Genomic DNA, 165326 nt, shown 5'->3' on the forward strand with positions numbered 1-165326 from the left:
TTGGGGGCTCATCTGGGCATGGGCAGAGAGTTATTCGGAAGTTTAAGGTCGCAATTCACAGGGGCTGAGCAGGGAGCATGTAGTTTGTTTCATGGAAAAGAGTCTTGTTATGAGTGATGATTTAAAGTCTTATGCGATCGTTGCGGATATTGGTGGGACTTTTGCGCGTTTTAGTCGTGTCAATTTAGAAAACTTGGTCATGGATAAAATTGAAATTTATTCCTGCGCTGCATATCCCAGTTTTGAATCAGTATTTTTAGCCTATAAGACACAACATGCATTGGAAGAAATAAAGCAAGCCGCTATCGCTATTGCTTGTCCAGTGCTTGATGATGTGATTTGTATGACCAATGCACATTGGCGTTTTTCTATCAGTGAATCAAAACAAAAATTAGGGCTGACAGAGCTTAAGGTTTTGAATGACTTTAATGCTATTGCAATGAGTTTACCTGTTTTATCGAATCAGCAAATACTTCAGATAGGAAGGGGAGTTGCAAATCAAAATGGGACTAGAGCTGTGTTGGGAGCTGGAACAGGATTAGGCGTTGCCTTCCTTTTGTCAACTCAGGGAGGATACTCTGCTCATGCCGGAGAGGGCGGTCACATGAGTTGGGGTGCAAAAACAGAGCAAGAATGGTTTATTTATCGTTATCTCAAGCGAACATATGAGCATGTATCCTATGAGCGCTTATTATCTGGCCATGGTTTGGAAAATTTATATCAAGCACTGGCTGCTTTGCATCAAAAAGAGAGAGGCCATGTTCCTGCTTCAGAAATTATTGCTTTGGCTTTAGCACAACAATGTACTATTGCAGAAGCGACAATAGCGCAATTTTTCGCAATTCTGGGGTCTTTTGCTGGAGACTTGGCATTAATTTTTGCAGCCTTTGGTGGTATTTATATCGCTGGTGGCATTGTGCCACGATTAATTTCATTGTTGCATGGTAGTGATTTCAGAGCTCGTTTTGAAGAGAAAGGTCGTTTTAGCGATTTCAATGCGAAAATCCCGACTTATGTGATTACTGCCGAGCAGCCAGGGATATTAGGGGCTGCAGTTCATTTAAAACAATCGTGGCCTAGATAAAAATGAGCATAATCGGATAAAGTCCTATTTTTGATCCCAGATTACACTTACTTCATCTAGGCTATGGTCGACTACAAGGAGAGCTTTATGTCGTTCCCAAATTGGATGGTGCGGCCGGAAATTGTGTTTTCTACATCACCAGTAATTCCAGTTGTCGTAATTAAAGAAATAGAGCATGCTCTACCTTTAGCTACAGCGTTATTTGCAGGTGGTATCCATATACTCGAAGTTACACTTAGAACGCCAATTGCTTTAGAAGCCGTTAAGTTACTTATAGAAACTTTCCCTGAGGCTCTCATTGGGGTGGGCACAGTAACCACCCCAGAGCAATTAAAACAGGTTGCAGACATCGGTGCAAAATTTGCATTGAGTCCTGGAAAAACACAAGCCCTGTTAACCGCTGGATGTACTTCAAGCATTCCATTAATCCCCGGAGTATCAAGTGTATCTGAATTAATGGAAGGATTAATTTTGGGGTATACCCATTTTAAATTTTTCCCTGCAACTGCAGCGGGCGGACCCAATATGTTACGGGCGATGCATGGTCCTTTTCCGCAAGCTAAATTTTGTCCAACAGGAGGAATTAATGGGGCGAATTTTTCTGATTATCTGGCATTGCCTAATGTTTCGTGTGTTGGTGGTTCCTGGGTAGTACCTGAAGAGGCGATTAAAAAAGGTGATTGGGCATTAATTACGGATTTATCTCTTGCTGCGCGTCAGAGTGTCAGAGGATGGGGGTAGATAGAAATTAGCCTGATGATTTTCCGGTTAGTTCTAATGTTTTTTATCCAAAAATTTTAGATTGTCAATCAAGGAGTTAGATATGACATGGATTGTTGCAGTTATCGGTTCGGTCGCTGGTTTTTTGTTTGGTTATGATGAGGGAATCATTGCGGGCTCTATAGAGTTGGTCAAAAATCATTTTGACTTAACTGCCACTCATGTTGGTGTAATGGCTTCAGCGTTGCCCTTTGGTGCATTGTTCGGATCGATGTTGATTGGTGCGATTACTGCATCAAAAGGAGTAAAACGTTTTGGTCGTCGCACATTACTGTCTTTCTCAGGAGTGTTGTTTTTTTTAGGAGCATTAGGTGCTGGATTTGCCGATTCAATTACCATACTCATTATTTCACGATTAGTGCTTGGACTGGCAATTGGTATGGCTTCAGTAATGGCTCCCTTATATTTGGCAGAAACAGCAACTTATGAGAAAAGAGGTGCAGTGGTTGCAATTTATCAATTGGCAATGACTGTAGGAATCGTCTGCTCTTATTCAGTCAATTACCTGTTCCTGGAGAACAATGATTGGCGTGCCATGTTTGCTTCAAGTGCGTTCCCGGCTCTGGTTTTATGCATCGGAATTTTACTCATGCCAGAGTCTCCTCGATGGTTGTGCAGTGTAGGACGTCGTGATGCTGCATCAAATGCTTTAAAAAAACTACGTAAAAGTCATTCAATCGAGCATGAGTTGATGGATATCGAAATGACATTGGCTAATGAACCTATAAAGGGAAGCTGGCTGTTGTTGTTTAAGAGTCCTTTATTACCTGTTTTGATCTTAGGTACAATGCTATTTTGTTTACAACAATTGAGCGGAATTAATGTAGTCATCTATTTTGCACCTGAAATTTTTAAAAATTTGGGTATGAATAGTACTACCGGACAAATATTAGCAACCATTGGCATTGGTCTCGTTAATTTACTGGTAACGGTTATTGCCATGCTTAGTGTGGATAAAATAGGTCGGCGTAAACTCCTCTTATTTGGTTTTTCTGGCATGTGTTTCAGTTTGTTGTCCTTATGTATGTTTTCAGTATATCAAGTCATTTGGCTTCCTTATTTGTCAGTTGCTTGTCTCATTCTTTATATTTTTTCTTTTGCTGTGAGTGTCGGACCGATACCGCATATTGCAATGGCAGAAATATTTCCTCTGCACGTGCGTGGCGCAGGAATGGGTTTCTCTGCCATGAGTAACTGGACTTTTAATACAATCGTCATTTTTAGTTTTCCTCTCTTAGAAAAAACGATGGGTATTGAATATACTTTTGCTTTGTATGCGGTGATTTGTCTTTTAGGCCTTATGTATACTTATTTTTATATGCCTGAGACAAAAGGTATTAGTCTTGAACAAATTGAGAATTACATTCTGTCAGGTAAGCCACTGCGTTTATTAGGGCGTGAAGAGGTACTGCCGACCGAGGATGTTGGTAAAAAAGAACCGACTTATTTGGCCTCTACCTAGAAGAGAATAAAAAAAACTAGCCATTGGTTTTGCAAAAACCGTTGGCTAGTCGGGAACTCATTGAAGATTATTTTAATTTGTTGGTTAGTTTATCTCTTAACTCAATCGCACGTAAAACAGCTACATAACTCCAGGTTAGCGAAGGTGCTCCTTGTTGGACCCCAGTATTTAAATTAATTTGCTCGCTTAATTTCATGTCTTTGCCATATTTTTTTATAAGCTTCAGATAATTATCACCAACTTGGATGTGTTTCGCTATTGTTGATTGATTTCCCTTGGTTAAAGGTAAATTATCAGCAAGTGTGTAGTAATACTCAGCCATAGTTGCAGTTAAAATAAACCAAGGATTACCTATACCATTAGTTTGATATCCATCGTAGGTATCCCCGGGATAGCGACCGAATAAAATTTCACCTGAATGATTGTTATTAATTGGGAACATTGAATTAAACTGTTCATACAAAGCATCTACTGTATTTTGGACGTAGAGGCTACCTGGAGTTAAAACACCATCTTTTTGGAGATTAAATAAAATGCCTAAAATTATAGATGAATCAAGCTCTAAGGTTTTTTGTGGACCGGGATGGGGCAAAAGCGTTGCTTGAATTGTTTTATGCACTGGATCCAAATGCTCCATGAGGCGTGTGTCTATCAGTTTTGCTTGTTGTTCATAATAAACTGCCGCTTCATTATCGTTGAGCCGACGAGCAAGGGCTGCGCCTTCATAAAGTGCTTTTTGCTGAGCCATAGCAGTAAAGAAATGATATCCATACACCTCTTCCCAAAGATCATAATTTTTATCAGACCAGTGATGGGCTGTATATTCCAAATCCATTTTAATAACGCCCATTGAATTTGGATCTAAATTGCTATTATAAAGATTGGCCTGTACATATTCTGCTTCATCATCATCCAGTAATTGTTGCGCAAATCGAATTAGAACAGAAGCTCTCAAGGCTGGGCCATCATTTTGTGGTCTGCCCCAAGGTCCATCAAAAGGATAACCATTAATATAAAATTTGGGTTCTCCCAATATATCTTGCCCAGGTGATGGATCATATTGATGCTGAAGCTTTTGACTCCAAGAAATGTAATTAAATAAGCGTTCTTTATATCCAAACGCATGCGTGGATTCATACCATGTCTCAATCAATGCCATTGCAATTGCCGAGTCGCGAATCCAGTCATAATAGTAATCTGGATTTTGTTTTGAAGGTGCGGCTACTATTGCTCCATTAGATTGAATATTGGCAAAAAAATGTTGTCTAAGTTTTTGGACATCTTCAAAACTAAATACAGAACTGATTGCTTGAGAAACAAAAAATATCATTAAAAAACAGATCCTTTTCAATATAATCTCCTATTAAAGTCGAACGATTTCATAGTACATTAAATTGATTGGACAGAGTATAGAAAAGTTCATGAATTTGGAGCCCGATGCAGCAAATTGGAACCCGGGTTATGGCTGTTAAGTTTTCACTGGATTTTCTTTGTCACCTACTGGTTCCAATAACTAGGAATTTCCGGGTCTGCTTATTATTTGTGAGATCATGAAGTAAACGGCGGGAAGCACAAACAAAGTAAATAACGTACCAATGCATAGGCCTCCAATGAGCACTGTGCCTATAGCATGCCGGGCTTCAGCTCCAGCATCATGTGAAAGTACTAACGGGATGGCACCAAAAACCATAGCACCTGTCGTCATCAGAATAGGGCGCAGCCTTAATGAGCACGACTTTTTTATTGCATCTGCCAAGGTAAGGCCCTCTTGTTGCAATTGATTAGCAAATTCTACAATTAAAATACCATGTTTACTGATTAGTCCAACTAATGTGACTAAGCCGACTTGAGTAAAAATATTTAGAGATTGGCCAAATAAATAAGCGAACAGCAAGGCGCCAAAACAAGCCAAGGGTACGGTGAACAAAATGATGAGCGGGTAAACAAAATTCTCAAATTGTGCTGCAAGAATGGCATAAATAAAGAGTATCGCTAAAGCAAATAACAAAACCATAGTATGCGACGATTCATTATATGCCTTGGCCGCACCAGCCCAACTTAATTTGTATTGGTTGGGAAGATTGTTTTTTGCCAGCTCCAAGAGCGTATTCATTCCCTTTTTAACGGAATGATTTTCAGGTAATTGGGCATATAAGGTTGTAGAGCGCATTTGGTTGACATGCTCTAATGCAGTTGGTTGTGCTCGTCTTTTCATTTGAGCCACTGAACCTAAGGAAATCCGTTTTCCGGAGGGAGCTGTAAGATAAAGTTCATCCAGAGTCCAGGGTTTCGATGAACCTTGCAAGGTCAAATTGTAAGATACACCATCTTTTTGAAATGATAGGGACTTATCACCACTGAAAAAAACTTCTATGGTTTTTGCTAATTGTATGGGGGTCAATCCTAATTGAGCTAAGGCATTTTTATCTATATTCACTGAGTAGCCCATCGAATCAAGACGTAAATCATAGCGAGTAGAAGTAAATTTTTTGCTTTGATCCAGTATTTTTTTCAAGTGCTCCGTTGCTTCAAATAATTGTCGGAAATTTTCGGTGGTGGAAATAACCAGTTCTAGTTCTGAATTATTGCGTGCATCTTCAACTCCTGGTAATCCTGAGTCCCAGCTCCAGACAGAAGCATCGACTGAAGGTAGCCGCTGTGTTTGAGGTTTTAATGAATTAACAATTTGTTCTGCAGAGCGAGTTCTTTGTCGATGAGGTTTTAAAGGCATAACAATGCTGCTACCCCAATTTCCTAAAAATGTTAATGTATTTTTTGCCTCGGGAACTATACCGATTGATTTTTGCATGAGTTTTGTATTGGCTTCTAGGGTATCTAAGTTATCGCCAGATAGAGGTGGAGTATAAATTCCTATCAAACCACGATCTTCTTTGGGGGCAGTTTCTGCAGGCATTATTTTGTAGAAGAGCAGGCTTAGGCCCAATGAGAGAAATAGTACGAGTAGCGTTGTTTTTTTTCGATAGATAATGATATTTAGTAATTTATAGTAATACTGAGCAAGGTTACTCAGGAACCTGTCAATCGCAGGCCATAAGTGTTTTGTATTTTTATGCAGGAACGTAGCACACATCAAGGGTGAAAGCGTCAAGGCTACCATTCCTGATATGAATACACTTCCTGCCAGGGCAACGGCAAATTCAATGAATAATTGTCCAATCATGCCATCAATCAACGCAATAGGTGCATAAACGCTGGTTAAAGTTAGCGTCATCGCAATGATGGCAAAACCTATTTGTTTGGATCCCTTAAGTGCTGCATCCATGGGCGATAAATTGTCTTCGATGTGTCGCCATATATTCTCAAGAACAATAATGGCATCATCTACAACTAAACCAACAGCCAATACCATCGCAAGAAGTGTCATTTGATTTATGGTAAAGCCTGCAATTTTCAAAAATAATAAAGAGCCTAAGAGGGAAATGGGAATTGCGATTAATGGAATAATTGTAGCGCGTATATTTCGCAAAAAGATGAAAATGATGACCAAGACTAAGAAAGTGGATTCAAGAATTGAAGACTGTATATTTTTAAGGGATGCTTTAATGAATTCAGATTGATCAATGATGATTTTGGTCTTGATGTCGTCAGGCAAACTTTTTTTCAAGGTTCTTAGTTCTTGGCGAACACTTTGTGATACCTCAATGGGATTTGCATCATTAGCGCGATTGACTGCAAGCACTAAACCTGGATGGCCATTAACCTTAACGCGAAATTGGCTATTGTCGGTAGTTAATTGAATTTTGGCTAATGATTTCAGAAAAACAGGATGATGGTTTTGAGTTTTAATTACTAGATTTTCATAGTCTGCTGGAGTGTTTAATTCAAAATCAAGTGTAGTAGGGATCTTATTTTGATAATTACCTGCTGGTAGGGATAAATGGTTACTAGCAATTGCATTGGCAATCTCATCGACATTAATTCCAAACGTGTATAACTTCTTTTGATCTAACTGAATAGTATAAGTGAAGGGTTGTCCCCATATATCGACTGAGGCAACTCCCTTCAGACTACGAAGCGTATTTTTCAGATTCAAATTTGCATAATGTGTGAGCTCTCCAAAATTTAAAGAAGAAGACTCCATGGCAATGCCTATAAAAGGTAAGCCATCAGCTTGTCGTTGACGTTCGATAACGGGTGCTTTCACTGTTGAAGGAAGTTGAGCCTGTGCTAAGCGTGCTGCCTCATGCGCAGCATTCAGAGCTTTGTCCATGGAGGTTCCTGGACGAAATCTTAAGGTAATGTAAGAATTTCCTTGATTAGAACGAGAAGTCATCAGTTCTAATCCTTCTACTCCAGCAAGCTGGTCCTCGAGTATATTAGTTACTACAGATTCTACTAATTCAGGGCTGGCATTTGGATAATTTGTGCTTATCGTAATGACTGGAAAGCTGATGTTGGGATATTCTCTTAAAGGTAACGAATTAAAACACAGTATACCCAAGAGCAGAACCATGCAATTAAGGATGATCGCAATCACTGGATGTTTTAAGAAATAGCTTGTAAATTTCATAAGAGGATGATTAACCTTTATAAATTGCGACTTCTAGTCCTGGATATAATCGCTCGGGGCTTTTACTTACTATTTGATCTCCGGATTTTAATCCCGAAATAATTTCTACCTTGTCTCGTTCTTGTATCCCTGTTTTGACTGCTGTAAGTTCTATTTGTTTATTTACGACCTTATAAACATGAGTTTTACCTTGTTTAAGAAATAATGCTTGTGTGGGAATAACCAATGCGTCTGTTTTTTTAGTCACCACGAGTTGGCTGGATATGCTGGCTCCTACTAAGCAGTGAGTACATTGAATATCAACATCTGCTGGGCACATATGAGTTTCATCATCGATCATTTTTTGTACGTGATTTAAATGATAAAGTTTGCCCAATATATAAATTGGCTGGTTTTTTTCAATTGAGTGATTATTAGTGCAGGGAAGATCAATTTCAACAGTTAATGAGCCCGGATCGTAGATGGTAACTACCGGTGCGCCTTCAGTTACTTGAGCCCCTTCTTTAATTTTAAATGCGCCAATAACGCCGTCAAATGGTGCATAAAAACGCATATTTTTTAATTCAATTTTGGTTCTTGCTTTTTCCTTTTGTGAATCGATCCAGATTCTTTTTTTCTCTTCCACTTCTCGTGCACTGACAAATCCTGTTTTTTGCAAATTTTTAAGGCGTTGATATTGAGTGTTTTCCAATTGTTCTGTTTCTTTAGAGAGTTGGTAGCTTCGCTCAATGTCTGGATTGATTATTTTAGCAATCAAGTCACCTTTTTGGACTATTTGCCCTGAGCTCATGAAGGTGTCTAGCATTCCAGAGCTTTTGGCAATAAGAACAGTTGCATGTTTGGGGCGTATAGTGCCAATAAGCGTTATCTTTTTTTCAATTGCAGAGGGCATTATGGTAACTATCTCTACTATTTTAGGGGATGGGGTAGAGGATTTGGTCTCTTGGTAATAGAACGCATAATAAATGCCTAAACCAGCAAGCAGAATGCTCGAAAATGCAATAATCTTGAATTTAGAACCGAGGATACTCCATAGTTTGGCAAAGAGTACCCGGGGCTTCAAGAGATGCTCCTGAGTTGAGAATCGGATTGCACATGCGCCATTGTAATTATGGCTTTTCTCCATAAAGGGTCGGTATTCATACTCGGAACGTTAATTAATTCTTTACCACCAAGTGTTATCCATTGTTCTTTGAGACGGATTCCAATTTCTTCAAGTGTTTCCAAACAGTCGGCTACAAAAGAAGGGCAAACAATAATAAGTTTTGTAATTCCTCGAGTTATCAATTCAGCTAGAATCTGATCCGTATAAGGCTTGACCCAGGGGGTTTTACCCAATCTTGATTGGAATGCGGTACTATAGCTATTGGGAGATAAGCCGAGTTCCAGTGCCAATAATCGACTGTTTTCATAACATTGAGCTCTATAACAACCGTGAATATCATCTGTTAATTTAGGGCAGGATCCAGTACAAATAGTCTTACAACTGCTTTTAGTAATTTGGCGTTCTGGAATTCCGTGATAGCTAAAAAGTACATGAGAATGCTCTTCAAGAGATGCTTTAATGGTTTGGGCTTGCGCTTTCAGGTATGCCGGATGTTGAAAAAAATTACTAATGATTTTGATTGATGGAATGAGATCCCAGCTGTTGATTATACGCATGGCCTCTGCAATGGATGAGCCACTAGCCGCTGATGAATATTGTGGGTATAAAGGCAGGATAGTAATGGATTCGCAATGTTTTAACTGATTTAACGCGGTTGCAATAGATGGTTCCCCATAACGCATGCCAAGGGCAATGATATGTTCTGAGCCCACTTCTTTTTGCAATTGATTCACTAAATTTTGGCTATGGAATAGCAAAGGCGAACCCTGTTCAGTCCATATAGATTGATACGCATGGGCAGAGCGTCTTGAACGGAACGGTAAAATAAATGTATAAACCAGCGCATAGCGCAGCAAAGCCGGGAGATCGATGACACGCTTATCAGTAAGAAATTCGCGTAAATAGTTCCTGACAGATGAGGTATCTGCATTCTTGGGGGTGCCAAGATTTATGAGTAATAAACCATGCTTCATCAGTAAATTTCTAACCTTAAAAAGAATAAGGTCATCATACATGAAGACGGTTTATAATTCAGTACTTGTGTAAAACTAAGTCTTTCTTGGCTTATGGACGCAGCACCACCAAATGATACTGCGTTTACTTAATTAAGCCATTTCAATATCAGCACTTTCATTAAGTACAATTACATTAGCTGCATGCAGACCTTTATCACCTTGTTCAACATCATAATTGACTGTTTGTCCGGGAACTAATGTTTTGTAGCCTGTACCATGAATAGACGAGAAATGAACAAAAATATCATCGCCACCATTTTCTGGAATAATAAACCCCCAACCCTTGGCATTATTAAACCATTTTACTTCGCCTTTAGCCATATTTCCTCCTTTTCTAGAGTCTCATTGCTTAAACTCTATTGTTTCTCAATTGCTTTGACTTTTTGGGTAAGCTGAGCAACTGCATTTATCCATAAATGACAAGTGAACCTATTTTTTTATAGGTTGTTTTAACATAACGTAAAATAGACTTATTACTCAATAGTATTTGTTATAAAAAATATAATTGTGTTAATAATTCCTTAAGTTGTTTATGCTAATTTACTAGATATAGACGTAATAGAAGGAATTCAGATGAGTCAATACAGTACTTCTAAAATGTTAGGAAAACTGGCTGCCGGACAAAGCAATCCCCGTATTGAAGAAGTTTCGCAGGCAACAGAGGAGGTTGGACAAGAATTTGCTGTGCCTCAATTAATGCCCTCTACAAAAAAATCACCTGAGGAATTAGAAATGAAAAAAGTCCTAAACAACATCTTAGGGGCTTCATTTTCAAAAGGATATTCCCCAATGGATAAAAAATAATTAATTCAATTGTCATCCGTACTTTTAGTCCTCTCCTTGCTGAAGAGGACTAAATTTTGAATGTTAAGCTCAATAACCTATAGTATTCATTAAATATACGAATTGTCGTAAAAATATTATAAATTTTGTGAAATACCAAGGTGCCAAAGCCTTTATTTAGGTATATACTTTTCAAAAGAGGCTATCATTTTTGAGACTTGGATATGGCAGGATTTGCTGAAACTGCACATTGGAGAGATTCCGCTCGAAGCGCTCGATTTTTTATAGTTGATGCTCGAGCCGCGTTTCCTATTTTTTTATTTCTAATGCACATTAGGATCTGGACAGGGATATTGGTTTTAGTCTCTGCAGTGTTTTTTGGCATTCTTGAGCATTACGGTTTTACAGTGCCTGTTTTTTTAAGGTGGATAAGGAGCGTTTTGGCCGGTTCGCTTAAGTCTTCAAAACCCTGGTGGCGATAACATGGAACGAGATATCAGTAAATGCATGTCAGTTATTGCGGCAAGTTTAAATGCAAAATTTTATCTTAATGATAGATTCGTGAGTTATGAGGAAGTTTTTGTTGATACTGGTTTGCTGCCAGCAATTGCGAAACGAGCGGATCAACTGTGTTCCCTGTGTCTTGGGTATGGATTAGGGGCTACATTTGATGAAGCAGAAGGTGCTTTGTTAGGACTCCGAGTGATTTTTGATGAAGTAACGCCGAATGTATTACGTTTATTATGTATGACTGATGTGTTAAATGAGTTAATTCAAGGTGGACCAAGTCGTGATTATACTCCTTTAGATGAATTAATGTACGACTAGGCGAACTTTTTAAAATTAATTGTAAAGAAATCGAAAGCACTGACGATTTTGAATACATCTGCAATATATTTTGATAAACTAGGTTTATTAGAGTTTTTATGTTTTTAGGGGTGACGTGATGGGATTTTTGAAAAGAGAGAGTTTTTTTGCTCACGAGCACGGACAAAGCGAGCCAGCTGCTACAGAAGCAGGTAAGGGAATTGATGGCTTAATGCAGACTATCCAAAAAATGGAAACAGTGGCTTTAGCAAAAGCTGATAAAGAGGGCTTGAGTTTGCTTGAAGAGGCAATAAAAAATCTAAATGCTGTAAAGAATGTAATAACTCAAGGTCCTGAAGCGTTGCAATCTTTGCAAACCAAAGAAGTGAAACAACAAAATCAAGTTGCAACACCACTATTCCATGAAGCTAAGCAACAACTTCAAACATCTAAACAACAAGAGGTAGCCCAAGAAGAAGTCGAAAATGAAAGTGGGTCTCGTTTAGGAATGAGTTAATATTAACTCTCAGTAAAAATTTAAGCTTTTTTTGTTCTGTTCACAAAGGGAATTTAAGCCTCTTTGTGGACTTTATCTTTTTTATATATCTCGAAATTACTGTTATACTCCTTAATATTGCATCGATTTTTGCAGAGTGTTTCATTCTTATAAGGTTACATTTGATGTTATGAAAAAAGATACGTTCACCGAAGAGCATAATGACGCGATTCTTAAAGCATTGGATTATGCAATTCAAAATGGGCCTTGGGATAAGTCAAATTTTTTGCGGTCAATTGGTAATCGCCTGGTTGGAATTCGCGATAATTTTGCCAAAAAACTTAGTGCACGAAGCGAAGAGCAAATTCGCTCTGATGCTCATTTAGCAAATCGTCTTGCTCTACGAAGTGGTCAACAGGAAGTTTTTGTTTCTTTATATTCTTCGGATGGCTCTAATCTTTCATCTTGGGAAAGAATAATCGCCAATTTACCCCGTCAAATGATTTCTCGCCCAATCTACACTAATGAAGATCAGGTAACAGCCGTAATCAAATCAAAAGAAAATAAACAGAATGAGGCTTATGTCGCGATTTATATTAATAAAACAGATATTATCGCTCTTTCTCCTGATAAAACTTTATATGATAGATTAGGTAATCCCTTATTAACTTTGAAAGATAGAGCTCTAGACCTAGAAAATATTACTCGTTTTGTTCATCTAAGTGGTGTTTATAAATATTCACGTGGTCGTTTGATTAAAGAACAGTGAGCCTGTTTTAACGTTGTATAAAAGCATAGATATACTTGCGAATCTCTCGCAAAATTAGCTTAGAGCGGTATATACTTAAAGCAAACAAATTATTTTGAAGTAATCATTAATGGCACAACAACCACAACAACAAGGTCAAGATAGTGGCATGGGTCCAATATGGGTCATGGTACTGTTGTTTATTACTGTGTTTTTTATATGGAAAATGGGACATCAGTATATTGTGATGGTTGTTTTTCAAATTAATATTTGGCAAGCAAAGCTTGTAAATTTTTTTATTCATAATGACGAGTTAGCAAATTGGATTCAAGTCATGCAGACAGTAGATCCTAATGCGGTAAATTGGGATCAACTGGTCGCGACAACTCGTGAAGTTGGCAACTTCATGCGTTATCCCGTGGTTCTTGTCCTACTTGTCCTGGCAGTTCTTTTGTATCAGTCAAATATTACTCTAAAGTTTCGCAAAACGTACGATATGAAAAAATTACGTGAACAAGAGCAATTTAACTGGCCTGCAATTATGCCCATAGTTAAAGAAAATTTGGTAGATGAAGACATAAATAAAGGTCCTTGGGCTATGGCTCTTACTCCAATGGAGTTTGCGCGCAAATACAATTTATTAAAAAAAGAAGATGTATTATTAGACAATCCTGTACCGGGTCAGGAGATGACTGCAGGGATACGAAAAGGAGATGCGAAACGAGTTTTTACCCTGCAATTAGGGCCATACTGGGATGGTTTTGAGCATTGTTCGCCACAAGCTTATGCATTAGCTGCTGTTTTCCTTGCTCGCATTAATCGGGATAGAGATGCTGCAAATAATATTTTAGCAACGTTAGATAGAAGTTATGTTGCAGGGAAGCTTGATTATTCTGTTGCTAGACCAACAATAGAAAAATATAAAAACACAGAAATTATACAGGAAGTTGTTGCAAAACACGCCTATACTTTAAGTGTAATGGCTTCATTACTTGAAAAGGCGCGAGATGATGGGGTTGTTCCGAGCGCTGAATTTTTATGGTTAAGACCTGTTGATAGACGTTTATGGTATATGCTCAATTGTGTTGGTAGACAAACACCTTTTTCAGAAGTTGCAGGTCCGTTTGCTCACTGGAAAGCAGAGAAGGAAATGGGACGTCGTTCTTTGGTGCCCATGATAGACGAGGCAATTAAGGCTTTGGAAATTGCCATAAAAGAAGTTAAGTTAACACCCCGACAAATGCAGGAGTTAGAGCCATGATGCGTGGCATTGAATCACGTCATGAGTTAGATCCCACACTTTTACTTAGGGATACTCGGACCTTGACGCAGAGATTAGCTGATTTCTTCGCTGATCCAACTAATATCTCAATTATACTTTTTACTTTAGCGGCAATGTCTTATTATTTTTCCGAGGCAGCAACATTCCTGATGCTTGTTGGTGCTGGAAGTTTTCTTTACAGTTACACTCGGAAACAAAAATTACCTTTTCGGCTTCCGCTAATTTCCAGGGTAAAAGATTACAACGATATGAAGCCAGGTGTTAACAAGCCTAATATGGCTCGAGGAATCGCTTTCTTTGGTAATGATCGCAAAACAGGGCATGAGTTGTGGTTTGCTAATGATGATATGCGTACTCATGCGTTAATTTTCGGCTCAACCGGTAGTGGTAAAACAGAATGTTTAGTTTCTCTTGCTTTTAATGCCTTGGTCCAAGGCAGTGGATTTATTTATGTGGACGGTAAAGGTGATAACTCGCTCTATGCTAAAGTTTTTTCCATGGTCAGGAGCATGGGACGTGAAGACGATTTGCTTTTGATTAACTTTATGACGGGTGCGCGAGATATCATCGGCCCACAAGAAAGAAGACTTTCTAATACCTTTAATCCCTTTTCTCAAGGTTCTTCCAGTATGCTAACTCAGCTTGTAGTGAGTTTGATGGGCGATTCAAAAGGTGGTGGAGACGGAGACATGTGGAAAGGTCGTGCGATTGCCTTCGTAGAAGCTTTGATGCGACTTTTAGTTTATATGCGTGATGAGGGAGTCATCCTTCTGGATGCAGATACTATCCGTAACTACTTTGACTTAACTCGATTAGAAACGATTGTTGTTGATAAAATCTTTCCCCGTGATAATCAAGAAAGTGTTAACATCGAACAGATTCCAAAATTAGTTACAGACCCTTTACGTAACTACTTAAGCACCTTGCCAGGTTACAATAAAGAGAAAAAGGGAAAGCAAGTATCACAGGTTTTGGAGCAACATGGTTTTATTACCATGCAGTTGGTCAGAGCGTTTTCATCCTTGGCTGATACTTATGGACATATTGTTCGTACGAACCTGGCTGAAGTTGATTTTAAGGACGTGGTATTGAACCGAAGGATTTTAGTTGTGCTATTACCCGCTTTGGAAAAATCTCCCGATGAGTTGTCTAACCTTGGTAAAATCATTGTATCTTCATTAAAAGCAATGATGGCTGCAGGTTTGGGAGAGGACGTCGAAGGGGATTATCGAGATGTGATCTTGAGAAAGCCAACGAATGCACCCACACCTTATATGTGCATCCTTGATGAGTATGGATATTATGCAGTTCAGGGGTTTGCAGTGGTTCCTGCGCAAGCACGTTCTCTTGGATTCTCTGCGATATTTGCAGGGCAAGATTTACCAGCATTCCAAAAAGCATCTAAAGAAGAAGCTGCATCTATTGGTGCAAACACGAACATTAAAATATGTATGAAATTGGAAGATCCTACAGAAACATGGGATTTCTTCACCAAAACAGCGGGTGAAGCTTATGTAACTAAAGTGGACTCATTCCAAGCTAAAGATACCAGTATGGCTAATACCTATATGGATAGTAAAAGCTCTTCTTTTGAAAAGAGGGCTCGTGTTGATCTTCTGGATTTAAAAGAACAAACAGAAGGTGAGGCACATATATTCTTCAAGTCAAAAATTGTTCGTGCTCGTATGTTTTATGCGAATCCGAAACCTGTTAAACAGTTAAAATTAAATCAATTTTTAAAAGTAGAAGCGCCACCAGACGATTATTTGATGAAGCTACAAAGGCAATTGGCTTCATTCCAGGCAATACTCGAAAGCGGCGACTTATCAATTAACAAAACAGCAGAAAGTGAAGAAATTACGCTTATTTCTAAGTTGTTGCGTGAATCTCCCATACAAGAGCCAATAGAACGAGGTGTTTCTGCTCTAATTGCGTTTCATGGCCATAATGAGCCGGAGCCTGTTGAGGACTTGATTGAAGAAGAAGTCGAAGGCGCATTAACAATATTTAGTCCTTTACGAGAAAATGAAGGTGCACCGCCAATTTTAGTTAGTGATAAGGCTGCGTTTTCAGAGCCCCTATTACCCATTAACGAATCACGTAACCAGATGATGAATATTGAGCGTCTGGCTGGAGCTAAGGATAAATATGCTGGCACAGTAGCAAATGAATTGATTAAGGATTTTCAATTGGCTACCAGTTATCCGCCTGAGGAAAGAGATTTCATTGCTCCAGATGAGTTAACTGATTTAGTAAAATCTTTGTCAGAAAAAATTGCAATGGAACGTGAAAAAGCAGTTCAAAAAGGTGAAACAGAGTAAACTATACCAGATTTTAATTCACTCTCCTTCATTATATTGTCAATATTATCTAGATTCTTTGGAAGAAATTTAGCCATGTTGGTTCATGGCTAAAAACGCTCAAAATGCTTTATCACAAACTTTATTTCTTAAGCACTAAACTCCCTGATGACTATTTTACCATTGAAAAAAAATAAACCTAGACGCCATGTTTTTATTCAAAAAAGTGTAAAGCAATAAATAAATTTTTAAAAAAATAGCTATTTTATCGAATTCATTGTAACGTAATGATTTGTATCCTTTTCTTAAAGATGGAACAGACAACAGAACTACAGTCAGAATCATTTTAAAATGGTCATTTTGAAATATGAGGATAGTGAGTGAGATCAGTACGTATTAATCTAATTCAGGCTGTTGGACTGATTGTCTTGTTGACCTTGACTGCCTGCAAAAGAGACTATTGGGCACTAGATAAAGAGGAGCCTAAATATCCCTGTAAGGTTCTTGGTGCCTGCGATGCTACCATCATGAAGCTCGCTAAAAAACTAAATAAAAAAGGGGTAAAGGTAATTACTATTGGTCAGGATTATATGATCAGTATCCCGGCTAGTTATCTGTTTGAACCGGAAACACCGCATCTAAAATGGAAGTCCTATTCATTACTTAATGAAATTGCTGTATTCCTGAAACAGTTTCGAAAAATTGCAATCAATGTGGCGAGTTACAGTAACAAATATGTATCACCACAAAGAGAACACGCATTGACTTTAGCCAGATCGCGAGTCGTTGGTGAATATCTTTGGTCTCAGGGAGTGGATAGCCGTTTTATCTTTACACAAGGATTAGGTAGTGATAAACCTATTATTGGATTCACTAAAGGTGGTGATAATTCAATAAATGCGCGCGTAGAGATTACATTTAGGCGAGCTGTCGCATAGGGGAAACAATGAGTCGCGAAACTTGGGAATTGATAAAAAATAGCAAAAATTTCTATGTTATCTCCTACAGACGTGGATTAATTACTTTAATTATATCCTCGATTGTGAATTGCATTTTTGGAGTTTTAATCGCTTACATTCATTTAACAGAGCCCGAACGGGATTATTATGCAACAAGTGGAATATCACCACCTATTCAGTTGCAGCCCCTTTCGGCTCCGAATTTTACGCCAAATGCGTTACTTCCTCCTGATCCACCTGCGGAGAGTGAGGATAAATTGATACCACAATAAGCAATAAATAGAGGATATTATGGCTGAAGATGCCTTGACAGTTGTCGCACTAAGAAACAAATTTTATAAAGACAGCCAGCGTAAAGTAATGCTTGCATTGTTAATTGCTCTTATTGTCAATATAGTTCTAGCTTCGTTATTGGTATATATGATTACCCATCCGCCAGCTCCCAAATATTTTGCGACCAGTATTAATGGCCGTATCACACCGCTTTTTCCTTTAAATGAACCAAACCAATCAGATTCTGCAGTATTGCAATGGGCAAACCAGGCCGCAATTGCAGCCTTTACTTATAATTTCGTCAATTATCGAGACGAATTACAAGCTTCATCTGGATTTTTTACACCTGAAGGTTGGGATCAATTTCTAAGTGCTTTACAACAATCAAATAATCTGGATGCAGTCAAAGCTAAAAAACTGATTGTTTCGGCAGTTGCAACACGAGCGCCCATTATCTTACAAAAAGGTGTATTAAATGGTAGTTTTTCATGGCGAGTACAAATGCCTATATTGGTAACCTATCAGAGCGCCAGTGAATTTACACAACAGAATAATGTGGTTACTATGCTGATTACACGTGTTTCTACTTTGAATTCGCCCAGAGGAATAGGTATATCGCAATTTGTTGTGGGACCTGCCGCAGGTGGAGTGTCTTAATGAAAAAGCTGAACTGGTTTTTGAAGTTTTGTTTGATCTCCGGAATAGCTTATTCTGTTCCGAGTCTTTCGTATGCGCAAGATCAATCTGATAGTGCGCAACAGGCATTACAACAGTTACGTTTGTTACAACAACGTTTATCACAAAATCAGCCAGCAGCGCAAAATCAGCTAGCAGGGCAGAATCAACCTGCAGGACAAAATCAGACTCCTGGACTCAATCCAACGCCTGCACAAGATCAAGGGCAAAATATTCCAATTCCTCTTGCAAATAATATTTATAAGCCTCCGGCGCAAAAAATTGCACCGAATCCAAATCCGAATCCTAATGCGCCGCAAGTAATGACTCAAAATGATGAGGAAATTATTGATAATAAAGCATATAAGGATATGACAAAGAGTCTCTATCCCTTGAATACAGAGCAAATTGTTCATTTAAAGCAATTGAATGAAACTATGGAATATGCTAAATCTTCACCTGTAGGCACACCTCCAAAACCTACAGCAACTTCTCAATTCGTCAATTTATCTCCAGGCTCTACTCCGCCCGTCATTCGTTTGGCACAGGGATTTGTCTCTTCATTGGTTTTTCTTGATTCATCCGGAGCTCCTTGGCCAATTGCCGCTTATGATTTAGGGGATCCAAACTCATTTAATATTCAATGGGATAAAACAAGCAATACGATAATGATTCAAGCACTAAAATTATACAATTACGGTAATTTGGCAGTCCGATTGAGAGGTTTAAATACTCCAGTAATGCTAACCCTTATACCGGGACAAAAAGCTGTTGATTACCGAGTTGATTTGCGTGTTCAAGGTTATGGACCAAATGCTAAAAGCATGCCTCTAGAAACAGGAATTCCTCCTTCAGCAAGTGAGTTGCTTCTTCATGTTTTAGATGGTGTACCACCACCCGGAAGTAAACGATTAAGTATCACCGGAGGAGATGCGCGTGCTTGGTTAGCTAACGACAGAATGTATGTTAGAACGAATCTTACTATATTGTCACCGGGCTGGTTAGCAAGTATGACCAGTGCAGATGGGACGCATGCTTATGAAATGCAAAAATCTCCGGTGTTATTGGTTTCCTGGCATGGGAAAGTCATGCAGCTCAAGGTAGAAGGGTTATAAATGGCTGGCAGAAAAGAAAATATAAAATCGCTTTTTTCAAATACTCGTACGCGAGTGATTATCATTTTTACAGTGGTACTCATATTGGTTGCTGTGGTGATAGGGTTTATAAAATTAAGATCTTTAAATACAGGTCCTTCAGCCGTTGCTACTCTTGGACATACACCAGGAGCGATTCAGTCAATCCCGGGTGTGCTCAATCCAACCGCTCAATATGCCAAATTGCAGGAAGAGCAGAACATTACTCAGGCACAAAAAGCAGAGCAAACCGGAGGAAGTGCTATTCCAACAATTATCCGAACCCAAGCTTTGGGTGAGGGAGTTGGCGTTATAGGTTCTCAAGGTGGTCAAAGTGGAGTAGGGTTCGCGACGTTAGCTCGTGAGAATGAAGAAGGATCTCAAAAGAGTCTTTGGTTGCAAGCACTTCAAAACGGGGGTTGCTCAAAGACGGTTGTTGATCAAGTTGTTAGCCAAGGAGCACAACTAACTGATCTAAAAGCAGCCTGTAGCTGTGCACAATTAAAAGATAATGGCTATTCTTTGAAGGATTTAAATCAAGTTTGTCCCTGTAAAGAATTAAAGGCTGCAGGATATAATGCAAGGCAGTTAAAAGATGCGGGATATAATGCTACACGTTTAAGAGACTGTGGTTTTAATGCATGCGAATTACGTAATACGGGCTTTACTGCATTGGAACTAAAAGATGCTGGATTTTCTGATGATGAATTGAAGGGGGCTGGTTATTCTCCAGAGGAAATAGCCAATGCCAGTGGTTTGCCGGGAGGAATCACTGCGGCGGATGTATTAAAAGCTGGGTGTAGTGTTGATGCGTTGACTAAATTACGTAAAGCCGGAGTTACCGCTTCAGCAATTCGAAGAATAAGTGGATGTAGTGCAGAACAATTAAAAGCGGCTGGTTTTACTGCTAAAGAGTTGCGTGATGCTGGATTTAGTGCGGCTGATCTCAAGAGAGCAGGTTTTACACCTGAAGAATTAAGAGCAGCAGGATATAGTGCTAGGGATTTATTAAATGCTGGGTTTACGCCAGATGATCTTGCGAAGGCTGGTTATTCTGCAGCTGATATAAAGGCTGCGGAGGCTGAATTGCCGCCAGGTATTACTCCTGATGATGTGAAAAAAGCAGGTTGTGACGTTGATGCTTTAAAAAGGGAAAAAGCTGCAGGGGTTAGTGCAACCCTAATTAGACAATATGCTGGATGTAGTGCCCAAGCATTAAAAGCAGCTGGTTTTACTGATGCTGATTTGGCGAATGCTGGCTTTTCGCCGCAACAAATAAGCGCTGCAACTCCATTGACTGATGCGCAAATCAAAGCAGCGGGTTGTAACCCCGACAATCTGAAGAAACTCTTCGCTGCCGGTGTTTCTGCCAAGCGCATTAAAGAATTAAATGGATGTAGTGCCGAAGCATTAAAAAATGCAGGATATGATGCCAAATCATTACTTGATGCGGGATATACACCAGCCCAACTTCTTGCTGCGGGATTTACTCCAAAAGATTTACAAAATGCAGGATTAAGTCCGGCAGATATCCTGGCAAGTGGTCGTGTTGCCGATTGCAGTGTTGAGTCATTGAAGAAAGCAAGAGCAGCGGGAGTGAGTGCACTGACGATTAAGAAAACACTTGGATGTTCTGCTAAAGCACTAAAGGATGCGGGTTATACTGCAAAAGAACTTAAAGATGCTGGTTTTACGGCGGCTGAGCTAAAAAATGCTGGCTTTAGTGCCAAAGACTTAAAAGATGCGGGTTTTAGTGCTAAAGAATTAAAGGATGCAGGTTTTAGTGCTAAAGAGTTAAAAGATGCGGGATTTAGTGCTAAAGAATTAAAAGACGCCGGTTTCAGTGCTAAGGATTTGAAGGATGCAGGATTTACAGCTGCACAGCTAAAAGCCGCTGGCTTTAATGCTAAAGAATTAAAAGACGCAGGATTTAGTGCCGCGGATTTAAAAAATGCTGGTTTCACTGCCGAAGAATTAAAAGCAGCAGGATACACTGCTGGAGATCTATTAAGTGCTGGATTTACACCAGAGCAACTTGACAAAGCCGGGTATTCTCCTGGAGAAATAAATGCAGCAGGAGCTACACTACCACCAGGTGTTACGCCTGATGGCATTAAAAAAGCAGGTTGTAGTGTCGATGCATTAAAAAAAGAGCGTGCTGCAGGAGTTAGCGCTGCACTAATAAAACAATATGCTGGATGTACTGCAGCTCAATTAAGAGCAGCTGGTTTTACTGCCCAAGAGCTAAAAGATGCAGGTTTTAGTGCCAAAGAATTGAAGGATGCAGGGTTTTCCGCTGCAGAATTAAGAGCAGCAGGCTTTAGCGCCAAAGATTTGAAAGATGCTGGATTTTCGGCCGCGGAGCTCAGAGCAGCTGGTTTTAGTGCCAAAGATTTAAAGGATGCTGGTTTTACAGCCGCAGAGTTAAAAGCAGCAGGTTTTGGTGCTAGAGATTTGGCTAATGCAGGGTTTACTTCTGATGATTTAAAAAACGCTGGATATAGTGCTTCTGAATTAGTGAATGCGTTTCAAGTAGCTGGTTTGGGGGCGCCAAATATCGATCAAGGCGCATTTAATGTTGGTGGAATCCCAACCTTAGGTCAAGGAGGGGCAGAAGGGGCTGTAACGCCAGGATCTGCTGCTAGCAATGAACAATTGCAAGCCATTATCAACAGGCAAAATCAACAAATGGCCGAGCAAAAATATCAACAGAAAATTCAGCAAAAAAGTTCTGATATGTTAAACGCCGCGAATCAATTAATTGCAGAATGGAAAAACGTACCAACACAGACATATACTTCGGGTAATGAAGAGAAAGGAGCTGGTGCTGCAGGAGCTGCAGGAATTGGTCCTGGCCCTGGAGGAGCAACTGTTACCCAGTCGGCAACAACTTCATCAACTACTGAAATAAATATGATTAAAACAGGCGATGTCCTTTTCGCTGTAATCGATACTTCAGTCAATAGTGATGAACCTGGGCCTATTCTTGCTACCATAGTTTCAGGAAGACTTAAAGGTACCAAACTAATTGGCAGCTTTAATTTACCTTCCAATGCCGACAAAATGGTTATTACATTTAATACCATGTCAATTCCGGGCGCACCAAAAACGGTTCCGATCTCAGCCTACGCAATTGATCCAAATACGGCAAGAACGGCGCTTTCCAGTAGAACAAACAATCACTTTTTATTGAGATACGGTTCATTGTTTGCTTCCTCATTTTTAGAGGGCTTTGGTAATGCATTCCAGTCTGCTAATACTACGGTCACCATAGGTGGTACAGGTGGCGGCAATAACGTAACCGTTGCAAATGGTGTTGGACGTTCTACTTTGGAAAATGCGGTGATAGGTTTAGCTACCGTTGGTAAGACGTGGGGGCAGCAAGCACAAGTTTTATTTAATAGACCTACAACTGTCGAGGTCTATGCTGGAACTCCTGTTGGGGTTTTATTTACTCAGGATATAAAATCTATTTAATTTGATGGTAGGTAAAAATGGCAGATAATGATCAAAATGACGAATATAAATTCGAAGAATTAGATTCTCTTGAGAACGAATCATTAGATACTTCAGAGTTTGATACAAAAAGTTCTGCTCCTGCACGCTCAGTAGGAATGGACCCCCAAAAGAATGTTAAACGTAATGCATTAATTGCTGTAGGTGTTATTGTTTTTGCTATGTTGATGTATAAATTCATCGGTGGGATGTTTTCGAAAAGTACACCTCCTAAGGAGAGTATAACCCCGGCTCCTGTCGCAGAGCTGACGCCGACTCCTCCTCAGCCTGTTACGCAAATTCCACCGGAGCCTGTGCAACCAAAACCAGTAGTCCAGCAACAACCCCCGGTGGTTCAAGTAAATAATGCGGCACTAGAGCAAAAGGTAGCGTCTATTGAGGCCAGTCAGCAATCGGTCCAATCCGAGGTGAGCTCAATGAACCAACAAGTAGGAAATGTCAATAATAATGTAAATGCATTAAATGCTCAAATTACGAAATTGAATCAGATGATTAGTGATTTGAATAATCAGGTAGTCAAGCAATCCGAAGTAATTAATGTATTGATAGAACGTACAAAACCTAAACCCGTCAAGAAAATAATTCGTCCTCGTCCACTGGCGCCACAAATAATTTATTATATAAATGCAGTAATTCCGGGTCGGGCTTGGCTAATTGGCACAAATGGTTCTACACTTACAGTAAGAGAAGGAACAAAAATCGCAGGATATGGGACTGTTAAACTTATTGACTCCATGCAGGGTCGGGTTTTAACAAGCTCAGGGCGAGTAATTAGGTTTAGTCAAGAAGATAGTTGAGGTGTTGTATGGCAGATACATGTACGGGCGGAACAGTAGCTTGCTGGATATCTGGTCAAGTTAATATATTAACAAATATCGCAAATTCACTGATTCCTGTAGAACGCTTGATTACAGGGGGCGCATACTTAATAGGTTGTGCATTTTTATTCAAAGCAGTCTATAGTTTAAAAATATATGGTGAAGCTCGTACAATGATGTCGAGTAATACGAGTATGAAAGAACCGATTGTATACTTAGTAGTTGGCGCGATGTTTGTGTATTTTCCATCGGCTTTTTCATCATTGATGGTAAGTACTTTTGGCTATCAAAATGTTCTCCAATATGCTCCGGTAAATAATAGTAACCCGACACTTGATACCTTATTCGGAAGTGGGAGCGTTGTAGGAAGGCCTTTAACAATTATTATTCAGGTGATCGGCTTAGTAGCCTTCGTAAGAGGATGGGTGTTGATTGCACGCTCTGCTTCCCAAGGACAACCACCGGGAGGAACAGGAAAAGGTTTAGTTCATGTGTTTGGAGGGATATTAGCGATTAACATTGTAGGTACAATTGAGATGATTAATAACACTTTATATGGGACATCGTGACAGGGCTTAGCACGATCTTAATTTGATTTAATTTTTAGTAAATTTAAAATTGGGGAGAAAAAGGTGAAGAGTACAGTCATTAGTAAATCTAGTTACAAATATTGGTTAAGCAGTTTTATTTGCTTAAGTTTATTGGCTTTGGTGAGCCAAGATGCTGCCGCAGGAGGTGCGATGTCTATAGGAGGAATGGCATCAACGATTACCGGGTCATTTACAAACTTGACCAAATTAATCACTGCAGGTTCTTACCTGGCCGGTTTGGGGTTCTCAATCGGTGCTATTATGAAATTTAAGCAGCACAAAGATAACCCAACCCAGATTCCAATAGGTACGCCAATTGCTTTGGTATTTATCGCTGCGGCCTTGTTGTTCCTACCTTCTATTCTAGGGGTAACCGGAGTCACAATGTTCGGAGGCAGTGGTGGTTCAACTGCGGGTCCAACTGGAACAGTTTATACAAGTGGCAGCTAATTAGCTTAGAAGTTGCTGTTATAATAAAAATGGTAAGATTCATTTCGGATCCTCTTCCCGCAAGGGAAGAGGATCTTTTAATGAGTATCAAATCGAGTAATTGCCAATAAAGTTAATTGTATTAAATGTGAGCCAGGAATATGGCAGTTAATCAAGAGCAAAACAAATTAAAACTAATGGCTACGCCAGGTTCGTGGCGTTTGTATTCTGCCAGAAAGGTCGACGAGCGATTTAAATCGTTCGAGCAAAAAGTATTTCAAAGAGATAGATATACGTGTAGGTTTTGTGGATTTCAAGCACGCTTATTCCAAGAGGTAGTGAATCTTGATAATAATTATGCGAACAACAAATTAGATAATTTGGTTACCTCTTGTTGTTTCTGTGCACAGTGCTTTTTTGTTGAATCTGTTGGCGTTGGTGGATATGGTGGAGGGACATTAATTTATCTTCCTGAGCTAAACCAAGCTGAGTTAAATAGCATATGCCATGTACTATTTTGTGCGATTACCAATGATACAGGATACAAGTCCAGTGCACAAAATATCTATCGGGCTTTCAAATTTCGTTCACAACTTGTGGAAGAAAAATTTGGTGAGGGAACAAGCGACCCTGCGATATTCGGTCAGCTAATGATTGATGCAGGTGTAAATGACGAAGAGAGAAGATCTCAATTATTTAAAAATATACTTCTATTGCCTTCAAGAGCTAAATTTCGACAACAAATTGAAAAATGGGCTGCTAGTGCATTAGAAGAAATTTCAAGTTAAATGTGAGGAAAGGAATGGCGCATTGGTCAGAATCTTTTTTTGAAGGAGTAGATACCTTCTTTGCCTGGCTAAGTACATCGCTCAAGCAAACGACAGAATCATATATTGATTTAGAAACAGCTGATAGTCCAACAGTGTTGGTTAATCACGATGGTTCCCTAGTATCAATTTTGAAGGTTGAAGGGGTATCAGCACTTGTAGGAAATGAAGAATTTGAAAATTTGGTTGCTGGGTTAACCAATTCATTTCAAGCTGCTATGGGGCGTCCAGGACATGCCTTGCAGGTTTATTTTAGTCATGATAAACAAAATATAAGGAAATTGATCCAAGACACCTACCAACCGGCTACAGCAACAGCAAAACGACTCGAACTCAATTTAACGGACTTGTTTGAAGAGCGAGTTAATTACATGGCACAGTATTGTGCGGAAGAACGTGTCTATTTTGTGCTGATTACACGACCCTTCAATTTAACATCAGAGCAATTAAAGGCTGCTAACAAAGCCAAAATGAAGATGATTAAAGATATGAAGGCCCCACCTTTTAAAAACAGCCAGACTATCTATGCTGCGATCCCAGAGCTACGTGACACCCATGATGCCTATGTTCGTTCCGTTATGAATGATCTGGATTCGCATCATGTGTTTGCTAAGCTACTGGAGGTCCACGATGCAATCCATGCAGTCCGTATGACTGCAGATCCTGATTATACTGCTGATGATTGGCGACCAAGTTTGCCTGGAGATCGGGTAACAGTCAGAGAAATTAATAGTTTTGAAGGTGATCCCTCTGATTTATTATGGCCTTCACTAGCCAAACAAGTATTTCCACGTGACGCAGAAGTATTGGATTTGCGTACCGTTAGGGTTGGAGATAAAATTTATTCATCAACCTATATCGATTTATTCCCCAAAGATTTAAGACCTTTTATTCAGTTATTTACTCGTATATTACCTTCACATGTTCCTTGGCGAATCTCATTTTTGATTGAGAGTGAAGGGCTTGCCACAATTAAGCTCAAAGGTATGCTGGCTGCGATTCTTACGTTTAGTTCGGCACAAAATCGTTTAATCAGTGATTCAGTGAATTTATTAAAATATATACAGCTTAATACGGATGAGTCGATAGTGCGCTTGCGGGTTGTTGCAACGACTTGGGCACCTGAAGACAGAATTCCATTACTACGCCAACGTAGTTCTGAATTAGTAAAAGCCATTGAAGGATGGGGTTCAACTGATGTTTCTGAGATTTGTGGCGATCCTTTTAGTGGGTTTGTTTCCAGTATGTTAGGGGCTACGCTCAATAGCGCCGCCGTACCAACAGTTGCCCCACTCAGTTCGGTAGTATCCATATTGCCTATTACCCGTCCTGCATCACCTTGGACAAAAGGAGCATTGCTTTTTAGGACACCTGATGGTAAGCCTTGGCCCTTCCAACCTGGATCAACAGAACAGACTACTTGGATTGATTTGGTTTATGCACGCCCAGGTTCTGGTAAATCAGTTTTATCAAATGCGATTAATTTAGCATTATGTTTGTCTGGCGGGTTGTTACGTTTACCACGTATTGCGATTATTGATATTGGACCTTCAAGCAGTGGACTCATCTCTTTGCTGAAAGAGGCTCTTCCCGCATCAAAACGTCATCAGGTTGCTTACCATCGATTGAGGATGACCCCTGAGTATTCAATTAATCCTTTTGATACACAATTAGGGTGCCGCTATCCTACAGCATTAGAGCGTGCTTTTTTAGTTAACTTTATTACGCTGCTCACCACGCCTCTTGGTGCTGAAAAACCCTATGACGGTATGCCGGATCTTGCGGGTATGGTTGTAGATGAATTATATAAAAGTTTGGCTGATGAGTATAATCCTGCGCCTTACTCTCCTGGAGTTGAGGAATTTATTGACAGTATTTTGGAAGAAATTGGTTTTATTCGTGATTCAAAATCAACATGGTGGGAAGTAACTGACTCGCTTTATTCAGCAGGATTTGTTCATGAAGCGATGTTGGCTCAGCGCTATGCGATGCCTTTGTTAGCTGATGCTGCATCAATTTGCCGTACTCCATCTATCGAAGATTTATATGAACGAATAACAGCACCGACTGGTGAATCCTTAATTAATGCATTTTCCCGAATGATCTCTGCTGCAGTTAGGGAATATCCTATTTTATCGCGTGTAAGTGCCTTTGATATTGGTGACGCGCGCGTGGTATCGCTTGATCTTGATGAGGTTGCAAAAAGTGGTGGGGATGCTGCAGACAGACAGACCGCTGTTATGTATATGTTGGCGCGTTATGTGTTGGCAAGACATTATTATCTAACAGAAGAGAGCCTCAATAATATACCCGAACAATACAAGGAATATCATAAAGAAAGAGTGCAAGAAATTCGCGAAGATCACAAACGTATCGTTTATGACGAGTTCCATCGTACTTCAAAATCTGCAGCAGTGCGTGAACAAGTGATTATCGATATGCGTGAGGGACGTAAGTGGAAGGTACAAATCGCATTATTATCACAGTCAGTTGATGACTTTGATCCCGTTATGATCGATTTTGCTACTGCAATTTACATCATGGATGCAGGACCTTCACAAGCGATCGACAAAACGACTGCTATATTTGGACTTTCTGATACTGCAAAAACTGCTTTGCGCACCCGTGTGCATGGACCAAGGCAAGGTGGAGGAACGTTTTTAGCGCAATATGCCACTAAAAATGGCGTGAATGTGCAATTGCTTACCCTGACTTTAGGACCTGTGGAACTCTGGGCGTTCAGTACTACAGCTGAAGATGCTACAGTGAGAAACCACTTATACCGACATCTTGGCCCTGCAGAAGCAAGGCGTCTTTTAGCCGCATTATTTCCTAATGGTTCCGTTGCCAAAGAATTAGAAACGCGATTGAATAGTATGAAAGAGAAAATGGGTTTAATTGAGGATGAACTGAAAGAAAGTATTGTAGAGCAATTAATTAACGAAATCCTTGATGCTTATTCAAAAAATCCTGATGTTAAGAGTTTACCTGCAAAATTAACCTGAGTTCGGCATAAAAAGTATAAAATAGCTTTATACTTTTTATGTCATGAAATGAACTTATCCGCATAAAAATGCGGCGCATTTCATACGGGATCCATTCTGACTAAATCCAGTTCGATATCGGAATAATACTATTTTTTTATATCGAATACAGTTTTGCAATTTAATATTTTCTTAAGAGAACTCCCATATAATCGACCTCGTTCTGAATCATGAATGAATTTTTCTGGGTAGAAATTCATTCTGGAAAGAATAAAAAAATAATAAAAAAGGAACGTTTAAAATGAGATTCTATATGAAAAATGCAATCGCTGTTTTGTTTTCATTATTAATAGGTATTAATACGAGTTTTGCTCTGACAAATACGAAAATTCCTGATGAAATGTACATTAAAGAACATTGGATCAGTTTAACCACAAGCTATGACATTGAAACAAAAACACGAAAACTAGGTACTTTATATAGAAAATTCTTCAGTCTTTTATTAACTTACGAATTTTATGATCCGTTCGATAACAAATTAGCATACGCACGATCAAAATTCTTATCTCTGACAGCCCATTTTGATGTTTACGATAATTATGAAAATTTTATTGGGGCAGCTGATGAACGATTATTTGCTTTTTTTCCTACGTTTGATATTTATGGACAAGATGGATATACAAAATTGGCTAAGGCGAGTATGAACTTCTGGGGCACAACCTTCACTATCTACGATCCGGTAACAGATAAAGAAATGGCTACTTTATATCGACCTTTTTTTAGGCTGAAAAATGACTGGACTTTTAATATTACTAACCGAGCGTTATTCAATCAAAAGGAAATTGATTCTCGCGTACTTATGACTGTAATTGCATTCCAGGGCGATAGAGAATATTGGGAAAGTACTCACCGAGATAGTTTAAAAGCCTTAACAAAGAAATCGAACCAAGAAAACGAAGTGACATCAGAACAGGTAAGTCGACTTTTGGAACAGATTGCGACACTTAGGAAACAAGAAGGTATAGAAAATGTAAAGAATCCGGATCCAAAAATGATGGACGTTGTTGCTATTGAGCTGGAACATAACTATAGAAAAATACGTGCGACTGATGAGCCAACACAAGAAAATCAGGAAAAGCTTGCTGCATTCGCTGACTATTGTTTGACTTTGGTGCAATCTAATACCCTTACTAATGAGAAGAAAAACACCATTCTTTTCTTGCTTAAAACACGTTTGGAAGGTGCAGTGAATTGAATTGGATAACCTGGATTCTATAGGTGATTCATATTTTAAATATAGCTTTGGGGGAAGCGAGACGGCTTCTCCCAGCGATATGTAACCACGTCATCCTGGGGAGTATACGACGAAGGATCTCCTGAATTGAGTAAGGTCTTATTTGATTATACTGTTATACCCTATCTAAGGAAGATCATTCACTATGTTCGGGTTGATGTTATTGTATTCTGGGTGGTGTATCCTAGTGATGCTTAAGGCAATAGTTTTTAATATTCGCAAATTTAATTAGTTCTCATGGGCAAAGTTACAATTACTTTTAACCCCCCTTGTAAATTATTAGTCAACGTAATATCGCCTTGGTGCATTTGAATAATTTCTCTGGCAATAGTTAATCCAAGTCCAGTGCCGCCTGTACTGCGCGAACGCGAATTTTCTCCTCGGTAAAAGGGTAAGAAAACGTGCTCTAGATCTGTTTCTGCTAATCCCGGTCCCTGGTCTGTAATTGTAATTTCTATTTTATTTTGCAGACAATTTAAGTGAATCATCGCCTTATAGCCATAATGAACTGCATTATTAATTAAATTATTAAAAGCACGTTTTAGTAAATTTACTGTACCATAATAAACAAGCTTCGGAGTTTCACTAGTAAAATTGACATCATAATTTAGTTCGGTAGCATCATCTTTCAGTGATGAGAGCAGCGCTACCAAATCAAAAAGCTGAGGTTTTTCCTCAACATTTACATCTCTGAAATAATCCAAGGTTTCACGAATCATGAGTTCCATCTCATTAATGTCGCTCATTATTTTGTTGTAGTTTGGATCATCTGCCAAATATTCAGCTCGTAATTTTAAACGGGTTAGCGGGGTACGCAGATCATGCGAAATCGCGGTAACTACACGAGTTCGATTTGCTAAAAGTTTGTTCACTTTTTCTTGTAAATCATTAATCTTTTTGAAAATAGTTTTTTGATCCTGATTTCCAGTTACTGGGATAGGTAACCAATTTTCTTGATGTTCACTGTAATGAAGGCTTTGGATTAAGGTATGAATTGGTTGATTGAGTGTACGTACGGCCCAATAGTTGATGAAAAGTAACGCCCCAATTAAGATAAGGAACAGGCTGACAACTGAATTTGCTTGCACGGGAAAAAAGGAAATCACCTTGATATTTAGCCAGTTATTCTCCTTTATAAACACGGAGAATTCTAATTTTTTATTTTGTTTTATTAAATTAAAAAGCACTGGTGCTTTTAAAGTCAACAATGCATTTTTATCGTACAAGGGTTTAGGTGATAAAGTTATTGCCGCCCATGAAATACTTTGATTTCGTAAGATCAGCGGCCAGATGGATTGGGGGTTTTTTTGCAATAGTGTCACGAGATGAGTTAATGAGCGTACTGCTTTGGGAGGAAGAGGGGATCGGATGTTTTCATAATAATATTTCCCCAGCTGCATGAGTGAAAAAATGATTAATAAATTTCCCAGTATTAACCCAACCAGAGTTTTTTTTGCGGTTTTAGTTAATTGACTCATACCAAATCAACCTTGGTTTTGAATTGGTAGCCACCTCCTCGAATCGTTAACAATAATCTTGGGTTACGAGGATCAATTTCAATTTTTTTACGTAAACGCCCGATAAGGACATCAATGGTTCTATCTTGCGAATCACAGTCTTTGTCATACAGCAAATCCATCAATTGATCACGACTTAGAATGCGCCCCGGATGCTCCAAAAAAATCACCAAAAGCTCATATTCACGATGACTTAAAGGGATGGCTACAGATTCTTTATCAATCAAAGAATGGGTATTGCGATCAAGAATCCAATTATCGAAATGAATTTGTTGTAATGGAGTGAGTTTTTTACGTTCATGCTCTAATTCACCCTGAGTTCTTCTTAATTGTGCTTTGACGCGTGCAAGTAATTCACGAGAACTAAAGGGTTTGGAAATATAATCATCTGCACCCAATTCCAATCCAGCAACTCGATCAGCAATACTATTTGCTGCACTGAGCATAATAATCGGCATGCTATGAGTTTGGCGAATTGTTTGGCATAAATTTAATCCATCAATTCCCGGGAGCATAATATCTAAAATAATTAAATCAAAATTATTTTCTCTTAATAACTGTTTGATATTCAAACCATTTAAGGTCCAGGTGGTTCGAAAACCATTTTTAATCAAGTAATCATTAATTAAGTGCGTAATTTCTTGATCATCATCAATAATTAATATGTGGCTTTTTCTTGTGCTCATGAATCACCTGATAAAAGAAATGTAATCTGGGACAAAGAAGCAGAACCCAGAAGTTTTTAACGAGTAAAATTACGCGCTGTACTCCGACCGTATTATAACAGCAAACAGCTCTATGTTTAGCATTGTAACAGTGTTGTTACAATAAACAGTGGGTTTGTCATATTCCTATTACATTGGCTCTTTACACTTAACCAATGAAACCTAATAGGAGAAATAAAATGAATATGAAACGTTTCTTATTGATTAATAGCTTGGCTTTTAGTGTATTAAGTACCTCTATAGCAGCAGCACAACCAGTAGTATCTGGTGCTACAGTCTCTATAAATCAAACAGGTCATTATCGTCAGAATGTTGGTAAGCTGCTAACTCCAGAGCAGCGTTCAGAGTTGGCTAAAATCAAAAAAAATCTTCGTGCACAAATGGCTCCATTGATTAAAGAAAAGCGTGCTCTGAGTATGCAGATAAGAGGTAAATTAGCTACTCCTAATGCGAAATGGAGTGATATATCGAGCCTGGTAGAAAAAAGAAATCGTGTTAATGCGAAAATAAGTGCTCTCTGGGCGCAAACCCAATTTCAAACCTATCAAAAATTGGGTGTGTTGTTGCCTGTTCACCACGGCCATCATTGTCGTCTTCAGAATAATAATTTTGCTAAAAAATCATAAAAGGCATCAGACGGTTTCGTGTCTTTTGCGAAACCGTTTATTTTTTTAATTCAATAACAACAACTTTTATCGGATGTTTACTCATGTTTTCATCAGTGTGTAATTCACCAGGGACATCTTTAGAGAGATAATACGCTTTATCTTTTTGCAATTTTAAGAAATGTATTTTTCCTTTATTGTTGACTACTTTTAACAATCCATTATCTAAGGCAACAATGACTCGATTGTGTTCATGCCGATGCATTTTTAAAATTTGCTTTTTATCCGGATAAATCACCGTTGTCCAGACAGAGACTTCTTTATTTGATAGCTGAGGAGTGCGAGTGGTTTTCTTTACCTCGGCATAAGAATTTATTGATGTTAAAAATGAAAGAATACAAAGGGTCAACGTCATGTATGTTCGCATAATGTTCTCCATGATTTTTTGGGAGACTATAATACATGGAGGGTTTTTTAAGAAGATTAATTAGGCAAAATAGTAGATCATTTTTAGTTTTAATTCCCTTTTTCTATGGCTTCAATTTTTTTACCATAGGTTTTTTATAATGCTTTTAAGAAGCATCAGAGCACTTTGCAACAACAATCTGTTTAATCAATTCTGTTAATAGCATGTAATTTTGTGTTTTATGGGAGGTTGTGCGCCAGGCTACGCCAATTTCTCTGTAGGCATGGTCGGTTTGTAAAGGTAGTGAGACTAAGTCAGTACCGGTAAGAATGCCGCTGTTGATTGCAAGATTGGGCAAAAAGGTAATTCCAGGTTGATGGCTTACCATTTGGATTAAAGTATGCAGGCTGGTGGCAAAAAAATGATTGATTTTTTTACTTTCCTTTAATTGACAAGCTTGTAATGCATGTCCTGTCAAACAATGCTCTTTTTCCAGAAGGAAAATACTGTTTTCAGGCAATGTACTGATTTCTTTGTCAAATCCTCGATGGGACCAAGTTTTAGGTAAGACAAGTTTAAAATAATCTTTGCATAATACGTGTGTCTGAAATTCTTGGGTTGGGTAGGGAAGTGCTAATATAACAAGATCCAGTTTTCCTTCACTTAAATAGTTCAAAACATTGTCTGTTGTGTCCTCTCTAATAAATAAAGTAAGCTCTGGATAAAGTTGCTGACACAGATTCTGTAAATCACTTAAGATAAATGGGGCAATGGTAGGAATTATTCCCAAATAAAGCTTACCTTGCATTAGCGATCCTTGATTTCGTGCGTAATCCACTAAATCATTACTCTGTTCAATAATTAATCGACTGCGACGAACAATTTCTTCTCCTAATGGGGTGAACAGAAAGGTTTTATGATCTCGTTCAAGTAATTGTGCCTCCAAAATTTCTTCAAGGCTTGAAATGGCGGCACTCAAGGTTGACTGACTAATAAAACACGCAGCAGCTGCTCGCCCAAAATGTTGATGGTCATATAGTGTAATTAGGTAATGAAGCTGTTTAAGGCTGACTAATCTGCTCATCGATTTTTCCGATTAAAGTTATCTATTTTATTCATTTTAAATAATTATACACCCTAACTATAATTTAATTGAACGAAACGAATGAGGAGAATTTTATGTTAACTGTTGGTCAAAAAATCCCAGAATTTTCTATTGTTGCAGCAAAACCAGGCTTTAATAATCATGAAGAACATGGTCTAAGTGCATTTGAAGTGATTACTGAAAAAAGTTTTCCGGGGAAATGGAAAGTACTTTTTTTCTACCCTAAAGATTTTACGTTCGTATGTCCAACAGAAATTGTGGAGTTTGCAAAATTAAATAGCGAATTTAACGATAGAGATGCGGTAGTACTTGGAGGAAGTACTGATAATGAGTTTGTTAAATTGGCTTGGCGAAGAGAACACAAGGACTTACATAGTTTAGATCAATACAGTTTTGCCGATGTGCAGGGCAAATTAACTGATGGTTTTGGTATTAGGGATGAAGAAAGTGGTTGTGCTTTAAGGGCAACATTTATTATTGATCCGAGCAATGTGATTCAGCATGTAAGTGTCAATTCATTAAATGTTGGTCGTAATCCTCAAGAAATATTGCGTATTTTGGATGCATTGCAGACTGATGAATTGTGTCCTTGTAATCGTCCTATTGGTGGTGAAACATTATAGGCTTGGGTAAAAATTCAGAAGCCCTTATCGATTAAGGGCTTCTGCAGAGGAGATTAATATGTCTATAGAACAATTGAAACACATGATACCTGATTTTGCTAAGGACATTCGTCTAAATGTGAGTAATTTATTTGGTAATGTGACGCAATCAGGTTTAACAGAAACCCAATTTTATGGGGTTGCATTAGCTGTAGCCTACACTTTAAAAAATAAGTGTATTATCGATGCAATTAAAACAGATGGTGCATCTTACATTACCTCTGAATTGGAGCAGGCAGTAAAAACAGCAACTGCCTTGATGGCAATGAATAATGTATATTATCGTGCGATTCATTTGGCAGAAAACAAGGAACTTTCATCAATGCCTGCTAATTTACGTATGAATGGTATGTTAAATCCTGGGGTACCTAAAGCTGATTTCGAATTATTCGCTTTGGCAGTCTCTGCAATTAATGGTTGCGGGATGTGCATTCATTCACATATAAGACAATTGTTGGAGCATGATTTAAACAAAGTTTCAGTGCAGTCTGTGCTTCGAATTGCAGCGATTTTGAATGCATTGTCTTTTGTTCTGTCCTACGATGAACTCTAAAAAGGTAGTTCTGGGTTAGGGGATAAAATCTAACCCGGAAATAAAAGTATTTCTTTTTTGGAGTTCGCTTGACCTGTGTTTATGCGTCTTGCCAGCCTTCAGGCTCTAAAGGAATAATGAGCCATAGTATCAGGTATGCGATAAGTGCTGCGCCTCCAATGAGGAAGAAAATCACAAATATAATTCTCATCCATACCGGGTCGACACCAAAATAGACTCCTAAACCACCGCATACTCCAGCAATTTTTCGATCTTTACGTGAGCGCCATAATTTTTTGTAGGGTTGATTCATAATTTACCTTCAATGAACGTTCATAACGATTTAGTCAGGATTGTGATAGCCATTTTTTCCCTTCAACAAGACGTGCAACCATCATACTACTTATACTATTGCATGTTACATTAAGCATAGTTGCAAGTGGATCAATAATGATACTAATTGCCGCTATTGCTATTAAAACTGAAGGAGGAAATCCATAAACACTGAGTATGAGTAACTCACCAAGCATGCCCCCACTTGGAATTGCTCCCATTACTGTGCCAACTAATAATGAAATTCCGAGGGCAGTAAGCAATACACCGGGGCTTGAAAAATTTAAGTGAAAGATTCCAAATAAAAAAGCAATCTTGAATACTCCACCTATTACAGAACCATCTTTATGGATGATGGTACCCAAAGGAATGACTGTTTCATAAATTTCAGGAGCGACTTGCATTTTTTTTGCTGCCAGTAAATTAGCAGGAATACTCGCAGCACTGCTGCAAGTGGTAATTGCGGTAACTGCTGGGAGAAAAATAGCACTCCAAAATAATTTGATGCCTTTAGTTTTCCCAGCAAAATAGGCAAATGCTGTCGAAGCAATAATAAAATAAATGATTCCAGATGTATAATAAAGAACCGCAATTCGCAGGTAATTCGCCATCAACTGAGGACCAAGGTCATGGACTAACACCGCGAAATAAGCAAAAAAACCAAAAGGCGCGTAATACATAATCAAAGCGAAAACGCGCATGAAAATTTCTTCACCTGCTTTTAAAAAATCAACAAATATCGTTCCTTTTTCATTTTTACTCGATGCAGCCAGGCCTACCAGTACTGAAAATATAATGAGTGCCAGAATATGCTGCTGCGAAAGAAGTTTGCTAAATTCAGGAACAGTAAAAATATCAGCAATTTGATTAAGAAAACTTAATGTAGCGGTTTTTTCTGGAACATTGAGTGGTAATGCAACTCCTTGAGCCGGGGGAAATAGGGTTACAATAAAAAGAGCAAAAACTGCTGCGATGATTCCGGTAAATAGAAATACAATCGTCATATAAAAAGCGATCTTGCCTAGTTTACCCATAGAGCCTATTCGTGCGATTGCAGAAGAGACACTAAAAAAAATTAAAGGGACAATAGCCGTAAAAATTAGGTTAAGAAAAATTTCTCCAAAAGGCTTTAAATAGGGAGTAGCTGGCCCCCAAAAGTATCCTGTGAGGCCTCCTAGCAAAATGGCTGTAATTAAAATAAATGGAAAAAAATAAGGTCCAAAAGTTTTTTGGGTGCTCATCACTATTGTCCTGAACTATTTTTAGGAACTGTTGTTATTGTATCTTCTTGCCCATGTACCATGCTACCTATTGATACACATTTAGTAAAATCCAATGCATTAAATGCGGAGTATTTTAATTTTCCAGACCAATTTTTTATCATTAAAATTCAGTAATATACCAATATTTTGGGTATAAAATGCCATAATTGAATCAATAGTTCTCACCGTGTATAATCGACTGCGCTTCTAATGTAACCCACTTGTGAGGATAATTATGCCTACAGCTAATCCTATTGTTTACAATCACGCTGATCTCCTATCTTGGCAAAAAGAATTAACCCCACTCGAACTGCAAATATCAGAACATTTACAATTCGTTGAATACCAGAGGCAACAGCTTCGTCCGAGCGAAGAAGAATTAAGATCTCTGAATTTACGTATTTCTCTAATTGAACACCAAATTTCTATGGATATTGGACTGGCTCAGGATTTGATGCGTCCCAAAACTCATTATCATGGAGAACATATTCGGGTACTGGATACCTTTGGATTGCAACTGGAATTAAGTCGTTTAGAAGAACAACGCGACAGACTCAAACGGACTATGTATCCTTATGAGCAAGCAATTATTGAAGCCCAAAACCGTTTGCAGGAATTATCTTCTCGGAGAGACTGGTTAAATGAGCATATTCCAGCCGCACAGTTATATTTAGAAACATTACAAGAAAATCCTATGAAGTTGGTTCAGGATTTGACCAATAGAATTTGGGAAGCATTCGTTCATTACGAAGACACGCACTTGGTTGGCCTTTCTCCTCAGGTACGTATTTGCTTGATCGCCGTTCAATATATGAATCTACTAACTACCTACCCTGGAGTGGGCGATCCTGGCTACCTAAATCAAGTCCATCGCAGCAATTATCTTCGTTTGTGTGGTTTGTTATGGGATATGTACTCTAACGTAAAACAAGAAAATAAAGATGCTGAGTTTGAGAACGTTTTAAGAAGTCTTGTTGAAAGTGCTCATGTTGCACAACATGGTGATTTATCTTATCCAATGTTAACAGGTTATAGTGCGACTGCCTGGTTTGAAAGTAATAAGCAAAGTGCACCGGCCTATTTTGCAATTCAAGAACAATATTTGCCCATTTTAGAAGAACAAACCCTTAATAATGGACTTGCTTTTATCACTCAGAATACACCGTTAAAGCCTACGGCACTTCAAAAACACATCATGAATGCGGCCAATTTAATTGGTGCAGAAGTAAAATTAAAAAAGCAAAATCATGAGGAGATTGATTACCATTTTTATGGCCGAACTATTCAAGTACTCTGCGGATCTTTGGTTAATCCTACAGATAAGCAATTAGCGACACGTTTAGGAAAAATCGCTGAACATGCATCTGGAAACAAGTCTATTGGTACAGAAGTTTTAGGTGGTCTGCTCATTGTATTTGGGGCATTACTCATTTGTTCCAGTATTGTTGGTTTTATCACTACTTTTGGCTCGAGTTCTGTATTAAGTGCCTGGGGTATTTCATTAGGCCTAAGTTTACTAGAAACAGAACTTGTGTTCGGGATCGCGTCTACTCTAACAGCCGCTACTGGAGTTGGATTAACATTTTTTGCGGGCCCTAAAGCCATTGAGGCAGGATCACGTAAAGGTTTATCTCAAGAACTTATGGATATTAAAGAGGGGATTGAGAGCTATGGTGAGCCACCACCCTATAGTGCGGTTGTCTTAAATTAATTTATCCCTGCTTCATTGCATCATGACACTATACTCTATAATCTAATAGAAAATTAAAGGAGTTTGGCTTATACCAAAACTCCTTTGCTCCTTACTTTCATATGGATTAATGAAGATGAAGCATAAATATTTCTTTGGACATAAGGTTTCTCATACTACAGATAACGCTCAAGAATGCTGTATTCAAATTCCATCGCCCCAGGATATAGAGCAAATGCATGCGATGCCGGCTGGTGCGGATGAAGATCAATTTGAACGCCTAACAAATATGATTCGGGTGATTGCAGAAATTCAATCAACAGATTCTTCATTATCCGTCGCTACAACCGATTTAGTGACCCTACCGAAACACTGGAACCAATTATTTGCTGCAATGAAGAAAGGAGATGCGGAGGCTGCATTGGCACTTCTTGGTCAATTTCCTGAAGAAGATGTAATTCTCCAGGCACTATTAGCAGTGCATACGCTAAAATATTTGCAGGAACTTATTATTTATTGCGTTCAAGCGCAAAAAAAAGGATGGAAACAATTATCCCCAGATATACTTATTACACCTGGAGCATTTGAAGTCTTAATTAAAGATATTGCAATGACTTTGTTTCATTCGGGAAAAATGCATTTTTCTTTTGGGTTGCCAACACATCATGCGTACAGTGATGAAGGAAGTGGCTTTTGTATTTTAAATAAGTCCGCAGTGTTAATCAAATACCTGCAGCACTTATCGAGTAAACCATTGAAACACATTATTGTTGGAACTGATGTAAATCGAGACAATGGCCTATGTGATATTTTGATGAATTCTGCTTCAGATATGGATATACGTCATATCGATATTTTTGACTCAAGGGTTTATCCTCAGCAAGATGGTGCGTTCATTACTAAGGCATTCAAACAGAGTGCTACAGATGCAGGACAAAAAATTCAGCTATGGCAACGCGGAAATTTCGAATATTTTGCAGTCGATTTAAGTCTTACTTTACGTAAATCCGGCTCAGTACATCCTGCTTTAGTTTTTGCATTAGAAAAAATTAAAGATGAAATAAAACTAGCTAAAACGAACCAACAGAAAGTCGCTCTATTTTTACCCACAGGTTGGGACTCTCATGAAGAGGAAACAGCTTATTGTGGGAAATTTGTTGATGGTCATTTAATGGGACGTGCCGAGGCACGAAAAACTCGTTTTAACGCAACGGACTTGACCTATTTTTATGAGAATTTATTTAAGATATATCAAGAAAATAAAAGCAGCATCGAAAAAGTATATTGGGGATTGGAGGGAGGATATGCTCGAGAAATGTATGAGCAACAAATTCAATTGTTAATGTCACTTGTTTTAAAAGATATAGTCCATCAGGATACAAATGAAGTCGTACCTGATAGTCCTAAAAATTTTTAAGAAATATGCCTTACCCGCAAGCCTGGTTAGGCTTGGTACCCTAAGGTAAATAATAAAAGGGATTGGGTAACTTAAATACTTTTTGAGCATACCCACCTTTAAGATCACTATATTGGTCTCCTATCGAGGCTACAATAGTGTAGCCTTTTTCAGTGAGCATTTTTCGGGTATGTGATTTAAACGGAATAATGGATTTTGAGGAATAATTCATGGGACGCAAATACAAACCTGACCATCCAGTATAACCTGCTTTGTGTAAATTGTTTTCCGTTGCTTTTCGCTCAGATTCATTTCTTCCGGTAACAAAAAATATTTTAATACCACGATTTCGTGCATCTCGATATAAAGTGAGCATAGGTTTGATTGCCGGGGCATTAGCCGCCATTATGTCTTGATGGTACGCTTTGCGATTGCCACCAAAATCTCGTTCAATCATGTATTTATAATTCGATAAGCTGGTCTCATCGATGTCTAGAACCAGAGCGAGTTTTTTATGCGATTTCTCTTTTAGATTTATCTCAGCTTGTTGATCAATGTATTGTTGGGCTTTTTTAATAACGTGTGTTAACTCTTTTTGGTAAAGACCTGAATTATAATAACTTTTCAGTTCATTTTTTACTAAGGTGAGATTCGGTGGATCTGAAAAAATTGGATTTGAAAAAAGAAACGCAACACCAAGTGCAATTAGGGAGAGAGATTTATTGAGAAAACGCGTCATTATCCATCCATTTTTTACTAAATGACAGAATTATATCTTTGTTCATTTGTTTGTCAAATAAGTCCCAAAATCAAAGTTCTAAATAATCATATTTTTGACCTTACTAGGGTCTTTTTTGAGAAGAACGAAATTTTTCGCCTCCTACAAAAGGTCTATCCCTTATCTATCATAAAGAAGAATAACCAATGAAAATATGGATGTATGATCTTATATAGGTCGTAATGAGTAATTATGTTATATTTCGATCCGATTTTTTAAAAGGAAAATAAATGCCTTATTTCTATGAAAAAAACGGTCGAATTTATTCGACAGAATCGATTGATCAATTGATTTATCATTCATTTCCCAGAGATGTACAATCATCTGAAAAAAACGCTCATTATAAGGCTGTTGCTCAAATTATTTTTTCTTCACAATACAAGTTGCCTACTTCGATTACGAGAGAAGAGCTACGTTTGGGTCAAGATTTTATAGAGTTCCTAGCACATCATAAATTAACTTCGTTAAACAAGTATAATGGGGTTGATCTTTTGTATCTTTTATCCTTAAGCCATGATACAGCTTTGCGCACTGGAGTTTGGAAGTTAGGTTCTTCGTTACATCTAAAAGCGACTGAAATAATCAGTAATCTATCAAAACTAGATGCTAGCGATCGCATACATCTTATGAACGAATCACTATCAGCATGGAAAGAGTTGTTTCTAAACGCTAAATTTGAATTGCAAAAAGAAGAAGTAGCAGAGACTTTTCCTGATAGCACTCGAAATATGTTGGGGCGGATGTCTTCATATAACGAACATCGTACGGAGTCTCAGAGTGAACAGACACGTTTAGAAGTTGAACAGGAGCAATTTCGCTTGCTGGAGCGAGCTTATTACAATAAGGAAAAAGATAGACGTAACCAGCCCACAGAAATGCAATCATACTACAATGATGAAGAAGAGGAATATAACGTTACACAACAGCAGTATTACTACAATTAACAGCTCTTCCGTGATATGTGAGGTTAATGGGAGTGTCAACTTAACAAAGAGAATTTGAGAAATGGAAAGTGGTTACGTGCTTATGTGGATAGCCTATGCATCCTCGGTTATAATGCTCACTTATTTTTGTTTAAGATTGCCACTCTTATGCATTTGAAGCAATTAAAATTAGCCGGTTTTAAATCTTTTGTTGACCCTACGGTGGTTCATTTTCCGAGTCAATTGGTTGCAGTTGTTGGCCCCAATGGTTGTGGAAAATCGAATATAATCGATGCCGTACGTTGGGTTATGGGAGAAAGCTCTGCGCGAAATTTGCGTGGTGAATCGATGGCTGATGTGATCTTTAATGGTTCTTCGAATCGCAAATCTGTAGGTCAGGCTTCTGTTGAACTGGTGTTTGATAATAGCCTTGGACGTTTGACTGGTCCTTTTGCCAGTTATGGAGAAATTGCCGTAAAGCGCATTGTAACTCGCGATGGTGATTCTTCTTATTATTTAAATGGCAGTCGTTGTCGACGTAAAGACATTACCGATATATTCCTTGGAACCGGCGCCGGAGCTCGTGGTTATTCAATTATTGGTCAGGGTACTATTTCCCAGTTGATTGAAGCCCGGCCTGAAGACTTAAGAGTGTATCTCGAGGAAGCTGCAGGTGTCTCCAAATATAAAGAACGACGACGCGAGACCTTACAACGTATCGCTCACACGCGCGAAAATCTAACTCGTGTTGCGGATATCCGAGAAGAGCTGGACAAGCAATTGCAGCGTTTAGAACGTCAGGCTAAAGCAGCGGAACGTTATCTGATTCTCAAAGATGAAGAGCGATTATGTCGTGCTGAAATTTTAGCACTAAAATGGCGAGATTTTATTGTCCAACAGGAAGTAAAACAACGTCAAATACAAGAATTAGCAGTTGGTTATGAACAACAGCAAAGTGCATTAACAAAAGCAAATAAAGACCGGGTCATTTTGAATGAAACTTTGCATGATGCAGAGGAGCAATCGCAACAAATTCAAGCGAGCTTCTATCAGTTGGGAACTGAGATTGCACGTTTGGAGGAGACCATACAACAGCAAACACGCGAAAAAAAGCGTTTGGAACAAGATCAACAGCAAATGCAGGAGGATTGGCGGGTTGCTGCAGAACAGCTCAAACATGATAAAGAAGAACTGCTCCAGTGTCAGCAGCATGCATGCGATTTGCAGAAACAACTTGAGCAATTAACCCATCAATTTAAAGAACAAGAAGCTAATTGGCTCGAGACACAAAAACAACAAGCAGAATGGGAACTTCGATGGCAAGAGGTTCAGACTCATAGCAGCACTCTGAAGAGGGAATTTCAAGTTGCACAGGTTAAGGCTCAGCATCTGGAAGAGAAGCATCAGCAAACCCTTTTAAGATTAGAAAAGCTTCAATTTGAACAAGAAACCATTTCTGTAGCAGATTTGCAACAAGCTCGAAAAAATTTAGAGAGTCAACATACCAAATTAATGGCTGATCAAGAGTTTGATGAGTTTCAACTCAAAAAAAGCCAAGAGAGTGCCGAACAATTACGCGCCAAATTACAAGATATAGAACAAAAGTTGCATGGATTACAAGATGAGTTCCATCATGCAAACAGCGAATATGCAGCATTGATGGCCGCACAGCGTGCAGCAAAACAAGGTGTGCAGAGCAACAAAAATACGATTAAGGAATGGTCAGAAAAGCCTCGATTAATGGATATTTTACAGGTTGAATCTAAATGGCAATCTGCTTGTGAACGCGTGCTTAATGAGGCATTACATGCTTATGTATTAGAAACTTTCGATGAGTTATGGCCGCAACGAATAATTTGTGAGCAGCAAGGGGAACATATTGTTACCCTTAGAAAGGGCGATCTCAAATCTGCGCCTCATCCACGTCTCATAGATAAAATAAAAGGGAATATCCCGGCAAATGTATGCCCATTGGAGCATATTTACACTGCGGAACATTTTGATGAGGCATTAAGCTGGTTACCTGAGCTGGCAGAGCATGAGTCTATTATAACTCCCGATGGTTTTTGGTTGGGGAAGGGATGGGTGAAATTTGTTACTCCTGAAACCCAGGACGAATTAGGCTTATTGGCACGACAACAAAAAATTTCTGATTTATCCGTAGTTGTTCAGGAGCTACAACAAAAAATTGAGATCCTGAGAACAGAACGTGATGAGACTCATCTGCAGTTACAGGGCAGTTTGAAGGAAATAGAATTACAACAGCTCAATGTGAATGCCAGTAATGAGGCATTAAGAATAAATAGTGTAGCTTTGAGTGCTAATGAGCAAGCCATTGTTCATGCTGAAAAACAAGTAACTGCTTTAGCATCGGAGTGCGAAGAGTTGAAGCTTATTTTGGAAGAAATGGCAGCAGAAGAATTTGATATAAAAGAGAAACTGCATTCTTTAGAAGAACAATGTCGTAATTATGAACAACAACACGAGCATGGTCTGCGTGAAAAACAAGAATGGTTGCAAACTCTGGCATTAAAAAATAAACAAATAGAAGAATCTCGCGTTGTGCTGCATCAAGCAGAGCTGGAGTATGATAGAGAACGAAATAAAATACAGCAAATTAACGATCGTATTCAACGGGAACAAGAACGTTTAAATATCTTGCAAGAGCGTCTGGAACATTTAGCGATGCTTTGCTTGCAAACTGAAGGTCCTGGGGAAGAGCTCAATGAACAACTAGCCTTATTGTTGCAAAAACATAGTGAAGTGGAATTGCAATTGACGCTTAGTAGAGAGCAGTCATCACAATTAAGGATGGAACTTGAAGAGTGTGAGAAAAATATTTTAAACTGTGATTTTGAGGTAAAACGTATCCAAGAACACATAAGCCAGGCTCGAATGGAAGAGCAGACTTTGGCAGTGCGTGCAAGCTCCGTACATGAATCGCTTGATGAATTGGGTTTGCAGGCGCAATCATTACTTGAGTTGATTCCTGTCGGTGTGACCCAAGTTATGCGGGAGGATGAATTAATCGCTCTTTCTGAAAAAATCAAACGTTTAGGAGCTATTAACCTTGCTGCGATTGAAGAATTTACTGCAGAACAGCAACGTAAAGTATATTTGGATGAGCAGTATAATGATTTAAATCAAGCGTTGGCAACTCTGGAAACTGCCATTGAAAAAATGGATAAAGAAACCCGAGCACGTTTGGAAAATACCTTTGATGAAGTCAATTCTTCATTCAAGGCGCTTTTTCCGCGTTTGTTTGGTGGTGGGAGAGCGCAGCTTGAATTGACTTGTGATAATCTGTTGGAAGCTGGTATTGTAGTAATGGCACAACCTCCGGGAAAACGAAACAGTACCATCCATTTGTTATCCGGGGGCGAGAAGGCAATGACTGCTGTAGCATTAGTTTTTGCTATTTTTCAGTTAAATCCTTCACCATTTTGTATGTTAGATGAAGTAGATGCACCTTTAGACGATGTAAATGTGGGGCGTTTTTGCTCTTTAGTGAAAGAGATGTCACAATTCGTACAGTTTCTTTTTATTACACATAATAAAGTTACAATGGAATTGGCAGATCATTTGATTGGGGTAACTATGCGTGAACCTGGGGTATCTCGCTTGGTTGCGGTTGATGTAACACAAGCTTTGGCTATGGAGTAAATGATGCAGGAAAATTGGAGCTTAATTCTTAATGTCCTGTTGTTAATTGGCGTTATCGTAGCAATTGGGCGCTTAATGAAAGCTCGAAGACAGAGCTTAAGTCCTGAACGTTATCAACCTAATCTGGGAACACCAGAAAAGAGTTCCGATAGCACACAGAATTATAATGATGACATTATTGCTGTACGTAAGGTCAATGCTGCGGCAATGGAGAATAAAATTGAAGTGGATAAGGATTTGCAATTAGTAAAGAAAACTACGGCAAAGCCCTCGCAACCACGTTTAATGCCTATGGATGATGAAGATGACTTTAAATTAATGACACAGATTGAGTCAAAACCAACACCTAAAATAGAAGTTGAGACAAAAACACAGGTGGACAATCAGGCTACTTTGATGATGTTTTTGCTCGCAAAAGAAAACAGACAATTTGCGGGATATGAGTTATTACAAACGGTTTTGGCGGCTGGTTTACGTTTTGGCGAAGGACAATTATTTCATCGCCATCAATTTCCTAATGGCCAAGGCCCTGTTTTGTGTAGCCTGGCAGCCGCGACTGCGACAGGGGTTTTTGATTTGCAAAATATTGGTGCTTTTAGTGTGCGTGGTCTTTGTTTGTATATGCACTCCTCAAAAAATCCCGGTATTGATATTGAACGATTTACGGTGATGTTGGAAACAGCAAGACAATTAAGTGAAGGTTTGGATGCGCACTTACTGGATGATCAACGTAAGCCGTTAACAGAAGATCGTATCGCTCGTTACTACCGTCTATTACAAATTAATCAGTCTCATTTTGAGTCTGTTGCAGGTTAAGTCTGTATAGCACAGCCCGGGTTCCACGCTGCGTAACCCGGGATAGAGACATTTATTTCATTTCCTTGAAACATCGGTTTTGCTGCTCCATACCAGGCTACAGTTTTGCCAGGAAATAAGAATTAACCTTTTTTTACTGTTATTACCCACTTGAACTCTACGCACAAGTGTTAGTACACTAGACTTTTGGCCATATCATAATACTATGAACCTAAATACTGTTGCTGCATTACTTGCTCAACCATGTCAGGTCAATACTGAACTTACTGGTATTTGTACTGATAGCCGTGAACTCACCCCAGGAAGTCTGTTTATTGCCATTTGTGGTGAACGTTTTGATGGGCATGATTTTATCAAAGAAGCAGAAACGCGAGGTGCAGTAGCTGCAATAGTGAGTCATGCTGTAGATGGAGTGCATATACCGCAATTTGTTGTTCCAGATCCCGTACAAGCATTAGCAAAAATAGCAGCGGCGCACCGACAGAATATACATTGTCCTGTCATCGCATTGACTGGATCCAATGGAAAAACTACAACCAAAGAAATGATTGCTGCCATTTTACCTCCTCCTTCTCATGCTACTAAAGGTAACTTAAACAATCATATTGGTGCTCCATTAAGTATTTTACAATTAAATAACAAACATCGTTTTGCGGTTTTTGAATTAGGCGCAAATCACCCAGGTGAAATCGCACATACGGTTGCAATTGTTCATCCCGATGTGACGTTGATTAATAATATTGCTCCAGCACATGTGGAAGGATTTGGCTCTATAGATGGTGTTGCCCGCGCCAAAGGTGAAATACATCAGGGCTTATCGCTTGCTGGTGTTGCAGTAGTTAACGATGATGATGCTTATGCTCATTTTTGGGATGAATTGTTGATTGATAAAAAGGTTCTTCGTTTTTCTTTAGATCATCCAGCAGATATCTATGCTCAAGATGTTGTGCTGGATGAGCAGGGTTGTGGGCAATTTTCTTTAATCGTACCTAATGGACAAGCAGATATTCATTTAAAAATTCCTGGTTTGCATAATGTTCGCAATGCGTTAGCTGCTGCAGCATGTTGCTATGCAGTAGGTATTTCCATAAAAGAGATTCAGCAGGGCCTGAATTGTTTTGGAGGTGTAAAAGGTCGTTTGTCGGTTCTTAAAGGAAAAAATCAATCTACTGTGATCGATGATACGTACAATGCAAATTTACGTTCAGTTTTAGCTGCTTTAGAGGTGCTAGCAGAACGCCCTGGCAAAAAAATTTTTGTATTTGGTGATATGGGAGAGTTGGGGACATGGGCTACTCAGCATCATCAAGAAGTTGGTATTGCTGCGCGTCGGCTGGGTATAGATCAGTTGCTCAGTTGTGGCTCCTACAGCAAATTAGCTGCTGAGTCATTTGGTGTCGGTGGTGAGCATTTTTCTAGTCAAGAGTTACTGGCACAAAGCTTAGTAGAAAAATTAGCACCAGATGTTGTTGTTTTGGTAAAAGGATCTCGATCCAGTGCAATGGAAAAAATTGTGCATCAACTCATATAGATTAAGGAGTTTGAGCACTAATCGATGTGACAAAAAATAATTAAATAAAGAACCAAAGAAATTTTTTTGTATGATGCTGAATGGTATGTAGGTTTGTGGTATGCTTGGCCGCTTTTTTGGCCCATTATTCTATTGGGCATTATTTAACACAAACCCATAATTGGGGTTAACCAAGAGGAACAATTATGCTCTACTGGCTAACGCAGCTATTTCAAGGGCAATATCATGCGTTAAGAGTTTTTCAATACCTGACTTTCAGATCCATTTTAGCTTCTTTGACTGCACTTATAGTGGGATTACTGTGTGGTCCGGTGATGATTCGCTGGTTGCGAGGCTTACAGATTGGTCAGATGGTTCGGGATGATGGTCCTCAAACACATTTATCCAAAGCAGGAACCCCAACTATGGGGGGAGTCTTAATCTTGTTGGCAATCACGGTGAGTTGTTTGCTTTGGGGAGATTTGCAGCAGTCCAGTTTATGGCTAGTTCTTTTGGTTACGCTCGCAAATGGGGTTGTGGGCTGGGTTGATGATTACCGCAAACTGGTATTGAAAAACAGTAAAGGATTACCTGCACGTTGGAAGTATTTTTGGCAATCAGTAATCGCGCTTATTGCTGTAATTTATTTGTATATGCATGCCACTTTACCCGTCCATACCCAATTAACGGTACCTTTTTTTAAATCTCTAACGATTGGCTTGGGTATTCTCTTCCCTGTTTTAGCTTATTTTGTAATTGTAGGAAGTTCCAATGCAGTGAATTTGACTGATGGACTGGATGGTCTGGCCATTATGCCTATAGTCATGGTTGCGGGTGCTTTGGGGATATTTACTTATGCTTCTGGAAATTCGGTCTATGCACCTTATCTGGGTATACCTTATGTTCCTAATACAGGAGAATTAACAATCTTTTGTTCTTCGATTGTTGGCGCAGGACTTGGGTTTCTTTGGTACAATAGTTATCCTGCCCAGTTATTTATGGGCGATGTGGGGTCTTTAGCTTTAGGGGCTGCTCTGGGCATTGTCGCAGTGGTCATTAGAGAAGAGCTGGTTTTATTAATGATGGGTGGCTTATTTGTCATAGAGACAATTTCCGTTATTTTACAGGTAGGATATTTTAAATACACTCATGGGAAACGCTTATTCAGAATGGCACCGTTACACCATCATTTTGAATTAAAAGGATGGTCAGAGCCTAAAATCATTGTCAGATTCTGGATTATTACTGTTGTTTTTGTGTTATGCGGGTTAGCCACTTTAAAACTTCGATAAAAAGGTGCATTCATGAATTCTCCTTTGTATTTAGTTGCAGGTTTGGGTAAAACTGGAATATCGGTAGCGCGATATTTACGTAGAAAAAATAAACCTTTTATTGCCTTTGATACACGTGCACAAGCTCCAAGTGTAACTGAATTTATAAAAGCATTCCCGGATGTTCCTGTTTATACTCAGCATATTCCTGATGAAGTGATAGGCCAACTGTCAGATATAATTGCAAGCCCAGGCTTGTCTTTGGATACACCGTTTTTAAATAAAGCCATGCAAATGGGCATCTCTGTATATGGTGATATAGAATGCTTGGCTCGAGAGATTCATGCTCCAGTGATCGCAATTACTGGAACTAATGGAAAATCAACGGTGACAACTTTAGTAGGGGAAATGGCAAAAGCTGCAGGATATAAAGTTGCTGTCGCCGGAAATATTGGAACACCAGTTCTTGATATGCTTGATGATGAACATCAGTACGATTTGTGGGTTTTGGAATTGTCCAGTTTTCAATTGGATTTAACCTATTCTTTAGCGCCAATCGCGGCCACAATTTTGAATGTATCTCCTGATCATTTAGATAGACATCATACAATGGATGCTTATGCGCAAGCGAAACAACGCGTGTATCATCAAGCACAAATTGCAATATTTAATCGCGATGATCTTTATACTGTTCCAACTAATGAGGATAATCGCATTTCTTTTGGTATTGATGCCCCTATACAAAACAATTGGGGTTTGATTACCCAAGAGGATAAAATATATTTGGCAAAAGGTAGTACTTGCCTTTTGCCCGTTGAGTCTGTTTTAATCAAAGGAGTTCATAACTGGCTTAATGCGCTTGCTGCTTCTGCTTTAGCGGATGCTGCAGGGATTTCACCTCAACACATCACTAGTGTGCTAACTTCATTCTCGGGTTTACCGCATCGGTCTCAATGGGTGCGAACTCTTGATGGCGTAGATTGGATTAATGATTCTAAAGGGACGAATATTGGTGCAACCATCTCTGCTATTAATGGAATAGGAGGCTCTATGGAAGGAAAGATTGTACTGATTGCAGGTGGGCAAGGAAAGGGCGCTGATTTTAGTGAACTGGCTCAGCCTATAGCAGATTATGTAAGATCCATTATTTTAATTGGAGAAGACGCAGACAAGATTGAAGCTGCATTAGCTAATGTAGTGCCAATTTCGCGGGCTTCCTCCTTGGATAATGCTGTTGTTGCGGCTAAGTCGCAAGCCAAACCAGGTGATGTTGTTTTACTGTCTCCAGCATGTGCCAGCTTAGATATGTTCCGCGATTTTAATCATCGCGGTGAAACGTTTGCTTCTTTAGTGAATGGATTGTAATCAATGCGGCCAAGACATGTGAATCAACGGGGTAAACCTGTCAGCAAACCTATTTCCCTTTATGATAAATGGTTAATTAGTGTGGTTATCGGTTTGCTGATTATCGGGCTGATGATGGTGGCCTCAAGTTCGGTAATGATTTCTACCAAATATTTCCATCAACCATTTCATTTTTTAATTCGTCAAGCATGTTATTTATTTGCTGGTTTGATGATCGCCCTTATCGTGATTAGAACTGATAGCAGTGTATGGGAACGTATCAGCATGCCAATGTTGTTAATTTGTTTATTGATGTTACTCATTGTGTTGGTTCCTGGAATAGGCCGCTCAGTCAACGGCAGTCGGCGATGGTTGGCTTTTGGGCCAATAGGTGTGCAAGTGTCTGAACTTGCAAAGCTCACTATGATCTTTTATCTTTCAGGCTATCTAGTACGTCAACAAAAAGCAGTCAGTAATAGCATTTTGGGCTTTATTAAGCCCATGGTAATTTTGGGAGTTGTTTCTTTTTTGTTATTACTTGAGCCTGATTTTGGTGCCACAGTGGTAATTTCTGGTACCGTTATGGCTATGCTATTTTTAGCTGGTGTGAAATTACGCTATTATATAGGATTGATGATTGTAGTTATGGGAGCTCTGGCCTGTTTGGCGGTTTCATCTCCCTATCGGGTTGCCCGTTTAACGGCATTTTTAGATCCATGGGCAGATCAGTACAATAGTGGTTATCAGTTGACTCAATCCTTGATTGCATTTGGTCGAGGAGGGTGGTTTGGTTCTGGTTTGGGAGAAAGTATCCAGAAATTATTGTATTTACCAGAAGCACATACTGACTTTTTATTTGCTGTACTGGCTGAAGAGTTAGGTCTGGTAGGCATTTTAGTGGTCATGATGTTATACAGCATATTGGTCATTAGAGGTATGACTATCGCATACAATGCTCATGTGCAAGAGCGGTTATTTGCTTCATATACCGCATATGGTCTGACTTTTTGGTTGGGGCTGCAAGCCGCTATAAATATGGGCGTTAATTCGGGATTATTACCGACAAAAGGGTTAACTTTGCCACTAATGAGTTATGGTGGTGCAAGTATGGTTATCAATTGTGTTGTAATTGCGTTATTATTGCGCATTGATCATGAAAATCGTTGGCAGGCTCTTGGATTGGGGCCACTGTCATCATAAGGGGGCATTTGTGGGTAATTCAGGACAATTTATATCTTCAAGGATGGGCTGTGTAGAACAAATACATTTCGTTGGAATTGGTGGGGTTGGCATGTGTGGCATTGCTGAAGTATTACACTACCAAGGATATCGTATTACAGGTTCTGATTTAGGTGATGGCAGTACAGTACAAAGGTTAAAATCTTTGGGAATCCCTGTTTATATGGGACATAAAGCGGAACATATAAAAGGTGCTGATGTAGTAGTACGTTCTTCAGCTGTTGGTATGAATAATCCTGAAATTGTGGCGGCTCGTGAACAAATGATTCCGGTAATACCACGAGCCGCGATGCTTGCCGAGCTCATGCGCTTTCGTCACGGAATTGCTGTAGCTGGAACCCATGGTAAAACAACAACAACAAGCCTGGTAAGCAGTCTCTTAGCTGAAGGTGGCTTAGATCCTAGTTTTGTAATCGGTGGCAAATTAAATAGTCTAGGAGTTAATGCTCAACTTGGCCAATCCCCATATTTTGTAGTTGAGGCGGATGAGAGTGACGCATCATTTTTGTTCTTGAAACCCATGATGGCTATAGTGACCAATATTGATGCAGATCATATGGATAACTATGAGAATGATTTTGATAAATTAAGAACAACATTCCTTGAATTCTTGCATCATTTACCTTTTTACGGCTTAGCGGTGGTATGTATTGATGATCCGGAAGTACGCAAGATCCTTCCAGCTATTGAACGACCCACCCTAACGTATGGATTTTCTGAGGAAGCGCTTTATCGCGCAACCAATTGGAATCAAAATGAACTCGTTAGCGAGTTCACAGTAGTACGCCCAGCACCATATTCTGAATTAAATATTCAATTTCAGTACCCGGGCCGCCACAACGTATTAAATGCCTTGGCCTCTATTGCTATTGCAACGCAATTAGGTGTGGATGATGCTTCCATTAAGCGCGCATTAGCAAAGTTCCAAGGAGTGGGGCGCCGCTTTCAAATGTTAGGTGAGAAAAAATTTGAGAATGGTTCAGCGCTTATTGTGGATGATTACGGCCATCATCCTCAAGAAATTCTATCAACCATAGATGCATTTCGACATGTTTGGCCCAATAAGCGTCTTGTACATGTCTTTCAACCGCATCGTTATACAAGAACTCAATCCTTACAAGAACAATTTGTTGATGTGCTGAGTCTTGCTGATGAATTATTTTTGTTTGATATTTATTCTGCAGGAGAGCCAGAAATCCCTGGAGTAACGAGTGAGAGCTTGGCACAGAAAATAAGAGGCAAAGATAGGCATGTGACTCTTGTGAATGAACAATCGCTTAAAGCAAAATTGAACCAGTTGATCAAAGATGGTGATGTTGTTTTGATGCAAGGTGCAGGGAGTATTGGTCAAATTGCTGTGAACTTAATGAGGGAAGTGTGAGAGCAACATGACTCCAACTGAGAATGATTGTAGCTTTGTGACTGAGTTTAAAGGCAGTTTGCTTTATAATGAGCCTTTGGCAGAATACACTACCTGGCGTGTAGGCGGTCCTGATGGTGAAATAAGAATTCGTAAGCCAGAGGAGTATGAGGTGGCGTATCGACATGTCTCTGGCCCACCCGATGAATGGTTCATCTCAGCTACATTTAAGCTACAGCCTGGTGATAAAGAAACCTCATTACAGGTCATAAATGATTTGTTGGCAGACCGTGCAAACACACAACCCACTAGTGAATACAATTGTGGGTCAGTGTTTCGAAATCCACCAGAAAATTATGCAGCTCGGCTTATTGAGTTCTGTGGATTAAAAGGTGTCAATGTCGGAGGCGCAGTAGTTTCTCAGAAACATGCTAATTTTATTATCAATCATCAAGGTACAGCAACTGCAGCTGATATTGAAGCATTGATTGATTTAGTACAAACTAAAGTTCGTGAGCAGACATCAATTGAGTTGATGCGCGAAGTTCATATAATCGGAGACCGTTAAATGTCTAAGCTTCTCAATTTGGTTCTGCTTTATGGTGGAAAATCCGGAGAACATGAAATCTCATTAATTTCAGCTGCATCGGTGCTTACTCATTTGGATGCTGAAAAATATAATATTATTCCTGTAGCAATGGATAAAGATGGATTATTTCATCTTCATCAATATCAGGATTTACTAGCCTATAAAGAGAAACTTCCAGTAGAAACTGAACACTCAAAACCTTTGGCTAGCCTATTTATTAATGGACGTTTATCAGTTGATGCGGATGTTGTTTTTCCTGTAGTGCATGGCCCCTTATATGAAGATGGTTGCCTGCAAGGAATGCTTGAGCTGTCAGGTGTTGCATATGTGGGTTGTGATGTACTTTCTTCATCCATTGGAATGGATAAAGATATGGCAAGACGCATTGCTTGCGTCAATGGTTTAAAATCAGCCAATTATAAGCTCTTATCATGGCATGCTTCCGCACCAGAAAGGCAACACTTTTGCCATGAAGTTGCAGAAGAGTTTGGTTGGCCTGTATTTGTAAAGCCGTGCTCAATGGGTTCCAGCGTAGGCATACATAAAGCAAAAAATATGGCTGAATTGTTAGTCGCAGTTGATGATGCTTTACGCTATGACGAAGAGATTTTAGTGGAGTCCTTTGTTACAGGACGAGAAATTGAGTTGTCCGTTCTGGAGAGTGCAGTACCTTCGGGTGAGCCAAGAGTTAGCATCGCTGGTGAAATACGTGTCAATCACCCGGATGGTTTTTATTCTTATTCAGCAAAATACTTGGAGAGTGGGCAAACTGATCTCATTGTACCTGCTCCGTTAAGTCAGAATTTATACGAGCAATTAAGAAAGGCAGCCGCAGATATTTTTATCCGGCTAAAATGTAAGGGTATGGCGCGTGTGGATTTTTTTGTTAATGACAAAACAGAAACGATCTATTTTAATGAAGTAAACACCTTGCCGGGATTCACTTCAATTAGTATGTACCCAAAACTATGGCAGGCGAGTGGTTTATCTTATCCCGAATTATTGGATGAGTTGATTCGTATTGCAATGGTGCATCAGAATTGCCGCCAACATTTGGTAACCAACTATTTGTGAGCGCCATGAAGAAAAATAGGGATGTTGATTCCAGTAATTTGCGGTATATCTGTTGGTTGTTGGTATTAAGTTTAAGTGCAATATTTTTAACTTGCCGCTTAGGCTACTATTTTTTATCCGATGCAGAGCGGTTTCCAATTACTACAATCAAAGTCGCTGCAAATTACGAACATGTTACGCATAAAGAGCTGGAAGGTGTATTATCAAAACACTTGAGTAATAGCTTTTTTACTCTATCAATCAGTGCGTTACAGAATGAATTAAATAAGCTAGGTTGGATCGATACCGCATCGGTGGAGCGTGTTTGGCCAGATACATTGAAAATAAGGCTTGTTGAAAAAAAACCCGTTGCAATTTGGGATAATGCTCTGATGACCGAGGATGGCAGATTGTTTAATGAAGGTGCTATACCAGAGGGTCTAAGCTTACCGAAATTAAAAGGACCTCTATCTCAACAAGAAGAAGTCTTACAAGTTTACGAAAAATTGAGTAAGATATTGTCAATGTATGGTTTAAACGCCACTGGACTGCATCTAAGAGAAAACCAATCCTGGGTATTGCTTTTAGGCAATGATATAAAAATATATTTAGGAAAGAAAGAGTTAGAGGAACGATTGCAGCGTTTTTGTAAAGCATATCCAGCAGTGTTTGCTGAAAAAATTGAGCAATTGTCTAGCGTGGACCTGCGTTATCCACGTGGTATGGCGGTGCAGTGGAAACAACAAACGGAACGATAATGGCAAAAAAAATAGAAAAAGATATTATCACTGGATTGGATATTGGAACTTCAAAAGTTATTGCATTAATTGGCGAAGTCACAGCTGATGGTGCAATAGAAATTATCGGAATAGGTCGTCATCCCTCTCGTGGATTAAAACGTGGTGTTGTGGTTGATATAGAGGCTACTGTGAACTCCATTCAGCGGGCTGTTCAGGAAGCTGAACTTATGGCTGGATGTGAGGTCAGAACAGTCTATGCAGGTATTGCTGGCAGCCATATTCGTAGTTTAAATTCACATGGCATTGTGGCGATTCGCGATAAAGAAGTTTCGCAGGCTGATGTGGAACGTGTGATCGATGCTGCAAAAGCAGTAGCAATTCCTGCCGATCAGAAAATTCTTCATGTTTTACCTCAGGAGTTCATTATCGATCAACAAGGCAGCATCCGCGAGCCCATTGGTATGTCAGGAGTACGACTTGAATCGCGCGTGCATATTGTTACTGGGGCAGTAAGTGCTGCGCAAAATATAGTCAAGTGCGTGCGTCGATGTGGTTTGGAAGTAAACGATATTATTTTGGAGCAATTGGCTTCAAGTCATGCAGTTTTGACCGAAGATGAGAAAGATCTTGGTGTTTGCTTGATTGATATTGGCGGTGGTACTACTGATATTGCGATATTTTGTGAGGGTGCGATTCAACATACAGCCGTAATTCCCATTGCGGGGGATCAAGTAACCAATGATATTGCTATGGCATTGCGTACACCCACAAAAGCAGCAGAGTCCATTAAACTGAACCATGCGTGTGCTCTAACTGAATTAGCAAATTCGGATCTCATGTTGGAAGTTGCTAGTGTTAATGATAGACCAGGAAGGAAAATATCAGCCAAGACTCTATCTGATGTAGTTGCAGCACGTTACGAAGAGTTATTTACTCTAGTGCGCAATGAATTACGGCGTAGTGGATTTGAAGATAGAATGGCTGCAGGTATTGTTCTAACTGGTGGGGCTGCCAATGTTAGAGGAGGTATTGAACTTGCAGAACTTTGCTTTGAGATGCCAGTAAGAAAAGGTTGTGCTCATTATGTTTCTGGATTAGCGGAAGCAACAGAAAATCCTTCATTTGCAACAGGGGTAGGTTTGTTGTTACAAGGATACCAACAACAGTATGTGTCGAACTATAAGGTACCTACAATGAATGAGAATACCCAAAGTTTATGGGCCCGTATGAAAGAATGGTTTCAGGGTAATTTTTAGGTTACAACTAACGTATATAACTATATCGGTAATAATTCTATTTAAGAGTATACTGCCGAGTTTTGTTGAAAGATTAAACATATGAGGGGAGCAGGTTATGTTTGAATTAATGGAAGGCCAACACCATAGTAATAATGCTGTTATTAAGGTAGTAGGTGTTGGTGGTGGTGGTGGTAATGCCGTCCAGCATATGGTTGCAGAAAATATTGATGGAGTTGAGTTTATCTGTGCTAATACTGATGCCCAGGCACTAAGAGGCTCAAATGCAAAAATACATATACAACTAGGTGATGAGCTAACTAAGGGCTTGGGTGCAGGCGCAAATCCACAAATAGGTCGCGAAGCAGCCGAAGAAGATAGAGATCATATCCGAGAAATATTAAGTGGTGCAGATATGGTATTCATTACTGCAGGAATGGGTGGTGGAACTGGAACAGGTGCAGCACCGGTTTTCGCAGAAATTGCTAAAGAATTAGGCATATTGACTGTGGCTGTTGTTACCAAGCCGTTTTCTTTTGAAGGTAAGCAACGTGCGTTGGCTGCAGAGGACGGAATCCGTCGTTTAGCAGAACATGTTGATTCATTGATCACTATTCCTAATAATAAATTACTCAGTGTTTTGGGAAAAAACATCAGCCTTCTTAATGCCTTCAAAGCCGCAAATAATGTTTTACTTGGTGCAGTAAAAGGTATTTCTGACTTAATCACTCGTCCAGGTTTGATTAACGTTGATTTTGCAGACGTGCGTACGGTAATGTCAGAAATGGGTATGGCTATGATGGGTACTGGCAGTGCTGTGGGTGAACAGCGAGCACGTCAAGCCGCCGAAGCAGCAATTGCATCTCCATTATTAGAGGATGTGAACTTTTCAGGCGCACGAGGAATCCTGGTTAATATTACTGCTGGTCTTGACATGTCAATTGGTGAGTTTGAAGAAGTCGGGGATGTAGTTAAAGAATTCATTTCTGATGATGCAACTGTAGTGGTCGGAACAGTAATCGATCCAGAAATGACAGATGAAATGCGTGTAACAGTTATTGTGACTGGTTTAGGCGATGCGAGACAGCGTCATCAACAGGCACAGCCACAATCTCATCGGGCACGTTTACTTGAAACCACGCGCAGTGATGGCTCTTTGGATTACCAGCAATTAGATAGACCAGCCCTTGTCCGCAAGCAAGCTCAAGCAGGCATGTCTTCTGGTGTGAAACAAAATGGTGATGGGATACCCGATGTGGATTATCTTGATATTCCAGCATTTTTACGTCGGCAAGAAGAAGCTTAAAAATAAATTGCGCCCTTCATCTGTACTGGTGTAGATGAAGGGAAATTTAATTTTTTGATGAAAAAATAATTAGACTAAATATTAAAATATTGGTACGATCACTAGGTTTTGCGTGCAAAATAAAAAAATTTTAAAAATGATATTATGAGGAACAAGGTGAGCACTGAATGACAAAACAAAGAACTCCTAAAAAGGTGATCCAGGCGACTGGTGTAGGATTGCATTCCGGTGAAAAAGTGCTTTTAACCTTGAGACCTGCTCCTGTTAATACAGGTATAGTTTTTAGAAGAGTAGATCTTTCACCTGTAGTAGAAATACCCGCCTCATATGAAAATGTGGGCGATACTATGTTATGTACCACATTACACCATGGGCCAGTTAAAATTGCTACTGTGGAACATTTGCTATCTGCCTTGGCAGGTTTAGGTATTGATAATGCCTATATCGATGTGAATGCTCCAGAATTGCCAATTATGGATGGCAGTGCTGCTCCTTTTGTTTTTTTGATCCAATCAGCAGGAATAAGAGAGCAAAACGCGCCTAAAAAGTATATACGTATTCTTAAGCCCATCCGTGTGGAAGACAATGGAAAATACGTTCAATTTTATCCTTATAATGGGTATAAAATTTCCTTCACCATTGACTTTGATCATCCAGCTTTTAATGACAAGCCTCAAACCGTAAGTTTTGATTTTTCTACAACTTCTTATGTGAAAGAGGTATGCAGAGCACGTACATTTGGATTCCTTTCTGATTATGAAAAATTAAGAGAGTGTGATTTGGCAAAGGGCGGAAGTTTGGATAATGCTATAGTTGTCGATGATTATCGTGTTCTCAACGATGATGGACTTCGTTTCGAATCAGAGTTTGTTTCGCATAAGGTATTAGATGCAATTGGTGATCTGTATCTCTTGGGTTCTAGTTTGATTGGTGCATTCGAAGGGTACAAATCTGGTCATGAACTGAATAACAGATTGTTACGTGAATTAATGGTAAGACAAGACGCTTGGGAATATACTTATTTTGATAATGAAGAATATCTCCCTACAATGCAAACTGATTTTTATCCTGTCGAAGCGTAGGAATGTAGCCTGGGTGAAGACAGCGTCGTAACCCAGGAAAACAGAACCGCATATGTCCTGGTTATGATTTTCCGCCACCTGGCTACGTTTATTCAGATTCCTAGTGAATTAACAATAAATGATTGGCAAGGGAGAGTTGTGGCATGAAACTTAATATTAGCCTTTTTACTTTTGCTTTGTTGTGCAGTTCCTCAACATATTCAGCAAGCACTGAAGAGACACCCCAAACAAATGCTGAACAAGCACTCCATATGAATTGGTTGGATACCAAAATATCACCAAGTAAAGATTTCTATGCTTATGCAGTGGGTAATTGGCAAAAAAATAATCCCATTCCCCCCGATTATTCAAGTTGGGGGAGTTTTAATCTGATTAATGAAAAAGTTCAAAATATTATTCATCAAATGTTAATCGATGCTGCAAAAAATACAAAAGCAAAGCCAGGCAGCATAGAGCAAAAAGTGGGTGACTTTTATTATAGCGGTATGGATGAAACCAGCATCAATCAATTGGGCATTAAACCTCTGCAGCCAGAATTTGATCGCATTAATCATTTAAAAAATTTAACGGATCTACAAAATGAAATAGCACATTTGCATCAAATAGGCGTTGATGCGTTTTTTAATTTTGGCAGCATGCAAGATTTCAAAAACAGTGAAGAGATGATTGCTGCCGCCATGCAGGGTGGTTTGGGCTTGCCCGATCGCGATTATTATTTAAAAGATGATGCTAAATTTAAACAAATTCGCACGGCTTATATAAATCATATAGCCAAAATGTTTGAACTGTTGGGTGATTCTCCAGATAAAGCAGCAGCTGAAGCCAGTACGGTGATGAAGTTAGAAACGCAAATGGCAAAAGCTTCGATGTCTCAGATAGAACAACGTGATCCCCATGCGATTTATCATATTATGGATAGATCACAACTCGCGCAAGTCACTCCTGATTTTTCCTGGCCAGCTTATTTCTCAGCGATGGGACAGGCTCAAATCAAAAGTATTAATCTAGCAATGCCCGAGTATTTTAAGGACATGAACAAACAATTAAGAACCGTTTCTTTAGATGATTGGAAAACATACTTGCGTTGGCATTTAATTGATGCTTTTGCCTCATACTTATCCAAACCTTTCGTGGACCAGAATTTTAAAATGGTCTCTGTGCTGACAGGGGCTGAAAAAATATTACCCCGATGGAAGCGAGTAGTTGCAACAGAAAATGGTGCTTTGGGTTTTGCTATAGGTAAAATGTATGTGGAACGTTACTTTTCTCCTGAAGATAAAAAGCAAGCTTTGGATATACTCAAAAATATCCGCGCGGTTTTACAGGAAGACATTAGCACTCTTCCATGGATGACTCCTGCTACCCGTGAGGCAGCATTGAAAAAACTTTCAATGATGGAGGAACGAGTAGGTTACCCTTCCAAGTGGCGAGACTATTCCAAATTGCTAATTAATAGAGGGCCGTACGTCTTAAATGTCATTCGCGCTAATGAATTTTTAACAAATCGTGATCTTAATAAAATCGGTAAACCTATAGACCGAACTGAATGGGTAATGACACCACAAACCATCAATGCATATTATGATCCTTCAATGAATAATTTAAATATTCCAGCAGGAATTCTACAATCGCCATTTTTTGATCCTAATGCACCTGCTGCTTTAAATTACGGCGCGATTGGTTTTGTAATGGGACATGAAATGACTCATGGATTTGATGATCAAGGCGCGCAATTTGATGGTCATGGTAATTTAAAGAATTGGTGGACTCCTAGTGATTTAGAAAAATTCAAGACAGCTACGCAGTGTATTGTGAATCAGTTCTCTCAATATGTTGTAGATGAAAATTTGCATGTACAAGGAAAACTGGTTGTAGGAGAAGCTGCTGCTGATTTAGGTGGGATTACACTTGCTTATAGAGCCTTTAAGCATTCTGATGCATATAAAAATGCACCTACAATTGGTGGCCTGACGCCAGATCAACAGTTTTTTATTGCAACAGCACATGTTTGGGCGATGAATATTCGACCACAACAACTGCGTAATCAGGTAACTACGGATCCACATCCCCCTGCACAATACAGAGTCAATGGCAGTTTAGCTAATATTCCGCAATTTCAGGAAGCGTTCCATATTCCTAATGACAGCCCCATGGTGAATAAAAACCGCTGTGTGATTTGGTAATTAATTGGCTCCTCCTGAATATTCAGGAGGATCTCATACGCCCGTGAAGTTGAAAAATATAAATAATTAAATTGCTTCCATTATGAACATTGGTTAAACTTTCTGCACTGTTTACAATTAATTGTGGAGATAATGATGACTAAAGAAGAAATGATTTGTCGTATCGTACGCTATGTAACCCAAAAACCAAGCGTCAAAAAAGCGTGTTGTGGATGATTAGCTTATCTGAACTACTTGCTTATAAAAATGAAACAGTAGTTAATTATTTTTGCCATCATCATCCTGACTGTTCTGAGCAAGAAGGTCAGGATTTATTTGCAGATTTATTGGCTTGGATGTGGCTAAACATGCAAAGGCAAAAACTAGGAAAGAAAACCTACCTTTTCGGGCCATTACTTATTCTTGACGAACTGTGGCATACCTTTATTCTCCATACGCGAGATTATGTCGATTTTTCGATTCGCTATTTTGATACCTATTTTCATCATGATGTTGAGCCGAGTGGTAAAGAACATATAATTGAAGAAGAAGAATTGACTGATTATCTGCAAGATTGTTTTACTTATCTTGGTTCGGAATGGGTTGCTCGTCGTTTTGCAACAGCGTTGACTGAAACAAATCTTTAATTATATCTGCATTATTTATAGGCTAGGTACAGCAAAGCAGAATCCGAGACTCCAATCCAGGGTGCTAAACCGAGGACTCGATGCTCTCTAGATGTAACGTTTCACCCAAGTTACATTGACATTGTATTGATGAGAAGATTTGCAGTAGTCAAGGTTTTTGGTTATTACTGCTTACATTTACTGAATTATCACCATCGGCTAAATGCAATAATGCTTTTTGTAATGGTTCATAGGTACAATGTTGGCTTTCACTAATAATAATCGCTTTCGCTTTTTCAGATAGCTCATGCTTTGAGGTTAGTACGGATTTGGCATATTGTAGTGTTGGTTCAATAACAACCACTTTAATTGAGGAAAGTTGGTACATGCCTGCTTCTTTACGCAATTTATCTCGCAGTTCCGGAATTGCATAACGTAATTGTGTTGCCCAGGCTGCGTCAGTAGTTGTTAGCAGCAAACAACCTTTATTAAAACTGCCTACTTGACACTCATTTGCTAATGCATCAGGGAGCATGAGTTTAATTTTATTTGCAAGTTCTTCTAATTGAACAGAGCGTTGGCATAGGTCAACAAGTTGTTTATTAAGGCAACGACTGATAGAGCGCATTTTTCGATTCTGAATAAAAAAATGTAAAGAGAGTTAGTATATACTTCCTATGAAGTATAGAATAGTAAATTTGAGCTAAATGCAATATCATAATTTTTTAGTAGACTTTCAGGATTATAGGTGAATCAATGTTTGAGAAGCCCTACGACAGCAATGTTATTTATTTTACCCGCATGCATTGGATTATATTTTTTTGGCCAGTTATATCTTTATGCGCTGCTTTGATAATCGTTAATTATGTGGAAATAGATTTCTTACAAAAACTTGGATACGGTTTCGCCGCACTAGCCTTGTTATGGGTTGGAATAACCTGGATGACTTATTATTTTTCTTCCCTCACAATCAAGAAAAATCACGTGATTATCCGTACTGGAGTCATTGTAAGACAAACGATTGATATTCCATTAAGCAAAATTGAAGCGATTGATATCCGTCAATCCATTATGGGCAGCATTTTGAGTTATGGAATGATAAGCATCACTGGTACTGGTGGCACTCGTCGTATTATTAATTTTTTGCATAACCCTCTGACGTGCAGACGTTACATTGAACAACTCATGGGTGAACTTCATAGCAATGATTAAGCCATTTAATTCTTTTTGTAACGTGATTGACGTAGGAGTCTGTTTTTTTCTGACACAGGCTCCTGCGTAATAGGGCTAATTAAATTCTCGCGAGAAGTTCTGCTTTTGTTTTTTCATCAACAAAAGCAGATTCTATGGTCATGCGCGTGATTGAATTCATTATTTCATTACTGTAATTGTATGATTTTTGTACGCGTTGATATTCCTGCCCCAAGGTAGTATTCATAAAAGGTGGATCATCAGAATTGATACTAATTTTAATCCCTTCGTCATAAAATCTAGGCAGAGGATGTTCATTCATATCTTTAAACAAACCCAAAAAGATGTTACTTGTAGGGCAAACTTCCAAAGTAATATTTCTATCTTTTACCATAGCCATGGTATCTGGTGAATAAATTGAATTAACGCCATGTCCTATACGTTGGATTGGAAGATTTTCCATCGCTTCGACCATACCGCTTGCTGGGGCAAATTCCCCTGCGTGTACTGTGCATTGTAAACCTGCATCAGCTGCAATGCGGTATGCTTTACTGAACAATTTAGGAGGAAATTTTGCTTCATCACCGCCTAAACCAAAACCTGTGACGCAAGGAAATCTATCTTTATGAGTTTGTTGCGCAACATGCTCTACTGCTTCCACACCAAAATGGCGAACGGCAGTAATTATAATGCGTCCCACTATATTGAATTGTTCTTTAGCATCGTCAATTGCTTGTTGAATAGCTGCCAGATGCTCTGCGGAAGGGATTTTGCTCGAAAGCTCTGCATGATCTGGTGAATACATCATCTCAACATAAATAGCATCTTCTTGAGCGCGGGCTCGTAAATAGTCGAAGGTGATCTCATAATAATCCTGAGGATGTCGAATCACCGATGCAAGCGTATCATAAACCTTTAAAAAATCGAGGAAGTCTTTGGATAAATAACTTCTTCCATCAGGTGCAACGAGGCCTTCAGGGAGTTCTAGTTTATTACGCGCAGCCAACTTTGCAGCTAATCCAGGAGTGATGGTACCTTCCAAATGGACATGTAACTCCGCTTTTTTTAAACTCATCATTTGCTCCTAATTTCTTTAAAAGTTAGAGTAATGGTAACTTAGATGAAAAAGCTATAAAATACCTACTTTAAATTATAGTTATTTGGATTGGTTATGAACTCAGATGATATAGATAAAGCTTATGTAAGCCCTTATGATAAATTTTTATTTGAATTTGATGCAACTCATAATAAATCTGCATCGCAAATAAAAGAAATTAACAAGCACAAACGTATTTCTATGATGCGTGATAATAAAGATTACGGAAATGAAAAGGGTGAGATCTGGGAAGAATTTTAATCTTCGCATTGCCTCAGTGAAAGCAATCTGAGCTTGATATCAGATTGTTTTTTACGTTTCATATTACCTATATATAGCACAGTAGTCTTCGTTTGATATTCATCACTCCCAAAGGTTTACGACGAAGAAATTTCCTAATCGCGCATCGAGATGATGCATTCTTGTGAATGCTCAAGCGCGTCACCCTGAAGAAATAAGTCAACGTTGCGTAACCCGGAAGTTCTTTACCAGAAACTCCGGATTCCGCTTCGCTAGATTTTGGCTACAATCGGCGTTCGAATTGATGCATCGGCCATATACAGTAAAAAAACAGTCTTACTAAAGATGGTGTATCTAGCCTAAGAAGAAATGTAATGCTTTGTAAGCTAGGATTGTTAAAATAGAAGCTGCGGGTAACGTTAAGACCCATGACATGAAGATGTTGCGAATTACAATCAGATTTAACGCACCAATACCTCGTGCTAACCCCACCCCAAGAACAGCACCAACTAATGTTTGCGTTGCTGAAACTGGAATACCTGTACTTGTTGCTACCACAACAGTTGTTGCGGCGGAAAGCGTTGCTGCAAAGGCGCGGCTGGGTGTAAGTGCAGTGATAGAGCTACCTACGGTTTCAATGACTTTCCTACCATACATAAGAAGGCCTGTAATTACACCAACACAACCTAGTAAGATAATCCATGCAGGGTAATTATTGGCATTAAAAACCTGATGTGAGTTCATAATCAAGCTGTAGATGATTGAAAGCGGTCCCACTGCTAAGGCTACGTCATTGGAGCCATGAGCAAAAGCCATCGCACAAGCAGTCATAGCCATAAGAACAGCAAAATACTTTTCAACTTGTATAAATCGCTCTCTACGTCTTATTCTATGGTGCTCCGGGATGCGTTTTATAATCACCATTCCAATAATTGTAATAATTATGCTGGTTGCCAAAGTAACAGCAAGATTTTGCTTGAAATTCAAGTGAATATGAAAATGATTGAGTCCCTTAAATACGGTGATAAAAGACAAAATCGAGCCAATGAGGAAAAGATAAATAGGGATATATAATTTAGCTTTGGCTAGCGGGTTAGTTTTTACAAAAATAGTTTGTTGAATACTGGTAAATAATACAAAAGCAGTGATTCCTGAAATCATTGGGGAGGTAACCCAGCTTACGGCAATGCGACTTACTTGATTCCAATGAATTGCTTGAGGTCCTAATACAACGGCGCCAAAACCTACCATTGAACCGACTAAAGCATTAGTAATTGAAACAGGAACTCCCAGATAGCTCGCAAGATTCATCCAGATTGTGCAAGCTAATAAAACACCCAACATTCCTTCTATAAGGATCAATGGTTGTCCAGAGAGTTCACTGGAGTTTATAATTCCATCTCGCATCGTTTCGGTAACACCAGTTCCACCTAAAAAGGCACCAGCAAATTCAAAAATTATGGCGATTAACATCGCTTGCTTGACGGTAACGGCTTTTGAGCCCATTGTAGTGCTCATGACATTGGCTAAATCATTAGCGCCAACACCCCAAGTCATCAAAAAACACAAAATGACTGCTATAAGAAGATATATAATTGAATAATCCATAGAACTTGACTACCGGGCTATTAGAATTTGAAGACGACTACCCACATGTTGAGCGCCATCGGCTAAATCATCAATCCATTGGACTAATTTGTACAGAAAAATTGCATCAATTGCAGATAAATCCTTTTCGATTTCAAAAATACGATGTCTGATATCTGCTAGGCGTTCATCACTGTCATGTTCAATCTCATAAAGTGTTAAGATCATTTCTTCAACGATCTTCACTTCAGAGCCCCTGAAACCTGTCTCTAGTAACTCATCTAATTCATTTATTGCTTTACAAGCTTGCTTTGATGCGTCCAGACAACGACTTAAAAAAGGCATAAAAATGGGAACTATCGTTTCTGGGATGGTCATTTGTCTACTAACGATCAGTATGGCAATGTCTTCCGCTTTATTCGCGATGAAATCCTGAGCACCAAGCAGCTCAAGCAAGTCAGTACGAGAAACAGGAAGGAAAAGTCCAGTAGGCAGATGAAGGCGTAGATCCCGTTTGATTAAATCGGCTTCCTTTTCAAGAGAAATTATTTTTTCCTTTATTCGATTCGCTGTGGTCCAATCCTTTTTCAGGATCGCCTCAAAAAATGGGTAGAGCTGTTTGGCACATTGGTGCACTTTTCGCATGTGTTGTTCTATCGGTCTTATTGGTGAGGGACCAAACATATTAAATATGCTACCCATGATGTTCGCATCTCTTAAGCAAATTGTTGAGAATTATACCCAAACTTTTTAAGGAACAAAACCATTGAATTGCAGTTCATGAATTTTTTCGTTTTATTTTTTTATTTTTCAGGTAGAAAAAATAAAAATATATTCAATTTGCTGCAATGATTTTTCATATTGGTCTACAATTGAAAATATTAGGGTTTACCACAATAAATTTTCATAATCGGATCAATGAAATAGGAACAAGGAGCTCAGGATGAAGCGATTTTGGCTAATAGGATTATTGTTGTTAGCAAATAACGTATTTTCCCAAACGATTACCAAGGTAATTGAATTGCATTATGTTCCTGTCCAAAAAGTTATTCAGTTAGTACAACCCTTGCTGCAAACCGGAGAAAAAATAAGTGGCGCTGATCAAACCTTAGTCGTGCAAGTTTCACCTCAAACATTAACCCAAATTAGAACGGTATTACATCAAATCGATGTTCCTCCAGTAACTTTTAATATTTCCATCTATCAAGGTGATCCGAATTGGCTCAGTGCACAAAATGAAAATACTGTAACCTATAGTTCAAGCTCTCCGGCTGAAGTGAAGCGCACACAATCGGTTAAAGTTATGAGTGGTGAGTCTGCTTTTGTATCTACTGATCAAGAGGTACCGATCATTACTGCGGTAGGCGCAGGATTTTTTACAGGAATCGCTTACCAACAGCATCAAATCAAAAATGGTTTATTGGTACAACCTGTTATGCGTGGATCGCAGGTTGAATTAAAGTTGCGTCGTGTGCGTGAACAGCAAGACCCAGCTGGTGGCCAACAGTTTGATAATCAAAATATAGATACGACATTAATGGTTCCATTAAATAAGTGGGTTTCTTTGGGGAGTCCAGAGGGAACACAGGATACCGATTCTTCCTCTGTTTCATATACCGCAGGAAGGCCGTTTTCTCAACAAGCTACGCTTTATGTAAAGGTTTCAGTAGCAGGTAATCTTTAAATAATTGAATAAAAATCGAACTGCTGGTGTATAATTAATATAGCAGCATATAAATAAACCAACCTTTATGGAGGGCTCATGGCAATTATAAGCTCCTTGGCTAATCACTTGCTGATCGCAATGCCTTCCCTTAATGATCCTAATTTTGAACGAACTGTAATTTATATTTGTGAACACCATGAGCAAGGTTCGGTAGGCTTGATTATAAATCGTCCCATGCAATTTCCTTTGTCAATTGTTTTTGAACAATTGCATATTGAACCGATTCGAACAGAGCAAAACCGCTTACCGCTAATGTTTGGTGGCCCCGTACAGCCTGAGAGAGGATTTGTTATTCATAAACAACTTGGGGGTTGGCGTTCCAGTTTGTTTTTGCAAGATGAGGTGACGGTAACCACATCAAATGATATTATTCGCGCCATTGCAGAAGACAAAGGGCCTAAAGACGTTTTAATTACTTTAGGTTATGCTGGATGGGTTGAGCATCAATTAGAAAAAGAAATTCTAGAAAATACATGGTTAGTTTGCCCATACCGCTCAGAAATTCTGTATGAGGTGCCCTTCGAAGATCGATGGGAATATGCAGGATCCACTTTAGGGATCAAAATGAGTCAACTTAGTTCAAATATCGGCCATGCCTAGTCCTGTTTTTTTAGGTTTTGATTTTGGTTATAAGCGCATTGGTGTTGCAGTGGGTCAGCAATTAACGTGTAGTGCTTCTCCTCTTGCGACCCTCAATGCTCGTTTGGGCGTTCCTGATTGGAATGCAGTTGCCAAAGTTATTGCTGAATGGTCACCCCAAGGACTAATTGTTGGTATTCCCACGTGTATTGATGGCAGTGAATTATATACAACGTCTGCTGCGCGTCGGTTTGCCAAAGAATTACGCAAGCGATTTTCTTTGCCAGTTCATTTGGTTGATGAACGACTCTCAACCGTTGAGGCTAGAGAGCAATTGTTTGCACAAGGTGGATATCGAAAAATCAAACAATCTGAGGTAGATAGTATAGCGGCTTGTGTTATACTTGAGCAGTGGCTGCAATATCCTGAATAGGGGCTGCTTCCATTTCTACTATCATGGCCTAAATGACCTGAATTTATGTGTTTTGATGCTTGATAATCAGGCTGGGTTCAATCTGGCGAAATGGAAAAGACCCTAGACTCCTGGTAGTTAAGTTATAAGAGATAAGGGTTTTATGAATCATTTTTTAGAAATTAGTCAATTATCACGACAACAGATTGAGGCTTTACTGCAACGTGCAGTTTATTTCAAACAGCATAACCAATATCCTTCATATGCACAACATACGGTTGCGAATTTGTTTTATGAAAACAGTACCCGCACTCGGGTGAGTTTTGAATTAGCTGCAAATCGTTTATCTATGCCAGTAATCAACTTGGATTTACAAAGCTCTTCTGAAACCAAGGGAGAGATTATTGAAGACACAATACGTACCTTGGCTGCAATGGGAATTAAGTATTTTGTAATTCGTCACTCGCAAGATGGGTTACAACAAAATTTAGCACGTCAAATCGGAGATGGAATTCATATAATCAATGCCGGTGATGGCGCTCATGCTCACCCAAGCCAAGCTTTGCTTGATATGATGACGATTCTTGAACAGAAAACTCGATTGGATCAATTAAAAATTGCGATCTTGGGAAATATTAGGCATTCACGGGTTGCCAATTCATTTCAATGCATTTGTGCGCAACTAGGAGTAGGAGAGCTTGTTTTAGTTGCACCAGAACTTTGGCAGCCGAAGACCTTGCACTATGGACGGGTAACTCAGGATTTACAGGATGGATTAACTGATGCCGATGTCGTGATTTGTTTGCGGGTACAGCGTGAGCGTTTATTGGAGTCTGATCATTTGGATCTTGATTCTTATCGACGTGATTTTGCCTTAACAAAGAAAAATCTAGCTTACACTAAATCGGATGTGATGGTGATGCACCCGGGACCTATAAATCGTGGTGTTGAAATAGACAGTGATGTGGCAGATGGGCCCAACTCCTTTATATTAAATCAAGTTGCTAATGGTGTGTTTGTACGTATGGCAATTTTTGATGCATTATGTAATCAAAGGTAGTATTGTTGAGAAGCCGCAGCGGGATAGCAATTTAATACGGAAAGAGTCAAGGATCTATTTGATGAGTCGTTGTTATCGGAACATATGCATTCTACTGCTGCTGAGCTTTTATTGCTTACTCTCCTATTTTATTTTTAAGCATTACCAACGAATCGATTTTTCTTCTTTTTATTTATCATCCCAAGCTTTTTTACAGGGAGAAAATCCTTATAGAAATTTTTTTACTACTTATTTGTCTTCTGCAAAGATTTTACCTGCCAATTTAAATCCTCCATTTGTTTTGTGGAGCTTTAGTTTTTTGGCTCATTTCAGTTATTCGCATGCATTACTGTTCTGGTTTTTCTTTTCTCTTATTTTGGGAATAATGGGTGTCACCATTACATTTTATTATGCTTTTTCCATGCGGTTTTTGAAAAAGAATTACGTCATTCTATACCTTCTTTATTTCTCATTTTTTCCGACATTAATGAATTTTGTTACGCAGCAGTTTGGCTGCATTTTGTTGTTTCTTATCATGTTGGGTTATTATTTTTATTTGAATCGGCGTGACTATATTGCAGGGATATTATGGGGAATTATTATTGCCATTAAATTGTTTCCGGCACTGTTATTTTTCTATGTTTTAAAACAACGCCGCCAACGTGTTCTTCTGAGCATGCTCGTTACACTCTTAATTGCGGTATTTATTCCTGTGCTGGTTTATGGTCCAGTGATTTATAATCAATATTTCAAAATGATGAGCAATGTATTTTGGTATGGCGATGATTGGAATGCTTCAATTTATGGTTTTATTTTTCGTCTGGTTTTTGGTGGCGAAATACTCCCTAATATGTCTTATTTGATACCAGTTAATCTTGTTTATGGCAGTGTATTTGTCCTGTTACTTTTATGGTATTGGCTAAATCTGGGACCAACTGATAACGATCGGATAAACCACCAGCCTTTTTGCTTGACTCTGGCTATGATGTTACTTATGAGTCCTTTTGGTTGGGTTTATTATTTTCCTTTATTAGTTTTGCCCATGACACTTATTTGGTTCGTAGCCTTAGAGAAACAAAATATTCCTACGAAAACAATGGTTGTTTGGCTTTTATGTCTTTTTCTCATCAATTTTCCTGTTGATTATGTGAACAGTAAAGAAATGCATAATTTACTGGTACGAATCAGCTTTTTTTCTACCTTTTTTTATGGTTTATTATTTTTAATTTATCTTTTAGCTCAAAGGAAAAAAATTTATGGAAATAATGAAATACAGTGTGATGGAGTAACGCATTACTCGATATCTGCAATGTACATTATTTTTATATTTGGTGTGTTCGTTCCTGTAATATATTATCTTGTGCGTTTGTTAAATTTGCATTTGAATTTAGGGGTACCCTGAGTTCAAATGCAAAGAAGCAGCACTCAATAAACTTGAAAAACGGGAAAACTGTTCTATTAAACATCCTGGATTATAGTGTTCCAGGAGTGGATAAAGTATGTCTAAAGGACAATGCCTGTTGCAGATGAATTTTAGAAACCTGGCTGCTTTCATTCATGTCCGCTATAGTTCGTGCAACTTTCAATAAGCGATGATACCCTCTAGCAGAAAGTTTGAATTTCAGCATCGATTGGCGTAAAAAATCGTGTTCTTGAGAGCCTAATGCACAAATTTCTTCACAAATATTAGCGCTTAAATGGGCATTGAGGCAATTTTGTCGTTCCTCTTGTAACGTTCGTACTTTGATAACTTGTTCTCGGATTAATTCACTTTGTTTCTTGGGATTCATATTCGGAGTAATCAACTCTTCCTGTGTTAGCCCTTGGACCACGATATGCATATCAATGCGATCCAATAAAGGGGCTGAAATCTTCGCATGATAACGTTTAATACGATCAGCGCTGCATAAGCAGTTTGCTTGAGGATTACCCCATTGTCCACATGGGCATGGATTCATTGCGGCGATGAACTGAAATTGGGCGGGAAATTCTGTTTGTGCGGCGGCTCTTGAAATACATATGATTCCCGACTCAAGCGGTTGTCTTAGAGTTTCTAGAACTTGCCGATTAAATTCAGGTAATTCATCAAGAAATAAAACCCCATGATGTGCCAGAGAGATTTCTCCTGGCTTAGGTGGATTTCCTCCACCAACCAGAGATACAGGTGATGCAGTATGATGAGGAGCGCGAAAGGGTGGTGAACGCCATTCGCTAAAGTCAGGTAATTTACCTCGTATAGAATTGATAACCACACACTCCAGGGCTTCTGTTTCAGATAATTGGGGAAGTAACGTATTGAATCGCTTGGCTAACATTGTCTTGCCACTTCCAGGAGCTCCACTTAGCAAAATACTGTGACCACCACAGGCAGCAATTTCCATTGCCTTTTTCGCATGAAACTGTCCTTTGATATCAGACCAGTCCATAGTGTATTGCGTGGAGGATGAGTCTGGCTTTGGTGGTAGTGCATGCAATGAAGTTCCTTGGCAAAGGTAGCTGCATACTTCACGCAAATTGTTTGCACTATAGATGTTTTGATAGCCGGTTAATGAGGCTTCATGAGCATTAGCACTAGCAATAATAAGTAAACTTTGGCTTTTATATGCCGCCAAGACCGCAGGAATAATAGCCGAAATACCTCGAAGCTCTCCACTTAAGGCAAGCTCTGCGATAAATTCATGGTTAGCCAATTGATTCTTGGGAATTTGATTTGATGCAGCTAGAATTCCAAGGGCGATTGGTAAGTCAAAACCGCTACCAGTTTTGGGTAAATCGGCAGGCCCCAGGTTCACGGTGATTTTGCGGCAGGGAAACTCAAACTGGCTATTAATAATCGCGGAACGAACTCGATCCTTGCTTTCTTTCACTGCAGTTTCGGCAAGACCTACTATTGTAAATCCAGGCAAACCATTTGATAAATGAACTTCTACTGACACGGGGTGTGCCAATATCCCAACAGTACTACGTGTTTTAGTAAACGCAAGATTCATTGCTTATTCCTGTGATGTTGGACTAAATGAACGGCAAACTTTCCTATTACCGCTTAAGCTACTCTGTAATTATTTTTGATCTTTATTAAGCTGGGTCATTAACATATCGACTTGCTTTTGAAGTTGTTCTACTTTTTCACGAGTCCGCGCCAGAACTTTGGTCTGTACATCAAATTCTTCGCGAGTAATAAGTTCCATATGAGAAAAGGCAGCTTGTAGTACTTCTTTAAATTTTTGTTGAATGTCTTTTTCAATGTTTTGTAGACTTGGGGGGAGAGCTGAAAAAAGTTTTTTTGCTAAATCATCAAATTGTTTGGGGTCGAACATAATCACTCCATGTTTGTTTTTGCAAAGAGTCTAACAAAAGTATAATCACAGCGGAATATATTATGAAAATGATTATGGCAATTATTAAGCCTTTTAAACTGGATGACGTTCATGAAGCATTAATGGAAATTGGAGTACCGGGAATAACCATTTCTGAAACACGGGGTTTTGGGCGACAAAAAGGTCATACTGAATTGTATCGAGGGGCTGAATATGTAGTGGATTTTCTTCCCAAAATTAAAATTGAACTCGCGTTACCAGATGATATGGTTGAAGCGGCAATTGAAGCAATTTGCAAGTCTGCATATACCGGTAAGATTGGTGATGGCAAAATTTTTGTTTATGAATTGCAGCAAGTAGTTCGTGTGCGTACCGGGGAAATCAATGCAGATGCTTTAACCTAAAACTAGAATCATCCGCCATACCAATAAATGGCACGTTGGGTTATTACGGCGTTAAGCTGAATATCCCAGGGTTCTGGATCGAGGTACTCATCGACACGCTGAAATTGGTACGCTACGCCAAATAAGGGACACTTCTCTTTGCCTTTGAATGTACGATCGTAATAACCAGCCCCCATGCCAAGACGATTACAGCGTACATCAAAAGCAACTAAGGGAATTAAGGCCAAATCCAACTCTTCTACAGGGATTGCTAAATCAGCACTAACATTAGGCTCAGAAATCCCATAGCGATTCTTTTGAAAAGGGGTATCCATTGTCGCGGGTAAAAAAGAAAGAGTTAAATCCTCATTGAGGACAGGAAAATAACAGACTTTCCCTTGCAAGAGTGCATTTTTCCATAGTTCATCTAGATCAATTTCGCCATTTACCGCGAAATAAAGCGCTATATGCTGGGCACAACGATATTGTTCCAGCAAGCGAATGCGCGTACAAACTTGACTTGAAGCTGTGGCGCGATACGAAACAGATATCTTGGATCGTATTTGTTTCATCGTATCTCTTAAAGCCTTTTTGATTTGATCTGCCATACAGGTATCAATGTATTGTGCTTATTAAATTATTGATTCTTTATTGTAAAAATTCAAGGTATTGAAATCTTCGAAAAAATTTGTCACTCTCAAATCTGAATCAATTGCTATTTTTTTTTAAAAAAAACTAGTCACAACAGGAAAAATAAGGTATATAAGCCGTCCTGGTTTTTAGATCCTTTTGGATGGTTCTAGGTACAGTATAACTCATTGAGAGAATGGTATGAGTGATTTATTTGAAGATGATGAAGATGCTGTTGTCGAAGTCGGAGAAGACTTCGTTGATGTTGATAGTGAATTGGATGTTGATGTAGAAGTTATGGAAACTGTTCCTCGTGGTTTGGATGCACGTAGGCGATTGGAAAATATGTTAGATGAAAAACGTTTACGTGATGAACTGGACGATTTTGGAGATTATTAAACCTGACTCGTCAGTAAACATTCGTAGTAAATTTAACTGACAAATTAGGGTTAAGTACCGTTTATGATACGAACACGAGTAGTCACAGAAGGGGAATGCAATTTTCTATTTCCAGTAGATGATCGCATCTTTTTGGGCGAGGGTTTGTTTGAAACGCTTAGAGTAGAAGAGGCCAAGCCATGCTGTGCTTATTTGCATTGGCAGCGATTAACTGACTCGGCGCGAAAATTGGATATCCCCTTCGATCTTTCCTTTGAACATTGGTTAGAACATCTGCTCAACAAAATTAAGCAAGATAATTTGTATCATGGTGGTATTAAAGCGATTTTAAGTGGTGGTTCCGCGCCTAGAGGTTTAGCTGCACGAGGACAGGTAAGCCAGCTTGCATTTCAAGCTTTTAATTATTCTGTAGAAACCCATCCACAGCGATTGGTTAGTGCTTCATGGCTAAGAGATGGAAACAATCCCATATATCAAGTTAAATCAGTCAATTATTTAGAGGCGATACTTGCTCGTCGTCAAGCAATCGCGGCAGCTGCTGATGATGCTTTGTTTTTTAACTTGCAGCATCATGCGACCGAAACTACATGCGCTAACTTATTTTTGATCCACGAAAATTGTTTGCTCACACCTCCTTTAACCGATGGTGTACTTCCTGGTATTACTCGCTCAAGACTTCTTCAATATTCGAAACAACAAGGCATAAATTGTATGGAAGTTTCTGTGACAAGAAAAATGTTACAGGAAGCGGAAGCCCTTTTTGTAACTAATTCCTTACAGGGCATTCGCCCGGTACTCGCTTTGGATGATGTTGTTTTTGCAGTAGATCATCCGTTGCTTAATCAATTATCTTCTTCTCTGCATGTTGAAAACGGAAGTAATTAAAATGCAACAACTTGATAACACATAACAGCAATAGAACTAGCACTGACATTAGAATTACTCTGTTTTTATAAAATACCTCTTGTTTTAAAAGCCCCATCCCAGCATAACCTAAATAGGTATAAATAATTTCAGCTGGAATAAGAAAAATAAAAGTAGTGAGCAGATAAGGTCGAAATTTTATTGTGGTTATCCCTAAACCATAATTGACTATATTAAACGGGATAATTGGAACTAAGCGCAGAAAAGCAACAATCACCCATCCTTTTTTCTCTACGGCAGAAATGAGTTTGCCTAACTTTTCTCCTTTTCTTTGGGAGAACCAATTATAAATCAAATGTCGGGTGATTAAGAAAGAGAATGCAGCGCCACTTGTTGCACCCAGCAAATTGAGTAGAGTGCCAAACAATGGACCGAAAAGCGCACCTCCTGCTAAAGTGATCACCATAGTTGGCAAGAACATAATGGTTGCAAGACAATATATAATTAAAAAGAGAATAGGTGCAATCCAGCCAAGATGCTCAATCCAGTTAATGATTTCATTTGAGTAGTTATGAAAAAAGATGGCAGTCGTAATTAGAGATACCAATGCTAAAACTATAAAGATTGTCTTAATAGGATGAGTAATTCGGTAGTTCTTAGGATTTATTTTTTTATGGGATAAATCTGTGTTTGTAATCGTCTCTGTCCTTAACAATCAATCGATTAAGAAAGTCTATTACACCTGGCTATCGGTTGCAATCATTGAAAAATAATGATTGATTGGGTATAACCAAGAGCGGATTTTTATATGAGAAACAAAAGCATGGAACAAGTTATGTGGAAGGAAAGACAAAAGCAGCGTGCGCGTAAGTGGATTAGAGCAATCTTAACCTACTGCTTTAAAGTAGAGTTGCGAGGAACTTATCAGCCCGAATCTAACTCGGTGATTATTGCAAACAGAACTTCAAAAATTGATTTGCTTTTGCTTGCAGCTTTTTTACCTGAGCAATTAACGGTAGCGTTCCCTCCCCGATCAGCTGGTAAGCTCTGGATGAAGATGATGATGCTTTTTGCTGATGTCATTGTCATCGACTCTACCAATGCTTTTGCAGCGAGAGCTTTAGTCAAAGCGATTCGTGAAGGGAAGCGTTGTGTTATTTTTCCACAGGGAATTGGATTGCAGGAAGAGAGCTTGAAGGTTTTTGATGCACCGGGAATGGTGCTACAAAAAGCAGGGGCCTCAGTTATCCCGATACGTATCGATGGAGCGCAACACAGTATTTTTTCTATAAGTAAAGATAAACATCTTACTCGCTTATTTCCCAAAATTATTTTGCATGTATTACCAACACAATCGTATATACGGGAGGAAAATGCATCTCTTGACCGAAATGCTATGAGCACACGTTTGTTTCAATTAATTAGTGAGCTTACATTTGCGAATAGCTATCAACCAATGTCAATGTTTGAAGCACTTATCCAAGGAACCCTACTAGGAACAAAGAATAAAGCAAAAATTGAAGACGCAAATCGTGCACCATTAACTTCCAAACAATTTCTTGCTCGTTGTTTTATTTTAGGCCGACAAATTAAAAATCAAACTCAAGTGGGAGAGCATGTTGGTATCATGCTGCCCACAACGATTGCGGGGATGGTCACCTTTTTTGCTTTACATGCATATCGACGTATTCCAGCGATGCTGAATTTTAGCTTGGGACTTCATAATTTATTAGCTACATGTAATGTTGCAGAAGTAAAAACTATTTATACCGCAAGACAATTTATTGATTCAGCAAAACTGGAAAGTATAGTCGAAGGATTAGAGAACGCAGGAATAAAGATTTATTTCCTTGAAGATTTTAAGTCTTCCATTAAATTGGGTCATAAACTTTCAGGGATATTCAAAGGGATGTTTCCTTCGCGGTCATATAAATTAATTGGTGATCCTGTTTCTTCTGAGGATCCTGGAGTTATATTATTTACTTCGGGTTCAGAAGGACTACCAAAGGGGGTTGTTTTAACTCATTCTAATTTACTGGCAAACTGTTGCCAGTTAACTTCGCGAGTGGATTTTTCTTCTCATGATAAATTTTTCAATGCGTTACCCATATTTCATTGTTTTGGATTAACAACGGGTTCAATTCTTCCGCTAATACAGGGAATTAGTTGTTTTTTTTATCCATCTCCTTTGCACTATAAAATAATCCCGGGATTGATTTATCAAACCGCTGCTACCATCATGCTTGGAACTGATACCTTTCTAACGGGCTATGCTCGAGTTGCAGAACGCCATGATTTTAGCAGTGTACGCTACATTTTTGCTGGTGCCGAAAAAGTGAAGCCGGAAACAATTCGACACTGGATAGATACTTTTGGAGTTAAAGTCTATGAAGGATATGGCGCAACAGAGGCTGCGCCAGTGATTTCCATGAATTGTCCTTTGGCTTCTATCCCTGGTAGTGTGGGGATGTTGTTGCCTTCCATGGAAAGTCGAATTCAACCAGTCGATGGCATCGCTGAAGGTGGCCGGTTAATATTGCGTGGCCCTAATATCATGAAAGGTTATCTTTCGTCTGAAAAGCCGGGAGCGCTTATTACTTCTGAAGATGGATGGCATGATACGGGTGATATCGTTACCATGAATGAAGAAGGGTTTATTACGATTGCAGGTCGGGCAAAACGTTTTGCAAAAATTGCCGGGGAAATGGTCTCTCTTACTGCCGTAGAAGGGGTTGCGGCCTCAATTTGGCCTGAGTTGTTACATGCCGCAGTAAGCAAGAAAAGTGAAAAAAAAGGAGAGCAAATAATATTATATAGTGAGGCTGAGAATGCAGATAAAATGAGTTTTGTTAAGAGAATAAAGGATCTAAATTATTCAGAATTACTGATTCCCCATGAAATTGTATCAGGAAGCAAGATTCCTGTTTTACCTTCAGGAAAAATTGACTATCTAACCATTGAAAATGAATTAATTCAAGCCTAGATGGGGTGTTTAAAAAAGTTCTTAATACCACCAGGCATTATAATCACTCTTGGGACAAGTGCTCGTTCCTGTTTGAATACAATGTCCCAAGCCATCATCGCAACACTTTGTATCACAATTACTTAATAGAATAGACGAGCCGGCGATGATTAAGGCAACTATTATTTTTTTCATTTTTCTCTGCCTCACTTGTACATTTGTATCCTGTATGATTTTATGCTAGACCATGGGTAAGGTGTTTTCCATTTTTTATTGCTGATAATTTCTGTTTTTTAAACAGATACATAGCAATTAAATAAAGTCAGCGGTACTATATTTTTATAAAAGCTAGGAGTATTTTAATTTCAGGTATTTGTGATGCGACGAACATCCGGCTTTACCCTTATTGAACTGATTGTCATCATTTTGATTATTACCCTTATTGCGCTCTATTATGGGATAAAAACGCCATCAGTTTCACTTTACAGTTTGTCCTCCATAACAGAACAATTAAGACGTGATATACGGTATACCCAAACGTTGGCAAGCAGTTTAAATACAAATTATAGTATTATTCTTTTAACAAATAGTTATACCATTTCTCCAAATCCTCCAAATGGCGCATATTCTGTGAATATGCCTGCAGGAATCACACTGTCTTCTGTGAGCATTACGTTTAATTCAATGGGGGCGCCTGACTCAGGCGCAATAATTACAATTACAGCATCTGGAGTCGGTACCAACACACTTACAGTTTCTGCAGAAACGGGGTTCGTGAATGGGTAAGCAATCTGGATTTTTGATGATGGTTATTGCTATTTTACTTGTCGTTGTAGCAGGGCTTGCAACAGCGTTTGTCTCGATGATTGTTAGCGGTACCAATTCAGCCATAAGTACTATATCCGCAAATAATGCCTATGATTTAGCTAAAACGGGTATTGAACATGGCGATTACCAATTATCTCTTGGAGTTTGCAATAATGTGTGGAGTCCCATTATCACCATTACGGATCAAGGGGAATACCAATACAGTTGCAGTCAAAATCAAGCCACAACAACCATTACTAGTCCTCTGACGGAGACCTCTTCTTTTATTCCAGTTGCTTCGGTTGCTAACTTCGGAGCCTTTGGAGCCATAACCATTGATTCAGAAATAATTTATTATGATGGAGTAAGCGGAAATAACTTGCTCAATTTGCGACGAGGACAAAATGGAACAATCGCGGCAGCTCATCTTTCCGGCGCCATAGCCAGTCAATCACAATACATAATTAGCAGTCAAGGTGGCGCCCCCTCTTTAGATGCGCCTAATGGCAAGGTAACGCTTAATCAAGCAGTATTATTGTCTCAAGGAGGAGCTTACTATGCAGTGGGAACACAAGGTACAAACGGTATTATTCTTAAATATGATGGTACGTCGTGGTTAACGGTGCTGACAGCAGGTGGGGTTACTCTTCGGGGTGTAGAAATCAGCACTAGTTATGGCTTGGCTGTAGGTTCTACTGCTGCTAATGTGGGCTACATCTATCAATTTAATGGCGGATCATGGACTTTATTAGGAACAGTTAGCGATTCAAATTTTATGGCAGTTTCATGTGATATACCAAACAATCCAGCCCTGTGTTGGGTAGTAGGACAAGGCAAAAGTCCACAGTGGCCACTTATGTATTATACAGGGACTGGCCTACCTTATAACATGAAAGGCATGGGGAGTGTGCCAGTTTCCAGTGTGAGTTGTGTTAATGACATTTGTATGGCCACACTTCCTAATGATCTTTATAGATTTCCGATAAACTCTACTAGCCCATTCGATAATCGGACTAATATAGGAGGTACTTTAAACGGTATCGATTGTGTTCAAGCCAATAGTTGTATACTTGTGCGCAGCGTTGGCGCGGTTCATTATTTTAATGGTACTGGATGGAATAGTGTTTTTATTAGTGGCCAATCTCTAAATGAAGTGCATTGCCCAAGCACTGGTAACTGCATCGTTGTAGGAAATAATGGAGTCATTTTTAATTGCAGTCTTCCCATTACCTCCAATGCATCTTGTGTGGCTCAAGCATCACCTGGAACACTTAATTTACGTGGTGTGCATTGTAATGCCTCAAACGATTGTTTAGCGGTAGGTTCGGGTAGTGTAGCTTACCGCTATATGGGTGGTGTTTGGACTGCTATTTCACTTCCTACGAGTTATACTCTTAATTCAGTAAGTGGAACTGGCTCGGGAACTGTATCGGGAGTAATTCCAACTGTATTGCATAATCAATGAGGAAAAGACATGCCAAAGCAGAAACAGAGCGGTTTCTCTATCATTGAGCTGATTATTTTTATAGTAACTATGGGAATTATCGTAAGCGGATTATTGATTGGGATCAATCAAGCACAACGTTACAGCGGTATACCTAGAACAACCCCTCAAGCAAGTTTTTTAGCAAATGCACGTATGCAAATCATCTTAATGAATCGTGATATAAATGGCTATACTGCCCTGGATGATCCGTGTACTAGTACGCCAAGTCTTGAAATATGTACGGTATTATCGAATTATGCTTTAGAAAACGATTTTGTCGTGAGCGTCCCTGTTATTGCAGGATCCAATCCAAAAACAATTACTCTCAATGTAACTGGAGCCGGAAATGCTTCGATTAATGCAAGTGTGTATAATTATGCGAACAATTAAAGGATTTACACTTATTGAAATGCTTATTGTGATGATTACTACAGGTGTGGTTTTATCTGCAGTATCTCTTATGTTAAGTGCGGGTTTTACTAACTATTTTACAGGAGTAAAAGTTACCGCGTTAACCAATCAGGCAACCATTGCTATGGCGCGTATGACCAAAGAGTTACAACAGGCAAATCGTTTTTCAGCAATTAATCCAACCGACGTGACATTTACCACTACAGGTGGTTCCACTATATCTTATAGTTGGTCCAGCCCAATTTTAACACGAACAGGTGCTTCCGCTCAGATACTCAGCAATCAAGTAACCAGTTTCTCACTTACTTATTATCAATCTAATTTTACTGCAACTACAACATTAGCGGCTGTTCGTGCTGTAACGATAAATATGATCTTAAGCAACGGTAGTGAACGAGTTCCCATGATTAATACTGTTTACCTGAGTAATATGTCATAAGCATATTTTCCAGCATTAATCTTTATCAATTTTTTCAATCGACAATTGAACGTAGCTCAGTTTATACTGCCATTCATGAACAATGATCAGGATGATCCATGTTTGGATTAGGTAAATTTAAATCACCTCAACCTCTATCTTGCTTTCTTAGTGATTTCGGATATTCGCTTGTTGGTTTGGCTGATAATCAGCACATCCTCTTTTGTGAGGAGCATTATTTCCCTGAACCATCTCCTGTTCATATTGCTAAGTGTTTGGAAGACGATGTTTATAAACATCATTTGGTTGGACGCCCATGCCAAGTGGTTCTTTCCCCAAGTCTTTACCAGCTGCTATTGATAGATACCCCCGAAGTCCCCGAAAATGAACTGGCTAAAGCACTACGTTGGCAACTGAAAGGTTTAGTCGATTATCCCTTAAATGATATCGTTGTAGATGTTTTTACGGTGCCGCCACATGGTGCGGGCAGCAAAAGGAAAAAAGCTTTTGTAGCGGTGACATTACAGTCTGCATTACTCAGCCATGTCTCCATGATGGAAAGTTGTCTATTAAATGTTGCGGGAGTCAGCATTAGTGAGTTGGCTTTAAGCAAACTTTTATCACTTGAGCCAATATCAACCGAGGCTCCATTCATAGTCATTAGTTATGATGATGAGAATTGTCAACATCATGTATATTACATGGGAGACTTGTATCTGTTTCGTACCCTACCTATGAGTAAAACCATTATACAACCCCATAACTCTGAAAATCAGAATATGTTGTTAGAAATTCAGCGTAGTATTGACTATTGTTTAATGGAACTCAAATTTCCTGAACCAAAACAAATTTTTTTCACTCCCAGTTTTTATAAAGCAACAGATCTGTTTACCTATTTACAAGCAGAACTTAACAAGGAAGTAAGATTATTAGATATTAATTCGCTTTTTACGTCTGAGCCGCTCGTTCCTGAAATTCTAGAAAGGGTTTTTTATGCTATTGGCGGAGCCCTAATGCTCTTGGATCGGGAAAGTGAGTCATGAGTCAATCAATAAATTTTCTTAAGGGGCTTCCCAAAAGCACTAGTCGATTACCTGCATCATTAATGGGTTTGATAGTACTCATTACTTTGGTCTTTTTAGTTATTATCTCCGTGGTTCTTGAGTTAGTTAATTTTCAAGCTTATAAATCACTTAGGATGGCTCAAAAGAACTTATTGTATGCACAAGAAGATTACAAGAGACTGACAAAGGATTATCCGTTGCTAGTTAGCGATATTCCTTTTGTAATTCGCGTTAAAAATCTTGAGAAAAAACTGCAAGCCAAGAAAGTAGAACTTAATTCACTGGAGCACCTGGTTGTTCGACGCGGATTTTCTGAATACATGTTTGATTTGGCTCAAACAACCTCAAATACTCTATGGCTAAATCAAATTCAAATTAATCATGATTCCAACAGTATTACCTTAAATGGATACGCCATCCGTCCAGATTCAGTATCGGAACTTATGAGCCAACTATTAACTACCAACTCGTTCAAAAATGTTATCTTTAATTTGTTTTTTGTAAAAACAATTAAAAATCATCCTTATTTGAAATTCTCTATTGCTACCAATGCTCTTGGGCCACAGGAAGAGGCAATTACTGAACAAGCTGCTCAAGATCAAAAAGCCCAGGGAGTAAAGTGAATGGATCTAAAGTTCTTTTATGCCAAGCAACTATATTTAGTAAAACAAAAAATTGATCGCTTGAGTGAGCGAGACAGAATACTGCTACTGTTCATTACCATAGTTATTCTTCTTTTCTTATGGTTTTTTGCTGTTGTTAAGCCAATATTAAAATCAAAATATCAAAAAGAACAACAAATTCAAAAAATAGATAAGCAAATTACTATATTGACACAAAAAAAGAAGATCGTTGAAATTCTGATTAGTAACCCGGAAACAGTAAAAGTTATTAACCAGTTTAAAGAGCTAACTACCGAGATTACTACACTCGATAAAGAAATCATTCGCTATAATAAGCGCTATATAGCGGAACGTGATTTGGCAAAGCTACTGCATGATATGTTAAAACAAACAATGGGGGTAACCATTGAGAATTTTGGTACGGTTACTCCGCTACCTTCCCCACCTTCAATAAATCAGCAAACGACTAATACTGCAGCACCTAAAACATCTCCAGTTCAAACGCCAGCACTTCCATTAACCATACAAGCAAATCATTACCGTCTCATTATGCGGGGTACTTATTTCCCAGTGATGAGGTATTTGCAACGTCTGGAACAATTACCCTGGCAGCTTTATTGGGACAAGTTTGATTATACGGTAACGAAATATCCACAAGGGCTGGTAACGATCGATTTTTACACTTTAAAGCCAAAAAGCGCTCAACTGATAATAAAAAAAGGACATAATCAATGAGCCTAAAAAAACAATCGATAATCTTTTGCTTTTTTTGGTTTAACTTAATTAATATGAGTCATGCTGCATTACACGATCCGACAAAGCCCATTATAAGTCCCTTAGTTCATGAATCATCAGCAGACGAGGATGATTTTAATTTACAAAGTATTTTGATTGGGCCAATGAGAAGGTTGGCTATGATTAATGGTCAAATCGTAGGAACAGGCAGTAGTATTCAGGGAGCACGCGTTCTTGCTATTGATAAAAATCATGTGGTATTGTTCTACGCTGGACATAGAAAGATTCTATATTTATTTGGCAAACGCTTGTGGAAGACTCATTGATGAGAAGAGGGATCATAGTATTTATTTCTTTATTTCTTGCCGCCTGCAACACTCATGCACCAATAAAGGGAACCGCTATTGATGAGATGAACAAGGTGATGCAACAAGCCGTTGCCAATAATAAAATAGTTATGAAATCAGATCATACCAAGGGGCGCGGAAGCCCGGTCAGAGCATTGCTTCCAAGTCTGAAAATCCGTGACGCAAGATCACGAGGTGGTCCCCAACGTTTTGATATAGCGGTTAAAAATGTGCCCGCACAAGCTTTTTATATGGGGTTGGTTGCTGACACTTCAACCAACATGGTAGTAAGTCCTGAGATTAAAGGAAATGTTACCCTCAGTATGAAAAGGGTTACTGTAGAACAGGTCCTCCAGGCACTAGAGGATGCTTATGGTTATTCCTTTAATGCGATTCCTGGTGGATATGAAATCCTACCTAACACGCTAAGAACTCAAATTTTCAAAGTCAACTATCTTGAGTTAGAACGAAAAAGTCGTTCAAGTATGACTGTAAGTTCAGGTGAAGTTACCAATGCTGGCTCTCCTGGTGGCTCAAGTACAGGAACGTCGGTTTCTGGTGGCAATATTTCTGGGGTACTTAGTAATGGGAATCAAAACTACAGTGCTGTCGTTGGTGATGTGGAAACCAAGAGTAATATAGATTTCTGGAAATCACTTGAAAATACTGTCAAAAAGATGGTTGGTAAAGAGGAGGGGCGTTCTGTAACGGTCAATAAAATGGCTGGTTTGGTTGTGGTTCATGCCGCACCTCGAGAGCTCAAACACGTTGAGCGTTATCTCGACATGGTGCAAAACAGTATGGACCGGCAGGTGATTCTCGAAGCTAAAATCCTGGAGGTCAATTTGACCAATCAATTCCAAATGGGGATTGATTGGAAAATTTTTGGATCCAGGCTCAATGCTTTAAGTAATTTCCCAGAGGTTGATATTTCTCAATCAAGTTTTCCTAAAGCGTTTGATGTCGACATTCACTGGAATCCGCAAGATTTTACCTCGGTGATTCAGGCATTAGAAACCCAGGGGAATGTTCAGGTACTTTCAAGCCCACGCGTTACAGCTATGAATAATCAAAGCGCAGCGATAAAAGTAGGGTTTGATGAATTTTTTGTAACCAACGTATCCCAAAATCAAAATATTGTCACTTCAAGCCTGGTTACTCAACCTATGTTAAATGTTAATTTGACTCCTTTTTTCTCGGGTATTACTTTGGATGTTACGCCGCAAATTGATGCCAATGGTCAAGTTACATTACATATACATCCTACCGTTAGCTTGGTAAAGGATCAACGGAAGGTTATTGATTTAGGAACTCAAGGTGGGATATTGGATTTACCTTTAGCGAATAGCACCATTCGTGAATCAGATACAATGGTGCACGCTAAGAATGGCCAAGTTGTAGTCATTGGTGGTTTGATGCAAGATACAACTACAGAGGGAATAGGCCAGTTGCCTTGGTTTGGCAATATTCCGTTTCTAGGAACTTTAGTGCGCGCGACAAAACAAGACTCTCAAAAAACTGAACTTGTCATTTTATTAAGACCAACTATTGTGAATGGGAGAAGCACTAATAAAGACATTACGGTATCGGCGCGTCGTGTTTCGAGTCTTAAACGTGGTTTTCATATTGGTGGTAGACCTGATGTTTATGGTACTCAGGGTGAGGTCCCTATTATGTTAGGACCCAAATCTACTGAGAATTTAGGTACGCGCTAAAAGGGAGAAGCAATGTATTTAGAACATTTTAAATTGCATAAAGCGCCATTTACGCTCACGCCTAATACAGAATTTTTTTGTGAACTCCCAACCCATAAAGAAGCTTTGAATGTACTTCTGCTTAGTTTGGCTCAAGGTGAGGGCTTTATTAAAATTATCGGCGAGGTAGGGACTGGAAAAACTTTGTTGTGCCGGCTATTGCTTAACTACTTAACTGATGAATACGTCACTGCCTATATTCCTAACCCGGATCAAACCGCGGAAGGATTACGACTTTCTCTAGCCCGTGAGTTAGGCATGCAACCTGATGAAAGTTGGACACAATATCAATTGCTGGAGGCAATTAATCGATGTTTATTAGAGTTGCACCGAGCCGACAAAAAAACAGTACTGATTATTGATGAGGCTCAGTTTTTATCTGACGAATGTTTAGAAGCGGTTCGACTTTTGACTAATTTAGAAACTGAAGAACATAAATTACTACAAGTGGTTCTTTTTGGCCAACCAGAATTAAATACTAAACTTGAGCGATCGGGTTTGCGTCAATTAAAACAACGCATTACTTTTTCTTATCATCTGCAACCTTTGGCGCGTCATGAACTGGATAAATATTTGAATCATAGGATGGCACGAGCTGGGTATACTTATGGTTCTATTTTTACTCAAAAAGCGCAAAAGCGCTTATATCGTGCAAGCCAAGGCTTACCAAGATTGTTAAATATTTTGTGCCATAAGTCACTTTTAGTCGCTTATGGACAAGGTAAAAATCAAGTGGATGGTCACGCGGTAAGGCGAGCCATAATTGATACATTAAGTTCTACGCGCTTAGAATGGATTTATTCATTACTAATCTACTCAGGAATCGGAGTACTAGGGCTTAGCGTTATTCTAATGATGTATTGGACCTATGGACTATATCTATGAGTTTGCTTAATGAAATGTTACATGATCTTGCGAAGCAAAAGCACACAAAGCAAGCCACACATTTATATATGCCTGTACCTTTTCGAAATAAAGGAGGAGGTAAGAAAGTTTTATTAGGTCTTGCATTGGTCGCATTTACTTTGTTCCTTTTTTTGCTTCATAAGCATTCAGCAAAAATGAACTTTCAAGCAACACAAAGTGTTTCTGAGGCGGAAATTAATAGCTTTGATGCAACAATAAAGTTGGAACCTATAGCCCAAGCTGCTGTTACCACAGTTTTGGAACCAGTCAATCTTGTAAGTTATATTGAGCCATTGGCGTCTGTTGCGTCACAGCGAGTTGTTATTCAATTACCTACCGCAACAGATGCATTGAGCAATTGGGTAGATAATCAAGGTGAGCCATCTGCAGCTGTAATAAATAAAGTATATACGCCTCAAACCATTGAGGAATGGCATGATGCCCAGTTAAATAAAGCGCTTGAAGCTATAGACAAAGGATTTGATCAAGAGGCGATAACCCTGTTAAGAGAAATCCTGATTAGGGTACCTAATGCATCTGATGTTCGAGAAAATTTAGCCTCACTTTATTTGACCTATGGGGATTTTGCTCAAGCAGCTGAAATCGTGAATGAAGGGCTTCGATACACTCCTACTGATACAGCCCTTATTACTATTAAAGCAAGATTATTTCTTGATCAAGGAAAAGCCATGGAGGCCATTAACCTTTTATCAAAATACCGACCCTCTATGATGTCTTATCCTGATTTTTATGGCACTTTGGCGGCAGCGCTGCAATCTGAAGGTCGGATTCTTGAATCAGGTAGTATTTATCGATCTTTGATACAAATTGATCCAAATGATGGCCGCTATTGGTTAGGTTATGCGATTGCGTTAGAACATAATAATAAAGTGAATCAAGCCATTGAAGCATATCTTCGCGCGAGTCAAAATCCAGAAAGTGAGCCAACAGTTCGCGATTATGCCGAAAATCGATTGAAAGTCTTGCAGGGATAATTATGAAACGGATTCGACTTGGCGAATTATTGTTTAAGGAGAAGTTAATTTCTCAAGAAAGCTTGGATAAAGCCATTGAGTTACAAAGAAAGTCAGGAGGTAAATTAGGGCATATATTAGTTGATATGGGGGTAATTTCTGAGGAAGAGGTTTTAAACTTTATTGCCAATCAGCTAAAGATATCCTATATCGATTTAAATCATTATGAAATAGATAAAAGTCTAACTCATCTTCTACCTGAAATTTATGCTCGTCGCTATCGAGCTCTTATCATAAAAGAAGAGGATGGTGTTTTAATAGTAGGAATGTCTGACCCTCAAGATATTAATGCCTTTGATGCAATCTCAAAAATCTTAAAACGTCCAATTAAAATGGCCGTAGTTAGCGAATTGGCGCTCCTGAAAGTGTTTGATAGGGTTTATCGACATACACAAGAGATCACTAACTTTGCTCAAGAGCTTTCACATGAAATTTTAGAAGAATTTAAAGAGCAACAAGATGATTTATTTGATGAAGCACAAGAAAGCGAGGAGCAAGCTCCTGTCGTTAAACTTTTAAACTCTTTATTTCGCGACGCTGTCCAAGCACGTGCTTCTGACATTCATATTGAACCCGGTGAAAAATCACTACGAATTCGCTTTAGAGTAGATGGAATATTAAATGAAAATATTTTAGATGAAAAGCGTATCCTAGGTGCTTTGGTCCAACGTTTAAAACTTCGTGCTCATTTAGATATTGCTGAAAAACGTATCCCACAAGACGGACGTTTTAATTTTAAAACTAAAGGAAAATCATTTGATGTCCGCGTCTCAACACTTCCTACAGCGAATGGTGAATCTGTTGTCATGCGTTTATTAGATCAATCAACTCAGATTACGGACCTAAGTCAGTTAGGTATCGACCCTAAAATGGTTATGCGTCTGGAGAATATTTATTCCAAACCCTATGGGATGCTTCTTGTTACTGGCCCCACAGGAAGCGGTAAAACAACTACATTATATAGTGTACTGCAGCGCATTAATTCTCCAGAACGTAAAATTTTAACTGTTGAAGATCCTATTGAGTATAGGATTGAGCGAGTTAATCAAGTCCAAGTGAACCCCAAAATAGATCTTACTTTTGCTCGAGTTCTTCGTGCTATGCTGCGTCAAGACCCTGATGTCATAATGGTTGGAGAAATTCGTGATGCGGAAACAGCACAAATAGCCATGCGTGCTGCAATTACAGGACATTTAGTATTAGCCACATTACATACTAATGATGCTATGACTTCAGCCATGCGTTTAATTGACATGGGCGCAGAAGGTTATATGGTTGCAACAGCTGTTAAAGGAATTATAGGCCAACGGTTGGTTCGTAATTTGTGCGATAATTGCTCTAATATTGAGCAACTTGAGCCACATGAATCCGTTTGGCTTGAATCAATGAAGATTGATTTAACGCTCCCATTTAAAAAAGCTAAAGGATGTTCTGCTTGTAATTATCGTGGATATTTGGGGCGAACAGGTGTCTACGAACTTTTGGAGTTAAATAAAGACATGTTAATGGCTTTAAGACATAATGACTCAAACAGCTTTGTCAAAGCAGCATTGGCTTGTGAAACTTATCGCCCCTTGTCTGAATCAGTACTTGATTTAGTGAAGCGAGGTAGCACTTCAGTTTCTGAAGCCATACGTGTAGTCGGACAATTAGATGAAGAATTTATGAGGCGATAAATTGTACGAATGTAGTTTACAATGTTTATAAACGTGTAGTCTGAACACTCATTACAGCAGATTCGATATTGTATAGGAGTTTAGATTAAGGCTTGATCTTCTATCAAGCTACAATGTTTCGCATTGCGAGTATAGTATTATTTTGATAAAGGACTACAAGGTATGCCAGAATATTACTTCAATGCCCGTGATCAACAGGGTAAAGCACTGAGTGGGCAACGAAATGCGATAAGTGCCGAAGATCTCGCCAATCAACTGATCAGTGAGGGCCTTATACCGCTAGATATTTCTGTAAGTACTGGTAAAAAATCAACTACGTCTACTGCTTCAAGTACCAAAAAAAATTGGTTTGCCCCTAAAGTCACTTTAAATGATTTGCATATATTTTGTCACCAGATGTATTCACTAATCCATGCTGGGATTCCTATTGCATCTGGGATAACTCGGCTTGCCGAGACTACGCGCAATAAAACCTTAGCCGAGGCGTTGCAAAAAGTAGTTATCTCCTTAAATAAAGGCAGTTCACTGAATATGGCCATGAGGCAATTCCCAAACATTTTCTCTGATTTCTTTCTTAATTTGATTATTATTGGCGAAAATACGGGTAATCTTGATAAGATTTTTCTCCATCTTGCTGAATATCTTGAGATGGAAGTGGATATTACAAAAAAAGTAAAATCTGCTTTGCGATATCCCCTAATGGTGATTGGAGCAATTATTATAGCATTGCTCATCATTAATGTTTTTGTTATCCCTGCCTTCGCTAAACTCTATGCAAATATGCATGGTATTTTACCATTGCCGACACGCATTCTCTTAGCCACTTCCAATTTTATTATCCATTATTGGTATCTTTTAATTGGCATCGTTGTGTTAGCTATATGGGCTATTAGATCTTATATCCATTCGCCTAAAGGGGCAGTTCAGTGGGGAAAATTCCAGCTTAAAATTCCGGTTATCGGATGGCTTATCCATCGAATATTACTTACGCGATTCGCCCGACTTCTTTCTCTGGTATTACGTGCGGGCATCACGGCTGTAGATGGTATTCAAATGGTAGGTGCATCAACTAATAATGCTTATATGTCTTCACGAATACAAGGAGTTACTGATTTAATAGCTAAAGGAAATACAATTTCGGCTGCTATAGATAAAACCAATCTTTTCCCTCCTCTAATTATTCAGATGATCGTACTTGGAGAGGAGAGTGGTACCATCGATCACCTACTTGATGAGGTGGCAGAGTATTACCAACGTGAGATCAATTATGATATTGTACGTATAAGTGACACTATTGAGCCTATTTTATTGGTAATCATTGGTGGCATGGTATTGGTTCTTGCATTGGGAGTATTTTTGCCAACATGGAACTTAGCTTCTTTGGTGAAACAACAATGATAGATGTGAAAAAATTCTACTCTCTATCGCGGCTCCATAGTGTAATGTAACTCATTTTAATTGCTATTCCTATGAACCTATTTATACGTTTTTTAGATTTGACTCAGGTTTATATTGAGGGAGCTTCGGTGTAGAGCGCTCTTCTCAATATTCAGCTGATTGTTGAGCTATACTGTAAGAATAGGAGTTGTTACTTTTAAGATAGATTTGTTTCAGTGGTGCCATAATGAGAACATTTTGGGGCTGGTAACTTGTAACAAATTACTGCAGAAAGAGTTAAAAATGGACTAACAAATTATTAAGGATACTTGAAATGAATAAGCAAAAAGGCTTCACTTTAATTGAGTTAGTTGTGGTGATGGTCATATTAGGAATTTTAGCTGCTTATGCAATTCCCAAATTTTATGATTTCAGCTCACAAGCAAATATTGCAGATCTAAATGGTTTAGCTGGAGCGTTAAACTCAGCTAATGTCACTGCTCATGGCGCCGCCTTAGCTACGGGTCAAACTGGAGCTACTGGCTCAATAACCATGGAGGGTGCTACTGTTGGATTGGTTTTTGGTTACCCATCCGCTGCGGGTATTGTGAATGCAATGAATGTGTCGAGTGCCTTTGCTGTATCTACCTCAGGTACTTCAACAACTTACACACTCAAAACGAATTGCACGGTGGTATATACTCAAGCAACCAGTGCTACAACTCCTCCAACTGTGGCAGTGAACACTGGTGGATGTTAATTTTAGTTCTTATTCGCTAAATTAGTCTAGGCATCGCCTAGCCTACATTAACCCCATGTGCAAGCACATAGGCTACTGAATATGAAATATAATGTTGGGTTAAAATTCGGAAGAGTAGCCTTGATTTTACTTCGCTTCACTCTGACTTCTCTTTTTTTAGAACATAACTACCTGGTGCGTCCATTACCGATTTTAATGGCAATTGGTTAAAATCAGGAGCAGGTATGAGTTTTCCTGAATGAGTTTTTAACCATTTTAACCATTCTGGCCACCAAGAGCCTGAGTGTTCTGTTGCTTGCTCCAGCCATTTTTCTGCATGGGCTGGGGAATGATTATTGACCTTATAGCCGTATTTTTTCATTTCAGGTGAATTGATAATTCCTGCTATGTGTCCGGATCCACCAAGTACAAAACGTTTAGGGCCATTCATAAGTTGAAAGCCCACGTAAGTAGTTTTCCATGGAGCTATATGATCTTTTTCGGTAGAAAGGAAAAAGGTTGGTATATCAATGGTACTGACGTCAATTGGGGTATGATTAAGATGAATTTTACCTGGTTTTACCAGATCATTATGCAAATACATCCATCTTAAATATTGGGAATGCATAGTTGCAGGCATGTTGGTGGAATCTGAGTTCCAATACAATATGTCAAAAGGAACCGGGTTTTTACCACGCAGATAATTTTTAATAAAGAAAGACCAAATTAAGTCATTGGCCCGGAGTGAGTTAAAACTTGAGGCCATGAATTTTCCAGCAAGATAACCTTTAGATTTCATTTCATCTTCCAGTTTTGCTATTTGCTGTTCATCAATAAAAACGGCAATATCGCCTGGATCACTAAAATCAATCATAGACGCCAAAAAGGTTGCACTACGAATGGAGTTATCTTGTTGTGCTTTATTATAAGCAAGTAACATCGATAGAAGTGTTCCACCGATACAAAAGCCCATAGTATTAACCTGCTTTATACGGAGCTGCTTTTGAATCATACTAATCGCGGTTAATGGTCCTTCACTTAAATAATCGTATAGACTTTTATGAGAGAAATTGGAGTCTGGATTAACCCAAGAAATGATAAATACAGTGATTCCTTGTTTGACTAACCACCCAACAAGGGAATTATGTGGGCTTAAATCCAGAATATAATATTTGTTTATCCAGGGGGGGATAATAAGAAGAGGGATAGACTTTACTTTAGTGGTTTGTGGCGTGTATTGAATCAGCTCCATCAGGTTGTTACGAAAGACTACTTTTCCCGGAGTAATGGCAATGTTTTTACCGAGCTGAAATGCCTCTGTATCGGTCATTTTAATCATGAGGCGCGGTGAACCAACTTCTAGATCAGAAAGTAAATTATGAAGCCCATGCAATAAGTTTTTGCCATGACTTTTCAATGTTTCATCCATGATTTGAGGATTCGTATGAAGAAAGTTAGCCGGGGATAACGCATCTAGATATTGCTTGGTAAAAAATTGGAGACGCTTTGCTGTATTTATATCAGGGTATTCTATCCGCTCAAATAAGGTATTCATATGTTGACTGGCTAAAAGGTAATGCTGAGTTAACATATTAAAAAAAGGATTGTTTATCCAGTCTTCTTCATGAAAGCGTGGATCATTTATGGGCATGGGGGTTCCATTTAACCAATATTGTAATTGGGTTTGTGCTAAATTAAATGCGTCTTTCCAGTATGCGAGTTGCATTTCCCAGATTTTTTCAGGATTCTGCAGAAGGATACTCATTACATTTTGGAAATGTTCCGTTAACTCAATATACTGATTGATTATTAAGGGAATTTGTAAAGGAGTTTCTTTTATATCAGAAATAATTTGCAGACTTTTTGCTGCTATAGCCTGCAATAACTCACCAAGTTCTTTGTCGTGGGTCATCCTAACTCCTGTGGACAAATAATTTTGTATATTATTTTGGTTTGTTTATCGTTATGGATCAAGAGTTGTATGTCTGGAAAATTTATTATTTACCAATCTCTCGTTCTTCCTTCATGCCAAAAATAACCGCTTTCTTTTTTCTTGTTAACCAATTCAAAGAGTTCGCATGCCGTATCCGAAGGCAGTTTGGGGGCGTTATTTTTTCCCATATCCGTCCTTACCCAACCTGGGTCAAAACTCGAGACAGTAACTCCAGGAAGTCTTTTGGCCAGGAGTAGAGTATACATGTTGATGCAGGATTTTGACATTTTGTAATGAGGTACTGATGCTGAGTCATTTGAACTAAAAGCGCCCCATCCCGAAGAGATATTGATTATTTGGGCGTTGGGATTTAACTTTGGAATGCATTGTTCGGTTAACTCAATAGTTCCAAAGACATTAACCGAGAATGTTTCTCTTAACTGACGCATGTTAATTTTTTCTTCATCCCAATCTTCAAGTAGAATGGCTGCATTATTAATTAATACATCAAATTTTGGTAATAGTTCAGCGAAATGATTAATTTGTTCTGCATCCATCAAATTAAGCGGATGAATGTTTAAATTCTTGTGTTTTACAGGAGTATCACCATGTGTTGAAGTTCCAATAACGAGCCAGCCATTCATTAAAAATAATTTGGCTGTTTCAAGGCCTATCCCCCGACTAATCCCTGTAATTACAAGAGTATTCACTGTCTATTTTCTCCATAAAGTACTTCTGTAATTTCACTGCCTTTAAGTTAAGAATCTGTTCTTGGCTACGTTCAGCGACTAGTTGGCGGGAGGCCAGTGATAAGCCTTAATGGCAATACTATGTCACCTGAGTGACGCGACGCAGAACTCGGAGAACCTGATCCATTAAACGCCCGGGTTTTGCTCGGCTTCACCCAGTCTACACATGTATTTTGTTTCTACAGATCAATGTTTGAAGTGGCGGATTCCGGTGAATACCATAATTATTCCATGTTCTTCAGCGCAAGCGATAATTTGTGCATCTCTGATTGAACCGCCTGGCTGAATAATAGCAGAAATCCCAGCTTCTGCAGCAATCTCTATTGTATCCGGAAAAGGAATAAATGCGTCAGAAGCCATGACTGAACCACGGGGGGCAAATCCCATTTGTGCTGCCTGCCAAAGGCCAATACGAGCACTCATAACTCGGCTGGTTTGACCTCCACCGATACCAATTGTTGCTGCATCTTTAGCATAAACAATCGCATTAGATTTCACATGTTTTACTGCAAGCCAGGCAAACATTAAATCATTCATTTGCTGTTCAGAGGGTTTGTTCTGGGTCTTGACCTTAAATTCATAACTTCCGAGTGAAATAGAGTCATGTTCTTGTACCAGCAAGCCCCCATCTACTTTTTTCATGTTCAAACGAAATGCATCATCGTGTTTCCAGGCTCCAGTTGATAAAACACGAATATTTTCTTTACCTGCAAGAATTATTTTTGCCTCATCACTGATCTCAGGAGCTAGAATAACTTCTACAAATTGGTTGTCGAGAATGGTTTTTGCAGTAGTGCCATCCAATTTTTGGTTAAAGGCGATGATGCCACCGTAGGCCGATGTTGGATCACATTGAAAAGCCTTCAGATAAGCGTTAAGAGGAGAGTCACTTACTGCAATCCCACAAGGGTTTGCATGCTTGATAATTACACAAACGGGTTTTTCGCAAGAAAATGATTTAGCGCAATCCAACGCAGCATCAGCATCTAGAATGTTGTTATAGGATAATTGCTTGCCTTGAATCAATTGGGCAGAGCCTAAAGAGCCGGATGAAACTTTTTTATCAACATAAAAAGCGGCTTGTTGGTGTGGATTTTCTCCATAGCGTAGGTCGGTTATTTTATTAAATTGGCATGTTAGTACTTCTGGAAAACCACAGGGAGTATGCTGGGCATCTAAGGTGGTCAGATAATTAGTAATTGCTGCATCATAAGCGGCAGTATGAGCAAATGCTTTTTTTGCCAGTGTGAATCCCCAATTGGAAGGAACTTTTCGGCTTTTTAAGTAGTGAATGAGTTCGGCGTAATCTTCTGGTTTTACCACTACGAAAGTGTTTGCATGGTTTTTTGCTGCTGAGCGAATCATGGCGGGTCCGCCAATATCGATATTTTCTATAGCCTCATTGAAATTACAGTCAGGTCGACTGATGGTTTGTTCAAATGGATATAAATTAATAACAAGCAAATCGATGGGTTTTATGGAGTGCTCTTTGAGCGTTTTTTCATCTTTCTTCCCACGTGCGAGTATACCTGCATGAATAGCTGGGTGTAAGGTTTTTACTCGACCATCGAGCATTTCAGGAAAGCCTGTACACTCACTAACATCGATGACTGGTAATTTATGTTCTTTGAGTAATGCCGCAGTATTTCCCGTTGCGATAAGTTCCACGCCCATTTGATGAAGTACTTTGCCCAATTCCACTATACCCCGTTTATCAGAAACACTAAGCAGAGCTCTTTGGGGTTTAAAGGCAGAGAAAGCATATTCTTGGACCATTATAATTTCCTTAACTAAGTTTAGCCTGAGTGAGGCGCAGCGGAACCCGGGAAATTCAGAGTATAATCTCAGGTTAGGTTTTTGCACTACCAAAACAAGATCAACGACAATTTAATCTGTTTTATGAGTAAAAGCCAATAATGACCATCCATTAAGGTTTTCCTGATGGATCGCAGTAAACATTGGAGCGTAGGTTTCAATGAGCTTAAACGCTTGTTCTTCCAATATTCCTGATACAATAAGCATCCCTTTAGGGGTTAGCAATTGTTGAAAGCGTTCTTTCAGTGTAATTAATGGTGCTAACAAAATGTTTGCAATAATCAAATCTACAGGCTCGTGTGCTACATCGGGCATGCTGATTAATAATTTGTGTTCATCAAGTCTGTTTGCCGATGCATTGCTTCGAGTTGCCTGCAGAGCTTGTTGATCGATATCGATTGCATGTACTTTTGCCGCCCCTAACTTTAATGCGGCCAAAGAAAGTATCCCTGAGCCACAACCGTAATCAATCACGGATTTATTCTTTAAATCAGCTTGTTCCAGCCAGGTTAAACATAAGGCAGTGGTAGGATGAGTTCCAGTTCCAAATGCCAAACCAGGGTCTAACATTAGATTAACCGCATCGGGTTCCGGAGGAGTTGACCAAGTGGGGCAGATCCATAGGCGTTTGCCAAAGCGTTGTGGTTTGAAATCATCCATCCAAGCTCGTTCCCAATCCTTATCTTCCAGAACCTCTAGAGTACAAGTTAATTTGGGGTAAGCGTGCGTTAAGTGATCGCGAGTATATTGCGCCTGGAACACTTCTGAAAATAGAGCCTGAATAACAACTTCAGGCCATAATGGTGTTGTTCCTGGTTCAGGCTCAAGAACAGGATTGTCATTTTTATCGGTGAGCATAATGGACAGCGCACCGAATTCCTCTAACTCCTCGCTAAGCAGTTCTATTTCTTGGCTTGGGCAATGTTCTATTTTTAATTGAAACCACACAGCATTAATCCTTCAACATTTTTTCCAGATAGTGAATATTGGTACCACCTGCTATAAAAGATTGGTCATGGAAAATACGCTGATGCAATTCAATATTGGTTTTTATACCGTCAATAATGATTTCATCGAGCGCGTTTCGCATTCTTGCAATGGCTTCAGCACGAGTTTCTCCATAACTAATCAGTTTACCTATCATGGAATCGTAATTTGGCGGAACGGTATAGCTGCTGTATATATGAGAATCAAAGCGAATACCTGGGCCTCCAGGTTGATGTAATAATTTTATTGTTCCTGGTGAGGGCATAAACGTTCTTGCATCTTCAGCATTAATTCGGCATTCAATTGCATGACCACGCAGTTTTATGTCTTCCTGGGTGAGTGTCATCGGTATATCACTGGCAATTTTGATTTGTTCTTTAATCAAATCAATTCCCGTGATCATTTCAGTTACGGGATGCTCAACCTGGATTCGTGTATTCATTTCAATAAAATAAAAACATCCATCTTGATATAGGAATTCAAAAGTTCCCGCACCACGATATTGCAGTTCTTGGCACGCCTTGACTACAGAGGCACCAATTTTATTTCTTAGCTCAACACTGATTCCGGGAGCCGGTGCTTCCTCTACTACTTTTTGATGTCGTCTTTGCATCGAACAATCACGCTCACCAAGATGAATGGCTTTACCTTTACCATCTCCTAGCACTTGGAATTCAATGTGACGTGGATTTTCGAGGAACTTTTCCATGTAAACAATGGGGTTATTAAATGCAGCTTTGGCCTCACTACGGGTAAGTGCTATGGCATTAAGCAGATTTGCTTCAGCATGTACAACACGCATACCACGTCCACCGCCACCTCCCGCAGCTTTAATGATTACTGGATAACCAATTTTTCGAGCAATTTCCAGATTGAGTTGATCATCATCAGATAAGGGGCCGTCTGATCCAGGAACACAAGGAACTCCGGCAGCTTTCATCGCATTGATAGCAGACACCTTATCCCCCATGAGGCGAATGGTATCACCTCGAGGACCAATAAAACGAAATCCACTCTGTTCTACTACTTCTGCGAAATCAGCATTTTCAGAAAGAAACCCATAACCAGGATGAATTGCTACAGCATCAGTAATTTCAGCAGCAGAAATTATCGCAGGGATGTTGAGGTAACTTTTTTGTGCTGGAGCAGGGCCTATGCATACGGTTTCATCTGCGAGACGAACATGCAATAAATCTTTATCTACATCTGAATGTACGGCTACAGTCTGAATGCCAAGCTCTTTACATGCGCGCAAAATGCGAAGAGCGATTTCACCTCTGTTGGCAATAACAATTTTACTGAGCATGAATGCACCCTCTATTCTATGACAAACAGGACCTGATCGTATTCAACAGGTTCACCATTAGCGACGAGTATTTCAACGATTTTACCGGCGCGATCCGCTTCAATTTCATTAAACATTTTCATTGCTTCAACAATACATAGAACATCACCTGCTTTGACTGTTTGACCAAGGGTCACAAAAGGTGGACTTTCTGGTGATGGGGAAGTGTACATTGTACCCACCATAGGCGAGCGAACTTTGTGACCTGAAACCGTAGGTACCGGTTTACTTTCATGGTGAGAGGGTATTGCTGGAGCAGGAATACTATTCACAGCAGGATATGACTCCTGGCGTGGTGCAGGAGAAGAAACATAGTGAACCTGAGGCGGTTCTATCGCTGGTGCGCTGCTATGACGGCTTAGTCTCAGCGATTCTTCACCTTCTTTAATTTCAATTTCAGAAATGCCAGTTTCTTCCAGCAATTCAATTAATTTTCTGATTTTACGAATGTCCATTATTTGATTCTCTTTCAATAATTGATGTTAATGCTAATAAATATCCTTGCGCACCCAAACCACTGATAGTACCTTGTGCAATATCTGAGAAGTAGGAATGGTGGCGAAAAGGTTCGCGGGAATAAATGTTACTGATATGTACTTCAATAAAGGGAATTGCAACAGCACATAAGGCATCCCTTAAAGCCACGCTGGTATGTGTAAATCCTGCGGGATTAAAAATTATATAATCTATTTTGTCGATACTTGCTTGGTGAATTATTTGAATTAAATCTGCTTCAGAATTGCTTTGATGGTAGTTTAATGCAAATCCGGCTTTTGTTGCTTCTTTGACTAGACGAGAATTAATATGATCTAATGTTGTAGCTCCATAAATTGAAGGTTCTCGAGTTCCCAAGAGGTTCAAATTTGGTCCATGTAAAACCAGAATTTTTTTCATGTTTTAGTTAGTATCGAGCAATTTTTTGCAGATTTTGCCTTATCTTCCTGAAATTGTCTATATATCTCCGAAGATATCTACATGATCTCTACTTTTTTTATATTTTTTGGGGGGCCTATACCTGTGTATAAATTAAATCATTTGGAGACAATAAAGTAGGCAGGATTTTACTTCTGCGTTGACACATATCGCAAGGATCAAGATAAATGACTGAATTTCGTTGGCCGAATGAGACTATCAAGACACAATAATTCGATAAAATGAATTTTTCTTTTTTAAAAATCACACCATTCGAGAAATTCTTTGGAATCGAAAGTTTTTCATCACGCCAATATTTTCATATGGGTATGCTGTTAATCATTAAATAATAATTTCAAAAATTATAAATTTATGCTAGCTTGGATAGGTTTTTTAGAGTTATTGGTTGTGTTCACAGGTGTGACTCACTGTTGAAACCAATCAAGTTATTTGTAACTTGATTTTAAGGATTAATTGGTTTGGCAGGGGATGAGTTGCTTTCAATTTAGATTAAGTTGCAAAGAAGGAGTGGGTTTCCATGCATCATAATTACTATTTATCTCCCTTGGCTGTTGCACTGGCTTTAGGAATAGCATCTTCTGCGAGAGCCGCAGAACCGATGCCTTTACAGAAGGCATCTCTTGAGCAAGTAAAGCAAAAGTTTGCTTTGACGACACAAGGTGTTGCAGTTGCCAAAGACAGTTTACGCTTTATAAGCGAACATACTGACAGTAATAAAGTAACTCATGTTCGTATGCAACAACAGTATGAAGGATTTCCTGTTTATGGTGGTTATGCAATTATGCATAGCATGTATACAGCACAATCATTAACCAAAGCACAGTCAAATGTAGCAATGAATGGTGTTGTTTATAAAGGTCTGCAAACCGAATTGGGACAACCTGATGCTTCTTTTGTGAAAAATGCGGATTCAGCGTTACAACAATTTAAAGCCAAGTATGCGGGTAAAGATGTAAGTGATGAAAAAGTCACTCCTATGGTTTATATCGATGCTCAGCATAAAGCACATTGGGCTTATAAAGTGAGTGTTCTAGTTGCTCATAGAGATCAAATTCCAGAGCGCCCAACTGCAATTATTGATGCAGAAACTAACAAACCGTTTGTCCAATGGAATGATATTAAAACAGGTAAAAGCTCGGTTAATGGCGCCGGTTTTGGTGGAAATAATAAAACAGGTTTCTATCAATATGGTGTCGACTTACCTTATCTCGATGTAACACGTGATGCGGGTAGTGAATCGTGCTTTATGGAGAATACTGATGTCAAAGTAATCGACATGGATCACAGATACAGTTCAAAACGCAGAGCAATGAAATTCAATTGTCCAACCAATGACTCTAATATTTACCTCACTGGTTATAGAGGAGATGGTTATGACAAACAAAACGGAGCCGCTTCTCCAACGAATGATGCATTGTATGCAGGTCACGTAATTAATCACATGTATAAAGAATGGTATAACACGAATGCACTGAGTAATTCGGATGGTTCTCCAATGCAATTAGTTATGCGGGTTCACTATGGTGAAGGCTATGAGAATGCATATTGGGACGGCCAGCAGATGACTTTTGGTGATGGCGATACCATGATGTATCCATTGGTCTCTTTGGGCGTAGGAGCACATGAAATCAGTCATGGTTTTACAGAGCAACACTCTAACCTTGAATATTATGGACAATCAGGTGGTATGAATGAGGCGTTTTCTGATATGGCCGCTCAAGCAGCAGAGTATTATTCTGTAAATAAAAGCACCTGGCAAATCGGCGGCGAGATCATGAAAGAAGACAGTGGCTGGGATGCATTACGTTATATGGATAAACCAAGCCGTGATGGTGAGTCTATTGATACTGCTGATGAATATTATGGTGGTCTTGATGTTCATTATTCCAGTGGAGTATACAACCATTTATTCTACATATTAGCCAACCAACCAAGTTGGAATACCCGATTAGCTTTTGATGTTATGGTTAAAGCCAACATGGATTACTGGACACCCTATTCAAATTTTGATGAAGGTGGCGAAGGTATAGTAAGTGCCATATCTGATCTGGTAGCCGGTGACCCGAACCATGAGAGATATCCTGCAACGGCTATTTGTGACGTTAAAAAGTCATTAAATGAAGTTAAAATCACCACTAATATGGATGGTTGTAACTAATCTGTGTGGATAATAAAATCAGCCAGAAGTTTGCTTATAACTTCTGGCCGTTCCATGTGAACATGATGTCCACCATCCATTTTTTTAATTGTAAGATTTTTTACCGCTTTAATTCGATTAGCAATGATTTCAGTATCAAAAGAAAATCCTCGGCTGGATAATATTAAACAGGTTTTTGCAGTAATTTCTTGTAAGCAAGAAAGTACTTGGGGTTCTGTCATACGCAAAGGCGAGCGTACTAATAAACGTGGATCATGCCGCCAATAAAATTTACCGTGTTTTTCTACTAAGCTTCGTTCACAAAGAATTTTTGCAATGTCTAAAGAAACATATCCTTTAAAGGCGCGTGCAAGAGCTGCGCTATTTATACTGTCATATCCTTTGGATTTCTTGCGTTGTTGAGCAAGAAAACATGCATAATCTCTTAATTGCTGGCATGCAGTTTCAGCAGGATGAGAAAATGGTCCTAAACCCTCAATCAGGCTTAGAGAAAGAAATCGTTCGGGGATTACACCTCCAACCAAGCTTGCTAGACAAGCGCCCATTGAATGTCCTAATAGATGGAGCTTATCAAGTTTTAGCGCATTGATTAGTTCGATGACCACAAAAATACCATCAAAAAAATGATAGTGGCATCCTTCGGGAAGATGCGAGGAATAGCCATGCCCAGGTAAATCAACGGCAATAAAATGAAAATCATTCTCTAAATATGGCGCAAGAGGAGCAAAACTGTTTGCATTATCCAACCAACCATGTAGTGCTAGGATAGTCGGCTTATCGGGGGTTCCCCAGGTTTTGCAGGCTAGAGAAAAACCCGGAATGTTAAGGTTTAATGTGTTCATTTTATTTATTATTTTTTTATTAATATTCATGATCATTATATCTCTACCGCAAATAGGAGAGCTATAATTCATTATAGAATGAATAAGAATTTTTTACTGAGTCGTTGTACTTATCACAATAACTTGATGCTCATAACTTTTGAGTAAAGTAGGTAATTGAAGTGGATACAGTACAATTTTTTTATGCATTTAGTGTTATGCTTAATCCATGAACTTGAATCGAGTAAACTATGCAACAAGGAACACATAGCGTTTCATTAATTACTTACAATATTCATAAAGGTTTTGGTGTAGGTGCTGTACGGTTTTTACTTCCTAAAATGCGAGATGCCATTACTAGCTTACAACCTGATTTTGTTTTTTTACAAGAAGTTCAAGGTGAACATATAAAAAGACAAAAGCGAATTAATGCTTGGCCTGATTCACCGCAATTTGAGTATATTGCTGAAAATATTTGGCCCCATTATGTTTATGCAAAAAATGCCGTATATGAGTCAGGACATCATGGAAATGCAATTTTAAGTAAATATGCTTTTGAACGATTTGAAAATATTAATCTTGCAAACATACGCAGAGCCTCTAGAGGGATATTACACGCTCAACTGAAACTGGACAACGTCACCATTCATTTGTTATGTGTGCACTTAGGCCTTTTTAAAGCAGAGCGTATGGTGCAATGTAATGCTTTAATGCAACGTATAAAGGATGTTGTTCCACCAGATGAGCCTCTGCTGATGGCAGGAGATTTCAATGATTGGCGTACTATTATTTCTAAGCCTTTGGCTGAGGACTTAAATATAGAAGAGGCTTTTGTCTCAGTGGAGGGCCAGCATGCGCGCTCTTTTCCTGCAATCAAACCAGCGCTTTGCATTGATCGTGTCTATTTTCGTGGAATGAAAGTTCAAGAAGTAGCTTGTTTACATGGCAAGCCTTGGCGAATGCTTTCTGATCATTTGCCACTTTATGCGCGTTTTGAATTGATTAAACCCTTGTAGTTTTAAACCATAAAAGCCAGTTTCGAAGTGCGCTACAAACAGCAATATATTAATTTCACCATAAATAAGAGGTTCTATAAAATTTCCCACAAGAAGTAAACTCATAAAATAAATAGCAGTTAAATAACGTAATGATCGGTTTATTTTAGGTATGTAGTCATAGAAACCAAACCAGTGGCAATCCAGCAAAACATAAGAAAAACATTGATAAATTAAGATCAGTAAATAACCACTCTAAATTTAATACTCGCTGTGCATAGGGGAAGCTTATTGAGCAATTGAGTGAATGATCAAAAGGAGTTTGTTCGAAGGTACGAGTAACTACATAATACAAAAAGGTTTAGCCTAATAACAAAGCAATTGTTATAAAACAGGATTTATAATCTAGCAAATCCTTATTCATTTTTTTTCTAAAAATTGCTTTTTCTTAAAATACTATCTTGCACCTATTTTTGATTTTAGAAAATTCTTGAATTTATATTTTTTGGGGATTGGTTCAATGTAAAAACCTTCCCCAAAAACAAAGATTATTCCATTTTGTTGTTGTATTCACCTACACAGGCTAGGCTATTCAACCGAGCACGTTTTAATAATGCTTCTTGTGCTTTAGCAATATTGGCCTTATTTCCACCCCAGGCAGCTAAACAATCCTCTTGTAATGCTCGCCCGAAAGAAAAGCTGAGTAGCCAGGGTTGATGGTCTATGCTATTAATCGCATTTAAATTTGCTGTAGCTTGTTGCGGTGTTTGTCCCCCAGATAAGAAATTAATTGTTGGTACAGCAGCAGGTACATTATTACGGAATACACCGATTGTGTAGTCAGCAATTTCATCAGGTTCACTGAAAGGGTTATGTGCTTTACCACAGGTTACCATGCTTGGTTTTAAGATAATATGTTCTAATTCAACCTGGTGGATAAATAAAGCGTGGAATAGCTCATGCAGCACAATTTCACATACTTCTGCACAATGTTCAATACTGTGATCTCCATCCATAAGCACTTCAGGCTCAACTATGGGAACAATTCCTGCTTCCTGGCAAGCTGCAGCATAACGAGCCAGATTTTCCGCTCCTGTTTTAACTGCAGTTAAACTGGGAGTAAATTCAGAAATTGAATAAACATTTCGCCATTTAGCGAACTTTGCACCTAATTTTTTAAAATGTTGCAAACGTTCAGATAATCCATCTAAACCTTGAGTGACTTGTTCTCTTTCAGTATTAGCTAAAGTAACTAATCCTTTATCTACTTTGATGCCAGGAACGATACCTTTGTCAGCAAATAGTTTAGGAATAGCGGTTCCATGCTCATCAGTTTGGCTAAAGGTTTCTTCAAATAAAATAACCCCGTTAATGTATTGTTCCAAATCAGTTGTCGTTGCAAGCAGAAGTCTATAATCTCTTCGGTTTTCTTCGGTATTTTCAATACCAATTGAAGCAAAACGCTTACCTATTGTTGAATTGCTTTCATCTGCAGCTAAGATTCCTTTACCTTCTTGCAGCATCTGCTCCATAGTATTAGATAGTTCTTCATAATTCATATTGTATTTGCTCCTGATTGATTATCTAGATATATATTTTTCACGAATAATTTGTTGCATGGCAAAACCCTGGTCTTTTAATGAGTTAAATGCTTCATCGATCATACTGGGATTTCCACATAAATAAACAACATCGCGCTGAGGATCAAGGTTTAGCGTAGGAAAAGCATGTTGCACGTAGCCACTGTACTCATTTTCATTTAATTCATGCGCTGGCTGCCTGCTTAGATAGGGTCTAAATGTGACTCTAGGATATTTTTGAGAAAAAGCATAAAACTCGTTGGCATAGAGAATTTCTTCCCGTCGTTGTACTCCTTGCAGAATAACCACTTCGAGTGCAGGATGTTGTTCCATGAGTTCACCTAGCTCTTGGAGCATTGCTCGATAGGGGGTCACTCCTGTACTCGTAGCAACCAGGATAAATCGAGCAGGTATAGCCTCTTTGATAATTAAGCGACCATAGGGTCCGCTGATCTGAATAGTGTCTCCAGGTTTTAAATTATAAAGAAATTCGGTACCGGGACCATTTGCAAAATAACCTGCTGCGATTTCAATTTGATTATCTTGTTTTGGCGAATTGGCTATACTATAACTACGTTTTAATGATTTTCCTTGATGTTCAAAGTGAATGGTAATAAATTGTCCAGGTAAATAATTAAAATAGGGTGCAACTTCACAACCAAAAATGAAGTGTTTTACTTTAGGAGAGATCATAAATGACTCTTTTAAAGTGATGGGGAATGTATTTATTTGCATGACGAATATCAACTTTACCGTAAAAACTAGAGATTATAACTCTGAACTAAAGTTAATATAAGCAAAAAATTATGCATTACACGTTTTAACGGCATATAATTATATTATGAATACACCAGATCTTATAGCTATTATAGGCAATTTCAGCCGTTCTTTATACCCGGTGCAGCATTTAATTAGTGGGGGTGCGTACATACTGGGCATCTTATTTTTTTTGACTGCTATTTCCAAACTTAGAAAAATTGCAGATCACAGGGCACAGTCTTCATCGCAGGAAAAGATGTATAGTCCCATGATGTACTTATTATTTGGAGCGGTTCTCCTTTATTTACCCACGGCCCTAGATGTTATGGCGAATACGACCTTTGGAGTAGGTAACATTTTAACTTATACATCATATAATCCATCAAATATATTCAGTTCTATGGGTTTGGTGATACAAACAGCAGGAGTATTATGGTTTGTTCGTGGAAGTGTATTGGTTGCACAGTCGAGTCAGCCAGGGACTCAGCATGGGCCTAAGGGCTTGGTATTTATAGTTGCCGGGGTATTGGCAATGAATTTTGATAACACCATCGCGATGTTAAATTACATAATGAGTTCTATGGCTCGCTGGACTATGGCAATTACAGCAAGTCAAGGATATTAGCGGCCTCTAACTTTCTTCTCCACAGATTCTTAAGTTATTTGCTTTGGCAAAATCAATAATGGATTGATACAACAAAGGACTGGACTCTTTAAGTTTTGGGTCGAGTAAGACACATTGGTATCCCTCACTATTAACACTGGGTCGTAATAGGGGTGAATAGTGAATGCGGCTGTTCTTAAAGCTTGCTAGCGAACCACTCATCCTTTCTGCCCAATCGCTGGGTCTAAAAGTTTTCCCTTGGTCAGTTATTCCTTCTATAATAATTGTCTTATTTTTAGGTGTAGCCATAGCTTATTATACAATATAAATACAGTATGCTAAGTATACCATCATATGCTGGCGGCTGTACTGTAATTTATTCATTTTTTACATAAATAAATTTGTGTTAAATTTGGTTTTCAAAAGCACTTTTTATCCCTATTATGTCAACATATTCTAATTGGCATTTTTTTGAAGGTTATTAAGAATGGAAAAAGAAAGTCATTCTGGTATTTATTTGTTGCCTAATCTGTTTACAACGGCCAGCCTGTTCGCAGCATTTTATTCCCTTGTTGCATCAATGAAAGGGCAATTTGAAGCCTCTATCATCGCTATATTTATTGGTATGATTGCCGATGGTTTGGATGGGCGAGTTGCCCGCTTAACTCATACGCAGACTGAGTTTGGCGCTGAATATGACAGCTTATCCGATATGGTCACTTTTGGCGTTGCGCCATCATTACTGGTATATAATTTAATTTTAAGTCAGTTGGGAAAAGTTGGCTGGCTGGTTGCTTTCGTTTATACAGCCGCCGTTGCTCTGCGATTAGCGCGCTTTAATACCCAGCTTGAAACAGCAGACAAACGATATTTTCAGGGATTGCCTTGCCCACCAGCTGCTGCTGTAATGGCTTCTTTTGCTTGGTTATGCCATCAAAATGAATGGCAGAATATGTTTGTTGCCATATTAACTGCAATTTTGTCATTAGTTGTTTCAGGTTTAATGGTTTCTAACTTCCGCTATTACAGTTTTAAGGAAGTAGATTTTAAGGGAAAAGTTCCATTCCTGTACGTCTTGGTGATGATTATTTTATTTGTAGCCATTGCAGCAAATCCTTCGGTGGTTTTATTTGTCGGCTTTACTGTTTATGCATTATCTGGATTGCTTATGACTTTACTGGCTTTGCAAAAAATGAGAAAGCAACGAAAGAATTCTGAGAAGTAAACTACAAAAAAACAAAGAACAATTTAGGATTGATTTTCAGAAAGGATTATTATTTCAATCCTAATTACTCACCTTCGCCAAAATAATTATTAATTAGATTAGTCAAGGCCTCATTCATTTGCACTTCATCCGGGCCCTCTATTTCCATAATGAGTTCACTACCTTTATTGGCTGCAAGCATCATAACCCCCATAATGCTTTTTCCATTAACGGTTTGCGAGTTGCTGGTTACACCAATTTGGCTTTGGAATTTTGCTGCTGTAGAAACAAATTTCGCCGAAGCACGTGCGTGTAAGCCCAACTTATTAATTATTTTAATCTTAGTTTTAATCATAGTGCCCGCAATGTACCACGAATTAAGTAATAAGTGTAGCTGGGGCAGTAAAGTGAAATCTATAATAACAAGAGGTTTCTCTTCGCTGCGCCTACGGCTACTGCCTATCTTGGCCAAACTGTCCTGATTTTAAATACGATCAAATACGCTGTGTATGTGTTTCGCTAGTTACGAATTAGGGCATTTTGGCTCAAGCTAGCAAATGTAAACTACCTGTATTTCTTAATCATGGTGTTTATGGTTTTTTTCTTTATGTTTGCTCAGTTGACGTTCCAGTTTGTCAATCAAAGCATCAATTGCAGCATATAAATCTTCAGATTCTGAAGTTGCATGCAGTTCACCTTTGTTTACATGAACAGTTGCTTCAGCAATTTGACGTAGTTTTTCTACATTAAATACTACATTAATGGATTTGATTTGATCAAAGTGACGCTCCAGCTTATCGAATTTTTCTTCGGTAAATGCTCTGAGGGCAGGAGTAACATCAATATGATGTCCAGTGATGTTAATTAGCATAAAAAAATCTCCTAGTTACATAGAACCATGATGAAATCATGATCCTTAATTAATTACAAATTATTTTTCGTTCATTAGATGGAGCAATTCCCATTGCTTCACGATATTTTGCTACGGTTCGTCTTGCTACTTTGATACCCTGTTCTTCCAATAATTGGGTAATTTTACTGTCACTTAACGGTTTTTTTCTATTCTCCGCGGAAATTAATTTTTTTATCACAGCACGTATCGCTGTGGAGGAGCATTCATCTCCAGCATTGGTATTGACATGACTTGAGAAAAAATATTTAAGTTCAAATACTCCTCTAGGGGTATGGATAAATTTTTGCGTGGTGACACGAGAGATTGTTGATTCATGCATATCCAGAGCAGAAGCAACGTCATTGAGAATCAATGGTTTCATTGCTTCTTCACCATATTCGAGAAATCCTTGCTGGTATTCCATGATACATGTGGCTACTTTAAGCAGTGTTTCCTGACGGCTCTGGATACTTTTTAAAAACCAACGTGCTTCTTGTAGGTTATTTTTCAAAAATTGATTGTCTGCACTATTATCAGCTCGTTGAATTAAAGATGCATATTGGTTATTAATACTCAAATTCGGAAGCACACTTTGGTTGAGTTGTACTTTCCATTTATTATTGACTTTTTTAACTGTTAAATCTGGAATAATGTATTCTGTAATGTCTTCATGAATTAAATTACCAGGCTTGGGGTTTAATCCTTGAATTGTTTTCAATACATCATCAACCGTTTTTTCGCTAATCTGATGATTTTTCATTAATTGCTTATAATTGTGTTGGGCCAGCAATTCGATGTCTTTAGCAATAATTTTTTTAGTCAGTGCCAAATGTTCAACATTAATAGGAAGTTGTTCTAGTTGGACAAGTAGTGTTTCTGCGAGATTCATAGAAGCACAGCCTACGGGATCAAATAATTGCAAACGATGTCTTACTGCTTCTATTTCATCCAAATCGAGTGGGTGAGCGTCGCTGGTAAGACTTGCATGTAATTCCATTAGGCTTAAGGTTAGAAAACCATCGTTATTCACTGCATCAATGATGGCCGTTGCGATCGCTCGATCCACATCACTCATAGGGGAAAGTTCCAGCTGCCACCTTAGATGATCTTGTAAGTTGGTCGTCGTGCAATGTAAGTTGTCGAAATTATAGTCATTATCTTCAAATGCTGCGCGTTTACTTGGACTTTGGTAGAGTTCCGACCATTGAAAGTCATAAGATTCATCGTTATCTTGTTGTTTTACTTCATTAGTTTCAAATCCTTCTTTATCTTCGTTTGGCGTTGCTTCAAGCATTGGATTTGATTCAACAATGAGTTGGATTTCTTGCTGTAAATCGAACGTGGATAATTGTAACAGTCTTATTGCTTGCTGTAATTGTGGTGTTAGTGTTAAATGCTGTCCAATGCTTAGTTGCAATGATGGTTTCATGCAAATCCTCTTTGTATTCATTGCTATTTATTATCAGTTTAAACGATTCGTAAGGATTATCCAGTATCTACTGCGTTAATTTAGAAAATTACCTCTGAACGAATGGCATTTTAATAAATGGTTTAAAGGGGATTTAGAAACTAATATAGAACAAAGCCTGATGCATATCGTAATGACTTACTAGAACCCAACTTACTTGGGTTAAATAATTTTGTAGAATCGTGAAGATTTGGCTGAGTTAAAAATAAATAAAAGCCCCATAGAATATGGGGCTTAATTATTATTTAACTTTTTTCTCTTTAAAAAGAACATGCTTACGTACTTTTGGATCGTACATCATAAGCTCCATCTTTTCAGGATGGTTTCTTGGGTTTTTAGTTGTAGTTTTATAGTATCCAGTTCCTGCTGTGGATTCCATTTTCACTTTTATAGTGACGGCTGCCATGGTTTATCCCCTTAGTTATACTTTTTCGCCTTCAGCTCTGATTCTATCCAGAACTGCTTTAATACCTAACTTGTCTACAATACGCATACCTTTGGTGCTGAGTCTTAATGTGACAAATCGTTTTTCTTCTTCAACCCAGAAACTATGGTTCTGAATATTCGGCAGAAAGCGTCTTTTAGTTTTGTTGTTAGCGTGCGACACTTTATGACCAGTCATGGGTCGCTTGCCAGTTACCTGACATACTCTAGACATTGTGTTACTCCAAAATAGGTTTTAATTTGCTTGTCTTTGTAAAATTCTGGGCAAATAGCCGGATATGAAATACAAGAGCGGTTTTATATCAAAAAAATGCATTAGTTGCAAGATTTTTGTAAAAACATATAATTCGTGCTTTGACAAATAATGAGTGCAATTTATGCAGCGCAAGATAAAAAGTTATGTCTTAAGGGCTGGCCGGGTAAGTAATCGGCAGCGGCAAGGATTAGATCATTGGTTTAAAAATTATGAGCTTTCCGTTGGTGGAACTCCATGGAATTTGGCAGAAGAGTTTCACCGCATTGCAGATACAGTTGTTGAAATAGGTTTTGGCATGGGAGCGTCATTGTTGACTATGGCTCAAAATAATCCCGAACTTAATTATATAGGAATAGAGGTACATCAGGCTGGTGTGGGTAGCTTGGCTGCTGATTTGCATAAATATCAATTATCTAACGTACGGATTGTTGCTCATGATGCGGTTGAAGTATTCCGCACTCAATTGCTGGACAATTCACTTGCTGGTGTACAAATATTTTTTCCAGATCCTTGGCATAAAAAGCGTCATCATAAAAGACGTTTAATTCAGAAAGAATTTATTCAATTATTGGCAAAAAAAATCAAACCGGGAGGGTTTATTCATTGTGCAACGGATTGGCAAGACTATGCAGAGCACATGTTAGATGTTTTATCCACTGAGACTACTTTGCAAAATACACGCAAAGAAGGTGGATACTCACCTAGACCTTTGTCGCGCCCACTTACAAAATTTGAACAACGCGGCGAGCGCTTAGGACATGGGGTTTGGGATTTAATTTTTACTAAATTAGATGAAAATTCCTAATTAGTTTGGAACCACAATTTTTGAAGAATTGATGATTTTGTAGAAATTTTAACTATCCTTTTGATCTTCTATTGTCCAATGTGTAATATGAATCCGGATGGAACATTACAAAGGACGTAATATGGAATTTATCACTGAAATAAATGCAGCTATAAAATCAGGATTAGACAGATTTAAAAAATTCATTGACCAAAAGCTGCAAGTAGATACCAATTATCTTGAGCATCCATTCTGGATGAAAGAAGGTGCTCAAGTAACCGTTTTGAATTATCTGATCCAACAACATCAGAGAAAAGACGAAGATTCTGTTGATAAAAAAATGCCTTCTGATCTAACAGAATTTATTGATGTGGTTCTTGGAAGAATCCGGAATAAAAATATTGGTCAGCCTTTGCACCAAGCGATTGCTATGGGAAAGGTACAGCTAGTTCTTCATCTTTTGGATACCAATATTTTTGATGTCAATCAGCGTGATGAAGAGGGGCGCACCTTATTGTCTTTGGCTTTGCCTACTAAAAACCGCCAATTATTGAAAAAAATCTTAGCCTCTAAACCTGATGTTAATGCGACAACACGCCTTACAAATGCACGTATTTCTTTCCAACCCTTGCATCAATCCATAGCATTGGATTTTGCTTCAGGAGTAATCAATTTAGTAAGAAGCGGTGCAGATGTGACCAATCCTGTGGGGGCAATGAAAGATACTCCAGTGCTCTTGGCAGCACGAAAAGGCAAGATTAAGGCTCTTGAAGCTTTGTTAGAGGAGGCTCCAGCAGAAAAGCTGAAGCTCGACGCGGAAAATATTAAGTCTTCAGAAGGTAAGAGATTCGGCGATAATGCAATTGAAGCCCTTTGTAAACAGTTGAACCTTAATCGGAACAACAAAGATTTGCTGCGGGGGGTTGCTATGTTGCTTTGTCGTGGCGCTGAACCTCCGCGAAGTGATGAACTATGTCAATTATTGGCAGATAAACGTAGTGATTTGCTCAAGGAAATCGATCGTTATATGGATACTCGACCCGAATTGGTTGATCCTTTTGTGAACCGATGCCATTTAACTAATAGTGCATTGTATAAAATAATCTATGTGGATCATTCGTGGGGAAGTACTTTACGCCAGCTTTTTGGTAGGCCTAGTGACGCAGCCTTTGCAATAGAACGATTAGTCACCCGTAAATACAGCCGACGTCACGAAGGGAACACTCAAACTTCTATATTGCCAACAGTCGCTGCAGTGCCATTAAACGGAGATGAGGCTCCATTTAAGCTCTACGCAGAATTTGTACGACGTTATAATGAAGCTTATGAGAATCAAAAAATTACCAATCCTTGGAGCACAATGCGTTGGATGATTGCTGAAGGAAAATGTAATTGGGATACAATAAAGCAATACGCTCGTACCCATCAAGGAACCAGGACTCAAATTATCTATGACGATATGTTTAAGACCTTGCCGAAAATGGAGATGCATGAACAAATCGAGAGCTCGGTTTTAGAGGTTGAAGAACAGCATAATCCGATTGAAAATAAGTTATAATAAAACAAATTTTAATTAACAGCGGCATGCTTTCATAGAGATGGAAGCCACAAGAGGGCGTTTTGAGGGTACCATCTCTAAGTAAATAATAAATGTATGTATGCATTGAATTAAAATTTAAAAATTAATAGTAGTCTTAATTTATTTTTTGGGGTTAGTCATTATGAATATTAGTTTATTCCTTTTAATGATGATTTGTTTTATTGGTATGATTAGTCCAGGACCGGATTTTATACTTGTTACCAAAAACGCTTTGTTTTACCCCAAGCGACAGGCTTTAGCAACGGCTTTCGGTATTGTCACTGGATGCCTTTTTCATGCTACTTATTGCATTTTGGGGTTGGCGTTCATTATCACACAAAGCATTGTCCTTTATACAACTATAAAATATGCAGGCGCATGTTATTTAATTTATCTTGGATTAAAAGGTCTAAAATCCAAACAATCTTTAGCAATACATCAAGATCTTAGCACCATGAAAAATATAACAACTTCGAAAGCTTATATCGAAGGAGTTTTGTGTAATGCTTTAAATCCAAAGCTTGCAGTTTTTCTCTTCAGCTTGTTTACTCAGTTCGTCTCAATTAATGCATCAATGGGCGATAAGGCTTTAGTTGCTGGAGTGTTTATTGCTGAGTCCGCTTTGTATTGGCCTTTATTAGTTTTATTCCTGCAATCCAATAAAGTCCGAATGATATTCGCTAATTTTCAAGCCGTTTTAAGTCGGTTGTTTGGTGGTTTATTGGTTTATATAGGAATTCGCGTGATGTTGAGCGCGGATTAATTGTTGATGAGAAATAGAATGTTGAAAACAGCCTTAGGTTTAAAAAAAGCAGAATTAGATACCCCGTGCTTGTTAATTGATAAAAATATTTTGCACTCCAATTTAGAAATCATGAGGAAGCATTCTATTAAAAATAAGGTTAATGTCCGGCCACATTGTAAAACGCATAAGTGTTCTAAATTAGCTCAGTTACAGATTGAATACGGTGCAATAGGTGTTAGTGTTGCAAAAATTTCCGAAGCTGAGGTTCTTATTCAGAATGGACTGCCCAATGTCTTGATTACTTCGCCGATTGTTACGGACAATAAGATTTCTAGGCTCATCTCCTGTTTGGAGCAAGCACCCTCTACTTTAATAGTTGTAGATAATAAAGAAAATATAGTTGCTTTAAATGAAGCTGGCGCACGCCATAAGAAAATGATTCATGTTCTGGTGGATGTAGATCCAGGGATAGGACGTACTGGGGTTAAGCCAGAATATGCCTTAAATTTTGCTTTGGAAATGAAGCAATTTCCGTGGTTAAACTTGATGGGAATTCAATGTTATGCCGGTAATTTACAACATATATCTTCCTTTGATGAGCGCAAAATTAAGTCATTGCAAACGATGCAAATGGCAAGTGACCTTGTAAAATGCTTTAGAGAAAATGGCCTTAATTGCCCCATATTAACAGGAAGTGGAACAGGAACTTATGATATTGATGTTGAGGCGACAGAAGTAACTGAGATTCAACCTGGCTCTTATACGGTTATGGATGTTCAATACACTTCTATTGGTTCCCAAAGTAATGAAGAGCAATTTAATGCATTCAAACCGGCAATGACCCTTTTGACCACAGTCATTAGTAATAATAGAGCAGAGCATGTTACTGTTGATGCAGGTACAAAATCGATTTATGTCGATCAATGCAAACCTCAAATTATTAGTCACCAGGGCCTGAAATATGATTGGGGAGGATTTGGTGATGAGCATGGTAAGGTTACAGCAGTAAACGGTGCTCAATTACCTGGATATGGTGAGGTTTTAGAACTGATTGTTCCTCATTGTGATCCAACAATTAACTTATTTGATCAATTCTTTATTACTGAAAATGATATTGTAGTAGATGTTTGGGATATTGACCTCAGAGGAAAATGTCAGTAGGTCCCCAAACTCCTGACAAGATTTTTACAAAAGTACCAAATGTCAACATGCCCTAACTATCTCATTAAATTTTTCTTGCTGAATTAACCGTTTGAAAAAGCATATTTTATGGAAAATTAAGAATCCAGATCGAGTTAATTATACTAGGAAAACTTGCTTAAACTTCACATACCCCATAGAATTCTAGTTTTCTTAGAATTTGCCAGGAGAGTAGTACATGGGGTGGAATGAGCCAGATAAAGGCAAAGATCCCTGGAAGGGTAAAAATCAGCCTCCAGATTTAGATGAAGCTCTTAAACGTGTTCATGACAAATTGAAGAAGATTCTATTCGGAGGAGCTGCTAAAATGAGTAATGAGCCTTCCAAAAAGTCAAATAGCGCTCTAGTGACTTTAATAGTTGTCTCGATTGCCTTTATCCTCTGGGTACTTTCTGGCATTTTTATCGTTGATCCCGCTGAGCAAGCCGTGATTCTTCGTTTTGGCAAATATGTCGAAACTGTGGGCTCAGGACCTCATTGGATACCAAGAATTATTTCTTCCAAAATTATTATGAATGTGGATAGAGTGTTGGATTATTCCTATTCTGGACAAATGCTTACTCGGGATGAAAACTTGGTCTCAGTGTCTTTGGCCGTCCAATATCGTATTGGTGATCTGGAAGATTACTTATTTAATGTAGCCAATCCCGAAGAGAGTTTGCAGCAGGCGACCTCAAGTGCTCTAAGGCAAGTTGTGGGAACAACTACATTAGATCAAATGATTACTGAAGGTCGTGAAGTTTGGGGGAATCAAGTTCAAGATACTTTGGCAAAAACATTGGATTTGTATAAAACGGGTATTTCGATCGTGAATGTATCTCCTCAGCCAGCACGTGCACCTGAGAGCGTCCAAGATGCGTTTGATGACGCGATTAAAGCACAAGAAGACGAGAAACGCTTTAAAGAACAAGCCTATGCTTATGCGGCAAAAGTAGTACCGATCGCTGAAGGGAAGGCAAGCCGTATTCAGCAAGAGGCCGAAGCTTATTCCAAACAGGTTGTATTGAATGCCCAGGGAGAGGTTTCCGAATTCTTGGCCTTGCTTCCTCAATATATCGCGGCTCCCAATATCACGGCGGAACGCATGTATTTGGAGACGATGCAAAAGGTGCTAAGCCAGACCAGTAAGATCATTGTTGATAGCAAATCGGGTAATTTGTTGTATCTGCCCCTAGATAAATTATTTGAAAAGCCCTCCTCTTTTCCAACTGTCTCCGCTAAAAATGGCAAAACGGAGAGAGATGAGAGTGGTGAGACAGAGAATTTAGTCGATGATCGTGAGTTTACTAGACCTGTTTATCGACAAGGGAGAGATTAACAATGAAAACTACTGCTAGAACCCTTGGCATCCTGATCTTCTTAATATTTTTATTTTTATTGACCAGTGTATTTACAATAACAGAAGGACAGCAAGGTATTCTTCTGCGTTTGGGGCGTCTGGTCGATGACAAATTGACTAATAAAGTTAAGGTATTGAACCCTGGTTTGCATTTTAAAATCCCGTTTATCGAAAATGTACGTATTTTTGATACTCGTATTCAAACAATGGACATTAAATCGACTCGTATTGTTACCAAGGAAAAAAAGGATGTAATGGTTGATTATTATGTTAAATGGAAGATTACTGATTTGGCTCAGTATTTTAGGTCAACTGGTGGTAGTGAATTTAAAGCAGAAACATTATTGGAACAACAATTAAATACGTTATTACGCGCTCAGTTTGGTAAACGTACCATCTCTGAAGTAGTATCGGGCGGCCGTGATGATTTGATGGAGTTGTTGCGGAAAGCGGCTCAAAAGCAAGCCGGTGGATTAGGTATGATTGTGGTTGATGTGCGCATTAAAGGAATAGAGTTGCCTGCCAATACCAGCAATGCGATTTATCAGCGCATGCGTGCTGATATGCAAAAAATTGCGAACAGACATCGTGCTGATGGTCAAGCGGCTGCTGAGGAAATAAAAGCTAAAGCAGATGCTAATGTCATGGTCTTATTGGCAAAAACTCGCAGCAATGCACAGAAAACAAGAGCAATTGGACAAGCACAAGCGGCATCAATTTATGCAGATGCATACAATAAAAATAAAGATTTCTTTGCTTTATATCGCAGTTTGCTTGCATATGAAGTGAGTTTTAAAAGTAAAAAAGATATTTTGGTATTGGATCAAAGTAGTGCATTTTTTGATTATTTTAAGGGCGCTACACCAAAAAATGATGGTGTACCTGCTAAAAAGTAACTATAATGTTGAGTTTTGATAACTATTCATCCTATAGCAAAATTTTGGAGAACGTCCAAATTTGAGTCCAGGTTGAATAAAAACATTCTGAAAAAGTACGATGAGTTTGTGAGTTTTTTTCAGAATGTTTTTTATTTGAGATGCCTCTAATTCGGAAGTAGGTCAGGGAGGAGTAGTTACAAATTTTGTTGAAATTGAGTTCAAATGTTCTCAATTTAGAGCGGCGAATAGCATTTTGCAAATTAAGAGTAGATCATGGGTAAAAACGTTGTTGTTTTAGGAACGCAGTGGGGCGATGAAGGCAAAGGTAAAATTGTCGATTTATTAACTCAAGATGCGCAGGTTGTTGTTCGTTATCAGGGCGGTCATAATGCAGGCCATACCTTAAAAATTAATGGGGTTAAAACTGTTCTACGCCTCATTCCATCAGGTATGCTCCGACCCAATGTAATTTGTTACATTGCAAACGGAGTGGTTCTTTCGCCCGATGCACTTTTAAGTGAAATAAAAGAACTAGAACAAAGTGGGGTCGATGTTCGTTCTCGCTTACGCGTTAGCATGGCATGCCCTCTAATTCTCCCATGTCATGTTGCTATGGATAAGGCACGTGAAGCCCATATGGGGAATGCAGCAATTGGTACTACTGGACGCGGAATAGGCCCTGCATATGAAGACAAGGTAGCCCGCCGTGCATTAAAGGTTAGTGATTTATTTCATCCTGAGCGGTTTGAAAAAAAATTATCAGACCTTTTAGATTACTACAATTTTATTTTGACTCAGTATTTCAAACAGCCTGCTGTCGCGATGCAACCAATATTAGATTCTGCTGTACGGTGGGCTGAAGAATTACGTCCTATGGTGTGTGATGTTTCTGCTTGTTTGCATGAACACAGAGAGGAAGGGGATAATATTTTATTTGAAGGTGCCCAAGGGGTCTATCTGGATATCGATCATGGAACTTATCCTTTTGTCACTTCTTCAAACACTTGTGTGGGATCGGTAATTAACGGTGCAGGATTCGGCCCCAAATATATTGACTATGTCTTAGGGATTACCAAAGCTTATACTACGCGTGTTGGAGGCGGTCCTTTCCCGACAGAGCTTTTTGATGATGTGGGCAAACAGATTGCTGAGCGTGGCCAAGAATTTGGGGCAGTTACTGGAAGACCCAGGCGTTGTGGTTGGTTTGATGCGGTGTTGTTAAAACATTCAATTGAGTTGAATAGTATTACAGGATTGTGTATCACTAAGCTGGATGTTCTGGATAAATTAGAGGTATTGCGCATAGCGGTTGCTTATAAAGACGAAGAAGGTAATTTAATTTCTCGCCCACCTCAATCGGCGGCTGATTTTCAGGGTTTAGAGCCAGTTTACGAAGAAATGCCAGGCTGGGAAGAATCTACTGCTGATATAACGAACCTAAATGATTTGCCTGCGAATGCACTGGCATATTTGAAAAGAATAGAAAATCTGCTGAATGTTCCTATTGATATATTATCCACAGGTCCAGAACGTGACTCGACGATAATTTTACGTGGTCCATTTAGAGATTAATTGTGCTTGGTTATACAAAATGCCAGGCTACAATCTTTTCAGGATGTATTAACAACCCATCCACTTCTGAAATACCGCGACTTGCTCGCGGTATTGAGTCACTAATCAGCAACAGATTTCCTCATAAACATCGCATCATTCGGATCTAAATTTTCAATCAAATTTATCATCTACACTTCTTTTTCTAACCAATGGACTGAATTATATATATATCGGATTGCAAACTTTAGAGTGTTCTTTCATAGGATAATTGAAATAGATGCTTCTTGTTTTGATACGATTCGGAGCTCTTAGTATTGGAATCGCCATATGATGGGTCTATATTAAATTGAACATTTAAGGATACCGCGAACAAGTCGCGGTACATAGAAGGAGGGATGAACTGTTAAAAACACCTTGGTTTCAGACTTAAAAATTTAGATATCTAAAACTTATTCTCAAATGTGCGTAGTTTTTGCTCTAAATCCCACTGTAATTGAGCCTTCTCACTTCCTTTTATAAACTGTTGACAGCGATCACTTTCTAAATCTTGGCAATCATGAGTCAATAGAGCTTTATTGGCATCGGACCATATACTCTTTCCAGGTATGAATGCATAGGTTAAAGCATTTCTATTGATTTGTTTTAAAGTTTGATAATCTAGACCATGTTTTAATACAGCTTCCACATACTGCTGGCTTAAATTGGTGCGCAATATACCTTCATCATCGGTAGATAATACAACTGGAACCTGATGTTGAAGATAAAAATTTAAAGGATGATTGTGCCCAGAAATCTTTAATATTTTAGAATTGCTGACGAGATTAATTTCTACTGCCCTATGATTTTTTGCCATGAAGTTTAAGGTATTTTTCACATTATTTTCATGAGCAATATCTACCCCATGTCCAATTCTTTGCGCCTGACCAGTAAAAAGGGCATCATGTATGTGGTAGTCCAAATCTTCCGGAGTGACAATCTCCTGGCTTAGTTCGCCGGCATGCAACGCGATATTGACTTGTGGATATATATGATGCAGGTATTGATACATTTGCATTTGTTTGCGAAAGTCGCGCAAAGAAATAATACCGTCCTCAGGTTGGACCAAATTAACGCCGACAAGTGTGCCTTTACTTTTTATGGATTGTGTTACCGCTTCAAAAGCATTAAGTGTTTGAGCAAAGAGATTATCAAAAGATTGCTCTCTAAGTGAATAATATAAAAATTTCACTTTTATTTGGCAGGCTTTATTTTCTGGATTCGTTTCACAGCCTAACTCTTGACGTGCTTGTTGCAAGATACGATTTGATTCTACCACCGTATAATTGATATTATTTTGAAAATCCTGGTTAGCTAATAAACGCTTTCTTTTTTGCTCTAACGTAGTGGCATCTTTAAGCATATCACCAAAACTGGTCGAATGGGCGTTATCAGGTAAAATCATTAACTCCATGTAGTGTTCATTTTGTTGTGCGGCAGTTTGCAACACCGAGGCAACTAACTCAGGCTGATGATCTGCAACTATGGCATTAAACTTGTAGAATGAGCTGAAAAAATGATCATGTCCTGATTCTTTTCCTGGAACAAAATCTTTCATGGACCAACTTCTTACGGTATTTGCATAAAGCCCAGGGTGATTAAGTAGATCCTTTGTATCAATGCCATTACAGTCAGCGGTGTTTTTGCTCACGGTCCAATTGACTGTATTTAAGCAATAGTTCTCTTTAGATGCCAATTCCAGCATAACTTCAGGGTATGCACCGCCCGCTAAGTGATAATGTAACTCACCACCTTTAGGCATGCTCTTAAAAAATGCATATAAGGTGTGAGGATCATTTTTTATTTGGTCAAAATGGGATTGGACGTTAGTTTGAGCAAAAGAGGAAAAGACTAGACCAGCAAGGAGTGATATTGATTTAATATAGTTCATTGTATTCGAAAATATGTCAATTTTGTGGGATTATCGCACAATTATTATTAAATCCCAACCATTGTATTTAGATTCTATTCATAGCAAAATGATTTTACTGTTCTTAGGGACTGTCGCAGCAGTTCTCGCTACAATTGTGTTTTGCTGATGTCGGGCGCTATAAATTGAGGACAGGGACATGCAGGAAAAGGGTTCAAACAATCATTTAAATGTAAATATCAATATAAAGTCTAATCAATTAGGATGATGAATATGAAACATTTTTTATCAAAGTTTTATACTGTATTAGGTGCTTTTTTTCTGTCGCTAATGACAGCGAATTTTTGTAACGCTGCATCTGATCTGGCTGATTCTACAAATAAAGCTAAAATGACAATCAATGTTGGTATTTATGCTCCATTTTCTGAAAAATCTGCTTTTATTGGTAGAAATATGTTAGGAGCAATGGAAATTGCACGAGATCAATTAAAGTCTACAGAAATTAATTATGAGTTTTATACGCTGGATAAAATGCCAAGTAATGCTAATGCAGAAAAAACTTTGCAAAAATTTATTGATGCACATCATATTAATGTAATTATGACTGAAGGAAGCGAAAGTGGTGCTTTAGTTGCACCCTTAGCGAAAAAAAATAAACTCATCCATTTTTGTCTCACTGATGACTCAATAATTGCCGATGGAAAAAATAATTTTCAGGCACAAAGCCCTAATCACAAACAATCTGCTGCTTTGACTAAATCAACGAAGCCAGAATTTATCGCGCAATTTAAGCAAGAATATCTCAGCCATCCTATCAGTGAAGCAGGTTATGCTTTTGACATATTCCATCTAATCCATAATAGTGCTTTGCTTGCGATGCAAACCCATTCTGACTTTTCCAGTCAAGCAATCGCAACGCATCTGTTGGCTCTTGAGCCAGGAACGGGGGTCATGGGTGCATTTAATTTAGGTAAAAATGGTGTTTCATATAAGAAGCAGACGCTTACTGCCTGATATTAATTGAATGACTACTGATTGGCTGTTTCTAAAATGGCCTGGGTGTTAATCTGAATCATTACCTCTGGGCTTTAGCTTGTCTTGTGAGCATCTGACTTTTTCTTTAGATTTTCAACTTGTGACTGAGAAACAGGGGGGGCTCCGTTCCTTCCTGCTATAAAAGGAAGAGGAGCCTAAGCGGGGCGGTTTCAACCCCTTGACTCCTCTTCTCTAATGAGTGACTAATTATCTATTAGCTAAAGCCATGCCTTCCAAAACCGTTAAAGCGGCATAGAGTTGATAGTCATTATGCATTAACTCATCCATTTGCGCTTTGAAGTTTTTAGCTTTAGTAATTTCCTGGTTATTTTTATTGATTAAGTGCCCGCTTAGATTTGCTTCACTGTATCCAGTAGGATCAGTCTGTTTCGCAGCAGTTTTAGGAATTTCCACCTCATTCACTATGATATCAGGAACAATTCCTTGAGCTTGAATTGAAGTTCCTGATGGAGTGTAATACAGCGCAGTAGTTAACTTAATCCCAGTCTTTTCATCCAGTGGCAATACGGTTTGCACTGAGCCTTTACCAAAGCTTGTTGTGCCAAGAATGACGGCTCGCTTGTTATCTTTTAGTGCGCCAGCTACAATTTCAGCTGCAGATGCAGAACCATTATTGATTAATACAACCATAGGGGCATTATGTAATACATCTACTCCTTTGGCTAAGGCGGTAAAATCTGAGCCAGGCAAACGTCCTTTGGTTGAGACGATTGTTTCTGGTTTGCCTGATTTATCTTTACCAAGGAAGGCATCAGAAACTTGTATTGCTGAATCAAGTAGTCCTCCTGGGTTGTTGCGTAAATCAAGGATTAAGCCTTTTAAATTTCCACCAGATTGTTGTTTTAGCCTATCAATGGCTTGTAACATGTCTTTTCCAGTTAATGCTTGGAATTGTGTTAAACGAATATAACCATAGCCTGGGGCAATTATTTTGCTTTGTACACTTTTAATTTGGATAATTTCTCGTATTAAATCAAAAGTAAGCGCTTTATTAACCCCTTTACGTAATATAGTCAACTGAATAGTGCTTCCAGCTTTACCACGCATCATATTGACTGCATCTTTAAGTGAGAGCCCCTGAACTGATTCTTTTCCCAATTTAATAATGTAGTCTCCAGATTTGATGCCTGCTTTAAAGGCTGGGGTATCAACAAGAGGAGTAACTACTTTAACCACTCCATCCTCCATGGTTACTTCGAGTCCTAAACCACCGAATTCACCACTAGTCGATGTTTGTAAATCTTTGAACTCTTCTTCATCCAGGTAACTGGAGTGAGGATCCAGTCCAGTGAGCATGCCGCGAATGGCATTATCAAAGAGTTCTTTATCATCAACAGGTTTGACATAATATTTTTTAATTTCACCAATGGCATTGGAAAAGCGTTGAACATCTTCTAACGGAACCGCTTTAGTCGTAGAGCTTGGGGTTGTAGACGTATCTGTATTAGCCTCATCATCTGCAAAGCCTGTAAGAGGTAACATAAGAGTAAACGCGTATACTATCGCAAGCGTGCATGGATATAGTTTTCTTATCAACATAGCGATCTCCTCAGATGCAAGGCTACAAAATAAGCCATCTTCTTTTATTATAATTATTGAAATGCAATTAAGGTGCCAGGGTTAAACTATGACAACCAATTAAGTGGTGGAATAGCTTTTCCCTTTAGTCTTATTTCAAAGTATAGACCGTTTTGTTTAATTCCGCCGCTATGACCTACACTTGCAATTTGCTCATTTTGACGTACGTACTGGCCCTTGCTCTTAAACAGAGATTGATTATGAGCGTACAAGGTCATGAACCCTTGTCCGTGATCAATGATAAGAAGTAAACCATATCCTTTAAGCCAGTCACTAAATACTACTTTCCCAGGGTAAACGGCAGTTACTACGGCTCCTTCCTCGGCAAAAAATGTCACTCCTTGGTTCATTTTTCGTAGAGAACGGCTCTGGCTCTGGACCGGAAGCGGCAATTTTTTGCGCATCTGGCTAAAGGGGGTGCTTGCAGGAGTAATGCTTTGCTGTGTTGCTAACGATTTCAGTAACCGTGCTAAATTTTCTTTATTCTTTCGTACCTCACGCAACCTGTTTTGTTTATCTTGAATTTCATGGTTCAGTGATTGAATTAGAGCTGTATGATAAGTTTTATTTTGTTGTAATTGCTGTTGATGTTGCGTAAGTTCTGATTTTAATTGTTTATTGGCAATAAGTTCTGTTCTAAGTTTTTCCTTGCTCTCACTAAGGTTCGCTCGTGTTTTATCAATTTTGTCGATAAGTTGTTGCCGTGATTTAACGATGTATTGGTAATAACTTAAAGTTCGACTCACTTTATTGGGATCATCCTGATTCAGTAGTAATTTAAGCGGTTGATATTCTCCCATTTGATAACGAGCACGGACGTGGTTCGCTAATAATTGTTGTTGGGTAATGAGCTGTTGGTTAAGTTGATTTACTTGTTCTTGTAGGTCAGTAATTTTATTTTCTGTATCCTTGATCTCATTTTGGATGGAGTGTAATTTATGAATCCCTGTACCAATTTGCTTTTCAGTTTCTGACAATTCCTTATTTAAAAGGCCTCGTTTATCGTGAGCTGAATTTAATGTTTTTTGGAGGCTGTTAATTTGTGCATCCAATTGTTTTAATTTATTTTGTGTTTGCACTACCGCAGACGTGGATTCCGCATAGCCTCCGAAACAAAGCAAAAGACTAAAGAGTAATCCGGCAAAATAAGTTGTCCCCTTTTCGACTCTGGATTGTGTTTGATATGTTGCCTCACAAGAATAGTTTTTCCTCAATAGAATATCCGAATCCTTATTTACTTGTTCGGAAAGGAATTTATTGCATTTTAATTTTTGTCTGAGTGTTACTGATCTACCTAAACAATAATTTTTAGCATCTGAGCGACATAAATTAAAAGAAACTGTGTCATTCCATTTATTCATGAGTATTTTTTTCTAACAATTGACGACCGGTCATTTCTGCCGGCGGGGTAATTCCGAGTAAGCCTAGCATAGTTGGCGCGATATCAATCAAGCTACCTTCGCTTTGGGTAAAGTGCCAATTACCTCCAACGTATACTAATGGTACAGGTTCACTAGTATGAGCAGTATGTGCTTGATGAGTTGTTTCGTCAAACATTTCTTCAGCATTGCCATGATCGGCAGTAATGAGTAACGTTCCTCCTTGCCTTGCTAGTGCATGCCAGACTTTACTCATGCATTGATCAAGACATTCGATTGCACGAGTGGTGGCCTTAAAATCTCCACTATGTCCTACCATGTCGGCATTCGCGTAATTGCAAATAATGACATCATAATCTTGGCTGTTAATTGCCTCGACCAAACGTTCTGTTAATTGAGGGGCACTCATTTCAGGTTGTAAGTCATATGTAGCAACTTTGGGAGAGGGAATTAAAATTCGTTCTTCGTTAGTAAAAATATTCTCGTTTCCACCGTTAAAGAAAAAAGTTACATGAGCATATTTTTCCGTTTCTGCGATGCGTAATTGACTTAATCCATGGGCTGAAAGCACTTCTCCTAAGGTATTATTTAAAGGAATAGGTGGAAAAGCTTGGGTTGTTGGTAAGTTTTTATCATATTGAGTCATGCTCACAAAATAAGATAATTGCGGTTGCACTGCTCGGTTAAATTTTTTAAACGCTGGATCAATAAAGGCTGTAGTTAGTTGTCGCGCTCTATCTGCACGAAAATTAAAAAATAAAACGGCATCTCCATCTTCAATTGCCCTCGGCTCTCCTATGAGGGTAGGTGGTATGAATTCATCAGACAGATTTTGTTGATAATAAGACTTTATTGCTGTTTCTGCATCTTGAAAATGATGCTCGCTGTTGCCTTGGGTTAACAAAGTATAAACAGGCTCTACTCGTTCCCAACGGTTGTCTCTGTCCATCGCATAATAGCGTCCGCTAATCGAGCAAACACGGGCTATTGGATTTGTTTTTAATTTTGTATTGAGGCGTTCCAAGCTTTGTAATGCGCTTTGTGGTGGAGTATCTCGTCCATCTAAAAATAAATGCAAATACACCGAAGTAAATTTTTGCTGTGCACATAAGTCAAGCAAGGCGAATAGATGATGCTCATGACTGTGGACTCCCCCTGGAGAAAATAATCCCATGATATGCAATGATTTTCCAGTTTTTTGTAATGTGTTAATGACATCATGGAAGACAGGATTGTGGGCAAATTCTCCATGATTTATGCTCTCATTAATGCGAGTGAAATCTTGTTGTATTACTCTGCCGGCGCCTATATGCATGTGTCCTACTTCTGAATTACCCATTTGTGCATCAGGTAAACCAACAGCAAATCCGGATGCTTGCAAAAGAATATGGGGGCAGTTTTTCCACCATTCATCCCATTGGGGTGTGTTAGCTTGAGCAATAGCATTATGCTTATTATTTTCGTTATACCCCCAGCCATCTAAGATCATGAGCAACAAGGTTGCTTTTTTTTGCATGAAATTCTCCAGAACGCAATCCACATTTTATGGGGGAAATTATACCTTAATTAATAAGTATTTCGTAATGTATTCTCTCGGCTTCTGTCATGTTTCTTGCAGTAAAATCATCCTCGTTGTTACCGAGGCAGATGCACGATTCAGAAATTATTCCCTATAGAGCTCATGGAAAAATTATAGGGTTTATCCCACACTGCATTCAGTAGTGACATTTTTGTATTAAAGAGGTTAGACTATGCACCATTTATTAGATTGGGAAGAGTAGTTTTGGAACAAAAAATTCCTCAGCATGTTGCCATTATTATGGATGGAAACGGTCGTTGGGCTGAAAATCGAGGGTTACCGCGTATCGAAGGGCATAAGGCGGGTGTTGAATCAGTAAAAAAAATGATTCGTTGCTGTATGACCAAAGGTATTCCTTGCCTTAGCTTATTTGCTTTTAGTTCGGAAAATTGGTCTCGACCCGCTGAAGAAGTTAATTTTTTAATGGAATTATTCCTCGAGTCGTTGCGAAAGGAACTCCCCGAATTGAATCAACATGGGATTCGCTTACGATTTACTGGAGACCGTGGTTTGCTCTCACCTGTATTACAAAAACAAATGCAGGATGCAGAGCTTTTGACGGTAAATAATGCGCAATTAATTTTGAATGTGGTTGTTAATTATGGTGGTAAGTGGGATCTGGTGAATGCCGCAAAAAAAATAGCCAAGGCAGTATTAAATGGTGAATTAAACATAGATGATATAAACGAAACCAGTTTTGCTCATTATCTGGATACATCAGGGTTACCTGATCCTGATTTATTTATCCGTACCAGCGGTGAGTTACGAATTAGTAATTTTTTCCTTTGGCAGCTTGCTTATACAGAGCTTTATTTTACTGAAGTACATTGGCCAGATTTTGGTGAACATGAACTTGAATTGGCCTTGAATGCTTTTAATAAAAGAAAAAGAAGATTTGGGCAAATTTCCTAATTAACTCCTGGGCCTTTTACATTGATAGCAATAATGTGAACCGACCCTAATATTAAGGATAACGAAATGTTCTTGCAACGCTTAATTACAACCCTAATTTTAGTACCCTTGGTTTTATGGCTTATTTTTTATGGTAATCAATGGCTTTTAGCAGGTATTATTTTGGTTATTTTTCTTGCTGCAGCAAGAGAATGTTTTCAATTGATTCCTTTAAAAAACTGGCAGTTACAAGCCGGATTTGTTGTGTTGATGCTTTTGTGCTTATGGGCTTGTGGTTATCTTTTTACATATTGGTTATATGCTGGATTAATTATTTGGGCTTTGAATATTGTTGCCATCCTTAGTTTTCCAGGATCGCAGAAATATTGGGGGTACCCTGTCATTGTCGCGATTGTATGTTTGTTACTCTTACCATTATTCGTTCAAAGCCTAATTCATTTATATTATTTTTCTAACGGTAAAGCATTACTTGTTTGTTTGCTGTTTTTAATCTGGGTCTCAGATACGGGAGCTTACCTTAGCGGTAAACTTATGGGAAAACATAAGTTAATTCCTCAAGTTAGCCCTGGAAAGTCCTGGGAAGGGGTTGCTGGTGGCGTTATTCTGTCCATGTTGATTGCTTGGGTTGGCTATGGTTATCTTCATCCAGTTTCCGGGGTTCATTGGTTCATTTTAGCCTTATGTACTATAATTATTGCGATCTTTGGTGATTTATTCATCAGTATATTGAAGCGTCGTTGTCATTTAAAAGATACAGGCGCCATTATTCCTGGTCATGGGGGTATTTTAGACCGTTTGGACAGTTTAATTGCCGCTTTACCTTTATTTTATTTCGGACTAACTTTGTAACTACTCACATGGGTTATTCAAACTCTCCGAGCTTATAAATCGATAAAACAGGATGTTTTTTCGTGGGTGTGTAATAGCAAGAAAGCACTTTTTCTAGGTTTCGGAGAATTCTGGGAGAGTAATTGTCGAGTATTACTTCATTTGGGATAGCACTATGCTTTCAACATTGTTGTATTTTCTTTTGGCCTTAGTATTATTAGTCACTGTCCATGAGTTTGGCCATTTTCAAGTGGCGCGTTGGTGCGGAGTGAAAGTACTGCGCTTTTCTTTTGGTTTCGGCCCCATTTTGGCACGTTGGTGTGATAAAAAAGGAACAGAATATGCCTGGTCATTATTTCCACTTGGTGGCTATGTCAAAATGCTCGATGAGTCCGAAGGAGATGTTGCCGAAAGCGAGCGTCATTTAGCCTTTAATAACCAAGCTCTTTGGAAACGAACCGCAATTGTTCTTGCTGGTCCTTTTTTCAATTTTCTTTTTGCATTTGTCGCTTTATGGTTGGTATTGGTTATTGGCATGCAATCTTTAGCGCCGATGATTGAATCGGTAAAACCTAATAGCATTGCCGCACAAGCTGGATTAAAAGCTAAAGAAGAAATCATTGCAATGAATGATACTAAAATCAACAGTTGGCGCGATTTTCAGTATGCCATCATGCCTCTTGTTGGTTCTCAGGAGACAATTCAATTAACATTAAAGTCTTTGGTTGATGGTCATCAACATCAGGTTTCCTTGCCTTTGACTGAGTGGAAATTGGATAGTAAAAAACCAGATCCTCTCGAGAGTTTGGGTATTGAACCTTTTATTCCTTCAATCCCTCCTATAGTTGGGGAAGTAGTTCCTGATTCTCCAGCAGCAAAAGCTGGATTAGAAAATGGCGATAAAATATTAAGCGTGGATGGGAAAGATTTTAACGATTGGTTATTTTTGGTTGATTATGTTCAGGCACGCCCAGATAAACAATTAATTTTATCTGTCAATAGAAAAGGAAGTATACAAAAAGTAATAGTACAAACCGGAAGCCAGAAAAATAAAGATAAAATTGAAGGATTTTTAGGTGTGAGGTCACAAAAAGTCCAATGGCCATCACATTGGTTACGCTTGGAAAGACAAGCTCCCTTAACCGCTGTAGGCACCGCATTAAAACAAACGGTGCAATTGACTGGTACTACATTCACTTTGATGGGCAGGTTGGTCACTGGCCGATTAGGATTAAATAGTATTAGTGGTCCAGTGGGAATTGCCCAAGGGGCAGGTGATTCTGGACGGAGTGGATTAACATCCTATTTATTTTTTCTTGCTTTGGTCAGCATCAGCTTGGGTGCATTAAATTTATTACCCATACCTATGCTAGATGGCGGGCACTTGCTTTATTATCTACTGGAAGCAATTCGACGTAAGCCGTTATCTGATAGTTTAAAATCTGCAGGGGCCTATCTAGGGTTGTTGCTATTAGCCGCGCTGATGTTTATTGCTTTGACTAACGATTTGTCGAGACTTGCAGGATAGGTGGAACGATTAATCAGATCACAATCGCAAAGTATTGGCAAAGTCAGGGAACAAAAACTTGACAGTAGTTTCTACTTCCTATAAAAAGTGTTTCAATTTTTGGTGTACAGAGTTTGAATATTTATAGTACACGTAGTACTGGGCGTAAAATAATAATGAAAAAAATCAGCAGTAAATTTATATTAGGTGTTTGTTGTTCCTCGCTCATAGCCTGGTCTTCACAAACGATAGCAGCAGATACTTTTGTCGTGCGAAGCATTAAAGTTACCGGTTTGCAACGCGTTTCTACTGGAACAGTACTCAACTATATCCCAGTTCAGGTTGGAGAGGAGATAGGTCCTGAATCAACCGCTGAGATTATTCGAACTCTTTATGATACTGGTTTTTTTCAGTCTGTTTCATTGGAGCGACAAGGCAATACTTTAATTGTCAATGTAACAGAAAGAGCAACCATCGGCTCAATTAGTGTGGTAGGAAATAAAGAAATTCCTAGCGACAAGATGAAAGAGTTCCTTAAAGAAATGGGCTTGACCAAGGGACGCGTATTTCAAACATCAACTTTAGAGCGTTTGGAGAAAGAGTTAAAGCAAGCATATAACGCCAGAGGAAAATATAACGCACGGATAGAAACTCGAGTTAGTCCTTTAACCGATAATAGAGTGGGTATTACCGTTACGATTTCTGAGGGACGTGTCTCACGCATTAAGCAAATCAAAATAATAGGTAATCACGACTTTTCTACAAATGAATTGTTACCCGAGTTTGCTTTATCAAAATCCAGCATCTTTACTTATTTTACTAAAAAAGATCAGTACTCCAAGTCAGGTATGGATGCATCTTTAGAAGCATTGCGTTCCTTTTACATGGATAGAGGTTATTTGAAGTTTAAAATTATATCGTCACAGGTGTTGCTGTCGCCTGATAGAAAAGACGTCTACATCAATGTTCATATTGAAGAGGGACCTCAATATCATTTTTCAGGCTATAAAGTAGTTGGAAAGCCAATATTACCACCAGAAAAAATCAATTCATTAATCCAAGTAAAAAAAGGTGCTGTTTTTTCACGTAAAAAGGTAACGGATTCAATTTCTGCTATTGGGTTGGCTTTAGGCGATGTTGGTTACGGTTTCCCTGCAATAAATGCAGAACCGCAAATCGATGAAGAGAGCAAAACAGTATTCATTAATTTTATTGTGCAGCCAGGACGGCATGTTTATGTTCGACGCATTAAATTTCATGGCAATACCAAAACCAGTGATTATGTACTAAGAAGTGTAATTCGTCAGGATGAGGGGGGATTATTATCTCTTCATAATATTAAAGAATCTGAAAGACAATTGCGCTTATTAGGGTATTTAAAGAATGTTGATGTAAAAACCACTCCAGTACCCGAAGCAAACAACCAAGTTGATCTAGATGTACAAGTAGAGGAGGCACCTTCTGCTGAAGCAAGTGCGTCTATTGGCTATGGTACTAATGGTTATCAGTTAAATGCTTCAGTAAATCAACATAACTTTATGGGTACAGGACGCTCCATGGGGGCTGCATTTACTGCAAGTAAATGGGGACAAGACTACACTGTAAATTACTATAACCCATTTTATACCGATACAGGGATAGGACGTGGTCTAAATCTTTACTATGCTCGTGTCGATCCCAGAAACCTGAATGTCAGTACATACAACTCTAACCGTTTCGGCGGTGATGTGAATTATAGTATCCCTCTTGGTGAAACAAGCAGATGGCAATTGGGCTATGGCTATCAGGATGTAGAAATTAAGAGTGTTGGTAATGTAGTGCCTATTAAGAATTTTGTACAAATGTATGGAACTCATTTCCAGGAAATTCGTTTATCTACAGGATGGAATCGAAACAGCTATGATCAATTTCCATATCCTACAAGAGGGATTAACCAACAGCTTTCTGGCGTAATTGCATTACCTGCGAGTTCGAACTCCTTATCTTACTATAAGGGGTCATATCAAGCGCGTCTGTATCAACCTATAGCACGAGGATGGATTTTCTCCTTGCAAGGGTTTGCAGGCTATGGAAATTCCTTTAACAATAATGGGCTACCATTTTTCGAGAATTATTATGCAGGGGGTACTGCGCAACCCGGCCAGGTGCGTGGATATGACAGTTACTCTTTAGGTCCATTAGATAATTATCGCAATTCTGTGGGAGGTAACTTGTTACTTACCGGAACGGCGGGAATTATTTTGCCTTATCCTTTGAGTCGAGATAATGTACGTACAACGGTCTTTGTTGATGCGGGTAATGTCTTTGGTGTGAATACCTTGCCCGCCCTGACTGGACAATATGAAGGTCCTTTAAGATACTCAGCAGGTCTTTCACTTGAATGGCGCTCTCCTTTTGGACCTCTGGCATTTAGCTTGGCTAAGGCATTGAATCCTCAACAATTCGATCAAACGCAAATCTTCCAGTTTGCTCTATCTTCTGGATTCTAATTTATAATTTTCTATCCTCATTCTCACGATTGAGAGTGAGGGTAAGTAAGTTCCTATCCATTATAAAATTACCGAAAATGATGTTGTACATATCGCAACCTATTTCGAATTATGCTAGCATCATGCTCTTTAATTTAGGAGATTAGTTATGAAACGGTTAGGTCTGGTCATAATGACCTTTGTTCTCAGCGTTTTTGGCGCAAGCGCATTCGCTGATACAGCAAAAATTGGTGTAGTTGATCTACAAAAGATCATGCAAACTTCCAGTCAAATAAAAGAAATCCAAAAAAAATTGGAGAAAGAGTTTAAGCCTCGCCGCGACAAACTTGTAGCTTTTGAAGCAGGAATTAAAGCCGATATGGAGAAGTTCAAGCGTGATAGTTCGATCATGAGCGCGACTCAAAAGAAAGAAATGGAAAAGAAAATTGTTAGTGCACAACAACAATTTGAGCGTGATGGTCAGCAATATCAACAAGAATTAAGTACAGCAAATAACGAAGCAATGGAAGCATTGTACGCTAAAGTTCGTGCAGCTATTGCAAAAGTTGCTAAAGATGACAAGTACGATCTTATTGTACAAAAGGATGCTGCTCCTTTCAGTGCAACTACCCTTGACGTAACTGATAAAGTTGTCAAAGCAATTAACTAATTCGGCGATATAATCTTGCTGACTTTAGCGGAGCTTGCGGATCATCTAGATGGCGTGTGGCATGGGAATGCTGAGCACGCCATTTTTTGTTTTGCTTCCCTTAGCCGAGCTACATCGCAGGATGTTGCTTATTACGATAACTCCATAGTACGCCAAGCTCTGGATACTACATCAGCCGGGGCAGTTCTACTCAAAGCGGAACATCAGCATTTATATCGTGGAAACTGTATCGTCGTATCTCATCCTTTAAACGCGATGATGCATGCTACTCAGCTTTTATCAGTACCCATCTTTCCAAGATCCGGAATTGATCCTACGGCTATAATTCATCCATCTGCTCAATTAGGTAAAGATGTATCAATAGGGGCTTACAGTGTAATTGGTGCTGAAGTTCAAATTGCTGATGGAGTTATAATAGGAGCAAATGCTGTTATTGAATTTTCGGTACGAATTGGTAAAAACACCAAAATTGGACATGAAGTAGTAATCCATTCTGGTTGCCAATTAGGTGCCAATGTGGTTATCAATTCTGGTTGTGTCATTGGCGCATCACCGTTCAATTATTTAAAGGAACATGGGCGCTGGCAACAGGGCTATAGTGTTGGTGCTGTTATTATTGCAGATGACGTGCATGTAGGATCTAATGCTGTAATTGACCGAGGTTCTTTAAGCGATACATATTTGGGAGAAGGCGTCTGTATTGATAATCTAGTGCAGATTGCACATGACGTATTGATAGGTAGAAATACAATCATTGCGGGTTGTGCCGCTGTGGGTGCTTATGCACAAATTGGCGCAGATTGTATTGTTGGTGGTGCTAGTTGTATCGCAGCTCATGTACATTTAGCAGATGATGTAGTGATCACCGGGATGTCCACAGTAAGTAAATCTCTTGGCAAATCTGGAATTTATTCCTCTGGAACTTTGGTACATGAACACCACCGTTGGCGTCGTAATGCAGCACGATTTCGACGATTGGATGATTATATAGTAAAGCTTGGTGTCCTAGAGAAAAAGTTAAGTAGAATTGAAGAGGAATAAGTTTTAACATTAGCAATTGATTTAGATCTCTTAAATCAGGATAATGTTTACTCTTTTGGACCTCACTTTTGGCCCATGGTAAGCATATTTATTTAAGCGAGAAACTGCGTATGAGTGAACCTGTAGATATAAAACAGATTTTTAATATATTGCCGCACCGATACCCCATGATCTTGGTAGACAGGGTATTAGATTACACACCATTTGATTGTTTGACAGCTATCAAAAATGTCACGATTAACGAGAATTTTTTTACTGGCCATTTCCCAGAAAATCCAATTATGCCCGGCGTATTGATGCTAGAAGCGTTGGCACAAGCCAGTGGACTCTTAGCAGGACTGTCTCAAACACCTGAAGAAAATTATGGGATTTTGCATTTTTTTGCAGGTATCGATAATGCAAAATTTAAACATGTAGTTACTCCAGGAGACCAGTTGCGCTTGGAAGTAAAAATATTAGCAAGAAAAAGAGAATTTTGGCGTGTGCATGGCGAAGCTTATGTAGGTGATAAACTGGCCTGTTCCGCGGATTTATTAAGTGCTGCGAAGGAAATTCAAAAGTGATAGATGAACGTGCGATAATTCACCCCAGTGCAAAACTGGCAAAAGGGGTATCAGTAGGTCCTGGTGCTATAATCGGCGCTGATGTAGAGATAGGTGAAAATACCTGGATTGGTCCGTATGCAGTTATTGAGGGGCCAACAACTATTGGAAAAAATAATAAAATTTTCCAATTTGCATCAGTGGGAGATGCGCCGCAAGACATTACTTATAAAGGCGAACCAACTCGATTAGAAATCGGTGATGATAATATCATCCGTGAATATTGTATGATTAGTCGTGGAACCGTTAAAGGGGGCGGTGTTACTCGCATTGGTAATAAGAACTTTTTAATGGCGTACTCCCATGTCGGTCATGATTGTATGATTGGCAATCAAATTATTTTAGTAAGTTATGCAGCATTGTCAGGGCATGTAACCGTTGGTGATTATGCGAACATAGGTGGCTATGCGGCAGTACATCAATTTTGCCATGTTGGGCCCTATGCGTTTATTGCTAGAGCATCTTATGTAAGTAAAGATGTACTTCCTTATCTTATGATTTCTGGCGATACAACTTCTGCCTGTGGCATTAATACGGTGGGATTACGTCGAAGAGGATTTTCATCGGAAGCGATCGACGGTTTACGACGTGCTTATAAAATAATTTTTCGCAAAGGATTAACAGTACAACAAGCAGTCGCTGAATTAGAATTGATGCAAAATGAATGTCCGGAAGTAGTTCTAATGATTGACGCTTTAAATCAATCCACACGTGGAATTGTTAGGTAACCCATAAGTATTTAATAAGTTAGAGTGATATTCTATGCTAGACATTCAATTATTACGTGATGATCCGCAGTTTGTCGCTTCGCAGTTATTAAAGCGAGGTTTTAAATTTGATGTTTCATCTTTTACTGCTTTAGAAGAAAAGCGTAAGGCGTTGCAAGTTGCAACACAAGCATTGCAAAATGAGCGCAATTTACGTTCTAAAGCTATTGGCGAGGCAAAATCTCGCGGTGAAGATATTGAGCCAATGCGCGAGGATATGAACCGTCTTGCGAAAGAGCTGGATGAAAAGAAAAGTGAGTTGGATGGTTTGTTACAGCAAATTGAAGCCATTGCTTTAAGGCTACCCAATATACCCCATGAATCTGTCCCCGTTGGCGAAGACGAGCAGCATAATCAGGAAGTCAGGCGTTGGGGTACGATTCCAACCTTTGATTTTCAAGTCAAATCTCATGATGAGTTGGGTGATAGTTTAGGCCAAATGGACTTTTCCTTGGCTGCGAAACTGACTGGTAGCCGTTTTGTAGTGATGAAAAATCAATTGGCGAGACTGCATCGAGCCCTGATCCAATTTATGTTGGATATCCATACCCAACAACATGGTTACCAAGAAATTTATGTGCCTTATATTGTCAATGCAGACAGTTTGCTGGGAACAGGTCAATTACCAAAATTCGAAGAAGATTTATTTAAATTAACGGGTGATCAGGGATATTATTTGATTTCTACGGCAGAAATTCCTGTAACGAATACGGTGCGCGATACTCTTTTGGAAGAACCTGTTTTGCCTATTCGTTATGCTTGTCATTCTCCATGTTTTCGCAGCGAGGCGGGCTCTTATGGTAAAGATACTAAGGGAATGATCAGACAGCATCAGTTTGAAAAAGTAGAACTGGTTTGGATTACTAAACCCGAAGATTCTTATGCCGCTTTGGAACAACTGGTCAATCATGCAGAAGCAATTTTGCAACGCTTAGAACTACCTTATCGAGTTATGACTCTTTGTACGGGTGATATGGGATCCAGTTCAGCAAAAACTTATGATTTAGAAGTTTGGTTACCCAGTCAAAATACATATCGAGAAATCTCATCTTGTTCCAATATGGAATCGTTCCAAGCACGTCGTATGAAAGCGCGTTACAGACATGAGCAAACCCGTGAAATCGAGCTGGTTCATACGCTAAATGGCTCAGGGCTTGCTGTAGGTAGAACATTGGTTGCTCTGATGGAAAATAATCAAGATAAAGAAGGAAACATTCATATTCCAATGGCTCTAAGACCCTATATGGGCGGGATAGAGTGTATTCAATGTGCAGTTTAAAAACTGTATTCAATGTTCAATTTCGTTGATAGATATCTTTGTTGCAGCTTTGCTGCAACACTCTTCAAAAATAAACTTTAACCGCAAAGTCTAATGTTATTTTCAGTTTTTTGATCGGTTAAATTAAGGCTTGGTTCATATTGCTTCGTTTTTTTACACTTATATTGAGGTGATGATGAAAAAAAAGTAAGACCTTGAGCCATAAAGGGGCGATTTTTCATATTTATGGATTGTTTGGCAACTTTCGTAAAAAAAGCTAAATGGCTATGGGTATGTTCTGCTGATGAATCATGAGATTTTTCTAAATACAATTCATCCTCATGGTACTCGATCATCAATTGTTCCAATTCCTCTTCAAGAATTTTTAATTTTTTTATCTCGAGTCCAGGTGATAGTTGATAAACCATTTTTATCTCATTCATATCAGAGAAGCCACCAGCATCATCTTTTATTAAATTGCTTAATTTTGGTGCGAACAATGCTTTTAAGAAGTTCCTTTTTTTTTGTTTTACCTTAAAGTGTATTTTTTTAGCTAAAGTGATTGAATGACGCAATTTAGTTATAAAAGATGGTATTTTAAACAATGTTTCAATCACATTAAATTGTCTTGTAACTGTAAGAAAAAACAATAAGTTGTATTTGCATAGGAATTTGAATTCATTGTTTTTTTGCTCATTTTGATGTAACACATCTCTTTTATTAAGAGTTGTATTAATTGTTCTGAGCCATTCCAGGTAGGATATAAGCAAGGGGCGGGTTGCTTCTGATAAGTCTTGTTGTTCTAAAAAAAATCTATGCGGATTTTGAATGGTTTTTTTTAGCTGTACATCCTGTACAAATTGAATGGTATCCATATCACTCAATTCCTGTTCGTCCAAGTTTTAAAAGTATAGTGGTTTTTGTAAAAAGTGCATCTATTTTGGGCTGACTGCTTCCTTGGTTATCTTTAAGTAAATAGGCAAACCATGAATTGCAACATAATTTTTGGTTCAAAAGTCAACTTTTTCTTCTTATTTAAGTGATTAACTGAGGAATGAACTATGCCTGGAAAAGGCTGGCGGTAGATTTTAGAGAAATCTAAAATTTAGACATCTTTACCAATAAGTCCTAATATTATTAACAATAATAATATTCACCGCAATGAGGAAGTTGTGCATGGAAAAAGCCGAGGTGCATTTTAACAATCACATTATCATGATTGGGTTTGGTTGTATTGGCCAAGCTTTATTGCACTTACTTATTGATAAACTAAATATTAAACCATCACGAATTACAATGATTACCAGTGATAATACATCGATTCATGTGGCGCAAAAAATCGGAATAAATTTTCAGGTAAAAACAATATTACACCGATTGGAATCCTCTACAGAAAAGAGGATGGCTATATTCAGAAAACGTGGATGCTCATGATCCTTGGCAGTTTGTTAATATGCAGGTTTAACCAATCGAAAAAACTATGAATCCTTTTTTATTCAAAATAATAGTGCAATAAATTTTTATTTCTTATCCTGTTTGATTTACTGGATTAACATCCAATTTAATTGTAACCTTCGTAATGACCTAAACGCGATGTTCTATCACGTCTGTATTTCGCTTTAATTTCGATCTTAATTTAGGGAAGAGTATGGTTATCTACGAAGTAAATTTGGCCATTGATGGAGATATATACCCTCAATTCCAATTATGGCTAAAAAAGCATGTCAAAGAAATGCTTCAGCTTCCAGGCTTTATTCAAGCAAATATTTTAAAACCTGATAATGAAAACACAGCCAATCAGGAAAAATTAACAGTCCAATATCAATTGGAAAATAGAGAATCTTTAAATGTATACCTCACTGAATGTGCACTGAAGATGCGTGAAGAGGGGCTTAAGCTATTTAAAGATAAATTTTCCGCTCAAAGAAGAGTTTTCGAGGTAGCTGCCAACATCTTGAAATAAAAAAATTTGCATCGGGAGTATGTTTTCATATAGCCTTTTCAGCTTGTGTAGAACATCGCACTTTGTCCTTTGGATTAATATAGGATATAGAATGAGACAGATAATTAAATTTGGATTTATATTGGGTTTGGTGACAAGCAGCAGTGCGTTCAGTGCCGAGCCTGTTCAGGGGCTATATTTGGGGCTACTGGGACAAGTGAGTCATGCTACAAATCTTGACCTTAATTTTTCACTCACTCAACTCCCTAATTTAGGAACTATAGGAACAGTACAATTAGGACCAGTTGGTGGTGGGATAGGGGCTTCTCTTGGATATAAAATACAGAATTTCCGATTAGAGGGGGAGTTTCTTTTTAATATAAATAATTATGGTCAATTAAATGCTGGCTCGTGTACACTTATAAGTCCCGCCGTTTTAGGACCCGAAGGAACATGTCCTCCTGAAGTTGTGGATGTTGGCTTGGGATTTAATGGTTATACTATTGGATTATATGGATTTTTTAATGCATTTTATGATTTTATGTCCTCTGACCCTAATGTGAATTTTGTTCCCTATCTGGGAGTAGGTGTGGGAGGAGCTGATCTTTTAAACCATGCCGTATTTCAAAGTAATAATCAATGCATTTCCTTGGGGACTTGTTCGCCAATCGTTAACGAAAGCTTCGATAAGTCACATTTTGGCTTCGCAGCACAAGGTATCCTTGGATTTAATTATTATATTGACGATTTTACTACCATTGGCCTAGATTTTCGTTACGTTTCTACATTTAACTTAAGTAAAAATAATTCTACTTCTTCTACTACGAATTCAAGTAATAGTGCTTTTGGAATAAGCACCATCAATCTTACCGGAAATTTTGCTCTGGAGAAGGCTAGCTAATAGCAACAATGCCATGATTGAGTCTTTTTAATTATGGCATAAAAGCATGCTAGTCCACACATAATACTTTCTTAGGATGCACAACATTACTAATTTTGTTGATGTTAAATCGTGTCCAGCCCTGTATTTATCCAGATCAAGTGTCAGCTTGCCACTTTGAAATCCTGGGTAGATTGTTCATGATTACTTCTGTGGAAAGTAAGTAATTTTCGTTCATATTGGCTAAATTATATTTAAAAATTCAGTAAATAAAGAAGCGATTAATTTATTTTATGGCTAGAATTAAAAATGAAAATCTGAATCTTTTGGTGAGTCACGATAACAATTAAAAAATCAATCGCAAAATGCTGGATTAATTTATTTACAGGAGTTTCCAATGCTCTATAGCTTGATGAACAATTGTTTTCCCACGTTTATATTTCTTTTTTATTTACTGGTTTTTTTCTTTTTAAGTCGCACAGTGTCTCATTATAGATACAAGATTTCTAAGAATAAGCAGGACGTAGAAACTGCAATGGATGTTGTCGGGAGTATTAGTAGCTTTTACAGTATATTTTTAGGGTTTATTGTTTATATTCTATGGTCTAATCATCAAAAATCTGCTGAATTTGTGACTACCGAAGCGACCCAATTATATATTATTGGCGAAAGCTCACGGGCTTTTCCCCCGGAGGTTCATCAAAGCATTGTACATAACCTGACTCAATATATATCATCTATTTTAAATGATGAGTTAGTAGCCATGTCTCGGGGACATGAAGGGAAAAGAACGCAAGAAGCAAGCGATGGATTGTATGATGCGCTTTTGAACTATAAACCTACAGATCTTGTCTCTACCTATTACAATAATGCAGTTTCATCATTCAATCAAGCAATCGAATACCGTAATTTTCGCTTGAATATGCTTTATTCACAAATTCCCACTGCTTGGTACCTTATCATCTTTATAGGTGCCTTTTTTATAATTGGTATCTATTCTCTGGAAACTAATTTAAAAGGACATTTATTTCTTATTATATTATGTATTTTTCTCGCTATTTACATGACTGCTATTACGGTTTTAAGTTTTCCCTTTTCAGGTTTCTTCAAAGTTTCAGATAAACCACTTAAAAAGGTTTATATGGAGCTAGGCGATATGTCTATTAAATCAAATATCAAGCCCAAGATAGAGATTTCAAAATAAGATATTTTGATTCTATAGTTAATTAAATGGATGTATTTTACTTGATACAACTTAGGAAAGAATCATGGCATTAAAATATGATGTGATCGTTTTGGGTGGTGGCAAAGGTGGTAAAACACTAGCTGTCGATTTAGCAAAAGCAGGTCAACGAGTTGCGATGGTTGAAGACAACCAAATTGGTGGTACTTGTATTAATGTGGCATGTATTCCCACAAAAGCACTCGTACAATCCGCCAAGATAGCGCACTATTGTCGTTCAGCATCAGATTATGGTTTGGACGCCACTCTGGCCCCTATCGACTTTAGAACGATTCGTGCTCGCAAAGATGCGATCGTTAACGTGATGCGCGAAGCTAATTTAAAACAATTTTTAGACTCTGGGATGGATCTCATGTTGGGACGGGGGTATTTTGTTGGACCTAAGACAATCGAAGTGAGTCTATCATCGCCACGAGATAATCAAAAAGTAGTCGAAATTACTGCCGATCAAATTTTTATTAATACGGGTGCGTTACCTTTCGTACCCTCCATTCCTGGTCTTGATAAAATAAAATATCATACCAATGACAGCTTGATGAGTGTCGATAATGTTCCCAAGCATTTGCTTATAGTCGGTGGCGGTTATATTGGTTTGGAGTTTGCCCAGTTATTTCGTCGTTTAGGGGCAGATATCACGGTGATAGAGGCGGATAGCAAGTTTCTGAGCCGCGAAGATAGAGATATTGCTGAGCAGGTTCTCGATGTTTTAACTAAAGAAGGGATTCATTGTTTACTGAACACTAAAATCAATAGTATTCAAGAAGAGGATGGTGGGATAGTGATCCATGCGAATCAGAATGGAAATTCTGAAGAGATTCGTGGAAGTGATGTGTTGATTTCTGTTGGACGTCTTGCGAATACAGCAGGATTAAACCTAGATAAAACTGGTGTTGAGCTTGATGAGCGTGGTTTTATCAAAGTAAATGACTATCTTGAAACAACAACTAAAGGGATATGGGCTTTAGGTGATGTTAAGGGTGGAGCCCAATTTACACACTTATCCTTAGATGATTATCGTTTAGTCAAGCATAATCTACAAAACCCACAAAATAAGCATTCTGCTCAAGGGCGACTTATTCCTTATACCGTCTTTCTCGATCCCGAACTAGCCCGAGTTGGCATGACAGAAACACAAGCCCTTGCCCAGGGGTACTCTGTAAAAATAGCAAAAATTCCCGCTGCAGTAATTCCTAGAGCAAAAACCCAAGGCGAAACGATGGGGCTTTTAAAAGCTGTTATTGATGCAAAAACAGATCATATTTTAGGTGTTTCTATTTTTTGTGCCGAGGCAGGTGAAATCCTTGGAGTAATCCAATTGGCTATGGAATTAGGCATACCCTATCAAAAACTTCGCGATATAATGTTTGCTCATCCTACATTTGTTGAAGCCATTAATCTGTGGTTTTTGGCAGTAGAAAATGCCAAATCTTAAGCTCAATGAGTTGGTTTAACATAAATCAATTCGGTTAAGTATTGCGCGTTCCAGCGATGAGGTTTATCCTTTCATAACAGTAATTTCTTGTACTTTTTCAATAAAAATCGAATTAATTTAAGTTTAATCGATCTAAAAATGAGCAAAAAAAGCTAAAAAGTGTTGATTTCAATTTCATCTTATGTAAACCTTGCGCACTATGAGTAGGAAATTAATTTACACAATAATCTGTATTAGTTGCCTTATATTCGGTGTGGTTGGGCTGTCGCTTTATATGAAAGCCAAGCCCCATGAAAAGCCAATTAGCCCTAAAAAAGAAGTTGTTAACACCGAACCTGTAAGGAACTCTACGGCAAAAAATAATAGCCCGCATAAGAGTGCTGGAAAAATAGCAAATATGGCACCCAAGGGTGCTCATAAAGCGGTAGCTGATGCAAGAGAAAGCTCTCGGCCTAAGCACACATCAAGAACGGTTATTATGAAAAGCCACAATGTTGCTTTAACAAAGGTTTCTTTTGAAGAATTACCAGGCTGGGATACAGCAGACGTTAAGAAATCGTTAGTAGCATTTCAGAAATCATGTGAAACGTTCTTGAAACAGCCTCCGTCTCATACGATCAGGACGCAACACATTAAATTAAAAGCTAGAGATTGGCATCCGGCATGTAAAGCGGCTTTGGCTCTGGATTCGATTACAGACGACTCAGCAAAAGAATTTTTTGAGAAGTGGTTTCGTCCAATTGAGTTTGCTCAAAAAAAGCCAGTTCATGGTTTATTTACAGGCTATTACATGCCCAAAATCAAAGGGAATTTAACAAAAAGCCCCAAATACAATACACCAATTTATGGGTTACCAAAGGGTAAATACTCGACCTCTTATACACGCGAGCAAATTGATAATGGAGCCCTTAAGAAAAAAGCACCGGTGATTGCATGGATCCAAAGTCCGGCCGAGCGGCTTTTCTTAGAGATTGAAGGCTCAGGTGTTATTCAACTGCCTAATGGTGAAAATATATATCTAGGTTATGCAGGTGAAAATGGTGCTCCATACACATCAATTGCAAAAGTGATGATTAATAAAGGGATAATGACCCGACATAATGCATCCAAAGCTGCGATCATACGCTATTTAGAAAGTCATCCTGAAACAGCTAAAACGATCATCCAGAAAAATAAATCCTTTGTCTTTTTTGAAGATTTAAAAGAACCCATGGCTCTCGGCGCTCAGGGAATGGCTCTTACACCGGGATATTCTTTAGCTGTAGACAAAAAATGGATTCCACTCGGTGCTCCTCTTTGGTTGGATACAAAACGGCCAGCTAAAGATAAAGCGAGTGAAAAACAATTTCAACGCCTTATGATCGCACAAGATACAGGTGGCGCAATTCGTGGATTTATGCGAGGTGACATTTATTGGGGTTCAGGAAAGTTTGCCACATTTTTAGGTGAACACATGAAAAATGAGGGGCATTACTGGCTACTGCTTCCCAAACATATTTTAAATCGGTTGGCGAAAAAAGCTCTTTAATCTTCTTATGTTGATATTGTTTATTTGTTCTCCACTTAAAGTAAAATTATTGACTAAAAATAGTGCAATATGTGCGGTGAAACTGGATTGTTTTCTTCTAATATAAAAAATAGTCCTTCATCCAGATCCTTATGGACTCGTGCTCAATCTTATCCAAAAACATTGAGCTCAAAGTGGACAATTGAGATTGTTTTCCAACGAGTACGTTCATTGGCAAAAAATTAGAAAAATTTAATCTCTTTAGCCTTTTTTACCTACTTCGCACATATAATATTGCTTTTAGGGGGATGTCAAAATTAGAGGCTTACTGTAAATACAATCAAAAAATGCATGGTTTGGTAGGAAGAAGTTCTCGCTCATTTCGAGTTGAAAGAGCTTATAGTTCTTTGAGGAGGAAACGGGGAAAGAAGAACTTGGCAAATTAAAATAAATAGGGCCAAATTTTATTATGGAATAATTACCTTTGTAGCATATGATTGGGCTTCAAGTTAATTGAAGGGGCTCTAGTTGCAAAGATCTTATTTTAAAAATAACCTATTTATATAAATACATACCGATAATACTTAATATCAGGTATATTTTTCATCATTTCATGAATTGATAGAACTGCTTTATTACCCATACTACACTTAGTAAAAATTATTAAATAGAATATTATTTTTTACAAAGCTTCGTATAGGGGTATTGTGAGAGCCACGTTTGACTCAAAGAGTTGAAGAACGAGGCTGTATTTAACACAAAAAAAATAGTTATCTACCTGTATCATATAATCTAGAAACAATTGCGTAATTGAGATATCAGATTAAAGAATTATTACTTTTTTAATTTGTATTGAAATAATCCTCAATGATTAGACGTTTGTTGAAGGCACTTGTAATTTAAATAAATAGGATTGCGATGGACAATTTAGTAGAAATACCCAACATTAACAATATGGATTCATTGGAACTATCCGAAGAAGACATACACACACAAGCCAATAAATGTATTTTGGAAGCACAATATCTTGTATTCCAAAAACTGCCCATAATTATTGGGCAAATTATAGATCATGAAGTTTGGAAAGAAAAAAACTATAAAAATTTCGGAGAGTATGCATTGAAACAATCATCCTGTGGCTTAAGTATTACTAATAATCACAGGTTATGGCTATTAAAGTGTGCTATGGATATTCATGGTCAGCATGCAGTTGAATGGGGTGATGTTCTGAATGAAGTTGATGGATCAGTCAGGACTTATGCTAAAAAAAATAAAATTCCAATTAAAGAATTAGATAAAAATTTATATGCGCTAGATAGTAAACATACAAATCCAGATATTGAGGAAACAATTACATATTTGCCTTCACGATCTAAATCAAATGATGGCCAGCTTCTTAAGCTAAGGAACAAGGATAAGGAGACATACAATAAGGTAGTACAAGGTGAAGTAGCATTAAAAGATGTATTGCCTTCACCCGCGCCAAGGAAACAGTTAGCTCCCATTGAATCAGTTAAAAATAAATTCAAAAGTCTGTCTGATGCCGATCGTGAGGCATTTTTAGCCTGGATTGATGAGCAAAAAAGTAGTTTTGAGGAAAATTAAAGCATCACCACATGACTGATTAGTAGTGTTACAAAAAACAAAAGAGGCAGGTCTTTCCTATTTCCTCTGCGATAAAGGAAAGACCTGCCTCCATATTTGCTGCTTATTGGTTGCTTGCAAAAATAAGACCAGTCGGTCCTGCGGTTTGACCGCCAGAAGCTCCGAACATGGTTGTTCCTGTTACACCTAAAATTGAAGGCAGGAACAATAAAGCGGCAGAAATAAAAACTAGAGCAATTGGCGTTCCAATTGGAATTTGAGTCGGGTTATCTTTGTGCTGTTTAAACTTCATAATAGCTCCAATAGAAAATCCCAAACCAGCCAAATAAGCACCAGCAGTAATCAATTTAGCAAGGTTCTCAAACGAGCTCGTAATTGTTGATGCCATTCCTCCTAAAGACAGGACTTCATTACCTGCTGCTGCATCATGGCTTACTAATGTTAGAAATGTAAAACACGCAATACTGCTTAACCAATAACTAAAACCAGTTTTATTCATAACGTTACTTTTCACAACTCTTTCTCCAAAATTAACAAAAAATCTGGGCATGATATTATTTTAATAAACATTATTATCTTACAAAATGATTAGAATTTAAATTTACATATTTATTTTAAATAGTCCCCAATTGTTTGACCTTTAATTTCGAATGTACTGAAATGTAATCATATTAGAAAATTACGAAAATATTAAATGTTAGTAGGAAAAACATAACTCGTATACTCATGAGCAAAGTTTTGAAGACATTATAGTATCCAGCCCAAACTGGCATTGAAAACTTAAAGGTTTGGGCCGATGGCTTCTATATCAGCAATTTTCCGGGTAGACTTTCAGAGGACTCTTCTGATGATTCCGATGGTGTTGATGATGCTGGTGGTGAAAATTTAATTAGGTCATGAAGTGCGAATAGCCCAAGACGACCATAAATATTGCTGTTTCTGGAGCTTGAACCAGCATTTTTCTTCAATTTTGTGCTGAGGTCTTCATCCAGCTTTTTCATTAAGGCAAGCGATTTTGAAATTCGTTGATAGTGAGTAGTATCTGGCAAAAAATTCTTCTTTTGAGTCTCAAAGAAATTAATCATTTGTTTCAAAAGATGTAAATTTTCTGGTGAACCTTCTAAATTACTCAACAATATATGAGCAAGAGGATGTTTTTCATCTTCAATTATAGGTAATAAAAGCGGTAGTCCAACAGAATCATTTCTTAATAAAGACATTTTATGGGTCAATAAAATATTAAAACATTGTTCTGCTTTGGAGGAGCTAAAATCACACTGCAATAAATAATCCAATATTGAATCATAATTTTTATCATGTATTTTGAGCTTAAATTTTTCTAAATCATATTTTTTGTTTTTCAATATAAAGTCGAGCAAATTTGCATTTAACTCTATTAGTGCTTTTTTTAAAATAGTGTCATCAAGCGCAACTGAAAAAAGAGCGCTTAATTGGACTGCTTGATTAAATTTATTTTTAAATAATAATGAATGAAGATGTTTTCTTCCTATTGATATAAGAGATTGCTCCATTTTCTTTAACGTTTGGATTGAATTCACTTTAGAAGAAGAAACGATCAATTGTAATTCGCTTATTCGCTGAAATAGATCTTGAATCATTGCTGTTTTTTCTGACTCATCGGTTGTCGCTCCAATCTGAAGGAGCTTATCAGACAATTTATTTATCTTCGGGGTAAGCGACTCCTCTTGAGCTGTATTATTTATGGGGAAGTATTTGTTTTTTTTTGAAATAGCTGTTTTTCTTACATTAGCAGCATCTGCTTTAGTTAATTGTGATGCTTCTGGAGTGGTTGATTGAGTTGCAGAGGAAGCAATTTCTTTGGTTTTTCTAGATGAACGAGGAGAAGATATTTCAACGTCAACCTTTTGGTAAATTGTTTCCAACAACCCAATTTTTTTTTGCATGTCTTCTCTCGAGTTGATTGCATTCAACTGGGTACTTAATTTAATTTGCTGATCCAATGTGGTTAAATATTTTTTTTTATTTTTTTCCAGATTCATTGATAATTGAACTGTTACTTTATCTAATGCTGCAATTTTATTTTTAAGTAGAGCACAATGGTTATTTTGTTCATCTCTTAACTTTGCAATAATCGAACCAATCGTCCGTTTACTAACTGCCAACCAATCCACATCAAATTCATTCCCAGCAGTTGATTCATACTCCTGATTGCTTGTTTCTAAAACAAGGCGTGGAGAAGAAATCATTGCATCCAATTGATCAAAATAAACGTGGAGACGATAGGTTTTTTTTTGTTTATCTTTAAATGTCGCGGTGTAATGATATTCGCTTAGTTTATCAATTATATTCAGCGGTTGCTCATAAATACTGATATGATGCTCAATTAAAGTTAATCCCTCTGGAAATTTATTTTTTTTCTTTGGAAGCTGAAGCAGATAATAGGGCGTACCGTTTAAATGTGTTTGTCGAAATAAGGTTGCTTTATCAAACCCTTGCTTATCGTGTTCGAAAATTTCAGTATGAATAAAATTGTATAGTTTATTAAGATACATATTATTTCTCAGTTTCAAAAGCAGATTGAATCTCGGTAAAATTCTCCTTAAACATAAGGAGTTTCGATTTTAATTAGATAGGTGTAGTCGCATTCAAGCGAAGGGAATATTAGCAAGATTAGCTTAAATGAATATTAACAAGACCTATTATTTTAGGTTAAATTCAGCTCCATTAAGGAATGTATTTGATTGTGACCCGCTATCGGCTTGCTCCGGGCTGCTGCGTCAGCGTCAAAGACTACCCTGAGCTAATGCTCCTGCGTTCCCTCTCGATCCCGATATCGCTTGATTTATTTTGATTTTCAATTATGCTGCCGAATTTTTATGAGCAATATGGAGCAAAAACATGCAATATAAATTTGAACGCTCACTTTCTTCATTAGCAAGGCAATTAGAAGAACAACGATTGAGGAAAGAAACCAATGGAATTTTTGCCCCAGCTAAACCAGGTATTTTTGCTGAAAAAAGAAAAGAGCTTGTTGAAGAATATGTACGAAAAGGACTTGAAAAATTTGACGCTCAAGAAAATCAAAATTGTGAACTTTTTTCTAAAAAGCAAATATAAATAAAGTGTAGTCGGGATCAAGAGGGGGGGAAGAAGTGATCAAAAACTAGAGGGGCAGGCCTTAAATTTTGAATATAACAATTTTTATTGAATTTTGGGTACAATTCACGATTCAGGGCCTGACCCAAGATCCGGTTGATTCATGATTCTTGGTTGGAATTACATAAAAACAATATAGCCGTGATTCGATCACGGCTTTTCAAAACTAATATGTTTGAATTGCTCTGGTACAGCATCTTTTAGTAAAGCATCTATCTGCGCCGCAAAAGGTTCATGAAAGGATGGGCGACGAGGAAAAATTCTATCGTTTATCCAATAAACCGGCCATCCATCGGTAGTTTCAATGCAATCTTTAGCAAAATTTGTAATTTTAAATTTTTCTTCAATTTGAATACAGCCACGTAAAAAGATATCAACATAAGATTGGACAATTGGGAAGTTTTTGGTCGGAAGTTGATTTTCTGTTGTGGCTATAGTGTATATCCAAACTTGTTTTTGAGTTGAAAAGTTGGAAGTTTGAGAAAGAAATACTAAATTATCCGGATTAATTTGTTCTCTGCAATAAAAACTTTCTCTTTTATCATAACTTCTGATGTTTTCCGGCTTGCTTAACTTGTAACTTACACCAATAAAAGATGAGCTTTTATGTTCAATGGCAGATAAGAACGTGGCATTAACTCCAGGTAAATTACCATGTCCTGCCCAAATTCTTTTATATCCTTTTATCAAAATGGGAACATTCTCTTCAGCGGATGGATCTGTTCTTCTTTTAGATGTCTCATCGATTAAACTTCCATAGCCGACAATATATTGTGGAAGATTAGGATTAATTTCTGGATGACAGTCCAAAGCAAAAGAAGAAAAAGGAAGTAGAATCAAAAAAAGTAAGGCGAATTTCTTCATAAATCGTACAACTATCGGGTAATTATTTTATTTTTTTCACATTATGACGCATCATCTTTGCAGTCTGCAATGATAATGCGGCTTTTGAAAAAAAACCGAAAACCCTTGATTTTATTGGTCGGAGTGACAGGAATTGAACCTGCGACCCCTGCCTCCCGAAGGCAGTGCTCTACCAGGCTGAGCTACACTCCGCGCTGAGCAATAAGCAGCCGAGTACTGATAAATCCTGTCTTGGCACTCCAGGTTTTACACGATACTCAGACTACTTAATACTAAAAAAATTAATAGCTTCTTTGCAAAGCAAATTGTGCCAAATTGATAAGCGCTTCTTTATATTTTGAATCGGGTAATATCGTCAAAGAGGATAATGCTTTGTCGATTTCTTGTGCTGCTATTTTTTTTGTGTATTCTATTGCTTTTGTTTCTTCCAACGCAATAAGAATTTCGGGTAAGAAATCTAGGCTGCCTTGTTTCAAACTACTCACTATTTGCTCTTTCTGCAGTTCGGTACCATGTTGTAATGCATGAATTAAAGGTAATGTAGCTTTTCCATCAGCTAAGTCGTCTCCTATGTTTTTGCCTATAGTTTTGGCATCAGAACAATAATCTAGAGCATCATCTACAAGCTGAAAGGCATTACCTAGATGCAGGCCATAGGAATAGAGACTGTCTTGTAGCTCTTTAGACGCGTTGCTGATCATTGGGCCTATACAGGCAGCAGCAGCAAATAAAAGAGCCGTCTTTGCACGAATCACATCAAAATATTCATCAAAGGTTAACGCAGGGTTATGGCGGTTGGATAGTTGTTTTACTTCTCCGCAGCTGATTTCGAGTGCAGTTTTGGCAAAGAGCTTAAGTACGTCTGAATTGCCGGAATCAACAATGAGCTCTATTGATTGGGTAAAGAGATAATCACCAACCAGAATACTTGCTTTGCTACCCCAGATGTCGTTTGCTGTCTGACGTCCTCTTCGGAGTGTAGACTCGTCAATAACGTCATCGTGAAGTAAAGTGGCTGTGTGAAAAAATTCAACCATCGCCGCCAGAGTAATATGCTCTTTACCTTGGTAACCACATGCATTACTTGCTAAAAGAACCAACAATGGTCGTAGTCTTTTGCCGCCACTTTGTATTATATGGTGGGACATATCATCAATTAAGCCAATTTGCGATTCAATTTTATTTACAATTAAAGTATTAACTGCATTAAAATCGTCACTAATTAGCGCGCGTATACTGTCAATCGCCATTGTTTGTCCTCTACGATTCAATCAACAAATGCTAAGGTTTGAGCATACGAATTGTCAAGTAAAACTGGGGTTTACTTGAACTTAAACATTAAATCGGAAATGCATTACATCTCCATCACAAACGATATAATCCTTGCCTTCGAGGCGTAACTTTCCGGCTTCCTTGGCACCTTGTTCACCTTTACACGTGATAAATGCATCATATGCTATGACTTCGGCGCGGATGAATCCTTTTTCAAAATCAGAATGGATAACACCTGCTGCTTGTGGCGCTGTCGCTCCTTTAGGAATGGTCCAGGCTCTTACTTCTTTTACTCCAGCAGTGAAATAAGTTTGTAATCCTAACAACTCATAACCTGCACGAATCACTCGATGTAATCCGGGCTCGCTTAACCCTAAATCTTCCATGAACTCTTGGCGATCTGCCTCATCCAATTCGACCAATTCCGCTTCAGTTGCTGCACAAAGAGCGACAATACTGGCTTTTTCTTTCAAGGCTAAGTTACGAACATTATCCAGTAATGGATTGTTTTCATAACCATTGTCATCGACGTTTGCAATATAGAGTACTGGTTTTGCGGTGAGTAGAAATAGACGACGTACAATAGGTTCTTCCTCGGCACTTAATTCAAGGGTACGGACAGGAAACCCTTCATCAAGGTGGGCCTTGATTTTTTCCAAGGTTTTCATTTCAAAAATTGCCTCTTTATTACCGCTACGACTATTTTTTCCGGCTTTTAAGATGGCTTTTTCAAGAGTTTCCATATCTGCTAATGCCAATTCTGTATTAATTACTTCGATATCACTCAGTGGGTTAACATGACCTTCTACATGCACCACATCAGTATTTTCAAAACAACGGACTACATGAGCAATGGCATCGGTTTCGCGAATATTGGCTAAAAACTGATTCCCTAGGCCTTCGCCTTTGGATGCTCCTTTTACGATACCAGCGATATCAACAAATTGCATGGTTGCCGGAAGAACTTGTTGTGGTCTTACTATTTCACTCAAAGCATCGAGACGGGGATCGGGAACAGTAACTATCCCGACATTGGGTTCAATAGTGCAGAAAGGATAGTTTGCTGCTTCAATACCTGCTTTGGTGAGTGCATTGAACAGAGTTGATTTACCAACATTGGGCAAGCCCACTATGCCGCATTTAAATCCCATGAGTAATACCTCTAATTGTTAAAACTAACGTGAGTCCGATATAAAAAACAGAAAATAATTTTCTACGTTTTATGTCGTTAAACGGACGTTATCCCATAAAAATGTGAAGCATTTTATACGGGATTCATTCTCAATAATTAAGTTCGATATAATCGGATAACCTATCTGCTTATATCGAACACACCTTAAAACTAAACTAACTGTTACTCCGTCATCTTATTCAGATCGAATAGGATTTTTACATTGCCGAGAAGCAGTCCTAAACGTTCAATTGATTCATCGCTCTGGACAAATCACCAGATAAGACTAAAGGCATTACCGCGATGCCTCTATCAATTGCATCATAAATTAATTGTCTATCTTGTGCTGAGGGTTTACCGAGCACAAATTGATGAACTAAATCTCTATGGCCAGGATGACCAATTCCAATTCGTAAGCGGTGAAATTCCGGGCTACCTAATTGGGCTATTATATCTCTTAGGCCATTATGACCGCCATGGCCTCCACCCGTTTTAAGTTTAATGCGTCCTGGAGGTAAATCCAGTTCGTCATGTACAACCAATATTTCTTCGGGTTGAATTCGGTAAAATTGACTAATATGCCGGGTAGGTTGACCGCTGTGATTCATAAAAGAAATCGGCAAAACCAATTTACCTGAATGCTGATTTAATTCCAAATCAGCCAGTTCGGCTTGCATTTTTTTTTCCAATTTGAAAAAGACACTATGTCGCTGAGCTAAGGCGGAGACTAACCATCCACCGGCATTATGACGCGTCTGTTCATAGGCTGATCCGGGGTTACGCAAACCAATGATAAGTTTTATGGCCATGATATAGCTCTTTGATAGGGGGCTTGATTCTTGAGCTTATGTTGCCTGGGCAAAGCGTATAGTCGAACCCGGGTTAAGTTTGCACAAAATTTCCCGGGTTTGGCCGTCGCATCACCAAGGCTACGGTTTACATTTTTTCAATCAAACTTGAATATTATTCTTCATTTTTCTCAGCGCTAACAGTTGGTACAGCAGATGCTGGAACTTCTGTCGCTTCAGCTGCTTCTTCTGTTACATTTGCTCTGGGCATGTGAATGCTTACAACAGGCGCGTCATGACTTCCATCTGTAACATCAACAGTCAGTTGTACCCCTTTAGGCAGTTTTAAATGAGATAAATGAACAACATCATCCATTTTAACGCCCGCCATATCTACTGTGATAAATTCAGGTAGGTCTTTTGCTTGGCAACGGATTTCTACTTGAGTCATAGTATGGTTAATGATACCGCCAGCTTTAATACCAGGAGCTTTATCTTCGTTGATAAAGTGAACAGGTACCAATTTAGTTAAAATGTCTGTTTTAGAAACGCGTTGTAAATCCATATGCATTACAACAGGTTTGTAGGGATGACGTTGCAATGCCTTTAAAATAACATGTTCAACTTTGCCATCGATTGTAATATCAAAAACACTGGAATAGATACTTTCAGTTTCCAAAGCTTTAACTACTTTGTTATGTTGAAAATGAATTGACATTGGTTTTTTATCACCACCGTAAATTACAGCAGGTACTTTATTTTCAAGACGACGTAGGCGGCGGCTCGCACCTTTCCCCATATCCGTTCTTGTTTGTGCTTCTAAAAGGATGTTTGACATTATATACTCCAAAATTTATATAAGTTTTTTGTAACTATTCGCACAGCCACTCAATCTGGCTTTTTACCAAAATGTGAATGTGGTGAATTGATACAGTTCCTTTAAAATTTAATCCGCGACCAGATTAAACACCGGATAATGAATTAAAAAAATCCGGAAAGGGTGGCGAAGTATACAATATTTTAAAATGAACTTGAAGTCATAGTCATAATTTCATAGAATATGCGACTTTATTGAATTTGTGATAGCCAATCAGGCGAATTGGAGAAATATTATGTATGCGGTAATCAAAACTGGCGGTAAGCAATACACCGTGAAGGAAGGTGATGTGTTAAAAATTGAATTACTGCCTGAAGATGTTGGCAATGAAATACAATTTGAAGAAGTATTAATGTTAGCTGATGGTGATAAAATCGTTTGTGGTACACCATTAGTTGCCAAGGCAACAGTGAAAGCTGAAGTGCTTGATCATGGTCGTCACAAAAAAGTTAAAATTATCAAGTTTCGTCGTCGTAAGCACCATAGAAAACAAATGGGGCACAGACAATATTATTCGCAAGTTAAAATTACTGCGATAAGCAAGTAAGAGAGGATAGCAATGGCTCATAAGAAAGCAGGTGGTAGTACTCGTAACGGCCGCGACTCGAATCCCAAGTATCTTGGAGTAAAGCGTTATGGCGGTCAATTCGTTAATGCGGGTGAAATAATTGTAAGACAACGTGGCACACGTTTTCATCCAGGGCCTGGCGTAGGCTGTGGTCGTGATCATACCTTGTATGCCTTGGTTGAAGGTTTAGTACAATTTGTTGTCAAGGGTGACAAAAATCGTAAATACGTAACTATAGTTGCAGAAGCACAACAAGAAGCTGCGAACTAATTCCTACGGGAAACCATTATGCCGCGCACAGCGGCTTTGGTGTTATGATGTATACTGGATTATAATTTTCTTAATCCAGGCTACATATTATACCCGAATGCAATGTTGTTATTGACCCCGGCAACGGGGTTTTTTTTTATTTTGAGGTTGGTCATGAAATTCGTTGATGAAGCAGTGATAAAAGTAGAAGCAGGCAATGGCGGAAATGGTTGTCTAAGCTTCAGACGCGAAAAATTCATACCACGTGGTGGTCCTGATGGTGGTGATGGTGGTGATGGCGGGAGCGTATATTTTGAAGCCAGTACGGATTTAAATACCCTTGTTGATTTCCGTTATATGCGACATTTTAAAGCACGTAATGGTCAGCACGGTATGGGTGGAAATTGTACTGGTAAAAAAGGTGATGATTTAACGATAAAAGTACCCGTTGGCACGATGGTTTATGATGTTGATACAGGAGAATTGCTTGGTGATATTAAAGAGCCAGGCGTGCCTGTATTGATTGCTCAAGGTGGATTTCATGGTTTAGGTAATACACGCTACAAAAGTAGTGTGAATCGCTCTCCAAGGCAAACTACCCCAGGAAGTCCAGGGGAATCACGACATTTACGTTTGGAATTGCGTGTTTTGGCTGATGTAGGTCTATTAGGATTGCCTAACGCCGGAAAATCTACTTTAATTCGCGCAGTTTCCAGTTCAAAAGCAAAAGTAGCTGATTATCCTTTTACAACGTTGCATCCCAGCTTGGGCGTTGTTAGCGTTTCTTCACACAAGAGCTTTGTAATGGCTGACATTCCCGGCCTCATTGAAGGAGCCTCAACCGGTGCTGGACTTGGGCATCGATTTTTAAAACATCTTTCACGAACCTGTGTGTTACTCCATGTAATTGATGTCGCTCCAGTAGATGACAGTGATCCAGTTGCATCAGCTAAAGCAATTATTCATGAGTTGGCAGAATACAATCCCGAGCTTTTACAAAAACCTCGATGGCTGGTCTTGAACAAAATAGATATGTTACCCGATACAGCGAGTCGAGAGGAACGAATACAGGCTATAATAAATGGCCTAGGTTGGAAGGATAAGGTGTTTGCTATCTCCGCTATCAGTGGCGAAGGAACACAACAGTTGTGCTATTCATTGATGCAGCTGATTGATGAGATGAAAGAGTCTGAAGCATAGCCATTCTGCAGCATGTTCAACTACTGAAACCCTACGATAGGGTATGTTATGGGTTTCACGACCTTCCTGAGAGTGATTACTGTAGTCAATGATTAATTGTGTTGTCCCATTTGTTGGCTGTTGCTGCCAATACTCTGATAAACCACGTATATGAAAATACAGTTTATTTTTATGTAAACCACTAAAATGCAGTAAATGATATATATGAGGTTTGGTCAGTAGTAATTGCAGTAATCCTCCTGTTGCTTCATCGATAATCGTTATTGGCTCATTGATACGTGCAATTAATTCGCGTAAGTTTTCAGAAGCTTTTTTCTCTACAGAACTAATAATATGTGGCTCTAGAATCGGATCAACGATGGCTTTAATTTTATGAATCAAATTGGGAGTACAACGGACTTTAAATTCAATATATGGTGATTCCCATCTATAGCCTGTTTGACAGTCAATATTTTGAAGTGCATCTTCCAATTTTTGGGCTATTTCACTTTCGGCCAAGCCAAAAATTCGCCACTTGAGTATCTGTTTTTGGCTGTGAGTAGTTTGCTGCAATATAGGCATTACGTAATTGTTAAACATTGGTAAACATTCACGGGGTGGGCCAGGTAATAAAAAAATGGTTTTATTGTTCCATTGGTAATGGCATCCTAAGGCGCTGCCTACAGGATTAGGTAAAAGTATGGCTTGTTCAGGGAAAAGGCATTGTTGTAAATTTCCCGAATTGAGGGTTAGCTTGGCATCTCGTAAGCGGTTTTTTATGTGCTCTAGAGCTTCAGAATGTTGCACTAATGCCTCGCCTGTAAATTGAGATAAGGCAAAGCGAGTAAGGTCATCGGTAGTAGGTCCAAGTCCACCTGTGATAATGATGATGTCATGCTTTTTTGTTAAGAACTGCAAGCAATTGACAATATCAGCCTTTTTGTCACTGCATGAAAGGTGAAGGCCTAAAGATATACCTTCTGAGCTTAAGGCATGGGCGATGTCGCGACCATTAGTATTTAAGGTATCGCCATGAACAATTTCATCACCGGTTGCTAAAATGGCTGCTGTCATTGTCTATTTCCGAAGATCATATTAGCTTGATTTTATAGCATAATTTGAAAAATCTGTAATAGTTATTGACATTTATTCTGAAATTGCCTAATAACTAGAAAAGGTGATTTTTTTTAAGATAGTACTGCTCTTGAGATTAATTTTTACGATCATTTGTGTGTAAAGGAGAAATTATGGAATTTTCAAGCCGTTATGTAGCGCATGTTCCTGACGCTCAAGGGTTTGTTAATTATTCTGCAGAAGAACATAAAATTTGGAGTATTTTATTTGAAAGACAAATCAAGCTAATACCAGGAAGGGCTTGTGATGAATTCATAACTGGATTAAAAACTTTAGCTATAAAGCCTGAATCAATTCCTCAAATTCCAGATATAAATCATAGACTTAAAGCGGAAACGGGTTGGCAGGTATCTGCAGTCGAAGCATTAATTTCAGCTCGAGAATTTTTTGAATTGTTGGCAACCAAACATTTTCCTGTTGCTACATTTATTCGTAATGAAGAAGAGTTGGATTATGTTAAAGAGCCTGATATCTTTCATGAAGTTTTTGGTCATTGTCCCATGTTGACAGATAAGGTGTATGCAGAGTTCGTTTATGATTATGCTCGAAAAGTATTAACTTTCCCTGAATCAGATTGGCCCTTACTCCAACGTTTGTTTTGGTTTACCGTTGAGTTTGGATTAATTAAGAGTGCAAAGGGGCTTCGAGCTTATGGCGGTGGAATACTGTCTTCCATTAGTGAAACTGTATATAGTGTAGAAAGTGATATTCCGCTGAGAGTGATTTTTGAACCAATAGCCGCATTTCGCATGCCGTACCGTATCGATATGCTGCAACCAGTTTATTTTGTGATAAATGATTATCAGGTTTTGTACGACTTTGTGTTATCTGACATAGGCAAACTTTTAGCTCGAACTCGAGAATTAGGGGAGTTTCCACCTTTTTTTAAGTTGGATCCAAATAACCCTAATATTCATATTAGAGCATGTTAATCTATGTATTGTAATGAACAGCTAGTCTTGTTAACATCGAGCAACCTAGTTTGTTCATTGGCTTTTAAGTCAAGGAGCATTATTTGATTAAAGTACTAATTGTTGATGACCATGCATTGGTTCGAATGGGTATTCGACGATTACTCGAAGATATGTCGGATGTAGAGGTAGTCGCTGATGCAGAAAGCGGTGAAGAAGCTTTAGCATTAGTAAAAAAACATTCTCCTGACGTGGTCCTTTTAGATATGAAAATGCCTGGTATTGATGGCTGGGAAGTAACACGTCGTCTAAAAAAATCTAATCCGCATGTCAAGGTTATTGCTGTAACCGCGATGTGTTCTGATCTGTTACCTACCCGTGTTTTGCAATTAGGCGCTATGGGGTATCTGACGAAAGAGTCAGGTGCCGAAGAAATGGCTGCTGCGATACGTAAAGTTGCCAAAGGAGAAAAATACCTTAGTGCTGAAATTGCGCAGAAAGTTGCGATTAATAGTTTGGAGGAAGTACAAGGTTCACCCTTTGATGTATTATCCGAACGTGAAATGCAAGTAATGTTGATGATTACCAGCGGCATGAATGTGCAAGAAATTAGTGATAGGCTTTTCCTTAGTACCAAGACAATTAATGGCTACCGATATCGAACATTTGAAAAATTAGGTATTAAAAATGATGTTGAGCTTACTTACTTAGCTCTGAAACATGGAATTATAGAAAATCCCATCGATTTAACGTCAGAAGATTAAAGGTCCTGGCGCGTAGTCTGGGGTATAGTGCCACCCAGGCTACATTTAAACCAAGAATTACTGCTATTATTACATGAATATCTCTACTGAATTAGCGTTGTTTCTCACACAGTTACCTAATGAGCCTGGTGTTTATCGTATGCTGGATGAAGCAGGCAATATTCTTTATGTAGGTAAAGCTTCCAATCTAAAAAAACGGGTAACAAGCTATTTCAACAAACAAAATACAGGCATTAAAACACGTTCTTTGGTGAGTCAAATTGCCTCTATAGAAATTTCTGTTACGCGTAGCGAAACAGAAGCTTTATTACTCGAAAGTAATCTGATTAAAACATTAAAACCCAAATACAATGTTTTATTACGAGATGATAAATCTTATCCTTATATTCACCTTTCCAATCATCCTGATTTTCCACGTATAGAAAGCTATCGATCTAAAAAAAAGCCTCTCTCCGGTGATTTTTTTGGCCCTTATCCTAGTAGTGCCGCGGTAAAAGAAACTATAGTAACGATACAAAAAGTCTTTAAAGTTCGAAATTGTCGGGACAGTTATTTTAATGCACGCTCAAGACCTTGCCTGCAGTACCAAATTAAACGATGTACTGCACCCTGTGTCAATTATATAACTCCTGAGGATTACAAACGCTCGGTACAGGATGCTATGCGATTTTTACAGGGTAAGTCCCAATTAATTCTTGATGAACTTGCCAAACGAATGGATAAATCTGTAAGCGAATTGAATTTTGAAGAAGCAGCACTTTTGCGCGATCAAATTAAGAGTTTGCGATTGGTGCAAGAACAACAGGGGGTTTTACAATTACGTGGGGATGCGGATGCTATTGCCATTGAAGTTAGCCCTGGTTTTGCATGCGTCCAATGCGTGACTATTCGTGAAGGCCAAGTCTTGGCAAGTCGTAGTTATTTTCCATCGGTACCTCAAAAAGGCTTAGAAGATGAACTCAATATCGACGATTTGTGGCAACAAACTTTTGATGCATTTATAGGATTTTATTATTTGGATGTTCCGGAGAAGATTCCTGCATTAATCATTACGAATCATGATTTAGTGGATCATCAATCCTTGGAAGAGGTATTATCACAACAGCGCGGTAAATTGTGTAAAATTCAAGTGAATCCCCGTGGCATTAAGTCTCGCTGGATGGATTTTGCACTGAATAATTTACGTGTCTCAGTAGCAGAATATGTTACGAAACATTCTACAATGAGATCTCGTTTCCAAGAATTAGAACAGCTTTTGGGGCTGAAAAAACAAATTGGGCGAATGGAATGCTTTGATATCAGTCACACACAAGGCGAGGCAACTGTTGCATCGTGCGTTGTGTTTGATCATGAAGGGCCTTGTCCTAATGAGTATCGACGTTTTAATATCGAAGGCATTACTCCTGGAGATGATTACGCCGCAATGGAGCAGGCCATTACCCGTCGCTTTAAGCGGTTAGTGGAAATTCAATCCTTGCCCGACGTGTTAATTATTGACGGAGGTAAAGGACAAGTAGCGGTCGCCCAGAAAGTGCTTGAGTCTTTAAGTATATCAACGGTAAACATGCTGGGGGTGGCTAAAGGACCTTCACGCAAAGCGGGGTGGGAAAAGTTGATTTTAGTGCATGAAGCACATGAACTGACTTTACCTGATGACTCTAAAGCATTGCACTTGTTACAACATATTCGTGATGAAGCGCACCGTTTTGCCATTACTGCTCATCGTAAAAAAAGACAAAAAAAGAGATTAGAATCAACTCTCGAGGATATAGAAGGAGTTGGATCAAAACGTAGACAAGCATTATTGCATCGTTTTGGTGGAATACGAGAGCTTGCTAAGGCTCCAGTGGAAGAAATTGCCAAAGTATCAGGAATTAGTGAACATTTGGCAAAACGCATTTTTCAATTTTTTCATGGCGAATAAGTGTAGCCATGAAAAAATTGTAGCGCTGGATTAGCGCATTGTCTTCAGCAAATCCCAAGTGCAATGGGGGAGCTCGTCATAATACGACCCTACAGTATGGAGAGCCCTCGTTGTATTCGGGATGGACGGGTATTTTACCTAGGTTAATCATCAACAAATTAGAATATTATTCATAACCCTAGCAAAAACTCTAATATTCGTACTAAACTTATTTTAGATATGCTCGAATAATAATTAGAATAAATTGATATTTAAGCACAAATCTTGCATGTAAAAATAATAAGTAAAGGTGAGAGGGGGGCATATGTATAAATTACTTTCAGCTGCATTGATGATGCTCATGGCTGCCATAGTGAATGCGGGAAATTTTTATGGCACAGGATTATGTGGATACCCACAATACGATTGTATTAAGGTAGAGTCGGGACAAAGTTGGGAGACTTTATTTCCGGATGAAAATCAGCGTGACATTGTGCAAAGAGTCAATCGGACCTATAACCCTTTATGGGCCGGAAAGATTATCGCTGTTCCGAAAAATTTAGCTTATCTCACTGTTTTTGATGTTGCTCCTTTCCCATTAAAAATTTCAAATGAACATCAAAAACAAATTATTGTCGATCAGGATAAATTGGCTTTTGGAGCTTATGATGCCGAAGGTAATTTGGTGAAATGGGGACCTATTTCATCTGGAAGAGACCGATGCCCTGATGCCAATCGTTCTTGTCGCACTTTAACAGGGATTTATCGGGTTTTCAGTAAAGAAAATGAAAAATGTACATCCGATGTATTCCCCATAGGTAAAGGTGGCGCAAAGATGCCTTTCTGCATGTTTTTCCATAAGGGTTTCGCATTACATGGCTCCGACGATATCCCCGGAGTAAGAGCGAGCCATGGATGTGTGCGTATGTTTACCCAGGATGCAAAATGGTTAAATCTGAACTTTGTTGAATTATCCAGCGAACGAAATAATTTTATGGGTACAACGGTTATTGTACGTCCAATAAATGACAGTGAGTGAGAAATATAATGAATACAATAAATAAAATCACTTCAATTTCATTGATGCTTTTCTTAGGACTAATGTCTGCACAACTTGAAGCAGCCAAACTCAAAAAAAATGATCCTCAAGAGGCACAAGCCAAGGCGGAAAAGGAAGAAGCACGATTTCCTATAGGATGCAGGCCAGTAGGATATAAGGAAAGTTTAAAAGTATTATCTCTTTTCCCAGGGAAAGAGGGCGCTTTGCAATCTTTGTATTTTTTCTTTAATAAATCACCACAAACGGTCAGTTTGTACCAAATGCGCGATGAAGACAGTCAGTACACAACTCGATATAATCATTCAATAGGCGGTCGCCAATGGGCGGCATTAGCTACTGGAGAACCATTAGTCAAATTTATTTGTACTGCGGGTGATGGTAAAACCTCCTATGGAAAAATTATAGATTGTGCAGATACGATTAAAGTATGTGAATACGTTAATGTTAAGTTTGGTTTGAATAATAAAGGTAATTATTGGATAGTCGATGGCACAACGAGAAATGGGGCAGTTAATGAAGTAGTGCATTATGGCATAATACCTGGGGTATAAATCTGAAAATATAATGATAAAAATTCAGTTAAATTGCCATGCAAAGAGGGAGAATTGTCATGAAATCGCTAGTACCTTGGGTATGTTTATTCGTTGCATCAGCTGGCCAAAATGCTTTTGCTGATGAGTTTAGTGCTTATCGATTAGGGAATTATAATAAAGCGATAGAGCCTTTGATGAGTCAATCGGGAAAAAATGCAGTCGCCGATTATTACTTAGGACGAATTTATCTTTATGGGTATGGCCAATTAAAAAACAACTTGTTGGCAATACGTTATTTTACCCAATCCGCACAAAAAGGATACCTACCTGCAATTCAACTGATGGCGAAATATACTTTATTGCATGATAAGGATCCGCAACAAGCTTTTGCGTGGTTTAAAAAAGCCGCCGATGCAGGAGATGTAGACGCCCAAATGTTTACGGCAGCAGCTTACATGTATGGAGTTGGGGTAAAGAAAAATACAGATGCGGCAACTCGATATTACATTAATGCGGCAAAAAGTGGTAATTCCCTCGCACAATTTACCTTAGCAAAGAATTTTATTGATAGTCGTAATTCATCAAATCGTAAACTAGGTCTCATTTGGTTAAATAAGGCAGTTGCCAATGGTAATCTTCAAGCAATAACCAGGTTGGGGGAGCTTTATCTAGAAGGGCAGCTGGTCGATAAAGATGAAAAGAAAGGCGAGGAATTATTAAATCAAGCAGCAGCTCAAGGCTTTGCACCTGCAATGGTGGCATTAGGTGAATTGGCTTTAGAGCAAAATCAAAAAGAACAAGCTTTGCAGTGGTTTAATAAAGCAGGAAATCAATCAAGTGATGAGGCCTACTTGGACTTAGCTCACATTTATTTACAACAAAAAAGTCCAATTTATGATCCTAAAACTGCATTTATGTGGACGTTGAAAGCAGCTCAGAATGGATTGCCACAAGCGAAACGTGAGTTAGCTGAAATGTATCAAAAAGGAATAGGCGTTGACACCAATCAAGATTTGGCAAAACAATGGCAGAATCAGGCAATTCAGGATGAAAGTGCAAAAAATCAGGAAGCAGCTTTAGCGCAAGCAGCATTGTGGTTGAGTAATGGTACTACCGATAAACTCGAGCAAACTGATTTTCAAATGAAAGGAATACTTAGTGCTTGGCATAATCCTGCAGTACTAGGAGATTTTGCTTATAACCAAGCACCCCAGCTGAAAAAGATAATGCGTCAGTCTATATTTCAGCCTCAATTTGAATTAGTTCAACCAAATGATGTTCCAATCACCAGTTATTACGATGCACTCTTGAGTAAAATCCCAAGTTTCCAGGCAAATCAATGGACATATCCTCTTTATCCTTTAGACCCGCAGCTTTCTGCTTTGGAAAGAACAACTTCCCCAATATATGCCCAGTTGAATTTACCAGCGCCTTATATAGATGCTAATTATTACGATTATGATGATAATTCACAGGCCAGCATCATGGATTTGTGGACTCAAGGTTGGCAAGCACAACTTAACTACATGTCTATGTTTAATCAACTATATTTCAGAGCAATATTAGGTGATGCCCAATCGCAGTTTCAAATAGGACAAATGTTTCAATATGGCATCGGTGTAGCACAAAGTGATTCTTCAGCCATTATTTTTTATCAAAATGCGGCGCAACAGCAGCATTTGGGGGCAGAATACAATTTAGGCATTTTATATTTACAACACGCTAAGGATAAAAATGATTATCAGCTTGCATTAAATGATTTAACCGATGCAGCGTTTAAAGGAAATAAAAAATCTCAATACGTTTTGGCCAGAATCCTTTCCCAGGGGATAACTGGTTCGGATGGTACAGTTTATATTCAGCCCAATCCAGAACAAGCAACCTCCATGTTATATCTGGCTGCAGCCAATAATTACGGCCCTGCAGAATATGAGCTTGCAGATAATTTGGCGCGTCAAAATGATAGCGGTTTAAGTGTCAATGTCAGGAAGCACAAAATAGCAATGATTCGTCAACTGTATCAAGGGGCAGCAGATAGAGGTATTTCCCAGGCATTACTGCCTCTTGCCTTTTATAATGCTATGGATCAGGATAAGGCAAAGCAGGCGCAAGCTTTTCTTATTGCTAAGGAGCAAGCGGCTACTGGAGATGAAAACGCCGCATTATTGCTGGGATTGCTCTATGACCGGGGTATTGGTGTTAAAGCGGACCCAGGACAAGCGATCACTTGGTATCAGCAAGCAGGACAAAACTCAGTAAGCGATTTTATCTTAGGAACTTATTCTGCAGAAGGAAAGGGCATTGCTCAAGACAAGGCAAAAGGAATGGAGCAATTGCAGAAATCTATTGATGATAAATTCTCTTATGCAGATTTTAATATGGCGGTATTGCAAAAACAAAATGAGCAAGACTTTTTACCTAATTTAATACGGTCTTATAAATTAGGTAACAGTCACGCAGGAATCGTTTTGGCAGATTTCTATTTGGCAGAAAATTCTGATCCAGAGAAAATGCAGGAAGCCAAACAAATTTATACTGGTTTGGCTGAAAAAGGAGATCAGTATGCGCAATTGAAATTGGGTTTTATGCTGGAAAAGGGTTTGGGTTCTGAACCTAATTTGGCAGAGGCACAACGTTGGTATACTGCATCTGCAGAACAAGGAAACCCTCTTGCTCAATATCTGTTAGGTCAGTTTTATCAATTAGGTGAGAATGGCGAGCCTGATTATAATTTGGCCAAGCAGTGGTATGAGAAAGCAGCTCCTGCCTTGCCTGAGGCTTCCGTTGCTCTTGGTTTTATTGATGAAACAGTCAATGATAATTATGCACAGGCATTCAAGGCATATGAACAAGCTGCTGCGAAAGGAGATGCTTTAGGAATATATGATTTGGCGTTAATGTACCTGTATGGCAAAGGCACACCAGTCAATTATCAAAAAGCAAGGGATTTATTTGTTGAGGCATCAACCCATCAAGTTCATGAAGCAATGAATCAGTTGGGAGCAATTTATTTTAATGGCCTCGGACAATCTCGTGACACACAACAAGCTTTATCCTGGTATAAAAAGGCTGCAGATTTAGGTAATGACAATGCGCTTTATCAATTGGGATTGTTATCAGAAACAGGAGTTATTACCAAACTTGATTTTAATGATGCAATTAAGTATTACCAACAATCTGCTGCTAAAGGTAATGAAAAGGCGATGTTGGCTTTAGCAAGAATGTATCATTATGGTTTGGGTGTTGAGAGAAATCCCAAAATGGCTGCAAGTCTTTATGAAAAACTGGCCGCACGCCAAAATGCTTATGCACAGTACCAATTAGGGACTTATTATTTGGAGGGAACTGCTGGTGAGCGATCTCTTTCTAAGGGTAAGGAACTACTACAGCAGGCCAGTGATAATGGTAGCATACAGGCGCGTAAAGTTTTACAGAGAATGGAAGCTCAAAATCAGGCTCGTGTGAGTTTTATTGAACCTGTGTTAATGAATAAAGCTTCCTTTACTCCAGAGCAAACAGCTGATTTTATGTATCTGCAAGCATTAAATGAGTGGAATCAGGGAGATGAAATTTTATCGCGTATGATTTTACAACGTTTAGTGACACAATATCCAAATTTTGTACCGGCAAAACGTGCTTTTGAGCAGTTGAACCAGGCAAAATTGGTTAGTATTTATGGATAGTCAATTTCTGGATTACTGGGTGAAGTAAATATCACCCGGTAATCATATTTTTTCATGTGCTCGTCTCACCTTCCTAGTTATAGTTTCATTGATTCCAAATTAAAAATTTCATGTAACTCCCCGCGTCATCCCGAACCCGAGCGCAGCGAGGGTGAGGGATCTCCTGCGGTGTATCTCGGATACAGTCATGTAAAAAAAAATTTCAAAAATTATGTGGTTGTGATCAAATAGCTGCATGAAATACTACGAACAAATCATCAGCACACTATTGGCTAGGATTGCGGAACTAGAAAAGAGAATGACGCAACAGGCGGCAAGGATAGCAGAGCTGGAAAAACGTTTAAACAAGAACAGCAGCAACAGCTCAAAACCACCATCCAGTGATGGCTTAGAAAACCACCATGCACTACTTCATTGCGTGAAAAT

General features: G+C 38.6%; 156 protein-coding genes, 1 tRNA gene and 1 pseudogene (1 of these 158 only partly in view). 107 read left to right on the forward strand and 51 right to left on the reverse strand.

Features of this window, described 5'->3' with window-relative positions; all coding sequences use genetic code 11:
- The 4 genes from edd to BW930_RS01910 all read left to right on the forward strand — a co-directional run.
- On the forward strand, positions 1 to 117 hold the end of the coding sequence (edd, locus tag BW930_RS01895; RefSeq protein WP_058466677.1) for a phosphogluconate dehydratase. Its footprint begins 1716 nt before the window's first position; only the last 117 of its 1833 coding nucleotides appear in the window; the start codon falls outside the window, past its left edge; its stop codon occupies positions 115 to 117.
- Entirely contained in the window at positions 110 to 1084 is a 975-nt protein-coding gene (gene glk / locus BW930_RS01900) for a glucokinase (protein ID WP_172461599.1), read from the forward strand. The genes edd and glk overlap by 8 nt, the downstream gene beginning before the upstream one ends.
- Before the next feature lie 87 nt (positions 1085 to 1171).
- Entirely contained in the window at positions 1172 to 1825 is a 654-nt protein-coding gene (locus BW930_RS01905; protein WP_058466675.1) for a bifunctional 4-hydroxy-2-oxoglutarate aldolase/2-dehydro-3-deoxy-phosphogluconate aldolase, read from the forward strand.
- 82 nt (positions 1826 to 1907) lie between these two features.
- A complete protein-coding gene (locus BW930_RS01910; RefSeq protein ID WP_058466674.1) occupies positions 1908 to 3326 on the forward strand; it encodes a sugar porter family MFS transporter in 1419 nt (472 codons plus the stop codon).
- A 67-nt stretch (positions 3327 to 3393) separates the two neighbouring features.
- Here BW930_RS01910 and BW930_RS01915 read toward each other — a convergent pair whose 3' ends face one another.
- The 5 genes from BW930_RS01915 to BW930_RS01935 form a co-directional block, all read right to left on the reverse strand.
- The gene (locus tag BW930_RS01915; protein WP_058466673.1) at positions 3394 to 4656 is read right to left on the reverse strand and encodes a glycoside hydrolase family 15 protein; all 1263 of its coding nucleotides are present in this window, start codon (positions 4654 to 4656) and stop codon (positions 3394 to 3396) included.
- Between the two features lie 183 nt (positions 4657 to 4839).
- Positions 4840 to 7857: an efflux RND transporter permease subunit gene (locus tag BW930_RS01920; RefSeq protein ID WP_058466672.1), complete on the reverse strand. Its 3018-nt coding sequence runs from the start codon at positions 7855 to 7857 to the stop codon at positions 4840 to 4842.
- 10 nt (positions 7858 to 7867) lie between these two features.
- Positions 7868 to 8920 carry an efflux RND transporter periplasmic adaptor subunit gene (locus tag BW930_RS01925; RefSeq protein ID WP_058466671.1) on the reverse strand — a complete coding sequence of 351 codons (1053 nt, stop codon included), beginning with the start codon at positions 8918 to 8920 and terminating at the stop codon, positions 7868 to 7870.
- A complete protein-coding gene (gene hemH, locus BW930_RS01930; protein WP_058466670.1) occupies positions 8917 to 9936 on the reverse strand; it encodes a ferrochelatase in 1020 nt (339 codons plus the stop codon). Before hemH ends, BW930_RS01925 begins: the two co-directional genes overlap by 4 nt.
- 132 nt (positions 9937 to 10068) lie before the next feature.
- Positions 10069 to 10299 (reverse strand): cold-shock protein, encoded by a 231-nt coding sequence (locus tag BW930_RS01935; RefSeq protein ID WP_058466669.1) that lies wholly within the window; start codon positions 10297 to 10299, stop codon positions 10069 to 10071.
- 252 nt (positions 10300 to 10551) lie between these two features.
- Between BW930_RS01935 and BW930_RS01940 the strand changes: the two genes are divergently transcribed.
- From BW930_RS01940 to BW930_RS02025, 18 genes are all read left to right on the forward strand, one after another.
- A complete protein-coding gene (locus BW930_RS01940) occupies positions 10552 to 10782 on the forward strand; it encodes a hypothetical protein (protein ID WP_058466668.1) in 231 nt (76 codons plus the stop codon).
- 203 nt (positions 10783 to 10985) lie between these two features.
- Complete coding sequence (icmT, locus tag BW930_RS17255) at positions 10986 to 11243, forward strand: IcmT/TraK family protein (protein ID WP_058466667.1); 258 nt, start codon at positions 10986 to 10988, stop codon at positions 11241 to 11243.
- A gap of 1 nt (position 11244) precedes the next feature.
- A complete protein-coding gene (locus tag BW930_RS01950) occupies positions 11245 to 11589 on the forward strand; it encodes a type IV secretion IcmS family protein (protein WP_058466666.1) in 345 nt (114 codons plus the stop codon).
- 118 nt (positions 11590 to 11707) lie between these two features.
- The gene (locus tag BW930_RS01955; protein ID WP_058466665.1) at positions 11708 to 12085 is read left to right on the forward strand and encodes a hypothetical protein; all 378 of its coding nucleotides are present in this window, start codon (positions 11708 to 11710) and stop codon (positions 12083 to 12085) included.
- A gap of 169 nt (positions 12086 to 12254) precedes the next feature.
- Entirely contained in the window at positions 12255 to 12833 is a 579-nt protein-coding gene (icmQ, locus tag BW930_RS01960; protein WP_058466664.1) for a Dot/Icm secretion system protein IcmQ, read from the forward strand.
- A 109-nt stretch (positions 12834 to 12942) separates the two neighbouring features.
- Positions 12943 to 14073: a type IVB secretion system coupling complex protein DotM/IcmP gene (gene icmP, locus BW930_RS01965; protein ID WP_058466663.1), complete on the forward strand. Its 1131-nt coding sequence runs from the start codon at positions 12943 to 12945 to the stop codon at positions 14071 to 14073.
- Entirely contained in the window at positions 14070 to 16415 is a 2346-nt protein-coding gene (locus BW930_RS01970; protein ID WP_058466662.1) for a TraM recognition domain-containing protein, read from the forward strand. The genes icmP and BW930_RS01970 overlap by 4 nt, the downstream gene beginning before the upstream one ends.
- Positions 16416 to 16774: 359 nt before the next feature.
- Positions 16775 to 17332 (forward strand): type IVB secretion system protein IcmN/DotK, encoded by a 558-nt coding sequence (gene icmN / locus BW930_RS01975; RefSeq protein ID WP_058466661.1) that lies wholly within the window; start codon positions 16775 to 16777, stop codon positions 17330 to 17332.
- Between the two features lie 8 nt (positions 17333 to 17340).
- On the forward strand, positions 17341 to 17625 hold the full coding sequence (icmM, locus tag BW930_RS01980) for a type IVB secretion system protein IcmM/DotJ (RefSeq protein ID WP_058466660.1): 285 nt from the start codon (positions 17341 to 17343) through the stop codon (positions 17623 to 17625).
- 19 nt (positions 17626 to 17644) lie between these two features.
- Positions 17645 to 18283, forward strand: coding sequence for a type IVB secretion system apparatus protein IcmL/DotI (locus tag BW930_RS01985; protein WP_058466659.1), 639 nt, complete (start codon positions 17645 to 17647; stop codon positions 18281 to 18283).
- Positions 18283 to 19416, forward strand: a complete 1134-nt coding sequence (locus BW930_RS01990; protein ID WP_058466658.1) for a DotH/IcmK family type IV secretion protein — start codon at positions 18283 to 18285, stop codon at positions 19414 to 19416. The genes BW930_RS01985 and BW930_RS01990 overlap by 1 nt, the downstream gene beginning before the upstream one ends.
- Positions 19417 to 22911 (forward strand): type IVB secretion system protein DotG/IcmE, encoded by a 3495-nt coding sequence (dotG, locus tag BW930_RS01995; protein ID WP_058466657.1) that lies wholly within the window; start codon positions 19417 to 19419, stop codon positions 22909 to 22911. It begins immediately after the preceding gene.
- A 17-nt stretch (positions 22912 to 22928) separates the two neighbouring features.
- Entirely contained in the window at positions 22929 to 23747 is an 819-nt protein-coding gene (icmG, locus tag BW930_RS02000; RefSeq protein ID WP_058466656.1) for a type IVB secretion system protein IcmG/DotF, read from the forward strand.
- Between the two features lie 8 nt (positions 23748 to 23755).
- Entirely contained in the window at positions 23756 to 24337 is a 582-nt protein-coding gene (locus BW930_RS02005) for a hypothetical protein (protein ID WP_058466655.1), read from the forward strand.
- A gap of 63 nt (positions 24338 to 24400) precedes the next feature.
- Positions 24401 to 24808 carry a hypothetical protein gene (locus tag BW930_RS02010; protein WP_058466654.1) on the forward strand — a complete coding sequence of 136 codons (408 nt, stop codon included), beginning with the start codon at positions 24401 to 24403 and terminating at the stop codon, positions 24806 to 24808.
- Between the two features lie 140 nt (positions 24809 to 24948).
- Positions 24949 to 25575: a type IVB secretion system protein IcmJDotN gene (gene icmJ / locus BW930_RS02015; RefSeq protein ID WP_058466653.1), complete on the forward strand. Its 627-nt coding sequence runs from the start codon at positions 24949 to 24951 to the stop codon at positions 25573 to 25575.
- 14 nt (positions 25576 to 25589) lie between these two features.
- The gene (locus tag BW930_RS02020) at positions 25590 to 28619 is read left to right on the forward strand and encodes a type IV secretion protein IcmB (RefSeq protein ID WP_058466652.1); all 3030 of its coding nucleotides are present in this window, start codon (positions 25590 to 25592) and stop codon (positions 28617 to 28619) included.
- A gap of 292 nt (positions 28620 to 28911) precedes the next feature.
- Positions 28912 to 29853, forward strand: coding sequence for an LURP-one-related/scramblase family protein (locus tag BW930_RS02025; RefSeq protein WP_058466651.1), 942 nt, complete (start codon positions 28912 to 28914; stop codon positions 29851 to 29853).
- Between the two features lie 263 nt (positions 29854 to 30116).
- Here BW930_RS02025 and BW930_RS02030 read toward each other — a convergent pair whose 3' ends face one another.
- On the reverse strand, positions 30117 to 31370 hold the full coding sequence (locus tag BW930_RS02030; RefSeq protein ID WP_058466650.1) for a sensor histidine kinase: 1254 nt from the start codon (positions 31368 to 31370) through the stop codon (positions 30117 to 30119).
- Entirely contained in the window at positions 31367 to 32095 is a 729-nt protein-coding gene (locus BW930_RS02035) for a response regulator transcription factor (RefSeq protein ID WP_058466649.1), read from the reverse strand. Before BW930_RS02035 ends, BW930_RS02030 begins: the two co-directional genes overlap by 4 nt.
- Positions 32096 to 32313: 218 nt before the next feature.
- On the opposite strand from BW930_RS02035, the gene BW930_RS02040 reads away from it, so the two are divergent.
- Positions 32314 to 32760, forward strand: a complete 447-nt coding sequence (locus BW930_RS02040; RefSeq protein ID WP_058466648.1) for a hypothetical protein — start codon at positions 32314 to 32316, stop codon at positions 32758 to 32760.
- A gap of 37 nt (positions 32761 to 32797) precedes the next feature.
- Here the strand turns inward: BW930_RS02040 and BW930_RS02045 are convergent, their stop codons facing one another.
- Together BW930_RS02045 and BW930_RS02050 are read right to left on the reverse strand one after the other, a co-directional pair.
- Positions 32798 to 33166, reverse strand: coding sequence for a cupin domain-containing protein (locus tag BW930_RS02045; RefSeq protein ID WP_058466647.1), 369 nt, complete (start codon positions 33164 to 33166; stop codon positions 32798 to 32800).
- 145 nt (positions 33167 to 33311) lie between these two features.
- Positions 33312 to 34229 carry a hydrogen peroxide-inducible genes activator gene (locus BW930_RS02050; RefSeq protein ID WP_058466646.1) on the reverse strand — a complete coding sequence of 306 codons (918 nt, stop codon included), beginning with the start codon at positions 34227 to 34229 and terminating at the stop codon, positions 33312 to 33314.
- 95 nt (positions 34230 to 34324) lie between these two features.
- On the opposite strand from BW930_RS02050, the gene BW930_RS02055 reads away from it, so the two are divergent.
- Both BW930_RS02055 and BW930_RS02060 read left to right on the forward strand, forming a co-directional pair.
- On the forward strand, positions 34325 to 34873 hold the full coding sequence (locus tag BW930_RS02055; protein WP_058466645.1) for a peroxiredoxin: 549 nt from the start codon (positions 34325 to 34327) through the stop codon (positions 34871 to 34873).
- A 58-nt stretch (positions 34874 to 34931) separates the two neighbouring features.
- Positions 34932 to 35465, forward strand: coding sequence for a carboxymuconolactone decarboxylase family protein (locus BW930_RS02060; protein WP_058466644.1), 534 nt, complete (start codon positions 34932 to 34934; stop codon positions 35463 to 35465).
- A gap of 79 nt (positions 35466 to 35544) precedes the next feature.
- Here the strand turns inward: BW930_RS02060 and BW930_RS02065 are convergent, their stop codons facing one another.
- Together BW930_RS02065 and BW930_RS02070 are read right to left on the reverse strand one after the other, a co-directional pair.
- The gene (locus BW930_RS02065) at positions 35545 to 35757 is read right to left on the reverse strand and encodes a PspC domain-containing protein (protein WP_058466643.1); all 213 of its coding nucleotides are present in this window, start codon (positions 35755 to 35757) and stop codon (positions 35545 to 35547) included.
- A gap of 34 nt (positions 35758 to 35791) precedes the next feature.
- The gene (locus BW930_RS02070; protein WP_058466642.1) at positions 35792 to 37018 is read right to left on the reverse strand and encodes a dicarboxylate/amino acid:cation symporter; all 1227 of its coding nucleotides are present in this window, start codon (positions 37016 to 37018) and stop codon (positions 35792 to 35794) included.
- A 256-nt stretch (positions 37019 to 37274) separates the two neighbouring features.
- Between BW930_RS02070 and BW930_RS02075 the strand changes: the two genes are divergently transcribed.
- Entirely contained in the window at positions 37275 to 38750 is a 1476-nt protein-coding gene (locus BW930_RS02075) for a hypothetical protein (RefSeq protein WP_058466641.1), read from the forward strand.
- Between the two features lie 115 nt (positions 38751 to 38865).
- Entirely contained in the window at positions 38866 to 40146 is a 1281-nt protein-coding gene (locus tag BW930_RS02080) for an acetylpolyamine aminohydrolase (protein WP_058466640.1), read from the forward strand.
- Between the two features lie 40 nt (positions 40147 to 40186).
- Here the strand turns inward: BW930_RS02080 and BW930_RS02085 are convergent, their stop codons facing one another.
- Entirely contained in the window at positions 40187 to 40864 is a 678-nt protein-coding gene (locus BW930_RS02085; protein ID WP_058466639.1) for an HAD family acid phosphatase, read from the reverse strand.
- Between the two features lie 269 nt (positions 40865 to 41133).
- Between BW930_RS02085 and BW930_RS02090 the strand changes: the two genes are divergently transcribed.
- From BW930_RS02090 to BW930_RS02165, 16 genes and pseudogenes are all read left to right on the forward strand, one after another.
- Positions 41134 to 41847 carry a hypothetical protein gene (locus BW930_RS02090; RefSeq protein ID WP_058466638.1) on the forward strand — a complete coding sequence of 238 codons (714 nt, stop codon included), beginning with the start codon at positions 41134 to 41136 and terminating at the stop codon, positions 41845 to 41847.
- A gap of 147 nt (positions 41848 to 41994) precedes the next feature.
- The gene (gene smc / locus BW930_RS02095) at positions 41995 to 45489 is read left to right on the forward strand and encodes a chromosome segregation protein SMC (RefSeq protein WP_058466637.1); all 3495 of its coding nucleotides are present in this window, start codon (positions 41995 to 41997) and stop codon (positions 45487 to 45489) included.
- 3 nt (positions 45490 to 45492) lie between these two features.
- Entirely contained in the window at positions 45493 to 46305 is an 813-nt protein-coding gene (locus BW930_RS02100) for a cell division protein ZipA C-terminal FtsZ-binding domain-containing protein (protein ID WP_058466794.1), read from the forward strand.
- Between the two features lie 205 nt (positions 46306 to 46510).
- Positions 46511 to 47836 (forward strand): UDP-N-acetylmuramoyl-tripeptide--D-alanyl-D-alanine ligase, encoded by a 1326-nt coding sequence (locus tag BW930_RS02105; protein WP_058466636.1) that lies wholly within the window; start codon positions 46511 to 46513, stop codon positions 47834 to 47836.
- A 185-nt stretch (positions 47837 to 48021) separates the two neighbouring features.
- The gene (gene mraY / locus BW930_RS02110) at positions 48022 to 49107 is read left to right on the forward strand and encodes a phospho-N-acetylmuramoyl-pentapeptide-transferase (RefSeq protein ID WP_058466635.1); all 1086 of its coding nucleotides are present in this window, start codon (positions 48022 to 48024) and stop codon (positions 49105 to 49107) included.
- Between the two features lie 12 nt (positions 49108 to 49119).
- Positions 49120 to 50451: a UDP-N-acetylmuramoyl-L-alanine--D-glutamate ligase gene (murD, locus tag BW930_RS02115; protein ID WP_058466634.1), complete on the forward strand. Its 1332-nt coding sequence runs from the start codon at positions 49120 to 49122 to the stop codon at positions 50449 to 50451.
- A 3-nt stretch (positions 50452 to 50454) separates the two neighbouring features.
- Positions 50455 to 51630: a putative lipid II flippase FtsW gene (gene ftsW / locus BW930_RS02120; protein ID WP_058466633.1), complete on the forward strand. Its 1176-nt coding sequence runs from the start codon at positions 50455 to 50457 to the stop codon at positions 51628 to 51630.
- Between the two features lie 10 nt (positions 51631 to 51640).
- Positions 51641 to 53050, forward strand: a complete 1410-nt coding sequence (murC, locus tag BW930_RS02125; RefSeq protein ID WP_058466632.1) for a UDP-N-acetylmuramate--L-alanine ligase — start codon at positions 51641 to 51643, stop codon at positions 53048 to 53050.
- A gap of 115 nt (positions 53051 to 53165) precedes the next feature.
- A pseudogene (locus tag BW930_RS02130) lies at positions 53166 to 53597 on the forward strand (UDP-N-acetylmuramate dehydrogenase); the annotation flags it as partial.
- On the forward strand, positions 53598 to 54692 hold the full coding sequence (locus BW930_RS02135) for a D-alanine--D-alanine ligase family protein (RefSeq protein ID WP_058466631.1): 1095 nt from the start codon (positions 53598 to 53600) through the stop codon (positions 54690 to 54692). It begins immediately after the preceding pseudogene.
- A 5-nt stretch (positions 54693 to 54697) separates the two neighbouring features.
- The gene (locus BW930_RS02140; RefSeq protein ID WP_058466630.1) at positions 54698 to 55429 is read left to right on the forward strand and encodes a cell division protein FtsQ/DivIB; all 732 of its coding nucleotides are present in this window, start codon (positions 54698 to 54700) and stop codon (positions 55427 to 55429) included.
- The gene (gene ftsA / locus BW930_RS02145) at positions 55429 to 56667 is read left to right on the forward strand and encodes a cell division protein FtsA (RefSeq protein WP_058466629.1); all 1239 of its coding nucleotides are present in this window, start codon (positions 55429 to 55431) and stop codon (positions 56665 to 56667) included. Before BW930_RS02140 ends, ftsA begins: the two co-directional genes overlap by 1 nt.
- Before the next feature lie 97 nt (positions 56668 to 56764).
- On the forward strand, positions 56765 to 57952 hold the full coding sequence (gene ftsZ / locus BW930_RS02150; protein ID WP_058466628.1) for a cell division protein FtsZ: 1188 nt from the start codon (positions 56765 to 56767) through the stop codon (positions 57950 to 57952).
- A 167-nt stretch (positions 57953 to 58119) separates the two neighbouring features.
- Positions 58120 to 59034 (forward strand): UDP-3-O-acyl-N-acetylglucosamine deacetylase, encoded by a 915-nt coding sequence (gene lpxC / locus BW930_RS02155; protein ID WP_058466627.1) that lies wholly within the window; start codon positions 58120 to 58122, stop codon positions 59032 to 59034.
- A gap of 143 nt (positions 59035 to 59177) precedes the next feature.
- Complete coding sequence (locus BW930_RS02160; protein ID WP_058466626.1) at positions 59178 to 61217, forward strand: M13 family metallopeptidase; 2040 nt, start codon at positions 59178 to 59180, stop codon at positions 61215 to 61217.
- 212 nt (positions 61218 to 61429) lie between these two features.
- Positions 61430 to 61843: a glycine-rich domain-containing protein gene (locus tag BW930_RS02165; RefSeq protein ID WP_058466625.1), complete on the forward strand. Its 414-nt coding sequence runs from the start codon at positions 61430 to 61432 to the stop codon at positions 61841 to 61843.
- Positions 61844 to 61991: 148 nt separating this feature from the next.
- On the opposite strand, the gene BW930_RS02170 is transcribed toward BW930_RS02165, so the two are convergent.
- Positions 61992 to 62450: a DciA family protein gene (locus BW930_RS02170; protein WP_058466624.1), complete on the reverse strand. Its 459-nt coding sequence runs from the start codon at positions 62448 to 62450 to the stop codon at positions 61992 to 61994.
- Between the two features lie 128 nt (positions 62451 to 62578).
- Here BW930_RS02170 and BW930_RS02175 point away from each other — a divergent pair, with 128 nt between their 5' ends.
- Positions 62579 to 63034, forward strand: coding sequence for a PH domain-containing protein (locus BW930_RS02175; protein ID WP_058466623.1), 456 nt, complete (start codon positions 62579 to 62581; stop codon positions 63032 to 63034).
- Positions 63035 to 63113: 79 nt separating this feature from the next.
- Here BW930_RS02175 and BW930_RS02180 read toward each other — a convergent pair whose 3' ends face one another.
- Positions 63114 to 64088 carry an adenosine deaminase gene (locus tag BW930_RS02180; RefSeq protein ID WP_058466622.1) on the reverse strand — a complete coding sequence of 325 codons (975 nt, stop codon included), beginning with the start codon at positions 64086 to 64088 and terminating at the stop codon, positions 63114 to 63116.
- Positions 64089 to 64184: 96 nt separating this feature from the next.
- Here BW930_RS02180 and BW930_RS02185 point away from each other — a divergent pair, with 96 nt between their 5' ends.
- Entirely contained in the window at positions 64185 to 64370 is a 186-nt protein-coding gene (locus tag BW930_RS02185) for a CBU_0585 family protein (protein ID WP_058466621.1), read from the forward strand.
- 333 nt (positions 64371 to 64703) lie between these two features.
- Here BW930_RS02185 and BW930_RS02190 read toward each other — a convergent pair whose 3' ends face one another.
- Complete coding sequence (locus BW930_RS02190; RefSeq protein ID WP_058466620.1) at positions 64704 to 65957, reverse strand: inorganic phosphate transporter; 1254 nt, start codon at positions 65955 to 65957, stop codon at positions 64704 to 64706.
- A gap of 9 nt (positions 65958 to 65966) precedes the next feature.
- Positions 65967 to 66638, reverse strand: coding sequence for a TIGR00153 family protein (locus BW930_RS02195; RefSeq protein ID WP_058466619.1), 672 nt, complete (start codon positions 66636 to 66638; stop codon positions 65967 to 65969).
- Between the two features lie 241 nt (positions 66639 to 66879).
- Here BW930_RS02195 and BW930_RS02200 point away from each other — a divergent pair, with 241 nt between their 5' ends.
- From BW930_RS02200 to BW930_RS02220, 5 genes are all read left to right on the forward strand, one after another.
- Positions 66880 to 67620, forward strand: a complete 741-nt coding sequence (locus BW930_RS02200) for a type II/III secretion system protein (RefSeq protein ID WP_058466618.1) — start codon at positions 66880 to 66882, stop codon at positions 67618 to 67620.
- Between the two features lie 78 nt (positions 67621 to 67698).
- Complete coding sequence (locus BW930_RS02205) at positions 67699 to 68262, forward strand: YqgE/AlgH family protein (protein ID WP_058466617.1); 564 nt, start codon at positions 67699 to 67701, stop codon at positions 68260 to 68262.
- Positions 68255 to 68674, forward strand: coding sequence for a Holliday junction resolvase RuvX (gene ruvX / locus BW930_RS02210; RefSeq protein WP_058466616.1), 420 nt, complete (start codon positions 68255 to 68257; stop codon positions 68672 to 68674). The genes BW930_RS02205 and ruvX overlap by 8 nt, the downstream gene beginning before the upstream one ends.
- Before the next feature lie 142 nt (positions 68675 to 68816).
- Positions 68817 to 69713: an aspartate carbamoyltransferase catalytic subunit gene (locus tag BW930_RS02215; RefSeq protein ID WP_058466615.1), complete on the forward strand. Its 897-nt coding sequence runs from the start codon at positions 68817 to 68819 to the stop codon at positions 69711 to 69713.
- Positions 69714 to 69774: 61 nt separating this feature from the next.
- Positions 69775 to 71094: a glycosyltransferase family 87 protein gene (locus BW930_RS02220; protein ID WP_058466614.1), complete on the forward strand. Its 1320-nt coding sequence runs from the start codon at positions 69775 to 69777 to the stop codon at positions 71092 to 71094.
- 70 nt (positions 71095 to 71164) lie between these two features.
- Here BW930_RS02220 and BW930_RS02225 read toward each other — a convergent pair whose 3' ends face one another.
- On the reverse strand, positions 71165 to 72682 hold the full coding sequence (locus BW930_RS02225) for a YifB family Mg chelatase-like AAA ATPase (protein WP_058466613.1): 1518 nt from the start codon (positions 72680 to 72682) through the stop codon (positions 71165 to 71167).
- A gap of 69 nt (positions 72683 to 72751) precedes the next feature.
- Positions 72752 to 73009 carry a ubiquinone biosynthesis accessory factor UbiK gene (ubiK, locus tag BW930_RS02230; RefSeq protein WP_058466612.1) on the reverse strand — a complete coding sequence of 86 codons (258 nt, stop codon included), beginning with the start codon at positions 73007 to 73009 and terminating at the stop codon, positions 72752 to 72754.
- 62 nt (positions 73010 to 73071) lie between these two features.
- Here ubiK and BW930_RS02235 point away from each other — a divergent pair, with 62 nt between their 5' ends.
- Positions 73072 to 73413 (forward strand): P-II family nitrogen regulator, encoded by a 342-nt coding sequence (locus BW930_RS02235; RefSeq protein ID WP_003635241.1) that lies wholly within the window; start codon positions 73072 to 73074, stop codon positions 73411 to 73413.
- Between the two features lie 8 nt (positions 73414 to 73421).
- Here BW930_RS02235 and BW930_RS02240 read toward each other — a convergent pair whose 3' ends face one another.
- On the reverse strand, positions 73422 to 74000 hold the full coding sequence (locus tag BW930_RS02240) for a 5-formyltetrahydrofolate cyclo-ligase (RefSeq protein WP_058466611.1): 579 nt from the start codon (positions 73998 to 74000) through the stop codon (positions 73422 to 73424).
- A 223-nt stretch (positions 74001 to 74223) separates the two neighbouring features.
- On the opposite strand from BW930_RS02240, the gene BW930_RS02245 reads away from it, so the two are divergent.
- A complete protein-coding gene (locus BW930_RS02245; protein ID WP_058466610.1) occupies positions 74224 to 74421 on the forward strand; it encodes a PA3496 family putative envelope integrity protein in 198 nt (65 codons plus the stop codon).
- 63 nt (positions 74422 to 74484) lie between these two features.
- A complete protein-coding gene (locus BW930_RS02250) occupies positions 74485 to 75306 on the forward strand; it encodes an aminotransferase class IV (RefSeq protein ID WP_058466609.1) in 822 nt (273 codons plus the stop codon).
- Here BW930_RS02250 and BW930_RS02255 read toward each other — a convergent pair.
- Positions 75260 to 75931 carry a TVP38/TMEM64 family protein gene (locus BW930_RS02255; protein WP_409365672.1) on the reverse strand — a complete coding sequence of 224 codons (672 nt, stop codon included), beginning with the start codon at positions 75929 to 75931 and terminating at the stop codon, positions 75260 to 75262. The genes BW930_RS02250 and BW930_RS02255 overlap by 47 nt on opposite strands.
- Positions 75932 to 76093: 162 nt before the next feature.
- Between BW930_RS02255 and BW930_RS02260 the strand changes: the two genes are divergently transcribed.
- Positions 76094 to 78268 carry an AMP-binding protein gene (locus tag BW930_RS02260; protein ID WP_238587815.1) on the forward strand — a complete coding sequence of 725 codons (2175 nt, stop codon included), beginning with the start codon at positions 76094 to 76096 and terminating at the stop codon, positions 78266 to 78268.
- Positions 78269 to 78289: 21 nt separating this feature from the next.
- On the opposite strand, the gene BW930_RS17085 is transcribed toward BW930_RS02260, so the two are convergent.
- The gene (locus BW930_RS17085) at positions 78290 to 78442 is read right to left on the reverse strand and encodes a hypothetical protein (protein ID WP_154668516.1); all 153 of its coding nucleotides are present in this window, start codon (positions 78440 to 78442) and stop codon (positions 78290 to 78292) included.
- Positions 78443 to 78625: 183 nt separating this feature from the next.
- Here BW930_RS17085 and BW930_RS02265 point away from each other — a divergent pair, with 183 nt between their 5' ends.
- From BW930_RS02265 to BW930_RS02330, 14 genes are all read left to right on the forward strand, one after another.
- Positions 78626 to 79033, forward strand: coding sequence for a prepilin-type N-terminal cleavage/methylation domain-containing protein (locus BW930_RS02265; RefSeq protein ID WP_058466607.1), 408 nt, complete (start codon positions 78626 to 78628; stop codon positions 79031 to 79033).
- Positions 79026 to 80519, forward strand: coding sequence for a hypothetical protein (locus tag BW930_RS02270; RefSeq protein WP_058466606.1), 1494 nt, complete (start codon positions 79026 to 79028; stop codon positions 80517 to 80519). The genes BW930_RS02265 and BW930_RS02270 overlap by 8 nt, the downstream gene beginning before the upstream one ends.
- A 9-nt stretch (positions 80520 to 80528) precedes the next feature.
- Positions 80529 to 80930, forward strand: coding sequence for a type IV pilus modification PilV family protein (locus BW930_RS16905; RefSeq protein WP_058466605.1), 402 nt, complete (start codon positions 80529 to 80531; stop codon positions 80928 to 80930).
- Entirely contained in the window at positions 80887 to 81390 is a 504-nt protein-coding gene (locus tag BW930_RS02280) for a PulJ/GspJ family protein (protein WP_058466604.1), read from the forward strand. Before BW930_RS16905 ends, BW930_RS02280 begins: the two co-directional genes overlap by 44 nt.
- A 98-nt stretch (positions 81391 to 81488) precedes the next feature.
- Complete coding sequence (locus BW930_RS02285) at positions 81489 to 82412, forward strand: hypothetical protein (RefSeq protein WP_058466603.1); 924 nt, start codon at positions 81489 to 81491, stop codon at positions 82410 to 82412.
- Positions 82409 to 83056 (forward strand): PilN domain-containing protein, encoded by a 648-nt coding sequence (locus BW930_RS02290; RefSeq protein ID WP_058466602.1) that lies wholly within the window; start codon positions 82409 to 82411, stop codon positions 83054 to 83056. Before BW930_RS02285 ends, BW930_RS02290 begins: the two co-directional genes overlap by 4 nt.
- Positions 83057 to 83791, forward strand: coding sequence for a type II secretion system protein M (locus tag BW930_RS02295; protein WP_058466601.1), 735 nt, complete (start codon positions 83057 to 83059; stop codon positions 83789 to 83791).
- Positions 83788 to 84117, forward strand: coding sequence for a hypothetical protein (locus BW930_RS02300; protein ID WP_058466600.1), 330 nt, complete (start codon positions 83788 to 83790; stop codon positions 84115 to 84117). Before BW930_RS02295 ends, BW930_RS02300 begins: the two co-directional genes overlap by 4 nt.
- A complete protein-coding gene (gene mshL / locus BW930_RS02305) occupies positions 84117 to 85853 on the forward strand; it encodes a pilus (MSHA type) biogenesis protein MshL (protein WP_058466599.1) in 1737 nt (578 codons plus the stop codon). The genes BW930_RS02300 and mshL overlap by 1 nt, the downstream gene beginning before the upstream one ends.
- Before the next feature lie 12 nt (positions 85854 to 85865).
- Positions 85866 to 86777: an ExeA family protein gene (locus tag BW930_RS02310; RefSeq protein WP_058466598.1), complete on the forward strand. Its 912-nt coding sequence runs from the start codon at positions 85866 to 85868 to the stop codon at positions 86775 to 86777.
- A complete protein-coding gene (locus BW930_RS02315) occupies positions 86774 to 87793 on the forward strand; it encodes a tetratricopeptide repeat protein (protein ID WP_058466597.1) in 1020 nt (339 codons plus the stop codon). Before BW930_RS02310 ends, BW930_RS02315 begins: the two co-directional genes overlap by 4 nt.
- A gap of 2 nt (positions 87794 to 87795) precedes the next feature.
- Positions 87796 to 89508, forward strand: a complete 1713-nt coding sequence (locus BW930_RS02320) for a GspE/PulE family protein (RefSeq protein ID WP_058466596.1) — start codon at positions 87796 to 87798, stop codon at positions 89506 to 89508.
- Positions 89509 to 89670: 162 nt separating this feature from the next.
- Positions 89671 to 90906, forward strand: a complete 1236-nt coding sequence (locus tag BW930_RS02325; protein WP_058466595.1) for a type II secretion system F family protein — start codon at positions 89671 to 89673, stop codon at positions 90904 to 90906.
- A 313-nt stretch (positions 90907 to 91219) separates the two neighbouring features.
- A complete protein-coding gene (locus BW930_RS02330) occupies positions 91220 to 91645 on the forward strand; it encodes a type II secretion system protein (RefSeq protein WP_058466594.1) in 426 nt (141 codons plus the stop codon).
- 136 nt (positions 91646 to 91781) lie between these two features.
- On the opposite strand, the gene BW930_RS02335 is transcribed toward BW930_RS02330, so the two are convergent.
- The 7 genes from BW930_RS02335 to aroQ all read right to left on the reverse strand — a co-directional run bounded on the left by BW930_RS02335 (position 91782) and on the right by aroQ (position 99347).
- Positions 91782 to 93536, reverse strand: coding sequence for a PHA/PHB synthase family protein (locus tag BW930_RS02335; protein ID WP_058466593.1), 1755 nt, complete (start codon positions 93534 to 93536; stop codon positions 91782 to 91784).
- 89 nt (positions 93537 to 93625) lie between these two features.
- The gene (locus tag BW930_RS02340) at positions 93626 to 94267 is read right to left on the reverse strand and encodes an SDR family NAD(P)-dependent oxidoreductase (protein WP_058466592.1); all 642 of its coding nucleotides are present in this window, start codon (positions 94265 to 94267) and stop codon (positions 93626 to 93628) included.
- 225 nt (positions 94268 to 94492) lie between these two features.
- Entirely contained in the window at positions 94493 to 96082 is a 1590-nt protein-coding gene (gene purH / locus BW930_RS02345; protein ID WP_058466591.1) for a bifunctional phosphoribosylaminoimidazolecarboxamide formyltransferase/IMP cyclohydrolase, read from the reverse strand.
- A 111-nt stretch (positions 96083 to 96193) separates the two neighbouring features.
- Entirely contained in the window at positions 96194 to 97069 is an 876-nt protein-coding gene (gene prmA / locus BW930_RS02350; protein ID WP_058466590.1) for a 50S ribosomal protein L11 methyltransferase, read from the reverse strand.
- A gap of 4 nt (positions 97070 to 97073) precedes the next feature.
- Positions 97074 to 98414, reverse strand: a complete 1341-nt coding sequence (gene accC / locus BW930_RS02355; RefSeq protein ID WP_058466589.1) for an acetyl-CoA carboxylase biotin carboxylase subunit — start codon at positions 98412 to 98414, stop codon at positions 97074 to 97076.
- An 11-nt stretch (positions 98415 to 98425) separates the two neighbouring features.
- Positions 98426 to 98908 carry an acetyl-CoA carboxylase biotin carboxyl carrier protein gene (gene accB / locus BW930_RS02360; RefSeq protein ID WP_058466588.1) on the reverse strand — a complete coding sequence of 161 codons (483 nt, stop codon included), beginning with the start codon at positions 98906 to 98908 and terminating at the stop codon, positions 98426 to 98428.
- Positions 98895 to 99347, reverse strand: a complete 453-nt coding sequence (gene aroQ, locus BW930_RS02365; protein WP_058466587.1) for a type II 3-dehydroquinate dehydratase — start codon at positions 99345 to 99347, stop codon at positions 98895 to 98897. The genes accB and aroQ overlap by 14 nt, the downstream gene beginning before the upstream one ends.
- A 556-nt stretch (positions 99348 to 99903) precedes the next feature.
- Here aroQ and proA point away from each other — a divergent pair.
- Complete coding sequence (proA, locus tag BW930_RS02370) at positions 99904 to 101544, forward strand: zinc metalloprotease ProA (protein WP_058466586.1); 1641 nt, start codon at positions 99904 to 99906, stop codon at positions 101542 to 101544.
- Here proA and BW930_RS02375 read toward each other — a convergent pair.
- The gene (locus tag BW930_RS02375; RefSeq protein ID WP_058466792.1) at positions 101541 to 102386 is read right to left on the reverse strand and encodes an alpha/beta fold hydrolase; all 846 of its coding nucleotides are present in this window, start codon (positions 102384 to 102386) and stop codon (positions 101541 to 101543) included. The two genes, proA and BW930_RS02375, sit on opposite strands and share 4 nt — an antisense overlap.
- Positions 102387 to 102616: 230 nt before the next feature.
- Between BW930_RS02375 and BW930_RS02380 the strand changes: the two genes are divergently transcribed.
- Positions 102617 to 103381, forward strand: a complete 765-nt coding sequence (locus BW930_RS02380) for an endonuclease/exonuclease/phosphatase family protein (protein WP_058466585.1) — start codon at positions 102617 to 102619, stop codon at positions 103379 to 103381.
- 527 nt (positions 103382 to 103908) lie between these two features.
- Here the strand turns inward: BW930_RS02380 and BW930_RS02385 are convergent.
- Complete coding sequence (locus BW930_RS02385) at positions 103909 to 104919, reverse strand: class I fructose-bisphosphate aldolase (protein ID WP_058466584.1); 1011 nt, start codon at positions 104917 to 104919, stop codon at positions 103909 to 103911.
- Between the two features lie 21 nt (positions 104920 to 104940).
- Complete coding sequence (locus BW930_RS02390) at positions 104941 to 105675, reverse strand: ferredoxin--NADP reductase (RefSeq protein WP_058466583.1); 735 nt, start codon at positions 105673 to 105675, stop codon at positions 104941 to 104943.
- Positions 105676 to 105781: 106 nt separating this feature from the next.
- On the opposite strand from BW930_RS02390, the gene BW930_RS02395 reads away from it, so the two are divergent.
- A complete protein-coding gene (locus BW930_RS02395) occupies positions 105782 to 106324 on the forward strand; it encodes a hypothetical protein (protein WP_058466582.1) in 543 nt (180 codons plus the stop codon).
- 6 nt (positions 106325 to 106330) lie between these two features.
- Here the strand turns inward: BW930_RS02395 and BW930_RS02400 are convergent, their stop codons facing one another.
- Positions 106331 to 106612 (reverse strand): DUF3579 domain-containing protein, encoded by a 282-nt coding sequence (locus BW930_RS02400; RefSeq protein ID WP_058466581.1) that lies wholly within the window; start codon positions 106610 to 106612, stop codon positions 106331 to 106333.
- Positions 106613 to 106790: 178 nt separating this feature from the next.
- On the opposite strand from BW930_RS02400, the gene pssA reads away from it, so the two are divergent.
- Positions 106791 to 107528, forward strand: a complete 738-nt coding sequence (gene pssA, locus BW930_RS02405; protein ID WP_058466580.1) for a CDP-diacylglycerol--serine O-phosphatidyltransferase — start codon at positions 106791 to 106793, stop codon at positions 107526 to 107528.
- A 64-nt stretch (positions 107529 to 107592) separates the two neighbouring features.
- Here the strand turns inward: pssA and BW930_RS02410 are convergent, their stop codons facing one another.
- From BW930_RS02410 to rpmB, 5 genes are all read right to left on the reverse strand, one after another.
- Positions 107593 to 107862: an HPr family phosphocarrier protein gene (locus BW930_RS02410; protein ID WP_058466579.1), complete on the reverse strand. Its 270-nt coding sequence runs from the start codon at positions 107860 to 107862 to the stop codon at positions 107593 to 107595.
- 222 nt (positions 107863 to 108084) lie between these two features.
- Positions 108085 to 108378: a ribosome hibernation promoting factor gene (gene hpf / locus BW930_RS02415; protein WP_058466578.1), complete on the reverse strand. Its 294-nt coding sequence runs from the start codon at positions 108376 to 108378 to the stop codon at positions 108085 to 108087.
- Positions 108379 to 108427: 49 nt separating this feature from the next.
- Positions 108428 to 109828 (reverse strand): RNA polymerase factor sigma-54, encoded by a 1401-nt coding sequence (locus tag BW930_RS02420; RefSeq protein WP_058466577.1) that lies wholly within the window; start codon positions 109826 to 109828, stop codon positions 108428 to 108430.
- A 280-nt stretch (positions 109829 to 110108) separates the two neighbouring features.
- Entirely contained in the window at positions 110109 to 110273 is a 165-nt protein-coding gene (gene rpmG, locus BW930_RS02425; protein ID WP_003635328.1) for a 50S ribosomal protein L33, read from the reverse strand.
- A 15-nt stretch (positions 110274 to 110288) separates the two neighbouring features.
- The gene (gene rpmB, locus BW930_RS02430) at positions 110289 to 110525 is read right to left on the reverse strand and encodes a 50S ribosomal protein L28 (RefSeq protein ID WP_058466576.1); all 237 of its coding nucleotides are present in this window, start codon (positions 110523 to 110525) and stop codon (positions 110289 to 110291) included.
- Between the two features lie 163 nt (positions 110526 to 110688).
- Here rpmB and trmB point away from each other — a divergent pair, with 163 nt between their 5' ends.
- The 7 genes from trmB (at position 110689) to BW930_RS02465 (ending at position 118664) form a co-directional block, all read left to right on the forward strand.
- Entirely contained in the window at positions 110689 to 111372 is a 684-nt protein-coding gene (gene trmB, locus BW930_RS02435; protein ID WP_058466575.1) for a tRNA (guanosine(46)-N7)-methyltransferase TrmB, read from the forward strand.
- Positions 111373 to 111493: 121 nt separating this feature from the next.
- Positions 111494 to 112909 (forward strand): Dot/Icm T4SS effector AnkC/LegA12, encoded by a 1416-nt coding sequence (gene ankC / locus BW930_RS02440; protein WP_058466791.1) that lies wholly within the window; start codon positions 111494 to 111496, stop codon positions 112907 to 112909.
- A 163-nt stretch (positions 112910 to 113072) separates the two neighbouring features.
- Positions 113073 to 113693 carry a LysE family translocator gene (locus BW930_RS02445; RefSeq protein ID WP_058466574.1) on the forward strand — a complete coding sequence of 207 codons (621 nt, stop codon included), beginning with the start codon at positions 113073 to 113075 and terminating at the stop codon, positions 113691 to 113693.
- An 18-nt stretch (positions 113694 to 113711) separates the two neighbouring features.
- Positions 113712 to 114836, forward strand: coding sequence for a DSD1 family PLP-dependent enzyme (locus tag BW930_RS02450; protein ID WP_058466573.1), 1125 nt, complete (start codon positions 113712 to 113714; stop codon positions 114834 to 114836).
- 217 nt (positions 114837 to 115053) lie between these two features.
- Entirely contained in the window at positions 115054 to 116193 is a 1140-nt protein-coding gene (hflK, locus tag BW930_RS02455; protein ID WP_058466572.1) for an FtsH protease activity modulator HflK, read from the forward strand.
- Positions 116194 to 116195: 2 nt separating this feature from the next.
- The gene (hflC, locus tag BW930_RS02460; protein WP_058466571.1) at positions 116196 to 117110 is read left to right on the forward strand and encodes a protease modulator HflC; all 915 of its coding nucleotides are present in this window, start codon (positions 116196 to 116198) and stop codon (positions 117108 to 117110) included.
- Between the two features lie 255 nt (positions 117111 to 117365).
- On the forward strand, positions 117366 to 118664 hold the full coding sequence (locus BW930_RS02465) for an adenylosuccinate synthase (protein ID WP_058466570.1): 1299 nt from the start codon (positions 117366 to 117368) through the stop codon (positions 118662 to 118664).
- Between the two features lie 424 nt (positions 118665 to 119088).
- Here BW930_RS02465 and BW930_RS02470 read toward each other — a convergent pair whose 3' ends face one another.
- Positions 119089 to 120573 carry an adenosine deaminase family protein gene (locus tag BW930_RS02470; protein WP_058466569.1) on the reverse strand — a complete coding sequence of 495 codons (1485 nt, stop codon included), beginning with the start codon at positions 120571 to 120573 and terminating at the stop codon, positions 119089 to 119091.
- Positions 120574 to 120825: 252 nt separating this feature from the next.
- Here BW930_RS02470 and BW930_RS02475 point away from each other — a divergent pair, with 252 nt between their 5' ends.
- Positions 120826 to 121566: a type 1 periplasmic-binding domain-containing protein gene (locus tag BW930_RS02475; RefSeq protein WP_058466568.1), complete on the forward strand. Its 741-nt coding sequence runs from the start codon at positions 120826 to 120828 to the stop codon at positions 121564 to 121566.
- Positions 121567 to 121794: 228 nt separating this feature from the next.
- Here BW930_RS02475 and BW930_RS02480 read toward each other — a convergent pair whose 3' ends face one another.
- The 3 genes from BW930_RS02480 to gpmI form a co-directional block, all read right to left on the reverse strand.
- Positions 121795 to 123147 carry a S41 family peptidase gene (locus BW930_RS02480; protein ID WP_058466567.1) on the reverse strand — a complete coding sequence of 451 codons (1353 nt, stop codon included), beginning with the start codon at positions 123145 to 123147 and terminating at the stop codon, positions 121795 to 121797.
- 86 nt (positions 123148 to 123233) lie between these two features.
- The gene (locus BW930_RS02485) at positions 123234 to 124547 is read right to left on the reverse strand and encodes a murein hydrolase activator EnvC family protein (RefSeq protein ID WP_058466566.1); all 1314 of its coding nucleotides are present in this window, start codon (positions 124545 to 124547) and stop codon (positions 123234 to 123236) included.
- Positions 124540 to 126081 carry a 2,3-bisphosphoglycerate-independent phosphoglycerate mutase gene (gene gpmI / locus BW930_RS02490; protein ID WP_058466565.1) on the reverse strand — a complete coding sequence of 514 codons (1542 nt, stop codon included), beginning with the start codon at positions 126079 to 126081 and terminating at the stop codon, positions 124540 to 124542. The genes BW930_RS02485 and gpmI overlap by 8 nt, the downstream gene beginning before the upstream one ends.
- Positions 126082 to 126348: 267 nt before the next feature.
- On the opposite strand from gpmI, the gene uppS reads away from it, so the two are divergent.
- The 9 genes from uppS (at position 126349) to serS (ending at position 136218) form a co-directional block, all read left to right on the forward strand.
- Positions 126349 to 127056 carry an undecaprenyl pyrophosphate synthase gene (gene uppS, locus BW930_RS02495; protein ID WP_058466564.1) on the forward strand — a complete coding sequence of 236 codons (708 nt, stop codon included), beginning with the start codon at positions 126349 to 126351 and terminating at the stop codon, positions 127054 to 127056.
- Positions 127057 to 127122: 66 nt separating this feature from the next.
- Positions 127123 to 127905, forward strand: a complete 783-nt coding sequence (locus BW930_RS02500; RefSeq protein ID WP_058466563.1) for a phosphatidate cytidylyltransferase — start codon at positions 127123 to 127125, stop codon at positions 127903 to 127905.
- Positions 127906 to 128059: 154 nt separating this feature from the next.
- Positions 128060 to 129412 carry an RIP metalloprotease RseP gene (gene rseP / locus BW930_RS02505; protein ID WP_058466562.1) on the forward strand — a complete coding sequence of 451 codons (1353 nt, stop codon included), beginning with the start codon at positions 128060 to 128062 and terminating at the stop codon, positions 129410 to 129412.
- Between the two features lie 155 nt (positions 129413 to 129567).
- On the forward strand, positions 129568 to 131880 hold the full coding sequence (gene bamA / locus BW930_RS02510) for an outer membrane protein assembly factor BamA (RefSeq protein ID WP_058466561.1): 2313 nt from the start codon (positions 129568 to 129570) through the stop codon (positions 131878 to 131880).
- A 148-nt stretch (positions 131881 to 132028) separates the two neighbouring features.
- The gene (locus tag BW930_RS02515) at positions 132029 to 132529 is read left to right on the forward strand and encodes an OmpH/Skp family outer membrane protein (protein ID WP_058466560.1); all 501 of its coding nucleotides are present in this window, start codon (positions 132029 to 132031) and stop codon (positions 132527 to 132529) included.
- A gap of 15 nt (positions 132530 to 132544) precedes the next feature.
- A complete protein-coding gene (lpxD, locus tag BW930_RS02520; RefSeq protein ID WP_058466559.1) occupies positions 132545 to 133570 on the forward strand; it encodes a UDP-3-O-(3-hydroxymyristoyl)glucosamine N-acyltransferase in 1026 nt (341 codons plus the stop codon).
- Between the two features lie 110 nt (positions 133571 to 133680).
- Entirely contained in the window at positions 133681 to 134133 is a 453-nt protein-coding gene (gene fabZ / locus BW930_RS02525) for a 3-hydroxyacyl-ACP dehydratase FabZ (protein WP_058466790.1), read from the forward strand.
- Entirely contained in the window at positions 134130 to 134900 is a 771-nt protein-coding gene (gene lpxA / locus BW930_RS02530) for an acyl-ACP--UDP-N-acetylglucosamine O-acyltransferase (RefSeq protein WP_058466558.1), read from the forward strand. The genes fabZ and lpxA overlap by 4 nt, the downstream gene beginning before the upstream one ends.
- 34 nt (positions 134901 to 134934) lie before the next feature.
- Complete coding sequence (gene serS / locus BW930_RS02535; RefSeq protein WP_058466557.1) at positions 134935 to 136218, forward strand: serine--tRNA ligase; 1284 nt, start codon at positions 134935 to 134937, stop codon at positions 136216 to 136218.
- 77 nt (positions 136219 to 136295) lie between these two features.
- On the opposite strand, the gene BW930_RS02540 is transcribed toward serS, so the two are convergent.
- Positions 136296 to 137072, reverse strand: a complete 777-nt coding sequence (locus tag BW930_RS02540) for a hypothetical protein (protein ID WP_058466556.1) — start codon at positions 137070 to 137072, stop codon at positions 136296 to 136298.
- Between the two features lie 301 nt (positions 137073 to 137373).
- Between BW930_RS02540 and BW930_RS02545 the strand changes: the two genes are divergently transcribed.
- The 7 genes from BW930_RS02545 to BW930_RS02575 all read left to right on the forward strand — a co-directional run bounded on the left by BW930_RS02545 (position 137374) and on the right by BW930_RS02575 (position 144806).
- Complete coding sequence (locus BW930_RS02545; protein WP_058466555.1) at positions 137374 to 137631, forward strand: saccharopine dehydrogenase NADP-binding domain-containing protein; 258 nt, start codon at positions 137374 to 137376, stop codon at positions 137629 to 137631.
- 214 nt (positions 137632 to 137845) lie between these two features.
- Positions 137846 to 138160: a DUF4286 family protein gene (locus tag BW930_RS02550; protein WP_058466554.1), complete on the forward strand. Its 315-nt coding sequence runs from the start codon at positions 137846 to 137848 to the stop codon at positions 138158 to 138160.
- Positions 138161 to 138251: 91 nt separating this feature from the next.
- Positions 138252 to 139040: an outer membrane beta-barrel protein gene (locus tag BW930_RS02555; protein WP_058466553.1), complete on the forward strand. Its 789-nt coding sequence runs from the start codon at positions 138252 to 138254 to the stop codon at positions 139038 to 139040.
- A gap of 376 nt (positions 139041 to 139416) precedes the next feature.
- Entirely contained in the window at positions 139417 to 140223 is an 807-nt protein-coding gene (locus tag BW930_RS02560; protein ID WP_058466552.1) for a bestrophin-like domain, read from the forward strand.
- Positions 140224 to 140287: 64 nt separating this feature from the next.
- The gene (locus BW930_RS02565) at positions 140288 to 141694 is read left to right on the forward strand and encodes a mercuric reductase (RefSeq protein ID WP_058466551.1); all 1407 of its coding nucleotides are present in this window, start codon (positions 140288 to 140290) and stop codon (positions 141692 to 141694) included.
- A gap of 274 nt (positions 141695 to 141968) precedes the next feature.
- Complete coding sequence (mltA, locus tag BW930_RS02570) at positions 141969 to 143222, forward strand: murein transglycosylase A (protein ID WP_115266227.1); 1254 nt, start codon at positions 141969 to 141971, stop codon at positions 143220 to 143222.
- Between the two features lie 897 nt (positions 143223 to 144119).
- Complete coding sequence (locus tag BW930_RS02575) at positions 144120 to 144806, forward strand: hypothetical protein (protein WP_172461598.1); 687 nt, start codon at positions 144120 to 144122, stop codon at positions 144804 to 144806.
- Positions 144807 to 144909: 103 nt separating this feature from the next.
- Here BW930_RS02575 and BW930_RS02580 read toward each other — a convergent pair whose 3' ends face one another.
- Both BW930_RS02580 and BW930_RS02585 read right to left on the reverse strand, forming a co-directional pair.
- Positions 144910 to 145305: a type IV secretion protein IcmD gene (locus BW930_RS02580; protein WP_409365673.1), complete on the reverse strand. Its 396-nt coding sequence runs from the start codon at positions 145303 to 145305 to the stop codon at positions 144910 to 144912.
- A 304-nt stretch (positions 145306 to 145609) separates the two neighbouring features.
- Positions 145610 to 147340 carry a hypothetical protein gene (locus BW930_RS02585; RefSeq protein ID WP_058466549.1) on the reverse strand — a complete coding sequence of 577 codons (1731 nt, stop codon included), beginning with the start codon at positions 147338 to 147340 and terminating at the stop codon, positions 145610 to 145612.
- A gap of 346 nt (positions 147341 to 147686) precedes the next feature.
- Here BW930_RS02585 and BW930_RS02590 point away from each other — a divergent pair, with 346 nt between their 5' ends.
- A complete protein-coding gene (locus BW930_RS02590) occupies positions 147687 to 147905 on the forward strand; it encodes a hypothetical protein (RefSeq protein WP_058466548.1) in 219 nt (72 codons plus the stop codon).
- Positions 147906 to 148094: 189 nt separating this feature from the next.
- Here BW930_RS02590 and BW930_RS02595 read toward each other — a convergent pair whose 3' ends face one another.
- The 6 genes from BW930_RS02595 to BW930_RS02620 form a co-directional block, all read right to left on the reverse strand.
- Positions 148095 to 148808, reverse strand: a complete 714-nt coding sequence (locus tag BW930_RS02595; RefSeq protein ID WP_058466547.1) for a gamma-glutamylcyclotransferase family protein — start codon at positions 148806 to 148808, stop codon at positions 148095 to 148097.
- A gap of 115 nt (positions 148809 to 148923) precedes the next feature.
- Positions 148924 to 149000 (reverse strand) — tRNA-Pro (locus tag BW930_RS02600).
- Between the two features lie 89 nt (positions 149001 to 149089).
- Positions 149090 to 150058, reverse strand: coding sequence for a polyprenyl synthetase family protein (locus BW930_RS02605; RefSeq protein ID WP_058466546.1), 969 nt, complete (start codon positions 150056 to 150058; stop codon positions 149090 to 149092).
- 81 nt (positions 150059 to 150139) lie between these two features.
- Complete coding sequence (ychF, locus tag BW930_RS02610; protein ID WP_058466545.1) at positions 150140 to 151231, reverse strand: redox-regulated ATPase YchF; 1092 nt, start codon at positions 151229 to 151231, stop codon at positions 150140 to 150142.
- Positions 151232 to 151490: 259 nt separating this feature from the next.
- A complete protein-coding gene (pth, locus tag BW930_RS02615; protein WP_058466544.1) occupies positions 151491 to 152060 on the reverse strand; it encodes an aminoacyl-tRNA hydrolase in 570 nt (189 codons plus the stop codon).
- A gap of 154 nt (positions 152061 to 152214) precedes the next feature.
- Positions 152215 to 152877: a 50S ribosomal protein L25/general stress protein Ctc gene (locus BW930_RS02620; protein ID WP_058466543.1), complete on the reverse strand. Its 663-nt coding sequence runs from the start codon at positions 152875 to 152877 to the stop codon at positions 152215 to 152217.
- A 274-nt stretch (positions 152878 to 153151) separates the two neighbouring features.
- Between BW930_RS02620 and rplU the strand changes: the two genes are divergently transcribed.
- From rplU to cgtA, 3 genes are all read left to right on the forward strand, one after another.
- Positions 153152 to 153463 carry a 50S ribosomal protein L21 gene (gene rplU / locus BW930_RS02625; RefSeq protein ID WP_058466542.1) on the forward strand — a complete coding sequence of 104 codons (312 nt, stop codon included), beginning with the start codon at positions 153152 to 153154 and terminating at the stop codon, positions 153461 to 153463.
- Positions 153464 to 153475: 12 nt separating this feature from the next.
- Complete coding sequence (rpmA, locus tag BW930_RS02630; RefSeq protein ID WP_058466541.1) at positions 153476 to 153754, forward strand: 50S ribosomal protein L27; 279 nt, start codon at positions 153476 to 153478, stop codon at positions 153752 to 153754.
- 153 nt (positions 153755 to 153907) lie between these two features.
- Positions 153908 to 154933, forward strand: a complete 1026-nt coding sequence (gene cgtA, locus BW930_RS02635) for an Obg family GTPase CgtA (RefSeq protein WP_058466540.1) — start codon at positions 153908 to 153910, stop codon at positions 154931 to 154933.
- Here cgtA and BW930_RS02640 read toward each other — a convergent pair.
- On the reverse strand, positions 154889 to 155986 hold the full coding sequence (locus tag BW930_RS02640) for a competence/damage-inducible protein A (RefSeq protein WP_058466539.1): 1098 nt from the start codon (positions 155984 to 155986) through the stop codon (positions 154889 to 154891). The genes cgtA and BW930_RS02640 overlap by 45 nt on opposite strands.
- Positions 155987 to 156159: 173 nt before the next feature.
- Between BW930_RS02640 and phhA the strand changes: the two genes are divergently transcribed.
- From phhA to BW930_RS16910, 7 genes are all read left to right on the forward strand, one after another.
- Positions 156160 to 156978, forward strand: a complete 819-nt coding sequence (gene phhA / locus BW930_RS02645) for a phenylalanine 4-monooxygenase (RefSeq protein ID WP_058466538.1) — start codon at positions 156160 to 156162, stop codon at positions 156976 to 156978.
- Between the two features lie 83 nt (positions 156979 to 157061).
- A complete protein-coding gene (letA, locus tag BW930_RS02650; RefSeq protein ID WP_058466537.1) occupies positions 157062 to 157721 on the forward strand; it encodes a two-component system response regulator LetA in 660 nt (219 codons plus the stop codon).
- Positions 157722 to 157794: 73 nt separating this feature from the next.
- The gene (gene uvrC, locus BW930_RS02655) at positions 157795 to 159645 is read left to right on the forward strand and encodes an excinuclease ABC subunit UvrC (RefSeq protein WP_058466536.1); all 1851 of its coding nucleotides are present in this window, start codon (positions 157795 to 157797) and stop codon (positions 159643 to 159645) included.
- 304 nt (positions 159646 to 159949) lie between these two features.
- The gene (locus tag BW930_RS02660; RefSeq protein ID WP_058466535.1) at positions 159950 to 160663 is read left to right on the forward strand and encodes a L,D-transpeptidase; all 714 of its coding nucleotides are present in this window, start codon (positions 159950 to 159952) and stop codon (positions 160661 to 160663) included.
- Between the two features lie 8 nt (positions 160664 to 160671).
- Positions 160672 to 161235, forward strand: coding sequence for a hypothetical protein (locus tag BW930_RS02665; protein ID WP_058466534.1), 564 nt, complete (start codon positions 160672 to 160674; stop codon positions 161233 to 161235).
- 59 nt (positions 161236 to 161294) lie between these two features.
- On the forward strand, positions 161295 to 164900 hold the full coding sequence (locus BW930_RS02670) for a tetratricopeptide repeat protein (protein ID WP_058466533.1): 3606 nt from the start codon (positions 161295 to 161297) through the stop codon (positions 164898 to 164900).
- A 235-nt stretch (positions 164901 to 165135) separates the two neighbouring features.
- Positions 165136 to 165326, forward strand: a 191-nt coding sequence (locus BW930_RS16910; protein ID WP_254843422.1) for a DUF6444 domain-containing protein, incomplete at its 3' end; no start/stop codon positions are given.

The organism is Fluoribacter gormanii, assembly GCF_900156395.1.
GTDB lineage: Bacteria > Pseudomonadota > Gammaproteobacteria > Legionellales > Legionellaceae > Legionella > Legionella gormanii.

Coding starts and splice junctions, on each gene's coding strand:
- BW930_RS02005 (WP_058466655.1), top strand. CDS start 23,756: ATGGCAGATACATGTACGGGCGGAACAGTAGCTTGCTGGATATCTGGT.
- rplU (WP_058466542.1), top strand. CDS start 153,152: ATGTATGCGGTAATCAAAACTGGCGGTAAGCAATACACCGTGAAGGAA.
- smc (WP_058466637.1), top strand. CDS start 41,995: ATGCATTTGAAGCAATTAAAATTAGCCGGTTTTAAATCTTTTGTTGAC.
- BW930_RS02285 (WP_058466603.1), top strand. CDS start 81,489: ATGTTTGGATTAGGTAAATTTAAATCACCTCAACCTCTATCTTGCTTT.
- BW930_RS02540 (WP_058466556.1), bottom strand. CDS start 137,072: ATGGATACCATTCAATTTGTACAGGATGTACAGCTAAAAAAAACCATT.
- cgtA (WP_058466540.1), top strand. CDS start 153,908: ATGAAATTCGTTGATGAAGCAGTGATAAAAGTAGAAGCAGGCAATGGC.
- icmG (WP_058466656.1), top strand. CDS start 22,929: ATGGCAGATAATGATCAAAATGACGAATATAAATTCGAAGAATTAGAT.
- trmB (WP_058466575.1), top strand. CDS start 110,689: ATGCAGCGCAAGATAAAAAGTTATGTCTTAAGGGCTGGCCGGGTAAGT.
- glk (WP_172461599.1), top strand. CDS start 110: ATGAGTGATGATTTAAAGTCTTATGCGATCGTTGCGGATATTGGTGGG.
- BW930_RS02385 (WP_058466584.1), bottom strand. CDS start 104,919: ATGAATTATGAAGAACTATCTAATACTATGGAGCAGATGCTGCAAGAA.
- BW930_RS02190 (WP_058466620.1), bottom strand. CDS start 65,957: ATGGATTATTCAATTATATATCTTCTTATAGCAGTCATTTTGTGTTTT.
- BW930_RS02515 (WP_058466560.1), top strand. CDS start 132,029: ATGAAACGGTTAGGTCTGGTCATAATGACCTTTGTTCTCAGCGTTTTT.
- BW930_RS02665 (WP_058466534.1), top strand. CDS start 160,672: ATGAATACAATAAATAAAATCACTTCAATTTCATTGATGCTTTTCTTA.
- BW930_RS02225 (WP_058466613.1), bottom strand. CDS start 72,682: ATGAATCTTGCGTTTACTAAAACACGTAGTACTGTTGGGATATTGGCA.
- BW930_RS17085 (WP_154668516.1), bottom strand. CDS start 78,442: ATGAAAAAAATAATAGTTGCCTTAATCATCGCCGGCTCGTCTATTCTA.
- BW930_RS01915 (WP_058466673.1), bottom strand. CDS start 4,656: ATGATATTTTTTGTTTCTCAAGCAATCAGTTCTGTATTTAGTTTTGAA.
- mshL (WP_058466599.1), top strand. CDS start 84,117: ATGAGAAGAGGGATCATAGTATTTATTTCTTTATTTCTTGCCGCCTGC.
- BW930_RS02030 (WP_058466650.1), bottom strand. CDS start 31,370: ATGAGTCAATTAACTAAAACCGCAAAAAAAACTCTGGTTGGGTTAATA.
- BW930_RS01990 (WP_058466658.1), top strand. CDS start 18,283: ATGAAAAAGCTGAACTGGTTTTTGAAGTTTTGTTTGATCTCCGGAATA.
- BW930_RS02205 (WP_058466617.1), top strand. CDS start 67,699: ATGGCAATTATAAGCTCCTTGGCTAATCACTTGCTGATCGCAATGCCT.
- hflK (WP_058466572.1), top strand. CDS start 115,054: ATGGGGTGGAATGAGCCAGATAAAGGCAAAGATCCCTGGAAGGGTAAA.
- icmT (WP_058466667.1), top strand. CDS start 10,986: ATGGCAGGATTTGCTGAAACTGCACATTGGAGAGATTCCGCTCGAAGC.
- aroQ (WP_058466587.1), bottom strand. CDS start 99,347: ATGAAAAAAATTCTGGTTTTACATGGACCAAATTTGAACCTCTTGGGA.
- ubiK (WP_058466612.1), bottom strand. CDS start 73,009: ATGTTCGACCCCAAACAATTTGATGATTTAGCAAAAAAACTTTTTTCA.
- BW930_RS02670 (WP_058466533.1), top strand. CDS start 161,295: ATGAAATCGCTAGTACCTTGGGTATGTTTATTCGTTGCATCAGCTGGC.
- BW930_RS02295 (WP_058466601.1), top strand. CDS start 83,057: ATGGATCTAAAGTTCTTTTATGCCAAGCAACTATATTTAGTAAAACAA.
- BW930_RS02065 (WP_058466643.1), bottom strand. CDS start 35,757: ATGAATCAACCCTACAAAAAATTATGGCGCTCACGTAAAGATCGAAAA.
- accB (WP_058466588.1), bottom strand. CDS start 98,908: ATGGACATTCGTAAAATCAGAAAATTAATTGAATTGCTGGAAGAAACT.
- BW930_RS02300 (WP_058466600.1), top strand. CDS start 83,788: ATGAGCCTAAAAAAACAATCGATAATCTTTTGCTTTTTTTGGTTTAAC.
- BW930_RS02035 (WP_058466649.1), bottom strand. CDS start 32,095: ATGAGCACAAGAAAAAGCCACATATTAATTATTGATGATGATCAAGAA.
- BW930_RS02590 (WP_058466548.1), top strand. CDS start 147,687: ATGCAATATAAATTTGAACGCTCACTTTCTTCATTAGCAAGGCAATTA.
- BW930_RS02620 (WP_058466543.1), bottom strand. CDS start 152,877: ATGTCAAACATCCTTTTAGAAGCACAAACAAGAACGGATATGGGGAAA.
- icmJ (WP_058466653.1), top strand. CDS start 24,949: ATGGCAGTTAATCAAGAGCAAAACAAATTAAAACTAATGGCTACGCCA.
- BW930_RS02485 (WP_058466566.1), bottom strand. CDS start 124,547: ATGAATAAATGGAATGACACAGTTTCTTTTAATTTATGTCGCTCAGAT.
- BW930_RS02555 (WP_058466553.1), top strand. CDS start 138,252: ATGAGACAGATAATTAAATTTGGATTTATATTGGGTTTGGTGACAAGC.
- BW930_RS02025 (WP_058466651.1), top strand. CDS start 28,912: ATGAAAAATGCAATCGCTGTTTTGTTTTCATTATTAATAGGTATTAAT.
- proA (WP_058466586.1), top strand. CDS start 99,904: ATGCATCATAATTACTATTTATCTCCCTTGGCTGTTGCACTGGCTTTA.
- mraY (WP_058466635.1), top strand. CDS start 48,022: ATGCTCTACTGGCTAACGCAGCTATTTCAAGGGCAATATCATGCGTTA.
- BW930_RS02375 (WP_058466792.1), bottom strand. CDS start 102,386: ATGAACACATTAAACCTTAACATTCCGGGTTTTTCTCTAGCCTGCAAA.
- icmQ (WP_058466664.1), top strand. CDS start 12,255: ATGAAAAAAGATACGTTCACCGAAGAGCATAATGACGCGATTCTTAAA.
- BW930_RS02445 (WP_058466574.1), top strand. CDS start 113,073: ATGAATATTAGTTTATTCCTTTTAATGATGATTTGTTTTATTGGTATG.
- BW930_RS02040 (WP_058466648.1), top strand. CDS start 32,314: ATGAATATGAAACGTTTCTTATTGATTAATAGCTTGGCTTTTAGTGTA.
- BW930_RS01940 (WP_058466668.1), top strand. CDS start 10,552: ATGAGTCAATACAGTACTTCTAAAATGTTAGGAAAACTGGCTGCCGGA.
- BW930_RS01970 (WP_058466662.1), top strand. CDS start 14,070: ATGATGCGTGGCATTGAATCACGTCATGAGTTAGATCCCACACTTTTA.
- BW930_RS02580 (WP_409365673.1), bottom strand. CDS start 145,305: ATGAATAAAACTGGTTTTAGTTATTGGTTAAGCAGTATTGCGTGTTTT.
- BW930_RS02605 (WP_058466546.1), bottom strand. CDS start 150,058: ATGGCGATTGACAGTATACGCGCGCTAATTAGTGACGATTTTAATGCA.
- hpf (WP_058466578.1), bottom strand. CDS start 108,378: ATGCTAATTAACATCACTGGACATCATATTGATGTTACTCCTGCCCTC.
- BW930_RS02380 (WP_058466585.1), top strand. CDS start 102,617: ATGCAACAAGGAACACATAGCGTTTCATTAATTACTTACAATATTCAT.
- BW930_RS02660 (WP_058466535.1), top strand. CDS start 159,950: ATGTATAAATTACTTTCAGCTGCATTGATGATGCTCATGGCTGCCATA.
- BW930_RS02235 (WP_003635241.1), top strand. CDS start 73,072: ATGAAAATGATTATGGCAATTATTAAGCCTTTTAAACTGGATGACGTT.
- serS (WP_058466557.1), top strand. CDS start 134,935: ATGCTAGACATTCAATTATTACGTGATGATCCGCAGTTTGTCGCTTCG.
- BW930_RS02545 (WP_058466555.1), top strand. CDS start 137,374: ATGGAAAAAGCCGAGGTGCATTTTAACAATCACATTATCATGATTGGG.
- BW930_RS02395 (WP_058466582.1), top strand. CDS start 105,782: ATGAATACACCAGATCTTATAGCTATTATAGGCAATTTCAGCCGTTCT.
- ychF (WP_058466545.1), bottom strand. CDS start 151,231: ATGGGATTTAAATGCGGCATAGTGGGCTTGCCCAATGTTGGTAAATCA.
- BW930_RS02090 (WP_058466638.1), top strand. CDS start 41,134: ATGCCTTATTTCTATGAAAAAAACGGTCGAATTTATTCGACAGAATCG.
- BW930_RS02240 (WP_058466611.1), bottom strand. CDS start 74,000: ATGGCAGATCAAATCAAAAAGGCTTTAAGAGATACGATGAAACAAATA.
- BW930_RS02390 (WP_058466583.1), bottom strand. CDS start 105,675: ATGCAAATAAATACATTCCCCATCACTTTAAAAGAGTCATTTATGATC.
- rpmB (WP_058466576.1), bottom strand. CDS start 110,525: ATGTCTAGAGTATGTCAGGTAACTGGCAAGCGACCCATGACTGGTCAT.
- rpmA (WP_058466541.1), top strand. CDS start 153,476: ATGGCTCATAAGAAAGCAGGTGGTAGTACTCGTAACGGCCGCGACTCG.
- phhA (WP_058466538.1), top strand. CDS start 156,160: ATGGAATTTTCAAGCCGTTATGTAGCGCATGTTCCTGACGCTCAAGGG.
- BW930_RS02565 (WP_058466551.1), top strand. CDS start 140,288: ATGGCATTAAAATATGATGTGATCGTTTTGGGTGGTGGCAAAGGTGGT.
- BW930_RS02550 (WP_058466554.1), top strand. CDS start 137,846: ATGGTTATCTACGAAGTAAATTTGGCCATTGATGGAGATATATACCCT.
- BW930_RS02500 (WP_058466563.1), top strand. CDS start 127,123: ATGTTCTTGCAACGCTTAATTACAACCCTAATTTTAGTACCCTTGGTT.
- BW930_RS02195 (WP_058466619.1), bottom strand. CDS start 66,638: ATGGGTAGCATATTTAATATGTTTGGTCCCTCACCAATAAGACCGATA.
- hflC (WP_058466571.1), top strand. CDS start 116,196: ATGAAAACTACTGCTAGAACCCTTGGCATCCTGATCTTCTTAATATTT.
- BW930_RS02280 (WP_058466604.1), top strand. CDS start 80,887: ATGCTTCGATTAATGCAAGTGTGTATAATTATGCGAACAATTAAAGGA.
- pth (WP_058466544.1), bottom strand. CDS start 152,060: ATGGCCATAAAACTTATCATTGGTTTGCGTAACCCCGGATCAGCCTAT.
- icmP (WP_058466663.1), top strand. CDS start 12,943: ATGGCACAACAACCACAACAACAAGGTCAAGATAGTGGCATGGGTCCA.
- BW930_RS02330 (WP_058466594.1), top strand. CDS start 91,220: ATGAATAAGCAAAAAGGCTTCACTTTAATTGAGTTAGTTGTGGTGATG.
- BW930_RS02020 (WP_058466652.1), top strand. CDS start 25,590: ATGGCGCATTGGTCAGAATCTTTTTTTGAAGGAGTAGATACCTTCTTT.
- BW930_RS02055 (WP_058466645.1), top strand. CDS start 34,325: ATGTTAACTGTTGGTCAAAAAATCCCAGAATTTTCTATTGTTGCAGCA.
- pssA (WP_058466580.1), top strand. CDS start 106,791: ATGGAAAAAGAAAGTCATTCTGGTATTTATTTGTTGCCTAATCTGTTT.
- BW930_RS02085 (WP_058466639.1), bottom strand. CDS start 40,864: ATGACGCGTTTTCTCAATAAATCTCTCTCCCTAATTGCACTTGGTGTT.
- BW930_RS02465 (WP_058466570.1), top strand. CDS start 117,366: ATGGGTAAAAACGTTGTTGTTTTAGGAACGCAGTGGGGCGATGAAGGC.
- BW930_RS02140 (WP_058466630.1), top strand. CDS start 54,698: ATGAAGAAAAATAGGGATGTTGATTCCAGTAATTTGCGGTATATCTGT.
- BW930_RS02080 (WP_058466640.1), top strand. CDS start 38,866: ATGAAGCATAAATATTTCTTTGGACATAAGGTTTCTCATACTACAGAT.
- BW930_RS02585 (WP_058466549.1), bottom strand. CDS start 147,340: ATGTATCTTAATAAACTATACAATTTTATTCATACTGAAATTTTCGAA.
- accC (WP_058466589.1), bottom strand. CDS start 98,414: ATGCTCAGTAAAATTGTTATTGCCAACAGAGGTGAAATCGCTCTTCGC.
- BW930_RS02410 (WP_058466579.1), bottom strand. CDS start 107,862: ATGATTAAAACTAAGATTAAAATAATTAATAAGTTGGGCTTACACGCA.
- BW930_RS02420 (WP_058466577.1), bottom strand. CDS start 109,828: ATGAAACCATCATTGCAACTAAGCATTGGACAGCATTTAACACTAACA.
- murD (WP_058466634.1), top strand. CDS start 49,120: ATGAATTCTCCTTTGTATTTAGTTGCAGGTTTGGGTAAAACTGGAATA.
- BW930_RS02160 (WP_058466626.1), top strand. CDS start 59,178: ATGAAACTTAATATTAGCCTTTTTACTTTTGCTTTGTTGTGCAGTTCC.
- ftsW (WP_058466633.1), top strand. CDS start 50,455: ATGCGGCCAAGACATGTGAATCAACGGGGTAAACCTGTCAGCAAACCT.
- BW930_RS02170 (WP_058466624.1), bottom strand. CDS start 62,450: ATGCGCTCTATCAGTCGTTGCCTTAATAAACAACTTGTTGACCTATGC.
- fabZ (WP_058466790.1), top strand. CDS start 133,681: ATGAGTGAACCTGTAGATATAAAACAGATTTTTAATATATTGCCGCAC.
- purH (WP_058466591.1), bottom strand. CDS start 96,082: ATGGTCCAAGAATATGCTTTCTCTGCCTTTAAACCCCAAAGAGCTCTG.
- BW930_RS02250 (WP_058466609.1), top strand. CDS start 74,485: ATGATACGAACACGAGTAGTCACAGAAGGGGAATGCAATTTTCTATTT.
- gpmI (WP_058466565.1), bottom strand. CDS start 126,081: ATGCAAAAAAAAGCAACCTTGTTGCTCATGATCTTAGATGGCTGGGGG.
- BW930_RS02470 (WP_058466569.1), bottom strand. CDS start 120,573: ATGAACTATATTAAATCAATATCACTCCTTGCTGGTCTAGTCTTTTCC.
- BW930_RS02185 (WP_058466621.1), top strand. CDS start 64,185: ATGAACTCAGATGATATAGATAAAGCTTATGTAAGCCCTTATGATAAA.
- BW930_RS02100 (WP_058466794.1), top strand. CDS start 45,493: ATGCAGGAAAATTGGAGCTTAATTCTTAATGTCCTGTTGTTAATTGGC.
- BW930_RS02105 (WP_058466636.1), top strand. CDS start 46,511: ATGAACCTAAATACTGTTGCTGCATTACTTGCTCAACCATGTCAGGTC.
- BW930_RS02450 (WP_058466573.1), top strand. CDS start 113,712: ATGTTGAAAACAGCCTTAGGTTTAAAAAAAGCAGAATTAGATACCCCG.
- BW930_RS01935 (WP_058466669.1), bottom strand. CDS start 10,299: ATGGCTAAAGGCGAAGTAAAATGGTTTAATAATGCCAAGGGTTGGGGG.
- BW930_RS02135 (WP_058466631.1), top strand. CDS start 53,598: ATGTCTAAGCTTCTCAATTTGGTTCTGCTTTATGGTGGAAAATCCGGA.
- uvrC (WP_058466536.1), top strand. CDS start 157,795: ATGAATATCTCTACTGAATTAGCGTTGTTTCTCACACAGTTACCTAAT.
- dotG (WP_058466657.1), top strand. CDS start 19,417: ATGGCTGGCAGAAAAGAAAATATAAAATCGCTTTTTTCAAATACTCGT.
- BW930_RS02480 (WP_058466567.1), bottom strand. CDS start 123,147: ATGTTGATAAGAAAACTATATCCATGCACGCTTGCGATAGTATACGCG.
- BW930_RS01910 (WP_058466674.1), top strand. CDS start 1,908: ATGACATGGATTGTTGCAGTTATCGGTTCGGTCGCTGGTTTTTTGTTT.
- BW930_RS02075 (WP_058466641.1), top strand. CDS start 37,275: ATGCCTACAGCTAATCCTATTGTTTACAATCACGCTGATCTCCTATCT.
- BW930_RS02310 (WP_058466598.1), top strand. CDS start 85,866: ATGTATTTAGAACATTTTAAATTGCATAAAGCGCCATTTACGCTCACG.
- BW930_RS02045 (WP_058466647.1), bottom strand. CDS start 33,166: ATGCGAACATACATGACGTTGACCCTTTGTATTCTTTCATTTTTAACA.
- BW930_RS02245 (WP_058466610.1), top strand. CDS start 74,224: ATGAGTGATTTATTTGAAGATGATGAAGATGCTGTTGTCGAAGTCGGA.
- BW930_RS02270 (WP_058466606.1), top strand. CDS start 79,026: ATGGGTAAGCAATCTGGATTTTTGATGATGGTTATTGCTATTTTACTT.
- BW930_RS02335 (WP_058466593.1), bottom strand. CDS start 93,536: ATGACCCACGACAAAGAACTTGGTGAGTTATTGCAGGCTATAGCAGCA.
- BW930_RS01955 (WP_058466665.1), top strand. CDS start 11,708: ATGGGATTTTTGAAAAGAGAGAGTTTTTTTGCTCACGAGCACGGACAA.
- hemH (WP_058466670.1), bottom strand. CDS start 9,936: ATGAAGCATGGTTTATTACTCATAAATCTTGGCACCCCCAAGAATGCA.
- BW930_RS02165 (WP_058466625.1), top strand. CDS start 61,430: ATGATTAGCTTATCTGAACTACTTGCTTATAAAAATGAAACAGTAGTT.
- bamA (WP_058466561.1), top strand. CDS start 129,568: ATGAAAAAAATCAGCAGTAAATTTATATTAGGTGTTTGTTGTTCCTCG.
- ftsZ (WP_058466628.1), top strand. CDS start 56,765: ATGTTTGAATTAATGGAAGGCCAACACCATAGTAATAATGCTGTTATT.
- BW930_RS02200 (WP_058466618.1), top strand. CDS start 66,880: ATGAAGCGATTTTGGCTAATAGGATTATTGTTGTTAGCAAATAACGTA.
- BW930_RS02595 (WP_058466547.1), bottom strand. CDS start 148,808: ATGAAGAAATTCGCCTTACTTTTTTTGATTCTACTTCCTTTTTCTTCT.
- rpmG (WP_003635328.1), bottom strand. CDS start 110,273: ATGGCAGCCGTCACTATAAAAGTGAAAATGGAATCCACAGCAGGAACT.
- BW930_RS02290 (WP_058466602.1), top strand. CDS start 82,409: ATGAGTCAATCAATAAATTTTCTTAAGGGGCTTCCCAAAAGCACTAGT.
- BW930_RS02400 (WP_058466581.1), bottom strand. CDS start 106,612: ATGGCTACACCTAAAAATAAGACAATTATTATAGAAGGAATAACTGAC.
- BW930_RS02265 (WP_058466607.1), top strand. CDS start 78,626: ATGCGACGAACATCCGGCTTTACCCTTATTGAACTGATTGTCATCATT.
- mltA (WP_115266227.1), top strand. CDS start 141,969: ATGAAAGCCAAGCCCCATGAAAAGCCAATTAGCCCTAAAAAAGAAGTT.
- ftsA (WP_058466629.1), top strand. CDS start 55,429: ATGGCAAAAAAAATAGAAAAAGATATTATCACTGGATTGGATATTGGA.
- BW930_RS02060 (WP_058466644.1), top strand. CDS start 34,932: ATGTCTATAGAACAATTGAAACACATGATACCTGATTTTGCTAAGGAC.
- BW930_RS02575 (WP_172461598.1), top strand. CDS start 144,120: ATGGACAATTTAGTAGAAATACCCAACATTAACAATATGGATTCATTG.
- BW930_RS16905 (WP_058466605.1), top strand. CDS start 80,529: ATGCCAAAGCAGAAACAGAGCGGTTTCTCTATCATTGAGCTGATTATT.
- BW930_RS02180 (WP_058466622.1), bottom strand. CDS start 64,088: ATGAGTTTAAAAAAAGCGGAGTTACATGTCCATTTGGAAGGTACCATC.
- lpxC (WP_058466627.1), top strand. CDS start 58,120: ATGACAAAACAAAGAACTCCTAAAAAGGTGATCCAGGCGACTGGTGTA.
- BW930_RS02215 (WP_058466615.1), top strand. CDS start 68,817: ATGAATCATTTTTTAGAAATTAGTCAATTATCACGACAACAGATTGAG.
- rseP (WP_058466562.1), top strand. CDS start 128,060: ATGCTTTCAACATTGTTGTATTTTCTTTTGGCCTTAGTATTATTAGTC.
- BW930_RS02320 (WP_058466596.1), top strand. CDS start 87,796: ATGAAACGGATTCGACTTGGCGAATTATTGTTTAAGGAGAAGTTAATT.
- BW930_RS01985 (WP_058466659.1), top strand. CDS start 17,645: ATGGCTGAAGATGCCTTGACAGTTGTCGCACTAAGAAACAAATTTTAT.
- ankC (WP_058466791.1), top strand. CDS start 111,494: ATGGAATTTATCACTGAAATAAATGCAGCTATAAAATCAGGATTAGAC.
- BW930_RS02475 (WP_058466568.1), top strand. CDS start 120,826: ATGAAACATTTTTTATCAAAGTTTTATACTGTATTAGGTGCTTTTTTT.
- BW930_RS02640 (WP_058466539.1), bottom strand. CDS start 155,986: ATGACAGCAGCCATTTTAGCAACCGGTGATGAAATTGTTCATGGCGAT.
- BW930_RS02315 (WP_058466597.1), top strand. CDS start 86,774: ATGAGTTTGCTTAATGAAATGTTACATGATCTTGCGAAGCAAAAGCAC.
- BW930_RS01920 (WP_058466672.1), bottom strand. CDS start 7,857: ATGAAATTTACAAGCTATTTCTTAAAACATCCAGTGATTGCGATCATC.
- BW930_RS01950 (WP_058466666.1), top strand. CDS start 11,245: ATGGAACGAGATATCAGTAAATGCATGTCAGTTATTGCGGCAAGTTTA.
- BW930_RS02220 (WP_058466614.1), top strand. CDS start 69,775: ATGAGTCGTTGTTATCGGAACATATGCATTCTACTGCTGCTGAGCTTT.
- BW930_RS01905 (WP_058466675.1), top strand. CDS start 1,172: ATGTCGTTCCCAAATTGGATGGTGCGGCCGGAAATTGTGTTTTCTACA.
- BW930_RS02325 (WP_058466595.1), top strand. CDS start 89,671: ATGCCAGAATATTACTTCAATGCCCGTGATCAACAGGGTAAAGCACTG.
- BW930_RS02070 (WP_058466642.1), bottom strand. CDS start 37,018: ATGAGCACCCAAAAAACTTTTGGACCTTATTTTTTTCCATTTATTTTA.
- icmM (WP_058466660.1), top strand. CDS start 17,341: ATGAGTCGCGAAACTTGGGAATTGATAAAAAATAGCAAAAATTTCTAT.
- BW930_RS02175 (WP_058466623.1), top strand. CDS start 62,579: ATGTTTGAGAAGCCCTACGACAGCAATGTTATTTATTTTACCCGCATG.
- BW930_RS02560 (WP_058466552.1), top strand. CDS start 139,417: ATGCTCTATAGCTTGATGAACAATTGTTTTCCCACGTTTATATTTCTT.
- BW930_RS02260 (WP_238587815.1), top strand. CDS start 76,094: ATGAGAAACAAAAGCATGGAACAAGTTATGTGGAAGGAAAGACAAAAG.
- ruvX (WP_058466616.1), top strand. CDS start 68,255: ATGCCTAGTCCTGTTTTTTTAGGTTTTGATTTTGGTTATAAGCGCATT.
- BW930_RS02050 (WP_058466646.1), bottom strand. CDS start 34,229: ATGAGCAGATTAGTCAGCCTTAAACAGCTTCATTACCTAATTACACTA.